The following is a 230,686-nucleotide window of genomic DNA, read 5'->3' as shown; positions in this document are numbered from 1 at the left end:
AGCATGATTTCCCTCCCTTTTCAATCGGCCGCCTCTCATTCAATAAAAATCACTGTCTTACAATGCACTTTCCATGAAAGAAAACGCTTCTTTCTTTTCTGACGCCCACTCCTTAAACAGCTCAAAATCTGTATAAACCTGCTTTTTATATGCCATTGCTTGGAGGATAGTGCTATTTACAAACATGTCATGATGAACGCCAATCCGCTCTAAAATTTCATCTTCGCTATGGTAAGTGAACACATCCGAGTAGTCGATATCTGCCCTTGCGTGGATTTTCGCCGCAATTTTTCCCATAATGTCGGCTGTTACGATATAATCATCCACTGATTTATAATGCTTCGGCTTTACCTTTTTCTTATAGGGAGAGCGCTCTCTCACATAATAGTCCTGCCCGTCCATCGTTACGTACGTCAAATGCGGGTCTTCTAAATGGTGCATTGCTTTCTGTGTGCCTACAACACGGGCTCCCTGATGCTCAAAGACAGCCCAAAACTTCTCAGAGTACGGCAGAAAATAGGCTGGAATGGCTGTACGCACTTCCTTCATTTCCAATACCAGATCTTCCTCTCCTGCTGCATCTTTCTGACCCTTGACTAAAATATAGTATCGCTTTAGGCCAATGGACGCTGTACCCGAACCAAACTTGAGTGCAATATCTTTAATTACATAGTCTGACAGCACTTGTTGAATGGCTGTATTAGTTTCTGCCGGTACCGGCTGCACTTCATCGCTCCAGACAAATACCCGCTTGCCATTCTTCACCTCTGTAATATCCTGGAGCAAGTGAGAGCGTTGGCGGCTTTCAAGCTTTTTGAGGATTTTCTTAATGGGTCCTTTTGTATTCTCCTTTGTGAAACGCAGTGTAAAAGCATCATCCTTTTTCTTTTGGAAACGGCCAAGCTGCTTCAGATAGCTGTTTAAAAAGGATTGGATTACTCGTTCCTGCTCCGTTTCTTCTATTAACTGCTCATCCATATACAGTCCAATACTGACACTCATACGAATGAGATCATATAAATAGGAACCGACATACCCCTCGTCAAAATCATTAACATCGTAGACGATTTCTCCTTTTTCATTTTGGAATGCACCGAAATTGTCCATATGCATATCCCCCATGATCCATGTCGGTCTATTGTCGAGCGTATGGAAAATGGATGGGGATTTTGTCATATCATAATAAAATAAATAAGCCGAGCCGCGGAAGAATCGAAACGGGCTTTCCAGCATCTTGCTGTATTTCTCCATCCGCTGTTCTAGTGTCAGCTGCATACACTGCTCATCAAATTCATCAAAGATTATGGCAATCTGTTGCCCGCGTAATTCTGTACGCGTCTCCCGTACCCGAGATAATAAAGCATCTTCCATCCCATTTCCCCCTGTTCTTCTGTTCATACTACTTCCTAACTTTTGATTGTTAAAGAATACTCAAAATCTGGATTTTCATTTACTCCTAGCATATCATAATCGCTCAAAAGCTGAATGTATTTTTTTGTAATTTAGTACACGCTAAATGAATTCTGCAAAATGAGACAAAACAAAAAAGAACGAGAAATCATTTTTCCCGTTCTTCCTATGTTTCTTGTTATTCATTATTAGTCTCGTTCAACATATTGTGAAGATTTCGCTGGCGTTCTTCTCTTTTTCTTTGCTGATCCAGCAATCGATCGACATACTGCTTTTCTTCTTCAGCTGTTAATAGCCTCGTTGCCTTGCCAATCGTGCCGTTTTGAGATGCCCAAATTTCATTATGAACTTCCACCGCATTTGAGAAGTCGCCCCTTTTCCAGGCAGTCAGTGTCTCATCGTAAAAGGAAGCGTTCTTGAAATCTTCTTTTTGCTCGTCCAGTTTTTGCAGCATCGCATCAATCAGCTCTTCTGTCACTACGACTTCATCCCATTTATCAGAAGCGTAAACTTTTTGATGCGTCATCGCATGAATCTCCTGCTTAAATACCCATTCCGGTGTATTTTCTTCTACTGTCTGCAAACTCGATTTCATTTGATCCTTTTTATAATATTCGAGTCCTACAAAAATACCAGCAGCAATAATTCCAACTGATAGGATGCCTATGATCACTTTTTTCATATTACTCCTCCGAACGTTTTCCTGTTTGCTAGCTTGTACCAAATATTAACATAATCGTTTGTATTTTTTCAATTCATATATTACAATCGCTCTACTTAATAATATAACTATATGAAATTCTATCTCTAAAGTACCCTTCAATTCTTCTATTATATTATATTGTCTCTATCCATCTAAATATTACTTTAAAGTTGGATAGAGACAGAAAGAATCGTTAAAAGACTCCATAAATAGAAAGTTTGGATTCCAAATAACATATGTTTTAATGTTCTATACTTCTGGCTCTATTTTGAATAGCTTCAGATATAGCACCATACTGATTAATGCACTGCACAGAATCACACTAAATATCAGTATCGAGGGTAACCAAGTAGATAGAAAAACAGTAATTGGCGCCAACATACGTCCTATTGTAAATTGCATATTCGCGAGTCCCATATACTGCGCTCTTGCCTGTTCAGGAGCGTACCTGCTTACAAAATGATAAAGCACCGGTGCACGGACAATTTCGCCGAATGTAAATACAACAGTCAGCAGACACAATAGCCAAAAATTCGTTGTGAACCCTACGGCGAACATGCCAAAGCCTGCAAGCAGACAAGATAAAATAAACACTCGTTGATCTGTCCATTTCTTTAGCCATTTCGTCACAGGCAGAATAAACAGGACGAATAACACACCATTTAACCCAAGCATCCAGCCGAGGACTTCAGCCCCGCCTAATTCTATCAGCCAATTCCCCACTTGCCAAATCGTTTGTAAAGGAACATGCTCCGTGACATATACCGCTAAATACAAATCGAGCTGCATGATGGCAACAACCGAAAATATTCCTGCCAAAATGTAGTACATAAATGCCCGGTCCCTCATAATCACTTTCATGTCAGCCAATTGTTTTATAAATAGCTGAAGTATGGACGTTCTCTGCCTGTTAGTTATTTGCGGCATCGTCTCCTCAATGGCTATAAAAATAACCGCCGTATAAAGAAACAAAACAACCGAGCAGCTCCACAGCAGCCATATACGATATTCAAAAAATAGGATGGCTCCAATAACAGGACCTAGTACGGCGCCGATATTTTTGAATGTGATAAAGGTTGCAAAAACCTCTTTCCGATGATTTTCTTCAACCAAGTCGGCGACCATAGCATCACTTGCAGGTTTATATAGTGCTCCTCCGATACTGATTCCTAGAAAAGCAATATAATCAAGTAAAGACGAAGAAGATAAGGCAAATAGTGCAAACATGCACGCCTGAATACTAGCACCAATCAGCATGACAGGACGTCTCCCTGCTGTATCCGCGATATTTCCTCCAATTATATTGCCGATCAAGCTAATCAATGGAGGAACCATCATCATCAGTCCCGCCCATGACAAACCGATTGCCTGGCTAAAATAGAGAGCCAAGAACGGGAAATACATCCAGTATAATAAATTAAAAAGTGTCTCCCCTATAAGCCTGATTTTCAAATTTCGATCCCAATGGTGTTTTGTCAAATTCCTTATTCCTATCCATTTAAATTCCCGGCCGAGTACCCTAATCGTATGAGATTTTTTGGAAGAAATATAGACTTATACTGAAAAATATTTTATACTAATAATATGAAAATCAAATAAACACTCTTTCTACTTTGAGTGGAGCAAAAAACGAACACTTGTTTCTTTTTTGATAATTATAATAAAAACGTGTTGTCCATAACGGAGCAACACGTTTTATTGTTTTAAAGGTGAGCCTGCCTTTTAACCTTCAATACTTTATTACGGCTTACAAGCAATAATAGAACAATAATGAAGGACGGAATGGCATAAACCTGGCCCACAAACAGCTTCCAGTTCATCACATCATATCCTTCCGGAGCCGGAGCGAACAAAGTAAGCATTAGCACTGTCGCATAAACGACAAAGGAATATAAAATGATTGCCGTTGCCCCCATCCCTTTTCCTCTTCTATATGCGAGCTCATCAATCCAGACAACTAGAAAATGTTTCAACATATCCATCCTTAACCGCATCCCCCTTATGCTGCTTTTCGAATAGACATAGAGAAATTCTTCCTCATAACGCTCCCGCCAAGCCTTTGGGTACAGCTTCAACCATTTCATAATAACCCCAGCCTCCTTTGTCCTATCGAAACAATACTATCTAATGTTTGCAGATGCTGTGTAAGATGCTCTCTGCCTTCCTGTGTCAGCTCATATGGCCGCCGCTTCTTTTCCCCCGCCAGTGCACGAATGTATCCGTTGTCTTCAAGTCTCTTCAAGGCCCCATATAATGTTCCCGGTCCCATCGTATAGTTGTAATGCTGTTCAATATCCTCCATGATCAGATATCCGTGCTTCATACCTTCTGCCAGACTTGTCAATATCAAAATGCTTGGATCGTAATGCTGTGCCATTCACCTGTCACCCCTTTATTACGTTTTGCGATATATCGTATGTTGTAATAATACTTCAGACAAGCGAAAATGTAAACCGCTGGAAAAATTAATCTATTATCATTCTTCTTTATAGCGGGTGCCCATAAGAGCAATAATTTTAAATACGGGGGAGAATCAAGATGAAATTCATTTCCCTTGCTATTTCCTACTAAATATTATTCTGCTAAAGTAGTAATATATAGCATTTAAGTAAATCTTTAAATATCAAGGAAGAAGGTATATTATGGAGTCTTTGAAAGACCAACCTATACATTCAAAGAAGGAATTCAGCCCAAAAGATGCGATAACTGTATTTGGTTCATTTACATTCATCTGTATGGCTGTCATCTTTATTTTTGTAGTTTATGATCTGTTTACAATCCAGCATTTCCTATCATTCAGCCAGCCCATCAGTATGGCAGTGTCTGTAGTGATTGCTTCTATGGGTCTTATTATGTTTGGAGTGATTTTAACGCTGTTCACACCTTCAAACTATATAGATGAAACCAACATGAGCTATCAAAACTATTCTGTGTTACATATTTTTTGGTTTATGTTTTTCGGGGCATTATTTGAGGAGCTTTTGTTTAGGGGAATTATTCAAAATTTAATTTTTCTTTTTGTAGATAGCTGGTGGACTGCAATAATCATTACTACGTTATTGTTTTTATGTTTCCATGTTCAGTATTTTAAGAAGCCGCTAATGTTATTAAATATAACTATTCCGAGCTTAATTTTTGGCTGGATATATTTCAAAACAAACAATATTTTAGCGCCTTTTGCTGTGCATTTCCTCATGAACTTCGCAATGACGCTGTTATTCAAATACCATTTAATAAAAGTGAAATCATAACTTTACTTCCCAGCAGTTTGACCTCATGTAATTTTTAATTGAGGTCTTTTTTAATCCCGTCCCGACAAGATTAGCAGACAGCGTTACCTAAGTAGTTAATTACCGGGCTTTCCGCCTAAATGAAAACCATCTACACGCTGTTACACGAAAAAGATGGATTGAAAACCCTGTTCCAATCCACCTTCACACGTACTTTGTCTGAAATTATTTATTGTTAATGAAGCATATTAGTTTCCCATGCTTTACATTTATCAAATTCCAGCGACATATAAGTGGTCGTGTTGCTGCTTGCTTATGCCTTCCTTTACTTCCACTAGCTTTTCCTCTAAGTCCTGCTCCAATTTTACTGTTTCAAGTGACTCTATTCTTCTAATTTGCCCTTTCATTTTTCTGCCTTCTTTATCAGCCGAATCGTTTATATACCGACATAGATGCGTACTGGGCGACTAAAAATTTCTGCTTCTATATATTTTTCTGTTGGCTTGTTCGTATGATAAGTGACTTGATTTAACAGGATATTGTTTCGTAAGAATGCTTCATAGTTTTTAAGCATCTCGCGAGACTCTTCGTCTGTACTAAAATTGATCGAGATATATTGTTCTACTGGTAAGCCCCATTTTTTTCTGGCATCCTGTATGGCTCGGATCAGCTCTCTCATTTGCCCTTCCTGAAGCAATTCATCTGTTAGATGGATATCGAGCAATACACGACATGCTCCTTCTTCTGCGAGAACATAACGGTCTTCTACAACCGATTCCTTGATTACATGCTCAGCAAGTAAAAGAAATTCTTCTTTCTCTATCGTTACTTTCAGCTTTCCTTCTAACTGCAGCGCTTTCTTCTGTGCTTCTGACATTTGGAAGACAAACTCCTTTATTTTATTAACATGTTTTCCAAACGCTGCCCCTGCCGCTTTAAAATTCATCTTAAAATGAACGCTTGTAAATGCTGAAAAGTCTTCCAGCCACTTTACTTCTTTTACATTCAATTCTTCACTGATAATGTCATTGTACGACTCATATACCGTCGCAGAGCCTTTGATATTCACAAACATCTTTGCAAGCGGCTGCTTTGTTTTAATTGCCTTTTCGTTACGGAGACTGCGGCCGAGTTCCACCACTGTCAGCACCTGCTGCATTTCTTTTTCAAGCTCGGTATTCATAACATCCTGCTGTGCCTTCGGATAATGCTCCAAATGGACGCTTTTATTGTGAAGCTGCCTATAGATATCCTCAGCGATAAATGGCGTAAACGGTGCTAACATTTTGCTGACAGTTGATAATACCTCATGCAGCGTGCTGAACGCCGCACATTTATCTGAAGACATGCCTTTTGCCCAAAACCGTGTACGGGAACGGCGGATATACCAGTTGCTCAATTCCTCTACAAAGTGAGCAATCTCTCTTACTGCCTGTGTGAATTGATACAGCTCCATATTGTCTGTCACCGTTTGAATCGTATGGTGAAGTCTTGATAACATCCATCGATCCATTTTTGTGCGTTCACCTGTATTTTGAGGATCATAAGTGAAACTATCAATTTCGGCATAGAGCTGATAAAACTTGAATGTATTATCCAGTGTATCCACCAGCTTTGATTTTGCTTCCTGCACATTGCGGATCGAAAAGCGTTTGGGATTCCACGGGGAACTGTCCACCAATAACGACCATCTCAGTGCATCCGCTCCGTATTGGTTCATTAATTCAACAGGATCAAGTGCGTTTCCTTTACTTTTTGACATCTTTTGTCCGTTTTCATCGAGCACATGCCCTAAGGACAGCACCTTTTTATACGGCGCTTTTCCTGTGAACAATGTAGAAACAGCCAGTAAACTATAGAAAAACCCCCGTGTCTGATCAATTCCTTCAATCACCACATCCGCTGGAAACTGCTCCTGAAATTTATCGGTATTTGTAAACGGATAATGATGCTGGGCAAATGGCATCGAGCCGCTGTCAAACCAGACATCGATGACCTCTGGCGTACGGTTCATCTCCCCGCCGCATTTTCTGCATGTGCAGACTACTTCGTCGATATATGGTTTATGCAGCTCCAAAGAATCGGTTAAAGGATTTTTAGACATTACGCTAAGGGCTTCCCTGCTTTCGGGAGCTTCTTCGTATCCGCAGTCCTCGCAAACCCATACATTCAGCGGGGTCCCCCAGTAGCGGTTCCTGCTGATATTCCAATCTACCGCATTTTCCAGAAAATTGCCGAACCGTCCGTGTTTGATATACTCCGGATACCAGGTTACCTGCTCATTGTTTTGCAGCATTTGTTTCTTTTGCGAAGTCATATCAATGAACCAGCTGTCCGTCGCATAATAAAGCAGCGGTGAATCACAGCGCCAGCAGTGTGGATAACTATGCTCATACTTTTCCTTTGAAAACAGCAGCTGTTTGTCTGCAAGCAGTTTGATGATGTCAACATCGCACCCTTTGACAAACCGTCCTGCCAACTCCGCTACCTCAGCTGTATAGCATCCTTTTGGATCTACAACATTCACAAAGGAAAAACCGTTGTTCTTTATTATTCTATAATCTTCATCCCCGTAAGCTGGCGCAATATGAACAACTCCTGTACCGCTCTGTCCTGTTACATAATCAGCCAGTACCACTTTATGGCCTTTTTCAACTGTTACAAAGTCAAATGGCGGAACATAAGACTCGCCCTCGAATTCCTTTCCGCTATGTTCACTTAAGATATCAACCGATTGTTTGAACACTTTTTCAACGAGAGTTTTCGCTACGACATAGATTTCATTTTCGTATTTCACCCGTACATAAGTTAATGCCGGATTCACCGCTAGTGCTACATTAGCAGGCAATGTCCAAGGCGTCGTCGTCCAGCCGAGGAAATACTCGCCGCGGCCTTTCCTTTTAAACTTTACAGTTGCTGATAAATCCTTCACATCCTTATAGCCCTGCGCAACTTCATGCGAGCTCAGTGACGTCTGGCAGCTTGGGCAGTACGGTGAAACACGGTGCCCTTTATACAAAAGGTTATTTTTGTGAATATGGCTCAAGATGTTCCAAACGGACTCGATGTAGTCATTGCTGAGTGTTACATATGGATCGTCCATATCCACCCAATAACCGAGCTGCTCGGTAAAAGAGCGCCATTTTCCCTCATACGTAAAAACACTCTCCTTGCACTTTTGGATAAATGCTTCCACACCGTATTTCTCGATCTCCTGTTTACCAGAGATACCAAGTTGTTTCTCGACGCCTAATTCTACCGGCAGTCCATGGGTATCCCAGCCTGCTTTTCGCTCCACCCGAAATCCCTGCATCGTTTGATAACGGGCGACTACATCCTTAATCGTCCTGCCCAATGCATGCCCGACATGGGGCAGTCCATTGGCAGTCGGAGGGCCTTCGTAAAAGACAAAAGCTTTGCTGTCCCTGCGGCTTTCAACCGTCGCTTTAAATACCCCTTCCTCTTCCCATTGTTTACGGATGTTCTTTTCTCTTTCTGTAATTGTTTCTTTCTTTGATTTAGCTTGCATGTTTGTTCCTCCTATACAAAAGTGTATAAAAGGCATACAAAAAACCCCGTCCCAAGCAAGGGACGAGGTTTACCCGCGATTACCACCCTAATTCTATTGGAAACGCTCCAATAGCACTCAGCAACGTACAATCATACGCGTTCCTTTTAACGGTAGACACCCGGATTGACCTACTTGTGCTTTCGGTCAATCTTCTCGGAGAGGATTTTCATGTAGCATCTGCACACCGACTTCCACCAAAATGCCGGCTCTCTGTAGAACAAAATGAAACACTACTCTTTCTCGTCAACGAATTTTGTATGCTTTTTATTGAGAATTATCTTAACAAACAGATAATTCCATGTCAATAATAAGAATGCCTATTTTTATCCAAAAACGAACGGATAATTAACGGGATATTTTTCTCCGATATTTAAAAGTCACCAGGCCGAAAACAACATAGAGACCTCTTACTAAAAACAACAGGGAGCTCCTCTATAGTATCCTTTGATACATTGCCCATTCATTTGCTTTCTTGACTAATTCATCAGCATACTGCTGCTTAGCTTGCTGGTATTGGTGATGATTCTCAGGGAACTGTTCAGCTAATAGCAGCTTATGTTCTCCGTACTCCCTCGCGTCTTTAGGGTGCTGTAATAAATATGCTTTAAAAGTAAGGTGGATGTCGATGTGTTCATTTCCTCTTTGAAAAATATGCAGGTGATGGGTTCTGTTTTCTGCTCCCTTTGTAAAATACCGTCTGCCTGTAATACCGTTCTCTCCTTTAGCTGTATAGCCAAGTGCGATCAGCTTTTCGGTATATGCATCAACTCTTTCCATATCTTGTACAACCATTAACATATCAATAATCGGCTTAGCAAAACCGATAGCAGAGATTGAAGTACTGCCGATATGGAACAAACTAATAATGTCATCTGTAAAAATATTATGTAAGACTTCCTCTTCCTTGCGGTAGGATTCAGCCCACTCCTCGGTCCATCCCTTTATATTTGTTTTTCTCAAATACGCCCTCTTTTCTCCTAAAATCCACTTCGGCTTTTAATCTTCTGCTCAATGACATCAGCTGCTTTTACAGGACCCCCTGCCTGGTGGAATGTATGAGCTAGTTTTTCAGCGTTTTTTTGATAGCTCACATCCCCCGATATTTTGGCTACAGCCTTCACTAGACTGCTCGGCCGGTCATCCTTTAGCTTAATGCCTGCCCCCAGTTCAACTGTCCGTTCCGTAACAAGCAGCTGCTCGCTATGCTGCGGGAACAGCACCATTGGCACACCGAAATACAAACTTTCGTTTACACTGTTCATGCCAGAATGTGTGATAAAAATATCTGCCTGCTGTAAAATGGCAATTTGATCTACGTGCTGTTGGATTGTAAAATTGGCCGGTATACTCCCAAGTGCATCGACATCTGTCTTACTGCCAACTGACATCACCACATCATAATCTGTATTTTTAAAAGCTTCGAGACAGTGCTTGTAAAAATGCTTATTTTGATTTAGCACTGTTCCGAGAGAAATATAAATCAGCTTGTTATGACGTTCCTTCAACTCTTCTTTTGCCGATTGTGTGATGGAAGGACCTACAAAAGCATAGCGGTCAGAAAAAGTGTCCGCAAGCGGCTGGAATTCTTTTGATGTGTAGACAATCGTATCGGTTTCATTATTATTTTCAATTATGGTAATAAAATTGGCCACATGATAGCCATGAGACTGAAGCAGCTTCACCTTTTGCTTGATGCGTGGCATCCCGATTATCATTTTCACGATTTCTTTTATACTGCGCTTCATCAGCTTTGCTGTATGTCGATTAAAAGCAAATGTTGTCGTCGAACAGATATAGCGGATATCTAACTTTTCGGCGAACAGTTTACCCCAAAAACAGATAGAGTCAGAAACGATACAATCCGGCTTAAAAGCTGTCAGTTCCTCACATACGATTTTGTCCATCGCGATGGTCGTATCTACAACCATTTCAATTAATGCTGCAAAGTCTTTTCCGGCCTTACGCTCCAATTCTTTCGCTGCTAAAGTGGGAAGGAACGAATCACATTCGATAAACCGAGCGCCCGTCTCCTCTATTTTTGCTTTAAATTCTAAAAAAGAATAATACCAAACCTCATGTCCTCTTTTCACAAGCTCTGCAATTACAGGAATTGTTGGATTCGTATGGCCGTGTGCAGGTATAGAGAAAAAGACGATTTTACTCATTCTAGCTCCTCCTCAACTGGCTCTGACCTTCGAATTAGTTCCGCAAATTCAAGAAAGCGATCGCTGTTAAGAAGCGCAATGCCTTTCGTAGCATCTTCACCGAGCACAATGAGTTTATCCCCTGGTTGAATTTGATACATTTCTCTTGCTTCTTTTGGAATGACTATCTGTCCTCGTTCTCCTACTTTTACAACACCAAAAAAGTGCTTTCCTTGTGGACCAAGCTGCTTTGCCTCGTCTTCACTCAGATTGCTGGATAATTGGTCGAGCGAAACACTGAAAATTTCTGCAAGCACCTTACATTTATGAATATCAGGAAGCGCCTCATCATTCTCCCATTTAGCGACTGTCTGGCGGGATACATCAATTCGTTCAGCCAAAGCCTCCTGACTCATTTTGTTCTTCTTTCGTAAAATTCGAATATTCATACCGATCATACCGTCATCTCCTTGTACTTTTACTATAAGTAAGAGAAGAAAGGAAGTCTATCAACTTTCCAGCGCATTTTTTGTTAAAAATAGTAGCAAAATGATTAGATATATGTTGTATTCACCTGCGTATTACATCTGACAGACCTTTTGTTAAGTACATCATTTCTTGTAATTCTTGCTGGTAGATTCCATTTTGTGATAACATAAAACCGTCCAGACGGTACAGTAAAGGAGAAGCAAATGAATACAAAACGTGAAAATAAGAAGCAGCTTTTACTGAATACGGCAAAACAGCTGCTATTCTCAGGTGAATTAGATATATTAACGCTCGATGCAGTCGCAAAAGCGGCAAATGTCAGTAAGGGGGGGCTGCTCTATCATTTCCCGACAAAAGAGGCATTGCTCACTGAATTGGCTTCTTCCATATTTATTGAAATGAGAGAACGGTTCCTTATGATTGCCGAGCAATCCCCTGCAAGTGATTATCATTATACAGCCGCATTGATTGAAGTTACTGAGGAGGACTTAATTGCCAATGCGGAGCTGAATGTCGCCCTGCAGGCGCAAACTGCTATTTCCCAGGTTCTTCAGGAGCAATTATCGTTCATTTACCAGCAGATGCTCGCTCATCTCCAGAAAGATACCTTGCCTGTCTCTAAAAAGCAGATTGTACGATTCGCTTTGGACGGCCTGTATTATAATCAATTATTTAAAATTGCACCAATTACTAAACAGGAACTGCGAGCTGTGCTGAAAGATTTAAAACAGTTCATCAAGGAGGGCTAGCAATGGGCTATTTATGGTTGGCAATCGCTATTATTGCCGAGGTGTTTGGCAGCTCAATGCTGAAACTCACAGAAGGATTTAAGCGACTCCTCCCGTCTCTTGGTGTCGTTGCGGGTTATGCAGTCGCATTTTATGGACTCTCTCTTGCCTTGAAAGAACTGCCGCTGGGGGTAGCCTACGCCATTTGGGCCGGGGTCGGTACCGCATTAACCGCACTTGTCGGTATTCTTTTTTATAAAGAAGCGCTTAATATCAAAAAATCTATCGGTATATTATTGATCATTGGCGGCGTTGTCCTGCTAAATAGCGGAATATAGGAGGGAAATATGAAAGGTTATATGTATTTAAGCATTTCGATACTCGCTGAAATTGCAGGAACGTTTTCCTTGAAGTTTTCAGAAGGATTTACTGTTTTACTTCCTTCGATCATTGTAGTTATCGGATATGGGCTGGCGTTTTATATGCTGAGTAAATCACTAACCTATATGCCGTTAAGCCTTGCCTATGCTATATGGTCAGGAGTCGGCACTGCCCTTACAGCTGTTTTGGGCATTGTATTTTTAGATGATCCACTAAGTCTAGCCGGTATTTTAGGGATTCTTTGTATTATTGGCGGTGTTGTTTTGATGAACAATACGTCTAATGAGCACGACAGTCATTCTTTAGAGAAATCGTAGATAGGTGTAAATCAATTACTTGGACTCACACATTTTGTTTCAAAAAAATAGAAAAGGAGGATCTCCTTTTCTATTCTCCATACCGTATAAAATAGAAGCCTTTTCGTTCAGCCCACTCTCCATAGTAAATCTTGGACAGGTCCTCAATGCCTTCCTTCCTTAATTGTGCTAACAGCCATTCTCTACTTTTCCCTGCTTTTTGCAGCTCTTTTTCTTCTATCTCTCCTTCATCAACAAATAAGAAAGTTGGCTCATTTTCAGGTGGTTCCAAGTCAATCATAACTGGAGTAACTGCTTCTTCTTTTGCTTTTGGCAGCACACTTAGAGATCCATTCGTCTCTAGCGTCGCATGTTCTATTTCGGACACCGAAAAGTATCCTTGTCCCCGAAGTAAAGTTCGCAGCTGTTCCATCTCTATTTTATTTTTCTCTAACGCTTTTATATTCACTTTCCCTTTCCTTATTAGATCCGAACATTCACCTTTAAGCAGTTTTCTGAACCATTCAGACTTCATCGCTAATTTCTCAATGGTATAAATCAGCACTGCCCATACAAAGATTGCATACACAATATGAAACGCCGACACTTTCTCATCATAGATCCCCTCTTCTAAGAAGCTTCCTAGAACAAGTAAATAAACGAAATCGAATGGCGTAACTTGCGAGAGCTCTTTCTTGCCAAGTACCCGGATGACAATGAGTAAGCTGATCAGACCGACAATTATTTTTATCGTAATACTTGTATACATATAAGTTACCTCCTAATCTATAGCTAACTTGCTATATTCATTCCCTCTTCATTTGTTTATGAACCTTCCAGTTAATGACTAGTAATTTAACTGTGTATTTTTATAGTCGCGTAAATAGAGGAAGAGCAGATTGTAGCAATCTATAATTATTTGAATAACAGCGGTGCCTGCTGCATCTTCGCATGATAAAAACATCTCCTACTACTTACCAGGAGATGTTTCAGATTGATATATCTTTTACATAGTTAATGGAATTCCAGAGCAAACATCCATCTACTTAAACTACCAAATTTACAGATTACAAGGAATTCTACTAGCGGATGATACTTTTTAGTTAAATATCACCACATCATTTTCGTTTTGCTAATTAATTTTATTACTTCTAAATAGTAATGGTGGTTAGTATGAGTGGAAAATGTTACCCGTTATATTTTAATAAAATGTATGCTAACATCCGTATTGTATAAGTTGGTTTAATTCTCACGGAGGATACAGGCGTTTAGCTTTGCATGAAAGCATGGAGAATGATTCTCGTAAAAAGCGAAGAATGAAACATTCTGGGGAGGCTGCTTATGGAGATTAAGAGACTAATGCAAATCCATTAGTGGAAGTTTGATTCAACCTATATATCTCATTTATAGTTGGAGGTTTTTAAATGAAGGCAGTGTCTTTAGAAGAAAAATTACAGGAATTATTTTCAGCTTTGCAAACGGTAGAAGGAGTTAAATCAGTCGAGTCAATTCTTAGTACTTTAAGAGATAGAATGATATTCCCCGAAATAACTTCCCTGATCCTTAATACAAGATTTGAACTTCTATATCTATTCGAGCAGCAAAAAGTGATACTTCTAACAATAAAAAAAGGAATTGCTTTAGATTCGGTTTGTATCGAAGAAATCAATCTGATTGATAAGTATAAGAGTACAATCGAAAGCACTATAAATGAGCTCGTCAAAGCGGAGTCGCTCAATATTTTTTAACCCTGGCACATTCAATTTATTACAATTTTTATAGACTCGCTTTGAAGAAACGACAAGTTAGAGAAAGGGATAGCTTACACTATCACATTCCTCCTGTGTGATGAAATGAGCTATTCCCTCTAATCTATTCTTTAATGGTACATGCCTGTATTTTCTTTACCTGTGATGTTTTCAATCATGACTTCAAACAATTCAATTTTGGGCAGAATCGGATATCCCTTCTTTTCAAACTCCCAATTTGGATCTCCATACTTTTCTAGTAAACGGTCAAAGAACCATTCCTTCTTTGAATCTTCGGTTATATGTGTAACTTGTCCAAATAATACAACGCTTGTATACACGAGCGCCGATTGGCATGCATACTTTTTACCGGGGTGTAAATCCCCCATTTCACTTACTTCAATGCTGACTTTGGGATTTGCTTTAATGTTTGACCAAAAATGGCTTTCGCGTATATTGCCGATATGAAGATATAGCTTTTCTCCCCCATCATGGATATAGACAAAGGGTATTACATATGGATAGCCGTCTTCCCCTACAGTAGCTACATGTGCAACCCGACCAGCTTGTAATAGCTGAAGTGCATCTTGTTTTGGAATCTCTACTCTTTTGTTTTCAATTAACCCTCGCATAAACTTGCACCCCTCCGAATCAATTTACTAAAAGAAAAATAATTCACTTAAACATGTATTTATAATACATCTTTATGTGTTTAATGGGAAGAGTATCCAGGAATTTTATTTGATAAATATATTAAAAAGGGGTTATTTCCCTTTTAATAACAAACTGTTCTTCAACCGCTTCATCGCAGAATGTACAGTCAAACGATGATAACTAATGAGATCTTTTCTAAACACCGCTCCATAAACGCCATATGGGGTAGGCGATAACTCAAGCAGCTGCGCTCTACTAGTGAAATCAATTATAGTAGCCTGGAGACCGAGTTTGGCGGCAGCTTCCAATAGATTTTGAGTCGCGATATCCAAATAAGGGCATTGCTGTGTCCGCAGGATTGTTAAATCTTGAAAGCGGAGACGCTCTTCCCAATTTTGCGGGAAATAAGGAGGCGCTGCATCATAAAAAGTATGTACTAGCAGTTCAAAACCGTATGGTGCATTGTCTATTTCAATAAAGTGATTTTTGATGAAGATATCCTTGCTGGGTGTCCAAGAAGTTTCGGCATTGGTAATGACGACAACCCCGGCTTTGTGTTGCCGTCTCGCATCTTCAAGACAATGCCGGATTAAGGCGGAAGCATATCCCTTCCCTACAACCCCAATCCATAAGCAGTGGATCACTATATAATTTTCTCCGTAAATAACACGGGAGGAATGTTCAATCGGTACATATTCTATAAACCCGGCCTGTTTACCATTTTCCAATAATTTGACGTATTTCATCCCTTTATCAAAACTACTTTCCAGCCAGTTCTTTTTTCCTTGATAGCCGGATGAATTTGGCTTGCTTCGAAGGCAGTAACAGCCTTCTGATGAGATATTTTCCTCTGACAATTCGATTATTTCCTGCAAATCCCTAACCCCTCCCTATTTTTTTTTTCCCCTGCTATTAACAAAAACCATGGCACCTACAGCGGTTACCGCTACTACCACCAAACCGACCAGTAAATAGTTAACGATACCTTTTCCATTGTACTCGTATGCTCCGTCATTCTCTGCCTTCACATAAACATACTTGTCGAGCTGAACAGCAATTGCTTTGTTTGGATCTACACCTTTAATAGAGTAATATTTCGTACCTTTCAGATAAGTATTTGAAAAATTGCCGCCGTACTGCTTCATATCAGAATACTTCGTTACCTGACCGATGACTTCTTCAACATCTGTCACGTGTTCATCGCTGACTATATAGATTGTTCCCTCCCATACAACAAACTGATATGCCCAATCTGTAGCAAGGCTTTTCTGTGGAAATTGTATGGCAGCGAATATGATCATTATGAAGACAAGCAGACCAAACTGTATGTTTCTCAACTTACTTCCCCTTTATATTTTGATAAAATAAGGACCACATTGTTCTTCGTGGGTCATAATAAAAGTCCATTTTAGTTTGTCATCCATAACATATATATCATTACGATTCATATTACGAGCTTCATATGGTACATCATGTACAGTTAATTCTTTTGCATTTTTCACCATATAAGCATCATCTATAAATTGATAAAAAATCGTACATTTATCTTTTTCCTGGTTCGTAAAGAGGGCTATTGCTTCTTCTTTCGCTGCACAGGAGACAGCTCCCCAGCTGCATATATGCCACAAAAATTGGTCTAAAAAGATTCTTTCCTTTTCTTTTGTCGATAAACTGACCGTAAATATTTTTTCCCAGATCTTTCGTAAAGCCTCTGCTGATACTGGGCTTTCTATAACCTGTAATTCTTTTCTGAATTCCATAAGCTTATCTCCTCTCTTTCATCGTTATGTGCTATTTTTAAATTTTATTTTTACTAAAGAAAACTATAATTCTCATTATACATGATATGGAAAAACTGGTTTTGTCTTTTGTAACTCGAATAGTTAGCTCCTGATCATAAATTTTTTACAAATGAAGCATTTCTCCGATGAATATAAGCCTATTTTTAGCGTTCGTTATTCGTGCTACAATTAATCAGCAGCATCCAGCTGACTCCTTTTTTTCGAAAGGGGGTGTACTGTTGTGCCTTTTCCATCACGCATGCAGAAGGCTAAAGCTGAAATGAAAAAGAAGCGTGAAGAAAGATTAGCCATCTTTCGTTACGCCACGGATTTATTCCGTTTTGTTGATACGCTGTATCGTCTTTTTCGGATGATGCTGTAAAAAACCTTGTGTTTCACCGCCTGGTCTTGCCAACCAGGCGGTGTTTTTGGCAAATAGCCTTGGCAAATTTTTAGCAAACTTTTGGAAGAGGAGAGTCAGGATGGATACTCATATTGACATTGATTTAGATGCAAATAAAGAGTTTGCCGATTTTTTAAGCAATCAAATTACTGCCTTTAATATGGAACATTCCGCTCATTATAAGGAAAATAGAAAAAAAGGAGCTGTTCAGCCGATTAATATAATTGTTTCTGATAGTAAGGAAGCTTGGGTTGGCGGCATCAATGCAGATGTTTATTGGGGATGGGTAGAAATCAATAATTTTTGGTGTAAAGACACGTACCGAAATAAAGGATTGGGCAGTTTACTTCTCGATAAATTGGAAGCTATTGCAAAGGAGAAAGGGGCAGAAAAAGCATTGTTAACTACTTTTGAATTTCAAGCACGCGCCTTTTACGAAAAACACGGCTTTCAGATAGTCGGCGAAATCAAGGATTATCCGCCTGGAGCAGCTATTATACAATGGTAAAGCATCTTTAAAGACATGCTCTTCTTGGCTGCCTCTGAAGAGAAAATGTAAATTTCTACAGGGGCCAAGGAAAGAAACTGTTACTTTTTCTTTATAGCAATGAAAAATAATACAATCAAAACGAACGTAACGTAAAAAAGCGGCGACTTATACCATACATACTTGAACTTTTCCCAAAAACTCGTACTAGGGTCTACGGAAAATAATGATACTTCTATATAAAAGAGTGAAATACATAATAAAAATAGTGGTATACACAAAATAACGACCAGCTTCTTCATTACCTTCTCCCCATCTCTAGTAAAAGCGTTCATGTGAACTTACTATATTATAATTCCATATCAAAAAAGAAAAAACGACCGGGAGCCACCCGGTCGCTGTGTACTGCTGTTAGATCCATCACGCATGAATCTTGCTACCTTCATTGTATGGTTGGTTTCCAATCATGTCAATGAATTGCTTTTATTTTATGCAGTTTCTATGAAAAAAACCATGGAAGGTTTATTTGTTTTTTTCCCAAGCCTAAAACTATTTGTTTCATTTATAATTGCTTCGTGAAGCAAATAATCCGATTCGCCTCTTGAAAGCCAAGTTTCATATGCATTTTCAGACTATCTTCATTTGCCAGCTCACAGTCGCTCGCAAATTCCCGGCAGCCTTTTGTCTTTGCCCACTCTTCACAAGCTCGAATTATCCTCTTGGCAATACCTTGCTTGCGAAATGATTCTTTCACATACAAACCTTCTAAATAACCTACTGGACTAGTACTGGTACCTTCCACATAATCACGGCGTAATTGGCATTGGGCAAAACCGATTGCTTCATCATTCTTATATACTAACATAACGACAGCATCAGGGTGGCTGATCAATTCTGTCATTTCCTGAATAAACATCTCCAACTCGTTTTCAGGCCAAAGCAGTAAAGCTAATTCAGCCGCATCTTTTGCCTGTTGTACCGTTGCTTTTTGTAGCATGTCATTCCCTCCGTTTTCCAAACTTGACAGCATCCATTCCTCCAACTGGCAGTTAGTCCTCCCAATAAAAAATTGCATCCCACACTAAATATTCTCTCGGCTCCCGAAAAACTGTCGGGATGTTTAGTTTGAATGGTAATGGCTTTTCTAGCTCTTCTTTAAATAATACCGTGTAGTGATACTTCATCACTAACCTTACTAACAGCTGATACAGCTCTTTAAACCTTGCTGGTATGACAAGCTCCTCAGGCATTTGCAGCATCGACTTGCTTCCATTAAGCCAGCGTCCATCCTCCACTGCATATGTATCATTAGTAATACCTGTCCCAATAATGACGACAGGTGCCAGCAGACTAATATTCAGCCAGAGCCCTTCACATTCAACCTCTTGCGTATATTTGTTTTCCGAAACTCGAACATCTTGCTCATTGCAGCAAAACCAAGCCGCATATGAGGCGTATCCGCTTCCGAAATTCTCAAGTTCAGGCTTGCAGGTAATTCTTGGATACTTCGCAAATTCTGCCTGTATGCGCTTTAAATAGGCTTTCACCTGCTCTTCGTCTCCTGTATTATATGGATAAATCTCTCCAATCATTTTTCCATCTATTAATTGTGTTAGTTGTTCACCTGTAAACATCTCTGCTCCCCCTTTTCTCAATTTCTTAATGCAGCAGGTCATTTTTAAGAAAATGAAAGCCCTCTGCAAATAAAAGACAGAAGGCTCTGATGAATAAATTATTATAATCAGAGTGAAGACAAAGTCGTTTTTGACTTTGTGTTCACGTTTTTTAGGTAATTTATAAAATAACGTTTTACTCAGCCTGTCTTGAAAACGCTTGCCAGACAAGGCGCGCCGATGAGCAAAGACGCGAATAGAACCTAAGTTCATGAGCGAATGGCTCTTTATTTGCGTCGAAAGCGAAGCGGCAGGAGCAGACGAGTGACGCAAGCAACGATGGATGAATGCGTTTGTCAACAGGCTGATTATAATAGCTTTTATGAAAACTTCTTCTCCACTAAAGCTTCATATGCGGTTTTTAGATGTTGCCAAGGCGAATTTCTTTGATCAGTTCTTCAAGCCACTGAACGGTATGTTCCCCTTTCGTCTTCATATATTTCCCAACTAGATCTACCAGCAGCTGGTTTTCTTGATCGATATGCGCCTGGCTGCGTATTTCTTCCACTCGCTTCCTTCGGGCAATTCGGCTTTCCAATTTCTGTTCGAGTATTTCCAATACCCTCTCTCGGTTAACATATTTCAGATTGGCGAGGCCAAGTACCATATCGGTAATATTTTTTGCGCCCTCCAACAGCCTATAGATTCTTTTTGGAAGTTCTTCACGCCCTTTGTCCGTGATAGCAAACACCTGTCTCTCAGGGCTGTTTTCTTCTTTCATGACACCTGCTGGTTCAATCAATCCTTGTTTGACAAGCGATTCGAAATGATAGGAAAGTTTGCTTTCCGTTAACCCTGCAAAAGTGTTCAACGGAACAGGATTTGAAAGCTGTTTTTCTAATTCATAAGGGTAACTATTGCCCTTCATTAGTTTGCTTAATATAAAAATTTGAATAGACATTCCCTTTACTCCTTCGCGAAGACATATCTATATTTTAGCAAAAGGATTTTAGTATTTCAGCAATATTCCCTTCTTATTAAGTGCTGGGGCGAGAGTAGAAGTTAATATTGCCTTTTATTCCATGTTATTATTTCTGCTCCTCGTATATCTACTTCTCCGTAACGAAGAAGATGGGGAATAAACTGAAACATTCCAAATGGCTTTCTCTAACGTGCAGTAAGTTCTATGCAGCGAAAGCCGAATTTTAGAAACATGGCGGTATCTTGCTTTGAGGCGCAACATTCATTCGTAAAATAACAAAGGCAGGTTTTGAGAAATTTTCATCAAAACCTGCCTGCTTTTTAATCAGTAAACTTCACTATTTACATTTCTAAATCTGTGAATGCGTAAGGTAATAAATCCTTTAATGTCAGTTCTAATATTTCTTTCTTCTCATTTGTTAAATAAACAGGCATTTCAGGCAGACAAAACTCTGCTAAAACTTGTCTGCATATGCTGCAAGGCGGAAGAAAGTCCGCAGTGTCACCTGCTACAGCAATCGCTTGGAAATCGCCTTTTTTGTACCCGTTTGCTACTGCAGTGAAAATTGCAGTTCTTTCAGCACAATTGGTTGCTCCTAATGAAACATTCTCCACATTTACACCATTAATTACAGTTCCATCTTTAAGCAGTAATGCTGCACCAACCGGAAATTTCGAATAAGGTATATACGCCTTTTCCTTCATATTGCGTGCACTTTCCATCAATTGCTCTTTATTCATCTTATCCATCCCTTTCAACGAAGAATGAACTTTTCAAGTTCCCTGTACGCCAACCGTTCAGTTGGCAGGATTTTCATAATATAATCTTTCAAAATATTTGTCAATAGCATAAGTATTTTTTCTATTTCCACTTTGAGCAGTCTATTTACGCCTCTTACACTTTCATAATGAATCATAACAAATGTTGACTGAATCTATTATTATGGATGTCTACAAAATGATTTTCCGTGCAGTCAGCTTACATTCGGTAAAATTACTCTTGCCTGTCCCCTCACTTGACTGAAAGATCACTGTAATTAACGAATGTTGAAAAGTAGAAAATCCTCTCGCCACTTTATAATTGATTGGCAAGAGGATTCTTACATAATTTATTGAAAACGGCCTTCCATAACGGTTTCTTCTAACGCTCTTCGGTCAGACGGCAGTTCACGTGCCTGGAAGTCTTCAGGCAATGCCTCTTTCTCTCCCTGATAACCAATCGCAATAATAATGCGAGGTTCAAAGCTTTCTGGAATACCGAGTACTTCTGTCGCCTGCTGCTTGTCAAAGCCGCCAATTGCATGGGTAATTAAGCCTTCACGTGCTGCCTGCAATGCCAGGAATCCCCAGGCTGTCCCACTATCAAATGGACTGACAGGAAATTCTGTATCCGAAATAAGCATGGCCAGGACTGGTGCTTTCTCACACCACTGGCGGTTCCGCTCATTTATAAATGAATAAAATCTTTCGCGGTCTTCAGGCTTCCGCGCAACAATAAACCGCCATGGCTGCCGGTTATTTGCAGACGGTGCCCAACGCGCTGCCTCAAAAAGACGCATCAGCACATCTTCCGGTACTTCTTTGTCCTGATAGGAGCGTGGAGACCAGCGCTGAAGAAAAATTGGATCGATATCATGTTCAGTACGTCGAGTCTGGAATTCCTTCATCCTAAAACCACCTTACTTTGTGTATTCTTTACCGAGTATCTCCATTCATGCTGCAAAATATCTAGTGCCCTTATTGTTGCAGAGCCTCCATTGCATTTCTTTCCCTATTTATAAAAATGATAAAACATACTGTATGCTACTAAAGGAAGAAGCCTCAGGAATATCCCCTTATCAGGATATTGCTGAGGACAGCTTCATTTACAATTCTCGTTTCTTTTGGCAAACGTAAATCATTTCATGATGTTCAGCAGTGAGCCGTGCTTCCTGCCAATCTCCATATAGTTCAAGAATATCAAAGCCATGCTTTTCAAGCAGCCTCTTCATTTCTTTCGGGAATACATATCTCAGTTTAATATGCGTTCGCTGCTCATCTGCTATACTACTCTCTCCATCCAAAAATCGCCGGATTGTCGTATAGGACTGAATTTGCTCCAACGGATTATACTCACTAATCGTATATAGCTCCACTGTAGTATCCGCATCCTGATAACTTCGCCAAAACTGCTCTTCCGGCGGCTGAAGCAGCTCCTCGGCACACGGAAATCTTGTGTTGAAAACGAAATGACCACCCAGCTCTAAATGCCGATTCACTGAGGAAAGCAGTCCATCCTGATCTTCATTCGTTAAAAAATGCTGAAATGAATTGCCTACACTAAAAATCAGCTGTGCCTTCATATCTAAATGCAAGTCTCTACAATCCTGTTCAATCCATTGTATCGATAAAGCACCTGCTTTTTCTTTTGCTCGCTGAAGCATGTTCGGATGGATATCGACCCCTACACAGTCAAGCCCATTACTTGCCAGAGGGATTGTCATTCTCCCCGTCCCACAAGCAATGTCAATAATCTTATCCGGCTTATCTTTAGCCATTTTGAGCAGCAAGGCCAGCTCAGGCTGATACCCTTCATTTTCCTTATCGTATAAAAGCGGTTGTTCATACTCTTCTGCATTTTCGAGGTTCTTCTTGCATACAAATACTCCACCACAATGGGACATTGGATAAAAAGCTGTTTGACAGAACTCTTCTATGAGTGGTGTAAACTGATCATTCATAAAATAGAACTCATCGTCATCCCAATAAGCGAGGCTTTCTTCGCGGCATCTTTTCAGGTCAGCTGCCGTTGAAAAAGCAATATCACCTATATAGAGCTTGCCGCCAGGTGTTAGCAAGTTCAGCAGCTGCCGGATGAGCGACACTTTTTCATCATCATTGAAATGGTGCAGTGTGTACGTACTAATAATTGCATCAAATCGTTGCTGCTCAATTTGCGGCGGCAGACCATCATGTAAATCCCATTCAAATAATGCTGCCTGCGGAAGCTTTTGCTGTGTCGCTTCCAGCATAGCCTTTGAAAAGTCGAGACCTGTTATATGATGCCCATGGGCAGCCAGCTGTACTGCCAGCACCCCGGTACCGATGCCAATATCGAGCACATTCTTTCGATCACCTTGCATCACTTCATTATAAATAGTCCCTAAAACGGCCTTATAACCGGCAAAGGGATACTGTCCGTTTTCTTCACTTACTTGTACTGTTTTGTGATACTCATTTGCCCATAAATTAAATCCTTGTTTCGATAACAATTGATTTGCTCCTTTTTTCTAGAAGCAAAACTGCCTTCATGCTAGTTTGCTTCACCTTTTTTAGAATGAATTGTAGTCATGAATTGTTTCATATGAATCACACCTTTCGATTGAATATCCATATTATAACATTATTTAAATAAAATGAATAACACTAAATTTCAGTTTATTTATTAAGTGATAGTACATTGCCTAGTGGTAGACACTCTATCCTGCTTCGAGGTGCAGCGGTAGAGCCACTCGCCGCCCTTTTTTTGCAACAGCAACTGTCAGTTTCCATCCAAGTTTAAATAGAAAGTTATATCTAAAATGTCGATAATCCAGTCCACTCCTGAAAGCGATAAACAGCCGTCTTCCATATGGATCGGTCCTCATATTTTTCAAATGGTACGGTAAAGCTGCCTTCTTCGTTTAACCAAAGACGGTTAAAGTAATCATTTACCTCTCCAGCAAGCTTATGGTCTGCAGGCATTTTTACATATAAACTACTTTCTAAATTGTAGTCTGCTAGATTTCGGCGCGTAAAATTGGCCGACCCACCGATTAGCATGACTTCCTTTTGTTTTTCGAGTATTAAAAGCTTACTATGATACTGTTCACCGTGCGTATGATACCATCGAACTACGATATTCTTTTTCCTCATGAGTTCTGCAGCTACTTGACGATTCGGGATACCGTTTTTTTCGATTCCAAACGCATCTTTATTAGGATCTAAAATCATTTGAATCGTTGCTCCGCGCTCTGCAGCATCCTTAATAGCATTCACAATATCACGATCAGAAATATAAAACACACCTATTTTTATTGTTGACTCTTCGTCTGCAGCTTGCAACATTTCAAGTATTTGGACTTTTATTTTTCCTTCGGTAAGAAGCTGGATCTAAAGCTCTCCTGCGTTTTTATCTTCTTTAAATGTTACATCTGCTAATGCCAGCCCTGATAGTTTGGCAACAGCATGTTCAGAAGCATATATTTCTTTTAAAATCTGACCTTTTACTATAAATCCGATATTCGAATGATAACTGCTTCCATCATGGGCAAGGTTTGCTGATGTCAGTAATGCATGTGATTCGTTCATCACGATTTTACGATGGTTTGCCTTAAAGTTCACTAAATCTAAATAGGACCCAACCGAGCCTTTTCCCCCGTCCGGATTAAAAGCATTTGGCAACAAGCCATTTTGCGAAGGCTTCCACCATTGTAAATAAGAACGCCAAATACTGGAGTAAATCGGGTTTGAATCACGCAGCGGCTTCATATTAGTTATGATGACATCTATGTTTTGTGCTTCTAATTGCTTGAAATATGGTTGATCATTCGAGCCATACAACGTATTTATCTCATCAGAAATCACGGCAATCGGCATATGTGGATTATTTGCACGTTTTTCGAGTAAAGCAGCTGTTATCCGTTCAGCAGACTTTGGATACGCCCCCTTTGCCCGGTCATAATCATCGTTATATAAAAACATATCAATCACGATAAATTCTTCAGCATCTTTAATAATCTTTAACGCCTCGTCCATTAGGTGCTGCTCCAAAATTTGCTTTCCCTGCTCGTGATGCGCCAAATCAAAAATGAATTGGATATCCCCTATCTTATAGGATTTACTCTCTACCGATACCCCGTTCGGAAGCGATTTATTATACTGAGCAATTCCTACAAGTACTGGAATGATTGTGATGGATAAAGCTAATATACGCAATCTCTTATTCCGCTTTTCCACATACATCCCTCTTTCCTCTATCAATCTTACTTACTCTTATCATCCTTTTCATCAAATTCCTATGAGCAGCAAAATGTACGATTTTCATCTATCACACAACCTTATTAATACAATCTAATACGCTGTATCTTGCATGAATTTAATGTCCAGCAGGCGGGGGCTGCCTACAAAAATAATGAGTACAATTCGGTAATTTCTTGAAGCATTCCCTTTCCATTGAAGCAGCAATTATATATGCTTAGGAAAAGGGAGGAGAATATATGCAGTTATCTATTTATACAAAATCACCAGATGCGCAGGCAGTCTCTTATTTACTGGCGAAAAACCCAAATAACATCTATGAACGCTATTCAAAAAATCATGCTGTGCGCTTTGTGTATCATAAAATGACCGATGATGAATTATATGCCACAATTTTTGTCACACCTGATTCCCTGTCTCTTGTGAATGATGAGCAGGCTTACGACATTACCCATTACATTAATGACCGCGAATTTGCGGTAAGTACGATTTTTTTATCGCTTATTCGTTCTGCACTTGGTACAGCACTTAACGGGAAACCAAAGGAAGAATATGAGAAGTATGTATCACAGCGCTTCCCCTTTACCTTTGAAATAGGACCTGTTGCTACATCCATGTCAGATGAAGAAATCCATGCGCTATGGCAGCCGCTTGGCTATGATGTTACAATTCAGGCTGCTTCTGAACATAAGCGTGCTCGCTTCTTAACACTTGCCAGTACGATCACGTTGCAGCAAGCACTGCAGCAGCTGTTTGTTCTTATTCCAGTAATGGATGATTATAAGCATTATTTTATTGACGAAAAGGAACAAGAACGGCTTCAGCGGTACGGCGAGGGCTGGCTGGATTCGCACCCCCTTCGTCATATGATCTATAAAAAGGCGCTTCGTTTCCGTCATTTATTAAATGAAGAAAAACCAGGAGAAAAGCGCGTCTCCCTTAATACGCAACGCTATGAAGCAATTACAAAGCAAGTTGAAAAGCTTGCTCACCGTTTTGTTGTTGATATGGGTGCAGGGGAAGGAAAATTAACGGAGCAATTAGCACAGCTACAAACGATCGATACACTATATGCGGTTGATCCAAGTAATACTGCACTTGCCAAGATGAAGAAACGATTAAGTGAAGCGGATTTGGCTGTAACACCAATCATCCAGTGGGGCTCTCTCTATTATGAGGATGCTGCATTAAGGAGAGCAGATGTCTTTATCTTATGCGAGGTCATTGAGCATATTAACGAAGAACGTTTGATGCCGATGATGAAGCTTATTACAGACATTTATGCACCGAAGAGCATCATTATTACGACACCGAATGCAGAGTATAACGCCGTATATGAGCTAGAAGAGATGCGGCACGATGACCATCGCTTCGAGTGGACGCGTGAACAGTTCCAAATCTGGTGCAAGGAAGCGGCACCCCAATATACCTCGCACTTTGAAGGTATTGGTAAGGAACACGCAACATACGGCACCCCAACACAAATGTGTATTTTGACGAGGAGGGATTAATTTGCAGCTTCAATTACCACAAGGAGCCATCGTTTTATGTATTGGACCTTCCAATAGTGGAAAATCCACGCTGCTGGAAAAGCTGATTGCCGAGCGTCAGCTGTTACATTCAGAAGTAGTAAGCTCCGATACATACCGCGAGCTTGTTTCAGATATTCAATATATTGATTTTTCTACAGTGTCAAGAGAAGAACAGGATGTACTTTATGAAGACTACCAGCAGCTGTCTACAGAAGCATTTCATGTATTACACGAAGTCGTCTCGTCCCGTGCAAAGCTCAATAAAGTGACGTTTGTCGATGCGACGCATTTACGTCAGGCAGAACGTGCGAAATACATAGACATTGCAAAAAAATACCATGTACCGGTTCTTGCCCTTGTATTTGATATACCAAAAGATGAACTGCTCAAACGGGATGAGCAGCGCCTACAGCCACGTGGTAAAAAGCGTCTCGAGCAGCAATTCCGCACATTCCAGTATGAGCTCAGAAATATCAAAAAAGAACCTTTTTCAAAGCTTTATACTTGGCGTGGTGAAGAGCTGACGATTACAAGACAAGCATCCCCTCATCTACTGGACATTGGCAGCGGCTTCGACATCATCGGAGATATTCATGGCTGCTTTGATGAAATGATGGTATTGATCGAAAAGCTCGGCTACGAAAAACAAGACGAGCTGTATATTCATCCCCATGGCCGTCGTTTATTGTCAGCTGGCGATATAATGAGCCGTGGCCCAAAATCTATTGATACGATGCTATTTTGGCTGCGTCAAATTGAAGCTGGGGAAAGTTTTATGACTGATAGTAACCACGGCTGGAAAATTGCACGCTGGCTCCAAGGTCAAAAGGTTACACTTCAGCATGGCGATGAATACGTTGCACAGGAATTTGAACAATATGAGAAAGCTCACGGAAAAGATGCGGCGGAAGCATTGAAAAAACGTTTTGCCGACATGTTGCTTGCTGCTCCCTCTCATTACATCTTAACGAAAAATAATATTCGAAAAGTCGTTGTTACGCACGCAGGTATTTATGATCGCTACATTGGCAAGGAATCTAAACGGATACGTGATTTTTGCCGTTACGGTGATATTCAGGGCATGGACGAACACGGCAAGCCTATTCGCGGGGATTGGTTTATGGACCATAAGACTAGTGAGCTGATCGTATGGGGACATGAACCAAAACAAAAACCATTTAAAGCAAACCGTACCATTAACATTGACCAAGGTGTCGTATTTGGCGGTCAGCTAACAGCATTCCGTTATCCGGAGGAAGACTTTCTTGCCGTTAATGCACAGCACAATTACGCCGGTGATATCGGGAATCCGCTGATTGAAGCAAAGAACAAGCGATTTGCTCCGCCACAAGCGGCACATTTCGTAAATGGCTTTACCGTGCATACTGCAATAGGAGAAGAAATTGCTGTTCCGAAAGAAAAGGCACTCGCTGCTATGGATACATTCTCCCACTACACATTGCCGCTTGAGCAAGTCTTGTATATCCCGCCGACAATGAGTCCAACCCCGCAAACGTCTGCATTAGCTGATTATTTAGAGCACCCTGTTGAAGCTTTTGCGTATTACAAAAAGCACGGTGTTACACAAATGATTGCGGAGAAAAAGCATATGGGTAGCCGTGCGGTGATTTTCGTGGCGAAGGATGAAAAAATTACAAAACAGCTGCTGAATATCGAATCACTCGGTGTGATTACGACACGAACAGGGCGTGCATTCTTTGAAGAAAATTTACAGCGAGATGTTTTACAAGCGATTCATCAGGAGCTCGTGACGAAAAATTACTTTGATCAATTCCAAACAGATTACGTGCTTATGGATGCTGAAATTCTGCCTTGGAATTTAAAAGCACATGGCTTAATTGATCAGCAATATGCCAATGTTGCAGAACAAGCACTAATGGACCGGCACTTGTTGTTAAACAAGCTGCAAACAACAGAGAACGTTGATGTTTCCAATTGGGTTGATGAATACGCACATAAGCTGAAAAATGCTGTACGTTTTGATGCTGTGTATCAAAATTACTGCTGGCCGACAAATGATATCCAAGGCATTCAAATTGCTCCGTTTCATATTTTGGCCCATAGTCACACAACACATTTTGACAAACCGCATACATGGCACATGGAGATGAATGCCTTGTTAGCTGAGGATAGCTCATTATTTATAGAAACAGAATACCGTCTCATCGAGTCAGAGCAGCAAGAAGAAGAAGTAATCGCTTGGTGGAAGGATATGACGGAGCTTGGACATGAGGGAATTGTCATCAAGCCTTTCCACTTTGTCGAAAGACGAAAAGGTAAGCTATTACAGCCGGCGATCAAGGTACGCGGGCGCGAGTATTTACGCATCATTTATGGGATGGATTACACCGATGAAGCACAGCTAAAGAATTTAAAAAAGCGCAATCCTTCTCGAAAAATGCGCAATGCCCTGCAGGAATTTATCCTTGGCATGGAAGGGATTGAACGTTTTGTACAGCAAGAAAGCAGTGCCCGTGTGCACGAATGCGCTCTCGCTGCCCTAGCACTTGAAAGTGAACCGATTGATCCGCGTTTATAAAAGTTTAAATGAAAAAGAAGCCCAGCTGCCGATTTGTAAATCGGCAGCCGGGCTCTTTATATTTACATGATTGTCCCCCCTGAACGTTCGGTTTAAAACGGCCGCTCATGTTCCTCTCTGCCCTATACTTGCCCTTTACTGCTTTTAACGTACTCCGTTTTAATCCGCGTACATTCACTAATACTCTGCATCACCGCGCTGCCAAAACTTCTTACATCCTCCAAGTAGTCATAGCCAGGTGGTGAACCGAAGCTATTGAATGCCCGGACAGCGACAACTTCATATTTCGGAATGACCAGCAAGGTAACTCCTGTATATCCTAACAGCTGATAAGCACCTGCTGGAATATGCGGACTTATCTCCATTCGCTCAGCTTGTAAGTCTTGTTCTTTTTGTACAAACCATAGATAGCCGTTTTGCGGGTAATGATTTGGAACTGTCATAGGCGTTTGTAATGCTGTGGCCAAACGAAAGATTTCTTCGTCTACAACTTGTTGCCCATTCCATTTCCCTCTATTTAAATGAAGCTGACCCCAAGCAGCCAACTCACGAATCGATACATACATATTCATTTGCGAGCCATCTGTATTATCACTTGTATACCACGCTGGATCATTTAGAGAGTGGATGACTTCCGCAAAATTATCCTGCCTCTCTCCATACCATCCGGTTTCAAGGGAATGTAATGGATGAAACACCTGCTCCTGTAAAAGGGCCGCAATGTCTTTCCCGGCAGCCACTTTCACAATTTGTGTAAGCAGTTCTACCCCGATTCCACGGTATGCCCACCCTGTACCCGCCTGAAACTCCTGGATGACTTTACCGTTCACTTTTTGCAGCCCATGCGTATGCGTCAGCAGATGGCGGATTGTGACATTTTCATATATTGCTTCTTTGGATTCAGGCAAGTAAGCTGTAATCGGGTCGTCGATAGCGGCGATCATTCCATGGTGTACCGCAAAAGCAATGGCAAAGCCTATGTATGATTTCCGAACAGATGCAATATGAAATTGCGTATCTTCTTGAATCAGCCGAGCATTCGCTTTTTTAGATTGGGTCCCCCAGTACTGCTCCAGCACTACATTCCCCTTCTGGATGACCATCACACCACCGCCTGTACAGTCAAGCTGGCTAGCGGAATCTTTCACATTTTGCAAAACATTAGTAAACTCTTTTTTATAACCAATCATTGCTACACCAGCCCCTTATGTATTCTTACTATAGTTTAACGAGATGACTGTCATTTTCTCTTTACAGCCATTGGAAGCCATTATGCTTCTCATCGCAAAGTTATCCTTCGTTGTGGAGCCTAGATAGGTTCGTGCAGCAAACTCCTTCTGCAATCTATACAAGCCAATCTGGTGCAGATTTTTCCCCAATCCTTTTCCTTTAAACTTTGGATACATACCAATCCAAAACATACGCCCTTCCCTTTCTGTATACGGCTCTATATGAGGGAAAACTACCCCCGCAGGCTCATCTTTTACGAAATAAACGGTAAACATATGATCCGCTTGTACCGGCAGCTCCTCTCTCATCTGCGCTAAAAATTCATTCGCATCCTGATAACTGCTTTGCATAGTTTCCGCTAAAAAGGCAATCGAACGCCTCCCGGTAACCGGCCATACTTCAAAGGAAAGATCGGGTATCGCTATTGCGTCTGCTAATGATCTTAAATAGATCACTCTCTCACCTTCTATTGTCATATGTTCTCTTACACTGCTCATTTTGTGTAAAAGTTTCAACGGACACTGGAGTCTCACTGTGTTGTGTGTCTGCTCATCTACCTTATTGATCAGTGTTATGATAAGTGCATCGATCTCTAAAGCATGCTGTAGTTCAGTCTCCATCGTTTCTAAAATAATAGAATGATTACTTTTTATGCTATGTACACCTGCTTTATGTAATTCTTTAAGTAATGCCTCCATCTATCATCACCTCTCTTTTTCATAAGTACTCCAAGCAAACAGTAGACATATCTATAGAATGATAGTATCCCTCACACTAAAGAAATTGAATGGTTAAATGCAGATTTCTATCTTTTTTAGAGGGATGCATCATCGATAATTCCTGCATACTTTTGTCGTAAGCAAACATATATTTTTGATTTCCATCCTTTTTTACGGAAAACCTTATTCGCTCTGAAGCTATAGAAGCGAAATTTTTATCAATCGCAGCCTTACGTACTTTTTCGTTCTGGTCTTCTATATGATTCTCTTTACTATAAACACTTGGGTTGTGCTCAGGAGTAGCGAAGATGAGAAGATGCAGAGGCTTATCCGAATAATTATGATAACCGTGTACATAGTTGTTCCAGCCAAATACGATTTCATTTACATTCGCTTTTAATTGCTTGTCAAAAGAAACATCATATGTTAGTTCGCCATCGAGAACGATTGCATGATCCTCGCCGTGTGGATGAAAGTGTGCGGGAATTCCTTCCTCCCCCTTATCCAATTGAAAGTAAAGGATACGATGGTTTAAATCTTCACTTTCCCATACTTTTATGTATTTTTCACTTGAATCCATCAGGGTTCTTATATTAAATGTTTCCATTTTATCCCCTCCTTTTGTCTCATCATAACGGAATTTTCGATAGCAGGCTTCAGTTAACAATAACGATATTTGTTTTACGCAGTTGTTTTGGTAATAACACCATCTAACCCTATTTCAATTTACTCTATATTGGTTTACATAATAATTTTATTGAATAAAATTCAATCTGTTTTTTATAATAGGTCTTTCATTTAAAAAGGATTATTGAATCCAGTGCGGTGGTGGCTGAATGTGCGGAGGCAATATCGTTTTGTCATCGCCTTTTGCTGAATTAATTTGCATTTGCGTTAAAAACATACTTGTAGAGAGGTTCGCACCGCTTACATTGGCATCACGCAAGTCTGCCCCGATAAAATCAACACCTCTTAAATCCGCTTTTTGCAAATCTGCAGCTATTAAATAAGCACCTCTAAAGTCAGTCATTCTTAAGTCTTTCCCTTTTAGATTCTTGCCCATCCAATCAACACCCCTGCAGTGCTTTCCATTCTTGCTCATATGGCCGCTTGAAATCAGCTTACTGCGGATGTATTCACTTGCTTCCAAAAGCAGTTCATTTACCGGCATACGGCAGCTTATCATATCCAACGACAATAAACTATCGGCATCTAGATCAGCCAAGTGCTGTAGCTTTTCCAGTTGCTCGGTTAAGCGATTTTTCAAGGCTGGTGAAATATGATAAGTTAGGGCTTCCGCAGTAAATGCAATCATTTCATATAGCTGTTCCATAACGGGAAATACAGTAAACATTTTATTGGCGATTTCGGGATGTTCCTGCCAGCTTTGACCATTAAATGTTTCCTGCGAAACTTTTTGACCGGCACCTAAGCAATCGAACACTGTACACCCCTTAAAACCTATATCCCGTAAATTTTGATGGGTTTTACAGCGAAAATCTTTCTGTAAGTTAGGACAAGGCGTCCCCGCAGTCTTATTTATTGCAAAATCGCTTGATGCCATAATATTAAGTGCTACGCAGCAAAGTCCAAAACATTTTGAGCAATCCGCCTGCAAAGTTTCTCTGATTTTTTTAGCTGTATGATTGTCCATTTGTATTCCCTCTTTACGTTTCTACTTAGTTAATATATACATTTCTAAAATCTATTGTACATCAATTTTCCACAATTTGGTTTGATTGTTTTGAAAACTTGCCGGTCCCTTTAGTAATCTTTATTAAACTTCCCATTACATCCATTCATTAGAAAATAAGCAGATTGTTTTTCAATGTCCAAGAACGCAAATCACGTATTTAATACCGTCTAAAAGGAACAGATAGATGCTATTTAGTTTTTCTAAGCACAAAAAAGGCAAGATCCAAATTGGATCTTGCCTTTGAATAGTTTACGAATTAAGCTTCTTGTGCTTTGTTACGTAATACCATTTGCAGGATACCACCGTGACGGTAGTAGTCTACTTCTACTTCTGAGTCGAAACGAGCAAGAGCTTTGAACTCTTTAACAGTTCCGTCTTCAGCTTTAGCAGTTACAGTTAGGATGTCACGTGGTTTTACATCGTCAGTAATGTTTACTGAGATTTCTTCACGGCCAGTTAAGCCTAAAGTATCTGCTGATTCACCTTGCATGAATTGAAGTGGTAATACACCCATCATTACAAGGTTAGAACGGTGGATACGCTCGTAAGATTGTGCGATTACAGTTTTCACGCCAAGTAGGAATGTACCTTTCGCAGCCCAGTCACGAGATGAACCCATACCATAGTCGTTACCAGCTAATACTACTAAGCCAGTACCTTGTTCTTGATATTTCATACATGCATCATAGATGTACATTACTTCGTTTGTTGGCCAGTAAGTAGTGAAGCCACCCTCTGTACCTGGTGCAACTTGGTTGCGGATACGGATGTTCGCGAATGTACCGCGCATCATTACTTCGTGGTTACCACGACGAGAACCGTAAGAGTTGAAGTCACGGATTGCTACGCCGTTTTCTTGTAAATATTTACCTGCTGGAGTATCTTTACCGATTGAACCAGCTGGTGAAATGTGGTCAGTTGTGATTGAGTCACCGAACTTCGCCATTACGCGTAAGCCATCTAAACCTTTGATTGCTTCAGGCTCTTTAGAAAGACCAGTGAAGAATGGTGGGTTTTGGATGTAAGTTGACTTGTCATCGAATGTGTATAGAGATTCAGTTGAAGTCTCGATTTCATTCCATTTTTCGTTAGCAGTAAATACTGTTTCGTATTCTTTTTGGAATAGTTCACGAGTTACTACTTTGTTTAATACTGCGTTTACTTCTTCAGTTGATGGCCAGATGTCAGCGAAGAATACTTCTTTACCTTCTGGAGTTACTGCGATTGCGTCTTTTTGTAAGTCGATATCTACAGTACCAGCTAAAGCGTAAGCAACAACCAATGGTGGTGAAGCTAAGAAGTTAGCTTTTACTAATGGGTGTACACGACCTTCGAAGTTACGGTTACCAGAAAGTACTGAAGTTACGAATAAGTCGTTAGATTTGATTGCATCTTCGATTTCAGGAAGTAATGGACCTGAGTTACCGATACATGTTGTACAGCCGTAACCAACTGTGTTGAATCCGATTGCATCGAAGTATTCTTGTAAACCAGAATCTTCTAGGTAACCAGTTACTACTTTAGAACCTGGTGCTAAAGAAGTTTTTACCCATTTAGCAGGCTTGATGCCTAACTCAACAGCTTTTTTAGCAACTAAACCAGCAGCTAAAAGAACGTATGGGTTAGAAGTGTTCGTACAAGAAGTGATCGCTGCGATCGCTACTGCACCAGCAGGAATTTCTACATCGCCTTCTGCAAATTTAGCAGTAGATGTTTTTGTGAATTCCTCTTCAGTTAAACCGAAACCTTGAGTACCTTGTGGAGCTACTACTGATTCACGGTAAACGTTTTTCATTTGAGTTAAAGGAATTAAATCTTGTGGACGTTTTGGACCTGAAAGGTTCGCTTCGATTTCAGCAAGGTCTAATTCGATTACATCAGTGTAAACTGGTTCTAATGATGGGTCGAACCACATGTTGTTAGCTTTTAAGTAGTTTTCTACTACCGCGATGTGCTCTTCGTCACGACCAGTTAAACGCATGTAGTTTAATGACTCGTCGTCGATTGCGAAGAAACCACAAGTAGCACCATATTCTGGAGCCATGTTAGAGATTGTTGCACGGTCAGCAAGTGGTAATTTAGATACACCAGGACCGAAGAACTCAACGAATTTACCTACTACGCCGCGTTGACGTAATACTTGAGTTACTTTAAGTGCTAAGTCAGTAGCTGTAGTTCCGTTTGGAAGTTCGCCTACTAATCTTACACCGATAACTTCTGGAATTGGGAAGTATGAAGGTTGGCCAAGCATACCTGCTTCAGCTTCGATACCACCTACACCCCATCCAAGAACACCGATACCGTTGATCATTGTTGTATGAGAGTCAGTACCTACTACTGAGTCTGGGAATGTTTCGAAAGTACCGTCAGTGTTTTCTTTAACGTGTACGATTGGAGCTAAATACTCTAAGTTAACTTGGTGAACGATACCAGTTGCTGGTGGTACAGCACGGAAGTTATCATAAGCAGTTTGAGCCCATTTTAAGAAGTTATAACGCTCAGCGTTACGTTCGAACTCAAGGTCCATGTTCGCTTGAAGCGCAGCTTCGTTACCGTATTTGTCAACTTGTACTGAGTGGTCAATTACAAGGTCAACAGGAATTGCCGGGTTGATTTTCGCTGGGTCTCCACCCATTTCCTTCATAGCTGAACGTAAAGAAGCTAAGTCTACTACTACTGGTACACCAGTGAAGTCTTGTAATACTACACGTGAAGGTTTGAATGGTACTTCAGCTTCAGTGTTAGCGTCTTTGCCCCATTTAGCTAATTCGTTAACGTGATCTTCTTTGATTACGTAACCATCGTATTGACGTAATACAGATTCTAATAATACTTTAATTGAGTAAGGAAGGCGTGATACATTTGCAATACCAGCTTCTTCGATTGCAGCAAGACGGTAGTAGTTGTACTGTTTACCGTTTACTTCGAAAGACGCGCGGCTATTGTGTAAGTTCTCTTGTGCCATTTTGTGTGTCCCCCTAGATTTCATATTGAAAAGGCTGTGTAAAGCTTCTTTTCTCCATCACTTATCATAGCGCACTTTCATACATAAGTAAATTACATTAATATTATCTTTTCCGATAAGTTTTCTTTATGACTCATTAAAAATGTGTCATTTTTACGCATGAACGAGCAAAAATCGCCGTAACAGAAATTATTCTTACATAACTTTTATCCTATTTCCTCAAAACGATCATATATTTTTGCAACCGTATGACTATACAGCGCAAAAAAATCGCTTGACTCCATCTTTATGCTATCACTGATTGTCACAATCAATGCATTCGTTTGCAATTCAAATGGAAGATCTTTAAGTAATGTAAGAATTAACTCATCGCACCAGGCTTGACTTTCTTCCTCTTCTACATACGGGTATCTCGTCACGATCATGATCGTATTTTCATGAAGCTGTGCAAAAATGTAGTGATCATCTACCTGCCGAATGATTTCTTCTTCCAGCTTGTCCTTTATGATCATCATAAAGTGAAGCCAATTGACTTGATTTACTTCTTCCCTGTTTTTCACTTGGATATGCGTACAATACAAAAATTCTCCGTCTTTCGTCTTGTTGAAAAATTCTTGTCCCTCCCGCAGAAAATACTGTAATGGATAAGCACTTTGCTCCGGTGCAGGATTTTCATAAGCAGCCCCTATTTGATAAGCCCATTGATAACGTAAAACAGAAATTTTCAATTGATCCCTTATTTCATCAATAAGAGGCTTGTACGCCTCGCCTGAAATATACTCGAGCTGCGTCTGGATATGCTCACTTAAATAGGTCGCATAAAGCAGCGCTTCAGGTTTTTCAAATAACGGTAACAGTTTCTGATAAATAACTAACCCCTGCTCTACTTCCCCCTGCTGGATCGCAAGTGTCGCTCCCAAAACCGATACGAGTACTTTTTCTCCTGCTGTCTGACAATATTCAAGCCGCCACTTATAAAATTCTACATAGCTTTCTGCCTCCGCCAAATATTGGCCGTCCAGCAAACTAATGACAAGCTGCAGCTGTGCGTTGCAAAGAGAGAAATAGTCTTCAAGCTTTATGTCCTCCACAAAAAAATAAGCCATTTTCGCATAATCGATGGCACGCTGATAATTCTTTTTCTTTAAATATAAATAACTTAGAATCTGATAATAGACTCCCAGCAGTTCATAATCACCCTGCATTTTTGCTATTGGAATGTCATGCTCAATCCGTGCCTTCGTTTCAGCTGTTTTGTAATTAAAGGTTACCGCCATCCCTAAAACTTTCGCAAGACGCAGCTTATACTCAGGTAACTGCTGTTCATCCATTAACTTCTCTGCATGGTGCAGTACTGTCATTGCCTGTATGAATTTCATATCATTAAAATAGCATATGAATTGATCTAAATAACACCCTAATAAGGCAGGCAAATTGTTTGTTTGGAAAAAATAGCGCTCCTGCTTTTTCAGTTCTAGTATACCCGCTGCGTCAGACGAATAGTTACTGAGACGGCTCATCCTTTTTGTACACCTCCCTGTAGCTTAAAAAGTTATAGATTTTTTTGGCATTAAAAATTGCGTCTTCAATAACCTGTTTGATCACTACCCGGTCTTTTTCTGCCGCTGTCATCAAGATTCTAAGTTCACGGGCCTGCATGCTGGCAAATTCTTTTGGATAACCCTCTCTGCTCTTTTTCTGCTCTAAAAATAACATATAAAAATCGGAATCCAAAAAATGATGCATTTCTGTACTTTCCCGTAATTTCGGTGAGCATACTTGGTGATACCAGTAAAACAATCCATTTGTTAAATAAATGCTTGCCACAAACAGCAGACCGGTGTTTCCTCTATAATTGTGTTTGAAATTTGAGACTGCATTCAAATTTTGTAATATAGCAAGCAAAAAATCAGTGGAAGGATAAATCATTCGCTGCTCAATATCAATGATTAAAGAGCTATCATCATTGGAAAGGTACTGCCAAATATTAAATGCGACTCGTCTTGTCAACAAGATATCGGATCCTTCTAATAGAAGAAGGTCCCGAATATGCTTGTACTCATCTGCAAGCCTTATGAATTCACTTAGCTGTTCCTCGTTATCCAAAATATATAAAGAGTGATGCTTTCTTATCAGGTCTTGCATAAAAAGACCCCCATTTATCACTTGTAGTTTTCTTAATTTTCTCACAAGTAATAAAAATACACAACGAATACACTGGAAATAAATACAATTACGAAAGTTTCATCCAGCGCTGAATGAAAATAGACGTGACGCTGCGCAGCTTTTCATAGCGGTTGGAAAACTTCAGTGTAAAGTAAAACGTCTGCATAAAATGAAGAATATTCGTCCGAGCTCTGAACCACTCCTGTGTATAGCCAAGTTCATAGCTGTACATCTCCAGCTTATCGAAAACCTGCTCTACCCATTCAACAAGGATCTCTTCTTCAAAGCCCTTTTGAATCAGCCCGTCTATTATTTTTACAAAGCGTTCTTCCTCATCATCTGTATAGACACGTCCCTTCCAGAAAGCTTCTTTCACTTCCTGAAGGATGTATGGTGCATGTTTCATATCAAAATAGCGGTGCTGGATCACTGCAGCCAGCAGGTCACTTACATGGGCAACCGAATGTGCCCATCCTTTTTCATCGTTTACAAAGCTGCGCAGATCCCGCTCGCGTGCAATGAACTGAAGGGCTTGTTTCGTCACATTCTCTAAGGATTTTTCATCTAAAAGCTCAAGCTGGCGATCTGCATGTAAAATAGCAGTCAGCCATAGCGCAGAGAAAGACCTTGTAAATACGAAATCGCTCTCTGCTTCACCGACCCCTTTTAATAAATAGCTCTGGCCAACTAGTGTATCTGCGAAGTTTTTCAGTATCTCATGCGGAATTTGATCGGCTGACAATAATTCAACAAACAGCCGGTAATTATATAAATCCCGAACCTCCCCATTTGGGTGTCCAATATGTTGAAGCATCTCGTCAAAAAAATGAGGATGCTGCTGTATGTAATTGCTGCGCTCTTCATAAGGCAAGGCGAGCACCTGCTGGTAATGTATCATCAAAAAAATTCCTCCTAAATCCATCGTTAGTGTCATTGTAGAAGACAACGCCCGATTTTTCTAGGAGAAAGGGTTATTCACTATTTAATTTAGATAAAAAGCATCTTCCGCTTCAAACAACTCGCTTACTTCGATTACCTTATCAGAAAAGCTATTTACAAGCTCCATGTCCACGGTATTAATCAAATTTGTCAGGACAATAGATGTGCATTCAAACTTCCTTTTCTTTTTCATCGCATTAAAGCCTTCTATAAATCTGCTCGATAGAAAGCTAGAACCATCCGTAACAAATAGGATATCCGCTTCGTTAAATTCACTCTTTCCTAAAATATCGAGAGAGGCACGCAGAGGTTTTTCATAGTTCGTACCACCGCCTAGAAACTGATTGCTAAAGCGAATAATTTCCTTTGAGGTGGAACGTCCCTTCGGAAAAATAAGAATGTCTCCAATATCACTGGCAAATGGAATAATAGCGAAATCACGCTTTTGTCTTCGTGCAATCATAAGGAGTGCTAGACAAAATGCCTTACTTTCTTCCTTAATAGACGTCATCGAGCTGCTTTCATCCATACAGATAATAATCGGTCCCCGGCCTTTTCGATTTTTCCCCTTCGTATCAAAGACAAAGGTTTGCTGCTCGGCATACCTTCTCAAAAAGTCCAGTTTGGAATCCGGCATGATCAGGTTTGCCACCTCGGTCGGCAACAGTCTTCCCACCTCTTGTCCAACCGTGACACCTTTCCGCTCCATTGTCACTTCTTGTTTTGTTTTCATCCTTTTCTTTGCAATTTTTTTAAAACGCCCCGTCATTTCTGCTATTTTCTTTAATGTATCATGATTTTGGATATGTTCGATCAACTGGAACTGTTCACTCATCGGTAACTGCTCTATCTTTTTTCCGTCCAGTGTGCCAATTTCAAGCACGGTTTGCTTCGTTTTACTTGCCTCTTGTTTTGTTTCAGCTAAAATCTCTTGCAGCTGCTGCCCTGAAACTTTCTCTATTACATCCTGTATTAGATTTTCCGCTTGCTCTTTATCCTGCTGCGCATACGATAATTGTTTTTGGATAAACTCTCTTTGAAGCTTCGCCCGCCGCTTCTCCTGCTCACTTGCATGTGAACGATTTTGCTGACTATTCAGCTTCAACTGGGCTTTTGCGCTTTCTTCACTCCGCTCGGCACGTTTTCTCTTCAACTGGGCTTCTCTGATTTCATTGTTGTGGTTTAATAATTCCTTTAACCGCTCTCCTACCGATACTGCTGTTAGAACTGACAGCAGGTCATCTGAGGCAGTCAACGTATGCCAGCGCGCATATTCATCTGTCTGCATTAACTTTGACAGCAAACTAAATTGAGTAACATAGTGATCCCTGCTTGCTTGATCAAGCATAGGCTCTAGAGAATAAAAGGCATACCATACATCACCGATCATATTCGTATAGCCTGGATAAATTCTTTCCCCGTCAAGACATACATCACGTAACACCTGCGCAAGGCCGGCAAGCTCATTGAAACGTTCAAATTGCCGTTCTGATGAAACAAGCACCGTCTGATTGTACGTGAGCGTGTTTAATTTTGTATTCATCCTCTCTCACCTGCCGTTACGAAACGCTTTACTAGCCGCCTCCGTTATATGAATAGCTTCAGTTTATAATGAATTTTCCGGCACGATATTAAAAGCCAATTACTTCACTCGTCATCTGTAACAGCCTCTGATGCATCTCATTTTTCAGTGACACAAGCTCTTGTCGGTTCGGTATTTGCTTGTTCATCTCCTGGACTTCCATAAACAGCGTCTTTCCTTGCATCAGCAACTCACTCAGCCTTGCCCGCGAGCCTGGTGTGCGATTGATAAGAGCATTCTGTGCATGCAATACAATCACCTCAAACTCAGGCACGACCCGGTTAATAAATGTTTCCACTGTATCATGCACCATCTCGTAAATTATTTCCTTCGTCTTCCCTTTTTGATCCGCTGTTTCCCACAGTGCATGTTCTAAAATGGTCATGTCCGAACGGTTAACCTCAAACCGTCCATCAAGATAGGCCTTGGCGCGGAGCAATGATAAAGATTGTTTAAAACGGCGGTCTGAAGGACGAATCCCTTCGTCTCGCAATTTGCTGCGGACTTTAGCCAATGCTTTATAAATAGCATCGGGGATTTTCACTGTTTTCACCCGCTCCTGGTGATACAGAAGCTCTGAAAATGTTAAGCGCGGAACGGAAATTTCCTGCTCGTCCTTCAGCATCGAGATGAATAATTCCTCATCTCGAATGTACTCAACCTCATATCGTAATAAAAATCGATCAAATAATGCTTCTAACCCTTCTCCTTCTTCAATATATTCATTAGAAGAACCTACAAGAGTCATAAGTGGTGTCGGGATTGGCACACCGTTATTGTAAAAAACACGTTCGTTAATCAAGGTAAGGAGTGAGTTCAATATCGCTGAATTTGCCTTGAAGATTTCATCGATAAAAGAAAAGTGGGCTTCTGGCAGCATACCTGCTGTATTTCTTTTATAGATACCCTGTTCCAGATCCTTTAGTGATAGGACGCCGAAAAGTTCCTCCGGTGTACTAAATGGTGTTAGTAAATGCTGGAAATAGTGACTGCCTTCGACAATTTCGCCCAGCATACTTGAAAGTGCACTCTTGCCGGTTCCAGCCGGACCGATAAATAAAATATGCTGTCGGGAAAGAAGAGCTGTCATGAGCGCTTCAACCTCGGTCTCCCGATCATAAAATTTACTGTTCAAGCACCGCTTTATTTTTTGCAACTGTACATATGACATGTTCTACTCTCCTTTCTCTCCTCATATTTATGTGAACACTTTCAAAAATATCAAGAATCCATTTCATTCCTTTTTATAACTTTTCACATAGATCTTGCTTTTTAAACCTTTATCCCTCATATCATCCATTTTCTTTATTAGATAGCAGGATAGCAGCGAAAATCCTGCGCCTTTATCATAAGTTCGCTTGCTGGCTAAACCATTTTCATAATTATTTTCTCTTTGTAGGTTAGGAATTTGGTTTTTTGTGAAAATAAAGGATAATATCGATTTCGACAAAGGAGGGCTTTTATGGCGGTCATTAAAGTTTCCACCTCAATCTTTTCGGCCATTAAAACGATTGAACGTGCAATGACCAAGGCAACGCGGGGCGATGAAATCCATTTGGCGTCCGGTCAATATAAAGAATCTATCCAGTTTCATGAAAATGTTTCGTTTACCGGAAAAAATATGAGGGATACAATTATCGAGGGACTTCTTATCATTCCTAAGCATACAACGGTGACATTTGAGCAATTAACAATTGTCCCTACTGCCCAGCTTTTTATTGAAGGAAGAGCGATTTTTAAAAACTGCCTTTTCCAAGGAGCTCAAACGAATGTCATCCTGTCCTTAAGCAATGGAGAAGTTGAACTTGAAGACTGTACGATCGAGCAGGCAAAGGATGTCGGCATGACGTTATTTAATGGAAGTGAAGCAACGATCAAAAATTGTTTGTTTAAAGGAAACGGAAAATCCCACCTCCTGCTGGAAAGCTCGCATTTAACTATTGAAGACAGCGAACTAACAGACGCTGTACACAGTATGTGGCTGAAGGATGAGGCAACAATCAAAAGTGTCGGCAATCACATTCATCATCACAGCGGTACTCAAATCGTCGTGCAGGAACAGTCCGCATGGATTGATTCATCAAGTACCATATCAAACGGAAAAGGAAACGGCATTTATGCAACAGGCGAATCGAATGTTACGCTGATCGGATCGTACCTGCACCAGCAGCTGCTGCCGCAGATTTGGATGCAGGAAAGCTATTTGACTGCTACGAACTGTACGATTGAAGCTGGCGAGGAATCCGGCATCATGCTCCGTGAACGTGCTTCTGCAGAAATTGCAAATTGTATGATTTCCAACCATAAGATCGCAAATGTTCAGGCAACAAAAGAATCTCGCTTAAATATAGAAGGCTCACAGCTACATAGTTGTGAAGGTGTCGGCGTCCAGATTAGAGAAAAATCCATCGCCAATTTCCTAGATACAACATTTGCCGAGCATGTACTGTCACAGCTTTTCATTACCGAACAATCGATTACCTCATTAAAGAATTGTGTATTTAAAGACGGAGAGCAAGTAGGCATATTGCTAGAAAAAGGCGGCAATTGCACAGTGGTCGGCAGTTCGTTTGTCAATCACCGAAATACAGCCATCACTGTCATCGAGGGCGAGCTCACAACGCTGGATTGCGAGATGGCGTATAATGACGGGAACGGCATATTAGCTGTAACGAATGCAAAGGTACAAGTGGATAATTGTCGTATGTATGCGAATGAAATGCCACATATTGCTGGTAAGACGAACGCTGTTATCACCATACAGCAAAGTGAGCTTTACGAAGGAAAAAGCCTCTATGTGATCGGTCAGTCGCAGCTCACTATGTCAGACAGCAAAATATACAACAGCGACGGCGTCCAGATTGAAATTAGTGACGAGACCGAAGCAAAATTGGCACGGTGTACAATTTCAAACGGAAAAACAAACGGCTTTAAAGTGTTGCGCAATTCCAATTTGGAACTTGACGACTGTCAAATTTCCAACCATACGCTGCCGCAGATCGTATTAAACGATAGCTCTCTCACAATGAAAAACAGTGAGCTGCTCGATGGAGAACGCAATGGGCTGATTGTCGAGAACAATAGTGAAGCATATATCCATGATTCGTTCATTACAAAACATGTATTTCCGCAGATTTGGATTGACCTCGCTTCATCTGTCGAACTGAAAGATACGCAAATTACCGAAGGGACCGAGTCCGATATTTATGTGCAGAATAAATCTTCGCTCCATGCATCGAACTGTATCATTCGTAATGACAGATTCCAGTACAATGTGCAGGCAGTAAATTATTCAAACATTACACTTGAAGATACACTCGTTGAAAACTCTTTCGGAAAAATCTTCTACAGCGAAAACAATAGTGTGATTACCCACTCATTAGATGAAGTAAGCGACTAGCCGTCAGACGGATTTGGGACTGCATGCAGTTTGTTGCATATGTCCCGAATCCGTTTTTGTAATTTTTCGACTAAAGCAAAGTTATAGTCGCTCACTGGAATTTATGAGAAAATGGAACGTATGAAAGGAAGATTATTATGATAACAATGCCTCAAATCACACCTAGTTATGATCCTTGGGAAGCTTATCTCGATGTAGAAAAGCATGGCGGACTAACTTTATCCAATATTGAATTTACAACAACAACGCTTTGTAATATGCGCTGTGCCCATTGTGCGGTCGGCTATACACTGCAGACAAAAGACCCGGATGCGCTGCCGATCGACTTGATTTTAAAGCGGTTGGATGAAATTCCGCATTTAAAAACGCTTTCTATTACCGGAGGGGAGCCAATGATGTCCATGAAGTCGGTACGCGGGTATGTACTGCCGATTTTGAAATACGCCCACGAACGTGGTGTGCGGACACAGATGAATTCAAACCTGACAATTGATGGCGGCCGTTATATGGAAATCGCCCCTTATCTGGATGTACTACATATCTCTCATAACTGGGGGACAGTCGAAGAGTTTGTTGAAACCGGCTTTGCGATGATGGAGCGTAAACCTACCTTTGATCAACGTGCAGCCCTCTTTCAGCGCATGATTGATAACTCCCGCATGCTTGCAGAAAACGGTGTGATGGTTTCGGCTGAAACGATGCTGAACAAAAAAACGCTTCCTTATTTGGAACACATCCATCAGCAAATCGTTCATGAAATGAAATGTGCAAGACATGAAGTTCATCCGATGTACCCCTCAGATTTTGCCAGCGCGCTCACTTCCCTTTCTTTACAGGAAACACGTGAAGCGATCCATCATTTGCTCGATATTCGAGATGAGGATACATGGATGCTGTTTGGTACATTGCCATTCTACCCTTGCAGCATGAATGAAGAAGATCAGCGCCTTCTTAAACGTCTTCGTGAAGCGAAAAATGTCACGATGCGAAATGACCCGGATGGCCGCTCTCGTTTGAATATCAATATTTTCTCGGGAGAAGTGATCGTGACGGACTTCGGTGATGCACCGCCTCTTGGCAATATTCAAACAGATGCTCTGCCGGATGTTTTCGATCGCTGGCTGGAAAGCGACCTGGCTAAGACATTGAATTGCCACTGCCCTGCTGTGAAATGTCTAGGGCCGAACGTATTGGTAAAAAACATGTACTACAAGGACGAAAAATTTATCAGCGGTTCTGTAAAATAATTTGAAACTTTTTGGCATGCTCTCCGTATCTATTAGTAATTAGATAAGGGGGGCATTTAATATGTCTATTTTTAATAAGGTACTTGCAAGCGTCGGTATCGGAGCTGCAACAGTTGATACAAAATTGGAAAATTCTCGCTACACGGCAGGTGATGTGGTTCGAGGGAACGTAGAAATCATGGGTGGTAATGTCGAGCAAAATATCGATCGCATCTATTTGACACTTTATACGACTTATATTCGTGAAGCGGATGATAAAAAATATACAGATCATGCTGCAATTACAAAGTTCCAAGTCAGCGAGCCATTCACAATCGGAGCCGGCGAAAAGAAATCCATTCCGTTTTCTTTCAACCTTCCCTATACAACACCGATTACTTCCGGCAACACACGAGTATGGGTACAAACTGGGCTTGATATAAAAATGGCGGTCGACCCATCTGATAAGGACTATATCGAGGTAAATGCATCATCCCTTGCAAACGAGGTATTAAATGCTGTGAAGTCACTCGGCTTCCGCCTAAAAAAGGTAGATTGCGAGACAGCGCCGAAACGTTTCCGTACACCTCACGTATTTATCCAAGAATTTGAGTTCTCGGCGACAAACCCAACATATAGAAGCCGCCTGGATGAACTCGAAGTAGCATTCCTTAACCAATCATCCGGCAGCGTCGAAGTCCTTGTCCAAATTGACCGTCGTGCCCGCGGGCTGGCAAGCTTCCTGTCTGAAGCGCTGGAGATGGATGAAAGCTTCGTACGCCTTACGTTTACAAACAATGATATACCAATGATTCAATCGACGATTAAACAGGCAATTGAGCAGCATATGTAATAGCAGAAACAATATAGCATCATTACCCTTTTCATTATCTGCTTAATGTTTCTGAAGTTGGCTGAGAAGCCTTTCAAATGCGATGTCCCAAAAGCATTACAACCAGCCGCAGGTCTCGTGCCCGCGACTGGTTGTTTTTATTTTACTTGAACTTAAATGCTAGATTATTTATTTTTCCTCTTATTAATGATGTTTCCCGGCGCTTCCTCCGGCGGCGGGGACATCGGATTGCAAAGCCTGCTTGTCGCTTTCCGACAACTCACCAACAATAAACTGCTTTGTAGGCATAATAAGGGAGTCGTGATACTTTGCATGGACCTGAACATAGTAAAGACCTTCATTTTCAAATTTCTTGCTTAGACTATACTGTCCCTGCCCGTCATTGTGTGCTTCTGTCATTCCATATTGGACGGTGCCGTCCCGTTTCCAAATTTCCATATGAATGAATTCTGGATCTTCCACCGAACTTCCGTCTTGCGTAAGCATTACTCTAATCGCTTCAGTTTTTCCTGCTTCTAACGGCGCTGGCACAATAATTTCAGCCTCCAACGGCGCTTCCTGCCTATAAAGCCGGCTAGCCTCGGGATCCGCTGTGCAGGCGGTCAAACAAACAGAAGTCAATAAGACGGCAAGTATGCAGTATATTTTGTTCATCGAGATCACCTTCCTTCTTCTATTTGTTTAGGCATTAAAAAATTGCTTCATCGCTGGAATTCGCTGAATCAGCAGCCAATCAAGCAGCCATATAACGAGCAGTGATAAACCAACAAGCGGGAAAAGCAGGCCGAGCAGGATGAGGACAAATAAAAAACCTTTCATCTTTTTTACACTCGGCGCTGATGGCGCACCTAATTTTTTGCTAGGTTTCCGTTTCAGCCAAATATAGTAACCGCTCACTGCTGTCAAAACGATTCCAGCGCAGACTAGTAAGCCGATCAGCTGATTAATGACACCAAATTGTGTCCCCTTATGTAACGTAATCCCCCAGGCAATTACCTTGCCCATGAAATGATAGTTGTCATAGCGGTAATCTGCCAATACCGCCCCTGAATATTGGTCGATATGCATCGTCACTTCATGTTGTGCCTTTGCTGGAAAAGCGGACAGCGTATAGACGCCTTCCTTTGTTTGGGGAATATAGATGGTATAGCCGGAATCAATACCTTCAAGAGAAGCTACATGCATCAAATTATCAATGGATAATGTTTTATAGTCCTGTACTGTAGATTTCGGCACCTCTAAATTTTCTGCAGCCCACGGTACATCGGCTATTTCTTTTGTTTTTGTAATGGATTGTGGTGCACTTCCCGTCCAAACAGAGGGCGGGTACCCCATACCCGCATTTGTCATGAGGTTTTGAAAGTTCGTCCCCCAAAATCCTGACCATGGCAGCCCGGTCATGATCAAAAACAACATTCCTCCAGTTACCCAAAATGCAGGTACCGCATGCAAATCTCTTCGGAATATGTGTTTTCCATTTTTTAAACGGAGATATATAATGCCTGCCAGTCCTTTATTTTTGCGTGGAAACCAAAGATACAGCCCTGAGACGATCAGTACAACGGCCCAGCAGGTTACCAATTCCACGATACGATCCCCCATTGTTCCCATCATCAATTCACCATGTATTTTCTCAACCTTATCCATAATCCGTTCATCGCTGTTTAATCGAGCAATCTCATTTCCTGTGTACGGGTCCATAAAAATCGTAAAGGATTCATCGTTTACACTGATTCCTACCTCACTGGAACGGGTTTCCGCCTCCCCTGGACGATAACTCGTCACCAGTGCCCCCGGATAGTTTTCTTTCACTGCCGCAATCTGCTCATCAGCGGAAATTTTCTCTCCTGCTGGGGATACTTCATAATATTCTTGATACAACTGCTGTTCTATCTGGGGTTGAAACAGATAGATCCCACCCGTGATGGCTAAAATGATTAAAAACGGGGCGACAATCAAACCCGCATAAAAATGCCATCTCCATATGGTTTTGTACAACATACCGCTAGACTTCCTTGTCTTCTTCTCACTTTCCAACCATAACAACTCCCTTCTCGAAACAAATAACATGTGCCAAATGATTATAAAAGAAAGTTGTGAAGTAACAATGAAATTTCCGCCGATTGTTTACCAAATCTCTCCACTTTTTTAGATAAATCAGCTGCTGGTAAAACTTCCATATCAAATGGTTTTACCAATAAAGTATCCGCTGTTCTATTCTCTGCCTGGATGCTTACTGCTGCATCCCCTGAAAATATACTCATCATCCCAACCCGAGTATGAAATACTTCACCGTATACTTATCTTTTTGAAGATTGAAGATATTTTCCCCTCTTTTCTACCTATCGCTGCTTTTTTTCCTGATGATTTGTAGCTTTAGGATAAAGTTTGATCAAAAATAACCCACAGACCCATATTTTAAGTTAAATTAAAAGACCCCGTTTTGAAAAAAATTTAATCATTTCCTAATATGGTATTCAACCATCGCGCCCGATTGTGCCATATTGTAAACATGACAACTGCAAAGTAGTTCATCAGTTATTGTGCTAAAACACCCGATTAGCACAATGAGAAGAGATGCCAACATCGCTTAGTTTTATAAGTAAACTAATTTATTTCTTTCCCTTTAGTATTCATTATTTTAATTTTATAAGAGTCAATATTCGATAACGATTTCAATTCTTTAGATTGTAAGATTTCATTTGCTGACTCTTCAATTTCCATTGCTAACTTATTTGCATTTTGATCCGAACCTTTTATTGATGTACGAATGGTAATAGATGTTTCTTGATATTTAATACCTATATTATTGATTACGCCGTAATCTCTTAAACCTTCCATTAAAGTTTTGACTATATGAAGTTCTTTATTGGAAATTTCATCTGAACCACCAATCAAATCCCATCTCTCAAAAACGACAATATATTCTTTTAATATCGAATTTTTAATTACATTTCTAGTGATATATTCCATGTCCTTTTTTACGGAATTTAAATATTCTTCATCACCTACTACTTGTATCATCAATTCTTTGTTTGAAGTTGTTTTCACGTCAACTCCCACATATTTCTCCTGAAGCTTTTCCATTACCATTTTCAATGTAGATTCTTCTTTAGTAAGTAATGGTTTTTGTTCTTCTTTATTCGCAACAGGAGTATTAAATGCTAAGGGCATATTTAACAAGCTAAATGATGCTATTCCCATTATAAGTATTCCAGCAGCCATCACTATCCTTTTTGACATATAACCCCTCCTAATAAGAAGGTATGTCCGCTTTTTTACATTATTCTTATTGAAGTAAACGCAGTTAGAGCGTTATACAACAGTAAGTCCCGTTTATGGAAAAAGAAAATATATTGCCTATCTACAGAGGAATTTGATCAAACTTTTTTACAAATTATCAATCCTCTTTATAAATGATCAGACTTTATTATAAATTATCGAACTTTATTTCAAAGCCACATGATTACTATAAAATACTGATGAAAACGAGGCATTCATAACACCCGGCAAAGCGCATAAAAAAAGAAGCGCCTTTACAAGGCATGCTTCTCCTTACATATGGTTTTATTATTTATGGTTTTCCCCTAATGATGAAATACTCTTCAATTGCTAGTATATTTCTAGTTACGGTTTAAAAATACTGTGGGCTATTTTTAATGGGGATTGCTTATTTACATAATAGTCTTCAGCTGCCCAATATCTTTCTTGATATTTTTTCAATCTCTCTGTTACATTTCCTATATATGTATCCCGTTGAAGCACACGTTCATATCTAATTTCCTTCGGACAATCTAAAAAAACAATATAATCATAATAATTTTTCCATTCCTCTCTTAACAGAAAAACCCCTTCAATTATTATGATTGGATAAGGCGACAAGTGAATCGTTCTATACGTACATGTATCACAATCTTTATCATAGAACGGTAAATATAACTGCAGCTCATTTTGGTGTATTTTTTTGTAAAGCTGTTCTTGCAAAAAAACCGTATCCCACTGTAATTGATAATACTCGTACCATTGTTCATGTCCTGTCTCATAGCGCTTTTCGCGCTCCACAATATGATCATCGATATGAATAACAAGAATAGTATCGAGCTCGCTTTTCAGTTGATTGACAAAGGTTGTTTTACCCGCCCCGCTTAAGCCATCAATTGCTACGATGAACGGCCTGGACAGCTGATGGTTCTGATAGTAATTGAGTATATTCTGTCTAATCTGTTCATATTGGTCCACTTTGCTATTCTCTCCTATCATTTAAAAGCGTTGATATATGATTACTATAAAGTTTTGCCATTCACATAATAAATAGCTGTATCCCTTTAAACTTTCTACCAGAAATATAGCCATTTATTTTATATAATCTAATTCAGTACAGGCTGATTGGGCAGGAAACCTTTAATCTGTAGTTTCTCTTGTTTTATGAAGCCGGCTGGGCAGGATTTCTTCTTGCTTAAGCGGAGTGATCTGATTGGTGTGTTTTTCTAGGTGAGTTTTAAAATAATATTATTGTAAAGGGAGATGTCTTTATTAAAGACGTAATTTTATAAAAGAGGCTGCTATAAGTAATTAAAGCCTAATTTTCTCGGTACAGCGGTCGGGAAAATAGGCTTTTTAATGCTATTCAGTCGCTGCATTCTAAAGTCGGTTAAAGTTTAACCTTAACTTCTGTACCATCCTTTGCTTTGACATCTACCAGCACGATGCCCTTGCAATTTTTCAGTTCCTTCACGATCGGCTTTAGCGTCTTCTTATCTATTAGCGGAAAAGGAACGTCGAGTTCTTTTCTTTCGAAGTGTTCTTTGGTCCATTTTTCTACGTTTTGCTGAATGAATTTTGAGGTTAAAATTGAGATAGCAATATTTAAAATAGCATACGGGATAGGAATCGTAAAACGTATGTTTTTCGCTTTCACTTTTACATGCATCATAGGCAGATCACTAATCAATGATGACCGACACGGTATCTCCGTTTGCCGATTTAATATCGACAATTTGGCCATCTAATTCGTTTTCGATTGCTTCTAGAATAAGGCTTATGTCTATATCCTTCACATACTTTTCCGATTGAGGAATGCTTGCTGCGATGCTGTGGCCGGCCATTAATACGACTTTGACAAGTTTTATAGGCAAATTAACCGTAACATTATCATCTTCGGCTGAAACCACACGGATTTTCAAGGTTTTATCTAAATATTTAGCCGGCTTCTCCAAAAACTTATTACCTGCTTCATCCTTTTCCTTTAATATTTGAATCAGTTCTGACCCCTTATTTGCATCAATCTTGCCTTCTTGAACCATTGTCAACACTCTTGTAATTTCCTCTTTCATCCTATATGCCTCCTATTCGTCTTTTAAGAGCTTAATGGCTTCTTCTGGAGTGATTTCGCCATTTTCCAACATGGTAACAATTTTTTTCTCGTCCATCTCGTTTTTCTTTTTCTCTTCGTACCCTAGGGATGAAATGATGTCTGCCAGCTTGCCGCGCACCGTTGGATATGAAATCCCCAGCTCCTTTTCAACATCTTTAATATTCCCTCTGCATGTTAAAAACACTTCCACAAAATGAAGCTGATCCTGTGATAAGGTGGCTAGCTTAGAGAATTCAAACTCATTTTCAATCGTAGTGTGACAATGAGAGCACTGTAACTTCGTAATTTTCAATTTTTTACTGCAGACAGGACAATCGGTGATTACTTTATGAGCCATAATACAATTCCTTTCATTTGATTAATTCGATTATACAATGAATTATTTTAAAATGTAAATAACCAAAGTTAATTATTTTTAAAAATAAAATCAAAAATATTTATTTAAAAGTTAATAAAATTAATTACTTCTTTTCATTATTCAATGTTTTTCACTATTCTCGATAACTGTTAAAATTCAGTGTATCTCTTCGGGTGAATATATCCAGTTATTTAATGAACGTGAATTTTTAACTTTTTACTGATTAAAAGTGCATTAATTTGGGGACTTAGCCCATATGTATGTACCAAATTGAATAACAAGCATATCCCCTTCCTAAATTTTGAACAGGGGTATGCTTGTTTTACGGAGTAAAATTAATAATTTTATTATCTCCGCCTATGTTTCCTTTACCACTACTTCTGCTTCCCGATCATTCTCCTCATCCCATACCACCTGAATTTCATAGGTGCCCGGCTTGAAGAAATACGGGATTCGGCGTCTGATGGAGGGCTGCATCGGCAGACTGTCCAGCTCACTGATCGGGTACCACTCCGGTTTTCCTTCTTTTGTTTCCTCCAGAAGTTCCCCGCTAAATTCATCCGTTATGTAATTGAAAATGATGTAACGATCATTTTTTGTCGGATTCACATATTCATAGACAATTTTCAGCTTGAGGTTTTTTACATCAAGCCCTGTCTCTTCTTTTACTTCACGGATGGCGGAGGCTGTGAAACTCTCCGGGAAATCTACTTTTCCTCCAGGTGGTATATAGCCTGAAAAGTCATCATGCGTTCTGTTTAGAAGCAGCACCTGATCATCATGCCGTATCATGCATACGTTCCAAAATTTATAATTGATATCTACTGCCATACCTTTACTCCTTTTCTTTTGCTGCTTCTTCATTATACCATGGACTTTTTACATTTTTTTCTATTCTATTTCACTAAACTTCGCCCGTTGCAGTAAAAAGTAATTCAGAAGAACCGCTAGTGCGGAGATGAAAAAGATATAAGGTACCGGCCATGCTTCTGCCCAAAAGCCCCCAATCATCAAACCGAGTGGGACCACCAACTTCATCAGCATAGAAGATGTCCCCGCCACTCTACCAAGCAGATGGTTAGGTGTCGTTTCCTGCCGTATCGCTAAATAGATAATATTGGTCATGACACTTATACATGTCCGAAATGCAAGCAGTATACCGAGCAGCCACCAGCTATAAGCAAAGAAAAATACGATAAGTATAACCGCTTCCATAAGGACAAGAGAACAATAGATTTGTCCTCGCCTGAACCTGCTGCGCAGCGGCTTCATGATTTTGGCGCCAAATATGCCGCCGATTGCTGCAATCGTATACATAAGCCCAAGCTGTTCCTTTGTGTTCCCAAGGATATCTAGGACATAAAACGTCATGACACCAATGATTAAACTCGAGGCAAAGTTACTGATCAGAATAGTAATTGTTGGCGTGAATAGCTGCTTGTTCCCTGCCAGCTCTCGAATGCCTTCTTTCATATCCGCCCAGATTGATTGCTGCTGAGGGTGTACGGGCGTATCGGTTTTTTTGATCATACAGGCGACCAGCCAGCTAAGTCCCATACAAATTACATACAGCCATAGAAAAGCATCGTAGTCGAACCAGACTAACAGCATCCCTGCAATAGAAGGCCCAATAATGGAACTAATCGTAAATACGAGTGAAAACTTTGCTTGAATATCTGTCATCAATGATTTTTCGAATAGCTGCGGAGTAATTGCGTTTGATGCATTCCCGATTGTATAGCCAATCATCGAAAGCAGAAAGCCGAGAACATATAAGTGCCAGACTGTCGTTTGCTCAGCTGTTATGGAGAAAAGTAAACATACGGAAAGAACAAATTGGATGAGTCCCCCGTAGATCAGCATAATATTGCGATTGAGCCGGTCGACGATTACCCCTACAATCATCCCCAACAGTACATTTGGCAAAAACTCCACCATTCGCATCGTACTCATTGCTACGGCTGATTTCGTCAAATCATACAGTACCAGCGGAATGATGAATGTATAGATGGTAGAGCTTACAGCTGAGAGTACCTTGATGCTGTATAATTGGCGGAACGTCTTGTTAGCATAAAGATTCATCTTGTATCACCTCTTTTTCCAGGGTACAGTAGAAAAAAGAGAACAAAAAGTGTTCACTTACAAATATTGTGTTCACCTTTTAAGAGAGGAGCTCTCCATGCATTATGAATTAGCGCTTTATTCACATTTTAATGAACAGCAGCCCACACATACATCCATTGAGGAGCTAGCTGCTATTTGGTCCTGTTCGGCCCGTTATGCAAAGACTATCATCCAGCGGCTGGCCAATGAACAGACCGTTACGTGGGAACCTTTCCGCGGTCGCGGGAAAAAGCCGATTCTTACATTAAACCGTACAAAGCTCGAAGCGATCCATCAGGTGTTTGACTCTCTCTGGCAGCAGGAACATTTCCACGAAGCTTATACATTACTAATGTCTCAACAGCTATTACAGCATCCTGTCGCTGAAAAATGGTTAATGGACCGGTACGGTGTCCAGCAGCTTCCAGCAAATAAACAGATATTCCGGCAGCCTTTTTATAAGGTAGTTATCAATTTCGATCCGTTGCATGGGCTGTCCCGTCATGACCTGCACTTTGCAGAACAGCTCCATGAAACGCTTTTTTCCTACAATTCAACAACCCAAAAGACAGAAGCCAATCTTTTATTCCATTATGAAACAGAGAATAATCGGACATGGCGGTTCATTGTAAGAAAGGATGTCTTTTTCCATAACAATAAGCAGCTTACAGCTCATGACATCAAATGGTCCCTTCAAAGAGCTGCCTCCTTCACCGATGCCTTTTTTAGCTATGAGGATATCGAAATTTCACATGACTATGAGTTAACTATTACGTTGACGAAGGATTACGCATTGTTTCCGCAATGTTTAGCAAGCTATCGGACGGCTATTCTTCCACGGTTTCAGGATGATGGAAAAATCGGCTGCGGTCCTTTTATGTTCGTAGAGGAAACAGCGGAGAAACTACTGTTGAACGTATTCCCCCGCTATTTCAAGCAGCGGCCCTGGATAGACGGGATCGAGATTCTCTACACGGACTCGGAAGCTGGGTTTGGACTTTCGTTCAGGTCTTTTCAGGAAGCAGTACCATCAACAGAACTTGTCTTCCATGAAGACGGAGCGGATTTTATTTCCCTCAACATGCGGTCAGGCCCTCTTTCTGACCCACTTTATCGTGAGACGATTTACTCCCTTATAGACGAGCACGAGTATCTCATGAAAGAGCAGAGAGAGGTCCCGGCCTATAGCTGGGAGTACGGAAAAATATCAACTTCAAGGAAAGCCGAACTACGCATCCCTGCACAACAGTTCCCTCCATTAAAAATTGGCTTTCAGCAAATACGGGAAGGAGCCAACCATGAACGAGAGGCAGCAATTTTACAAAAAGCGCTTGCAAACTATGGTATTGAAAGTACGCTTGAGCTTGTTGATTTCCGACTGCCTCCTACAGATGTTTCGTCCAGCTATGATTTATTTGTCGGCGGTTATGCTTTAGGTAAGGACGTTGTGCTGTCCTTAATCGCCCTTTATACAGGTTCACCGAAAACAATCCTGCATATGGCAGCTGATGAACTGCAGGAAGCGGTTACGGGCCTGATCGAGAAAGCGGTAGGCCTTGATACAGCAGAAGCAATTTTGGACAAGATCCGTACGATTGAAACACAATTACAACATGTGTACTGCCTGAAATTATTGAACCACCGCTCACATCGCCAGTTTCTCAGCGATGACCTGCATTACCGGAATATCCAATTCGATTCGCACGGACGAATCGACTATAAAAGAATATGGATGTAGAAAATTATTCTTTAACTAGATGGGACTCCAGCATATCGAAGAGTCCCCATATACTCTTATTGTTCAGATATCTGAGCCAGCTTTGCGACCTCCTCTTCAATCAGCTGTACATCAAGCCGTTCATAGAGTGGCTTTACAGGAGCCAGCTTGGCAGGGAGCTGCTCCTGAACAGTCCATGAGCACCCTTCGACTTGGAGCATTTGCTTCAAGTTTTCTACTGCAAACGGAAGAAATGGCTGCAGCAGCTGTGTGAGATTACCAATAATGAATGTGCATGTCGCCAGTGTCTGTTTGCAGCCTTCTATATCCTCATTAAGTTGAATCCATGGCTGACGTTCATCGAAATAGCGGTTAGCCTCCCTTACATAGGCAAATATGGACTCCAGTGACTGTTTGAAATGCCCCTTTTCTATCAGGTCACCTGCTTCTTTATACAATGCATGGGTGGATTTCAAAACGTTCACATCCACTTCTGCTTGCGGCACTATGCTGTTAAAGGATTTTTCGATGAATTTTAGTGTACGGTTCACAAAATTGCCGAACGCTCCAAGAAGCTCGCTGTTATGGCTGTAAATAAATTCCCGCCAGGAAAAATCAGTATCCCGGTTTTCCGGTGCATTCATAGTCAGGAAGTAACGCACCGTGTCCGGATGATAGCGCTCCAGCAGCTCGGGCACCCAGACTGCCCAGTTCCTGCTCGTCGAGATTTTTTTCTTTTCCAGCGTCATATATTCATTCGAAATAATATGCGTCGGCAGTGCAGGTATGCTGCTTCCCATCAAAATTGCCGGCCAGATAATAGTATGAAACGGAATATTATCTTTTCCGTGTATGTAGTAAGCAGGGGTTTCTTTACCCCACCACTGTTTGATATCCTCGCCGTGCAGCCTTGCCCATTCCACGCTCGCTGTATAATAGCCTGCGACCGCTTCGATCCAGACATAGATTTTCTTCCCTTCAAAGCCCGGTACCGGCACATCTATACCGTTTGGCAGGTCCCTTGTGACTGCCCGGTCCGGGATACCTTCTGCCAAATAGCGCTTCGTAAGCAACAGGGCATTTTCCCGCCATCTTTTTTCCGATTCTGCCTGCGCTGTGAATTGCTCCAGTCTTTCCTGAAAAGCGCTGAAGGATAAATATAAGTGCTCTGTCCTGCGTATTTCCGGTTCACTGCCGCAGATTTTACAGCGCTTTCCTATTAAGTCGAGCGGATCAAGAATTTTGGAACATTGATCACACTGGTCTCCCCTTGCCGTTGCCCCGCAATTCGGGCAAATCCCTTCTACAAAACGGTCCGGTAAAAACTGCTTATCGACTGGACAATACGCCTGCTCGATCATTTTTGTGTATAGATATCCTTGTTCGAGCAGCTTTTGAAATAGTATTTGTACTGTCTGATGATGATGCGGGTCGTCTGTTCTTGTATATAGATCATAAGTAAATCCTAGCTTTTGAAACGTTTCAGCGAATTCCTGATGATATTTATCGGCAATCGCTTTCACCGTCGTATGCTCCTGGTTTGCCCGAATGGAAATAGGCGTCCCGTTGCAGTCACTACCTGACACATACAGAACACGCTCTCCTTTCTGACGATAATACCTTGCCAAAATGTCTCCCGGTAACAATGCCGCAATATGGCCGATATGCAATGAACCATTCGCATATGGCCAGGCACCTCCGATAAAAATACTCATCGTTTCCCCTCCTAAAAATAAAAAACGCCCTAACCGTATCATTACGATTAGGACGAATAGCTTCGTGTTACCACCTAAATTCGCAAATAGCTCACACCATTTGCCTCCATCAGTACGTGTTCATACTGCTGCCGTTATAACGAGTGCCGTTCTCGTCGTAGCCTACACCAGCTGGTTCGGTACGAAGCTCCAAGGTCATTTTCAGTAAGGCTCATCTGCTTCATTTCCACCATCAGAAGCTCTCTATCAAACTACCTCTTACATACTTTCCTTATCAACGCTTTTCCTATGTATTGGAAAATATCATAGCACGTGCTTCGGCAATTTTCAATATTACCTCGGGAATTTTTAGATTATTTCAATCCCACTAAATTCTAAAATAAGCAGACTTTAAGACATGGATATATTTAAATATTATAATAAGTCTGAAAAGATTGAAACCTCCGTTACGGTCTAATCGTACTACTGTATTAGGAAGGAGCTTTTGAGAATGAAGTTTTTTACTGCTATTTTCTTACTGGTCATTTGTTTAGGCATCGGACTATTCATTTGGCAAATAAATAAATCAAACCCGGCCTTTATTTATGAACATATCAAAAAATACGGAGATACTGATCATGCTGCACTGATCATCCAGCGTAATGGTGAAACAGTAGTGGAAGTAAACGCTGCTAAACCATTGCCTCTTGCAAGCACTGTTAAATTCATCATTGCCATTTCCTATGCACAGGCAGCTGCGGATGGACGGCTTGACGCAGAGGAACCCGTTGCTGTTGAAAAGCTGCAGCATTTTTATATTCCAAAAACAGATGGCGGTGCACATCAAGCCTGGTTGGATAGCCTAAACGGTGCAAGCGCTGTTCCGCTGAAAGAAGTGGCAAATGGCATGATGTTATATAGCTCCAATGCCAACACAGACTATTTAATTCATAGAATCGGATTAGAGCAAATAAACAGCACCATCGATGACCTTGGCTTCCAACAGCATGAGGAGCTTTATCCCCTAGTCAGCACACTTTATATCCCTGTCCAAATCATCAATGAACGAGGGCTTGAAAAAAACCAGTTAGCTGCTGCCCTTGAAAAGATGGATAAGAGCGAATATCAAAGCCGTGCCATACAGATTCATAAAAAATGGCTATCGACTCCCCCTAGTCAGGAAGACATCAAACACATCCAGCAATACTTAACAACAGATGTCCAAAAGGTTTGGTCAGACCGTTTGCCGCGAGCAACAGCCGCCGATTATGCTTCATTGATGGCTAAGCTCAATAGAAAAGATTATTTCCCGCCAGAAGTCCATACATATTTGGATCCTATTACAGAACAACTGATGCAGAACCCCCAAAATCAATCTTGGCTGCAGCACGCCGGACAAAAAGGCGGTTCAACAATGTTTGTACTCACAAATGCGATGTATGCAACCAACAAGGAGGCAGATCGGACAGAAATCGTTCTTTTGACGAATGAATTGTCCGTTCTCGAACAGATTAAACTATCCCGTAACCTCAATGAATTTCAACTTCAGGTATTAACTGACCCTCAATTTTTGGAGGAAATACAGGAAGCTTTCAAATGAAAAGAGCTTTCATTCTAAATGAGGGCTTCAGAGTAAAGACAAAGTCTTTTTTCGACTTTGTCTTTTTCTCCTTTTAATTGATTTTCTAAAAGTGAAACCATTTCTTAAAAGGCAGTGAAGCATTATTCCGTTAAATGGTCCTTTTACAGAATAATTTTATCCATTTTAATTTACAGTGACTTTGTTATCATGTAATAAATTAATCAAAAATAGTCTCTTTGTGAGGGTCTTCGATAAAATCAAAAAGTGCTTTTATTTGTGCTTCAGTATTTCTATTAGTAGATAGTTCGGGTAAATTATCTTTAGAAAAAAACTTTATACTATTTGTTTCAACGCCAGCTGTCGGCGTACCTCCGATAATCTCACATTGTATAAACACTTTATAATAATGATAAGCTTCAAGCGGATGATCATATTTGTTTTTATCGAGTAAAGCAAGTAATTTTACAGGTATTACATCATATCCAGATTCCTCTTTTATCTCTTTTACAACATTTTCTGAAGGGGATAAACCGATATCACAAAAGCCACCAGGTAAAGACCATTTATTATCAATAGTTTCTTTGACCAATAAAATTTGATTATTTCTAAATACAGCTCCACGTACATCTACTTTTGGAGTTTGATATCCAGTTTCATTGGTAAATAAATTTTTAATTTTATCAATCTCAAGCTCTGTATATGCTGACATAATTTCTGCGCTAATATTCCGTAACTCCTCATAACGCTCAATATCATATATATCTTTTGAAAAAGTTAACCCTGCTTGTGATAATGCCTGAATTCTCTTAGCCCAATCCAACCATTCACTCATTTGTGACACCCACTTTTATAAAATTCATGAACTCACTTATACTGCTCATGCTATAATCAGGCGTATAGCTAAATTCTAATGTTTGATAGTCGGGCAACCACTGAACACCCACCGTCTGAACGCCAGCGACTAGACCAGCATAAATATCGGCATCGCTATCCCCTACAAATAATGCTTCATTTTTATCAACACCTAATAAAGTTAATGCTTTAAATAATCCTTCTGAATCTGGCTTTGGCTTTATTACGTCATCACCTGTGATGATCACTTCAAATAATCCCTCCATTTGTAAATGCCTTAAAGAAATATCCAAGCTCCTTCTGGCTTTCCCCGTAAAGATGCCTAATTTAATTCCTGACTCTTTTAAATACTGTAATAAATTATTGATTTCAGCATTTACTTTAACTAGACTCGTATGGTTCTCTGAGTATTTAGAATAGAATAGTTCGATTGCTTCTTCCTTGTCTTTATGAATTAAATGCTCTCTAATTATTCCAGTTTCAGAAGGACCAAACATTGCTTTTATGTCTTCAGAGGAAAGTACTTTGTTATCATAATGTTTAAAAACACGTTGAAAAGCATAAAAACATATTGGTAATGTGTATTTGCTAATGTTCCATCAAAATCGAAAATTATTGCCTTCATAATATGCCCCCTATTAAAAAATGGCCTCGTCTTGTTTCAACACAAATTTCCACCCTTAAAAGAGCTAGTTTAAGTTCAAATAATTCGGAGTGTATGTATTCTTGTGTGAAGTATAAAAGCGCTCTATATAATCCATATTTTAACAATAATTCTAAAAGTTATTCCACTAAATGGTCCGATTGGCGAATAAAAAACCCTGCATAACAACACAGGATTTTTAATCAAAGTTTTTTATAAACGCCATGGCTTTCTTACAAAACTACTGGAACATTACAGAACATCCATTCATCTAACAGTAAAAGACACTCTTCCTTGACGTATGACCACCATCAAACCAATCCCAAGCAGTCCAAGCGCAAAGCTGCCGGATAACACAACTGTCCGTAATTCCCATTGTTCAGCTGCTATGCCAAAGAGCAAGACAAAGAAAAGTGAACCGAGCGATTCAAACAAACTAAAGACACTAGTAAACCTTCCGAGAAGCTCTGTTGGGATACTTTGCTGGATGTAGGTGATAAAGCCGATATTTACATAACAATGAGCAAATGTCAGCAGGAAAAATCCAAAAGCGGCAATGGAAAAATGATAGGATATTGCATATATCAAATAGCCTAACGCAATAAAAATCACTCCGTACTTCATGGATAGAAGCGGACTGAATGGCCATCTCGCATTGAGGAGAGAACCAGCTATGAAACCAAGCCCTGCCACACTTACTAAAAGTCCATATGCTGCCTCTGTTAGACCTAATTCCATTTGCGCAAAGGCAGCTTCAAGAGAATCCAATGCAGTCATAAAGACAATCAATGTACTAATGAGGATATAGATTACACTCACCAATCGCTCTTTTTTCGAAAAAAGAGCTACTTTTCTCCAGTCTTGCCGAATCATTTGGAAGGAGATGGTTCCATTTTCCAAACGCTCAGCTTGCCTATTCGGCAGACGCCAAATCAAAATGGCTGAAATAAATAAGGTAATTCCGTTCACGACAATCGCCAGCTGTGGTGTACCAATTAGGAAAAGCAAACCGGCTATACTTGGACCAAGTATAAAGCCTGACGATTGGACGAAGTTTTTCCACGCATTGAATCGTTGCTGCTGTGATGTCTCAATTAACTTCGTCATATATACGAACGAAGCAGTAGTAAATACAGCGTTCATCATTTGGAGAACAAACGAAATTCCATATATTAACGGTATATTTGTAATGATAGATAAGGCAAGTACGAAAATGCCCCTCGTTATATCGAGAAAAATTAGTAATCTTTTTGTGTCAACCCTATCAATAATTGTTCCCGCCCAGCTGTTTGTCACAATAACTGCAAGTGGTGTAAGCATATATAAAATACTGACTGCAAAAGGTGAATCAGTAAGGCGCAGGACAATCATGTTCAGCGCAATAAAATATACCCATTCACCGATATTTGCTATCCACATACTTAAAAGCAGCAATATTTTTTCACGTGTCATCATTCAAGCTCCCCTCCATAACAAATGTGCTGAAGCGCCCATCCCCTCATTAAGTGTGTTTACACACTTTAAAGGAAAACGTGATGACCTCGAGGCCCCGGCGCTTTAGCCTAGACGTTATTCGCAATGTAGAATTTTATAAATTCCTGAGCAATAAAAAATCCCCCCCTAAGATTTTCATCTTAGGGACGGAATCGAATGTTCGACACGTGTTGCCACCCTATTTCACTAGGATATTACTATCCTTAGCCTCGTTCAGTACGGCCATGACCGGCTTATACTGCGTCTCTGTAACGGGAGAGCCCGTCGCATGATCATTCTTCCGAAATCCCATACGCTACTCCAAGACTTGCTTCACAATGATCTCTCCTGCCCGCTTTCACCTAACCGGGCTCTCTGTAAGGAAATCGCACTGCTACTCTTCTCTTCCTTGTATTTATTCGATTCTATAATAACAAGAGATGTTTTACAATATCTTATTTTTCTGGAAGAGTGTTTCCTGCAAACTAACGCTATTATTATATAAACCAGCTATTTCATAGATAAGTCATCAATTGCTTGGACAGCTAATTCCAATGATTTGATTCTTCTTTCTAACAGTGTATGCTGGGGACTGCCTGCCTTTGCTTTAGCATAAATCATCTTAATTGATGGGAATAAGCCTCTAAGAATATGGCGGGCTTCTGCCAAATCTTCCTGCGTATAATGATGGGGTCTCTCGTTCCAAACGTATTCCAGCACAGCTAAGCCTACGTAAAGAGCCTTGAGTCGTTTTTCCAGCAAGGTTGTATTAGCACCTTTCTGCGTCATTTGAGCCAACGCATTTTCGGACTTACGGATTGTTGACTGAAAGGATTTTATTGATTCTTGTTTATGCGCGTTTGTTACATGATCCATGATAGTACTGCCCCCTTTTCTTCTTTGAATTCTGCTGCTTGAATACCGGTAAAGCCATTTACATGCTATGTTCACTTGCAGTTTATTTTCACACCGCAGCTGATGCAATATCGGAAGAATCATGCATCAAAAGCTTCCTTCCTCCATAAAAAACGGCACAAACCCAACTTGTGGTTTGTGCCGTTTTCTTATACATGTAATGGTACGGGTGGTTCTGGTATATCTGATACGACATCTGCCTCTGTCAGACGGAGTGGACATACTGTAAAACCAGCGTCGAATTCTTCCTGAAGCTTCAGGTCTTCTGCCTGTCCTGGTGCTATACTTACTTCTTCATGTGATAAATCAACGCTCAAGATTTTATCGATTGTATGTTCAATCATCACTTGCTGCTTTCCTGAAAGTTCAAAAAGACCGTTCAGTAAATAAGGCTTGACCGCTTCCTCAATGAAACGCTGTGCATCTTCAAGACAGCTGAATTCAAGGATTTTTTCGACCGAAGATCTTACTTCTTTCTTTTCACGTTTACGCTGACCATTTAGATCCTCCACTTGGCGTATAATGCCGGATAATCTTTTTTGTGCGAGCTCGACTAAATGATTTTGCGTACTATACAAGTTTTCAAGCACGAGCGTTTCATGGCGTTTTATCGTATTATAAAGCGCCTCACACTTTGTTTGCAGCTGATCTAGGTTGCGTTTTTCCCGCATGACCGAAATATTTTCATTATATTGAGCAGGATTCCCCTTCTCGATTCCCTTGCCGAACGCTTTACGGTGCTGCGTATCAAGGACGCCGTATGCCTGCATGTACTCGACATGGAGCTTCCGGTATTCACGGACTGACTGCTGGTAGTGCAGGGCATAATATTCAAATTCTTCAATCTTCTCGTCGCGCAAGTATAGTTCACTCGTCAGCGTTTGCAATAGCTGATACAGCGTCTCGACAGACTTGAAGACATTGCATACTTGCTGGCATTCTTGTTTATAAGCACTTAATAATGCGATATCCCGCTGCTGGCGAGTATACTCAAACTCCTCTTCTCCAGCGTATTGCTTTAAGCTTTCCATAGCAGATTGATAAGGCTCTCTTGTTTTAATATATTCGATTTCCTTATGGAAATAATTCAGCCAATCAATCAATCGGTCGATTATATGCTCTATTTTTTTTCCCTTATTCTCTGATAAGGCCGCAATCAACTCCATCAGTTCCAAATAACCTGACTCCTCAAGCATCTGTGAATCTTGTGTCAGACCTGCAAGCAGAGCCATTTTGGCAGAGACAGGATACATATAGCCTACTTGATCACCGTAACGTATCTTTTCAGATACAGCAAAATCAGCCGCATCGCCAGTATCGATTCCATTGATAATGAAATGGGGCTTTATATCACGTTGGTTATATTTTTCCAGCAGAGAGAGCTCTGCGTAGGTAGCCTCTTCTCCATTGCGGATCACCCAGAAAATTTCATCCGCTCTTTCAACAAGCAGTTCTGAAAAATATGCAGACTGTCCAGTTGGCATTTGCAGGGCCATGGAGTCAACAAATGTCACGTTTTTCAAAAAATCATGATTGATAAATACTTCTACATAATCGATATACTCCCGGATGATTTGGGCAACTTCAACATCCGAGGTAGTTAACAATTCAATTTTATCGATATCAAACGTAGCTACCATGCCATCGAGGAACACAGCCCTGATGCATTCTTCCTCTCCATATCGAATAAACGTATTTGCGCTTGTTGAAAGCTCATTATGTACAGTTAATACTTCTCGTCCTAACAAGCCATTAATTACCGTAGACTTACCTACTCTTTCCTTCCCGATTACGAGGATTGTAGCAGGTGAGAGTGCATCGTCAAGTATGCGTTTTAAACGGTGCGACGTGTCTTTAATATACGTATTTTGGCTTATTAGACCGTGTAAAGATTTGAATCGTTCAATTAATTGCTGTAAAGGAATAGATGAAGTGATTGATTCGGCTTCTACCTCTTTTGTATGTCCTATCATGCAATCAACCCCTTTCCGCATTCTGTCTCCATTATAAAGGAAGCCATTACCCCCATAAATATGGAAATGTCTTAAACGTTAAATTTGATGCTTGCTGCTTATAAGCCGGTTCTATTTTTAGGTATAAAAACACAGGACTAAAGAATGCCGCTCTTTAAATTTCCAACTTGGAACTATATGATTTTTTCCCACAGAAGAAAAAACAATGATATGATAGGGTAAGATTTTTTAAGAGAGGTTTTTTATGAAAGAATATAAACAACAATGGTTCGGTAATATCCGAGCTGATATTTTAGCCGGCTTAGTAGTTGCACTTGCACTTATTCCAGAAGCTATCGCATTTTCTATTTTGGCGGGAGTGGATCCTATGGTCGGTCTTTATGCTTCCTTTATTATAGCGGTGACGATAAGTTTTGTCGGAGGAAGACCCGCCATGATTTCAGCCGCTACAGGGGCGATGGCTCTTGTCATTGTCTCGCTAGTGAAAGACCACGGCCTGGAATATTTATTGGCGGCAACCATTTTGACCGGGATTATTCAAATCCTGTTTGGCGCAGCCAAAATCGACCGTTTGATGAAGTTTATCCCGAATGCCGTAATGCTCGGCTTTGTTAACTCTCTGGCGATATTAGTATTTATCGCACAGACGCCCCACTTCATCGGGGGCACTATGATGACATGGGTATTCCTGCTTTTAACGATTGGACTCATCTACCTTATTCCATTCCTGATTAAAGGAATTCCGGCTCCGCTGATTGCCGTTGTGATTTTATCCGCTGTCGTCGTTTTTTTAGGGATTGATTTGAAAACCGTCGGAGATATGGGGTCTATTTCGCAAACGTTGCCAACATTCCTTATTCCAAACATTCCTTTTACGTGGGAGACACTCTCCATTATCCTTCCTTATTCATTAGCGCTAGCCGTTGTTGGATTAATGGAATCCTTACTGACTGCTGCTATTTTGGATGATATGACAGATTCAGAAAGTAATAAAAATCAGGAGGCGCGCGGTCAGGGTATCGCCAATATCATCAACGGCTTTTTCGGTGGCATGGCCGGCTGTGCGATGATTGGGCAATCTGTTATCAATGTAAAATCAGGTGCTCGAGGGCGATTATCTACGTTTGTTGCAGGCGCATTTTTAATGTTTTTAATTCTCGTGTTGGGAGATTATGTCATCCAGATTCCGATGCCCGTTTTAGCCGGGGTGATGGTTGTCGTGTGTATTACGCAGTTCGATTGGAGCTCGTTTAAATACACATTTACTGCACCAAAGCAGGATGTATTCGTTATGCTGCTGACGATCGCTGTCGTGCTTTACACGCACAATCTTGCAATCGGTGTCGTGTCAGGTGTGCTCGTAAGCGCCATGTTCTTTGTATCGAAACTATCCACAGTAAAGATAAGCGAGGAAAACGGTCACTTTTATGTCAAAGGACAGCTGTTCTTTGCTTCAACAGAAAGCCTGTTACATTATTTTAAAAAAGCTGATACGTATGGAAGTATTATCATCGATTTATCAGAAAGTCATATCTGGGATGAATCAGCTGTGATGGCGCTCATAAAAGTTAAGGAAATGCTTGCAGCCAAGCACATAGACGTTCAATTTTGCGGCATGAACGTTCCAAGTACAAAGCTGCTCGAAAAAATCACGGGACAGCAGACAATTTAAAATGATGATCGGTAGTCCCCGGTCTATCTAATATTGCGCACAATTACAGCAACATGCTGCTGTTTTTAAACCGCTCCCCAACAGTTGGAACTGTTGGGGGGCTTTTTTTCTATACATTTATAGAAGGAAAACACCGAAAAACGGAATTTTCAGCAGCTATATGGAATATGTATGTTGTATTGCAGACCCTACAGACAAGCAATACGGCAAGTAAGCCGCAACTTACAAATACATAACAATAAAGGGGATCTAAATGAAATTTTGTACAAACTGTGGTGCCGATTTGAAACAGACAGCACGCTTCTGCATGAAATGCGGAAAAGAAATTGTGGATGTGCAAGAAGAATCTATCCGAACTTCCCTCCTTTCAGGAATCAGCTTTAGAAAAATGAACATAACTTGGACAAAGCGGCAAACTATTTTTTATAGTCTCATCAGCGGATTGGCCTTGATTCTTCTCATTTGTCATCTTGTTTTATCAAGTATGGCAAGTCCGGAAAAAAAAGTCCGGGCACTGGAGGAATTGCTGCTTGAAAAAGATGCGGAAGCTTTATATGACATGCTGATGATAGAGAAAGATGTACAAGGTACGCCCGAACAATTACTTCGTTTTCTAACCGCTGAGGACATCCATTCCTCCATATCCAGCTTGATAGAAACTGCTGAACGAGCAGCAAAAACAAAATCCAACCAGCTTTGGGGCAGCAAACTTTTCGAATCCGGGGATTTACTTTCCATTAAGCATCGCAAACTGTTGTTTTACAATACAGTTGACATTACGCCTCTTACTGTGGAAATGAAAGTTTTAATACCCGCCGAGTCAACGATTACTGTGGCAGAAAAAGACTTTTCATCAGAGACAGAACAGGCAGTGAATATAGGTACGTTCATTCCAGGAGAATATGACATTTCCTACGATGCGCATGTTACGATTGTCCCTCTGCGCGGGAAAGGATCCTTGCTTGTACCCTCTTTGGGCGGTGAAAAACAATCGGTTACGCTGGAGGAGATTGTTGAAGGTGAAACAGTAACGCTGCAATCTGCCTTTGATGGACTACTCTATATTAATGGCAAATCAACCAATCATTATGTTTCAGAAATGAGCTCCTTATTTCCCGTTTCATTTAATGAGAATTTAAAACTGAAAGTCGTGGCTAAGGATGTGAACGGCAGTGAAATGCACTCCAACGAGCTTCCCCTAACGAGCAATGAGCTTGTGTTTGAATTTCCAACCTTAACAGAGAAAAAGAGCAAAAAATGGAGCATTGATACGTTAAAAGAACAGGCAGATGCGTTATTTACTCAATTACAAGATGATTATCAAAACATCCTGAAGTCGATTGATTTTATTATGCCGTAAGGAGTAGTTGTATCTATTGCTCTATCATTGCCTTATGTATTAACAGGAAGAAAAAATAGAAAGAGGTTGAAAGAATGCAGAACTGCCATGCGTGCGGTTATGAACAGCAACTAGGAAATTTTTGTGGAAGCTGCGGGACCCCTTTAATCAGCGATACAGCACAAATTATCAGTCCGATTTCAGAATCTGCTGCCCCTTCCCACATAGAAGCTCCTTCAAGATACAAGCCAAAAAGACGCTCTGCCAGCCAAGATGTCCAGCCTAACAAACTACAAGTGGAGGTTCGGGCTTATCTAGCTTATTTTAAAGCGGCAATAATAAATCCGACAAATGCACTCGAAGCACCCCTCCCTGCTAAAACTTTTGCCACTACCCTTATTCTACTAATTATTTCGGCAGTACTTGCCACCTACGGCTTAACCGGTGATGTATTAGGCGTTTTCGTTGATAGAGGTTCCTTCCTCTTGTCTATGGCACTTCTTTATAGCTTGCTTATGATCATCAGCTTGATTGCTACCTATTTAGTGACCTATTTTTTTGCCGAATCACAAGGGGTACTCGGTACGTTGAAAGTATTATCCGGCTTCTATCCAGTCGTCATCATTCTGAATGCAGCATGCTTCCTTCTCCACCTGCTCGGGACAACAAAATTGGCTCTCTTCCTATTTGTCATAGCGGTTCTGCTAGTTTGTATTCTAATCGGTGCATTTGTGACAGTCGATGCCGTTCGCCAAAGCTCGAAATCCATCAATGGCTTCTATGCCTACATCATCTATTTTCTCGTTTCATTTGTCATGCTTGCCTATGTCTCTTCTACAATTGCCCGTTCTATCCTCGATGATTTCATGAAGAGCGTCTCCTTTTTAGGATAAGTGGAAAAGTATTTTAATCTGCAGATTTTGCGGGAGGCTTATCTTCCCGCCTTTTTTCAGTTTGCGCATATGGTTTCTTCCTGTAGTTACTAAAAAAATAGTGCTTCCCCGCTCCCAGGTATTTATAATTACATCGTACCAGAAGATTTAGCTAATCAGTTTGAATCAAGTAGTTAAGGAGGATGTAGGAAAATGAAATATGAAGCAACATTAAAAGAACTCATTGCAAACGATGCCACTCTTATGGCGATGTTAACGGCTGTAGAGTCTCTTCATTTAAACGATTCGTGGATTTGTGCAGGCATCATCAGAAGTAAGGTATGGGATAGCATCCAGCAATGTACAACACGAGTACAGGATATTGATGTCATTTATTATGATCCCGCTGATACTTCAATTGAAAAGGAAAAGATGCTGGAAGATCGCCTAAAAAGTTTACTGCCAGGCTTCCCTTGGTCTGTAAAAAATCAGGCCCGGATGCATAAGAAAAACAACCTTCCCCCTTTTCGTTCATCTTGCGAAGGTGTCGCCCATTTTCCAGAAACACCGACTGCCGTTGCGGTTAGAATCCAGGATGGTGAGCTCTTCATCATGGCTCCATACGGTCTGAATGATTTGTTCGCGATGATTGTTCGTCCTACACCCAACTATCAGGCACAGGAATCATTGTCTTATGTATATAAAAAGAGAATGCTTGAAAAACAATGGGAGAAAAGCTGGCCGACGATTACTATTGAGCGGTAAGCAGCCACCTATTCAATAAACGCAGAAAAGAAGCGGGGACAAAACAAAAGCATTTTTCTCAAGTGGAAAGATGCTTTTTTTTCGATACGGTGAAAATTGACTTCCGATACGGGTACGCTTTCCGCGGGCACGTCCTGAGTCTGTACTCTCGAGCGACGAGCTATTCCCGCAGGAAGCTTTACTTTGCATTGAAAGCTTAGCGGCAGATGTACGCCCCCTGCCCTTTCATCTATTTCGAAAGTATCGAATTGTCATTACAGTTTCACGCTGATTTTGTTGTGATTTCTACTTATGTCCCAGCGTCTTCACCTTCAAACATTTCGTATTTTCCAATAATTTAATAAAAGCGTTTTCAATGAGTAAAAATAATCTCTGTTCATTTTCTTGTCAAAAACTGCATGAATCATTCCATTTTTCAAGTAAAATCCATTGATGTCAGACGTCTGTCGATATATAATAATAATATCAAAACACCTCATTGGAGATGACATACTTGAACACACCTATTCAAAGCTACGTAGAAAAAATCCAGGCAGCATTGTTGAATGACATGGTGACAGAAAACAAATTGGATTTATACGATATTGCAAGCGATATGATAGCAAAAAATGATAAAGCCGACTTCGCACTTATTTGCCAAGCATACGAAGTTGTTAAACATCACCTGGTTGGATAAACTGACAACTATCATGTGTTACACTTCGTGAATGGTCACTAATACACGCACACATTCGTGCGTTTACCATAGATTCCCCTATTTCGCTTCCTTACAATAGTAAGGAAGTTTTTTGTTGCTGAAGTTGCTCGGCCATGACCGTCAGTAAATTCCCCCGTAATAAAACAAACGGTATTTTGCTCTCCTTCCCACCCAAGATACACTACGAGGAAACTAAACTGTTTTTCTTTGAAATCTCCTCGATTAAATCTTTCCTGTATATATAAATCGGCGTATAGATAGATGATAGAAAGTCTATTCTAACGTCAAGGAAGGAGCTAGGACTGTACATGTTTGAGAAACAAAAGCAGAATATTAAAAATGAATCTGAAGATTATAAAGGCTTAGAAATAGACGGTATCTTTCCTCCATTAAAAAAAGAGTTTTTTACTGAGTTACAGGAAATCACCAATTCCCCTGCGGATTTAATTATAAAAGATGTTACAGAAACTATTACGGTTGCTTATATAGAAAACTTGGTTGACGGCCAAGTATTAAATGACCAAATTATTTCAGTATTAGATAAAAGTAAACCAAGCAAGCCAGAGGCGCTCCCTCAGATTTTAGCCATTCCTAAATTTAAGTTAGCGACACAAAAAAAAGAAATTATTTATGATTTATTAAATGGTTATGTTTTGATCCATATAGAGGGGCATAACCAAGTTGGTCTGGCAAATATTATCGCTGCTCCGACACGCTCATTAGCAGCACCGGAAAACGAATCACAGGTAATCGGCTCGCAAGTCGGCTTCAATGAAAGTTTGGCAACGAATGTTTCACTAGTTCGCAGATTGATTAGAAACCCTAATCTTTGCAATGAGGAATATTCTGTCGGCAGGCAAACAAATACCCCTTTTTCTGTACTATATGTAAAAGCAATTGCTGCTGACGAAAATATTGATATCGTTCGTGAAAGGATCGCAAACCTTAAAATCGAAGACCTGATTGACAGTGCCATGCTGGCTGAGTTGATTGAGGATAATTCTTATTCCGTTTTCCCCCAAATGCTGTTGACGGAACGTCCAGACCGATTTTGCGATGGGCTGTTAAACGGAAAGATAGGAATTATTGTAGAAGGAAGCTCCATGGCTATATTATGCCCCTATTCATTTGTAGAATTTTTCCATAGCCGTGAGGAGCAGAACCTTCGGTGGCAACTGGCTACATTTATCCGGCTGCTTAGATTCTCTGCTGTTTTTTTATCTATTTTTTTAACACCGATGTACGTTGCATCATTAACGTTTCATTATGAGATTATCCCGCAGCCGCTTCTTATACCGTTAAGTGAGTCAAGAGCCATTGTACCGTTTCCTCCTATAATAGAAGCACTTGTTCTAGAGTTAATTATCGAGCTGCTAAGGGAGGCCGGAGCGAGGCTGCCTACAAAAGTTGGCCAAACAATCGGTATCGTTGGCGGTATTGTAATTGGAACAGCGGCAGTACAGGCAGGTATCACAAGCAATATTCTTATCATTATTGTTGCATTATGTGCCCTAGCCTCATTTACTACACCAAATTATATGATGGGTAATGTTATTCGACTACTTCGGTTCCCGATTATCTTTTTAGCTGGTTTTTGGGGATATTACGGTATTATGTTAGCCTTTTGTTTATTAGCAATACATCTTTTAAGACAGACAAGTCTTGGCGCACCTTATATGTCGCCTTTATATCCTCCAAGAATCCTGGATTGGGGAACAGCTATTATCCGTTTACCAATCGGTTTATTGAAAACACGTGCGACGAGCAATGGGACATTTAACCGAAAAGTGCATAATGAAAAAGCCAAGCCTCAAAGAGATGATGTGATGAAAGAATGAAAAGTATGAACCCTATGAATCCTAAACATCAGATAAATGCATTTTTAATTGTAGCCATAATCAGCGCCAACCAAGTAGGAGTTGGCGTTATGGGGTTTCAGCAGCAATTATATCAACATGCAAAACAAGACGCCTGGATCTCAGTAATCATCAGCTTTCTTCTCGCACATTTAGTTATCTTCATTATGATAAAAACACTGGAGATATATCAAACAAATGATATCTATGAGATCAATCAGGATATATTCGGTAAATTCATCGGTAATTTTCTAAACGTGCTCTACATCACTTATTGCGGCTCCATCTTTTTTGTCATTTTAAAAACTTATATAGAAGTAATCAATACATGGGTTTTCTATAATTTGAGTCCTTGGTTCTTATCTGCTACTTTACTGCTTCTCCTCATTTATACCTTTACAGGAACGTTAAAAGTCATTGTCGGGGTTAGCTTTTTTAGCTTTGTCATAACATATGTCTGGCTATTCTCACTCATCCCCCCGCTAGAATATGCAGAAGTAAATTATTTATTACCTGTTCTTGAAAGTAGTATTGTAGACATATTGAAGGGTACTTACTCCATGACGTTTACGATTGTTGGGTTTGAAATTCTTAATATTGTTTACCCTTATATAAAGGATAAAAAGAAAGTAAATCGCTATGCTCATCTAGGGTTATTAGGTACATTAATAATGTATTTTCCCATTTTGCTTGTTTCATTAATGTACTTTAGCGGAGAGCAGTTATCCAAAACAGTTTGGCCAACACTCACAATGCTTAGTATTGTACGTTTACCCTTCATCGAGCGAATTGATATTTTCATGATTTGCTTCGGTGTCGTCATCATTCTACCAAACCTTTGCTTATATGCATGGGCTGTATACCGCGGGGTGAACAGTATCATTAAAATAAGTTTATCAGCATTCATTTGGGCTTTTAGCGGTCTGATGTTCATTCTTAGTTGTCTTGTTCAAACGATGACTCAGCTAAATGATATTAGTGCAATATTTACTCATGTAGGCTTCTTTACTGTTTTTGTATTTCCCTTCTTTTTATATTTCCTGGCACTAATAAAAAGGAAATTTAGAAAAACACAGGTGACTCAATGATGAAAAAATTTAAAGTAATAGTTCTTGTAGTTGTCTTTATAGTTCTATTAGGGGGATGTGCAGAACAGAAAGTTCTTGAAGATTTAAGTTTAACAACACTCATTGGATACGATGCAGGCGATGAAGAAAATCTAACTACAACAGCCATTATACGTCAAATCAATCCCGAGTTTGAAAGCAATGTGGAAACGATCTCTGCTTCAGCCAGAACAAGCAAGGGCACGAGGGAAGAAGTTAGTTTGAAGGCATCCAAGAAAGTAGCAGTAGGACAATTAAGGGTTGTCGTATTTGGTGAAGAATTAGCCAAGGCGGGTCTTGGGCAATCCCTCTATACCCTGCTGATGAATCCCGAAATCAGTAACGGTATTTACTTAGGTGTAGTGGAAGGAGAAGCCAAGTCTTTCCTTGAATATCAATATGAAAACATAACAGATGTAAGCCAGCACATGTTCAACCTATTAGGACATAATATTGAACGAGAAAAATCGATTTCCTCCACGCTGCATGAAGTTGGGCGTGATTATTATTCACCTACACGTCAAATAGTGCTGCCAATAATTAAGAGGGAAGAAAACTTAATTAAAATTACAGGAATTGCTTTTTTCCAAAACGAACGCATGGTTGGAAGACTTCCCGCAAAAGATATGTTTTATGTAAAAATAATTAGAGATGGCTTTGAAAGAGGAACATTTGAGCTTGTCTTCGATGGAGAGAAATTTGAATCTGTTTCTACAGGAGACACCCCTGATGAGCTAGCCTTTGCGATGGATGCCATTAAAACAAAAAAGACGATTAAATTAATTGATCAAAATACACCTGAATACGATTTAAATATTAAAATAAGTGTACGATTAACCGAAGTCGATGCTTCTATCAACACAGGGGATAAGAAAACGCTAGAACTGCTCGAAAAAGAAATAAACGAAAAAGTGGAGAGTGAAATCGCTAGAATAATTCAGTACACACAAGACCTAAATTCGGACGTATTTGGTTTCGGTGAACATTTTGAAAGTCACGTAAGAGGTTCTAACCTAACGCATGAAGAACTAGATGAGATGTATCCAAACATGAAAGTGAATATTCATGTCAAAAGTGAAATAGTAAGAGATGGTGTTTTTGGGGCAGAATAGGTTTTCTCTCTATAAAGGAACTTTAAGAATGCTTCATCTAACTACCGTTACAGATGAAGCATTCTTGTATTTTTAATACCATTTCGATTCAAAACGAACTACATGTCAGCTTTCAATTTATTTGTACTCCATGAGGAGGCTTCCCTCTTAAAACGAGAAAGCTCGGGATCTTTTTTATTTGGCGCTTTTATCCGTACAGGCAAGCTTTTCAGCCACTTCAGCTGGTATGACAGGATAATTGATAAGATCGCTACACGCCATCCACACAAGCTCGTACGTCCCCTCACCTGTCGTAAACTCCTCTGCTGTCCCGCTCCCCAGCTCACCGCCGCTTATGGAGGCATGGAAGTAAAACTGTCGTACACCGTTAAACTTCACTTCTGCAAAACAGCTGCCAAGGTCAACTTGTACACCCAGCTCCTCATAAGCCTCCCGTCTAGCTGTCATTTCAGGTGTCTCACCCTTTTCCGCTTTGCCGCCCGGAAATACGTAATAAACCTGATTTTTTTTTACACGCTTGATCAGCAAAACATGTTCATTTTCTACTATGATGACTCTTCCAGAATGCTTCATTCACTACCCTGCTCTTCCAAAAGTTTTTCATCTACTTTAATTTCCGGATTTCTCTCTATCAGTAACTTGACAAATGCTTGCCTGTCCCTTGGAGAAATAAGAGCAATTCCCATTCCCTTATTATAGAGAACTTCGATCCGATTAAACGATAAAGCGGGCGCTGAAGATGGATTATAGGTTTTTGTTAACTTATATATAGACGCAATCGGTATGACCGCTTTCGTAAAACCCGTTTTAACAATGAGCTCTTCCCCCGTCACCTCATAGCCTGTCTTACACCAGGCCCATCCAAAAAATGCTCCAATAATTGCTGTAATGAGTAAAGCGGCTAAATTGCCATCCATAAAAAACGGAATAGAGCATGCAGCCACCGCTCCCCATACAACAATCCCTACTAGAACATCCTTTTTTGAAGTAAAGTACATGATAACCCCCTGTTTTTCCAATTTATACTCTATACACTATACCGTAAATGCCTGATATTTGACATGCTATTATAAAAATCGCTACTGTTGTTGTACGAGGAGGCGAATCAAATGAAAATTGCAATCATTGGTGCCGGTATTGGCGGATTGTCTGCAGCCCTTGCTTTACATGATCATGACCTCTACATATTTGAAAAACGTTCAACGTTTGAACCACTGGGAACAGGCATTGGAATTGGTTCAAATGCAATGCTTGCCCTTGCCAGCATTGGACTTGCCGATTGGGTGAAGGAGTATGGACATTCGCTGTCACTTCAAAAACTTCTAGATGCAAACGGCCGGCTGTTAAACACAATCGATTTTGGCGAGTTCAAACGCCGATATGGTCAGGAAAATATCACCATTCATCGCGGTGATTTGCATCAACTATTATATGATGCCTGCTCCAAGGTCACTCTGGCATTTCAAAAGAAATGTATTTCCGTTCAGCAGGAGAATAATCAAGTCTCGGTATATTTTGAAGATGGCACAATGGACCGTTTCGATCTGCTGATTGCTGCTGATGGCATCTACTCAAAAATACGGCAAACTCTTTATCCTCATAGTATGCCCCAATATGCCGGTTATACATGCTGGCGCGGTATTACCAAGCAGCCCGCATACTTGGAGCAGCATACGTCTGTCGAGTTGTGGGGTACTGGAAAACGGGTTGGCTATGCACCGCTCGCAAACGGTTCGTTCTATTGGTTTGCCTGTGTCAATGCACGTAAAAATGATCTGTTTTACAAAGGCTTGTCACAAAGAGAAGTCGCTTATTTATTCTCCGACTTTCCCGATGAAGTACAGGACTTTATCCGTTCAACACCAGATGAAGCTTTTCTTCATCATGATTTATATGATATTGCCCCGCCTGACAGCTATGTAGACGGCCGTATTGTTCTGTTAGGAGATGCTGCCCATGCGACAACACCAAATATGGGGCAAGGAGCCGGCCAAGCCATTGAAGATGCGGTTACACTTGGCTCCCTTATTAATAGCTATCCGATTGACGATGCGCTTGAACGTTATGATAACATGCGGGTCTCCCACACAAAAAAGGTAGTGCGCATGTCAAGACAAATCGGCAAACTTTCACAGCTCCAGTCTCCCCTGCTGGCACATGGACGTAACGCGCTGACTCCCTTCATTCCTTCTAGTCTGCTGTTCTGGAGACTGAAGTTTCTTTTTGAAAAATGAGGAAACAGGAGTACTGCCTCATAAGAAAAGTATGGTGAGAACCAATCCAATCGATAGTAGAAATCAAGTAAGAAATCTTTGCGGTTTCCTGCTTGATTTTTAGTTTGATACGGAAAGCTTCTTCTCATCTATAATCAGTAATTGTTGTTAGATGAAACTTACAATTTAAGTAAGTTCTATGTTTTAATATAGATAGAGCAAAAACTGGTGTATGAAGAGAAACTTTTTTGAGGGGGCTAAAATAACGATGATACTAATGATCAACGGCGCTTTTGGAGTGGGCAAAACTACGATCTCAACTGAACTCGTAAAAGTTGTGGAGAATAGTATGTTATATGACCCTGAAGAGGTAGGCTATATGTTAAGAAATATGTTACCTGAAAAAACAAAACGGCTGGAGGCAGAGACAGGGGATTTCCAAGATTTTCACTTATGGAAAACATTAACGGTACATATGGCAGAGTCACTAATATCCACATATCATGTTAACTTGATTGTTCCGATGACGATTAGAAAGCCTGAGTACCTTCATTATATCCTTAATGGGTTTAGCAGTATTGATCCCCACACGTACCACTTCTGTTTAACAGCAAGTAAGGACACGATTTATCAAAGGCTGCGGGAACGTGGAGAAGCAGAAGGGAATTGGTGTTTTCAACAAACTGATAAATGTTTACAAGCATATGATGAACATGATTTTGGTGAATATATAGACACGGAAAATGTGCCCTTAGCTGCTATAGTGAAAACAATAAAGGAAAAGTTAAATCTTCCTTTCACTATTATTTAATTATCCAATCAACTGCCCTTTACCAAGTATAGAAAAGCTTAGCACCCTGTTTGCGCTAAGCTATTTATGTTTGATTTCATCATAGCAAGACCGGGCTTTTTAATAGCCCAGTTTGTTTCATATATTCAACGTTTCTTACATTGACGCCCCTAATATCCATAAAACTCCGCGAAATAGAGAAAACCTGTTTTTTTGACGGCATAATGACTCAGTATCCCCTCTGTCGCTTTTTCGATTGGCGGATCGGTCAATGTATAGATTTTCGTGTCCTGCTCCATTTCCCCATCATACACATCATACACATCTACCAAAATTTCGCTTGACAAAGCCTTAATTGGATAGCCCATTAGGAAGACGTGCGTTCGCAGTGCTGCATGAGGTGTTATATGAAGCAAAACAAAAATGAGCAGTACCCCTATAATCCATAAATATTTCTTCATTCTGCTTCCCCCTTGGAAGTTACTCCCTCCATATAATAAACGAAACGACACTTGCTTTAGCTGCGAATAGAAGGACTTTTATGCTTTGTTAGGCTTCACAAAAGCACCGGTTATATAATTCTTAATAAAAATCACAGTGCACAGCCCATTCCTTTGTTATCTCGTTATAGAAAAAATAAAAACTGCCGCTATCGACTATATTGAAATATGCTTTTTCATCAGAGCTTATTTGAAAGACAAAGTGATAGTCTTCGCCGAATGAGACGCCGCTCTGTATATAAGACGCATATCCGCCGACTTTATGCATAGGATATACATCCTCCACGATATCATCATGGTAGTCGAGCACGTTCCCCGACTCAAGGCGTACGATTTCATCTTCAATTTCCGGATCAAAATCAGCTGAATCCCACGCGGGTGCATCATTATCAACAAGGGACGGAATTAACGGAAATGGTTTCATCCGTGTAGATTGGTCATTTACTTTATGTAATCCATCTAACGTTGTATAACAATTTATCTTAAAAAACGGTGCTAGATTTTCCCTCGTCAGCTCGTTAAAAACTGCGTAATCCATATAAACTGTCAGCAGCTGATAGTCCTCCAGTTCTTTCGGACAATACGGTGGTTTTTCAAGAAACAAGGTACAGAGCGGTTCAAAATTGGGTGGAATTTCTGTCTTCCCCTGCCCCCACAGGACCTTGCCAATCCAGCTTTCCCCTAGCTCCTCAGTCGGTCTGATCCCGCCTGTCTTAAAAATTGTTGCATGTTTAAAGATCGCTTCTTTCATTTCACTGCTATTCAAAAGGACCCTCCCCCTACTAAATTTTTATTTAAATATACCATATATCCCTATTATTTCTACTTTAGTTCAATGAAAAAACCCTCGGTAAACCGAGGGTGTAAGATTATTATTCAAATACTAAACGTTTCTCTTCATAAGCTTTAATGTGATCTTCATACTGGAACGTAAGGGAAATTTCATCCCAGCCGTTCAGCAGCATTTTTTTATAGTAAGGGTCGATGTTGAACGTATATGTTTTGCCATAGCCAGTCGTTACGGTCTGTTCTTCTAGGTTCACTTCGATTTCCTGCGCCTGTTCGATTCCTTTTGCCAGCAGCTCGTCACATTCTGCTTCTGTTAAACGAATCGGTAAGATTCCGTTTTTGAAGCAGTTATTGTGGAAAATGTCCGCAAATGAAGGTGCGATCACTACCCGGAAACCATAGTCCAGAATAGCCCACGGAGCATGCTCACGGGAAGAACCGCAGCCGAAGTTGTCCTGTGCTACTAAAATTTCAGCACCGTTATAAGCCGGCTTGTTTAAAACAAAATCCTCATTCGGATTGCCATTTTCGTCAAAACGCCAGTGATAGAAGACGAACTGGCCAAAACCTGTACGCTCGATCCGCTTTAAAAATTCTTTTGAAATAATTTGGTCAGTATCTACATTTTTACGGTCAAGCGGTGCATAGATGCTCTTGACAATATTAATTGGTTCCATAAAGTTCTCTCCCTTACGCTTGTTGCTTTGCAAATTCACGAACGTCTACAAAACGGCCGTGGATGGCTGCAGCGGCTGCCATTGCCGGTGATACTAAGTGTGTACGTGCGCCAGCTCCTTGACGGCCTTCAAAGTTTCGGTTGGACGTTGATGCACAGCGTTCGCCAGATGGAATCACATCTTCATTCATCCCAAGACATGCGGAACATCCTGACTCGCGCCATTCAAAACCTGCCTCCAGGAATATTTGATGCAGGCCTTCCTTTTCCGCTTCCTTTTTCGTTGACCATGAACCTGGTACAACGATTCCTTTTACACCCGGTGCCAATTTTCGGCCGCGTACAATTTCTGCTGCTGTACGAAGATCCGAAATACGTGAATTCGTGCAAGAACCAATAAACACATGCTGGATTTCGATATCCGTAATCTTTTGACCTTCTTTAAGGTCCATGTATTTTAGCGCCTTTTCTAATGCCCCACGGTCTGCTTCATTGTCATAATTCGTTTTCGTTGGTACTGTTTTCGATACGCCAACGCCCATTGCAGGATTTGTTCCCCATGTAACGATTGGTTCGATTTCCTCTGCATCGATTTCCAATACAACGTCATACGCACAATCAGCGTCTGATGCAAGGCTTAACCAGTACTGTGCAGCCTCTTCAAATTGCTTTTGCGGTGCAAAGCGTCGTCCACGAAGGAATTCCACTGTTTTTTCGTCAGGAGAGATCAGCCCTGCTTTTGCGCCTGCTTCCACGGACATGTTACAGACTGTCATCCGTTCCTCCATCGATAGCGCACGAATTGCTTCTCCCGTATATTCGACGATATGTCCTGTACCGACCCCGATACCCCATTTGGCAATGATCGCTAAAATAATATCCTTCGCTGCTACGCCAACGCCCAGTTTTCCGTTGACACGGATTTCCATTGTCGGCGGTTTTGTTTGCCAAAGCGTTTGTGTGCTCAGTACGTGTTCTACTTCGGACGTACCAATTCCAAAAGCCAGCGCTCCAAATGCACCGTGTGTTGATGTATGTGAGTCACCGCATACGATTGTTTTACCAGGCTGTGTCAATCCAAGCTCCGGACCGATCACATGAACGATTCCTTGGTCTGGATGACCTATATCAGCCAGCTGGACATCAAATTCCTTCGCGTTATCTGCGAGTGTTGTAATCTGCTTTTTCGCAATCGGATCGTTGATTGTCGGAAGGTTTTTTGTCGGTACATTATGATCCATCGTTGCAAAGCAAAGGTCCGTACGGCGTACTTTACGGCCGGCCAGGCGAAGCCCCTCAAACGCCTGTGGACTCGTTACTTCATGAATTAAATGAAGATCGATATACAGTAAATCCGGCTTGCCCTCTTCATGATATACGACATGCTGCTCCCAAATTTTTTCGATTATATTTTTCCCCATTTTCTTCACCAATCCTTAATTATATGAAATCATAATGCTGTCAGAAACGAAGCTTGCATCGATTTCGTTTATGACTTTATCTGTCCATTCATCTGTTGTCAGTACACGATCGTGTGCACGCGCCAAGTCCGCAGTGTAGCAGCCATCTTCGAATACAGCATTGACCGCACGCTCGATTTCAGCTGCTTCTTCTTTCAAGCCAAATGAGTATTGAAGCATCATCGCAACAGACAAAATCGTCGCTGCTGGATTTGCCACACCTTGCCCAGCGATTTCCGGAGCTGAACCATGTACGGGCTCGTATAGACCGAACTGATCACCGCGAATAGACGCTGAAGGCAATACACCAAGTGAGCCTGTAATAACGGACGCTTCGTCGCTCAAGATATCGCCGAACATATTCTCTGTTACAACGACGTCATAGTGACCTGGATTTGTAATCAATTTCATTGCCACTGAATCAACCAAATTATGTTCCACTTCTACATCCGGGTATTGGCATTTTTTCTCCTCTACGACTTCACGCCATAAACGTGATGTATCAAGCACATTTGCTTTATCAACCGAACACAGCTTACCGCGGCGCAGGCGAGCCAGCTCAAAGGCATTATCGACAATGCGCTCGATCTCTGCACGGGAATATACACATGTATCAACAGCTGCCTCGTTCGTCTTCTTGCGCGGCTCTCCGAAGTAGATACCCCCTGTCAATTCACGGACAATCATCAAATCAACATTTTCTGCGACTTCACGTTTTAATGGAGAAGATGCGAGCAGGCTAGGTAACGCTTTGACAGGACGGAGGTTCGCGAATAAATCAAAATGCTTACGGATCTTTAATAAGCCTTTTTCAGGACGTAACTCTGGTGGATTATTATCCCATTTCGGCCCACCTACTGCACCTAATAGCACAGCATCACTTTCCTCACACATAGCAATAGTTTCATCCGGTAATGGATTATTAAATTGGTCGATCGCCGCGCCGCCAATCGCTGCATAGCCAAGATGGAATGTATGATTGTATCGTTTGCCAATCACTTGCAATACTTTTACCGCTGAAGCAACTACTTCAGGTCCAATGCCGTCTCCAGGCAAAACTGTAATTTTCTTTTCCATTTAAAACACCTTTCCTTCTCGCAAATTCGCGTTATTAAAAGAGCACCGAGCCAGTTCATGGCTCTTTCTTTGTCCATAAAGCCGTTTAGAGAAACGCCATCAAACAATACGCTTGATGGCGCCCGCACTTAATTGATGATCGGCTGACGAACACGAATACTTTGTTGGATTAATTGACGATTGACTGCATTCAAGTAGGCTTTTGCAGAAGCTTCCAAGACGTCCTGTGCCGCGTCCCGGCCTGTCACCTGATAGCCGTTATAGCTTAAATTGATGACCGCTTCCCCTAAAGCATCACGGCCTTTGCCGACAGATGTCACACGGTAGTCAAGAATATTCACTGTACCGTTTACAAGCTGCTCAAGCGTATTGAAGATCGCCTCTACTGAACCCGAGCCTGTAGAAGCCAGCATCTTTAGGTCCCCTTCCGGCGTAATCACCGATACAGTGGCAGTCGGAATATTTTCTGTTCCGTACTGCACTTGGACGCTCTTTAATTCGAATAATGCTACATCCTCGAATGATACTTGCTGCTCTGTCAGCAGTGTTACTAAGTCTTCCTCTGTTACTTCTTTCTTGCGGTCAGCAAGCTTTTTGAATTCCTGGAATGCTTTGTTCAGCTTTTCCTCTGTTAATTCGAAGCCCATTTTTATTGCACGGTCGCGGAAAGCTGCACGGCCCGAGTGTTTTCCTAATACGAGCGGCACTTCGCCTTCCCCTACTAACGCCGGTGAAATAATTTCATACGTTTCCGGATTTTTCAGTACGCCATCCTGGTGAATGCCCGATTCATGGGCAAATGCGTTTTTACCGACGACTGCTTTGTTCGGCTGGATGACAACACCTGTCAGACGGCTGACCAGCTGGGAAGATCGTTTGATTTCTTTTAAATTCAAACCCGTTTCCACTTGGTAAATGTCTTTGCGGATGTGTAACGCGACCCCAATTTCCTCTAGCGCTGCGTTACCTGCACGTTCACCGATTCCGTTAATCGTACATTCCACCTGATCTGCGCCATTTTGAATCGCGGCAATTGAGTTGGCTACCGCCATTCCCAAATCGTCATGACAGTGAGCAGAGAATTTCACACGATCTGCGCCGATGCAATTTTCTTTTAGGAAGCGGAACAATGCACCATATTCTTCAGGTGAAGCATATCCTACTGTATCTGGTACGTTGATTGTTGTAGCACCTGCTTTAATCGCCTCGCTAATGATGCGGACAAGGAACTCACGGTCTGAACGGAACCCATCTTCACAAGAGAATTCTACTAACGAGAATTTCTGCTTCGCGTATTTAACAGCTTCGACAGCCTGTTCTACTACTTGATCAGGTGACTTTTTCAGCTTATATTCCATATGGATCGGACTAGTAGCGATGAATGTGTGAACGTGCGGCTGCTCAGCAACCCGCACTGCATCCCATACTGCATCGATGTCGCTTTTTACTGCACGTGCAAGACCGGTAACAATCGAATTCTTCACAGTTTTGGCAATCTGATGCACTGCCTCGAAATCGCCGGGGCTTGAAGCAGGAAACCCTGCTTCAATAATTGTGACACCTAGACGCTCCAGCTGTTTTGCGATTTCGATTTTTTCTGCTGTATTTAAATTAATACCGGCCGACTGCTCTCCATCACGTAGTGTCGTATCAAAAATATCGATTTTCCGCACTATTTCACCACTACTTTCTCTTTGCCTTCGTTGATGAACGGCATCATTGAACGAAGTTTTTTACCAACTTCTTCGATTTGGTGGTTGGCACCATCTTCTTTATATTTCGTGTAGCGCGGGCGGTTCGTTTCATTTTCGTTGATCCAGTCGTTTGCGAATGTACCGTCTTGGATATCAGTAAGTACATCTTTCATGCGTGCCTTAACTGAATCGTCGATGATGCGTGGTCCTGATACATAGTCGCCCCATTCTGCTGTGTCTGAAACCGAGTAGCGCATTGTTTCCATACCGCCTTCAAACATTAGGTCAACAATTAATTTCAGTTCGTGTAATGTTTCGAAGTAAGCAAGCTCTGGCTGGTAGCCCGCTTCCACTAATGTTTCAAAACCAGCTTTTACTAAAGCTGTTGCACCGCCGCAAAGTACTGCCTGCTCACCAAATAGGTCTGTTACTGTCTCTTCTGCAAATGTCGTTTCAAGTAAGCCGCCGCGTGCTGAACCGATTCCTTTTCCATAAGCCAGTGCCAAGTCGCGTGCTTGACCTGTTGCATCTTGATGGATCGCAAATAGTCCGGGAACGCCTGCACCTTGCTGGAATTGGCGGCGTACTAAATGACCAGGTCCCTTTGGTGCTACTAGGAATACGTCAACGTTTTCCGGTGGTGTGATTTGACCAAAGTGTACGTTGAAGCCATGCGCGAACATTAACGCTTTTCCTTCAGTAAGATGCGGAAGGATTTCTGCCTCATATACTGCTTTTTGACGCTCATCCGGAAGCAGGATTTGGATAACATCTGCACTAGCAGCTGCATCTGCAACCGACATAACTGTTACTCCATCTTCACGAGCCTGATCGAATGATTTCCCTGGGCGAACACCTACTACTACGTCAAAACCTGATTCTTTTAAGTTTAAAGCGTGTGCGTGGCCTTGTGAGCCGTACCCGATGATTGCGATTTTTTTCCCTCTTAATACTTGATCGTTGATTTGGTTTTCATAAAACATTGTTGCCATTTTAATAGCCTCCTAAGGTTTCTTTATATTTTATATTTGAAACGGAAAGATCTAGTCCTTCCAGTTCTCTCTCTTTGAAGCCGGTCATCAGCGGCGAATAGCACGACGGACGACGCAGCATTTGTCTTGTAACATCGCAAGCTATTTGATCATTTTAAGATTGATAGCAATGGCTGCTCAGACTTTTGCGTTTCACGCACAGAGGCTGTAGCTCCTGTACGTGTTAACTCTTTAATACCGTATGGACGAATCAGCTCGATGAATGCATCGATTTTTTCTGGATGTCCTACCACTTGATAAGTCACTACATTTTTAGCTGTATCGATAATCTGCGGTCTGAATGGTTCCACGATCGCGTTCATTTCGAGCCGGGTATTCGGCGGCGAAATGACTTTCACTAATGCAAGCTCACGAAGTACGATGGATTTGTCTGTAATATCGTTTACCTTCAGTACGTCAATCTGTTTCGATAATTGCTTAATGAGCTGTTCAATTTTGCTCTCATCTTCCACGTGTACGACAAACGTCATTTTCGAGAAGTTCGGCTGCTCTGTATGTCCTACAGTAATCGATTCAATGTTGAATTGACGTTTCATCAGCAAGCCTGTTACGCGGTTCAACACACCGCTTTGATTAATCACGATAACTGTAATTACTCGTTTCACAGCTTTTTCACCCCGATCATTTCATGTAATCCCTTGCCTGGTGCTACCATCGGATAAACGCTTGTTAACTGTTTAATACGAAGGTCGATCAGCACCGGCTCGTCAGAAAGGATAGCTTCTGTCAGTGTATCTTCTAATTCTTCCGGTTTTTCGATTAAATAGCCTTTGATGCCGTAAGCGTCAGCCAGTTTAACGAAGTCAGGCTGGATTGGCATTAACGAAGAAGAATAACGTTCTTCATAGAATGTTTCCTGCCACTGGCGAACCATGCCAAGACAGCTGTTGTTCAGGATGACGATTTTTACCGGAAGGTTAAATTCCTTCAATAAAGAAAGCTCCTGAGCTGTCATTTGGAATCCGGCATCTCCGCAAATCGAAATGACTTTTTTATCCGGCTTCGCAAACTGCGCTCCGATTGCTGCTGGGAAACCGAAGCCCATCGTCCCAAGACCGCCGGATGTCACCCAACTATGGGAGTTATTCAGACCGTAGTACTGTGCCGCGAACATTTGGTGCTGCCCAACGTCTGTTGTAACAATGGCATCTCCATTTGTAATACGATGGATGGCTTTCAGTGCCTGCTGCGGCATGATTTCGTGCGGATCTTCGTCGTACCATAATGGGAACTCCCTATCTTGAGCATTGAGATAATCGATCCAAGCTGATGTATCCGGCCCTTCAAAGTCTTTTTTCAGCAATGCATTCAACGCTTCCTTCGCATCTGCAACAATCGGAATATCCGTCGGAACATTCTTGCCGATCTCGGCTGGGTCGATATCAATATGGACAATCGTTGCATTTGGTGCAAACGTAGCCAGGTTGCCTGTCAGACGATCGTCGAAGCGTGCCCCGATATTAATCAGAAGGTCACATTTTGTAATGGCATCATTTGCTGTCACTGTCCCGTGCATACCAGCCATTCCGTAGAAGAGTTCATGGCTGCCATGGATGCTGCCAAGGCCAAGCAATGTATTGATGATTGGCAGTTTATATTTTTCTACAAATTCAGTTAATTCTTCTTGCGCTTCGGCGAATAATACCCCTGCACCTGCCAGTACTAATGGTTTTTTCGCTAAAGTGAGCGCTTGAATTGCCTTTTGGATTTGCAAAAAGTTCGGCTTGCAGTTCGGTTGATAGCCCGGAAGGTAAATTTCTTCTGGCGTCTCCGGCATATCCCCTTCCGTAAATAATGTTTGCGAAACATTTTTCGGGAAGTCGATAACAACAGGTCCTTTCCGTCCTGTATTGGCGATATGGAAAGCTTCCTGTACAATGCGCGGAATGTCCCGCACATCCTGTACTTGATAGTTGTGCTTTGTAATTGGTGTTGTAATTCCCATAATGTCAGCTTCTTGGAAGGCATCTGTACCGATGACCGACGTTGCTACCTGCCCTGTGAAAATTACAAGCGGCAGAGAATCAATCATTGCATCTGCAATACCTGTTACTAAATTCGTAGCACCTGGTCCACTTGTCGCAATGATAACCCCAGGCTTATTCGTTACTCTCGCATACCCTTCAGCAGCATGGATTGCTCCTTGCTCGTGCCGTGTCAGGATATGCCGGATTGGATTCCGGTACATTGCATCATATATTTGGAGAACCGCTCCACCCGGATAACCGAAAATAATGTCAACACCTTGATCATGCAGTGCCTGCACCAAGATATCAGCACCATCTTTAGGTTTTTTTACTTCTTCTTGTTGTGACATTTCTTGTTGTTGCAACTCTTTTGCTGAAACGTTCGACATTTCGTTTACTCCTCCTTACTAAACTGATTATGGAAATTCCATCCGCCCATCTATCAAGGGTAGTGGAAACTTGAAACACTTTACTCATGTCAACTCAGGTAAATTTATAAAAAGAAAAAGCCTTTTTCTCCGCACGCAAAAGAACACCTCTTACGTAGGGATGAAAAAGACTTTTCATGGTACCACCCTTATTCACAGCACAATTGGCTGCCTCATGAACAGTGTTGATGATCTATCTCCGCCATATTTTCGGAATCTTCCGATAATTATGCGTGCAACTAAGATAGACTTACTATTCATTAATAACGAGCACTGATTATATGCCCGGGGCTATCTAATGGCATAAAGCGTTTAATAGCCCACTCCGAGGGGATGTCGGGTTCAGTTACATCACCGGCTTCCAGCAGTACCGGCTCTCTGGTAGATGTAAGTCTCTGCTCCCTTTAACCTCATCAACGTTTTCAAATTATTATATTTTCATCACGCCGCCCTGAGAGGCATTTGTTACTAGCTTAGAGTAACGAGCCAACCAGCCGCGTTTAATTTTCGGTTCAAATGGTGTTAATTTTGTACGTCTTTCCGATAAAATCTCCTCAGAAACTTCTAGATTGATTGTACGGTTTGGCAGATCAATCGTGATAGAATCCCCGTTTTCAACAAGAGCGATCGGGCCGCCCTCTGCCGCTTCCGGTGAAATATGGCCGATGGAAATCCCGCGGGATGCACCTGAAAAGCGTCCATCCGTAATCAGCGCTACTTTTGTACCGAGCCCGCGCCCTTGAATCGCTGATGTTGGTGCCAGCATCTCCGGCATGCCTGGACCGCCTTTTGGCCCTTCATAACGAATGACCACAACATGCCCTTCGCGAACTTTGCCTTCATCAATAGCTGTCTGTGCTTCTTCCTGAGAATCAAACACAATTGCCTCACCGGTAAATACTTTGATCGATGGGTCAACCGCTCCTACTTTAATAACTGATCCTTCTGGTGCGATGTTACCGAATAACACGGATAAACCACCAACTGGTGAGTATGGATTATCTTTCGTTCGAATCACTTGATCATTCTTAATATGATAATCTTTCACTAATTCACCCATTGAAACGCCGGCAATTGTCTGCCGCTCCGGATGGATGGCTCCCGGAATCTTTGTTAACTCATTGATAATGGATGATACGCCCCCGGCCTTTTCTATGTCATCCATCGAAATATCCGATGCCGGCATAATTTTGGCTAAATACGGCACTCTTTCCGCTACTTTATTAATGTCTTCAATGTTATATTCGATTTCCGCTTCATTTGCAATCGCTAATGTATGGAGAACAGTATTCGTCGATCCACCCATTGCCATATCAAGTGCAAATGCATCGTCAATCGCTTCTTTTGTAATAATATCGCGAGGTTTGATGTCCTCTTTAATCATACGGACTAAATGTTTGGCCGCTTTTTTAATCAAACGATGGCGCTCATCACTTGTCGCAACGATTGTACCGTTACCCGGAAGCGCTACGCCCAACATTTCCATTAGACAGTTCATGGAGTTTGCAGTAAACATCCCGGAACACGAGCCGCATGTAGGACATGCATTATGCTCGATGTCATGCAGCTCTTCTGCCGTCATTTTGCCTGATTTTAAAGCACCGACACCTTCAAAAACACTTGTTAAGGAAAGCTGCTTGCCTGTCGATGAAGTCCCTGCCTCCATCGGTCCGCCTGATACAAAGACAGACGGTACATTTGTACGGGCAGCCGCCATCAGCATTCCTGGTGTGATTTTGTCACAGTTCGGAATGTAGAACACGCCGTCAAACCAGTGCGCATTGATGACTGTCTCTGCCGCATCTGCAATGATTTCACGTGATGGCAGTGAATAGCGCATGCCGATATGTCCCATCGCAATTCCATCATCAACTCCAATTGTGTTGAACTCGAATGGAATTCCTCCAGCTTCGATGATGGCTTCCTTTACGACATCTGCGAATTGCCGCAGGTGTACATGTCCCGGAATAATATCAATATATGAGTTACATACACCGATGAAAGGCTTATCTAGATCTTTCGCCTTCACTTTTCCCGTAGCATATAAAAGACTACGGTGAGGAGCTCGGTCTACCCCTAGCTTAATCATATCACTTCTCATTTAGAACGCCCCTCACGTCTATCTCTTTCAGATGGATGATTTTTTATCCATCATTACTTACATATTGACGTTCGCTTGTAAGAACGAACGTGTTAAATTGTTGCTATCATAGTACGAAATGAAGATACTCGTCAACACTAATTTTTAAATTTTTAAACAATTCAAAACATTCCTTTTTTAGAGAAAACGCTTTCTTCATTGATATTGTTTCGTTTTAGCTCGTTTGGTTAAATTTTTGAAATTTGGACATTTTTTTTGAAAAGCCCCTTCTTTTCTATTTTCCGTTCAGAGTCTAGTTCTTAACTATGAAAAATATGTTTAAAATAGTGCGTCATAAAAATATTTCCCGGGTCAAATAATTGCCGTATTTCATTAAATTTTTCAGCGTCAGGATAGAACATGGTGATGTCTGTTTCATCATAGCAGTTGATTTTCCCCCAATGGGCTCTGCCATCATACTTTTTCATTAACTCAAACACCCACCGGAAATATGCTGTATCGTCCATCCCCTTATACATATGGAAGGCTAAAAAGGCGCTTTCCCGTCCCATGGTAGGACTTAAAAAACCACGCTCTCCCATTGTCGTCCTGCACTCAATCGGAAAATGAACAGGAAAGGTCCTCTTTTTCATCACCTCGTGAATTTCTTCCATACATGCTTCGAAATGTTCGAGCGGAATCGCATATTCAGTTTCCGTAAACTTTACGCGGCGTGAAGTGGGATATACTTTGTAGCAAATATCTGTTTTCTTTCCTTCGGTAATCATACGGGAAGAGAGCATGCTCACCGCCCCGCTCCAATCCGGCTTCCACCTGCAAAGTTTTGATACTCCTTCAAATAAACGATTTTCGATTAACTCCAGTTTTCGCTGTTCTTTTTTCCGTTCCTTGTCTGAGGCATAAGTGACAGGCGCCATGTTCATCCTTTTTACTTGGATCCTGTCTGAACCTGGGAAGTAATACCATTCAACATGTCGATTGCTGCGGATCTCTTGTCTAAAGTTTAGGAGTGACGTCGTGAAGTCTTCCCTTGCAGCCGTATATGCCAGGCTATACAGCGGCAAGACACGAATTGTCACAGCCACCAGTACCCCAAGTAACCCTAATGAGAGATGGAGCGCATCGGAAAGGTCGTCATTCCCTCGCTCATGGGTAATCATTTCTCCCTTTCCGTCAATAAAAGTCCACTTTACAGCCATGGACGAAAAGGACCCAAGCGTCACGCCTGTTCCATGTGTTCCTGTCGAAATGACACCTGCAAGACTTTGGACATCAATATCGCCCATATTAATTACGGCAAGTCCATACGCCTCCAGCAGCGGCCCAATTTCATACAGATACGTGCCTGCATAAAAAGTTGCTTCCATTTTTTCTAAATCGACCGACTGCAATCCTCGCAGGTGATGAAGAGAAAGAGCCGAATGTTCTGGTAATGCTACTGGGCTGAAGGAATGGGCGGCTCCTGTCGTTCGAATGGTCATCCCTTTCTTCTGATGTCCTTTTATGATATCGCTTATTTGTTCGGCCGATGTTGGTGCATAATAGGCTGGATAGCTGACAAAACTTTCTGACCAGTTCGTCCATGACTTTCCTTTCGCAAAGTTTTTCATAGAAAACATTGTCCATCACCTCGATATGTTGAATACGTGCCTATATGAACGCCTCTTCGTACCGCATGAAGGACCGGAAAGCGCTCGCATAATTCCCCAGCTTTGGCATGCCTGAAATATACCGTCTCGCCTATATGCAGCGCTTTTTTACTGTCGACAATCGGTGTTTGTACCTCTCCTGCTCCTTCTAATGATAAATAGCGAAAACGCCCTTCCTCATAAAAAGCAGGAAGCCTGTCTATTCCCGGAGCACCTGAAGCAACATAACCACCTCCGTGGCAAACAAATGTCTCCTCGTCAAATTGCCTGACAACCGCCAGCGCAAAACCACTTGCTTTTTGCAATGATAGAGAATGATAGCGGTCAAATAATGCAGGTGCGAGAAAAGCAGAACCTATCGTCATTTCCGTAACTTCTAATAGGTTGGTAGATTCAATGCTGCCTGAACCGCCTGCATTGATTAAAATAGGCGCTTCCAAGTGTCGGATAATAGATACGATATCGTCATGCGTCTGTTCAATCTGCTCAATGGATCTCTTTTTTAATTGACTGATCACTCTACTTTTTAAGCGGGAAAGTATGGTTTCATCCGGCAAGTCAGGTACACCGGCGACTTGCGCTTCATAGGTCATAACCCCACGGACTTCAACCTTTCTGTCTGAGATGGCATATAAAAGATTGGCCACTCGTTCAAAGCTATCCAGCGGAGATCGTTTCGTACCAAAATACAGCACTCCGTAATTATCGGAGACATTCACATCGATACAGATCGGTACCGTAACATCCATACCTGAAGCCATACTCTCTAAAAATTCTATTTGTTCCATATGATCGACCATAAAGGTAACATCCTTGCCGGCTTTAATTTGAAAGAGCAGCCTTTTTACAGCGTGTTCCTCCATGACCGGATAGCCAATGAGCAAATGATTGAAGCCCTGCTCAAGCAGAAAAACCGTTTCCGCTGCCGAATAGGTCATAAAGCCGGCTGTTTTCGGCAGACGCTCGGCTATGTAGCGAAGAAGCTGAATGGAACGGATCGATTTAGTAGCAATCCGGATGGGCTTTTTCGCTTTTGCAGCGACAAACTCAATATTTGCATCAAGCGCATCCATATCAACCCAGGCAAAAGGCCTTTCTAACCCGGCAAATGCTTCATGAAATGTTTGCATATTCATTCCCTCCTAAAAAACTGATTTAAAGTACCTGTCTATGAAGTATAATCATGCGCGCACCAGCACATTCCCTCTTTCGGGCAGGCAGCTCGTTAGCCTCGTGCAATCCTCCAATTCTATGAATTGGTCGCATAAAAAAACCCTAGCATTGCTGCTAGGTGATAAGTAAAAATTCGAATGCAAAATTTAATAAGATGATGGTATGCAATATAACAAATAAAAGTCCCTGCTTATCAACCTTTTTCATGTATTCTGTATCCATGATGCCCACCCTCTCATTGTCGTTTGAGATTATTATAATGCAAGACTCATCATTTTACAAAATTTTTTGAATATTTTTATTTTTATTTTTCAGCCTATACAACTGGCATAATATGTACATACTATTAAGGAGGCGAATATTATGAAAAAAGCTTTGATCGTTATTGATTATACGTATGATTTTGTTGCGGATGATGGGAAATTGACATGCGGCAAACCGGGTCAGCAAATCGCTCAAAAAATTTCTTCGCTCATCGAAGAATATATAGCCGCTGAGGAGCTTGTCGTTTTCACCAATGACATTCATTTCGAAGGCGATCCGTTCCATCCTGAAACGAAGTTGTTTCCGCCGCATAATATTGCTGGAACAGCGGGTCGAGAATTGTACGGCTCTGTAAAGAATAGTTACGAAAAACATGCAGACCGCTGTCTATCGTTAGATAAAACTCGTTATTCCGCTTTTGCGGGAACAAATCTCCACCAACTGCTCCAAGAACGAGGAATTAAAAATATTGCGCTTGTCGGTGTATGTACAGATATTTGCGTGCTGCATACTGCAGTGGATGCCTACAACCTCGGCTATACCCTTTCAATCTATAAAGACGGAGTAGCGAGCTTCAATCAGGCAGGCCATGATTGGGCACTTGGACATTTTACCGGAACGCTTGGCGCTGAAGTAATTTAAACCTTTTGGCATATTGTATTTCAATGAAAATGTTTAACTTTATGTACTATCGGTAATAACTAAGTAGACGCTATCATATTACACAAACTAATTAAAAGGAGTTGAAGGCAATTATGATTAGCTTTATTTGGTATTTGATTATTGGTGGTATTCTAGGATGGTTGGCAGGTGTAATTTTAGGTAAGGATGTACCAGGTGGTGTCATCGGTAACATTATCGCCGGTATCATCGGTTCATGGATCGGCAGCATGATTTTGGGAGACTGGGGCTGGAGAGTGTCTGACTTCTATGTATTCCCAGCACTAATCGGTGCGATTGTACTGATTTTCATCGTAAGCTTTATCATGCGTTCAATGCGAAAAGCAACTTAATGTTTGAATAGAATTGGTGATAGCTAAAAGGACCGCTTCCAGCGGTCCTTTTCCATTGTTGTCAAACATCATTAGAAGCAAGTACCATCTCCATTTTTTCTTGGTACGTACTATAAAGATTATAGTAATGCAGAACATCTTTCACATATTTATCACTATGATTATACTGGAAGATTGCCTTTTCTATATTCCCTTTTGATGCACCTGCAATGGATAGAAAATTCGCCGCTGAATAAATGGCATCTTCGATATCAAACGGATCGGCCACCCCATCACCATTTGCATCTACACCGTAGCCGCCGTATTTGGCGATAACAGCTGGGTCGGTTTTATCTTTTTCGGAAATATTTCCTTCACCGAGACCTGAGCATGTCGGGTGTTCCCAGCCGACAAATGTACAAGGCATGAACTGCAGATGTCCTTCTGCTCCCGCTGGTGAAACAAGTTTTTTCATCGTCGAAAAGCGTGTTTCAATACGATGATGCGCGGCAAGCAATGTCCAGGGCACATTATATTGCTCCCCTGCTTCCATATAGATGGGGATATATTCTACAGGAATTTGTATGTCAAAATTCGATTGAATGATATCCATTTCTGATTGATGGGTAAGCTCCTGGAAAAGAGGGAGCTCCTGAAGTTCCTGCCAGGCAACATACACCAGTACATAAATACCGATTGTCGCCGGAATCATGATCAGAATCAGAAACACCTTTACAATGGGCGGCAGCGTAACCTTTGTTTTCTTCTTTTTTTTCTTGTTTTGAACCATCTTACCACCGAGCTTTCAAAAAATTGTTGATTTGACCGAACTCTCCTCAAAAGAGCCGGACATTGTTGAATTCCATTTGGAAAACTATTAAAATGAATAACTTCTACTCTATCAGTATATATCATGTGAAGGAGCTGTCGACAAAATGTGGAAAGAATTTAAAGAATTTATTATGCGCGGCAATGTAATGGACCTTGCTATTGCGGTCGTGATAGGAGCCGCTTTCAATTCGATTGTTACTTCTCTTGTCGAGAATATTATCACGCCCGTTATCGGTGTGCTGACTGGCGGAATCGACTTTACAAATGATTTTGTCTGGACATATGGCTCTGCGTCCGTGAAATTTGGTGCATTCATCCAATCCATCATTGACTTCCTCATTATTTCGTTTTCCATTTTCATGGCATTGAAGGTTGTTAATACCTATATCCTTCGCAAGAAAAAAGAAGTCATAGAAGAACCTGCGGCGCCGGCACTCGATCCAAAGGAAGAACTTCTCAAGGAAATCCGTGATCTGCTAAAGGAAGGAAAAAACTAACCTTCGATTAGCAGAGAAACTGCAAGTCTATCTGAAAAGATAGGCTCTGAATGAAGACAAAGTCACTTTTTGACTTTGTCTATATGTTTCTTCAGCGAGTTTTATAAAGTAACGTTTTACCCAGCCTGTCTTGAAAATGCTTGCCAGACAAGGCGCGTCGACGAGCGAAGACGCGAATAGAACCTAAGTTCATGAGGGTACGAGCGAGACAAGCAACGATGGATGAAAGCGTTTGTCAACAGGCTGAGTCTATCTGAAAAGATAGGCTTTTTTCGTTTCTTAGGTTGTCCCCTTTACTTTAACATGGTAAATTGGTTTAATAATCGACGCATTCTAAATGTTGCGTATATTTTATTTTCATAGAAAGAGTGATGTTATGACTGATCGTAAAATGGAGACAAAGCTAGTACAACTTGGGAATTTAAGCGACGCAAAGACGGGCGCTGTTAACCCGCCTGTTTACTTTTCCACTGCTTATAAACATGCAGGCATTGGCGAATCAACAGGCTTCGACTATACACGCACTAAAAATCCGACTAGAACGATTCTGGAAGAAGGGATTGCTTCTTTAGAGGGCGGAGATATGGGATTTGCGTGCAGTTCGGGAATGGCCGCTGTACAGCTTGTATTATCACTATTTGCCCCTGGTGACGAATTGATTGTCCCGGAAGATTTATACGGCGGTACATACCGTCTATTCAAAGTGTACAGCGATACTTACAATATTAAGCCTGTATACTCGCCTTTCACTTCTGTTGATGAAGTAGAATCATTAATCAATGAGCATACAAAAGCGCTGTTTATCGAAACACCGACGAATCCACTTATGCAGGAAATCGACCTTGTTGCCTACAATCAGCTGGCAAAGAAACATAATTTGCTATTGATTGTTGATAACACATTCTACACACCGTATTTCCAACGTCCAATTGAGCTTGGCGCTGATATCGTCTTACATAGCGCTACAAAATATATCGGCGGTCATAATGACGTACTGGCCGGCCTTGTGGTTGCAAAAGGTTCAGAACTTTGTGAAAAGCTTTCGTATATTCATAATGGTGCTGGTGCCGTTCTTTCACCGATGGATGCATGGCTTATCATCCGCGGCCTTAAGACGCTTCATCTACGCCTTAAACAGCATGATGCGAATGCCAAGCAGATCGCAGCTTACCTGGAGCAAGAGGAGCTTGTGACAGATGTACTCTACACAGGTAAGGGCGGTATGCTGTCTTTCCGTGTAAAAGATGCTAAGCTTGTTGACCCGTTCCTTCGTAACCTAAAGCTTATTACGTTTGCAGAAAGCTTAGGCGGTGTGGAAAGCTTTATTACGTACCCTGCTACTCAGACACATGCTGATATCCCTTATGAAGAGCGGACAGCACGCGGTGTATGTGACCGCCTGCTTCGTTTCTCTGTAGGAGTTGAAGAAGCAGATGACTTGATTGCAGATTTAAAGCAAGTATTTGACCTGCTTCGGTCGGAGGTACAGTAAATGAGCCGCATTGAAACCTCGCTCGTCCACGGTGCTGTTCGTGAGGGCTATACTGACAAAAAAGGCGCCGTCAATGTACCGATGTACCTCTCCTCTACGTTTCATCAGGAATCGATGGATGAATTCGGAGAATACGACTATGCCCGCTCCGGCAACCCGACGCGTGCGGCGCTCGAAAAGGCAATCGCCGAGCTGGAGGGCGGTCACCGTGGATTTGCCTTTGCTACGGGAATGGCTGCTGTTTCTGCCTGCTTTATGACTTTGTCAAAGGGAGACCACATTGTCATTACAGAGGATGTCTACGGGGGAACGTACCGTTTTGTTACAAAGGTGCTTCCGCGCTTTGGCATTACCCATACATTCGCTGATTTTACTGATTTGGAAGCGGTACGCGCTGCGGTGACGCCGGACACAAAACTGCTTTATATGGAGACGCCGTCGAACCCGACACTTGGTATTACAGATATCGCGGGTGTAGTCGCCATCGCAAAGGAAGTTGGTGCCCTGACGTTCCTTGATAACACATTTATGACGCCGATCCATCAACGTCCGCTCGATCTTGGCGTAGACATTGTCATTCATAGTGCAACAAAGTTTTTATCAGGACATTCGGATATCGTGGCGGGACTTGTTGTAACAAAGGATGCGGATTTGAGTGATCAAGTCTATTTCATCCAAAATTCCTTTGGTTCGGTTCTTGGTGTACAGGATTCCTTTACATTGATCCAGAATATGAAAACAACGGCTGTCCGCTTTAACGAATCGGCACGAGTAGCTGGTGTACTCGCAGCGTTTTTAGACAGCCATCCGCTTGTCGAGAAGGTATACTACCCTGGACTTGCCAGCCATCCAGGAGCAGACATTCATCAGCAGCAATCAACATCCGGCGGTGCTGTCTTCTCCTTCACCCTTCCCTCTTATGAGGTAGCCAAAGTATTTGTAGAAGCGATGGAGATTCCGGTATTTGCTGTCAGTCTCGGCGGCGTAGAATCGATCTTGTCGTACCCAGCCAAGATGAGCCATGCAGCGATGGAGCCGGAAGAACGCGAAAAACGCGGGATTACGGACGGTCTGCTACGTTTCTCAGTTGGCCTTGAAAATGAGCAGGATCTTTTAGAAGACTTTACCCAGGCTTTGGAGAAAGCGTCCAAGGTATAGGATATGGCGGCCCCTTTTATTGAGGGGCTGCTTTTTTCTTTCGTTTATTTGTATTGCGCGAATTTAAGTTTCTATACGAAATAAGCCCTCTATTACTGTTGCTGAAGCAATATCTACAGACTTGGCATCTGTCTGGCGTTTGTTGACTAGCTGATAAAGAGATTCTCATAATAACGTCCTCTAAAAAAGGCTAAATCACAAGGGTCCTTCTCACATACATGAGAGTAGACGCTTTGAATCAGCCTAAATTTGTTATTTTTCGCCACTCATTAAAATGTATGTGCTAAGTCCTTTGCACGAGCAATTCCATTTTCTTTGATTTCTTGTGCTTTATCGGGCATAGCATTATGTCCTTCGATAAATAAGCCCTCAAAAGAAGGAATACCAAAGAAATTCATGATGATACTTAAAAAGCGATGACCCATTTCTAGTTCAGCAGCAGGTCCTTCTGAATAAATACCTCCGCGAGCTTGAATATGAAGTGCTTTTTTATCTGTTAATAAGCCGACTGGACCCTGCTCCGTATATTTGAACGTCTTCCCCGCAACCGCAATAGAGTCAATATAAGCTTTCATTAACGGAGGGAATGAAAAGTTCCATAGAGGGGTTACAAAAACATATTTATCTCCCGAAATAAATTGTTCACTCAATTCATTGAGACGTTCCACTTTTCCTTTTTCTTCTGTAGAAAGCTCCTCAAACCCTTGCCCAGATCGAAGCTTTCCCCATCCACTGAAAACATCTGTGTCGAGATGAGGGATATTCTCTTTATATAAGTCAATATGAATGATTTCATCATTCGGATTTACCTCTTTATATGTCTCAATGAATGCCTTTCCAGCAGCCATACTGAAAGATTGTGTATCATCATGAGGATGCGCCGTAATATATAACACTTTTGCCATCTTATTTCACCTTCTGTTTCATTATTTTCATGTTGCTTTACTATGTTTTTTCAAGCAATGTTACATTTAGCTTTCTAAGTAATAAGGGGAATGTACTGATCAGTTATAAAAACGCTGTAAACATCATTCTTTTTCATTCACAGAATAGTAATAAGGATTACCACCAATATTCCGGCGCATTTCATCTGTTAGTTGAAATGGTTCATTTGATTGAGGCTCGTTGTTTGAGACATTTTCATGCTGAACACTTCCGTCAAAATAATTAGGTTTTTGCTCCAAAGATTTCACCTCCCATCGTGTTAATATTTATCTCACCTCCCATATTTCATACATCTATTAATGATTTTTATTTTTTGATTGCTTTTCCCTAATAAAAAAAGCTTAATTTCTACGTAGAAATTAAGCTTTATAATGGAGGGAATTATTGTGCGGTATAACCGCCATCAACGGCAATAGTCGCGCCTGTTGCAAAATCATTTTCCGCTAAGAAAACAAATGCATGTGCGATTTCTTCAGATTTGCCAAGCCTTCCAATTGGATGCCTTGCAACAAGCCCATCATAGAAATCTCCAAGTGCTTCTTTGTTCACAAGAGCTGTTTCAATATAACCCGGAGCTATAGCATTCACTCGAATATTACGAGTAGCATATTGAAGGGCAGCGGCTTTTGTCATTTGAACTACTGCACCTTTAGTCGCTGCATAAGCAAACGCACCAGCTTCCCCCACCAACCCTAAGATAGAGGCTGTATTTAATACTACGCCGCCGCCGGTTTTTAAAAACTCACGAATGGCATATTTCATACCGTAAAATACACCATCTTGGTTTACTTTAATGATTTTGTGATAATCTTCATAGGTTAATTCGTGTAATTCTCCTAACCCACCGATGCCTGCGTTATTCACAATAATATCTAATTTCCCATAGTGTTCCACGGTTTTTGCTACAAGGTTTTTTACGGATTCTTCATTACCCGCATCTACCTGAACAAACAGAACATCTAGTCCAGCAGCTTTCAACTCTTCTTCAACAGCTTTACCGCCTTTTTCGTTAAAATCTGCGATCACCGTTTTTATACCTTTTTCAGCGAAAGCCTTTACCGTTGCTAAACCAATTCCACTTGCTCCACCCGTTACGATTGCTGTCTTGCCGTCTAATTTACCCAAATTTCAAACCCTCCTGATACATATTCCGCTAAAATAAACCATTTTTATAAAATAACGATTATGTTAATATTCTGTTCAAAAAACAATTATTATATAACCATCTAATTAGAATGGATGGGATTGTTGAATAAAGTGAAAGTGTCAGGTTCACAATGGTTATCCTGTAAATGACAAATAAATATAGCACAAAATAATTTTCCGTGCGTTTCTCAACCATATCTTTTATGTTAGAAACGTTAGTTATTAAGAGACGCCGAGCTAATAAACGGCAGGAAAATCGAGTGTAAACAGTGAAAGGATCCCGGCTGCCGAGAGCCAAACTAGGATTCAAGCACTTGAACGAAAAATAAACTATAATACGATGATTCGATAAAGAAAGAGGTATTTACAGCCATTCAAAATAGCATTCCCAAATAAAAGTTTGGAAAGCAACAAAAAAGCCGCCACATATGTGACGACTATCCATTAATCATTGTGAACCTTCTTCAATTAATGTTTCCATATCGATGGCAATCGTGTCATAAGGGACACCGTCTTCTTGCTCTGAATAGCCGGAATAGTTTTTCACAGCTACCCCGTTTTCATCTACAAGGAAAAAGGTATTTGCATGGAGGACTTGATTTTGCTCTGGATCAGTCGGCTTTTTCACGAGTGTTTTAAACGAGTTTAGCGCGAATTGTTCGATGAATTTTTGGTCATAGCCTGTGACAAGGTTCCATTTTGCCTCATCCGGTACATCATAGCGGCTCAAATATTCCGCTAATACTTCCGGCTGATCTGTCTCCGGATCGACCGAGAACGCCACGATATTATAGTCCTCTACCTCGCGTTCCTTCAATGAAGCCTGGATTTCTGTCATATTATATGTCATTGGTGAACAGATCGTCGTACAATTTGTAAAAATGAACATCGCCAGCCACGGCTTCCCTTTCAAGTCTTCTAATGACATCTCTTCCCCTCGATGATTCGTTACAGTGAAATCTTGTACTTCGTAGTTTGTCGTCGCCTTGAATTTATAATTACTGCACGCACTTACAAGAGCAGCGACAAGCAGCAGCATAGCTGCTAGAGCATATTTCTTTTTCATCTATCTCTCTCCACTTCTTCCATCATTATGTTCATCTTAACGAATTGTATAAGAGAATACAATATTGCAGTCGTGAAGGCTTTCGGACAAATGTGTGAAACTTTACTTCACAATTATGATCTTCCATCCAAAAGTGCGGTATGAATCGCATCGAGTTTATTTTCTATACGATAGAGCAAATAAAACGATACAGCGACCGGAAAACCGATTTCCTGGATGAAGGTTATCCACTGCTCCAACATTCTCACCTGCCTTTAAAAAGCCGGCGGGACATCCCGCCAGCTTCTGTTTTAGTTCATTTCGAATTCTGTTACCTCCCGCTCGACGATTCGGGCAGATTTTTTTGCGACAATACCTGCCCCTTCACGTGAAAAGACATTGGCTGCCACGACTACCTGCATAGCAGCGTTTACCTCAGCAGCCGTCACCCCTGCCTTCGGACTCGGCACCGAAAGCGTTAAAGACTTGCCGTCTGCCAGCTCAAATACTAGCTCCAGTACTTCGTTCATTTTGTCACCTCCCTTCTGCCCAGCCCCTCATTAAAGAATCAGCTGCTTTTCCGTTTTTTCCACATCAGCCACCGTATAGCTTGTCAATCCGCTGATTGCTTGCGCTACCTGCTGCAGCTGGTCTGCCGTCGCTTGCTCCATCACATTGCGATAGCTCACTTTCTTATACACCGGGTTGCCTTCTGCATCGACTCCCGCCTGGAAGTTCACAGCTAATGCAGCCTGTTGAAATTGAAATGCTGGCATCCTTCATCCCCCCTTTCTATCACTACTATCGAAATTCGTCACAGAAAAAGGGACATTGCTAATGAAAAAAATGTTCAAAACTCTTATAATAATTCCTAGAGATAGTAAAGAGGTGAATATATTGGCTTTAAGTGGATGGTTTTTATGGTTTATCTTATTTTGGGTAGTGGTCCTCATATCCTTGATGGGAATCGGCGGCTTTTTCATGTTCAGGAAGTTTTTAAAGGCTTTACCGAAAGCGGACGGGAAATCTGATCTGGACTGGCAGGAGTTTTATTTAGACAAGACAATCCACCTGTGGAGTGATGATTCAAAGGCACTGCTTGCGGAACTGACAGCGCCTGTACCTGAACTTTTTCGTCAGGTAGCGAAAGAAAAAATCGCGGGGAAAATCGGCGAATTGGCGTTAGAGGAGCGGGCTTCCTCGATTACACAGGATTTGATTATCCGCGGCTACATTCAGGCAACACCAAAACGGGATCATAAATTTTTACGAAAAAAATTGGATCAAATGCAAATTGATATGTCCCCTTATGAGCATTTGTTTGAATAGGATAGCGGTCTTTGGTACAGCAAAAAAGGCACATCACGCTCTGGAATCACGGTGATGATGCCTTCTTTTCATTTGAATCGTCAAAGGTTTTCTCTATCACAGACTTTTACATTCGTTTTGTTAGCAGCAGTTCATCCCGAAGCGGAATGCCGTGCTCGCCAATAAATGGGATGGACGGCTTGATTTCCCGGGCTTTCGCTACTGCATTCGGGAATAGTTCAATCAGCTGATAGCCTCTCTTTTGATAGAATTTCAGCGCATTTAAGTTGTCATTTGTTGTAATGAGTGTAACAGCCCCCCTTTGTTCAGCCAGGGCAAGCCGTTCTACCTCCTCCACCAGCATACTCCCAATTCCCTGTCCCTCCAGCAGACTATCGAGTGAGATAATTTCGATCTCGTTCTCTTTTCTGTCAAAGGTAATCAACCCCACAATATTCTGCCCCTCATCCAGTGCAGCAAAACCTTCAAGTGCCGAGCAGTCATACACACCGCTCGAAATAACCATCTCCGGGCTCCCCCATTGTTTCGTAAAAAAGTGAGTGACTTTTGTAGTTAAGGTTTCATTTACTCTTACGATTTTCATCTATGTATACTCCTTTATGCTTAAAATTGCTAACTAGTGAAACCTCTTCTATATACGATTCGTAATAATACCATTATTATACATAAAATGAAGAAAGGTGGTACTATATTGATAGCATTATTTAAAGAAATTGTGGAAATCATGCACAACGATTACGCAGGCTGTTTTGATAAAAGAGGCTGCGATCAGCCGGAGCGATTTATTGAACAACTACAAAAGCTTCAGGAAAATGACGAGCTGACAAATGAAGCATTCGCAGCGACCGTGAAGGATTATTTACTCGATTTTAACGACAAACACATCCTCTTTTCGCACCCGGATGTAAAGCAGAATAGTCTTTCCTATTGCGGTTTTCAAGTGAGAAGGTATGAGGACAAGCTTTATGTGACAACGGTAGATCATGACGATCGTCTGCATGTTGGAGAGGTTTTTACAGGCATCGGCGGACTCACTATTCCCGAGCTGAAAAAGAAACACGCCAGACTACTAAACGAAAGTCACCCTGAACGCGAAAACTGGTCGGCTATCTTTTCAAGTTATGCGTATGCTGAATTAGAAGGAGATACTTCAGAGGAGCCTTTCATGCTGAAGTTTTATCAACGGCCTTTCTATGAGCCTACATATAGTATCACCACAATAGATGAATCCACTATTTGCCTGACGATGACCGACTTCCTAAATCCAGATGCGATTGTTTCACTGATGAATCAGCATCAGGACTTACTGGAGCAAGCAGACAACTGGATTATCGATGTACGGGTCAATAACGGCGGCAGCGATATGAGCTTTTTCCCCCTTATTCCTTACATTGCTCCTGTCGAAGGAGTAGATTTTTCTAGCGGGGATTCGATGCTGTTTTATTGCACAGAAGCAAATACTAAAAGAAGACTCGCTGAATTTGATGAAATGCTGCAGCAAATAAAAGACACAGACACACGTGCAGCTTTGGTAATCTTTCGAAGGGAGACAGAAAGAAATAACGGAAAGGGTTTCGTGGAATTTGACCTCACGGATATACTATCGGATGCTTTTATAAAAGGAACAGCTTCCCCTCAACGAGTAATTGTGTTATCCGATACATTTTGCGGCAGCTCGGGTGACTCCTTTGTGGAAATGTGCAAGAAGTCTCCAAAAGTGACGGTCCTTGGACGTGCAACGATGGGGTTAAATGATTACGCCAACTTGGCAACGCAAAGATGGGAAAATGGATTTGTTATGATGTATCCTACTTCTAGGCTCTCAAGAATCGACCAAGGAAACGGTATGACCGGTGTAGGGATTCAACCCCAGATGTATATACCTTGGACGCCGGAGCATTTACAGAAAGATGTTGATTTAGAGCAGGCGATGAAGCTACTTAAGACACCAATTATATAAGCAGAAATATAGCACTTTATAGGTCAAAAGTTCGGTTTCGCGCAATAACGTGGGAAATTCGCGCAATCTTTTAAGAAAATAGGCGACCGCCTCTAACTCGAGAGGCCGCCTTCGTTATCCCATACAGATAGGAGGTCTTACATTGAAACTCAATATGATTATACGTATACTCGGGTTCTTTGCACTTTTTCTTATCATTTCTAATGGAGGCACTGAAGCAAGCGGGTTATACGCTCTATTATTTCTGCCTCTCTTTTTTATCGGGAAGCCGTGGTATAACTACAAAAAGAATTCATGAGTTGTCACTTTCCTGTTTCTCTTTCACCCGATCTGAGTGAAACGGGGAAGTCTCCACCTCGTCTACTACACTAAATGGATTCCCATCCGGGTCATAAAAGTCAAAGCCCTTCATGCCCCCAAAATCCTCAATGTCAGTCGTTACGACCCCATTTGCTTTCAGCTGCTTATGGACAGCTTCAATGTCCTGTACGACGAAGTTATAATAGACGTTTTTCTGCTTGCCCTTCACGGTAAATTCTGTCGGCTGCGGCGTGTCCACTTTTACTAGCGCAAGCTGCGTTGAACCGCTCGGAAGATAAAAGCCTGTCCCCTCCTCCCAGCTATCAATTTTTTTAACACCCAGGTTGTTTTCATACCAAACTGTTGATTTCTGAATGTCTGTTACCGGGATAAATATACTGCCAATTTTAAACATACGCTCTCTCCTTCACATGGTATTCTTATGTATAACGGATCAATCAGCAAGAAAGTTACATTTTTTGAAAAAAATTTTGAAAGGTTGTGTCCAGGTGACTTGGAACATCACAGAACCCGAAATGACCAAACTCTATCAATATTGTATGAGTCTCTCTCATTCGCCGTGGACGGCAGAGGATCTTGTCCAGGAAACATTGATCAGAGTTATGAAAGTAAAAAAAGTACAACCCGACAGGACGCTTACTTTTTCCTTTCTCTGTACAATTGCTAAAAACCTTTTCATCGATGACAAAAGAAAGCAGCGGGATACCCTCCTTTTTGAAGATGATTTGCTAGGTGAAACAGATCATCTTTTGGAGTACGACAGCTTAATTGAGCTTCTGCTGTCTGCATTGCCGCTAAAGCAGGCGATGCTTGTTACGTTGAAAGATGTGTTTCAATTTACCTCAAAAGAGATGGCCTCTATGCTGAGGACAAGCGATGAGTCGATTAAAACAGCGCTTCATCGAGCGAGAACTAAACTAAAGGCTGTAGAGCTGGAAAGTGTGCATTCCAATATCCCTGACCATCAGCTTATCGCCGCCCTCTCTAAGGCGATGAAGGAAGGAAACCCACAGCAGATTTTTCTATTGTACCGCCAATTGGAAACGCGGCATTTTCAGGTAAAAAGAGCAGCAGGCGCATCTTTTTTCCACGTTATCGATCCAGATGGAAATATTTTGGAACTCTATCACCGTTAAGGTAATACAAAGCTACTTACCGTTAAGGGGAATGATAACAATGAAAACAAATCCACAAGTGATTGAAAAGCAGGATAGCCTTTTCTCTTTTCAATCGCAGCGCCAATTACTTAATAGGGACAAGTAAAAAATGTATGTATACAGCACAGGAACTAACAATTGGTCCCGTTACAAAAAATGGCCTCAGAAGGCTGTGGGAGCTGATTTACATGGAAGAGCAGCCTGAATGTGGGGCGCCCCCCTACTAGCCGCACGAAGCAATGAGTTACGAGGATTTCCTACCTCAGGGAGAAAAATGGATTGGTCTGGATTGTTTCTGGGTCATTGAGGTGGAGAATATCGTCCACGGCATTGTCTCGTATTATTGGGGGCATGAGCCTTCTAAATGGCTGGGAAGAGAATTCATAAAGAAAAAAATAGTCTGCTCAATGGAAGGACCTGACATATGGTAGATAACTATCTGTCAGGCCCTTTCTTGTTACCTATTCCTTAGGAAAAAAGCTATTTTGGGCAGCTCACATTGCTATTCTTTCTTCAAAACAGGAATCCAAATTTCGCTTTTCACGGATGGTGAAGTTACATCCTTTGTTTGAATCGATAAAATTTCCGGTCCTTCCATTACCTGATAATTGGAAGATGGAAACCACTCTGCATAAATCCTTCCCCACGTTTCCTGCAGTGTACGAGGAAAAGGTCCCGTTGATTCAAATACTGCCCATGTCGAGGCAGGAACTTCTAGTTTCGAAAAGCCTTCGGGGCATGCTTGTGTTGTTGCTACTCCGATATACTGATCAAGCTCTCCTTTTTCTTCCATGCGTCCTTCAGAAAAGTTTATGGATGCCTGAATCATTCCTTTCGGTTCTACAGTAGATAACGTCTTTAATTGCTCGATCTTTTCCATCGTCAGTGATTTCCACATCTCTGCAATTTCTGGGTTTTCTCCTTCGAAGATAATGGGCACTCTTTTCATAATCCCGACTATGTGAAATGCTTCTTTTTGTTCGATTCGATAATTCATTTCGTTTCCCCCTCTAATTGATAATTGAAAGGTCATGAGTGGATACGCTTTTAATTGCTGTCCATTGTTTCTTGCTTCTGTCGGCGTGATACCATGCAAACTTTGAAACGCTCTCGTAAAGGAATCCGGTGAGCTGTATCCGTATTTAACAGCCGCATCAATGATTTTGATATGACTATTTAAAAGCTCGAACGCTGCTAAGCTCATTCGTCTGCGGCGGATGTATTCTGATAATGGAATCCCTGCAAGAAAAGAGAACATTCTTTTAAAGTGATATTCAGAGCAATGGGCGATTCTTGCTGCCTCTTTGAAGTCTATCTCATTCGTGAGATTTTCCTCGATATACCTCATTGCCTCATTCATGCTTTTAAGTGAATCCATACATTGACCTCCCTTTCATCACTAGAATAACAGGAGTCGAACTTGTGCATCCGACATTCCGTGCACCGTTTTGTCGGCTTCATTCTTGTTTTTCATTGCTACACCGAATACCGGAATATCCCCCGATCTGTGTGAATAACGACGGGTGTTACCTTCCCGGGCTTATTAGAAAAGATCCACCTTCTCCCGACCGGACCGACAATGATGTAATTGCCGTCCTCAGCCTCTCCCATGAAATTTAGAAATTGGCTGTCATACATCTTTTCGTTGTTCCTCGGGGTAATCCCCATGTCCAGCAGTTTATCCAAGACCACTCTCATCTCATCAGCCGAAACTCCGATTTCACTGATACCGACAAGATGCTTCGGCGTGAATTCCTGCTCCTTCGCATGCTGCGTTGTTGCATGCCGTGCGATGTATTCGATAATATTGCCTGATGGGTCTTCAAAGTAAAACGCATCGGCTTTGGATTCCCTAAAATTTGCCTCATCAGCACCGTCCTCGGTCGATAAATCTACACGCTCCTGCACCCATTGCTTAGCCGATTGAAACAAATTCGGCGGAATATTGAAGGCAAAGTGGTAGTAATTGTCCGATTCTTCATCCTGATGAAGCACGAGTAAACTCTCCCCTATCCGAAATGCTGCCTTTCCGTCTGCTCTATCTAACAGCTCCCAGTGAAGCTGGTCCTCATAAAAAGAAATGGTTTCTTTGTAATTTTTAATAAATAACTCTACTTGTGTTATCTTCATAGTTCCACACCCCTTTTATTCATCATAGCAACCCTATAAAAAACGAGAAATACATCGCAAGGATGAATTTCCCAGTTTCCCTTCATTCATAGGTATGTGCTAACGAAAGCTGGATGGTTCATTTCTATTAACACAATTTAGCATAAGAATTTACAAAATTTGAAACTTTTCCACTTTTTGTACGTAGAAGATAGAAACATGCTTGCTGTTTTCTCTGTAAGACATCACTTTTTAAAGGAAGGAAATGTACGATGCTGAATCAAAAATCACCACGCGTTCTTTTTCTCGTTTTTTCTCTTGCCGTAATCATTCTGTCACCGATCTTTATTGCCTTTTTACCGATTGGCGTTGTGGAAACGAGATATCACAATAGGGAGAATATCCTGCTGTTGATTCCGCGCAATAATTTTTACTTGATGACCGGTGCAATGGCACTGATCGTTTCAACACTCGTTGTTCTTGCCTGGAAACGCAAGATCCTCACGTATACTCTTGCGGTCCTCTTCATCGCCGGAAGTGGCCTGATGACGTATTATTCTACGCTTAGCTATACAGCGATTCAAAAAAGCGGTCTTATTTTAAAGGAATACCATACTGTCAAGGACTATGCGTGGAGTGATATAGCTGAAGTGGTGTACGAGTATGAAACTTACACTCCTGGCGTTTATACATTCACAACGAAAGAGGGAGAAATTTTTGAGATTGAGGAAAACGGGCAATTTGGTCCTGGCGAGCGACTGGAGATCTACAATGTAGTCATGAGCCAAGGTATCTCATTTATTGAACGCGAGAAAAGTTCATAGTAAATAAAAAAATCCTTACGGGTAGGTCCCGCAAGGATTCTTCTAGTTCATCATTGTTTTCTTTAATTTCTTGAATTGGATCAGCATCGCCAATCTCCAAGGAATGATCATCGACCACGCAAGGATAAAGAACATACCTCCCAGCTCGCCTACATCCAGACTGTTTGAAAAAATCAATTTTAAAATAATACGTAAAATTAACAGCCCAATTAAAATAAAAACAAACGCTTTTGAACGTTTTAAGTAAATCTCGTCATCCCGCACTTCGAATTTCGAAGTCGCAATTAATACTGTGGAAAACAGAATGCCAATTGCGGTTGCTTCCAAAATTTGAAGGGGTGCTACACGAAATTCCTCAAATAGAAACATGAGCGCACCCGTTGACATGGCAATTGGCGGGATAATTATTTTCTTCTCATTAACCGGTTTTTTTTGTGAGCGTAAACGTACGAACATCACAAAAACTGCCATAAATACCGCTCCAACGCTGGAGATGAGAAGTAATATTTGAGAAGGTATTGCACCAAACACACGAATCCCTCCTCTTGTTGCTTGACCTTCTTATGCTTTCATCGAATGTCTTAGATTATCGATGACCGCTTTTAGCTTCTCAGGTGTAAACGGCTTCGTGATAAAGTCTTTTGCACCATGTTCAATAGCTTCTATTACTAGGCGCTGATGTCCAAGTGCTGTGATCATGATGATGATAGCATGAGGAAATTCAGAGATAATCTGCTTAACAGCATCTATTCCCGACATTCCAGGCATTGTTATATCCATCGTCACAAGATCCGGCTGCAATTCGCGATACTTTTCAATCGCCTGCCTGCCGTTTGAAGCTTCTCCAATCACTTCAAATCCCCATTCCTTCAGCATGTTGCCAATTGCTACACGCATGAACATTGCATCGTCTACAATAAGTACTGTCGGCATAAGTAACTCCTTCTATTTAGTAAACCAATTGCAAGATGTATCTGCTATAGTTTAACAAATTAGAACCCAGTAAATCCATCAAAAATTGGAGAAAGTAAGCGAATAATATAATCGAGACCGTCAAAGAACAACAGCACACCTACTGCAATCATAACCCAGCCGCCAATCTGTACGATTTTTTGGCTGTTTCGGCGAATCCATCCCATACGAGAGATAAAGAAGCTCAGTACGAAAAATGGTATCGCAAAGCCAAAGTAATAAGCAAGCATATACCACATGCCGGCATCGGGATTTGTTCCTGCAAGGGCGATAATGGACATTAAAATCGGACCTGTACACGGCGTCCAGCCTGCAGCAAACGCAAGTCCTATTAACGCGGAGCCAATATATCCACCCGGACGGTTTTTAAACTGGAATTTCCGGTCCTTCATCAGGAAATCGACTTGCAGAAGACCTACGATCATTAATCCAAATACCACGATAAGAATTGCCCCGGCCTGGCGCAGCAAATCCTGGTACTGAATAAAGAAATCCTTGGCCAGCGAAGCGCTGAATCCGATTGCGATAAAGATGATAGAGAAACCAATTAGGAAAAATAGCGTATGTAAAATTGCCCGCTTCTGCAGCATCCCCTTTTCCGCTTTCAGCTCATCCAGTGTCATCCCGGTAATATAGGATAAAAAAGCGGGATACAATGGCAAAGTACAAGGCGAAATAAAACTTAAAAACCCTGCACCAAATGCTAAAAATATATTAATATCAGTTGCCATTCAATTTTCGTTCCTTTCTCTGTATTGCTTACATAGTACCAAATTTTTGATGAAAAAGCGCTTGTACGGACTGTGAAAGTTTCATGGCGGACTTGTGCAGAAAGTATGAAGCGGCATTTAGGAGAATTTTTTGACATAGCCAGGGAAGAAAACTACCTGACTATGTCAATAACGAGGAATAAAAAATAAATAGCAACCGTAAAGCCAATGACCACCATAAATGCCATGGCCTGAAACCTCATGAACCAGTGCAGAAGGCTTTCCCCTTCTTTCCGCTTGATCCACCTCTTGGCCGCTGCGAAGCTGATAAACCAGCAATGTAGTGTAATGAAAATGGAGGGAAACACACATAAAAAAATACCGCATGCGACATTCACGGCAAATGTCGATTGATAATTGCCGTAATTGACAATATAAAACGGCAGTACAAACCAAAATACAGACGTCATGATCAGCACCAAGGAAAAGATGATATGCAGCCATAAGTACTTGCGGTGCACGTTTCCATAGAATTGAAAGGCTTCCTTCATATCCAACCATCCTTTTATATGTTTTCCATGTTATTTCCTTGAACAGCCCGTTTAAAAACATATTTCGCTGTGATTTTCTTTTTTTAAACAATATGTGCACATACACAGCAATAATCATAGAAGGCATTTTTTCGTGTAAGGAAATGATGGATTAGCAGCTTTACTGCACTGGTGACATGTACATGCTGCAGAGGAGGAAAGAAGGTTTTTTCCATAATTTGCAGAATAATAAGTGATAGGCAATACTTATAGAAAGACAAAAGGAGCTGACAGAATGGATCGTTTCCATAATATCACTTGCCCGCAATGCGGAGGAAATGAAATTGGCCGAGGTAAGCAGGCTCACTATGCGAGTGTGACGCCATACAAAAAAATGGGGTTTGGCAGCAATTTAATACATTTGATCTGTGTCCACTGCGGATGGGTTGTCGGAAGCTATGTAGAAGAGCCGAAGACATTTACAAAAACGGTAATAAAATAACCTCATTACGTAATGACAAACAGTCCGTTTTTATCAAGATTAGTACATAACGAAGAAAGGTGGAGAAGGATGAAGAAATTCAGCCTGCTGTCCATGCTGTTCCTGTTAGCAGGACTCACTCTTGTTATAGCGTATTGGCTGATGCAGGACTCCTTGGAGGCATTCTTTCTAACCGGGCTTCTTAGTTTGTTCCTCGGAGTCATCTTCAGCTTTTTGGCGATTGCCAGGAAGGAGAATGGAAAGAGAAAGTTTGCCTCACTTATTTCTGTTTTTGTGATTGGTTTAGCCATCACCTGGTTCGAGCCTTTTGAAATTGCCCGGATGATGACGTGGCTGAAAAATAGTAACTTGCGTAAGAAGTCTTTGCTTCTTTTGAATTAGAGATATAAAAAATGCCCTAGGAATCATCTTTCATTCCTAGGGCATTTTGATTCACTGCTTTCTTCAACTGAACAACTGACGAAACCCAGCTTTTAAAACGACCGTAAATATTCGGTTTCGTCCTTGGCTACTCGTAAGTTCCAGATGGGTTCAAAGCGTCGAATAATCGCATTTTTCAGCTGGTTCATTTCTTTTTTATCCTCGATCGGACAAATAGAAAAATGGATGCTTTCCTTACCAAACAATTCTGTGAGCCGGGCGTTAACGTGACAATGCGTAGCCGTGCCGTCCCGGTAGCAGCCTTTCGCTGAAATATTGCCAATATGCTGATTAAATCGCTCTTTAAAAGATCTTGCACAAACTCCCGAAAACGTGAGCTCGTCATTTACGATAATGTTATACACACCATTTTGTAAAAGCAGCTCCTCTTTTCCCTTTACGACAAAACGCGAGTAAAGCTTGTCACCATAGTTGTTTAAAAACTTTCTGTAAAATGAATCCCCTGCATCTTTCAGCGCAAGAAGTGCCTCACCGGCAGAAAGTTCCAGCAGGCTTCCATAGTGCTTTTCCGTTTGCTGCTTAAGATGCTCATACTTTTTTTGTCCTACTAACTCACCTAGCGTCATCTTATCGAACTTTGCGAATGTGTTTTCAATCCCCATTTCCAACACATCAATTTCGATTTTATGAAAATCAAAGCGTTTATCCCCAATTGATACGTACATCCCTTTTCCCCCTTCAAGTGTACATAGGATGTATTCGCCATTTCCAGACAAATTCCTGCAAAAATCGCGAAAATATTCTCGTTATTGCTTTATTTCCTTCGTTTGAAGTGCGTGGCGTTTTCTAGCTTCATGGATGGAAGAATAAGAAAAGATCGCAATCGCTGTCCAAATACAGCCAAACGCTACCAGCTCCACCTGCGTGAATGGTTCTTTATACAAAAAGACACCGAGAAAAAATCCGATTGTTGGTGAAACGTATTGAATAAAGCCTAATAAATACATCGGAATCCGCTGTGCGCCTTTAGCAAACAGAATAAGAGGAATTGCCGTGAATATACCGCTGATCATCATCAAAATATCCGTCTGCCAGTTAACATGTAAAAATTGCATGGAATCGTTGCTGAAGAGGTAAAGGTAATACAGCAGTGCGATTGGCACAATAAACAGTGTTTCAATTGCCAAACCTCGTGTAGCCTCCAAGACAATCCGTTTTTTCAGTACACCGTACACAGCAAACGAGAAGGCTAAAAGAAGGGATGCCCAAGGGACCTGCCCGTAGTTCAGCGTCATCACCAGTACACCAAGCAGCGCCACTACCAGCGCGATAATTGTTGAACGGGACAGCTTCTCTTTAAAGAACAGCATACCAAACACGACCGAAATAATCGGGTTGATATAATACCCCATTGAAGCCTCCAGTACCCGCTCATGCGTAACAGCCCAAATATAAATATACCAGTTAATCGAAATGAAAAAGGAGGCTGCCATCAGCGAGTAGAACTGGCGCTTATTGTGCCATAAATAAGAAAGGTCCTCCATCAGCTGTTTCCGCTTGCCGATCAGGACAATAAAAATTGTCGTAAAGACGAATGACCAGATAACACGGCCAAGTAATATTTCCAGACTGCTGACATGGTCCAGCAGCTTCCAAAACAAAGGGAATACGCCCCAAATTGTGTAGGCTGCAAAAGCAAAAAGCATCCCCTTTTTATGTTCCGTCATAGTAACACCTCTTTTATGTAAAATCATTTACGCCTCAGCGTAAGTACGCCCGGATTTGAATCAGGCACTAATCAATAGAGCCAAGGGACGTTTGCTGAAAGAAATTAAACCAATTATAGTAGTCGCCTTCTGAAAAGTAAATGCATTTCTTTCGAGTATAGAAGGATTAGAGTTATGTGAGAAAATCTCCAGGCTTGCATAGCATTTTGTGACAAATTGATGGCAGCTCTTTTACTTTCTATTATTCATTTGGGACAGCCCTTGAGAAATAAACAGTGCTTTTTGTTTTTCGCCGTGAAAAAACCGGGTGAAGCAAATTCACCCGGCTAACAGTTATTCTACGATGCCATTTTGCAATAAATACATTTTATGATACAGCCCTTTTTGTGACAGAAGCTCCTGGTGATTGCCCCGCTCTACAATCTCCCCTTGGTGGAGCACCAAAATCTGATCGGCATCCTGAATCGTCGATAGACGGTGCGCAATGGCAATTGTCGTACGCCCTTTTCGCATCTTATCAAGCGACTGCTGGATCGCCGTCTCCGTCTCCGTATCGATGGAAGCTGTTGCTTCATCGAGCACGAGAATTTTCGGGTTCGCCGCAATTGTCCGGGCGAAGGCGATAAGCTGCCGCTGCCCGCTCGAATATGTGGACCCACGCTCTGTTACATGCTCGTTAAGTCCTTCCGGCAAGGCTTCAATGAAATCAGCCTGCACAAATTTTGCTGCTGCTGCTACCTCTTCATCCGTCATATCGCCATACAGGCGGATATTGCTCTTGACCGTTCCGTAAAACAGGAACGGGTCCTGCAATACAAGGCCCAGCCTGCGCCGGATTTCCTCCTGGCTGTATGATTTGATAGACACACCATCAATCAAAATATCTCCACGCTCATATTCATAAAAACGCATGAGCAGATTAATAATCGAACTCTTTCCTGAGCCTGTATGACCAACGAGTGCCGTTGTCTCGCCTGGCCGGACTGTAAACGAAATATTCTTTAAAACGTCTGTACCTCCATCATAGCTGAACGTTACATCACGGAATTCGATCAGTCCGTCCGTAATCTGTTTGCCTGTGTCTTCCTGCTTCGGTTCTTCCTCTGTTTCGTCCAGCACTTCAAATACACGCTTTGCCGCAACAACGGCCTGCTGGAAGATTGCCAGCTGCTCCATCATTTGATTGATTGGCTCAAAGAAGCGCGTAATATACGTCACAAAGGCATACACGACCCCTATTTCAATAGCTCGATCAAATGATGCAATCCCAAAGTACGAAAGCAGGATGATGATGGCGCCAAAATACACTAGGTCAATAATCGGGCGAAGCAGTAAGCTATTTAGCTTCGTGTTACGCATCATCGAGTGATAATGTGCTTCATTGATTTCATCAAATTCGCGGTTCAACCGTTTCTCCTGGCGGAATGCCTGTACAATGCTCATGCCCGATAATGATTCTGACAGCTTCGCATTGAGATCGCTCAGCTTTTCACGCATTGTCACATAAACGACCGCACTCCATTTACGGTACAAATAAATAATCAGCACAATAATCGGAACGGCAATAATGACGTACGCCGCAAGCAGCGGGTTCAGCAGGAACATCGCAATGTAGACGCCGACGATTAAAAATACTGCCTGCACAAAGCTGATCAGGACATTTACAAATAGATCCTTGATTGCCTCTGTATCATTCGTCGCACGGGAAACAGTAGCTCCTGCCGGCACTTGGTCAAAATAACGCATGCCTAAACGGTGGACCTTACTGAATACGTCAATACGCAGATGCTGGACAACCTTCAGTGCAATTACCTGGAATTTATAATGCTGCAAGTAGCGCAGCACAACATTGGCAATTTCAATGATGATATACGTCACCGCAAGCATGACAATCGGCCCCGTTTCAAAGCTTCTCGGTGTAATATGATTGTCGATGAATAGCTTGATTAAATAAGGTGTAATGACCTCGCCTATAACTGATAAAAGTAAAATAACAAGCGCTGCAGCTACTGCCTTTTTATGTGGCTTTAAATAAGAAAACAGGCGTTTGAGTACTTCAACCTGCTCTTTTCTACTGATTGTGGGCTGCTTCATCCTGACCACCCCTTTCCACTAGCTGCTCAAGCTGCTGCAGCTGGTACATCTCATAGTAGCGACCACGCAGAGCCATTAATTCTTCATGCGTCCCTTTTTCTGCTACCGTACCATTCTCCATGTATAAAATAACATTTGCATGTTGAATAGCACTCAGTCGATGAGACGTAATGATTGTCGTTGCATTTCCCCGCTCCTGCTTTAACGAATGCAAAATGGCTTCTTCTGTTTTTGCATCAACCGCAGATAAGGAATCATCAAGGATAAGCAGATTCGGCTTCATCATGAGTGCCCGTGCGATGGAAATACGCTGCTTCTGGCCTCCCGACAAGGCAACACCCCGCTCGCCCACGATTGTCTCATAGCCTTGGGTGAAGCGAAGAATATCCTCATGAATATGGGCAGTTCTTGCCGCCTGTTCCACCACATTCGGCTCTGCATGCTCATCCGAAAAGGCAATATTGTCGTACACACTTGCGGAAAACAGGAAATGATCCTGCGGGACATAGCCGATCGCCTTTCTGAGCTGTTCTTTCTCGTAATCTTCAATCGGTATACCGCCGTATGAAATATTCCCTTCATACTGATCAAACTGCCGCAGCAGCAGCTTTAAGATGGCACTTTTCCCTGAGCCGGTCTTCCCTACAATGCCAAGTGTTTCTCCCTCCTGTAAATGGAAGGCAACATTTTTCAATGTCGGCTGATCATCCCGCGGGAAGGTAAACGACTGGATATCAAAGGAAATGGCACCCTTGGGCACATCCTTGATAGCTCCCTTTTTGTCCTCCATATCGATCGGCGTCTGCAGCAGCGACTCGATGCGGTCATAGGATGCACCGCCCCGCTCCACAATATTGAAAAGCATCCCTATTGCCAGCATCGGCCAGACAAGTAACCCGAGATACGTCGTGAATGCAATCAAGTCCCCTACGGACATGGCCCCTTCGACGATAAACTTGGCGCCAAATGCCAGACTTAAAAAGTAGCTGATTGCAATAACTAGACTGATCGTCGGGTCAAACAGTGCATCAATTTTTGCTACTCGTATATTTTTATCCACGACTTCCTGGGAAAGCTTGCGGAAATCCTCGATATCATTCTTCTGATAGCCGAATGATTTGATGACCTTTACTCCTGTAATCGACTCCTGAGTTTTGTCATTTAGATCAGAGAATGCCGCCTGTGCCTCCCGGAAGCGCATATGTAATAGCTTGCCGTAATAGCTTGTCGATAGCGCCATCAGCGGCATCGGAATAAGAGCAATCAGCGTCAGGCGCCAATCAATCGTAAAGGCCATCGCTAAAATGACGAACCCCCCGGTAGTAACGGAGTCAAAGAGTGTCAGGACCCCTGAACCTGCTGTCATCTGGACAGCCGATACATCATTCGTAGCATGCGCCATTAAATCGCCAACACGGCGTTCCTGATAAAACGCAGGCCCCATTTTCGTAAAATGACGAAATAATTTTTCACGCAGCACCTTCGCCAAATAATTCGACGAGCCAAAAATCATTTTCCGCCAGTAGAAGCGCAGGACATACATCACAAGTGCAGTCCCTGCTATTAGACCGAGCCATTTGCCAAGCGATGCAGCTGTTAATGATCCAGCCCCTATTTCGTCAATCGTGATCCCGATGATCTTTGGCGGGATCAGCTGCAATACTGCTACAAGGATGAGCATGAACAGCCCGACACTATATTCTTTTCGTCGTTCTTTAAAAAACCAGCCAAGCTTCCAAAAAACTTTCAAATTCTCCCACCTCCAGATTTGTCTATTTTAGCAAATTTCCCTACATGAATGAATAGGAATATATAAATTATTTCGAAGATTGAAATAAAAACAAAAAGAGAAAAACCTCCCCAGCGTAACCGGGGAGGTTTCAGAGTGAAGACAAAGTTATTTTTGACTTTGTCTTCACGTTTTTTCAGCTAGCTTTATAAAGTAACATTTTACCCAGCCTGTCTTGAAAACGCTTGCCAGACAAGGCGCACCGACGAGCGAAGACGCGAATAGAACCTAAGTTCATGCGCGGACGAGCGAGGCAAGCAACGATGGATGAAAGCGTTTGTCAACAGGCTGAACCCTCCCCAGCGTAACCGGGGAGGTTTGTCGTTATGTTGTTACTTTTAATACCGTTTTAATTTTCTGGATGACGCCGCCTGTTGAATATGTCAGGACGCTTCGTTTATAGAACGTTAAGCTAATGTAATAAAGCGCTGCGACTGTTACCGCCAGTACAGCAAGCGAAATAAGCGGCGGAACGAGTGAAATGTCTGTGCCTCCAAGCCTCATCGGCATAACCATCCCAGAAGTAAATGGAATGTAAGAGAAAATCTTGATGAGGATTGTATCTGGGTTGTTCATCGCCATAATCATGACATAGAACGCCACAATAATGACAATCATGGCTGGCATCATTACTTGTGAGGATTCTTCCACTTTTGAAACAAGTGAACCGAATAATGCGCCCACAATTAAATATAGTAAAATCGTTAACACAAGGAATAGCAATAAGAAAATGAAGTAAGAAGCCGATAACTCACCAATATAGTCGGTAATCATCCCCCACATTTCTCCGCCATCTTTCAGGCTCGTAAATAACAATGCAGCTCCGATGATGACAAGAAGCTGTGTAATGGCTACAAGGAAAATACCAAATACTTTCGATTTAAAATGCGTTTCCGGCTTGACGCTGACCAGCAGCATTTCCAATGCACGAGAGCCTTTTTCGCTTGCCACGTCCGTTGTGATAATCGATAAGAATGAAATAACGATGATATAGATGATAATACCCGCAGCATAGGAGCCGAGCATTCCTGCCATCTTTTCATCAGCCGTTTTAGTGCTGTCTTCATTATTAAACGTTGTCATACCGATTATCGGTGCCGTATCCATCAGCAGCAGTGCCTGCTCATTCGTCAGGTTCATCTGGCTGATGGCATATAACTGGCCGGCTGTTTCAAGCTGGGCCGTCAAATCCTGCTGGACACTTAAAGTCAATGGCTCAAAGGAATAAAATTGGGCCGCGAGCTTGCCTTCTGTATCCGTCAGCTCAATGGCTGCCAGATAGTCCCCATCCTCTAAAGCACCTTCGATTTTGTCCATACTGTCGATTTCTTTAAATGTCATATCAGTAGAATCAGTGAAGTACTCTTCTACATCTGCATCTGTCTGATTATAAACGGCTACTACATCCGCTGGATTATCTCCATCATTAAAAAGCGCCTTAATATCCGACCAGAACACAACCCCTGCAATGAGCAGCAAATAGAAGCCCGTAGACAGCAGGAATGTTTTTGATTTCAATTTCTGCATATATAACTGTTTCAGTAAAATACCAAACTTAGACATTGACGCCACCTACCTGATCCTTAAAGATTTCATCAAGAGATAAATAATCAAGGCTGAACTTCTCGATATATGTTCCATTTGAAACAACGTCGAAGATATTTTTTGCATGGCTTTCGTCTTCTAGAGTCAGCAAATATTCACCTTTGATATGTTTGATTTCCTTTACGCCTGGTAGATTTGCATCTTCAAGCGGCATATCCGTACGAATTGTCAGCTTTGTTTTGCCGTACTGCTTCTTTAGATCAAGCAGTGAACCGGAAAACAGCGAAACCCCGCGCTTTAGCAAGCATAAGTGGTCGCACAGCTCTTCTACGTTTTCCATCTGATGGCTGGAAAACAAGATTGTCATCCCTTCATCACGTAAATGCAGGATGGCATTTTTCAATAAATCCTTATTTACGGGATCAAGACCGCTGAACGGTTCATCCAAAATCAAAAACTTCGGCTTATGAAGGAAGCTTGCGATCAGCTGTACCTTTTGCTGATTTCCTTTTGAAAGGGTTTCTGCCTTATCCTTCCGCTTCTCCTCCAGTTCAAAACGCTCGATCCAGAAGTCGATTTCTTTTTTCAATTCGTGGCGCTTCATGCCGCGCAGCTCGCCAAAGAAATAAAGCTGCTCCTCTACTTTCATCTGCGGGAAGATACCGCGCTCTTCCGGCAAGTATCCGAGAATGTCACGGTTGACTTTGTTAATTTCCTTTCCTTCCCATGTGATCGTACCCTCCGTTGTTTCCTGCAGGTCTAGGATCATACGGAAAGTCGTTGTTTTTCCTGCACCGTTTTGCCCAATCAGGCCAAAAATCTCACCTTTTTCAATTTCAAAGTTCAAATCCTGAACTGCGGTGAAATCCCTGTATTTCTTTGTTACATGCTCAAGTTTTAAGCTCATGACGGGTCTTCCTTTCCTTCAATCTACAAACTATATACGGTTTAACTGTAACACAAGTTTCATTTATTTCATTAATTTGTAAAAAAAAGAAGAGAAGCCAAACATAGGCTACTCTCTTTCTTCCTGAAGCAGCACACACAAGCCGCAGAAATCGGTAAGGGATAACGTATCGTTTTCGAACTTCTCCTGCCAGAGAACGGAAAAGAGCTCTTGCGAGACTCCTCTTTCTAGTAGGGTCTTTACATATGATTTGTTTTGAAAGAGCTTTTCTACACGTCCATAAAGCGCAGGGCTGGAAAACGGATTGGCGGCAGGCCGAACATGCTGGGCAAGTGCTGCGGAAATGGCTCCGCAGATTGTTTCAAAATGCTGTTTGTATCGTGAGACATCTACCGTTGAATTGACAAAGCACACTTCGACCAAAACAGCGTCCTCCTCCGTTCCGTTTAAGAAGGCTAAATCATTTCGCTTTTTCGCCCCCCTATCCGGAAAACCGGCTGCATTGGCAATTGCCTTACTAAGCCGGGCTGCAAGCGGTTGTACTGCTGCATTTTTATAGAGCACTTCTGTTCCAATGGCGCGGGTATGCGTTCCGGATACCGCATTGAAATGGACACTCACATCCAGCATCCGGATCGTCTTGTTATGGGCATTGATTAAATAGCGAAGGTTTTCCGCCTGGCTTTTAGACGTGTTATCCTGAACGTGATGGACGCGCAGCCCCATTTCCCTCAGTTTCCCTAGGATCCGGTCCACCACTCTTCTGGCCTCTGTTACCTCATCTATCAGCCCGACTGCTCCTGTACCCGGCTTCCAATGACCTGGACTAATTGTAATCATTTCATCTCCCCCTTCTCTTTTACTATCGAATAGAAAAGCGAAAATGGGACAAAACCCTCCAATATAGAAACCACTTTGTTACTCTGTCATCTTCAGCATTCTCAGCTGCTCATCAGCAAATTGGTGGATTGCTGTATACTCTGCCTCAAACGCTTCATACGGAATAGGACGGCTGATGAAATAACCTTGAATTTTATCACAGCCGTTTTTTAGTAAATAGTCCAGCTGCTCAGCCGTTTCAATTCCTTCCGCCACTACTTTCAAGTTCAAGTGCTTTGCCATCGATAGAATCATCCTCACGAGTGCTTCATCGTCCGGATTTTCTAAAATGCTGCGAATGAAGCTGCGGTCGATTTTCAAACAATCAATCGGAAAGTCCTTCAAATAGGCTAATGAGGAATAGCCTGTCCCAAAGTCGTCCACCGCGATCGTCACCCCCAGGTTTTTCAGCTCCTGCAGAACGGGAATGATTAGGTTCGTATTTACTGTCATGCTTTCCGTAATTTCAAGCTGCAAGTGTGAAGGCTCAAGCCCGGTTCGGTCAAGTGTTTGTTTGACGAAGAGCGGAAAATCCTTTTCGTAGAGCTGTCCAATCGACAGATTCACTGCCACTGTCATCGGTTTTTTATGCTTTTTCTGCCACATAACCGTTTCGGCACAGGCTGTTTCCAGCACCCATTTCCCAATAGGGATAATCAGCCCGCTTTCTTCTGCAACGGGAATGAAGTCCAGCGGTGCAATCAACCCCTTCTCCGGATGGCGCCAGCGAACGAGTGCTTCGGCAGAATGAATCGTTCCGGAGTGTAAATCAAGCTGCGGCTGGTATTCTACAAACAGCTCACACTGCTCAACCGCTCGTTTCAGATCGTGCTCAAGCATAAGCCTTGCTGCACGGGCCTCCTGCATACTTGCTGTATAAAAAGTAATGCGATCATCCCTTTTCGCTGCCTCATATGCCGCAAACTGCGCGAACTGCACTAAATCCTCAGCGCTCTTTGTATCTGCCGGATAATGAGAGACACCAATATTGAGGGCACTGCTTACAGTGAAATGTTCGATCACGAGCGTTTCGTCCATCGTCTGCTGCAGTTTCTGGATTAGCTGCTGAACAGTTTGTTCGGTTTCATATTGCGCAATAAACACAGCAAACCGATCTTCGGGTAATTTATATAATAAATAACCAGGAGGCAGCTGCTCCTGTACACGCTGTGCAATCGTCTCCAGCATCCTGTCTGCATAAACCGTCCCCAGTGTATTTTTCACCCCTTCATAGCGGTCCACGCCAAACACGATTAACGCCTTCCGGGAATCTGTCTGCAGCAATTGCTCGTTAAGAGTCGCCCTCAAAAACCGCTCATTTGGAAGTGTTGTTCCTTCATCATAATAAGCCAGCTGTTTAATCTTTCTTTCCTTCTGCTCCAACGATTTGTTTGAGTTCATTAAGGCGATAAAGGGCTGTTCCACAGTGAAAAAGTAAAATGATTTATACACGAGCCAATAAGCACTGAATTGAAAAATATGACCTGTAAAATTATAGATGTCATAAACATCCGCATAGGAAACGAACATGACATCACTGCAAAGCAAATTCAGCGACGCAGCGATCATGAAAATGAAAAAACGCGGCCATATTCTGATTTGCTTAATAAATAAAACGATTAAAAGAACAGTAAGAATAAAGGCGAGGGTCTGCAAATTGCTCTTCAGTACAGTTACTCCACCCTCTTCTACCAGTGCCGGGAGTAGTCTGCTAGGCCAGTAGACGATGATGGCAATAAAAACCGAAAATAGGAAGCTGCCCGCATACGCCATTACTCTTTTCGCCGTGGAAATCTGCTTTTCTTTTATTACCAATATGGCTAAAAGACCTACCGGAAACAACAGCCGGCTCGTCATATAAAACCATCCCGCCGCATATGAGTCACTTTCATTGATGAAAAACGGCATGCCTTTATAGGAGATTGCATGTGTAACACCAAGGATTCCCATTGCCAAAAAGAGAGCCCCGGTATAGATTATTTTATTGTTCTGTTTAAACTTCGAGCTTAGCCAAATTTGATTGGCGATTGCTAATGAACAGAAGGCCACAAATATTTCGATAACTAGGTGAATCGTGACATAATTCTCCTCCCCAAATATTCCATGAAGAGGCTCCCGAAATACAACCGCCGTACCTGCTATCGCATAGATGAGCAGAATATAGAGAAACAGAGACTTTTGCTCGAATAAAATTTGCTTATATGTTTTCATCCACATCCCGCCTCGACTGTTTATAGAGATTTTTATGTAGTTGTCTAATTTTATCCTACCATAGATCCATGTGGAAAATAGTCAGTATTCACAAACCTTCCCTACTTTTCTCCCTTCCCGGTATGATTGGTCTAAAACCAACTGGATACGAGGCTATTTAGAAAATTGCCTTATTCTGTTCATATAGCTGGCAAGGATAAATACCGGTTAGACAAGAATGCCTGTATCTCTTTCAATTACAAAAGGACGCTACACTGTGTATGTACACTTTGTAACGTCGTTTTACGGATAAACTATCTTTTAGCGTTCGTATTCCATTTATCATCTAGTCTCCAACAGCTTCCTGGTTATTCAAGAAGTCGCCGATTATCCACTTTAAAGCGATTGTAAGCAGGATTGTATAGCCAATTAAATTTTGATAGGACATTAAGATAACTGATTTCTGGATAAGGAGCGAACCAATAACGAGCACGCCGATCGTAAGCCAGTAAACGATATTGCCAGCGCTTCGGGCATTTTCCCGGGTACGTTGGTCGTGCTGCAAGTTGATTTTACTCCAATCCCCCTTCCGATGGATCTCTACTCCAAAGATAATGACCTGGATCGTGGCAATGACAGCAATAATTAACGTCAATCGTGACTGTGAAAAAAAGAAATAACTACTAAACAAAAATAGTGGAAGTAACATTCGTAAAGCAAAATTCATTCTGTAAGACATGTTCATATTATACTTCTCCTTCTATCCAAAATAACTTTTCCAAAGGGCAGTCTAAAACAGTGGCCAGCTTAATGGCTGTTCCAATAGACGGCTCATACCGCTGTTTCTCGATCGCGATAATTGTCTGCCGCGTAACAGAGATACTTTCAGCTAACTGGTCCTGCGTCATGCCCTTTTCCTTCCTAAAATCCCTTACTGCATTTCGTACACCATGTTTCATATCGTTCAACCTTCCTCAAAATGTAACGTCGACATTACATATTTTGATTGTATACTACCCAAAATGTAAGGTCAACATTACATTTAAAATTTTCCAAAATAATAAAAAAGTGAAATCGAATGATTCCACTTTTACATTTCATCTTAAGACTAGTTATATCCCAGTCCCTTCTATGAGAGCCTCCATAAATTTCCTGCTTCCGTTTTTATTCAGACAGCACACTGGGGCATTTTCTAAAAATCTCGGAAATTCCTATTTATGTATAAAATGTTTACTTTATAAATAATCGTGGAACACGTATTTTCTATTTAAAAATGGCACGCAGATATTTTTCATTCGATAAGCTCTCAAGATGTTGTAATTCGAGTGTCTCAACGTTTATATGTATCGTTTTCAGTTTTTGATCATACTCTCCTGCCCAAAAACGAATCAGTTCTGCACCCTGCTCTTTTTTTATGGATTGTCTAAAATAATTAAGTAAATCGTTTAAAAACGCTGAATTCCAATTGCCTTCCATTCCATAAACATATGGTTTTTCGCTAAATTCCTGTATATCGGACAGATAATTATCCCACTCAAAAATATTTAGCCGCCCGAAAGCTGATGTATCAGGTGCATGGATAATTCGTGCATCATCATGCAGCGAATGCCAATGCTGTTCGGGTGTTTCTTCAGTAATCGGATATAGTTTTTTTAACTCTCTCACTGTTATTTCTATAATGCCAGTACAATCTATCGTTGGTAAAGCTTCATTTGCTACAAGCACAGAATATAAAGTCATTATCTATGTCTATCCCCTTTTTATTAAACTATTACTCGTTCTATTTGTAACAGTCTAATATATTCAATAAACAATCTAAAATCCCTTCATAATTCTTTGCCAACGCAGGTGCTGCCCGGTGGGTAAACAGTAATTTTACTATGCAGAGCAGTAGTTATTTCCCTGCTTTTAAGGACTTTTGATAAATCTGTTGCTACAGATCTTTCATTCTATTGAAGTTGAATGTAATAAAATTTTAACCGCTCTGCAAAAGACTCCCTTTTGAAATGAAATCATCTTAAAACGAAGCCTTTTAAATTTCGGTATTTTTATAAGTTTGTTCACGTAAAAAGCGTGAAGTAAATCGTTCTTTTACTGCGAAGGATGATGGTAGATGGAATTGTAAGTTTCATTTAAAATTGTTTTATGAATGTAAATACAAAATAAGGGGTTTTTAAAAATTGGTCATATTAAATCAGGATTCTCAATACATTAGGGCTATTTCTCTTAAAAGCGATCATATTTTATCCTATAAGCATTTCCCTTTTAATCTTCCAGTAATCCAGCATTTCGATAGATTGACGTTTCACCCGAATGTTACTTACATTATTGGCGAAAACGGAATGGGAAAATCAACTTTATTGGAGGGTATAGCAATTGCTCTAGGGTTTAATCCAGAAGGCGGGACACTAAACTTTAATTTTGCTAATTATGATTCCCATTCAAATTTATATGAACATCTCCGTTTAGAAAAAGGAGTATACAGAGCGAAGGATCATTTTTTCTTTAGAGCTGAAACTTTTTATAATGTAGCAACCAATATCGAAGAGTTAGATAACGAACCATCGTTTGGCCGCAGGGTGATCGATTCTTTTGGAGGTAAATCTTTGCATGAACAATCGCATGGAGAATCCTTTTTCTCGGCATTTAACGAACGTTTCCAAGGGAATGGTTTGTATATCTTGGATGAACCGGAAGCAGCCCTGTCACCTTTAAGACAATTATCTATGTTAAGCAGGATGAATGAGCTTGTTAATCAAGGGTCTCAATTTATCATTTCTACCCACTCGCCCATTATTATGGCTTATCCGAACGCTAAAATTATCCAGCTTACAGAAGACGGAATGAGCGAGACAAAATTAGAAAACACCCAGCATTATTCTATTATGAAGCAATTTTTCGAAGATAAAGAACGGATACTACATCACCTTTTTCAATAAAACATGACCTTCTTCCTAATAAGGTTTTTCCCCTTTCGAAAAAAAGCCGCTTTCATTATGGAAGCAGAAGAGAATAGTAAAACGAGGAGATGGTTTTTTTGGTTAATCTACTAGAAAATATATTTCAACTATCGATGATAATATTAGTTCTGTGCTCCCTTTACTATTATAGATTTTTCAAGAAAATTAAGAGAGAAAGAAAACTAAACTCAGTTGAATGTTTCATTTATATCATCACTAAAATTTCTATTTTTCTTTGTGCGGGTAGTTACCTGCTTTTGTTCTTGAATCGAAACTTCGGATCGTGATGATAAGAATGAGTTTTTCTGCAGCAGCTATCTTAACAACCATTCCCGAACATTGCTTTGGGGATGGTATTTTAAGGAAATCATATTCTATTGTTGAAATACACTGTAAACTCAACATTTCACGGCTTTTTTATAGACATGAGCAGCCATACCTTTAAATAAAAACATACTTCTTAAACATTTTTCTTGTAAATAATTATACATATGCAATAGCTAATTAGAGTAAGGACAGCATTCATTAAAAAGAAGTACCAAACACCTCCAAAGAGAAGTAACTTTGTCATAAAGTAACTTAATACTAACGAGATTATGCTGCCTAAAAGGTATTTTAGGCGACTGGATATGTTCATTTTCTCAAATAGGAATTTATAGAAAATGAACCCACCTATTGAGCTAAGAGAGGAAGCTAAAATTATTAAATAAAAAATGGTTATATACATACATTCAGGTAAACTCCTTTATTTGAGTCATTAGCAACTATACAGGCTAACCCCCATCATAATTTTGGTTTTCCTTTCACTAAATATAGCAAATATCCCCATAGATTTTTTTGGGGGAACGTTTTTTTGAGTAACATATACATGAAGCATAACTTACCAATTGAAAGTAATTAAGCTTCTCCAATTCCCATGGCTAACAATAATAGAAAAGCAACAACTAATACCGCTAAATTTGCGACTAACCCGACCAATCCGATTAATAATTTGATTATGCGTCCCTTGGACATCCTTAAAGATATTACAGCAAGTATAATACCTATAATTGATAGAACACTGAAAATATTAATTATTAAGTAAATATCAGCATTCGGACCTCTTTCTGTATAGAAAAAAATAGTACTTACTATCACAGGCAATATAGATAAAAACCCTAAAGTTATCCCTACTTTGCTTTTATTCAAAATTCATCCCCCTCACATAAAGCCATTTCTCAATTAATTCTATAGGTTGGTTCATGTAGCCTTCTTTATTACCATGATAATTCCCGAAGCGTAATTTGGCTGTATTTATTGGATAAGCAGCTAAAAGTAAACACTTCATTCAAAATGAATGGGTTTTACCTAACGTTTATTGAATTTATTATTCAATTAAAGATGTTATAGCAATACTCCAGACAATTAAAAGAAAAGATGCTGTCAACCAAAACGTGTTAGTAGCAGTAGGTTGTTCTCTCTTCACTTTTTTCATTATTTCTACAAGGTTAATACAAAATATAATAGCTAAAATCGGCATCATATATATACCTATAAGCGTAAATATTAGCGTGAGCAAGATATACACCTCCTCTGAAAAATATACCGTTTTTAAACAGATAACATTTTCACCATCTCTATAAATGAAACAATGATTAACCCCATTATAAGTTTTTCCATTTTTATACTCACTTTCTACTAACTACTATTTCGCTATATATATTCGCAATACCTTTAAAAGCTTCTCCCCGTGTCTCAGAGCTTTATTTTCTAATAAAAGCAGCGACAAACAATGATCTAACAGTGTTTGTCGCTGTATGAAATGTTACCAAGCTTTCGTTTAGGGATGTTATTTTATTTTAATATACAAGCTACTCTTTATTAACTACTATATCAATTAACTGTGTCGTTTTTTCGGCATACTTTATCTCACAAGAAAATATTCCTTCCTCGAGATTTGGGAATTCCTCCAAATCGGCTCCTACTGTCAGATCTTCTATGGTTACTTGAAGTTGATTAGAGGTTCCAAATCGTCCGCCCATATCCTCTAAAAAAATTATTTCACATTCTCCGCTTTTGGATTTTGCATTATCGTTGCTTATTTCTTTGGCATCAGAGAAGAATATAGAAAATCCATAAAGTGAAAATAAAAATAAAACACTAAATGAGACTACACCTAACAGAAAATCTTTATGCTGTCTTTTATTTTTCAAAAAATGAAAGAGTAATGCTAAAAAAACTACTGCTGCTAATAGAAATGCACAGGTATAAAATATTAAATCGTCCACTCTATTTCTTCCTTTTATTTTAAAGTTCTTAAAAGTTTATCATAAAACTTTTCCAAAGCCCATTTTGGTAATAATCAGGAAAGTTTGTTATTCGAAGTATGGTCTGATTATGCAGGCCGTTTTTTATAAACAAGATAAAAACACGCTACCTTCAAACAATCAGCAGCATACGTTCGTTTCAGGCTGGTTTCTTCGACTTTAGATATGAAATGAAGTCTCGTATAAAAATAAAATATGCCAGTATTAATAAAACAAACAGTACATAAGAATAATTGCGGTAATGATTCCTGATAAATTCCAGCTGTGTAAACACGAAAACATTTACAAACACTAAAATAATGAACTTCGTTAGTAGAGTTATAAGTGCTTTCTGATTTTTAAATATAAATGAAGCTATAACAACCACTAATAATACAATTGCGAATATCTGTAAAAAATTCATTGTAAAGTTTGCAAATTCCATATATGTGCCTCCTTATCCTCATCTATAATAAAATAATACCATTTATTTTATAAAATTTTATAATTTACCAAGCAAATAGTCTACTCGCCCCCTTTTGCTTTGCTTTATTGCAGTTATGGTTAAGTCACTATCCTTTATTTCAAAAAAGACCCTAAAGGAAATACCTTTAAGGTCTTGTCGCTATATGAAGAAGTTAACCAGTTACCATTTGTTAATTGAATGCGGTTAATTTGAAAAACGCCTGAGTTCTTACCTTTCGCCGTCCTGTTACCATATACAGTGTGAATAACCTTCCACTCGAATCCTTGTATTTTTGGCAGTATACCGTTGCTTCGATTCGTTGATATGAACTGTTCCTTTTTTTATAAATCGTTCAATTTTATTTCAATGCCAAAAATTAATGTAGGTGCGGAATAAAATTCAAATAAAAAATGCTGTTCCATCTTTATTTAACAACAGAATGTTGCTCCACAATCGCGCCCGATTGTAAAAGATCGTCTTTTTATTAAGAACTTTACGACTATCTTGCAGAAAGTTTCATTAAACGATTAAAAAGAAATGCCCACATTCATACTCAGTCAACTTCAAAATATTACCGTATTTTTTATGCCAATCTCCATTCTCCAAATCAGTGTTTAATTTATTAAGACATACATAAACAACCTCTTTGCGCCCTTTAGCAAGTGGCGATGTTCCCTCTTGAAAATCTTTGTTCAAATATAATTCAGGCTTTCTCCAACCAGCAAAGAAAAATTGATCTACTAAATCATAAGGCAGTGGATATGCTTTTATTTTTACGGGACGTGTAATCTGGTCCTCTACCAATCGTGATAAAACCTCTACTGGTGGATGGATTTTGTATGCGTCTTTCAATAAAGGCTTAAAATAATCCAGCAGCCAACAATCTGCAGCACACAATCTTGGGTCTAAAGTAAAAATCACTATCCTACCGTTTTCTTTTAAAACTCTTTTCATTTCACTAAAACATAAAGTTAAGTTTTGAAAATGGTGTGAGGCAAGCGTGCAAATAATCCCATCTATCGATTTATCCTCTAACGGAATACTCTCTGCAACACCCTCTTTCCAGATAACATTCCTATGTTGTTTACCTTGAGCTCTCATTACTTCCGAAGGTTCCAAAGCAATCACTTGGTATCCCATATTCGCTAATTCGTAACTATAGTTTCCTGTGCCTGCACCAATGTCTAAAATTGTCGCTGGCGTATCTATGTTCAGTTCAAACATTAACCTTTGTACAATACGTGGATCTGCATGCCTAGTAGTGTTATAGGTCTGCCCAATTTGATTGTAAATAGCCATTTTTCCACACCCCATTATAAAAATACTATCTCAAATCATATTATAGAATTTATTTCCAAATCGTTAAAAAACAATCCAAAACATTATGGTCTCTCAATAAAAACTCTTACTTTAAGGGGGCATTACCGAATCACGCCCGATTGTTGAATATTGTTTCATCTAACTCCCCAGTAATTGAAGTATAGGATTGAAAAAATACAGGTTTACAAAATCTTGAAAAGTCTTATTGTCGCTATCGTTTTATACCTTTGCATAAAAAGCTGTATAAACAACCTCCAGAGAAAAAGCCTAGAAATGCTTGTTTACAGCATTTCTTAACTCTTCGTACCTATCCAAACTTGTATTTGGGTACGTTATTTAGGTTTAGTTTGTATACTTTATAAATCTTTATTGCACTAAAAAGTAACCAGTTAGCTGAAGAAGCAGCTTCTTTTTATTTCAAATTATCTTTCTCTATTGAATTCTTTATCACTATCAGCTGTATACTAAATAAACTAATGATTGGAGGTGAAAAAAATGAATCTTATTTTATGGATGACTGTTTTGTCTGGCGCCTTTATCGCAATATTCGCCGATAATAGAAAATGCAAAAAGAAAATGTCTTAAACTCTTTCATATCTATCTAATTTCTTATTGAATTCCTCAATCAATATTAAGTTGGGAACATATTATTTAGAAGCAACCAAAAGCAAGCACCCCACTCAAACGAATGGGGTGTCTTGTTACCTACCTTTCATTTGTGAACGTTATTTCGATGTAATTTGCATATTTAATATATAATAGAAAGTTACCGCTCAACACTTAAAAATTTATTATCTCTTATGCTGTAACTACCGTATTTCCTTGAAAGTACAACCGTTTTTATGGCATATTTATCATCAGCAAATACTAATAAAAAACGGTCGTCTAGGCTATCAATCTCCCCGTTATCACCTTTAAATTTAATTCCCATTGAATCTTCAATAACTTCATTTGATGTATATGGTCCAAATACAGCGGCTTGAGTCCAATTGAAATCAGTAAGCTCCGTTAAATCAATTTGTGTTGCACTAGTTTCAAAAAGGCTATCAATTTCCTTAGCTAAAAGGGTGTCTTGGCTAGCCCGATTTCCTAATAAATTTATAGCTAAAGCTATAACAGTAATAATTAGAATTACATAAATGATTTTTTTCATAACTACTCCTCTCTAACTTTATGTATTACATATTTTGGTAGACGTTAACTAGAGGGAGATAGTTCCCAAAGCGCCCTTTGATTATCTTTACTGAGAAGGTGTTATTCAATTAAATGGCCTGATTGTGGAATAAGAAAAAACCCTGCATCAAAACACAGGGTTAAAAATCAAACTTTATTATGAATCAGCGAATTTTATTTCAAATAATCAGTCGTTTTTATAAAACGGCAGCAGCTGCCTTACTTACCGGCTACCGGTGTCTTCCATAAGTAAATGGTGCGGGAAATGTTTAGTAGGCAATGCCTACACGCATTTTTACATATTCACTGCTTTTTATTTGGCTATATGCAAATGCAGCAGTATCCGGTACTGAGATTTTACTGCCGCCCTCCGGCAGATAATTACTCTCCGTTCGGTAGCTGCCTACCCTTTCCCCGTCCGGCAAGTATGTAGGACAGACAATGGTCCAGTCGAGTTTGGATTGTCTCAATAGATCGTAGACTTTATGATGTTCTTTGGCGGCACGGACTGACCTTTGCCTAGACTCATTCGTCTGGTAACGTAATAAGTTGGCGTTCCCCCTGCTTTGCAAAATCCCGGCAGTCCCGATCGTAATAATTCTTGTTACCCCTTCTTGTTCCATTGCTTCGATAAGTAGCGGGATGCTTTCAGACAGTGTGGTTGTCCCATCTGTATTGAGTGCACTCAGTACCACGTCAATCCCGTGCATGGCGCCTGCTATATCATCCTTATGTAACACATTTCCTTGAATGACCGCTAAATTTTCATGATGTACTTGGAACTTCTCTGGATTGCGGGCTAATACCGTCACATGATGTCCGTCTTCAAGGGCATGAGTAACGATTTGACCTCCCACTCGTCCCGTTCCCCCTAAAATTAATAGTTTCATGAAAACGAACCTCCTTTTAGAATCAACATAGTACGCTAAATTAGAAAGCTGTTCTATCTTTTGTAAAATGACCATACAGGTATTTACGTTAAAAAGCTCAACCAAGCATAACCCCGTTCTGATTTAAACGGGGTTATATACAGTTATTTCACCTTTGATGTAAGATGTTTTATTCCCCTAAATCATAGAACAATCAATTCTAAGGTCAATTTTACACGAGTTCCTGATGATTACACATTATTAAGGTAAAGCAAATTTATTTCTTCCATCCTGCACCGTTAGAGCATAGAAATAACCCATCTAATTTCGGGAGAGTAACGATCACCAGCTTATCATCTACTAATGTTAGCTTTATTGGACGCTCATATTGAAAGACCGACTCCCTATAATTCAGCACACTATTCCTGTTTTCTATTTTTAATCTCCTTTTGAATCTTTCGCAGTGCCTTTTTCGAACCTCTCTCCAGATCATGCTGCAGTTTTCTTTCTTGAAAGCTGGTAAATAAGGTATTGATATCGTACCCTTCAGGATATAATTGAGCTGCTTTAATGTCCAATTGGATCCTTTTGATATTTACTTCCAGCACTTCACCTTTATAGAACAGTTTAATGTTATTGAATTTATCTCTTGGTTCAAAGACGATCGCATAATCATCCTGGCTGATGAACTTTACCCGGTCACCAATTTCATAATCATATATCTCAGCGGGCTGATTCACCTCATGAACTGGTTTTTTTATCTTATTTTCTTTTATTAGTTCCAGGTTATAATTTTTATTTTCTATATATAATTGAGCCCGTTTCAGAACATTTTCACGGATATTCATCTTGCTGGAAATCCAAAGTGCGTTACTCTCTCCGGATTTGCCTATCAATAACTTATACATCGGCTTCAATTCGGCGCTATTAAATAACATGGCCGCATTCATAAAGTCGGCGTGCATTTCAGAATACCGTTTAATTTCCCCATAATGAGTCGTGGCAATTGTTATACATCCCATATGGTAAAACTCTTCCAAAATAGCGATTGCTAAAGCAGCGCCTTCATTTGGCTCCGTTCCACTGCCGATTTCATCGAATAAAAGCAGCGTATTGTTCGTAGCGGTATTCATAATCTGCGAAATATTCTTCATATGGGAAGAAAAAGTACTTAGGGCATTCTCTATACTTTGATTGTCGCCAATATCCACAAACACATGCTCAAAGATAGCTAGTTCCGTTCCTTGTTTTCCCACAATATGAAACCCTGACATGACCGCTAACGTTAAAATTCCAATGGTCTTTAATACGACTGTTTTCCCGCCGGCATTAGGACCCGTAATAACCAAGCTTCTATAATCCTGACCGATCTCAAAATCCAACGGGACAATGCTGCCTTCTAATAATGGATGTTTACTATTGATAAGTTTTATATAGCCGTGATTATTGATTTTCGGCTCGATCGCGTCGGTACTTTTGCTGTACTTTGCTTTCGCAAAAATCATGTCGTACTGACTGATGCATTCAATATTAATGCTTATTTCATGAAGCGATTCGTGAATCGCGCCTGTCAACGTTGCTAATATTTGATATTCCTCGACCGATTCTTCTGATTTCAAACTCATCAATTCCACATTCAGCTTCGAGACAGCCTCTGGTTCAATGAATACGGTAGATCCTTTCGATGATGTTTCAATAATCGTACCGGCTACATGATTTTTAAAGGATGCTTTAATCGGAATCGTGAAACGATCATCTTTCTTACTGATATAAGATTCTTGGATATATTCTTTATTGGCCCCGCTTTTCAAAAACTTCTTCAAACGTTCTTCGATTTTCTCTTCTGTTTTAGCTATCTGATTCCTAATTCGCTTTAACTCTTTACTCGCCTCAGAATCCACTCGATTTCCCCTGATTGCAAATAAGATATCCTCTTCAATCGTTCGAAAATCCGTTATAGAAAGAGAATAGGTGTAAAGTACAGGCGCAAAAAATTCTTTATCCGTCATGAACTTTTTGATTTTCCGGCAGCCTCTTAAAAAATCTGAAATAGCCAGTAATTCTGCCGGTGTTAGGATCATGCCCTTTTTTATTTTTTCGATATGGGTTGTTATATTGGAAATGCCGGTTAAGGGCAAGTGCTTTTCAGCGTCCAATAACTTTCGTGCCTCAGTCGTTTCATTTAAACGATTCCGAACGACTTTTATATTTGAGCTTGGCTGTAAGCTTTCTATTAGCTCTTTACCTAAACTGCTCACGCAATGGCTTTTCACTTTATTTTTCAATTCTTGGTAGTTTAATTTCTCAAAGGTCATATTATTCATTTTCTCTTCCTCATTCCAAATAAAATAAGCCCGCTAAAGCCTTCCCTGTCTTCCAATTTAGACAACTAAACTGGACAGAAAGCTTCCGCGGGCATAACCTTGCCGTAAAACAAGGTTACATTTCGAACAGGCATGAATAAATAAGACCTAAGTAAATTAAGCATAACAGGAGAGAATCCACCCTGAAAACTTACTTGTCTTACATTCTACACTAAACGAATATATGGAAATGGAAGCAGTCTGATAGCAGGTATTCAAAAATGTTAACGTAACATGTTTGAAAAAAGGCATTCTTAATAAACTGGCATTGACCAGAAAATAAGCACCTTATTCAACTAATATCCATTAGTTGAGACCTACTACCGACATACTTCACCACACCTTTTTTTGTAAGATAGGATTAGTTTAGCATGGCACAATCATTTCGTCAAACGGCTTCAGGAATTAAATGGTACTTCTTAAATACTTGGGTTATCGTATAAAAAAGCCCAATCTCTCAGTGGTATACATGAGAAATTGAGCTTAAAATGATTCAGCATTTCGCAATTCCTTTAAAACGACTACTCCGTATACTTATCCCGAATTAGAACAAAAACATCCTCCATAGCAATACACGATGTTCAGTCAATGTTTGTTTTAATGAGCGCATTTTTAGGAAACTGTATGATTCCTATGCGGTCTTTTCTTTACCTGCAATTGATAAATAAACGACGAATAGTAGCATAAGCAGCATCCCGAAATATTGCCAGCCGTACATGGATGAGCCAAGCCAAATGACCGAAATGACGGTTGCAGCAAGCGGTTCTACACTTGATAGGACACTTGTCTCGACTGCCGATATAAATTTCAGGCTGCTCAAAAACAGGACGAATGCGGCAGAGCCAAGAATCACAAGCGCAGCCATCATCCAAATCACGGTACGATCCGTCAGCAGCACCCATTCATCCGATGCCCAGATGCGGCCGATCACGCCAAGCTCAATACCGCTGAGCAGCAGCCCCCATGCTACTACAACGAGAACGCCCCACTCCTTCATCAGCCTAGCTGGGTAAAGCGTGTAAAACGCATACGTAAAGCCAAGTGCCACGCCCCATACAAGTGCCGTACTGCTTACCATCAGCGTTTGGAAGGAGCCGTTTGTCAGCAGCAGGAAAAGGCCTGCAAGCGTCCCTGCTATGCCAATGACCTGTGCCTTTGGCGGCAGCTTTTTCTGCATGACCGAAATATAGATCACGATGAAAATCGGCGCCAAAAACTGCAGTAACGTGGCGACAATCGCATTACTTTCTTCTATCGATTTTACGAATGTAAACTGTACGCCAAGCATACCTACTATACTAAAGAGTAGTAATTGATTGCGCCATGCTGGTAGTTTCCATATACGGAGTACATCTTTTCCTTGTAGCTGTAAAAATAGCAAAAGCAGTGTCCCTGCTATAATTAAACGAACAGACAACATAAAGGAAACGGTAATTGGTGTTGTATGGAGCAACCACTCCATCATTGGACCAGTTGCCCCCCAACACAGGGCACCGGCCACAATCATCAATATTCCTTTTAAACGATCCATGTCTACTTTGCACCTCTAGCCTCTTGTGTCATTACTTTTTGAATGCTCGAAATATATCATCACAGTATTTTATTAAAAATGCCGCTTCATTTGATATAATACGTTTACGAGCGTAAATTTTTTGTTAATAATAATAGTTGAGGTGAATACCATGTACAGAACTACAGAAGAACGCCTGCAGGCATTGGAGCAGCAGATCGCCCGCCAGGCATTCCAGATTCAGCTGCTGCAGAACCTGGCGGCAAATCACGAAAAATATGCGCTATACCAGTACGTTATTTCCTCTAATATGAGCGAGAATACTTTCTACTCCCTCCAACAGTTGACGAAACAATACGAACAGCGGCTTGAAAAAGGCGAAACCTTTTCTTTAATTGATTTTATAGCGGATTACAAATCTACTCTGACAAGGGACGGCCTATTTTTAACGAGCTCCGAGTTGTCAGACTTAGTCCCGAAATGGCTTGGAGGCGCCAATGGAGGAATCGGCTTTTCAGATTCCCTTCATCAGTATTTCTATGGGTGAAATCCTTTTGATAGCCGATCGCGCCCCACTTTTCATGAGGCGGGGCGCATGAGCGCACCATCTTGCAATCTTTTCGCCCCGGCCTATCCAACGTTTTTCGCGGCCGGCGATGTCACATCTGCGTGTAATATCGTATTCTCCACTTCTATCTATATATCTTCTCATTTAACCACCGCACTACTGCTATGTAAACCGCAGATGTAGAAGACACCGACTCTCATTCTTTTTTCAGCTAACCGCTTACATAGACAAGTAATTACCACGTCGGGAATGACAATAAACATACTATAAAAAGGAGCGCCCGCGGACACTCCTTTTGCTTTGTTCTCACTTCACTTCATGTAAATTAGAAAAATCCTCTATCGTCCATTCAAAAATGCTGCGATTTCATCAATTGTCTGCCGTATTTCTTCCTCAAATACATCGTTTTTCGTGAAAAAGCTATGCACAAGACCAGAAGCGATAGACTGCTTTACCTGGACCCCGGACTGCTCCAGTTTTTTTGCATACGTCAGTCCTTCATCTCGCAGTACGTCGTTTTCAGCTACAAGGACAAATGCTCGCGGCAGTCCCGCAAGCTCCGCATAAATTGGCGCAACTAACGGATCTTTAGCATCTTCATGCGTCCGAATATAGTAATTCCCAAACCATTTCATTACATCCGAGTCAAGCCCAAATCCTTGCCCGTACAGTTTGTATGACCCGCTCTCATAGGATAGGTCCGTCACTGGATAGAGTAGAATTTGTGCATCAATTGTAAGGCCCTCTTCCCTCGCAAGCTGTGTGACTGCGGTCGCCAAGTTCCCTCCTGCACTATCACCTGCTACTGAAATGCTGCCAGTAGATCGCAATCCTTCCATTCCTTCGGATACAGCTCTGAAAGCATCATACGCATCAAATAGCGGAACCGGAAATTTGTATTCAGGGGCGAGCCGGTATTCAACAGAAACGACAATCGCTCCCGTCTTCTCAGCTAAAAGAGAGCAGCTGACGTGACATGTATTTAAGTCATTCAGTACCCAGCCACCCCCATGATAATACAAAATTACAGGGAACGGGCCCTTGCCGGCCGGCGTATAAATACGCACCGGAATACGATATCCGTCTCTTGCGCGCACTGCTTTATTCTCAATGGATGCCACTTTACCCGGCTGAATAGAAGGCGGCGGATAATTGGTACGCATCGCCCGGGCTTCTTGTGCTGTCATTGTTGCGGGCGATGGAATTTGGTTAAAATTCACTAAGTACTGTTTTGTCTTTTCTTTTATATATGTCACCCAACATCACCTCTTTCTTCCGTTAATACCTTTAATTCCTATAAACTTAATATACTTTAAAACTATATGGCTTGCAAACAAAAAAATCCCAGCGGCGTTTTCGCCCACTGGGATCTAGCTTACATGCGTTTTAATTTTTCATATTCAAGCTGCAGCTTCTCAATTCTTCTGCGTCCTTCATCACGGTTGCGGATTGTTTCGGCCTGGATTTGTTTCGTTTCCTCGATGCCCTTCATGATTGTCTGCCATGTCGTCTCCATCGTTTCAATCGAAATGCTTGGTGCACCGGATTGACGTGCAATGTTCACAGAGTTTTGACGGATGTTTTCCGCATTGCGAACAAGCATTTCATTTGTACGCTTATCCAATTCAGCCATCGAATCCGATACAAGCTTTTGACGCTGTAATGTGACAGCATGAATAAGACCTTGCTTGAAAATCGGGATTGTCGTAATGAAGGCAGAGTTGATTTTTCCGATCAAATGGTTATTGCCCTGCTGCATCAAACGGATTTGAGGTGCTGCCTGGAATGAAACCTGCTGCGCCATTTCCAAATCATACTTACGCTGCTCTAGCAATTCCATGCTTCGTCTCATCGTGTCAAGCTCCATTAATGCCTCTTGGTCCCCTTGGTTACCTTTTGCCTCCAAAACCGGAAGCTGATTATGCAGCTGCTCTAAACGTACATCGATGGCGGCAACATGCTCGCTTAAGCTATGGAAGTAGCTTAAGTTTTCATCATACATTTGCTCCAGCTCAATCGTATTTCGCTTCATTTCCACTTCATACTTTTGGATTTCGCGGTGAACCGCATCTACTTCCTTGCTCATATTGTCGTACTTGGCAAGGATGCGTTCCAGCTGCTCCTTGCTGCGTTTAAACAAGCGCTTCAGGAAGCCGCCTTTCTTTTCCTCTTCAAGAAACTCTTTTGGATCAAAGCGGTCCATAATCTTATTTAAATTATTTAATAGTGCACTTGATTTTTCGAGGTTGCTCGTCTTGATTGTCGAAAGCATGCGGTCTGAGAATGTCGAAATCCCCTTCGCTGTTTCCTTCCCGAACTCCAGGACGGCAATTTGGTTTTTCACGTCAATTTTATCAGCAAGCTGTACCACACGCGGTTCTGTTCTCAGCTGCAGCTGACGCTTACGGATTTGGGACATCTCCTCATTGGATACAAGCTGCTGCGGCTGTGCTTGGGCTACCTCATGAACCGGCTCATCTGCCGAAGTTAGTTTTGCATCTAAATCATCGAATAATGGATTTTTCATTTCTGACATCGTTCTTCTTCCTCCGTTCTACTTTAAGGGCTCACCTTTACTTTACCATACGTATTTGTCTGACAAAAGTTTCAAAATATCGCATTTCCATTTATTTCAGAAGATTATAAAATTTAAGTTCCCCTTTTGAAAACCAAGTGATAGAATAGGTAAAATGCAATTTAAAAGGAGCTTAAACATATGAAAATGTCAATAAAATGGAAAATAATCGGCATTGTAGCAATCATTGTTGTATTCGGACTTGGGTCTTTAGCTTCAATAAGCTCTTATGTCATTTCCCAAAAAACAGAAGCCAGTGTTGTAGAAGAAAGCAAATTATTTGTCGAACAGCTCTCACGCAATGTAGAGACGTTCCTTGGGACTTACGAAAAAGCTTTACTTACATATTCAGCTTCAGATGAAATTCAGACATATGTGACCGATCATACAACGCTATTTGATGAGGCAGACGATTTGCTGCGTACAGATTTGGCTTCATTTATGAATCATTATGAGGAAGCGTCCGGGATTTATTTCGCGCAAGCGGATAATATCTTGTTCGAGCCGCATTTTGACGGGATTGAGGATGTAGATGCGACAACACGCATCTGGTATAAAAACAGCCTGGACAACCCTGATTCCGTAGTATGGACAGAGCCTTATGTTGATACGGCGACTGGTGAATATGCTATTACAGGCTCAAAAGCCGTGATAGCCGACGGAGAAATTATCGGGGTACTTGGTGTCGATTTGTTACTGCAAAGTTTGACAGACATGATTTCTGCTGCAGACTTAAGCTATGAAGGCTACCCGATCATTCTAGATGGAGCCGGTACAGCCGTTGTCCATCCTACTCTTGCTGGAGAAAGTATGTCGGAACTTCCTTTTGTTCAACAGATGTCTAACTCTGAAAAGCCAACGGAGCTGTCAACGGAAATTGACGGAGAAGACAGTATTTTCATCTATAAAAACATACCAGGTGTCGGCTGGTCCATCGGTGTCATCTATAAGGTAGACAATTTACATGTCGTTGCAAACGAAATTCAGAAAATCATTCTGCTTATTACAGCCGTGATTTTGATCGTCACATTCGTTGTGCTGCTCTACTTTATTTCCCGTATGATTAAGCCGCTTTATACACTTGGTACATTAATGGGACAAGTTGCAGATGGTGACTTAACCGTCCATATCGATGTAAAAAACCGGGATGAGATCGGGCGTCTTGCCCACCATTTCAATGAGATGATTCAGCACATGAAAAATATTATTCAAGTAGTGAAAGAATCCTCAGTAAATGTGGAAGAACGTTCACATCATTTAAGTGCGATGGCTGAGGAGACAAGTGCCTCTGCAATCGAGGTGGCCAAAGCGGTAAATGAAATTGCATCTGATGCGAGTGCCTCCTCCGAACATGCGGATGCCGTGACAGGACAGCTGGAGTCGCTTGGCGAAAAGATCAGTACGGTGAATGAACGTTCTACCGATGTAGAGAATGTGACAACAGAAGCAAATCGCTTGAATACAGGCGGCCGTGAAAAAATGGGCGACCTTTTATCAAGCTTCGAAAGCTCGGAGTCAGAACTTGAGCAAATGGCAGCGGTTATTTCCCATTTGGAACAAAAAATCAACGCGATTGATTCGATCATGGATACAATCAGTTCCATCTCTGCCCAAACGAATTTACTGGCGCTGAATGCTTCCATTGAGGCAGCCCGCGCTGGAGATCACGGGAAAGGGTTTGCTGTCGTAGCGGATGAAGTCCGAAAGCTTGCCGAGCAATCCGCTGTTGCAACTGAACAGGTCAAAACAACGATTATCAAACTGCAGCAGGAATCCGGCAATGTAACAGAACGGATGAATGAGATGCAGCAGACATTTAATCAATCAGGTGCTGTCGTAAAAACGACAAGTGAATTATTCATTGACCTGGCAAACTGTATTGATCAAATTAACGCGTCCTTTGAAGCGGTGCATGAGGAAATATCGGGAGTGAACCGCTATAAGGATGATGTACTGCAAACAGTCCAAAAAATGGCGGATGCTGCACAGGCTTCAGCAGCTGCATGTGAGGAAGTCAGCGCTGCTTCGGATGAACAGCTGACGGCCATCCATTCGGTGGCGGAGTCTTCCGAACAACTGAACAACTTAAGCAACGAGCTGGCAGTTGCAGTAAGCCGTTTTAAATTGTAATTTTTATTGCCCAAGCTTTCGAGTGCTTATAGGAAAAACGAAAACCACAAAAAACGACTAGAGTTCAACGGCTCTAGTCGTTTTACTTATTGCAGCTGTTCAGTTAGTTCGCGGTACCACCGGAAATCCCCTGATTTCACCGCAACGGCTTTTAGCTCCTGAATATCTTCCTCCTGGAGATTAACCTCTTCATGTTCTTCTAAATGATCTGCGGGAATCCAGTAAGTTTGTCTGGAGATTGTCGGTGCCTGGATCAAAAATTTTTGCTCGGCATCATCTGCCTTCAGTACAAAAGCGGGTATTTGCCGATACAGAACCCATTGGCCTACTTTAAACAAAAGATCCATCTCCTTATAAATATTATATAGTCCTATTATCGCAATTATATCCTCTATCTTTTCATTCTATGCTTACTAGAGGAGAAATTATGACAGTTTTTAACTAGAAATATTTCTATCATCGTTTATTTAATAAGTTTTTTCCTATTGTCATTCATCTATTTTCATGAGACCCGTCTCCACAAAGCGGATTTCTCCAGAATAAGCGTCGATACTCTCGATTTCTCCCTGTGTTGGTGACGATGGATATTCCATCAAATAAACGGACGTATATAGGTTATCCGCCATATCAATTCGTTCCATTGATAGACGCACATCTACCAGCTGCTTTGCTGCGGTATTCGCCGCCTCCAACGTAATAATGGGCGGTTGAATAGTCATCAGTTTTTCAAATGGAATCTTTGGCACGGTAACGCCTTCCATTTGACCTGTCGTTTGGTGCACAGTAATCTCTGCCGCATGTTCTGGTAAGTACACACCTTCATGACAGTAGACAAAACGGTAGGTGACCGAGTTTTCAAAAGTATCTTGGAGATAAATAGAGAGCTCGGCTGGTAGTTCTTCCACATGCTCCAGCTGGTAGTTTCGATACCAAGATCCTACTATCCCCTGCAGTGTACGGCATGCTCTCTGAAATGATGACTCTTCCAATAGAGACTGTACTAGATTCTCCTGTTCTGGATATTCCCAGTAGTATGCATCTTCCTCTTCCTCTAACGGAACGGAAGCAGGCCTGCCGCCTTGCAAAAATGCCTCAAGTGAATCGATAGGCTCCACTTCCGGAAGCGCTTCATAGCGAGCCTTGCCTCCTAAACGTTTTACGCGGCCGTCCGCTTCCACTCCATATACATCGAAGGTTGGGACATAAGCATATTCCCACTCCTCCGGCTTAATTGATAACTGTACTAGCTGCTCCTCGGTAAGAATCCGCCGAGCTTCGGCCTTTGGAATCATTTCCTCCGGATAAATGATCGTAAATGGCTGACGCATAAACGTCGCACTGCTAAGGGTACCATCTCTTCTAATTGCCAGCTGCAGCCCGGTATTAGGGATCGTCAAGCCGTACCGCAGCTCCACCTCTTCAAAAATCGCTAAATAATTTACATCGAAGTCAATTACACTATCGAGCTGCAGTGCCCGGTCATCCAGAGCTTCCTTCATTTCCCGCGCAATATGAGGTATAGCAGCTGCCTCTACTTCTTCTGTTACCTCATTCGGCCTAAGAACGGCATTGATCATGGCGCTGTTACTAAACGGAATCCCCTCTTCAGCAAGCATATCCGCATCATAAAAATCGATATGTGATATAAAACCTTGTTCCATATGTATTTCTCCAACTAATTCGCCATTCACATCATAAATGAATTGGATGTCGTCCTGCTGTGTGATATAAGCAAGCTCCTCTTTGACAAATCGCTTTAATATTTCAAGCATTCTACCATCCCCTTTCCTTTCTCTAGCATACCATGAGTACTGCTAACTTTCCTTTTATCCCTCTACTGTGATCTGGAAGCAGTAACCCGGTTATGTGCTTTCTTCAAAATAATATGTCATGGTCTACGACTTCATTCTCTGCTGCAAGGTAACCGAATGGAAACGTATCATCTCCGTTTAACCTCAACATTCACCAGAGCTTCGCTATCTATCTAAACACTATTGATGACGAGCTTGAATTAGCGACAGGCTGAGATGGATCAATCATCAACTGCTGGAGCTCATCAATTCAACTCTTTTTACCAAACATACAAAAAAGCAAAACCGCTGTTATGGCTTTGCTTTTTGTGTCTATTGATTTTGATTGTCATACACGTTCTTTTCGGTATCGCATTAAGCTTTTGAACGGGGATCCAGGAAATCCCGTAAGGCGTTGCTCAGCATATACAGTCCTAACACCATAAGGGTAATGGCTGCTCCTGGTGCATACGTATACCAAGGTGCATTTACTAAGTATGACTGGGAATCCTTCAGCATCCTGCCCCAGCTCGGGTTAGGCGGCTGAACGCCAAGTCCTAGATAGCTGAGCGCTGCCTCTGCCAGCATCGCTGTCGCAAACGTCACGGTTGCCGCAACAATAATTTGCGATGAAATATTAGGCAGGATATGGCGGAACATAATGGTATACGTTTTGACACCGATCAATTTCGCGGCCAGTATATATTCGGAGTCCCGGTGCTGTACAAAACCGCTTCGGACAATACGGGCAATATTCGGTATCGCAATAATGCCCAGCGCAATGGCTGTATTGATAATGCCCGGGCCAAAAATTGCTACGAGCATTAAGGCTAAAATGATTCCCGGGAATGCCATAAGTGCATCGAGAATCCGCATAAAAATTTCATCGACCCATCCTCCAAAATAACCGGCTGTACCGCCGATCAGCACCCCAAAGAGCACTCCGATGACCACGGTTAACAATCCGACCGAAAAGGCAGTTTGCGTCCCTTTCATGATCCTGCTGAAAATATCGCGGCCAAACTCATCCGTCCCGAACCAATGTGCCCCGTTCGGTCCGAGCAGCTTGTCCGGAACATTCATTGCCGTCACGTCATGCGGGGTGTAGAATACGCTGATGCACATCAAGATAAAAAAACCTCCGATAATGAGTGCGCCAATGATGAAATTGATATTTTTCGTAAATCGTTTTATTTTCATTGTTCACGCCTCCTATCGCAATCGAATACGTGGGTCAAGGACTGTATATAAAATGTCCACAATAAAGTTAATCGCTACTACAGCCACTGTAATATACATCACTATGCCTTGAACTAACGGGAAATCCCGGTTGTTGATCGCTGTAATCAATAACTGGCCAACACCTGGGAGGGAAAATACCTGCTCAACGATAATGGTCCCTGCCACAATTTCTGCCGTAATCAACCCGAATACCGTTAAAATCGGAATCATCGCATTTTTAAGGACATGCTTATGCATGACGATTCTTTCAACGATTCCTTTACTGCGTATCGTACGGACGTAATCCATCCTGACCTGCTCTAGAATCGCCGTGCGTACATAGCGGAAATTAACCGCAATTTGCGGAATAGCAATCGTCAGTGCGGGGAGAATCAATGTACTGAGCGCCCCGGCAATACTCGTTGTCCATGGGATGTAGCCGCTGATTTTAAAGAACTCGATATTCAAGCCAATGTATAGAATCAGGATCATCCCGAGCCAAAACGAAGGAATCGCCATCCCGATCTGTGTAGCGGTAGACAGCGTTAAATCACTTAGCTGATTTTGGCGCCTTGCAGCAAACATTCCTAACGGCAAGGAAATGAGACAAACAAAAAGGAGTGTAATAGCCGCCAATGAAATGGTGACAGGCAGTCTGGCCAGCAATAAGTCTTTTACCGGCATCGAAAATCGAATGGAATCGCCGAGCTCCCCTGTTAATAACCCCTTCATCCAATCCAAATACTGTTCATGAAGCGGACGGTCCAAGCCTAGCTCAGACCGTAAATTTTCAATTTGTGTAGGATCTGCCTCGGTACCAAGCATCGTTCGGACAGGGTCACCGGGCAAAACCTGAAAAACACCAAATGTAATAATCGAGACGAGGACGACTGTGATGATTAACAGGATGAAGCGGCGCAATATATAAACCATCATGCTTCAGTCCTTTCTAATTTGACATTTTCACCTCAGACATATCATGGAACCAGAACGGATAGCTCTTGAGCCCGGACACTGCCTTATCTGAACCCCAAATAATCTGGTAATCGGCAATATACACGGCCGCTGCCTGTTCGGCTAAAATGGCCTGGGCTTTATGATAATATTCGACCTGTTTTGCAGGATCGATTTCAAGCAGGACATCCGCCATGACTTGATCAAATTCCGGGTTGTTGAACAGGAAGAAGTTTTCTGCATCATTTGTTGATACGTAGTCGTTTAGTACTTCATACGCTGATGGACGGCCCGTTAGATCAATCGCCGTCATTTCATAATCACGACCGAAGTATACCCGGTCAAGCCATATGCCCCACTCTACTACTTCGATTTCTACATCGATTCCGATTGCCTTCAGATTCTCTACAACGATTTGCGCGATATTACTGTAAATACCGTTATGCGAAGAAACGGTAATCTTTGTGGAGAAACCATCTTCATAGCCCGCTTCAACAAGCAGTTGTTTCGCTTTATCTACATCAAACGAATACAGATCTACTAATGATGGATCATGGAAGTCTCCCATCGCCGGACTCATATTGGAGCCCAGCTTCACCGCATAGCCGGAGAACACGGAATCGATAATATCGTCTTTATTGATCGCCATCGCAATCGCCTGGCGTACTTTTACATTGTCAAACGGCGCTTTTGTTTCGTTAAACGTGACGACCAGCGAGGAGTTATTGTTTTGGTGAGACGTATTATAGTTATCTGTTACTTCGTTGACCCTTTGCCACGGAACAGCTGTTACATCTACTTCGTTCGCTAACAGGCTCATAATGGCCGCCTGATCATCGGACTGGAACGCAAATGTCACTTTATCTAAATAAGGCAGGCCTTCACGCCAGTAATTCTCATTTTTCTTAACAATCAAATTCATGCCTGGTGAGTATTTTTCAAATGCAAAAGGACCGGTACCGATTGGATTTTCATTATGTTTTTCGTCGTTGCCAGCCGGTATGACCGCTGAAGTTAGTGCTGTTAAGGAATAAAGGAAGTTTGAATTCGGCTCTGCCAATACAAATTTGAACGTTGATTCATCTACCGCTTCCGCAGAAACGACATTATCAAAGTTGTTTTTCATTTTTTCACCGCCATTCGTACCCATCAGGCGGTCAAACGTATATTTCACATCATCAATCGTTACATCAGAGCCATCGTGGAATTTTACTCCCTGGCGGATTTTGAACGTATATTCAAGCCCGTCCTCCGATACTTCATGGCTTTCTGCAATCGCATATTTCAAGGAACCGTCCGTTTCAGGAGCCATCAGCCCTTCGAACATATTCAAAATCATTTGGAATGAAATAGACGCTGTCGCCTTATGCGGATCCAGAAAATCCGGATCATCATTGACACGTACCGTGATTTCCTGGGCCCCTGCTGTACCGCCGCCGTCATTTCCATCCGTGCCGCCGTCTTCTTCGGTGCACGCTGCCAAAACAAATGCACATAATATGGTCATCATTAGTAGCCAAACTTTTTTCATGCCCTGCTCCCCCTATTTGCCTTGAAGGCTTTGATAGCTTTCCACTTGCCCGATGGATTCGGCCATTTTCACACCATTAATGATGGCTTGCTCCATTGCTTCTGTAGCCAATTGCCCTAAATAATCAACGGAATATTGCCGGTCACCGGTTCCTAACACAAAGATCGTGTCCCCATCCAGCATCGTATGCACCGGGTAAATCGTTCTCGCCAGTGCATTATGGGTCAGCTGGGCAATTTTCTTTGCTTCTGCCTTTGTCAGCTTCGCATTCATGGCTACGACACCAATTGTTGTGTTCGTCCCTGGGAGCGCCATCGATCCATGCTGCTGCTTTAAATAGTCGCAGCTGTTGATCCACTCGCCTGTATGAGCATCACGCCCCCCGGCAATCGTTTCATACGTTTTCGGGTCCTTTACATCGCCGACTGCATTGACAACCACAACCGCACCAACGACCAAATCAGCTGTCCCTTTTACCGAACTGCTGCCAAGTCCGCCTTTCATACAATATTGCGGGCCGGCAACCTTTCCGACCGTTGCGCCGTAGCCGGCACCAATATTGCCGTTTTCAAAAGGGCCTGCCGCCGCATTTTTTGCTGCCTCATAGCCCATTGCCGCAGTCGCATAGGCGGTCGGGTCGCCTAGAAACAAATCAAAAATGACGGCGCCCGGTACAATGGGGATCGTGGCAACAGCGGCATCTACACCTACTTTTTGCTCTGCCAAATAGCGCATGATACCCGCAGCTGCATCCAAGCCGAATGCACTTCCGCCTGCCAGCGATATGGCATGCACCTGCTGGATTTCGTTAACCGGATCAAGGGCGTCCGTTTCGCGCGTGCCGGGAGCGGAGCCCCGTACATCCACCCCGCAAACGGCGCCCTTTTTTGCCAGTACTGCCGTACAGCCGGTTACACCAGTTTTATCCTCGACATGGCCGACTTCGATACCGGGAACATCCGTAATATTATGAAACATCAAATCCCCTCCTCCTCATATAAGAAGCAGGCCACTCGCTGCTGATTATTCTGGCTCGACAATACAGGGCGCTTCTGTGAACAAATGGGCATTGCTTTAGGGCAGCGGGTATGAAACACACAGCCGACCGGCGGATCCATCGGGCTTGGCAGATCCCCCTTTAATGGCTCTGTATCCCGCTTTTTGTCAAAATCCACGACAGGAATTGCCGCGAGCAATGCCTGTGTATAGGGATGCAGCGGATTTTCGTATAGGGCATTTTTTTCACCTATTTCCACGATTCTTCCTAAATACATAACAGCGACGCGATCACTAATATGCTTGACAACGCCTAGATCATGGGAGATGAACATATACGTCAGTCCTAGATCATCCTGCAGGTCCATCATTAAATTCAGCACCTGCGACTGTACGGATACATCCAGTGCCGAAACGGGTTCATCCGCGATGATAAAAGCGGGATTAATCGCCAGTGCCCGGGCAATACCAATACGCTGCCGCTGCCCTCCGGAAAATTCATGCGGGAACTTCCTCATCGCATCCTCGCGCAGGCCTACTTTCTCCAGCAGCTCCTTTACACGCTGCCGCCGCTCTTCTTTTGTAAGGGAGAGCTGAAGCTTCATCGGCTCTTCAATGATGTCGCCGATGCGCATGCGCGGATTAAGCGAAGAAAACGGGTCCTGGAAAACCATCTGCATTTGATTGCGGAATTTCTGCAGCGCCCTGCCTGTTAGCTGCTGGATAGGCTGGCCTTCATATAAAATTTCGCCGGAAGTAGGTTCGATCAGCTTTAAAATCGTCCTGCCAAGCGTAGATTTGCCCGATCCGGATTCGCCTACGATTCCCAGCGTTTCACCTTTAAAAATTTCGATGGAAATATCATCGACTGCTTTGACAACCTTCTTTTCCTCACGAAGGGATTTGCGCTTGACCGGAAAATAGGCCTTTAGATCACGCACTTCAAGCAAAATGTTCTGCTTCGACATTCACGCTCACTCCCTTCTCTGTGTACAGATGACAGCGGACTTGCTGCCGATGCGCAAACTCCCTCATGTCAGGCTGTTTTTCACTGCAAATCGGCATGGCGTGCTCGCAGCGTGCGGCGAAACGGCAGCCATTCGGGAGCTGACTGGCTGAAGGGACCGTGCCGGGAATGGAAGGCAGCCGGCGGACATTTTCATCTAATGAAGGGATCGTTTTCAGCAGCGCAATCGTATAAGGATGCTTTGGCTCAGTAAACAATGTCTTCACCGGGGCTTCCTCCACAATCTGCCCGGCGTACATGACCATTACACGGTCCGCCGTTTCTGCTACTACCCCCATATCATGCGTAATAAATAAAATCGCCGAGCCATGCTCCTCCTTCATTTTCAGCATCAGCCGCAAAATCTGGGCCTGCACCGTCACATCAAGGGCCGTCGTCGGTTCGTCGGCTATTAATAGCTTTGGGTTATTCGCCATCGCCATCGCAATCATGACCCGCTGGCGCATTCCACCTGATAATTGATGCGGATACTCATGCATGACCTTTTCGGCATTGGCAATACCTACCTCCTTCAGCATGCCAAGCGCAATTTCAAAGGCTTCCTTTTTTGAAACCTTTTGATGTCTGCGGATTCCCTCAATCAATTGACTGCTTACTTTAAATACCGGATCAAGGGAAGTCATCGGCTCCTGAAATATCATGCTGATTTCATTTCCCCGAATGGAACTCATCTCTTTTAGCTTCATCTGCAGTAGATCGTGGCCGTTCAGCTGGATTGTACCTGAGGCAATTCTTCCTGGCGGGATTGGAAGCAGCCGCATCACAGCCAGGGATGTAATGCTTTTCCCGCTGCCTGATTCGCCGACAAGGGCCAGCGTCTCTCCTTTATAAACAGAAAAGCTGATATCCTCTACAACCTTTGCTTCCTGCCCATTTGGCAGATCAAAAGAAATGGATAGGTCCTTGACTTCCAAGACCAACTCCTTGTCCTCATTCACATCAATCACCTCCGGGAGCGGTATAGCGAATCGCAATATTTTTCATTTGTGTATAGTTTCGAAGGGCGACCAGTCCTTTTTCGCGTCCAATACCGCTTTTTTTATAGCCGCCAAACGGCATTTGAATCCCGCCAGCAGCACCGTAGTTATTAATAAACACCTGCCCTGCTTTCACACGGCTTGCGACATAATGTGCTGTATTCACATTGCTCGTCCAAATCCCTGCTACAAGTCCATAGGCTGTCGCGTTAGCCAGAGCAATCGCCTCCTGCACTGTGTCAAACGTAAATACAGTCAGTACCGGCCCGAAAATTTCCTCCATCGCGAGCGGATGAGCTACATCCAATCCATCCACAATGGTCGGCGCTACATAATAGCCTTCCGGGTACCCTTCTATTTGCAGGCTTTTCCCGCCTGTTAAGACATGGCCATCCTTTGCAGCCATTTCTAAAAGACTCGTAATCTTTTTATACTGCGTTTCATTTAAAAGCGGACCCATATCAAGATCCTGCTCGCCTGCCCCGATCGTAATCTTTTCAAAAAGCGTCACAAGTTTAGCAAGAAACGGCTCTTTATACGAGCGCTCAATTAACAGCCTTGCACCTGCTGAGCAAGTCTGGCCGGCATTTTGTACAATGGCCCGCAGCACGCCTTCTAGTGCCTGCTCTTCATCAGCATCCTGAAAAACGATGTTCGGTGACTTCCCGCCAAGCTCTAATGTCACAGGAACTACATTTTGTGCTGCCGCCTGCATGACGGAGATGCCTGTCGGAACGGAGCCTGTGAATGTAATGTGATGGATATCGGGGTGGCTGCTTAAATAAGCACCTGCATCCCGTCCGTATCCTGTAATATGCTGGATGATTCCCTTTGGCAGCCGGTCTTTCAGCCATTTCACCATTTCATGGGTAGTAAGCGGTGTATCCTCGGCGCTTTTGATGATGACCGCATTGCCTGTTGCAATGGCTGCTGCAACACTTCTAGAAGTAATCTGGATGGGGTAGTTCCAGGGCACAATATGAACCGTTACGCCGACTGGTTCAAGAACGACCGCATTCAGCATGCCATCCTCGATCGGGATTGTTTCACCCATGACCTTATCAGCAGCACCCCCGTAAAATTCGAAATAGCGTGCTGCCGCCTCAATATCTGCACAGGCCTGTGTCATGGGCTTACCGACATCCAGGCTTTCCAGCTGTGCCCACTGCTCTGCATGCGTCCGGATAAACTGCGCAAGCTCCACTAGCAGCTGACCGCGTTCAAAAGGCTTGAATTTGCGCCATTCCTCGCTATCGAATGCCCGATTGGCACTTTCTATCGCCTGGTCGATTTGTTCAATTGTCGCATTCGAAAGGGTCACGTGCGGTTTGCCGGTTGACGGATTGTATACGTGAATATCCTTTTCTCCAAAAATCCATTCTCCATCTATACACATTGGGATATGTTCCATTTCCTCACTCCTTATAAGCCGCGTCCGCCGTCTACATGCAAGGTAGCACCTGTGATGGCACTCGCCTCATCCGAGAGCAGGAAGCGGACAGAATTTGCTATGTCCTCCGGTGTAATGAGTCTGCCGAGTGGCACGGACTGGACAAAAATTTGCTGCTTTGCCTCTTCTATGTCGGCACCTGCTGCAGCGAATTGTCCGAGCATTTGTGTATCCGCCGGGCCCGGGTGAATCGTATTGACGCGGATTTGAAATGGCGCCAGCTCAATGGCCAGTGCACGGGAAAAGCTTTCTGCCGCTCCCTTTGAGGCAATATATGCCTGCAAGCCTGGTCTTGGCCTGACCGCTGAAATCGAGGCGATATTCAGTATCGAGCCTTTTTGCGCCTGTTTCATCTTCGGAACAACAGCCTTTGCCATAATGAAAAGGCTTTTGACATTGACATCCATTACTTTGTTCCAAAAATCCATCGAGACTTCTTCCACCGGTGTTGCCGATTGGGCAAGCCCGATTGCATTTACAACACCCCTCACCTCGTCCAGCTGGTCAACAAATGTTTGCACCTGTTCTTCATCCAGCACATTTCCTTGTTCATAAAAGAAATGAGGATGAGAAAACGAACTTTGCTCTGCTAAATCGATTCCTGCAACATGAAATCCACGATCAACCAATGTTTTCACAATTGCCTGCCCCATCCCACCGGCAGCACCTGTCACAATCACTGTTTCCATATTAGACAACCCGCCTTTCAAAACTTGTCTTTACCGCTTCACGAATCGCTGTACCCATCTCTTTTGTAGTCGCGGAACCGCCTATATCCGCTGTTTTCACCTCTCCGGCCTCCAGGACCCGCTCAATTGATGAGACAATTACCTTTTCTAAATCTGTACGGCCTAGATGACCGAGCAGCAAGGCAAGCGACCAAATCTGGGCAATCGGATTGGCAATGCCTCGTCCGGCAATATCGGGTGCGGAGCCGTGTACCGGTTCAAACATCGAAGGGTAGTTTCGCTCCGGGTTTATATTGCCTGATGGAGACAGCCCCAGCCCTCCGATAATGGCTGAACCGAGGTCTGATAAAATATCACCAAATAAATTTGAAGCAACCACTACTTCAAATTCCTGCGGTTTCTCCACAAAGTACGCGACGAGTGCATCAATATAGTAGGATTTCAAATGCAAATCCGGGTATTGCTTCATCTGCTCCGTCACACATTCATCCCAAAATTTCATCGTATGAATGACAGCATTTGACTTTGTTGCACTTGTCACCGTCGATTTTCCGTATTTCTGAGCATAGTCACATGCAGCGCTGACAATATTGCCGATGCCTTTTTTGGTCATGACCGTATTTTGTATCGCTAGGTCCTGCGGTTTGTCCCTATATAATCTTCCGCCGCTATTCGAATATTCTCCTTCTGTATTCTCGCGGAAAATAACGAAATCGATATGATCGGCATGCGCTAATGGAGAGGCAATCCCAGGCAGTGATTTCACCGGCCGAAAATTAACATACTGATCAAATTGCTTCCGGATCGGCATGATCAGCTCCCATACGGTCACATCATCCGGCACCCTTGCATCCCCAATCGCCCCAAACAGAATGGCATCGTAACCGGCGAGCATCGTTAACCCGTCCTCAGGCATCATCCTTCCAGTTCTGAGGTAATAATCAGAGCTCCAGTCGAAAATGGTTGTGTCAACGGACAGATCCTCTTCAAGCTCCTGCAGGGTTTCCAGTACAAGGAGCGCTTCCTGCATCACTTCTTTTCCGATCCCGTCTCCAGGAATGACCGCTATCTTCATGCTTCTTCACCTGCCAAAAAGAGCAGTGCCGCTTTCCGGTAAATCGCTGTCGTTTCAGCCAGCTCTTCAATATCTACGTATTCGTCAATCTGATGAGGAATCTCCCGGTCGCCTGCACCGATTGTGACAATCGGTACACCATGCACATGAAGGAAGGTCCCGTCCGTCGCTCCCGGCACACCGTTATAGCGCGGCTCTGTCTCGAGCACGTCTTTTACAGCTTGATAGATTGCTTGGACAACCGGCTCATCCTTATCCGTAGCGGTTGCGGGACGGTTATCTAACACCGTCAGCTCCACATTGAAATCCGGGTCCTCTGCCTTCATCCGGTCAATGATTGCTTCGATTTTGGCAAGCAATTCATCATGATCCTGCGCCGGCACCGTTCTGATATCCAGCGTCGTCATGCAATGGTCCGGAATGACATTGATTTGGGCATCGCCTTTTACCGGGGCACGTAAAATGGTCGGTGTAATCGTCGGCCATTTTAAAAACGGGTCCTCTCCCAGGCGAAGCTGCTCCTCTTTTTCAAGCTTTTCCATTTCCGTAATGAAGCGTGCCATACGCCAGTTCGGATTGATGCCGCTCCAGGAAATGGCCCCGTGCGCCATCTTTCCGTAAATATCCACTCGCAGACGAATAGCGCCGCGCTGTGCGATACACACTTGATTTTCCTCTGGCTCACAAATGATTGCACCGTCTACACCATCGGCCCACCCCTGCTTAATAAAATGCTTGATACCAAGCATCAAGCCTTCTTCATCACATGGAATACAGAGAATGATCTTGCCTGTAAACGCTTCTTCGTCGAGCAGGATGGATTGGCACGCTGTAATCATGCATGCCAAGTTTCCTTTTGTATCATTTGTCCCTCTCCCGTACATGCGCCCATCAACGATTTCAGCACCGAATGGATCATATTTCCAGGCTTCCCGGTTTCCCTCTGTCACTACGTCTGTATGTCCTTCGAATAATAGCGTCTTACCTGGTTTTCCAGAATCGATAATCCCGATCACATTCGGCCGGCCAGGCACTACCTCCTCCACATGCGTTTCAATCCCAATAGCTCGTAAATACTGCGCAACAAATTCAGCTGCTTCTTGTTCTGTGCTAACGCCATCATCTCGAAACACACTATCAATACGAACCAGTTTCTGCGTGAGATGAATAACAGTCTCACGATCTCGTAAATAAGTCTCGGTCTTTTTCAAGGCTAACATTATCGCATCACTCTTTCTGAATTTTCTTATAATATATGTTTTTACTATTAGAAAACATTACATTTATTCCTAACCTTTTACATTATGTAAGTTATTCAGCTAAAACTTTTTTACTTTTTGTAAACTCCATTTCTTACATCAGCACAAGGTTTTTCCAGCGGTTCTTTACTACTATTCAACGCAGCCGCTTCCTATTCGTCTCTAAAAAAAGAAGGTTTGCCATTATTTTGTGCTAGGAAATGGAAGTTTTATTTCACTAAAGTTTAATAGTTTTCAGTATTTTATTTTGGCTTTTAGTAGATTCCGCGGAATTAAGGCCTGCTTATTTTTTGCTCTTATCCTTCGTACACATAATAAAAAAGCGACCTTCCGGAGAAGATCGCTTTAGACTGAAGAAAAACTTAAAGAAATTTAAAATTATGAAATCGTCAATTTCCGTTACAGGCGCTACGCTTTCCACGGGCACGGCCTCAGCCTTCTCCCTCGCTGCGCTCAGTCCGGGTGCTTTGGGCCAACCTGATGTTGGTCACAAAGGCGTTGTCACACGATGTGACGGTTTTAGCCTTTGCTCCTTTCGTCGCAAATAAATTTGCTGTTCCCGTAGGAGTCTTCTCGCCTTCCACTCCAACCGACTTGTATCAGCTACTGAAAATATGTTGTACTTCTACATTTACAACTATTCTGAGGTGATGATAACCATGATGACGATAAACTAAATCAATGAACGTGAAAAACTTGAAACGCTGACGATTGAAAGTATCTTTACTGAATGTGAAAGAAAAGAATGATGTACGTTGGACAACCTTCTGGGAACTTCCAAAAATATCCCTGTAGGAAATGCTTACTTGTGCAGCTATGAATTTAATACATCGTGCCACTTGTATATGGCACGATGTTTTATACGAGATGAAAGCATCACGTAGAGGCGTTGCACAAATAAAGCCCAGTTGAAAGTTATATCAACTACGTCCAAAAATGATAAAATGCCTCGAGAGTCCTTCTCTGGAGGCATTTTGTCTATACTCTGAAGCGACCTTCCGTAGAAGATCGCTTTGTACTCATGAAAATGGATATTCAAGTTCTTGCGGGGGCTGTCCTTTTTTGTTCATCAGACGGATGCGTGTCGGCTCGATTTGGATTGTAATCATGTCGCTTGAATCCTTTGTGAAAAGGCCGCGGAAGAAGTTTGTTACTTTCAGCTTCAGCTCGTCATCTTTGAAGTCTGTCACCTTGCCCTCAATTTCAAGGTAAGGCGCATCCACATCCTCTAATGTATAACCGTAAAGAATATGCGTATACGGATTCTTTTCAAGGTCCAGTACCTTCGAAGAATCCTCTTCTGTCACCGCAAATAGCGTAAAGCCTTCATTTGTGAATGTCATGTAACGTGCGTTTGGCTTATTGTCCTTCACTGTTACCATTGAACCGATGTTTTGTTTATTTAAGATTTCTAGGATTTGTTCTCGTAATGTTTCCATTTGTCCCACCCTTTCTTATTGGAAATCGACGTCTTCCTGATTGTCACCGGCTTTATTCATAAAGCGCATGCGTACAGGCTCAATTTTCAATAGTGTCATCGACATACCGTCCACGTGATATGGATATTTCGCAACAATTTTTTCTTTGATTGCATCCGCGTTGAATTCCGCAGCCGTTCCCTCAATCTCTAAAAACGTGTCGCCCATATCTCCGTTTTCATAGCCGTATAAAATGTGGGTGTGGGGATTTGCCTGTAGCTCTTTTAGTAAGTCGGAGTCTCTTGGAGTCGCAGTATACAAGGTAAAGTCCTCATGTTCGAATGTCATATAGCGCGAGGTTGGTCTGTCCCCTGCCACTGTTGCCATTACACCTACATAGTTTTTTGACAAAATTTCTAAAGCCTGTTCTTTCTTTGTGGTACTCACGATACCCACTCCTTTATCTATTTGTCATACATGTATAAAGTACCCATCTGGCGCGGATTTAAACAGTACACGTCTTCTCTGGCATCCTGACAATGGCTGTCTTATAATGAAAACACTAACATAAAAGAGGTTTTGTATATGAGAAAAACAATAGGCGTATTAGCCCACGTGGATGCCGGCAAGACAACCTTTTCCGAGCAGCTTTTGTATCACACGAACAGCATTCAATCGCTCGGCCGTGTGGACCACCAGGACGCCTTTTTGGACAATCATGAGCTGGAAAAAGCGCGGGGGATTACTATTTTCGCGGAGCAGGGATTGTTCGATTATGAAGGTGATACATACACATTGATCGATACACCGGGACACGTCGACTTCTCCCCCGAGATGGAGCGTGCCATCCGAGCGATGGATTATGCCGTGCTGATTATTAGCGCGGTCGAAGGAATTCAGGGACACACGGAAACCGTTTGGCGGCTTCTCCGAGAGTATGGCGTTCCGACCTTCCTGTTCTTGAATAAAGTTGACCGGGAAGGTGCTGATCTGGATACATTGCTCGCTTCCCTGCAGCGAGAGTTCTCGCCTGATATCTTGCCGCTGGAGCGTCTGACGGATGCCGCTGAGTTTGTAGCAGAGCGCGACGAGGGACTTTTCGAGCAGTTTATGGACGAATCGCTGACAGAGCAGGACATCGAACAGGCACTCATCAATTTGGTGAAGCAGGAAGAGGCCTTTATTGCGATGTCTGGTGCTGCGCTCAAGGGGCTTGGCATCGGTGAATTTTTTGCTGTGCTGCACAAGTTGACAAAGACAGATTATGATGCTGCCCCTCTTTTTCAGGCAGAGGTAGTGAAAATCCGTCATGACGGCGATCAGCGCCTCACGTTTCTGAAGGCGCTGTCCGGTACGCTTAGTGTACGGGATGAGCTGTCCTTTGGAGAGCATTCTGAGAAGATTACGGAAATCCGTTTGTATAATGGCAGCCGCTTTAAAACTGCAGCAAGTGTGGAGGCCGGAGAACTGTTTGCGGTCAAAGGACTTACTACACCTGAGGCAGGAGACCTAATCAGGAGCTCCTATGAAAAGGCAAAAATGTATAAGCTAATTCCTACCTTACAGGCAAAAGTAGTATATAATGGGAATGTTCATATTAGGGAAGTACTGCAGCTGTTCCGGTTACTTGAAGCTGAGGAACCATCCTTACGCGTCCTTTGGCAGGAAGCATCACAATCGATTCACGTACATATTATGGGTGTCATTCAGCTGGAAATCCTGCGGGACATCTTACTAGCGAGGTTTGCCCTAGAGGTGCAGTTTGAGGATCCCGAAATTCTGTATAAAGAGACAATCTCTTCTACTGTGACCGGTTACGGACATTTTGAACCGCTCAAGCATTATGCAGAGGTGCATGTAAAAATGGAGCCCGGCCGGCGAGGGTCAGGGATTACCTTTACAAATGCCTGCCATGCGGACGATTTAACGGTTGGGCATCAGCGCCTTATCGAGCATCACTTGTTTGAGCGGGATCATCATGGCCTGCTGACCGGCTCTCCTGTGACGGATATCCATTTTACGTTACTGACAGGAGCTGCCCACATTAAGCATACGGATGGCGGTGATTTCCGCGAGGCGACTTTCCGGGCACTGCGGCAAGGGCTTGAACAGGCAGAGAACATTCTGCTCGAGCCGTACTATCATTTTAAACTGAAGGCGGCTAGTGACCATATCGGCCGTATGATGACGGATGTTCAGCAGGCTTCGGGCACTTTTGATCCGCCTGAAGTAACCGAGAACTACGCTTTACTAACCGGGAGAGTGCCAGTTGCTACCTTTATGAACTACAGTACCCAATTCGCTGCGTATACGAACGGAAAAGGCGCAATTACATTGACGTTTGACGGCTATGATGTATGCCACAATACGGAGGAAGTAATGGAACGGATCAGCTACAACAAGGATGCAGATCCGGAGTACTCCTCTTCCAGTATTTTTTGTGCAAAAGGCAAGGGCTTTTCTGTTCCATGGTATGAAGCGCAGTCTATGATGCACAAACTATAGGAGGTTTTATGCGACATCAGAAAGTTTTGGTAATCGGCTGTGCCGGTGCCGGCAAGTCCACCTTCTCACGGCAGCTGCATCAGCTGACCGGGCTGCCGCTCATTCACCTGGACCAGCTCTTTTGGCAGCCTGGCTGGATCCCTGCAGAACGCCCGGTTTTCCGGGAAAAGATGTTGGCTGAACTGCAGAAGGAAGCCTGGATTATGGATGGCAATTTTGACTCCACCCTTTCTCTTCGGGCACAGTATGCGGATTTGATTATCTGGCTCGATTTCCCGCGGCATATTTGCTTTCCGCGCGTATTGAAACGTGCTGTTACAAATTTCGGGAAAACCCGACCAGATATGACACCCGGCTGTCCTGAAAAGCTGGATCTGGAATTTGCCAAGTGGGTTTGGCACTATGAGCAAGATGCCCGCCCTGACATTGCAGAGGCTGTCCGTCAGGCTCCGTGCGACTCTATCATATTCGCGCATCCGCGTGACCTCACGTCTTGGCTCGAACGTATTTCATCAAACTAGCCGTTTGATACGTTGAGGGTAGGGAATATTTTAAATGCAGGCAAAAATGAAAAATGGAGGTTCTTATGATGAATTATCAACATGTAACAGTAGCAGGAAGCGGTGTTCTAGGAAGCCAAATTGCCTTCCAAACGGCTTTTAAAGGATTTAATGTCACAATTTTTGATATCAATGACACAGCGATTGCCAATGCAAAAGAGCGAATCGCTAAATTAGAAGAGACATACGGCAACTACTTCCTTGATGAACAGGAAGCGGTAAAATCAGCACAAGGACGCATCAGCTATGCAACAGACATGGCGGAAGCTGTGAAGGATGCTGACCTTGTCATTGAAGCGGTGCCGGAATTAAAGGAAATCAAAGAAAACTTCTATACACAGCTTGGCAAAGTTGCGCCTGAAAAAACAGTATTTGCAACAAACTCATCTACAATGCTGCCAAGTGATTTTGCAGAATTTACAGGCCGTCCTGAAAAATTCTTAGCGCTTCACTTCGCCAACACAATCTGGAAAAACAACACGGGTGAAGTGATGGAGCATCCAGGTACAGACCCACAAGTTGTACAGGATGTACTAGCCTTTGCAGCGGCAATCGGCATGGTGCCATTACACATCAAAAAGGAACAGCCTGGCTATATTTTAAACTCTCTGCTAGTTCCGTTCCTTGATGCAGCACAATACCTATGGGGCAACGACGTATCGGAACCAGAAACAATCGATAAAACGTGGATGATCGCAACAGGTGCCCCAATGGGACCATTCGCTATCATTGATGTTGTCGGCCTGCAAACAGTTTATAACATCGTCAGCACAAAAGCGGCGAAGTATCCTGATCAAGAGAACAATCCGTACAAAGCAATCGCTGATAAAGTGAAAAGCGAGTTCCTGGATCAAGGAAAAATGGGGATTCAAACAGGTGAAGGATTCTATAAATATCCAAACCCTGCCTACCAATCTCCAGACTTCTTAAAACCTTAAATAAAAAAAACGACCGGACATTCCTGATAGGATGTCCGGTTTTTTGTATGATTCATTGGGCGGGTTTTCCTTCACAAAAAAACCAAAAAGAACTTTCTTTTTTGGTTTAACACCCTCATTTCCTGGGTAATAATTTTGTAATTTTCTAATTATTTCAACATTTGAGTAGATTATTTCCCTTCACCGTTTTCGATTATTTCTCAGCTTGGATGCTTTCCCCTTACTATATACACCTTATGTAGCCTTCAGAAATTACTCAGCCAGCTCGGGGTCCCAGCCCTTACACACATCGACCAGCTTAACAGCCCTCGCGAATTCCTGCAGCTCTTCTACTGTCAGCTCGATCGAAGAGTTACTGCTTCCGCATGCAGGATGAACGGTTGAAAAGCGCTGCAGCGAAGCATCCAAGTAGACCGGCACATCCGTTGCTAACGCAAATGGGCAGACACCGCCGACCGCATGACCCGTCACCTGCAGTACTGTATCCGGGTCCAGCATCTTTGCCTTTACGCCGAATGTTTGCTTGAACTTTGCATTATCCACCTTTGTGTCCCCGGCAGCGACAACAAGAACCGGCGACTCCTGCCCTTGAAAGCACAATGTTTTGGCGATGCGTGCCGGGTGTACACCTACAGCATCCGCCGCCTCCTGTACCGATGCTGTACTCTGTTCATGGACGACAATATCCTGCTCCCGTCCTCTTTCCTTAAAATATGCTTGTACTGCTTGTAAACTCATGATCAGACTCCTTTCACTAGTTGCTGTGCTTTATTATACTAGAGAAAGTGATTATTGACTGAATTTTTGCACGATACATTCATTTACTGGAATAATTGGCGTCTTTATTTATAGAGGAAATGTTTTTTGTGTCCCAACCGCAGCTATGCTATGTCCCTGCTATGCAACTTTTTCATATAAGTCTTTGAATAGTTAGGATGCTTATTAATGCAAATAACAATAGGAAGAAACAGCCCCATCCTTTTCTACCCTGCTTTATTTCATCGATTCCCATAATGAGCATCAGTAACCCTAGAGACAGCTCCAGGTACGCCTGGTATTCTGTATTATTTGTCACCAATACGTATCCGGCCAGGACCAATGTTATGACTGAAAATACAATACGTAATATCGTGAACAAAATAAATCACTCCTCATTATGAAACTCCACTAATTGTCGGAATCTGCTGTTCTTTGTCTAGTTAGAGCGGCAGATTCCAGCTCATCTGGCAATATTAGTAGAGACCTCCATCCTTTTATTCTTCAATGTTTTCACTTAGTTCCTTATAAATCACCAACGAATACGCCTGCATCCGATCAAGCAGGAGTTCTCCTAGCTGCGTATATCTTTTATCGGCTTCCTCAATCAACCGGTCATACTCTTCCATGACATCTTCTCCGTTTGCCAATGCTCTGTTGAGTATCCATAATTTTTCGGCATATTGCTTTTCAATTTCTGCATACTCCTCTGCCCCTATTTTTTCAAGCATACTGGTTAGGCGCTCAATATATGTACGGATGCCCAGCACCTCTATGATGTCTGAAGACCATTCCAGTAGACTTCCATGCCCGCCGCTTTCAAGCTCATGTAAAAAATCCAATGCGATAAAGTAATCATGCTCATCTTTAAAACCATCCGGACGATTGATCGTTAAGCCAGCAGACAATACAGCTTCCCATGCATTCCCTTCATCCAGTAAATCATTTTCCCTCTTCATCTCGCTATTCCCCTTTACTACACTTTTAAGGATGATTTTGCTATTCCTCCTTCAATATCTGTTAAAATAAGGATATCACATTCTGCCTGACTACCGGTGCTGCGTTTCAGGAAACCGTAAAGGAGGAGATGGGCATGAAGAAACTTCTTTTAGCAGGGGTGGTCATTTTACTGCTCGCTCCGTTTTGTACGGTTCACCTAAAGAAACAAATGTATGAGCGGCGAATCGAGCATTTTTTGATAGAAGAAATGGCATACAAGCCGGAGGAAATTCAGTCAATCGAAGCGAGTTGGCATTTTGCCGGGCTGCCAGCGTATGCGGTTACAGTCATTTTTTCAGATGAACCGCAAGTCAACTATATCTATTTCGCCCATGACAAAAATCAGTTAGGGCAATTTGAGTTTTATACGGAAGACGGCCATACCATCCAATCACCGGAACGATTAAAACATTATGCACCATATGAATAAAAGTAGCCTGCCAGGCAGCTGTCTGGTCTCTTTAGGAGTAAGCTGCCCTTTTGATGAAACAGGTACTGGCTGGCAAAGGGAAAGCTATTTGGATACAAAAATACAACGTCAGGAAGTGAAAACATGATTCGTGAGCTAAATAATAAACATAAGGAAACGGCTGAAAAAATTCTTGCTGTGCAAATACCCGCCTATAAAGTAGAGGCAGACATAATGAATTTTGACGGGATTCCGCAATTACAAGATACAGTAGACTCGATTATTCAATCGAACGAAACATTTGCAGGCTATCTAATAGAGGATGTGCTGGCCGGCTTTATTTCCTACACACATGACGAAGGCCATTTTCAAATCTGCCGTTTAGTTGTTGACCCGATCCATTTCAGAAAAGGGATAGCCAAAAGATTGCTCGGTTATTTGATCGAGAACGTCTGCAGGGGTTATGAAACAGCTGTGACGACAGGTGCTGAAAATATACCTGCTAAAAATCTTTACAAAACGTACGGATTTCATGAAGTGAAGGATATTGAAGTAGCCCCAAACGTTTTTATCACGCTGTTACGCAACCGCCCTTCCCATTAGAAGCTGTTTCAGTTCCTTACAAGCTACGCTCTCTCATGTACGAGCAGTGGCTGGTATATCAAGTGAGTGCTGCGTACTATGTTTCGTCTCATTATTAGTCATTGCTAGTTACGATCGTGTCTATAATATCCGTGAGATTCTCATGCACCAGACTATATTGTTGGTCTCGATAATCATAATAACCTTCGAGACCCCTGTGAATGATGACGTACATTGTAGGATGGAATTCACGGTTCGTACTTTCAATCAGCTGCTGCATGAAGTCTACTGCCTGATTTTCTGAATAGCCGAATTGCCGAATCAAAACCCCTGCCATAGTTCCTTGCACAGTCATCGGGTCAGCGCCCTCTTCCATCGCTGCGCCATTGATCATGCCGAATGAAAAGGCAGAGATAATCTGTCTTTCTAGTTCCGTTAGTTCCTCCGTGTAGATGTCCAGCATATTAAAAATCGCCGCTACCATTTCAGAGGCTTCACCAGCAAATGTACTTTTCACATTTTTTTCTTCCAAATCGAATCACTCCATTCAAAATAATGATTTCAGACTACCATGCAGAAACGAGATTCTATATTCCATCCTCTTCGTTAAGCTATTCATAGAAAGTTCAGACTTTTATCTTTAAATATTTTACCATATTAGGTATTAATTTACCTATTATTTCTATTTTTCTCTATCCATTATGCTACCTTGTTGGCTAAGGAAAGAAACCCTCTGACCGAGGTATTTTCTTTAGCTGTTTTTAAATGCCGATTCCCTCCAAATCTGTAGTTTAAGGAATTAGGCAAAATAAAAAGCCCATCCCTAAGGACAAGCCTTTTACGTTTCTATATCTTGCCTTGATATTACTTGAAAGAAAATTTCAAACGAAGCTTCGTTAATCCCTTCGTCCTCACTGTAATGCAGTGGACCTTTTAAATCCGAAAGGGGGATGCCAATATATTCTACGGCTTCCCCCATCACATTCTTACTCTTGTAGCAAATTCATATTGAACTTCTCTCCCACTTCAGAATTAATCCGATCAGTAACCAGGGAATAGAACACAACTATACTAAACGATTAAATGACCCACCGGCCATTTTCCATCCCATCCGCAAGTAAAATTACCAGAAGCATAGGCTTTTAATTGTTTAAGGAAGAATGTCGGTCTTTGAATACCGTTCTTTTCATCTTCCTCTAAACTTTTAATATCTCCCTCTATTCTCAGCCATAAATATTTGATGATATTCTATACTTCTTCTACATTTTTCTTCTATTTTTATTAATTACTTAAAAACAAAAGGTTGATAATGAAATGCTTCATCCCATCATCAACCTATCTAATTCACATACATTGCACCGCTTAGCTGAAGTACTGTATAAATCTTTCTTTATACGGGATATATTCATCCTCCAGCAGCTCTACTTGCAACAACTTTGCTTTGTCCTCCAGCTTGGCAATAAATAGAGCATAAAAGTCCCCTTCAGTTGGGTAAGAAAAAAGTCCACATCCTTTGGTAGACAATACTTTATTGACTTCCTTAATCTTTTCGGGCAAAAATTCATATTCAAACGTATCCAAGTCTTCAAGCTCATCCAGAGAGGCTAATTCGAGCTGGTGGCTAAATTCGTAATCTAGAATATAGTTAGTGATTTCATAGTTTTCTTCACCTTTAAAATCTACATAGAGAAATTTCTTTGTAGACAGACCATACTTTAATATCGAAGTATATATACTTTCCGTTTGTGAGCCATTTAGAATTACTTCTATTTCATCACTTTTTTTGAAAATAATCGGTACGATCTCTTCTTCTGTCATTCTATTTCCCCTCCTAGATTCTCGGTTCCTTGAAACAACGCCCCATGATCGTTTGGGATATATTCCGGATAGTTTTTCCGATAAAAATTATCAATCAGGCGCAGAAGAGGATCCCATTCTGGATATGGTTCCGGATCCTGTATCACCATCTGTGCTTCCGGCGTATTCATTAAAAAATCGTCAAACTGTTGGGGTACAGGTAAACCGCGCTTTTGTCTCACATAGATAAGAAATAGAATTTCATACGGATAGAAGCCATATCTATAGTCCCCAAATTCAATTGACTCACCTAATTCGGATGCCAAGATGGAGTGAAATGATGACATTCTTTCAATTAGCTCCTTAATTTCCTCAAGTGGTGCAGTTGTCCATCGTTCTAATACTTCTGTATAAACATCCAAGTCTTCAGGGATTAAACTATATTCCAGCTCTGCTTCTTTAAATTGCTCTCTAACCGTCCTATGCAGATTTTGATTTGTTCCCATGATGGTTTTATTTCTATATTGCAAATAGATTTCCAACAAGAACCATGTATGCTTGTTCCAATTATCCGCATCCATCCAACGGCTGCCAAAATGATCCACGATGAACTCGAATAGAATGTTCTCCTCTTTTACCCACCCGTACATTGTGAAATGAATTAAGGTTGCAATAACTTCCCTAAAAGAATACTCAACCATCATTTTTGGATATCGGTTTTTATAGAGGTTTTGGATTACACATTGATAAAATGTTATCACTTGCATAGATTTTAAATGTTCTATGCTTTTTCCTTCTTTCATTAACACCTGATTTTTCCATAGCGACAATTGGTATGATAGTATTTTGTTTAAATTAATCAATAATATATGATCTTTTTCTATAGAATTGCACTCTGCAATATTTTTGATTTTACTTGCACTAACAGTATACTTTTCCTTTACATCTTTATAATAAATATCATCAACATAGTTATTTTTATATCTTCTAAACGCCATTTCTAATTTCTTTTGATTTACCATTTTTCTCTCCAATTGATTATTCAGTTTGTCCTTTCCACAAATCAAATTTTATAATTTACCTTTACATACATAATTTAACATAAGCTAGAACATGATTTCGACTTAAAAAGGATAATTCCTTGTATATTTTCCTGGAAGGCAACCTACTAACCTTATGTTTACTAATTAAGCACAATAGATTCCAATGAAAAAACAACCAAAGATTCAGTTCAATAAATCTCTGGTTGCTATTCAAAAAATCTCCTTAGATAGCTAAAGAGTTAAAATAACTTTTTAACACCAATCATCACTTATATCAATTGTTCTATCTTCTCTTTTACATTTTCATCAAACATTGCTTCGTCAATAACAGCGCCGTTCCACACGACATTTTCCAGCTTTGCACCGGTAAAATCAGCACCTTTAAAATTGCCATTTTTAAGGATGGCACCTGTTAAATCGCAGTCTGTAAAATTGGTTTTAACAGCCATTACTTCAGTAAGGTTTGCCCCTGCAAAAGAGGCTCCTTTGAAATCGCCTTCTGTCAATGTAGCATAGGATAAATCTGCTTCTTTATAATCGGCTTGTTTGCCGTCTACTTCCCTTAAGTTTGCTTGCAAAAATGTACTCTGATGAAAAGAAGAACCCGTCATTTCTCCATTTGAAAAGTCAACTTCATTCAAGCACGATTCCATACACATACTGACACTCATGTTGGCATAGCGCATAATGGCCTGATGGAAATTGACACCATTCAGCATACAGTCTACACAATGAAGCCCTTCCAAATTAGCATTACGAAAGTCTGCCGATTCGAAATTGCAATCTAAAAAGGAGGCATCTAGTAATGATGCCGCACGAAATATCGTATTTTTAGCTTCCATACCGTCTGCCATCATTGCAGACAAATCTGAAAAAGATAAATCTGCGTCACTTATATTTAAATAGTCAATTACCTCGTCATTAATATGGGCTTGATCGATAATCTCCATTATTCTTTTTCTATCTACTATCTTATCTTGCATGTTAACCAACTGCCCCCTTACCTATCTTAACTGTTTAGATACTTTACCCATGCCTGATTCGGGGAAAATGAAACCCCCATCCGGTCCTCATCAAAATGTGGAATGGCGATTACTTGAGCAGCTTCTAAATACTCCATCACATGTAACCAGGATGCAAGTAAGCTTTCATCATCCGCCTCAAATGGCTTAGGCGCTACATCCAGACAAACCCCTCCCCAAGCCGGTTCTCTTACAACACCCGGGCTATTCAACAAAAAGTCTTTTCCAAACATGTCCAATATATGCCCACCAATATATGTTCTAGCTCCTACCCCTAAAGGACCGTTTGGTATAAACCTTACCGGGACTGGATACGAACAAACATCCATCCAAATTTTCATGCGTTCCTTTTCATTATTCCATGGATAAGTAGAGGGCCAAGAAATATGTGTAACACCAAAGATTGGCTTCAGAACTTCCGCTAGTTGATCCGATAACTCGAAAAAGGCCGGCCACATCTTCTTAGTCATTGATTTATGAAAATCAAAATTAAAAAACGCTCGATGACTCCAATGAATATTAAAAAATCCTGAATATTTGACGGCCTTATCTCGAGAAAGGTGAAGTTCAGATACACTTTTCTCTACAATTACTTTTTCAATAATTTCATCACGGTTATACTCTACCTTGACAAGCTCGCTGTTGCCCCAGTGGGTAGGAGCAAATTTATCATTAGATTCGAATACATCTAGAATTTTCCCTAGTGCTTCCTCTGTGTTGAAGGAAACCGAGGGATACATAATAATTGAAAATAAATCTGGTTTCATGAAATAACTCCCTGTATTATTAGTGAATGTTTGGGTAATCTTCTGGGTTTAGTTACACTGCGCTTTCTTTACATGATTGAAAATGTTATTAATAAACCACTTTTACTTTCAACTGCCTCTTTGTATAACTCTATTAGTTCATCAAAGGCTACAAGCAATAACCTCCCAGTTTATGTAAGAACAAATATAACTTAAATAAAAATAACCTATTTTGGTTTTTTTTTCAATAATACTAATTCTCCCTTCTTTTTTCAGCCTATGCTTAGTTAATTCTACAAAAAAACAACGAGTGATTCGGTTAAGTGAATCACTCGTTGTTATTCGAAAACTCTCTTTGTAAAACAAATAATACCCACTAATTAAATACTTTATAATAATTAAATGATACAATTATCTTTCCTCAAACTTTTCATCTAGAAATACGTAGAAATTTTTTATATTCATTCATTTCATCTTCATCATCTTGCGACCATTCAATAACAGGGCATTCATTATCGACTAACCTTGAAGTATCAAGACAATGTACACCGATTCCGTAGTTTTGTATGACAACGAGATCCATTGGCAAGCCGTATTTTCTCCATTCCTCCGTTTCAATTACACAAGTTGGCACTTCGCAAAGTCCGCCTCCCAAAATCTCTATTCCAAAAACCCTTCCACTCCCTTATTCTTTAAAAAACCATTTATAGCTTTCCGGTAATCTTACATTCAGCCTTTTCTCAATAACCCAAATTTTACTATCCTCTAAAGCTGCTACAAAATAATTTTTAGATGTGTTATTTATTAATTTACCAACTGTCTCTTTATTTAATGCTATTCGTCCTTTCCAAAATCAGCGTTGAAACGCCAACATGTGGAGAAAACATACCTATACGCACGAGGAAAACTTTAATCGTTTTTATTAACATATAATTCAGCTAGTAATGCTTCGCCAATATTGTCGATTTGTTTATCTGAATCACCTGCAACAAACCCACGCAGAGAATTATTTCTACTATCGATATAAAAGCTAATGCCCTCTTTAAAACCTATATGATGGGTAAGATCGCTGAACCATGCTCTTTGAAAATTGTATGTTTTCGAAAATTTATTAATTATGCCAAAAACATTCGACTCATTATGTTTCTTTATTGCTTCTTTAAGCATGTTAGGTGTTCCAGCAAAAGTTATGCACTTATTATAATTTAATCTTTCATATTTACTAAACGCACATTGAAATAACAATTTTTCAAAGCTATCTGCAAAATAACTTACAAACTGGCTGTCCTCATTAGTCATAACAATCTGCGGATTATCAGTTTAGGTAAAATCAAAACATAGTTGACCATCAAATAATTCTTTTTGAAAAAAATGTATATATTTATCACTTAAAGTATCTGGTATCTCCTCATGTATCCCTTTATAAGGATTAATTATTTCAGAAATTGAAGCATATCCTGGAAGTTGGGTTTTAAGTAAACCCTTATCATCCTGCCCCATATAATTTAAATAAATCTCATATTCTTTAGGATAATGATAGTTATAATTATTAATTTGCGTTAGATTTTTCAGTGTATCTATGTCCTCTTTTTTTGCTGGTTCTATTTCATTTATCCATCTTTCATCAAATCTTGATATATATTTTGATAATCGTTCAAAAAGATTTGTACATTCTCCCGTGGATGGAATGTGGTTACTTTTAATTGGCATGTGCAAATTGCATGTACTCTTTTAATTTTTCATGTCACTAGATGTTAAACAGAGATTCATTTGGTTTGAATTTTATGTATAAGGATTCCTCTTTTAGTTGAGGACCAAACAGGATCCATTATCATTTATAGAATAACTGAACTCTATTACTCTATCTCTTCTGGCTTTTTAAATAAGCAAAGAGTGTCTAGTGCCTCGTATATGTCCTCCCCAAACTTAAATAATGAGGAACCATTTTTTCCAAAGACCTTTCCCGATTGCGAAATAAACATTATTAAATTTCCACGATATGCTTCTCCAATTACGACGAACGGCTCTTTCACTCGCGTCTCCAATTCTTCAAAGTCTTCTTTTTCATAGTAATCCCCTATAGCTTTTTCCGGGCTAAAATGAAAGGTTTCCAAACTTCCATCCGGATGCCTGAATTTATATTCACCTCCACCAAATTGACTTAATGCATCAACCACCGGATTAAACACTTGATATCCCATCGCCTCTAAAAACTTTATTGTTTCAGTTAATTCAACCTTTTTATTTGGATTCCATCCTGCTTGTAGCAATACGCCTCTCGTTTTATCTGACAAACTCCACATAAGTATCCCACCTATTTATTCAAAAGTTCTATTAACGATAATCATTACTGAAATTTATAAATGTCTTTTGGCAATTTCTATAGGGCGTTTTATATTTCCCATTAAATGATTTATTTCTGACTAGGGAGTGATCTTCTACTATCTAACTTAAACCTCAAAACCTATTACAATCCACTCGTCAACTACATCCCAAAAATTGATATTGTATCTAGGTTCTTTATTCGTCCACCATAAAGTTGCATTATCATTGACGCAGTTATTAGTATCTATTGCAACATAACCACCCATACCACTTTTGAAGAAACCAAAAGTAGTCTCCAGATTGATTTGTAACGGTTCTTCTAACTCCTCAATAATTCCCCATTCATCGTCATCAAAATATGTGACATTTTCTAGGGGAACCAACCCCATAGAGCGACTTGCATAATAGTAAAAACCATTGTGAACATTCTCATAAAAAGTACGTATTGATGACGGAATTTCACTCCAGGAGTCTTTTAACACCTCATTGTTAAATAAATCGTTTGGATTTCTTCCTTCATAGAATATTGTTTTTCCACTGTCTGTTTTAATAGTGTATAAAGTCGAGTATCTGCCATCTACCATCATCAATTCCACTTCTTCTAGGTGCTTAGACAAATAAGAAATAGTGTTCCTTAATTCTTCTGCCACATATTTTTTCCATATAGATAAAATAAAATCAATTCTTTTCTCAACGTTTTTTTCGCTAAATAATTCAACCCATAAACTAGGTAGTATTTCATTATTAATGTTAAAAATCTCACTGCTAGGAATAAGCTTTACATTATCACTAAAATATTGTCTTAAGAATTTAAGTTTCTGCTCCATATTATTCTCTAAACTCCTTTAATAATCTATACCTGCCCCTTCATAATTTTACCAAATTTGACCATACTTGCAATATTTCCATTAGACACAATAGTATCGTCAGAAAGTGTATCTGCAATATACTTACCTGAAAGAGTCGAATCTGGCTTCCCATTCTCTATGATGGCAGTACCATTATGAGCTCTCTATTCAAAACACATTCTTTTTCATTTTGTCTCACCCTAATATCATCTAAATTTTCCTTTTTAATCACTTACTTTTATGTCATTCTTCATTACCACTATTAGCTTTACTTGCTTTGTCATCTCGTGTACAGTTATAACTCGTTGTTATTTTAATATCACTGTAACTAACCTATTAAGCTTTCTTGCAATCATCGGCTTTTAATTCAATGCTTTTTCACTGATACTTCGTCCTAAATCATAAAAAACCTTGAAAGGCTATAAAGCCAATCAAAGTCCCTAAAATTTTTTCAAATGTCTATTAAAGTATTCGCACCTATATTATTTACTAATAATTCGGCTAGTGATGGTGCAATTTTCATTGCCTCCTCAATGTCCAAATCTCCGAATCTCAAATAATGTATCCCCAAACCATCTTTTCCATGTAGATAGATTAATGCACCACCTCCTTCAACATCACCAATTGCGAGCGAATTCGGGAGATATTTCTGCACTTTATAAGCTTCATTCATTTCTATGCTCCCCAAATTCGGATATACATTTGACTGCCAATATTAAATTCGATGTCTGAAGCTAGCTGAATTATTTCTATATAATCTGTAGGGACATCTATTGTCGAAAAATCCTGAAGTGCTTTAATTTCCTCTTCTTTCGAAGGAGATTTTCTGGCATCAATTGTATACACACTACTGATTCTATCTAGTATGTTCATTGATAATCCATCCTTTCATACTTAACAACTAGTTTATCTGACATCTTCTAATTGTTGGTCAAGAACTTAACTAGTGATATTACGTGAAAAACCAGCTTTAGTTAATCTTCTTACGATTGTATTTATTATGTATTATTTCGACAGATAAAAAGAGAAACCACAACACAGACGGTTATCTTGTATTGCGGCATTGTTCTTTAGGCTGTTAGACATTATACAAACTTAATGACAGCCCCAACTAATATTCTAATAATCAATTTAAAAAATTTCATAATCCTGTTTCGTAATCTTCTATCAAATGGGACCAGTATCCTTCTACTTCCTTCATTGCTATTGGATCAACTTGCTCATACATTCTCCGCAACTCAATAGCGTAGTCATATGAAGTATAAATCCCTTCTTTTTTCATTTTCACTGATAATTCATGTCTAATCAAATGAAATAAGAAGAACGTTTTTAAGTTTTGATTGAGTATATACATTAGAGGAGAATGTAGAGAGGAACTCGTATAAAGCTCCTCGCTACCCTCTTTTAAATATAGTCCATATTTATAAGACGCATGATGACCAACTTTGATAAATTGCACTTCTTCAATACCTGTTTTGCAGAATTCATTAAATCTATAGAACTCAAAATCACCAAGTTCAGCAGGAATTCCTATTCCACCCATAAAATCTGCATTATCATTGCTCACCCCAAAGTTCACCAACTTATTAAAATCATAGCTTCGTATTTCTGAGTCATAATATTCTCGTATCTCTCTGATATCAAAATCCATACTTTCCCTCCTTGATCTCTTTCATACTATTGTAGGGTTTTTCGATTGGTTTCCATATACTTACCGCTATATTATTTACAAATTGCTCTGAAATAAATTATTGATCTTTGTTAATTCCCATATAATACGTCGTGATTTATAACCTTCAGCCAAAATAAAGCCCTAGATAAGCATGAGTACTCATCTAGGGAAATATCAAAATTGCTTTGCTGTCAACTTTCATTTACAATAGCTAAAACCTCTAAAACATTCACTTGTAGCTGTTTCTTTTCATTACTTACATACTGTTGATAACCATTTAATCCTCTGCGAATAATTGAAAACATTACTGGATGATAGCTTTCATCCGTCGAATTTATCAACTCCTGTGTAAAATCCTCCGCCTGCTCTTCACTATAATGGAATACCTTAGTTAACAAGGTAGAAGCAATAGAATGTCCCTGTAAAGGATTGAGCTCTTTTCTAAAAACAATGGCATTGATCATCCCAAAGCAAAATGCAGCTAATACTTGTCTTTCAAGCTCCGTAGTGTCCTCAAATTTCTTATCAATGAGCGAAAATATCATGTTGGATATTAAAACCGCCTCATCTTTTGCTTCTTCGATTTTTGTTTTATCTGAATCACTTAATTCAAAAAAATCCCGGCATAGCAATTCTCCAGTCGTTCTTTTTTTCATATCACTTTTATCTCAATAAACAATTAGTTTACCATTAGGCCAACTACCTCGCCATCCACATGGAAAGTTACCAGCTTCGTATACTTTAAGTAATTCTAAGAAAAAGAATGGCTCTTTCTCCATCCTGTAAGTATGTTCCATTATAGCACCTATAATATCCCATTTTGCATTATCTAAAATTGTATAAGATAACCCTTGCTGGTTAATATATTCGGTTATTTTAGGGACTGCAGATTTTCCTATTATTTCTTTGCCTTCTCTAACTACTTTATTCCACTCTTTGTATTTCGCAGGTGAATGTACAGCTAAAAATTCGGTAAGTTGATTGCTTGCTTCCAATGTAATCTCTTCCCAATAAATACCTTGAGAATGTTTCGTAGCTTTTTCCCAATTAACTTCCTCAACAATAGTAAGCTGAGTGTTAATATCACTGGAATTCCCGCAATTTGAAAACCAATTAATGCGACAAATCCTATCAATAATCTCTTTTTCAATAATCACTAGTTTTCATCCTAACTATGTTATATTTTCAAACAAAAACTTCTTCAAACTATTCATAGGGCCAGGGATTCTAGGGACAGGCGTATCATATGTTAATCCATACTGCCGGCGTTGTTTGATTGCTTCTTTTGTTGCATAAAAAGCAGCCTCTTTTGATAATCCAGTATCTTGAAACGACTTATATAATACTTTTGTATCTTCTCCACATGTCGGTGTTTATCCGTGCTTTTCTCCACCCTTCCTATATTGCGACCAAAATCCCTCCATTGTTTTATGAGCATTAAAATGAGAAATACCAACACCCATAAGTGCGTTACCTCCTGTTTTTACCGACCTACCTTCTTTTATCGGAATAATAGTTATGTATGCAGCACCTTATTTTAGGCAATGTATCTACTACAGTTGCTGTTTATCATTTTTAACTTTACCATATTTTTCAATTAAATATTATCGGAATTTGTTTTTGGTGGTACCGCTTTACCCCATCTGTACTCTGCAGTTTCGGTTTTGTCATTTTTTTCAAGCAATACCGGTGTTGTATTAGGAATTTTCTTATTCCCTTGCTTTGCCCGGCTTGGAGCAGTTGTGACTTTGGGTTTTGTAATCGTATTATTTTAGTAATAAAGTAAAAAGCACTTGCTGCCTGTAGTTGGCTATCAAGTGCTTACATTCCATGTATTTTTAAAGTTCAAATATTTAAGAGTCATTTTTTAGAAACTCGAATATCTTTTTATCGATCAGCAAGCCCAACCGTTTGTGTATTTTTTGATTTATGGCATTCCATAACGGTATAACTATATTAGTTTATATTTTCTACAATACCCAAAAATTAAGCTAATCCAACCCTTTCGAGGTACTGATACCAATCCTCTAAATGAGAATCAGGAATTAATTCTTTATACTTTTTTCCAAAAACATAATTAAGCATGAAACAGTCAAACTCGCCTAAAGTTTGTCCTATTTTCGCTGGATGACCTTGGTAAAAACAGTAAACAAAACCTGACTCCTTTTCTATGACTAAAGGTTCGTATAAGATTTGTCCAACTTCAATCCATTTTTCTGATCCTCCTGAAAAATCGGAAATCCGAGTCTGATGTAAAGGTAACTCACCATATGACCATAAATCAATTGCTCCAAATCTTGCTCCATCACAAATTCGTAAGAAGTCAAAATATTCTTTAAGGGGACCCTCATTCGAGCAAATACTTTTGTTTCCATCATTTAATTCACCATAAATGATACTATCTGGTTCAAATATAAAATCTTCTTTTACTTTCTCAATTGTTATTTTTAATAACTCATTCACCAATATCCCTCTAATCTATCTTAATTTTAATCTTAGTACCAGTTGGTAACTTTCTAATTTGTGGTCTAATCTGTTGAGTACCAATATTCCAGTTAGTAAAGGAATCAAGGAATTTTAAATTTTCAACTGAATCTGGTCCACCCAATTGTAATTCCCAAACATGGTCAGGTTGCATACGCTTAGTTACTCTATGAATTAATTGCTTTCCAAACTCAGGGTTTACTTTTCCATACTGATTCCAAATTCTTTTTATCATGTCTTGCCTATAAGCTCTTGTAACTGCTGGGTTTCTAGGCACTGGGTTCTCTGCTTTATATAATAAGCCTTTATCACCTAGCTCTTTTAATTTATTTGCTTTTCGTTCAAATTCACGTTTTGGCATTCGCTTGTCATATTTAATAGTAACTTCGACACTCTTACCCACACCCTTACCCTGCTGTTTCACTTCAGCTGGTTTTTTATCATTCTGCGGAGTTGAAGTTGTCTGTTTTTTATTACCAGCCGGCGCCTGTGTTGTATTAGGCTTTGGCTTGTTCTCTTGTTTCTTCTGGCTCGGAGTGGTCGTGGCTTTTGGTTTTGTAGATGCGGCTGGTTTTTTGGTAGACTTGCCGCTATTTTTAATGATGCCTGCCGCTGCTTTACCGCCATGCTTGATGCCTTTGACGATTGGGCCGCCCCCTATAATTTCGACCGAGATGCCTTTTTCCCAGCCCCTAGTTCGGTTCTCTTCAGACGAAAGCTTCGTAGATGGCTTTAGCATTGCTGATTACTAGTTTAAGATCGGCAGCAGTAAAGATAGCTTGCAATTTTACATATTTAAACATGCAAAAAGCACTTGTCGCCTGCCAGTAACAATCAAGTGCTTTATGTTCAAGTATTCCCGATATTTATTAATACTTTATTGTTTTGCAAATGTTTTGAGTTTTACAGATATACCTATTTTATTTTCAATTGGCAAGTATAAAATTAAAATCCTAGATTGCCCTGCTTTAGTAGACTTTCATTTTCCGAGGGATATTTAGTATTCTTCACCACTATAGTTTTTTTGCCAATAAAAATTTAGATTGCAGATTTTCTACTAACATTAAATGGATCGACATTTTTCTCTTCTAACAAATCCTCAAATTTTTCAGTTCCATGCTTTCTAAAATACTCATACTCTGATTGCGAAATAAAAAATGCCAATAAAACTCTGCCATCCTTATTATCCTTACTCTCCGTAAGAACTTCGGAATATTCATCTGGGAAAGCAAAAGGGTCAGTAAAGTAAACTGCACTCTTATCGTATTTTTCAACAAACTTCACATCAATGCTCTCAATACCACTTATCGCTATGCCTCTCCCCATCTTCATTTGATTACCAATACAATAAAATAACACATTCGCAAGTATATATGCTGTACTATTAAATGCTCCGTCAACTACCATAGAAACTTCTATGTTTTCGCCAATTATTCCCTCGTACTTACTAACACCAAGAGTATTATAAACTAAACATTCTTCAAATATATTTTCATATTTTAAAATTTGTATTTTGGGCATTTCTTTATTATTCATAAACACTTCTCGGTCAATTGGATCTCCTAAAAATTTATTATAGTGATTATAATAAATTACCCCATAGTTAATCATCTTTTTTCGCTCCCTTAAAAGTACCTGCTATCCCTTCGTACTTATGACTGGTATTACATTCATGGGATTGAAGCCCTAATCGTTTATTGAACTCATTATTACTTATACATAATTAATTACCATTACTTACGTCAAGGAACGGAACCAAATCTGTATCCCAATCACCATTTTTAATCTCGTAATCATAATCAAATAGCCTTCAATTCATCACAAGTCATCTTAAATTACCTTCCTTTTTTCTTGACGGTAATTCCTAGGCTGTTTTTGCTTCACCATGCCATATATAATGATTACGAGCTGTCTCATTATATAAACTCTAAGACAATTAAAGTTACTCATTTATTTTTAAGATAAGATTATCCATCCATAAATCGTAACTGAAGTTAGACATATTATAGAGAGCTGATAAAATCTCATTAGATTTTGTTTCTAAAATTTTATCTTCAGTAACATTTTCTTGTGCAAATTTGCAAAGGAAAATAGAGTAATTTGTTATATTGATATTCTTCGCAATTTTCTCTGAAACATCAGAAAATAATTTCACAATACTAGGAGGACTTTCAAAATTACTCCAATCTTGCAATTCCCCTATAAAATTATTATTTTTTAGTTCAATCAAATAAGAGCTCATATATTTTTCTAAATATCTTTTTTTAACTTCCCTTATGTCATCACTTTTTAAAATTAGAAACTCATAATTTTTCAAATCTGATAATAACAATACTATCTCTTGCATGGATAAATTTGTATCAAAGGAAAAAAATTGTGTACAATCGAAATTTTCATCCATTTTTTTGTTTCCCCTATTCTTGATATTCGCCGTTTTTAAATAGCCTTATAATTATTTTATATCTTTTGCATGTGGTGTTGTTACACCATCATTTGACGTTTTGGAACCCATTCCGCCATAAATATTTCCATTCGGTGCGGCATTTCTAGTGGGTTGATGTACATGTGGTGCTAAGTTAGCATGACTATCAGATCCAAAGCGTTTAAACTGACTTGGGGCATCACTATAAAATTTCGGTGATTTTGTATATAGTAAAGTTTCTTTTTCAATAGGCACATTATTTTTCACAAAACCATCAAAAGTTCTTTCACCCGGACTTGGTTTATAACCTCTAGAAGCTAGTCCTTTATCCGTACCCTGCTGTTTCGCCGCTGCAGGCTTATTACCATTCTGCGCAGTTGAATTCGTCTGTTTCTTATTACCAGCCGGCGCCGTCGTTGTATTCGGCTTTGGCTTATTTTCTTGTTTCTTCTGGATTTGAACTGATGCAAGCTTGTTTTTTGTAACGGCTACTTATTTTTATAACTTTCTTAATTTAGGGTAGAATATTGTATTTTTTATATTAAAGATTTCCGATATAGTTCTAAATTAGCGTTTGGATAGATGAAATACTTAACACTATATAATAGATTATTTCTCTATATCACGCCTTTTCACTTGGTTAAATGGATTTGCTTTCTTTAGACATATGCGTTAGCAATAGATTTCGATTCACATTAAATTATGTGCATGGAATAAAGGTTTTTCTGTTTACAGTTGCATCGAAAACACAACTAAACTTACTGATTCATCAGCAGCTTGATTTTCTAAATGATTTCATATATTTGTTAATCAATATAATTAATTGTATTATATTACAAATATGTGGAGCACAAATGAATAATAAATAGTTCATTTATGCTCCAGTTTTAGCTAACCCATCTTAGTTTAAATATTATTATTTTTTATCTCCTCAAACCACTCATCCGCTATATCATCTGCTGTTTTAATATCGTCATGTGTATAAACTAAGTCATACTTGTACTCCGCTTTAAAACTACCAGTTTTAACATCGTATATTAACTTCATCTCAGTTGGCATATCCCTCTCATATTCTTCGCACAATTTCGCCGCTTTTTCTATATCTTCATTTATTATGCGTAATACCATCAGCATTCGTTGAGGGGAAACATCATATTTTTCATTCCCGTCAGCCAAAGCGTCATTCACTTTATGACATTCTACATACTTATTATTAATTAAGTAAAAATAACTACTCGAAGTAACTCCTTCTTCACGTGAAGCGTAAACGTATACTTTTTCAGCTCTATCTTCCACATATTCCATACATATTGATATCATATCTGCTTGTAATTCACTAAATCTCTCTTCAAATTTTTTCAAACTGCTATTTCACTCCTTTGATTAGTTTTGAAGCTCTTTGGAACCCGGCTTACCATCAATAAAGTAATTCACTATAAATTTGTCTGGTCGCATATCCTTCCCAGAATAAATTATTTCAACATCAACCGTTACTTTTTTAGGTGGTGTTTCTTTTAATGCTGCAGCCCATTTGTCTTCAATTTTTTTATATTGCTTTAGATTAACATCAGATAATTGAGAAACCAAATTATCAATTTTAGGTGATCCTCCAAATCGGTCACCTACTAAATGCCCTGCATGATCTTTACTTTTTATTTTACCTGGAGTATTTCTACTATGTGACAATCTTTCTTCTCTTTTAGTTAATTGTAAACTATCTGTTTCGAATTTAGAAATTCCACCTAAATTATCTGTTTCATAAAAATAATCATATTCGCCTGTTTTATATCTCAAATTGGGCTTTAATCTATTTTTTCTACCATTTGTAAATTGTTGTCCTGGATTTACAAATGCTTTAACTTCATTTAGCCTAGAATTATCTTTATCCTGCGGTTTCACTTCTGCCGGCTTATTACCATTCTGCGGAGTTGAAGTCGTCTGTTTCTTATTACCAGCCGGCGCCGGCGTTGTATTAGGCTTTGGCTTATTTTCTTGTTTCTTCTGGCTTGGAGTGGTCGTGTCTTTTGGTTTTGAAGCCGCTGTTGTTTTTTTAGTAGACTTGCTGCCATTTTTAACGATGCCCACTACAGCTTTACCGCCATGCTTGATGCCTTTGACGATTGGGCCGCCCAATATACTTGCGGCTGAGGCGCCTCGTTCCCAGGCCTCTAATTTCCTGCCTGTAAACGGATCTTTTCCGACGACGGCTTCGTAGATCGCTTGTAAGTTTACATATTTAAATAGGCAAAAAGCACTTGTCGTCTGTCAGTAACAATCAAGTGCTTTAAGGTTATTTATTTTCCTTTTTTTAACCCTCACAAGTTTTGTAAGTTATTTTTGATGTTGACAATGTGACATCATTTTTATCACATGGTAAGAGTAATGTTTAAACCCTTTAGCTTGTTTAATCTCATGTGTTTCGTGCTTATACCACCCATAAGTGGTCCTTGTAAATAAATTGTCATCTCGCCTATTCTCGCTCTTATTGCTTTATTGTTAAAATAGCACTCCTTGATGGTCTAGCCTTCATGAGTTTTTAATTCAAATTCTTAAAAGTTTAATTGTCTCCAGTCGGTCTCACATGTTTTTTCGTAAGTTATAAAACCTTCAGTCGAAAATTTGTTTTCAAGTATCCTACTAGCCTCGTATTTACTACAATCCTTTTCCATATAAATTTCATCTTGTAAAAATAATATAAATATAGAACTCGATGCATCGTTATTCGCTAGATAGAAACCCAATAGTTCGTTGTATTGAGTGCTAAAAAACAAACCTATATACTCTATTTTGAGTTTTATATTTTCCTTGCATTCAATTAATCCTTCATAACTAGAAAATAAATTAAAGTCATCTAAATCGTAGACTCTATTCACTGAGATTAACGGATTCATACCTCTTATATACAAGCCTATAACATCACCATTATCTTTCTCGAAGAAAAGGACATGGTCTAATCTCTCATTATCATCCTCATCATGTAAATAAATAATATTTGAGATTTCTTTTTTATCGAAAAAATAACCAAACTTTTTGGTAAAAGATATTATATAGTTATTCATAGTCATCCTCACTCTCTAATCAAATCTAAATCGGATTTCAACTTACTTGATAAGCGATCTCCTTTTTTATTTAAAAAAGTCAATATTTCGTTTGTATTTCTATTAACTAAAACAACTGCATCACCCTTAACAAAAGCGTCTACAGAGTCGACCGTATTCCACTGAAAAGGCTTCGAATTAGCGAGATTTTTTGAGTCATTTACGATTGATGAAACGAACTCTTTCATCCCTTCTTTATCCCCTTTTTTAACTGGAACGCCTAAATCCCTTAAGGTTTAATTTCCTCTCCTTTCAACGTAGACAATTAACGCTTCCTTCAATTTTCCTATCTGATTTTATTGCTTTGTTGCAATTGCTCTTATAATGTTTACCTCCCGACTTCGTGAACTTTCGTCCGTTTTTCCGCGAAAAAATATTTATGCGTGCCAAAATGCCAAGCAGATAATCGTTAAGTCCATATACAGTGGTTCGTTATTACGCCTTAGCTTCACAATTAAACATCAATATTTAACCTCCCTCCGTCGCAAGAAGCGTAGGTACGTTTATTTGCGGTGTCATCAGATACCACGTAAACACTACTAAATGGTCCAACGTTTTGAACATATTCGAGTGTTACGTCGTTGGAGATGCTACTTCGACCGAATTTGACGTTAAATCTCTGTACTTCGGTACACACCATGAAATATTCGACCACTACAATCCAGTACCAACGCAAACCTTGACTTTTTTGAAAGTGGTAATGTCACCACCCATGACCCCATCTTCCATAGTTTTTAATTTCGTCCGTTTTTCCGTGAAAATATATTTGCCCCCCTTTTATTGCGTATTAAAACGTCTTATTTACGAGAAATGGAAAATAGTTTAATCTATATACAATAACACTTTATTTCACTAATGCGATGCGTATTCGTACATCAACGCGTATGCCACTCCCTCGCAAGAAACGCCCCAACGCTTACTAGCAATGGCCGTTTGATTTCGTTTGAGCGTTCCTGCGAAATTTCAATAGTTATTAGTGCGTCTAGATAATACCTCGCTAAATTTCGCATATCGTCTGCGTAAAAAGAAAAAAGACCACGCAACAATTACGTGATCCTATCAACGATTTAACATATTATGAATGATTCGCTCGTCTTTAAGTGTGTTTTTTAGGAGACGCTACTAAACGCTTGATTACGTTTTAGCGTTAAGACGGAAATAAAAAGAAACCACAACACGGCAGTTAGCTTGTATTGTGGCGTATTCATCATTAAAAAATATCACCTAACTATATTTCAATATGCTGTAATAATCTATTGTTCGTGTATCAATTTGAATTTTTTACATTCACATAGATTATTAATTGCTTCATAGATATCGCTTCCAAATTCCCAAATATAGTAATCATCATGTGCTCCATAAACTTTTCCCGATTCCGACATAAACAGTATTGCATTATTTCTAAATACGGAACCAATCACTATCAAATACTCTCCAATTAAGGTATCATACCTTTTGAAATGTATTTTCTGAACACCATCTCCTATTTGCTCTTCTGGAATAATAATGAAATTTTCAAAATCATTCCCATCAGAAAACTTATATTCCAATCCACCGAATTGCTCTAATGCCTCTTTTACAACAGAACCCACTCGAAAGCCCTTACTCTCTAAAAATAAGACTGTCGAACTTATATCTATTTTTCTATTTTGGTACCATCCTGCCTCATTCAAAATTTTATAAGTTTTTTCCGAAAAGTTATCCATATTTTCCTCGCTCTACTTTCATTTAAAATTATCAATAAAAAAGTTTTCAAAAGTTTCCTTACAATTTTTACATACTTTTTTATACTTATTTGGCAAAACTTCAATGGTACTTAGCAAGATATCTTCTACTTTAGCACCATCTTTCACTGCTTGATTTACTGCCTGAACTTCAGCACAATTATCTACAGTCCATTTTTCAAAGCTATCCTTGACTTCCCCACCTGCTTGCTTACTGGCCTCTAATGCCCTGTTTTTAGTTTTTTCAACCAACATTACTACCTCGTCATCCAATTCAGAAACAGTCGGATTAAACCTTTCATTACCCGTTCTAAAGTCAAAACCTTTGCCATTATACCCAATATATGCCCTGCCTGTTTTAAGATTAACTGCTGCAGTCATAACATGTGGAATATAAATATCTCCAGTATTTGGATCAATATATTTTCCTTCTAATAATTCATTCCTCTCTTGAGCAATCTTGGTTCTAGCAATGCCCTTAGCTTCATCTATGCTAACCGGTTTAGGTACACCTTTACCCGTACCCTTAATTGTATTTTTATCCGTACCCTGCTGTTTCGCCGCTGCCGGTTTATTACCATTCTGCGGAGTTGAAGTTGTCTGCTTCTTATTACCAGCCGGCGCCGGCGTTGTATTAGGCTTTGGCTTATTCTCTTGTTTCTTCTGGCTCGGAGTGGTCGTGTCTTTTGGTTTTGTAGCCGCTGCTGGTTTTTTGGTCGATTTGCCGCTATTTTTAATGATGCCTGCCGCTGCTTTTCCGCCATGCTTGATGCCTTTGACGATTGGGCCGCCCAATATACTTGCGGCCGAGGCGCCTCGTTCCCAGGCCTCTAATTTCCTGCCTGTAAACGGATCTTTTCCGACGGTGGCTTCGTAGATCGCTTTGGCGTTGCTGACGACCGGTATAAAGTCGGCGACGGTGGAGATGGCCTGCTTGAGATCCATATTCTTAGCAAAAACGACCGCTTTCTTTGCTGCTTTTTTGACGACTTTGACTGCCGCTTTAGCAGCCTTTTTGACCTTTTTAGTTTTAGGAAATAGAATAAAACTTTCTCTTAATCTGGTAATATTCTTCCAAAAAAGTAAACTTAGCGTTAGTTCTCTAGCTAAGATGATACTACTCGCTTACAATTCACCGTCGATTTATAGATATTAATAAACTTTTGCCCTATTAATGTATTAATCTAGCAAATAAAGAACACCTCCTAATAATTAATGTGATTGTGATTATCACAAAACACAGCTATTATTAGGAGATGTCATCAGTTTAACGCTTTCCAATAAAAAAATGAATATTCTTAGGTTCCCTTTAAATAATTTAAAATGTTATTAATAAACCACTTTTATGTTCAACTGCCTCTTTGTATAACGCTATTAGTTCATCATAGGCAGCGATTAATTCTGATAAAGTACATTCATACAGTGCCTCGGCAGGAATAGTACCATCTTCTATTAATGCGCCCCTTAAATCAATTAAATCCTGTAAAATTAACGGTGTATCATTCATCTGCACAAAGCCCATTCCCATACCACCTGGGTCCAATCTAAATGTATCAGTTTCCAGTGGTCGACCAAGAATATAATATTCAGCATCAAATCCTGTTGATAATGTCTTTAATACCTCTATTAATATATCCCATGAATATGAAAGGCCAAGATCATCTTCTGGATTATAAAAGCATGTCATAGAAAAATCAGCCAGTTCTTGGATGTTACCAAGTTCAAGTTCATTCTCCCAATTGTTTTCTAACAATTCCCCACTATAAATTGAACGCACCTTTCCAATGTTCTCCATAATGTAACTACGTAAAAGGTTTAAATCATGATTTTTACTAGCAGCAAGTATAATTGGGCGAAGCTCTTTATTGAATTGTTCCGTATTAAAAAGAAACGCCTTATGTTCCATGGTCATACGCCTACTCCATTTCACTTTCTTTTTGCTGAAGTATTTCAATTGTATACTTCAATTCCTTCTTTACATCTCCCCGGGTTGGCACTTCCATGATTGGTTCTAAAAAAGAATATGCCAATTTAGGTGGTAGAAATCTAGCAAAGGTAACAATCAGTTCTTTGGCATACGAATCGATCTTCATTTTTAATATCTTTTCACAAGAGCTGATTAGCTTGCTATATAAATCATTATCTAATTGACTTAAACAATCACTTGTTTCGTAGCCCCTTAGCAACGCCTAAAGGCAAGCAATCACATCTTCCTCATAATCATTCTTTTTCATACTTTGTATCCATGATTCTTTTTTATAAATGTACGCTTCTAATGCAACCAGTAAAAATTCAATGTCTTTTTTACTTAACGGCATATTGCTACTTGAGTAGTTATATATTAATAGTGATTTGATTTGAGGGCTAATTTTCTCATTCAAAAATGCATCCATTGCGCCTTCTTCCCCATCTTCTAAGCGAATTAATACCGCCTGCAGTATCGCCTTTTCACTAATTTTTCGATTTAAATCTTCTACCGGTATACTTCACTCTTTTTCTCGTAATATCTCTATATAATCATGATTTAATAAACTTAACAAACCAAATATTGCTGTAATTCGATTCCTCTGTTTTTCATGATAAAGCGCTTCCTTAAGCCTAGACGCATATTTCGGATTTAGAGACTTACTCATTGCCCCAATTATTTCAAGTGGCAATTGCATCCCATCCCCTTTCAGGAATCCTTCTAACTGTTTTTCTGTTACATTTACTTTTACATTATTCTCGTTATAAACCCTGTACACTATATTCCCTCCTCCTATGGGATCCTAAAATCATTCGGATCGAAGATTTCTTTCCCAGCCGATGCACCTGTTTTAAAATAGGAATTTTCAGCATACACAGTAGTGATAGTTCTTACCACATTTCTTTTATATTTAAAAAGCAGATTGTTTAGCTATCGTCTTTTAAATCACTATATTATAGTAGAAAAAGGCTCATTCCTCTTATTTTTCATGTCGGAATAAGCCTATAAAAATTAATACTTTTTGTAGTCTAAAATGTTTAATAATTATATCAAATAAGTTATTTTACACTTTTATAATATTTATTCAATTCTACCCATTTAATATTAGCAGTACTAAAATCTATCGTGCTTTAAAAGAAATGTTGTATGAAAATTACTAATTGCATGTAGTCTTATTTCCTAACTATCACATTACAATATCCTGGAATCCTACTTTAACTACCTCTCCTTTAATAAGTCGAACTCCGACTCCATTTTCCGGATCCCAGGCACAATCAAACATTATTCCCGTATCTAGAAACTCGAATAGTTCAGGATTTGGAATAATAACTCCAACTAACATGATTTTTTCAAGAAGCTGATCTGGTGTCTCAAGTAAAGGATAACTTTCATTATACTCAACATCATAACCTAATTCATGCCTTCTTTTCTTGTAATAGTCAAATATCGATTTTAAAATAATCTGCTGTATTCCACTCCAGTTTTCTATCAAGTATTTATATGCTGCATATTGATTATCATCAAACTTTCCATCCTCTTCACCACTTATCATTATTGCTATTTCAGCATCTTTTCCACAAAAATTCATATTTTTGTATCCAACCCAATCATAATTAAATTCAAGTTCCCCAAAAACCTTGTCATTTATTGACACATTAATTCCCCCTTTATTTATCTATTTACTTATTTATTCGCAAAACTGCTAGGTTTAAAAGCTCCTGCATTTATTTCCCCTTCTCCTCCCAGATGCCCAAATGTACTATTTATTTCTGATGGAACAAGTTGGATGGTTTTCACATCATTTAATTCATGCCACGTTAAATCATTAGCAAGTCGATATTTTTCTATCTGTGTCTTGGTTATTTTTCCTGAATTCATACCGAACTGATTAGCTAATTCAGGAGATTTATTAAGCTGATCAGCTAACTTTTGATCGGCTTGAACAAAATTAAGTCTTCTTGCAGGTGACCCATGTTTGCCTGTTCCACCAAACATATAATCAATTTCTAGTTGTGCTTTTGTCACAGGTGAGAAATCAGGAACAGCATTTTTATAATTTATCCCATCAATATCTGCACCATCTAATATACGTTTTAAACTTGGATCTGGTGGTGGTTTAAGGATACATTTAGATTCACCCCTCGTTCCTTGGAACTCTACTTTTGGATTGCTCACTGCAGGTGTTTGCTTTAGTCTAGCTTCATATGAACTAGCAAATTCAGTTTGCTTAAAGGCAGTTGGGACTTCATTCTTTTTACTACCCGTCCCCTGCTTTTTCACCTCTGCCGGCTTATTAACATCCGGCAACTGCAGTGTATCGGACTTTTTCTTTTCCTCTTGCTTCTTCTGCTTTGGAGTGTCTTTTGGTTTTGAAGCCGCTGCTGGTTTTTTGGTCGACTTGCCGCTATTTTTAATGATGCCTGCCGCTGCTTTTCCGCCATGCTTGATGCCTTTGACGATTGGGCCGCCCAATATACTTGCGGCTGAGGCGCCTCGTTCCCAGGCCTCTAATTTCCTGCCCGTAAACGGATCTTTTCCGACGGTGGCTTCGTAGATCGCTTTGGCGTTGCTGACGACCGGTATGAAGTCGGCGACGGTGGAGATGGCCTGCTTGAGATCCATATTCTTAGCAAAAACGACCGCTTTCTTTGCTGCTTTTTTGACGACTTTGACTGCCGCTTTAGCAGCCTTTTTGACCTTTTTCACCGCTTTTTTGGTTGTAAGCACTGCCTTTTTCATGGCCTTTTTTACTTTTTTGACCATTTTAGATTTCGAAAGATTATTTTTAATCTTGCGGGCTTTCGTAAAGACCTTGCCGATTTTTTTCTTCGCCTTCTTCTTCAGCTTTTTGGCGGCCTTCTTCACCTTTGCCTTCAGTTTTTTCTTTTTGGCCTTTATTTTCTTTTTAGCCGACTTGACTGCCTTTTTTGCCTTCTTCGTTACTTTCTTTGCAGCCTTTTTCACTTTCCCTACTGCTGGAATGCTTCCAAGAAAACTCCCGACTGCACTAAAAAAGCCCTTTTTCTTTTTTGCCATCAGGCTCCACCTCCTGAGAGGGGAATCATGCCCATGACATCAAGTGCAGCGTCAAGATCGTCTTCATCCTCTTCCTCATCTCCGCCAGATAAAGGAACAGGTGCCTTGACGGATTATTTTCTAAATACGATATGGAAGGTATATCCATTTAATTAATAGCGTATCTTTTCCATTTGTTCAAGTGTTCCATCAATTTTCCAACCTATTCTTCAAGGAATTCTGTTCTCCTTTTAATGTAGAAATCAGTCCCATGTCTTAATTATTTACTTATCTTTATTAAATAATTTAAAGATGAATCACCTCTTTAATTCCAAAACATTATCAACTCCCACCTAAATAATTATTAGAACGAAATAACTGCCACTGCTATCCTAGTAACATAACAAAAGGAGATGATTCGATGACTCAATGGAATGCAGAGCTGTATGACAATAAGCACGGGTTTGTTTCAAATTTCGGCGGCAGTTTGATAGAGGTGCTGGCACCGAAGCCGGGCGAGCGGATTTTGGATGTGGGCTGTGGCACAGGGGATTTGGCAAACGATATAAGTAGATTCGAGGCGAGCGTTGTCGGGATTGATGCGGCTGACTCAATGATTGAGAAAGCGAGGGAGAAATATCCTCACTGTACGTTTCTTTTGGCTGATGGAGAAAGCTTCGGTCCCTTTATCTCTCCGTTCAATGCGATCTTTTCAAATGCGGCTATTCACTGGATGAAGGATCAGCGCCGGGTCGTGCAGAACTGCTATGAGGCACTGCGTCCCGGTGGCCGGTTTGTTGCCGAGCTCGGGGGCGCAAGGAATATCCAGTCCATCGTCAAGGCGATTCAGGAAGCGTCAAAAAAGCTGAATATCCCGTACAAACACCAACAGTTTCCCTGGGTATTCCCTACCCCTGAGGAAATGACCCATCACCTTGAGTCAGTCGGCTTTCATGTTGCTGCGATGGACTATTACGAAAGACCAACACCACTTGTTGGTGAAGACGGGCTGTGCAACTGGCTGGATATGTTCAGCACGAGCCTGCTTGCTCATTTATCAGAAAAGGAAAAGGCAGATTTGTACACGGAATGCGAAAATATGCTGCGTCCAGTTCTTTATCAAAATGGTACTTGGGTGGCCGATTACTGGCGGCTGCGCTTTGTGGCGGTAAAGTAAAAATAAGCATGCCAAAAATCGGCATGCTCATTTATTTTCTTCATAAATTGATCTGCATACTTCGATGAAACGAGTAAAAGTTTCTTGATGGTATTTCATATGTATATAAGTCGCTGACTGTATATTGTGTAGAAATGGAAGTTCGATGGCTGTAAGTGTCCCTGTTTGTATTTCTGTGTGGACCACGCTCTTTGGCAAGAAGGCAATCCCTAACCCCTGCTTCACGAAAGTTTTGATTACCTCTGTTTGATTTAGTCTTTCAATTCGGCAGTCAATAGGCAGCTCCCGCTCAACCTGTTCCCAATACGGCGAGTATGCATGCGTGTAAATGATCGCTTTCTTCAGTAACGCTTTCGGTTCTTCCTTCGCCAAATTTGTACATACAACAAGCACAATCGGCTCTATAGCAATGCTCCTTGTAACTAACTCCCTCGTCGATTCGATTTTTGACAAACCAATATCCACCTGTTGCCGGAACACGGCTTCGCCTATTTCATTGGAAGGAAGAAGTTCTATTTGCACAGACACATCCGGATAGATCTCACCAAACCGTTTTATGATGTATGGCAGCATCGAATTGGCAATCTGCGGAGCGACTCCAAGAATCAATTTTTCTGTTACGCCCAATTGAAATGCTTTGAGCTCATCAAGCATCTGCTGCTCTGCGTCCAGCACCTTTTTCGCACGCGGTAAAAGAAAGTGACCGTTTGCATGCAGTTTTACACGTTGCTGCGAACGAATGAATAAAGGAAGATTCAATTGCGCCTCTAACTTCTGAATAGATTTTGAGACGGCAGGCTGCGTCATCATCAATTGCTCTGCCGTCTCCCTAAAATTTTCTGTTTCAGCTGCTGTTATAAATATCTTTAGCAGTGTCGTATCCATTTGCATCTCTCCTTTGTAAAATTGTTCAGTTCCATACTTTTATGTCCACCTATTCCCTGCCTGCCGCTAATTACGGCAGTTGGCAGATTTCGTTGCATACGGTCTCTATCCTGTTCATTTTCCCGCTTTCCCCAGTGCAGCGTTTTGGTATACTGAACATAAAAAGGAGGAGAAATCATGATTCCTAGAGATAAATTTGATGAACTGGCCATGCTCCGCCTCCAGATGTCCACAAGGGAGGAAATTATCCCGATACTTCCGGAGCTGCTTGTCTGGATCCAGGATATGAATTGGCCGATTGCTGCAAAAATGGCCGAGCTGCTGCGTGCCTATCCAAAAGAAACAGTGCCACATATAAAAGACATACTAAAAGGCACCGATTCCATATGGAAATACTGGTGCCTGCAAGAATTAGTGATACCGATGACTAAAGATCATCAGCTATTGTTGAAAGAAGAGCTGCTGGAGCTCAGCCACCACCCAAGCAAGGATGACCGGCTTGAAGAGGTGGACCAATTAGCAGCAGGGATTCTTGCCATACTATAAAACCGGACTTAATTAGAAAATCAGAATTTCAGTCTGGGTTTCTTGTCCTTCTTGAGCTGATCTCATATAAATAATTGTGTCCCCGCTCTCTTCCAACTCACCAAATGAAAACTCGACCATTTTGGATGAGTCAACGAAGGCATAGCCATCCCATTTCCCTGTCACCTTTTGATTATCAGAAGCTGTGATTTCTCCATCATAGGACAGTTCGCCTGCGTCGCTTTGAATCGAAGTGCCTTCTGTATTAATTGTCAGCTTTTTCATTAATTTAGAGGACGGAATCTCAATCGTCAGCCCTTCATCAGCTTTCGTTACTATTACGTCGCTTTCACCGACCTTACCAAGTGTCATATGATCATTTGCGCTCAGTAAAAGATCGTATTGTTCCTGTGTAATGCCTAGCTTTTCATCGTATGGAAGAGGCTCCCCTTCCTTCAGGCCGGCAAGTGTTTCCATATACCAGTCTGCATTTTCCTGTAAGGATGCCTGCATGACTTTCGAAATGGCATTTAATTTTAAATTCATATCTGCCGGAAGTCCGGCTGCCATCACATCTGCCTCAAATGTCCCCTCTTTGAAGATGTGAGTAGGGTTGTCCTCATCAACAGCTGTTTCATTTTCCGCGCTGACCTCTTCTATCGGTTCTTCCTTTTCTGTTTCTTTGTCTTTGCCAGCTTCCTCACCGCTGCAAGCTGTTAGCAGCATTCCTGCGAACAAGGCCGCCATCCATTTGTTTTTCATGTTGCTCTCTCCTTATGATTCGGTTTATTGCTCAAAAGTCCCGCCTTCTACTGTGCTGGTTTCTGCGATCTCCATTCGGTCAACTAGTGTGTCCACAGCAAGATATCAATTCTCACCCCATCACTCACGAGGTAAAACGGCAGGAATACGAATTAACCGCTTGTTAATTCATTCGGTTTTTAGCCATTCACTCTATGGCACTTTCAAAGCAATAACGAAAATATAGCATAATTTCCCTTTTATTTTATGACCTAGATTACCCGCGACTTTTGTCGTGCAACCGTTCCGAGCCTTGTCACACGTTGAACTTGCCCCTTTAGCAGGACCCTCCTAAAATTTTTCTCCTATATTAAAAACAGCCATTCCGATTAGAAAATGACTGTTCCAAATAATTATTAAAGCAGGAAGCCCAGCACAACCACCAGTCCCATACAAAGAAGGACCGGCGCTACGAAAATCGCTTTTATCCTCTTCATGGAAGTATTCCACTGCTCATCCTGCAGCTTCAGAACGTTGAAGATCGCATGGCCCTTTACTTCATACATGACCGATTCAAGCCAGCCAGTCAGCATGAAATAGGAAAAACCGAGCAGCAGCAGATCTGCCCAAAACGGCAGGGCAAGATAAAGCGGAATCGTTATAAGCACCAGCCGCACATAGCTCCACCGGTAACGCTTATTCCGGACAAGCGTTTTAACAAGGAGCTCCGCCACCGCATCATCCGAACCCTTAAACAGACGGCCTTTAAACAGACGCGGGGCTTTTACCGTGTGATGCTCCTTGATCATGCTTTTTAATTCATTATTAAAGAAGAAAAGACGGCCCAGCCAGCGGGTATGCGCCTTTAGATCATGTTCCAGCTGCTTTTCAAAATAAGCGCCTGAGCGTACATGGCGCATTTCGATAAATAATAGTACAAGCACTAGTCCAGCTGGCAGCAGAACCAACCCCATTTCCGGTACATATACAATTACCGCACTTAGACAAGCAGCGAAGAGCAAACCGGCAGGCCCTTTTATCCATTTATGTAAATGGCTCCATTCGATACAAGGGTTGAAACAGAAGTACAACAGCATTGCGATCCCTATCTGCAGGACATCCCCTATCATGAGCTCATAATGTATAAACAGTACGGGCGTCAGCAAAAGCAACATACCAGTAATAAAAAGCGACTGCCAAACGATCGAGTAATAAATCGAAAACCGTTTCAGCCTGGTAAAGATATGGGGATGCTGAATGATGAACAGCCGGTCTGCCGGTTCAATAAAGGTCCGCATATAGCCCACACTGCCAAGTAAAATGAGGACAAAAATAACGAATTCAATCGGTATGTAAACGAAAAAGCCGAACTCCCCCCGCAGCACGGTCTCCCTGTAAAGAAAATAAATAAATGCTCCTGCCGGAATCATGGCGTACAGAAGAATCGTCCAATCCATAACGTCCTTTAATAGCTTCGTATGAAAACGCCATTCTCTGATCAAACGTTCCTTAAACAACTGCACGGGCTGCACCTTCAATCAGTTCGTCAAATAGCTCTAAGAGAGATTGTCCCTCATACTGACGCATCTCTTCTAGCGTGCCCTGCTTCAGTACATGGCCCTCATGCATGCAGACATAGCCATCACAAATCTTTTCAGCTGTGTCCAGTGCATGTGTGGACATCAGGATGGCCGCCCCTCTTGCCTTCTCCTCTGCGACTAGCTGAATGAGCCGTCTCATCGCCTGCGGATCAAGACCCATAAAAGGCTCATCTAAAATATAAAACTCATATGTAGGAGTGAATGCCAATATCAGCATCACCTTCTGCTGCATCCCTTTCGAAAAATGGATTGGGTAAAGATGCAGCTTATCATCCAGGCGGAACGTTTTGCAAAGCTCCTTTGCCCGGCTCTTCAGTTCATTCTCTTCCTGCCCCACTGTGCGGATCAATAAATCGATGTGCTCCCATAACGTAAGATACTCATATAAAATCGGCCGTTCCGGTACATACCCGTATGTGCCGAGCTGCACTTCCCCTTCAAAAAACGGAATCGTTCCCATCATCGACTGGATCGTCGTACTCTTCCCGGCACCATTCGCACCAATCAGACCGATCAGTTTCCCTTGCGGCACCATAAATTGCACGTCATGTAAAATAGACGATGACTCGCTATATCCTGCCTTTTTTATGTAAATCGAAACCATACTTATCATCCTTTCTTCCATATATTTACGTTTGAGTTTTGGAATGGTTTCATTTTTCTTTAATACGGGGTTTTTAAGGGAGAGCTGTAGAAAATGAGAGGAACTATTGGAGGATTGCAGAAGAAGAATCTGTTAGTTTTTTACATTTATAAGGGCCTTTTTTGCGTTATGTCGTATCAACAAATAAAACAAGCTTTAGAGAAGCGCTAAACATAAGGTTATGGTCAAGTATCGGAAAATATATGTTCAATCATTGTACAACGGGGCGATAACGACAGGCTGAATCAACATATGAAAAATTGAAAACGGCACAGTTAACGCCCATGCATACAGCCACCATCTCTTCGGACTTTTTTGATGAGCCAATAAAGAACCGACAGCCCCAATTCCAACCAAAATCCAATCATATTATCCCTCAGCCAGGAGGAAAAAAGCTGCGTACTTATGCCGTAGCTTTTGCTCAACGAGAACAACAGCTGTTAAGCCCCATTTTTCCGTCATTCCTTCTACACCTCCATTCCTTCGTTACCCTATCCTATTATTGAAGTCCGGAAATCATTTCTCTCAAGTTTATCAATCTTCTTTTCTGACGTTCTATATACGCTGACATCATCATAAATTGAAAAAAATTCACTCAACCTTCTATTTGAGGTTACAAGGAGCGCCTAAACATGTTGTTTGCCATTCATTATTTAGAAAAAAACTCATCTGTCCTTAGTCAATGTTTACAACGTATCCCCCAAGTCAATGAAGATCTTAAAATTAAAGGCCGTAAAGGAAAAGTGGTAGATGTCATTCAAATTGAAGAGAATAAATTCCACGTCCATGTAGTGTTAGAAAAAATAAATAAGAAGGAAGCATTACTGGTAGACGATAAAAAGAAGAAACGTTAATGCGGGGAGTAAAGCGCGGATTGTCTATTTTTTGGAAATAATAAATAAGAAAAACTATAAAGGTTGTCTATGCCTCTCTCCCACCTAAAACGCTATGGCGATATGTAAGAACATTGTTATTTTTGTATCTTTTAAAGTCTTGCAGCTCAGGTGGGAGAGCACCATCTCGCTACAGCTTGTACATGTATATTTGATGTTTGTGAATTCCAAAACCAAATACCAGACTGACCTTGTAATTGTTCCAGATAGGGACGAGTAGAATTATTGGTAACATTATCGGTGCATGGATTGGTGGTATGTTTCATGGAAGCTCGGGTCCTAAAATTTCTGATTTCTATATCTTCTCTACTCTCGTTAGAGCAATTATACTAGCTTTCATTGCGAGCTTCATTATGAAATCATTGTGTATCGTAAGCTAACTAGATATTGTAGTTTATTTGTATCCGATTAAGTGAATCAGATCTAACCAACAATAAATGGTGATGGTGTTTATAATAAAAAGGCGGCCTTCCACAATCTATTCTGTGGCGGACCGCTTTTACTATATTCTTATGTACTTAACAACCCTTGTCTCCGTGGATGCAAGAGGAACAGAACGGCATATTCAACATGAGCGACCGATTGTTGTATAGCCCCTGTAATTGAAGTATAGGAACGTTAAAAAAATGCTGGTATACTGCTTAATAACTTGTCTCTATATACAGGTTTTTATTTTGATAACACACTCTGGAAGGTCTTATCTTAGCTGTGTTTATACAGCTTTGCATAAAAAGCTGTATAAACACTAGTCCTCGTAAAAAGGCACGAACATTAATCTAACAACATTTATGCCTTTTTGGTCTGTTTCCAAACTTGCATGTGGGGACGTTATTTTGCTTGATGGTGTATGGATATACGATAGTATCATTTCGAGGCATATGTCATTTTTTCAATTATTTTATAATCCCTCGTTTTCTCATAATGAATGGCGTTATCCTCACAAAATTCAACTAAATCATCATACACATTTTCTGGTTTAAACAGAGCTACACGAATAGATAGACCTTTATACAACTTAATGACAGCTAGTTTGGAACTCCAATCTCTTCTTTTGAAAATAATTTCTTTTATGTGCAAAGATGTTACCTCTTTTTTATATATAGTTATCCTGAATAGTTGAATAGTATAAATGATATTGTGATTAATGACTAAAGTATATTTTACAAATGCCAATAGCAAGAAAACTATAAATGCAGTTAAAATTATCCATCTATGAATAGGTAGCTCCCAACTCAATATACATAAGATTAAGTAAAAAAAGGCTATTAATAAATTACTTTTTCGCCGTGGAATTGAATTGTATTTCATCTTGTTCCCCCAATGTTAAGTATTATTCAAATAATCTCTATAAGTTTTAAATTTTCTCATAATATCAATACTCCTTAAAAAATTTCCCCTTCAACACTCTGGCCCGATTGTTGAACACAAGTTAAATAGTTTTCAGGCTTTTGCATGAGCTGCTTCTGCTCCCCAGGATTATATTTCTTCTTTCAGGGTTACTTCTGCTGCAAGCTTTTTCACAGCCGGTATATCAGCTGGTGCGAAGTTCAGCTGTAAAAGCTCCCCCTTTGGCACCCATCTCGCTTCCGCATGCTCGATCACAATCGGGTCCGGTCCATCTACTAATGTCGCCTTGTACGTTTCTAACCGGACAATGATATGGTCGTATTCATGTGTTGTATCCGCTACCTTTTCCCCAACATGGATACGGCAGAGAAATTCTTCCAGTATTTCACGTTTTAATGCGGTTTCCGGCGTTTCATCCGCCTCTATTTTTCCGCCCGGGAATTCCCAGTAATTCGGCAGCACCATCTCCGGGCTTCTTAAAGCACAAAACACTTCATTTTGTTCATTTTCAATAATGGCTCCCACCACATGCAGTGTTTTTTTCATATTGATCACCTTTACTCTCTCATCATTGCAAGCATTACGAAACTTTAGCCTGCGCATCCTTCTCCTGTATCATCCACGTAATCAATTCATCCCGGTCGATTAAACGGACTTGATTGGATTTAGCTAGGTTCACCGCCTGCTGGGTATAATAATTATTTGTAATGACCCAGCATGCCGAAGCTTGATAGTGCCCTTTTGCAGAAACGATTTCCTGTACTGCCCGAACGCCTACTTTCTTTTTATAGCGCTTTGCCTGCACAACTATTCTTTCATTATTTTTTGTTAAAATGAGATCTGCCCCGTAGTCTCCGGCTGCCGGCGTCATTTGTACCGCAAATCCCTGCATTTTTAGTAAGCTTTTTAAGTAATTTTCAAAAGTAATACCGCTCATCTCATCCACTTCAAAAATGCCTGACCTCCTAAGTTTCTTCTCTTTTTGCTTTTCAGCATAGATTTTAATGGCTTGAACAATAATTAAAATGAAAACGACGATGAAAATGTAATGTAGATTCGGCTTAATCACCTGCCAAAATGATTCTACGATAACTAGTAATAAATCCATGCCTGCCTCCTGTAATTATTTATTTGCACTAAAATGGAAAATTTTATATATTATAGAATAAATTAAAGTTGCAGACAAGTTTCAAAAGGATTTTATACTACCTGCAAACCCTATTCAGTAAGGTGTTCGTACGTCTATTTAACCCTTAGGAGAAAATTATGAAGAAATGGAAAACACTAAAAACCGAATATATACATAAGTCGCCGTTTGGAAATATTCGAAAAGATATATGTGAACATCCTAATGGAATAGTAATTGATGATTATTATGTAAATGAATATGCAGATTGGGTGAATGCTGTTGTGCTGACAAAGGATAATCAAATGGTACTTGTAGAACAGTATAGATATGCAGGCGCGGACTTTTTCCTGGAAGTACCTGCCGGAAAGATAGAAGGAAATGAAACTCCTGAGGAAGGTTTAATAAGGGAGATCAGAGAAGAGACAGGCTTTATTTCTTCGAAGCAGCCCATTCTTTTGGGCGAATTCATGGTCAACCCAGCTACACAAACTAACAAAGTCAAAACCTACCTGCTGTTAGATGCCTATAAAGAATTTAAGCAAGCCCTTGATTCGACCGAAGAAATCTCCGTAAAATTGGTGGATTTTGATGACTTCGGCACACTTATGAAAACCAATAACATCAATACCCAGCTATTCACTGCTAATGCCTATTATATGGCACGGCATTATTTGACGGAACGATCGAGAACAGGGTCGTAATTATGTAAAAGCCGGGCCACACTATACGTTAATGCATTTCTTTGGAAAGCAAATGCCTTTAATGCTTACGGTGAGTTTTTTTCAGCTATAGTAATACCATCAAAGAGTGGACCATTTTCAATGTAAATTCCTTCTTCTGCTATGTCTAGCATAACTTCCGTAAGGAAAATAAATGAGTGCCCTCTTCCGGCTATATTATATACGCCATTTTCTAATTCACCGTAAGCAAGACTGTCAGGTAGGAGTAGATCTTCTACCCAGTAAAATCCTTCTTCATTACAAGGGATAAAAATCATTGAGGGCAGCCAAAATGGGTAACTTACCAGCAAAATGCAGTGTCCGTTCACCTCAGGGACTGCTGAATCCAGCAAAAGTTAATTGGTCAACCTGCTGGTATACCTGGATCTTTAGATTTATTTAAAAATTTACATTCACTTCTTCCCAACGCATCTCGTAGCACAAGAATTATATGCCTAATTCGATCATTTTCTTTGTAACTTTCTCGATTCTCGCATCCATATCGGTCTCCTCATATTTTGAGAGTTTCTGCTCGCTGACGATTTTTCCGTCACGCATAAACAGAATACGCTCTGTCCGTGCGGCAACCTTTGCGTCGTGAGTGACAAGCAGAATTGTCGTGCCTTCCTCGTTAATTTCAGAAAATATATTCAAAATTTCCTGTGCAGATTTTGAATTGAGGGCTCCGGTAGGCTCATCTCCAAAAATGATGTTCGGATTGTTCATAAGTGCTCTGCATATCCCCGCCCGCTGCAGTTGACCTCCTGAAACCTGTGTAATATTATGTTTTTCAAGTTCTTCAATGCCGACTTGTTTCATCAGCGCTCTTGCCTTCTCTGAAATTTTGGCGGCATTTTTTCTGTTGTCACGCATCACAGGAAGAATAATATTATCGATAATATTTAAATTTTTCAGCATCGTAGGCTGCTGAAAAACAAATCCCATTTTTGTTCTACGTATGTCTGACAGCTCATTTTCTCCCATTACAGATAACTCCCTGTCTTCAAAAAAGACCTTTCCGCTATTAACCTGATCCATTCCACTTAGTGCAAACATCAGCGTTGATTTTCCTGACCCAGACGGCCCCATGATCGCAACGAATTCGCCTTCGTTTATTTCAATAGAAACTTCATCGAGAACATTCCGCTGTTCCTTTCTTTCTCCGAACGATTTTGTTATGCGGTCACCGATAATCATCTTCTTCATCTGCCTACCCCTTTATATGAGCTGAAATTTTAATTTGGCCTGCTCCCGATGTGCCGCCTATTGTTGCGATGAGTACCGCACATACCATCAGCAGCGGACAAAGGAAATACGCCGACAGTGGATTAACCGTAAACTGAAACGAATCCGCTCCAAACGAGGAGATAACTGCCCCCGCAAGCACTTCTCCGAGAGTGTTTGCCAGAAGCGTGCCTAGAACAATTCCGATAATCAGAACGAATACTGATCGTGAAATATACTGCAGCTTGATATCTGATTTTGTAAAACCTAGTGCTTTCATTAGTGCAATGGCGGCTCTGTCCTTTACAGTAAGCATTTTCATAAATAACAGTGTAATCAGCACTGTAATAATGAGTGAAACGACAATTGCCGCGTAGGACGCCGTTTCGACAGAACGTATAGTTGAGCCGAATGTCTGTGTAACAAATTCAGTAACATCTGAAACTTTTGCATAGCTAAACTTACTTGCGTATTCGGAAACTTTATCATCGATAATAGATGTATCCGACAGTTCAGCATTGATTATACTCCACATGATCTCTGCCGAATTATCGGTGAAGACAGCCTTTGCAGTTTTACCGCCATTGGTAATGTCAGAATAGATCCCGCTTACCGAAAAGTCTTTCTCCTCTCCTTCAACCACTAATGTAATGGCATCGCCTACCTTTTTATTCATTTCATCGGCGTTTATCGATGAGAGGGCGATTTCGTTTTCGTTAACCGGGGCTTTTCCCTGAGAATATGCAATAGGAAACGCATAATGATCACCTAGTTCGACTTTTAGATTCTCTTCCGTTCCGTCTTCCATTTTGGCCCTGAATATTTTGGTTGTCAGAACAGCATAATTTGAAATGGTACGGTCATGACCTATTTCCCTTAAAATTTCGTTAGTTTTTTCAGCGAGATTTTGGGTCTGCTGTATGTCAATACGCAGATCGTAATCACCGATACCCATATATTGTGTGAAACTTTTTGAGGATATCGTATGATGCAAATTTTGCGGAACAATCATGATAAATGAGGAAACCACCAACACTGCAAGCATTGTGGCGTAAAGCTTCTTCCGTTGGAGAACGTCTTTAATCCCAAGAAAAACATTGGTGTTAAATAACCGATTCTTACTTAAGGTAAAACGCTTTGCGCTTGAGCTCTTTTCCTGTGAAGTACCAAAACGAATCGCCTCCACGACGGATATTTTTCTAAAATGTTTCAGTACGCTATTTACATAAAGAAGAATAGAAATTGATACCATCAGTGTACCGATGATTCCGAAAAGAAGTGCAAAAGAAGCGTTTTCGGCTTCCCCCATATAAAGGCGTATATTTTCAAGCAGTATGCCTTTAAACATATATGAAAGCCCCAAACCGAGTACACTGCCCACCGCAGCAATCGCTACATATTTTACGAAATAAATCCTTTTTATATCGGAAATGCGTAGTCCTATTGCTTTCATCACACCAATTTCGCGGTAGTCATCTTCCATTTTCGAAAGGAGCGTAAAGCGAATACAGATCAATGCGATTGCTACGACAAATGCGCTCACAAAGAGTATCACTGCAATCATCATTCCATCTGAAAGTGCATTCATCATTTTGAAAAGCGTATAGGTAACTGTTGGACCGTTCGCCTCTAGCTCTGCGGCAGCATAAGCAGTTTCAAATTCGCCAAGTGCAGACAAGTCTTTTAATCTGAACTCAATCAGATATTCTATACTACCTAGATTTTTTATTTTGTCGTAATCATTTTCACTGACAAGGAATCTCTTTGAAGCGGCGAGCGTAGAATTCATCTGCGAATCGCGAAGAAATCCCGTAACGACGAATTCATGACCGTTTATGGCTGCCTTGTCACCGATCTTTGTGATATTTTCCCTCATATAGCTTATGGGAACATAAAGCTCACCTTCGGATACATTTATAATATTTCCGTCAAGATCAAGAAGGTAATCGAATTTTTCACTCTGTACGCTAAAACCGTTATCCTGAACACTATCCGCTAATGAATTTTCACCAAGTATAATCCGTGTACCGTCGACATTGAGAAATTCAATGACCTGAAATTCCTCCACATTGCTATGCTGCTCTGCAAAAGATGTAAGCCGGGCCCTATCAATTTCCCCCGAATGCATCTGCAGAAAATGGGGAGTTTTAGCTTTTGTCATAAGAGTATCCAGTGCACCTGAAAGATTAATGGTTAGTATCGCCGCCAGCGATACAAGCATAGCTGCGGCAGCGACAAATAGAATAGTTATCAACGTAATCATTTTATTCTTTAAAATGTCATTGCCTATTATTCTGAAATACATACGTCACCTCTGTTTTCAAATTCGCTAACCAATTTTACATTATGAAAAATTGCGGAAGGCATACATTCCAGCATCCTCTTGATGTCCTCTTTTGTCTGTGCAAAAACATACCCCATTCATTACTGCGGCTATAGAAGAATTTTTTCCAAGCTAGTCATTGCCAGTAAACATTTGGATAACGGACATAAGACTTCCCCTTTCAACATCCAGCAGTCTTTCTACGTTGAAAATAAACGCCTGTATGCGGGTGGCACGTTCCTCGTCTGTCATTTGAACCATATCGTCATCAAAAACAGTATTCGCATATGTCACCACCATTTCCATGCATTCATACGGGTATGGTGTGCTGAACACTCCTTGTTCAATGCCCTCACAGATGATTTCCGATAATATAGGCGTAAGGCCGTTGATGATGATTTTTTGTATTTTCTGATGCATAAGCGCATTTTGAGGTCGATGAATGTGCTCCATAATTTCCTCGCTGCTTCCGCTGTTTAGTTTCATTGACATGACCACACGGATAATACGATCGACTAAGGGTATGGTTTTGTCTGCGGCAACTTCCTTCGCTGCACCTAAAAGCCGGTCGCTATAACGCCCAATCAACGCATCCATAATCTCCTCCTTTGATTTGAAATGATGATATAACGTTCCTCGCGCAATCCCTACCTTTTCGAGGATATCGTTTGTACTTGTACCGTCAAAGCCCTTCTTACCGAAAAGCTCATCTGCTGCGTCAAGGATTTCGTTTTTGCGTTCTTCTGCTTCTTTTCTCATTTTCTCCCCCTATACAGACCGATTGCCTGTCGGTAAAATTGTAACACTCTTCATAAATTTGTCAACTTTATTTTTATTAGTTAATTTTTAACATTATATGATTAACTACAGATTGGTTTAAAACCATACAGCGGCAAAATTTCAGCCTCATAAATCAAGCTGTAACGAAGCGCCTGTAAAGAATAGATGACAATGTCAGTTCAATCAACATGATCAATTAGCCGTTGCACAATTCGCCAATTAAGCGCACTTTACTTCTCTTGAGCCTAGAGGGTATGTATACCGTTCAACAACCTAAGCCTTCACGGAACGTTGGGCTATTCAACATCTACGGAATTCAAGCAACAGCCCCTATCATTGTTGTCCAGTGTAGGGTTGACATTCCAAGTATCCCTAATATGGAGGGACAGATTTTTATAATACCATCCTCATTTCAAGTATGTGCACTTTGCTAAACTGTATATATACTGCATTCAGTTATTTGCTTTTGTTATATGTTACTCGATTTTCAAAAAGCATAATAGACTCTATTCTGGTGCCGGCACCCTGTGGCTGTACTCTTTGTCTCCTACTGTGATAATATTTAAAATTTCATCACGAACCAGTATATGGTATGCAGGCGTAAAAAACTATAGCCGGACCTCCGTTCTTTTAATTAAATCTAATAAAAAAATATCTCCCAGGGTTATCTTTTATTTTGAAATTGGAATATTTTCTGCTCACTTTCCTGCAGCCTGACATTATCTATAAAACCTGCAATATCTTCCACAGCCTTATGGAAGTTCTCTTTAAACTCATGTTCCCACACTCTTTTTACATGCCAGCCTTTATTAATATAATATTCATTAACCTCCTGATCACGCTGCTGGTTGCGCAGGAGTTTTTTATCCCAGAATTCCTGGTTGCTTTTCGGCCTGTTGCCATGCACGGGACAGACATGCCAGAAGCATGAATCTATGAAAATAACAACTTTATATTTTTTTATGGAGATATCAGGTTTTCCAAAGAGATTTTTTGTATTTTTTCTAAATCTATAGCCTTTGTTCCATAACTCCTTCGTTACGGCATTTTCCAGCTTCGACTGGGAACGTATGGCTCTCATATTCTTGAGGCGGTCTTCAGGTGATAAATTATCTGCCATATGTTTCACTCCTCACAGCTTTTTTCTTATAGTTCCCCATTAGAAAAAAAATAAGCGGCAGCTATGACTTTAACAAGCAGTTTATCGTTTTCTCATGAAAAAAACAGATCCTTATTAAACAATAAGAATCTGCTTTCAATAGGAACTTAATATGAAATATTACTTCATATGAAGATTCGATTCAGCACAAATAAACTGGAATGTACAATACTTACAATTTTCACCGGGACGTGTAAATGGAACACCGTTAACATTTTCTTCTCCAGTTTTTCTTATTTCCCCTTTAGACCGGGATCCAAATAAATTTAAACCTGTTCGAGTAAAATACTCTTCGCTTTCATCTAGAATTGTATTCTCTTGCCGGAATACTCCAGGATTGTTTTGAGCATATTCTATAGCAGCAGTTTGATATACAGTTTTTTTAGTTTCTGACCAGTGGGGAAACCAGCTTCTATACTCCTCCAATCTATCCTGCAGTTTCAGCCTGGCCTGATCGTGTGAAATCAGCTGCTGGTATAAGAAAGGCTCATGAAATCCTTCATAAAATACCGGGCGCCGGTCAAGTAAGAAAGAATACACGAAACGCTTGGGACACCGGTTAAACACCCTGCCAGGGAGTTTTTCATATAAACGCTTATTAAACTTTACATTTTTCTCAAAATAATCTGTTTTATCTTCATTTTTCAGTAAATCATTTAATTGTTTATCAGAGCCTTTAATTAACGTTAAAAAATTCAAATAGAAGGAGCGTTTTAAATGTTTCCTCTCATCAAGGCGCCTAACAATTGAAAAGTTTACTTTTACTGCATTAGTCATAATAAGATAAAACTGATAGCACGCAATTTCAACCTCAAGCTCTTTCCGCAGCTGTAATTGATGCAGATAAATATTATCATTACAAAGATGTTCGAAAGAATCCTTTGAAAGCGGCCAGATGTTAAACGACTGTGAAGCCGGGAATGCTTCATTATCCATAAACCCGAAATGTACTACACGATTGTCTTCAAATTGGAGACCATCACTATTTAATAATGAATTAATTACATCGGTTGTATTGTAATTGGTATAACCATGTAAATCTGTTTCATATTCATTTTCTACTTCTGCATTTTGAGCTAAAAAATACTGCAGGCCCTGCATTAAGTCTTTACGGTCCAGATTATTTAATGTATCACTTTTCAGGTCTTTCAATACTGAAAGAATATTTTCAGCTATCTCTCTGTCAAGCTCTTCTGAAAGAGAGGGAGTAATGTAATTGGTTATATGCCCCTCCAGGATTTCTACGTATTGAGAAATATTAATTTCTGTCCCTTGGAAGAGCAGTTCAAATAAGTCCTTAATCTTCAGGATACCATCTTTCACGAAAAGCAGTTCTTCATGTGTACTATAAAAATATCCAATTACTTCATGATAAAATGAATACATACGATGTTCATCATTTCTATACGAATATTTATTTTCTGATACATGCTCGGCTTGTTTTTTTTGCACAATCAGTTTATCAATACATGTAGTCCATTCGCTGAAAGTTGTAAAGGAGTTAGTGATTTCACGAAGCAAATCCAGTGTACGCATGGCTTTCTGGACATTTACACCATCTACAAATAGATAGCCTGAAGCAAAAATCTCCCTCAACAGTGTATAGTTAACATTTTCCGAATCGATATACTGTGCAGATGCGGTATCAAATTTTCTCCTATTGATACGATGTATATTTACTAAAAAGGACCCCAGGGGATGTTCGGATAACTTTTTATGCTCAGCTTGCTCAATAGGAGCCAGATATTCTTTGACCTCCCCAGCCCGTGGTGAGACATAACGTTCGTCATTAGCTTCGGTATACCTCCTGAATTGCTGAAGGTTATGAAATTCAAAATAGTTTACCTTTTTTATATCCTGCTCATCTGTTGCCATATCCCCTGCTGTAAAAGATCCATTAATTGCACATAAAAACTCTCCCGCATGATAATTAACCGGATAAGGATGCTGCATTGCCCGAATATAACCATGCTGCTGAATCTGTAAAAATTGTTCAACTGTTTGAAAGCCATGGGCGTAGCCGGGCTGATAATTAATAACATGGAGGATATCAAATTTCCGGCTTAAAATATCAAATAGACGCTTCTGAACCGGTAAAAGGAAGTAGAAGCCATGTAAGACAAGAATACTCTTTTTTCCCTGCCTTATACGTTTATAAACAATGTCATATGCCGGCTCATTAGGTGGAATATTAGCTTTTATACGCTTTTGTTCATCCTTTATGAAATCTTCAAATAAATTCCTTAAAGTAGTACGAAATTCACGCTTTGGTGAAAGGCTGAGATTTTGAAACCAGTTGTGGATGTCAGAATATGCGCTGTCATTTTCCACCGCTTTCCATAATTCTAAAAAGATATGTTCCTGCTGAGACATAATTGGCAGCTTGTCACGTACCATTGCACTTGTATAACCGGTCTCACACAACAGCCGGATTGTTTTTAATAACAGTTCCTGATTTTTATCAACTGCACCAAACAGTTTACTATTAATTTCTGACTTTTCCGCAGATAAAACACGCAGCTCCTTCGAAAGCAGTGTAAATTGTTTTAAACTTGTTTTACTTTTTGTCCAATTCCCTCCCACATATTTCATTAACTCTGCAAAGGATATAACCGGACCAGTAATCCAGCGGTTTAAACTGCTGTTACTTTTCATCATCCCTGTTTTTAGTGAATTAGTCGCTGTAATATGAATAGCATCTCTATAAGCAGTGAACGTGCTGTTTGGATTAAAAAGCTCCTCGGCATTTGTATAAATTAAATTCTTATAACCAGGCATTTTTATTCTCCTTGAGTAGCAATAATTCCGCCCATGTATTTTGGGGGGCTGTTTTCTTTTTATTGTTTGACAATCCGTAAAAAATTAAGGATTGTTGTGCACGTGTCATCGCAACATATAAAATACGTGTTTCTTCACAGCGCTGTTCTTTAACTTCCTCCGTGCGTAATATCTGGTAATTTGAGGATATATTATTAAACCCGCTTCTTTCATCATAATATTTCCAGCCGAACTGCAGTTCATCTTTCTCATTAATTTGGACAATGAGCTCCTGTTTAACAGTATCTTCTGAACGAAGAAATGGATTATTCGGATAAGGAATAATTACTGTATGAAACTGAAGACCCTTCGCTTTGTGAACTGTCATTACACGAACAAAATTGTCGTTAAAAGATGAGTCTTCAATCTCTGCTTCATCACTTGTACGGTTCGTATTAATTTGAAGCTTCAGCCAATCATATACTTGGATCAGAGTAGCTTTATTATTAAACTGCATATAAATTTCAGTAATTATTTTTTCTAAGTTTAATCCATACTTTAATATATTACTTTCTTCCATACCTTTTTTACTCAAGTTCGCCGTGTAGTTACTTTTATTAATAAACTCCTGCAGAACCGGTAAAAATGGTTTTTCCTTCATTTGTTCTACTGCATTAGACCAAGCTTCCGGTATATTAAAAGAGAAATTCCCGGCACTAATAAATTTCATTCGGGAATTTTCCGATGCTTTTTCCAGTGTAAAGCTAAGTGGCTTTTTCTTATAACAAAAAGCTGTTTCACTTAAAGAAAATAATGCCTGATCGCAGGCAGGACCTTCACTTTTCAAATAGAGCCAGGAATTGAGCAGAATCCCTAAATCACGCGCAGCTTTTGAAACATATAAAGTCCCTTCCGTACGCACTTCATATTCAGGAGCATCTTCAGCAATTTTCAACATTTCCCCAACTTTTTCGGCTTCATGATTACTACGTACTAGTACCGCTAAAACATTAGGTTTGCCTTTATCTTCTTTCTTTGGCAGGAGTGCAAAATCTTTTAGCAGGTGATTAATTGTAAACTTTTCCTCATTTGATTTATAAATATGTTTTTTATCCATATAATTTTTTTGATATGAATACATAGGGTTCTCCTTAGAAGGGAGAAGTCCCCTTTTTCTCCAATGTTCAAAGCGGCTTTCCATCTCTTCTATTAATTCTTTGGAGGATCTAAAGTTTTCTGTTAAGTGGTATGTTTTCAACTCTTTTCCTGGAAATCCCTTCAGATAGTCATTCAGCACAGAGAAAGCGGTGGAATCAGCTCCCCGGAAACGATACACACTCTGCTTAGTGTCACCGACTACAGTTAAATAGAGTTCAGCCTGAGCAGCTATTGTCGCAATAAACTGAATTTGTGCGATATCCGTGTCCTGAAACTCATCAACCAGCAGATATTTATAACTTTTATTTAATTCTTGTAATGGGACCTGTTGAGCAATAAGAAGCTTTAAGAACCTTGTTAAATCGGCAACAGTTAAAAAATCTTCCTCAAACTTTAATGCTGTTAACTCCTGATCGGCCTGTTTTAAAATATTTGTTACAGCCCGTTTTAATATATCATCATCGTTATTGTGCTGCAGATACTTTTCCAGTTCCTGCTCCACAACCCCTTTTTGATTAAATTTATCCCACACATTTTCCAGAAAACGAATAATGTTATAATAATCCAATTTACCAAAAGGATTATAACTATAATGCGCTATCGTCCGATCCAAGTACTTTTCTAGAATCTCCCTTCGCTTTACGACCATTTCAGTAATATTTATATTCGCGGATAAGCCAAGATAGTGTGAAAATTGTTTTATAATTTCTTTAGCAAATGCCGGTATTGTTAAAATCTTCATAAAGCTTACCTGCTGCAGATATTTATAATGAACTTCATTACCTGTTGTACGGTACAGCTCTTCCAGACGCTCCTCCAAAGCTTCTTTCATATTACTTGCTGCTTCGTTTGTAAATGTAATCATTACAATTTCCTGCAAGCTTTCAATTTGTCCGGTAAAGAGTAAATATAAAATCCGGGAAACAAGTGTTGTAGTCTTACCGCTTCCTGCTCCTGCATTTACTGCAATATTAAGTTTCGAATCAGCATGTTCAATTCTGTATTGATTGAGGTTAAAATTATCTATATTTCTACTGTATTTCTCTAAATACTGTAAACCTTCCTTCTGACCTATACATTGACCATTTAATGTATAATTTATTCCGTCAACGGCAGTAAAAGTATCTCCTCTTTGCTCCCCGTATGAAGCAAAGACTTTTTTCCCTTGTTTACGCAAAGCCTCCATATATTCCTCTATATCTGTATTACAGTTGCCTATATAAACATAAGAGTACTTTACATGGAGGTTATTTATTGCTGCTGCCTGGGGAGCAGTATCCGGCAGTAATGTGAAAGTATCGCCGTATTTTTCCTTCATTAATTCTTCCATAGTATTTTCTTTCTTTGAACTTTCCCCCAAATATTGTGCCAGTCGAACAGCATCATTTTCGCCGTATAAATGGATTTCTGATCCGTCACTGCCCGTAATAGTTTTTTTATTTTCAGGATAATCACGCAGATTATATAGGCACAGCTCATAGCCAAGCTGTAGTTTTTCAATTGATCTTTCCTTTGATAATTTGTAGTTTTCGTCACCGCTGAATAATTGGATACCCATAACCTTACCATTTTTACGAAGTAATAAATCTGTCTTTGCTTCTAAATCATAGATATAATCCATTCTCACATCATCAAAGAGACCGGATTCTTTTAAAATAAAATAAAAATGCAAATCTGTAACTAAAGCCTTGTACGCATTGTTTGCATGATATTGAAGCGCTGTCCTATTTACAGGGCGCGTTAGATGTTTCTTCAAGTAATAACTTTCGTATTCTTCTACGCTGGGGAGACACTTAAGCTCTCCCATTAAACTATATAATTCTTTGTTGAATAACGGGAGATTGCGGGCATATACACCCGCTTTATTATAAGGATATTCTACCTGCCTGTATGAACCCGAAAGAGCTTTTTCAATTTCTACTGCTGACTTAAGATATAAAAGGATGCTTTGCAGATCAAAATTCATTTTAATTCCACCTTAAAAATGACTCAAGTTATCTAATTATTTTTTATTCAAACAAATATTTACCTTATTCAAATAATGAATAACCAGCAAATAACATTTTATCATTTTTCATTCCTTTATAGAGTAAGTTTGGGTATTTATTTATAACAAATATAACTTTAATGTAAAAATGCAGTTTTATTATTAATCCCGGGGCGCGTTGTTTGTAACCAGGAGCTTTATGATTCATTTTGACACCTACATCTCCGCTGCTCATATGCCGTTAATTTATGTGTTTTTAAGTATATTATTTGGTTTTGGCCTGCTTTAAAACTGCCTGTGTGGAAATCAAACATAAAAACCAGCCCTTCTAAAAAAGAAAGGGCTGGTCAATAGTGAGGCATATTAAATTATTTCTGTATATCCTTTTGGATTTTTAAAGATGAAGAAAATTTATTAAGAAGCTGTAAAAGCCTTTTCCGTCTTCTCATTATCCTTTGTATTGCCATCCCGGCTTACCAGGATGGTTGAGTTTATTTCATCCATCTGCAAGAAGATTTTTTCCAACACCTGTACTACTATACTGTTCCCTGCCAGGCGGATTAACTTAGAGGGGGACAGTATTTTTCTATCCAATGCAATATCAATATTATTTTCCATCAACAAATCATACTGCTCTTCATTAAAACCCATGAGCAGGAAGCACTCTCTTGGGGTTAAATTACGATATTTATTGTTAATATCAGTTAACACTTCATTCCTATACTCAATTATCCCTGAATTTGGGTGCCTGTCCTGCTTGGTAGTTATAGTCCGGGCATGTATTTGATTATTTGCTTCCCGGTCAGTTGCAAGAATTATATTATTCTCATATATCTTCTGGCGGGATGGTGTGTAGATAGGCGTGCTTTCGATTGCTTCTGTTTTATACAGCTCTTTGCTGTAATCCAGCCGCAGATAACTTCCGACAGGCGGGATATCCTGATCGTCCAGTTTAATATTTTCCAGATTATTTATGAAAAAGTATTCTTCCACGCCGGCTTTCATATCCTCATTCTCCACAAATACACTCACCATATATGTGCGGACTCTCGATTGCGGTATTCCAAAATTCCTTGCATCCAGTGTATATACCTGGTTTACGTACCCTATCTCCTCAAGGAAGTCCTGCCATTCAATGAAATTATGGATATGCTTGCTTGAAAGAATATTGCTGACATTTTCCATCAGCAGGAATTTCGGCAGGAATTTATTTTCTCTTTTATATTCCTTAAGGATTCTTTCAATTTCCCACAGGAGATTGGATCTGTTATTTGCATCCCTGTCAATACCGCCTGTATTATGATGCCAGTGGCCGCTGACTGATAAATCCTGGCATGGAAATGAGTAGGTCAGAATATCTGCATCCGGAAGGTCCCGGGCCCGAACCTTTGTTATATCCACAAAATTGTTATTTCTCTGGATGGCACATAAAATAGCCTTCAGCTGTGCTACTCCCATAGCACAGAGGGCACGATTTGTTAAAGGCTCTTTCCCGTCACCGGATAAATTATATTTCGATAATTCTTCTATTAACGAATCCCTCGTATGATGCCTGTAATCAGTCAAATCCTGGGGACCGTTATGTATGATATCATATGCATACATTGCCCCGATTTCCCATTCAACTATTGCTTCAATAGAATGATCTATGCCGATATTTTTTAGAGCCTGTGCTTGGCTTCCAATGCCACTAAATGTTTCTATAACCCTCAACATTGAATCACCAACCTTCTTAATCGTTTATTAACGCTCTAAACTTTAATGCTTAGTTAAATCAAAATACATTAAGTAGTCCTTCTCATTCAACCGTTCAAAGCTTAATTTAGTTACTCCATATTTTATCATATCCTGACGGCTTATAGCCCGAAATTCATTCAGCCCTATCCGCTTTTGGATATATTCATATAAATTGCCGTCAACCAGTTTTAACTGTCCATTAAACCTACCGGATACATTTGCATGGTATATCGATCCATCGTCTGTATAGATATTAATTATTTCTCCTACAGGAAATATTGTATCAAAGAAAATCTTCGGTGTCTGCTCCAAAGCCGGCTCTTTTCCATCAAACAATGCATTTATCCCTGTGAAATCCCATCTTGTATTATATTTTTCTTCCAACACAACTTCAATATCAAACTTATTGTAGTATTTTGGACTGGCTTTTTTTCTCAAGCCCATAATACGATTCAGCCGGTGTTTTTTCTCTTCTACAGAACCAAGTGCCGGATCAGTAATTATGAGCGGCATTTCATTTTTTTTGTTTTCATATTCCTTCAGCTTTTCTCCGGAATTATCAGGTAGCTCCAACGGTTCCCCATCAATAATTCTTACCTTTTTCTCTATATTTATATCCATACAACTTACGGATACTTCCTTTTGGATATTAAAGAGCGGTTCCATATCCTCTTGAACACAAACCATAATCTCTCTGTTATTGAAAAAGCCGTTCTCAGTAAAATTTGCAGAACCAATAAATACGGATTTATTATTAGGGGAAGAAAACTCCAAAATCTTCATATGAGTAGGCGCACCATCAATCTGGTAATATACCTTAATATTCTTATTTTCATTTATAAGAGATCGATAACCATTGTGGTTATTTCTGGTAATACCCTCTCCGGACATGCCTATAAACAGCTCGATCTGAAGGCCTGGAAATTCTTCTGCCACTTTACGTAAAAAGGCGGCCGACCCATATCCGCTCATAACACGTAATTTTGCGGAACGGGCAGCCTCTCTTTTAATTATCTGTTCATATAAATTATTGACCAGCAACTTTCATATCTCCCAGTACTGTTTCAAATAAGTCGGCAGTATAGGCCTTTATTCCACCATCCACCAGCTCCGGAGAAGTAGTTAGAAGCCGGGCTGTGTTAAGCTTAAGAATCTGCCGGAATAAATTACGGGAGCTGTCTTCATGTTTTGCGTACTCGTCCATTATGGCTCTGTAAAGGTCCTGGTAATATCCTATGCCCGGTCTCTCCACAAGCTGCAGGATAGTGTCAGTTGTATTATCTTTTAAAATATTATATGTGCTGCTTTCATTGCCCTTCCATGACAGGTTAATATACCACCAAATTGTTTTCAGCCATATTCTGCGGGGGATTTTATAAAAGTGATCCTCGTTCAGCTGCCATCTTGAATGAACAACATCCGGTATTACACAAATAGAAAGATACCGCCATACATCATCATTAGCTGCTATTCTGTTTGAGAAATCTATTTCTAAATTTAAAATCTGGTATAGTTTAAGGCCGAATAATAAATCAAAATGATAATCCAATTTATTTGCCCCGTCCAGATTATACTCTTCAAAAATTAAATTTCTTGCCTGTATTAACTGATCCCGCAGGGGCTTAAATTCTTCTTTTGGGTTAATAGGCTCTATACTTTGGGGTTTTACTTCCAATTTGTTGAAGTCCCTCGTCGCAGCACCTATATCATAATTAATATTTTCCCATCTAATCATCCTGGGAACCTCCTTGTATCATCTGTCTATCCCAGTGCTCCCGCAGTGTGTTTGTAATTGTAAATAAGGAGGATGTGTCAACTTCAAATGTGCTCACCCAATATTGTACGGCCGACAGTATGCTGCCCGGCATTATTTCTTCAGATTCTTCAATGGAATTCTTTTCAACGATTACAACCTGCTGAATAATCATAGCCATGGCCTGGACAAGTATATCACCCATCATCGCCCTGCTTATAGGCATTTTCCCTGATTTAATCTGTTCAAATAGAGGGTGGGCTGTATTTAAGCTTAATGTTACATTAGAGCTGTTGAAAGCATCTATATTAGCTTCCACCCAATTGATATCCAGTTTCCACAATGGTCCATTTTTATCGTCAAATTCAGTAATCGGGAAAGTGGAACCTTCTCCATCCACTACAATGATAAGACTGCTGATATTCCCTTTACTCAGGATCATCCCCGCTTTTGATGCATGCAGAGGATGCTGTGTACTGCTCTCTTTCAAATACATGAAAAAGTCCAGTTCAATGATTCCACGGATTGTGCTTACAGGAAATTCATAATAAAAATCGATTACCTGGGATTTTTCAATATTAACTATCTCCCCTGCTTGTATTGTTCTTTGAAAGTTCGATGACTTGGAATGGATATGTACAGCTATTCCAATTTTATTTCCTTCCATTGTAACACCGTCACATCCGAATAAAATATGGGGGTTCTCAATAATAAAGCGCTGCTTTATTTCAAGGTTATGCTCATTCGGAGACCACATAGTATCAAATTCATTAATCTGCACCAACCCTTCAAAAGAGTCCCCTAAAGGAATAATTCTTTCTTCGCCATTATCCTTATAGAATAAAACCGGTTCCTCTATTCTTAAGCCGGCCTGTTCCGCCATTTCTTCATCAATTTTATTATATAGAGCGATTTCATTTACTATTGTATTCAACTATTACTCACCTCCTGTTTTCTCAAATTGTTCTGAGCGAATAGTAATAACGGGGATATATTGATTTGAAATAACCTCCAGACGGATTTTCCCTGCCACTTCAACGCCTTTAGTACTGTGGGAAATTATTTCGAACTTATCAGTCTGACTTGTATCAGTAACAAGTTCTGCAGTATCTAAGCTGCTTATTGTATTCTGACTGTCAGCCTTTTCATCATCGGTAGAATATAAGTTTACATTTTGAATTAAAAATGGAAAATCCAATTTTTCCCCCATTACTTTTTCCCAGCCTGCTTTATCAAGCTTCTGATCCTGGGTTAAGACCTGGACAGAAACCGTGCTTTTTGCCTCACCTTTAATAAAGGCTCTGAACATAACATCTACATGATGGGCATCAATAGGTTTAGACCCCTCTATAACAATATCGGACATCCTGTTTTTGCTAGCAGCAGTTCCTCCACCATTTCCAGGCTTGGTTTTCTGTCTTGACATTCTGCCAAAATTCCTCGGAGGCATAAGCAACGCGCCATATTTTCTTGATAGTGCGGAAGTGGCTGATGTATGGCCGTTATTCTGTTCCCCTTGGAAGCTTTCAAGTATAGCTTTTGAAGAATATTTCTTCATGCGGCGGATAATTCCAACCCCATCTTCATCTACCCAGTTAGCATGGTCTGCGTTCTCAGTAGCACGGAGGTAATTCTCCAGGTTCTTATATCCCATTTCCTCATATTTTTCGATCAACACAGCATTTGAAACCGGGACAAAGAATCCTAGAATTAGGTGCCCCTCTTTCTGGATAAGCCCGGCTGGTGCCCACTCACCGTCCACGCTGTATTCTACGATCATACCAGGCTTACGGCTGTAGGCAATAACTTTGGAAATATTACTTTCAATCTTTGTTTTGTCCCTTACCCCTAAATAAGCCAGACCTGCAGGCTTATTTTCCGGTGGAGTCATTTTAAGATCTTCCCTGCTTACCTCGGTAAAGGCCAGACAGCCTACTGGTTCTTTCGTATTTCTTAATGCATTTTTCGGCAGGTAAATTGGTGATACTTTTATCTCACTTACCTGGTCCTTTACTGGATTGCCTGTTAACGCTGCGTTATATAAGTCTTGAAATATTTTAAATACAGGCTCCATATTTATTTCAGGATGAATCGCCATATTATTAACTGAGCAGTCCAACTTTGAATTCCCCAGTACCTGACTATACTGTTCATTCATTAAACGTGGTGAATACCACCTTTGGACAGCCATTCTGATAGCTTTTTCATAAGATTGTTCCCAAGGGTAGATCTCTGTTTCAAGTTTTCCTTCCTCTTCTACAGCCGGCTTTAAAAATGGAATAATGATTGTAGTCCCTGTTTCATCATCCTGATATCTGGATAGATTAAATATATTTAAAATTTCCTGAATCTGCTGTGGATCAGTCAACGGATAGATTCTGCTGCCGGCCGGATCATATTCACCCCACCAGGCAATTCCGCGGACACTCTTTGGAAGTAATCTACTTTCCTGTTTCGGGCTCTCTATAAGTGAAGCAATAAGCCTTTCCTCATAGCCCGTGCCTGTACTGTTTTTAATACGTGTATAATAAACAACGATGCCGGCACCCATACGGAAGTAGCTGGTCTTACCCAGACCCCAGCTGCCTCCTGCACCTTCTTTATCCTGATTTTTACCGATGCCGAATATTAATTTCTGGAAATTACTTTTATCCAGGACACTCTGATCTTCAGAAGTAAAGTCCCCTGTCAGACCAGATGTATTTTTATCGCTTATAGCAAGAGCTGTTTGTGTTCCTGGATAACGGTTTACTAGTTCATGGGAAATTTCTTCAAAATGCGGTGCAAGCTCATCCGTAGTAAAATCGCTTAAAGCAAAATTCACTTTAGTAACATCAGCCTGTTCCAGAGTAGCATCCAGGCTGTTCTGCAGGGATTCCCTGACCATTAAATCAATTATCGGCAGACTTTTATTCTGCAAAGATCGTAGAATGGCATCGCCGTCCTGTGACATACTCTGCGGATCATTCGGGGCTATTTTCAGCTTCATTCAGTTTCCAACTCCTCTTCTTCAAAGTTTTCATTATCAATTTCTATTTTTGCAGAAATATATGTAGCAAGACTCCCGCCTTTCGTCATACCGGGAATCATAATGTTAATACCTATAACGTCCTGCGGGAAATTCAGCGGTGCCCTTTTTGAAGAAGCATCGGCTCCATCCTTGACTCTTTTTCCCTTCATGTATTCCTCTTCGGACATCTGTCCTTTATCAATCCTGTATATAATGATCTGGGGAACATCTCCATAGCCGTATTTCTCGCGTACAGCCTGCATCTCTATAGGTTTTGCTGTTTTCTTTTCCTCCTTAGTCAATTCTTCATCAATATCCGCCAGTAAATCGCCGGGATTTCTTAAGGCACCTATACTTGCAATTTTCTCAGTGCTTCGTGATTTGATCTTTGTACGGGTTGCGGCTTTAGGGCTGTACCCATGAATATTCCAGTATTCATCGAGTCCTTCGGTATCTTCAACTTTTCCGACAGCTGAATACACCACACTCCACTCTGCCAAAGCTTTGGAGTTTTTCTCCGCCCACTCAACTAAAGCCGGCAGACTGGACATTTTTATATCATGTGAACAAACATGGTACTGTTTAAGGAAAGACTTTATACTTTCTATGTCTATACCTCTCCATATCATATAATTATCCTTTATCTCCGGAGAGTCCAGATTATTCAGGAAGGTTTTAGTATTCTCGAGATTTTCCTTTAATTTCCCTTCATCGTTCTCAAAGTAAATAGTCTGCGTATTAAAGCCGGCAAAGTCATAATCTGTAGGTTCCGCGGACTGCATTTTATTACTTGACGTTATTCTTATGAGCTTATAATTCGATGAGTTTTTTATTCTTGGAGCATAATGCGCAGGTGTTAATCCGTTTGCTGCATATACTTCTATTTCATCCCGCAGCTCCTCATTCATCTGCGCTAAGAACTGGAATCTTTCCAGAGCCGTTCTATCGAGCCAGACTCTCGGGAAAATCTCGTAGCCTTTTCTGTAGCCGAACCATCTTCCCATCTGCATTAACGTATCAGCCTGATTGGTTGTCCGTAAAAAGTACGTTGTTGTCAACCCTTCCAAAGTTAACCCCCTGGACAGGGTATTCCCTCCCACAACTATAAATGCAGGAGCTGTAGCCGGCATTTGCTTTTTAGTCGGATACACAATCCGGACGATCTGATCATCCGCTTTTGCTTTGCTGTTATCAATTGCCAGATGAATTCCTTTATGATAAACCGGTTCCCCTTCATTTCCGATAGGGATATGGCTTACATATTCATTTTCTGGAAGTCTTACAAGGCGCTCAATATACTTTTCTATCACTGAGAAATCAGGATAATCAGGTACCTGACCAGGAGCTGAATAGCCCTTCATTCCTTCCAGGAAATAGGACCTTTTGAAATCCAGTGACTCATCTTCATAGAGTTCCTTAAGCTGAGGTATCACCTGATGATAATTATTTTTAAAATAGTGCAGGTAATCTTCAATCTTTTTGGCGATAATCCCATGATCAGAAATTTTAAAGCTTGTATGTACGAGCATGGATATCGGTTTACGGTAATCAAGTGATCTCATAGCCGCAGTCGATAAAATAAACCAGTGCAGTGATTTTATAAAACTTTCAGGGAGCTTGTGGTCGGCAGTCCCGCTTTGAAGCTCCTTGATCATATCAGCCTCCGTATCCGGAATGTCCCTGATGATATCAATATAGGGGCTTGCTTCCGGCTCCTCTGTCCCAAATATCTGTTTCGGTCCAATATAATCATCGGAGGTATCCAGCAGTACAATAAAATCTTTCGGGTATAAGGAATCACTGCTTGTCTCATTTAAAATATTCGCATAGGGAGTAGCTGTATAAGATATATAATTCATCCCTGCGACTTTGTCTGTATTTACAAGCTCTCTGATCTGTCTGTTTATTGCGGTTCTATCTTCTTCTTCTATCTTATTTGTATTCACACTTGCCTGATCTGCCTCATCATCAATTATCAGCACCTTTAATTGAGCTGCCTTATTTTTATCGGAGAAAAGCCAATTTTTCAATGCAGTCAGCCTTGTTTTGTTTTTCAGGCAGACTGTAAAGTAACGGTCTTTATCATTTGACCCAAGGTTAAACCTGCTGATATTATGCTCCGGTGATTTTGAACTACGGGACGGCTTATCGACCTGATGCCAGTGCAGATTACTGTACCCTGATGAATTCATATCATTATACAGACGGGTAGCGGTCTGCTGGCGGAGATTTTCTATTACGCCTGATAGAATAATGAAGTAGTTAAATCCGTTGTCTGCTGCCATAGCCATTAAACCGGCCATGTTGGCAGTTTTACCAGACTGAACATTACCAACTACCAGCCCTTTGACAGGTCCATCCTGTTTTGTATCCATAGACAGGTGCTGCAGTATCTCAAAAGAGGCTTTTTTTATACTTTCAATTGACTTGTCAGACCAGCCCTGATCAATTAACTTCTGCCGGTAAAGCTGCCATGAAGAATGTTCATCCTGAGGGATAGCGGCATCACTTTTAACAGCCGTACCCAGTTTAGTTACCTTAACACTTTTCTCTTTGGCTTCACTCATGTCAACCAATTTGCCCCATATCTCAAGGTTTAAATCAGCGCCTGAAAGACCGCATGAGGGAGCGATGAAATTCAAAAGGACAACTTCAGGCGCAAAACCTGTAATAAAGCTGAGACTTCTGACTTTTTCCCAGTCCTGCGTTCCATTATATTGACTTTCTATATACTCTTTAATTCTTGAATACTTTATATTGTTCAAATCCATAATGTATCCCCCATAAAATTTTCTAATTATGTTTTTACAAAAACGGATGTCCAAATACCTATGAACCCTGGCTTTTTAGGCATTTCCAACCTATTTTTTATCGTTTTACTATCTTTCCTGCATAAAGAAAAATTTAATAATCAATACATTTATCTTACTAGCTGTACCCTTTGAAAACAATATTAATATATCAAATACACTCAACACATTTACCTATATTAGTAATCCGTTGATTTTTTATGTCCGTTGTTTAACATCTTATTCTGCCCCTAAAATCTATTGTACAAAAAATGAAGCCCTCTTTCCTTATTATTAATTTTATCCGGGTTTCCTTTACACTCAGAAAAGATATATTCCCTCTTCATTCCCGAATGATGGCGGGTAAATATTCCTTTCCTCTATACAAGATGTTCCAAAATTCCCGCATCAAAAGACATGCTTTAGAGGGCATGCTGCTGATGCCCTCCAATGCAAACTTTTACAATCAACCTTGACAAGAATGAAACCAGAAAAAGAGAGATCTTATCCAATTTAGAAATTACCTTCCAGCAGCGTAAACTTATTTAAAAGCATCAAAAACGCCCTCCACTTTCAGCGTGAAGAGCGTCCGTGCTTACTGCGATTATAATACGTAAAAATATCTTTTTAAGCAATACCTATTATTTACCAAAGTCCAAGAACTTTCCACCATAGTCCGCCGATACCAAGCCAAATAACGAGGTGAACGATGGAGATGACAAATCCGATTCCCCACCATTTTTCTTGTGTCACATAGCCTGCACCGAAGAAAACAGGCGCTGGTCCGCTGCCGTAATTTGTTAAACATCCGAATAAGTTACTGAAGAATGCAAGGACCAAGGCTGAAACCATCGGCGGAGCACCTGCCACTACAAGGACGGATAGAAAGGCACCGTACATGGCACTTACGTGAGCTGTATTACTTGCAAAGAAGTAATGAGAATAGAAGTACACAACCGCAAGGATGACTAACGCCAAAATCCAGGACGTTCCGCCAATGAATCCCTGTACTTTACCACTAAACCAGGGGATTAACCCTGTACTATTCAAGAACATGGCCATCATGACAAGGACCGAAAACCAAACTAATGTGTCCCAGGCACCTTGTTCTTTCTTAATATCATCCCATGTTAACACTTGTGTAAGAAGCAATAAGGACAACCCGATAAAGGCTGTAACAGTCGCATCGAGATGAAAGTTCGAACCGAATATCCATAAAACAAGCAACAGGATGAAAATCCCGATCATATACCATTCATCTCTTTTTAAAGGTCCCATTGCATCAAGCTTTTTCCTCGCTTCTTCCGTTGCAGATGGTGTTTCTTTAATCTCCGGTGGATAGATTTTATAGATGAGATACGGCACGACAATTAAACTAATCAGCCCGGGAACGATCGCCGCTGTTGCCCAGCCTATCCAGGAAATTGTTGTACCCGAGATATCTTCTGCCAGCTTGGCTGCTAAAGGGTTCGCAGCCATTGCCGTTAGGAACATAGCCGAAGTAATCATATTGCCTTGGAAAGAGGCTGTCATTAAAAAGGCGCCTATTTTTCTTTCCGTACCATCTCCAGCTTTCGAACCATACGTCTCCGACAATGACCGGATAATCGGCAGTAAAATCCCGCCGGCACGTGCTGTATTCGACGGCATCGCAGGAGATAGGATCAAATCACTGGCAATCAGGGAATAAGATAACCCCAGCGTCTTTTTCCCGAACAAATGAACAAAAATATATGCTACACGTGTACCAAGACCTGTTTTAATGAATCCTCTTGAAATGAAGAAAGCAATGACGATCAGCCAGATAGTCGAGTTTTGAAACCCGCTTAGCGCTTCCTCGAGTTCTAATGTATTGGTCACGATAATAATGGTTAAGGACAATATTGCGATACTTCCCATAGGAAGAGGTTTAAGAATAAGCCCAATAATCGTTGCGACAAAGACGGCAAACAAATGCCATGCCTGTGCTTGTAAACCTTCTGGAGGAGGAATAAACCAAATTATTGCCCCAATCAGCACAATGATCAATAAAGGAATGAATTTGACTTCCTGTTTATGCTTCACCTTACAAGTCTCCTCTCAAATTATTGCATCAATATCGTGTATAGTTTCCGTTTTTACTATACTACAATAGTGTAAAACTGATGCAATTGAATGTCGAGAATACTGCTCTATACACTTCCAACTAATTGAAAGAGAAAATAACTCATCTTCCAATTCTATATTAAGAATAATAAAAAGCGGAAATGCAGGTGTAATATAGAGAAGGGATGCATGAAATAATCAGTACTAACTTATAGTTTGAACAAAAGAGAAGCTGCTCATTCTCTTCTAAATATTTGAGCTGTTAGATGCCTTTCTAACTTTTTTCAGTTTAAAAATTATCGCTTTATAATTTAAAACGCCCCCTTCTATTCGAGAAGGAGGCGCACCGCCAAGGGCTATCCGGTTTTAACTCTCTCCTTATACAGGGAGGGACAAATTGGAACGCTTATTATAGATTTTAATCCATTCTCTCCGTACATAGCGAACCTCCCAGCGAGTTTATGTACTGGAAGCTTCGTGCGAGTATAGCAAGGCGTGCAGCCCCTCTGAAACTCCTGTTGTTCATTTCTTACTCTTGGATAAACGAATAAATATCGTCCTCTGTAAGATTCATTAAATTCATCTTAATCGTTTCGTAATGTGCAGATGAAATCTTTAATACCTCTTTAAGGGAAATGCTGATTAAATAGAAATCACCATCTTCAATAGCCAAGAAATCACCATCAGAGAAATCTCTTACATGTAACATTCTACGGTCTTCTACTGTAACTTCAAATACTTCACCCTCATTGAAGCCTTGCATTCCAAAAGATAACAATTCCCTTTTCACGTTTTCATCCAAAGGCTTTTCTTTCACTTTCATACAGCGAATATTGATTTTATTGAGGTCTAAATCAGATAGGGTGAATTCATCATCGGAGGAAACACCTGCGATTACGCCGCAGCTAAAAAAAATCTCAAGCTGGACATCTTTGTTTATTTTTTCATTCAATATTTTAATATCGGTGATAGAGTAATCTTTCTCACTCTTTTTTTCGTATTTTTTTATAACTTCCCTTTGATATGAAAAACCAAAATGAACACCTGCATATCCAGTTACAGGAAAAACATCTTGCAAAATCCCTTCCTTTATTTGTTTCAAATAAATCGAATAGTCGCTTGGTAGTTTTTCTAAAACTGCTATTAGCATTTTATTAAACCTGTCAACATCAATTTCACTACGTTTTTTACGAAAAAAACCAAACAATTTCATCACTCCAAAGTCGTTGCTTTTAATACTCATTTTAACTTAATAACATGTCTGATGAACAACTAGTTTTTACCCTATATCTTTAAGAGGCACTGAAAATGAAATAGTAATTCCTAAATAATGATCTCCTGCACTTTCATTTCCTATGATTCTCTCGCTTCTTTTGTAATAACAGACATTCTATGTATCCTCCTATTATTCATACTTGGAGTGATTGGCTAGTTTAACTTATCGGATAAACCCTTAAAAACAACACTAAAAACGCTTATTTATAAAGCACCAAAGCCTTAATTATTTCATAAAAGTAATCTTTCCACGTTTTCTTTTCCATCTTCGGCCGCTCCTCCGTAAATTTTTTATTCCTTTATTTTATTTAGAGGAGTACCGGTATTATTCACCTCTTCTTTTGTAAAATTGTTATTAACAAGATAGATACCGATGAAAATAAATAGTCCTCCAGCCATCAGCGAATAGGAAATCGGTTCGTTCAGCAATACACTCCCCGTCAACACGCCAAAAAATGGAGCTAGAAATAAATAAGAACTTGTTTTACCTGGTTCCCCTTTTTGTAAAAGGAAATACCAAACCGCAAATTGAACAATAGATGACATGATACTTAACCATAAGAGAATAAGGACCGAATGCTTATTTATATGAAAGAAAGGTTCTTCCAGCAATATACTTAAAAATAGTAGAATGCCTCCGCCAACCAGCATTTGATAGGCAGAAAGCACCCATGTATCAAAATGTTCTCCCCACTTATTAACCAATAATGTGGAAACAGCCCAAAATACAGCTGAAACTGCGCCAAATACGATTCCTATTTTAAAGTCATTTATGCCGCCTAACGTGATCCCTACACCTATAAAGCCTAATACAACGCCAATCCATTGAAACCATCTATAACGATTTCCCATAAAAACAGTGCCTAAAATAATGACTAATAACGGATTCATAAAAGTTAAAATAGAAGATTCACTCGCTGTTATTGTTCTTAGACTTAAAAATATACATCCCATAACCCCTGCCGTTTGGAACGTTCCTATCATCGCTATTCTTCCCCAATTTTTCATACTGCCAGGGTGTGGTCTTTTTAGCATTCTCACAATAATAGTCATGATCAATCCAGCTAGAAGAAAACGTAATCCAGCCAATAACAACGGTGAAGAATAGCCTAACCCTATCTTACCTACCGCAAAAGACGATCCCATTAAAAAAGTAGTTAAAATAATACATGCAAAAAAGTAGTGTTTTTTCATATAACCCCAACCTCCCAATCACATTTTTCTTTTCCCTTTAAATTGAAAAATCCCCCTTCCCTTGTGGAGAGATTCTTTAGTATGATTATAAAAGCTAGATAATTCGATATTCATCGAAATATGGATTACAGAGGTGTTCAAAATGATCATACATCCGAATATTTCGGCACTCACTGCTCTTCTTACCGAAAAATCAAGAGCAGCCATACTGGCAGCTTTAATGGATGGGAAATTCCATACAGCCAGTGAACTGGCGTATATGGCCTCCATTAAACCCCAGACAGCCAGCTTTCACCTTGCTAAGCTAGAAGAAAATAACCTGATCATTTGTGAAAAATATGGACGGTTTCGATATTTCCGATTGGCAAATAACGAGGTAGCAAATACCCTTGAGGTCATTATGTCCTTATCTCCTCTACCTGAAGTTCGATCTTTAAACCAATCTAGTCAACTAAAAAAATTAGAAAATATAAGAACTTGTTATGATCATTTAGCTGGACGTGTAAGTGTGAACTTAACAAATAGCATGCAAGAGGCAGGGTATATAGAGAGAACTAATAAAGAATTTGTTGTAACAGCTGCGGGAGAGCGCTTTTTTAAAGACTTTGGGATAGATTTGGTCGGCTTATCTAAAAAGCGCCGTTCCTTTTCTCATGCATGTCTTGACTGGAGCGAACGCACGCATCATTTGGGTGGTGCGTTAGGAAATGGTTTATTTGAAAAGTATATGGAATTGGGCTGGATAGAAACGAAAGCAAATTCCCGGGAAATCGTTATTACTCCCCTAGGAAAATCGGGCTTTAAAGACTTTTTGGGGCTAGAGATTTAGATTTACACTTTCTTGTTTCACGGGTATTGATTCACCTTTTATTGTCAGTAATCATATGCACAGTTGATTTCCACTACAGCCGGCTCGCTTTCCACGGGCATGGCCTCAGTCTCCTCGTCACTTTCGCTCCCATCAACTGGCGTGTCATTTTTTTATAGGACTTTATCTAAAAAACACGCTTTCTAGCAACTAATATTTGGATAATCCATACACATATTTTTGCTGTCCTTTCTTTCTAACATTCTAGTTAATCCTTATTACGCCAACCTGCCCCGTTAGCGTAATAAGGATTAAAGCACTTTTTATCTCTCCACGTGAAGTCCGATACTGTATTCGGCAAGCAGGATATTGCGTGTTCAGCTGATGCAGCTTTGAAATATAGTTCGATCATATATAAAAAAGATTGATCAAATTCCTGTGTAAATAGGCAAAATAGTTTCTTATTCCATAAATGGGCCATATTATTGAATACCATACTTCTGTGAAAGGCTATCGAACGACGCTTTGGGAAGATTGTTATTTTCCAATCTTTTAAACCCTATATTTGTTATAATAATACAATATATATAAAAAGTTCTATTTAATTAGTTGTACTAAAATTTAGGGGGGATTAGATGAACAAGCTAGGATTTCTTACTTTTCTAATGGTTATTGCCAGTATAATTGCATTTTTAATTATAAGAGGACCTAATGCGAATTTGATGCTGGCTATTATCATTCTAGGGATATTTTCGCTATTCGGCATTGTATTTGCGATACTATCAAAGAAGTGGTTGTCAGGAATATTAGGTGTTTTATTAAATGGCGGAGTCTTAGTTTTTGTATTTTTCCTAGTACTTGCTAGGGGAATTGCTGGTTAGATTCTCCATGGATGTATTCAACAAAAAGAATATTAATCCAACAAGGATTTATAAAGCATACAAAACAAATCTAATAAACGTTCCCGAATGAAAGTTAGGGAATCAGCCCCCACCCGCGCTTTGGAAGGCTTTTTTCTCTTTGACTATTCTCAAGGAGAACTGATTCAAAATCAATTGGAGCATTAGGTTCTAGGATTTCCAGGTTGTATTAAGATTTGTTTGCTAATTCCACTTTTCAAAAGTTGGATTATTTACATTAAACATCCTTAACTATGTTTGGGAGGTGATATTTTTTGGTGGAGTTAAGAACAATTAATCAGGACAATTATGAAGAATGTTTAAACTTGCATACAGATGATACCAATGCGGACTTTGTAGACTCTGTAGCATGGTCTTTAGCCGAAGCGTGGGTGTTTTATGATGATTCACGCCCCTTTGCAATTTATGCCGATAATGTGATGGTGGGCTATGTTTTAATGTATATTGGCGAAAATAACCCCCAAATCATAAATTTTATGATAGATAGCCGTTTTCAAAAAAAAGGCTATGGATCAGCAGCGGCTAGGCTTTGTGTTGAATATTTGCGGAAGGAATACAATGCAACTAGGATTTCCTTACCAGTTAATCTAGAAAATATAACCGCACAAAAATTTTGGAGCAACATAGGCTTTGATATAACAGACGATATGGAGGATGATTATCTTTATATGCGGTTGTACATACCAGAAAAATATGTCTGAGTATTTGAAAATGGAACCTATTTCTATACACGGGCGCGATTGTTTCATAATCGTTCTTGTTTCACTAACGGGGAGCTTTAGTGCAGCACGGATTTATAATCTATACAAAACAATCATAATAAACGTTCCCGAATGGAAGTTTCATGACTGAAAGATAATAGCTTTTCAAGCGACGCTTTGGGAAGGTTATATTCCATTTTTCGGAACTTCTACCAATTAATTTCGTTACTCTTAGAGATAGAAAATTGTTTCGGGAGTGAAAATAATGAAAAAGTATTTAGGTTTAATTTCAGTAATTATACTGTTTATTACATTGTTTTTTCTACCAAACGATTGGAAGATAGAAACTTTAGGAATTCTTTTAGGGTTATTCCTGGCAATAAAAGCCCCGAAAGGAATATGGAAGTCTGTCGCTTATGTTATTTTCACAATTTTTATCCTATTATTGTTATATTTGTTTATTATGGTTATTTTAATAGCAAGTCTAATATAATGGGTAGAGTGTATTGGATAAAACAAATTTATCTTTAGGGAGATGACTACTTTATGAAAAAGAGAATTTCTATAGGATTAACAACGATAGCTATCATTACTTTTGGTGTTTTTATTTATTATGGATCTTTGACCGAGGCTAATAAGGAAACCGACAGTATTGTAACAGATAAAGATGGAGAAGTAGTAGAACCACTTAGTGGTAACAACGACAATCTAGGTCATTAATACACATTAATATCGGTAGACATTTTTCTTGACGTTCTATTTGTACCAATACTCACTTAAGCAACCGGGCGCTTAAGTGCAACAAGGACTTATAAGTTTTACAAAGCAATCATAATAAACGTTCCCAAACGCAAGTTCGGAAACACCCCAAAAAACTGCGAATGTTGTAATATCAATGTTCGTGGTCTTTTCTATATACATTATTTATACATTTCTTAAAATTCAGGTGCAGCAACGGTTTGAACGAATTTGGCACAATGCTATATCATCAGTGTTACTGAATAAAATGATGCATATTCTTATCGCTGTAAATTTGCTTTTTTAAAGGAATCTCAGTTGGTTCAAAATATGAAATAAAAACCACTCAGAAATAATCTGAGCGGTTCTATTCGCCATTTATATAGAGAGTTTAATGGCTAGATAAAATGCTAATGGAATGTCATTTAGATTGTTTTTAACATGTTTCTCCCCATCAACCGAACCCGTTACATTCAATTAGGAGAATCTTCTTTATTCCGTTAATAAGTGGTTACCTTGGCTGCTCTTTGAACCGTGTAAATCCAGCGCTGCCACCAGGAGAAGTTATCCTGATATTCTTCCGCATCAAGAGTGTAGAGGGCATCTTCATTCTTCCAAAGCCGTTCAAAATATCGTTCCATCTCCAAGGCGAGCGCGCTATCATTTGGAGCGAGGATGCGTACGTTATTTTCCAGGTTGTAATTCTCCAATGTTCGTTCCGTATAGTTGGCAGAACCGCTTGAAATGATTGTTTGTTCCGCTGTTTGAATCCAGATGGCTTTTGTATGGTATTGGCCGACAACGGTGTTGTACCAGCGAATGTTGATTTGTTCATTTGTATCCTCAAGCAGCTCGTTCACAACCGGTCGATTCGGCAGGCCGGACTTTTCCTGACCGAATGAGTTTTCATTTGGATCTAGAATCATATTCACCTGCACGCCCCGGTTTGCTGCATCTGTTAAGGTGTTGACAATGTCGCGCTGGGCAATAAAGAACATGCCAATCCAAATTTTATCCCCTGCTTTTGTCGCCGCTAGATCCTCAAGCAAGGCATCCAAAATTTTCTTCTCGGTCAAATATTGTACAGCATATTGGCCATCACCTTGCTGCGGCATATCAGCCCTCGGCAATTTCGGACCATCCGACATGAGTGACACCGCTTCTTCTGCCTCCAGAATATCGTTTATGACGGGCCCCGTTACTTTCAAACCAAGATTTCCGTGGAAGCCACTTGCATCATGCGGGTTTGATGATGTGATAATCGCTTCCTTTTCCGAAACGGCCGCTTTGCGGTGGTTGGCTTTCACATTGAGCAGTTCCAAATAGGAGGATACGGTCATTTTTGGCGCTTTGCTTGACATGGCATTGTCAATCCATCCCTTGTCGTCGTGGTCGAACCATTGAAAAATTAATCTGTATAAGCCTGAATAAACCGGCGTGGAATCCCGCAGCTGCTTTAAATCCGTGTAAACAATTTCTACCCCGGCTTCACGCATCTTCTTGAACCATGGGGTTTCATAGGAGCCATAGCCCTTATTGAGCGGATCGGTGATGAAAACAACCGGCATATCGGGATTGTTTTTCTTTTTCTCGGCAAGCTTGTCAGAGAGGATATTCGCGATTGGCGGGAAATCTTCTTTTTCATCGAAATACCCATCCATCAAAAAGAAATCCACCACCACAAACTGTTCGGCTTCATCAATCAACGTATAAACTTCATCAAATATATGATTCTCATGTTTCCGATTGGTCCCTTCCTGGTCTTGCGCATAAGTTAAATCCGTTAGCATTTCAATATTGTCTGTTCTATGCAGGTCTCCTTCATAGGAAATATCTTCCGGCAACGGTTTATATGTATGCCATAACATTTCTCCTATATATAGCAAAATCAAAAGAAGAATAAGAGCGCTTATAACTTTTTTTCTGTGACTCCAGCTGTTCCATCTCTTCTCAACTTTTTTCATTGAAATTCCCCCAATATCTTGTACTTTTAGTTCCCGTGAACAAGCAAAGTTAAACAGCGGCAGCTTGCTTGGCAGATAGAAAATTGTATGCAGATCCCATTATTTCTCGAAGCAAGTACCAGGGAGGAAACTAAAAAAACCATACATCACTTTACAAATATTACTAATAGTTATGATATAGGTGTTTCTGTATCAAAAGTAAAAGAGTACTGGAAGATTAAGAATATATAGGGTATTGATTTAATTGATTAACTAAATCGAAGTTGAAAATGATGCCGAGTAGTATTGCAAATAAATAGAATAAACTTCCTGATGAATAGTCAGCTTCCAAAACAATGGGTGATTGGGAAATTTATATTCCAAATCTATATATGATAATCGTTTATTTAGCTGATTAGTTAGTATACACGTCATTATTCAACAATCTGACGCGATTGTGGAAGCTCAACAGTAGGAAATGATCAAACTTTATTCTAAAGCTACAGCTGATTCAAAAGCCGCCCCATTCACCCCTCAACCTCCCCAAAATAATACGGCAGCGCCGGGAGTGCATATTTCAGCTCCTGAATCGTCTGCACCTGCCCGTTCACCACATACATCCGGCTTTTCAGCCGGTTATACACACTAAAGGCACGCTCCGGACGAAATTGGTAGATTCCTTCAAACAGCTGCGCACCCTGCTCTACATGCTCGGCGAAAACGAGTGCGTACGTCCCCTCCCTGCACGGAAACGCATAGAGCTTTATCTTTTTCAGCCCGAGTACATCACGTTTGATCCATTGGCGGATTGTTTTTTGCTCGTTTTCCGTGAGCACAACTGCATCCAGACGATCGCTTGCATCTGTCAGCTGCAGGCGGCCTTCCTGTATGCACCAGTAGATGACTGTTGCTAAAAATGCATCCTCGCAGCTAAGGGCAGCCGCGAAGATTTCATGCACGGTCTTGAATGCGCCCGGTTGTTTTGTCATAGAACACCTGCACCTTCCCGGTCGACCCGTTACGATGCTTCGCTACGATGATTTCAAGGGGGTCAAACTTGTTTGTTTTTTCTTTGTTGTAGTAGCTGTCGCGGTACAGCAGCAGCACCACATCCGCATCCTGCTCGATATTACCCGAATCACGGATATCGCTGAGCATCGGCCTTTTCTCCAGCCGGCTCTCACTGTTACGGTTCAGCTGGGAAAGGCAGATGACTGGACATTGAAAGTCCTTTGCCAGTGCCTTCAACCCGCGGCTGATTTGACCGATTGCCTGAACGTGCGGCAGGCTTTCATCCGTCTGCATGATTTGCAGGTAGTCGATGAAGACGATGAGCGGTTTATCTGGATGGCTTTTCTTCGTCCGCCTTACTTGCACCCGCATTTTTTCTACGGACAAAACAGAGCGCTCGTCAATTTCGATACTTCTCGTATAAAGGCTGTTTAATACCTTGCTCCAGCGCAGTTTGTCCTCTTCCGTCATGCGCCCGTATGGATCGTGCAGATGATGGCGGTTAAAATCGCCGATCTGTGCAACCATGCGCTTCAGCAGTGCATCACGGCTCATCTCAAGAGAAAAAATCAAAGCGGTATGTTCCAATCCGGCGGCTAATGCAAAGCAGGTCATCACATCCGTCTTCCCCATCGACGGCCTTGCCGCTAAAATGGTCAGCTCCCCGGGCTTGAAACCTTCCAAAAGCCGGTTGAGCGGCGTAATGCCGGTCGTGATGGAAGGTTCGATAACAGTATGCAAGAACGGCCAGTCGTGCATCGACATAAGAGCCGGCTTAATGCTTGTATCCACAGGCATGACCGTATCCTGAATTCGATCGAGGTGCTCCTGAATCGCTTCGACCTTCCAGTTTTCCTGCTGGGCCTGGAGCAGCAGCTGCAGTTTCCGCCGCTCTTTATACTGCTCCAGCAGCACCTCGCAGTATGCTTCGAACTTCTCCTCGTTTGCATATTGCTGCAGGCTTTGTAAATAGCCGGCACCCCCGAAATGCTCTGCACCAAAGCGTGCAATCAGCGTGACGATATCGATCATCGCATTTTCACTTTTCAGCTGCTGCATGCATTGCAGTAAATTCCGGTGATGTACGGCCGTAAACATGGCTGGGTGCAATACCGTATCATCCAAAAAATGTGCATCCTGAAGAACTACGGCCAATATGCTTTGCTCGAGCATGTCATGCATAGCCATCACCAAAAAGTTCGTGCGGGTACAGTGTGAGCTGCTGCTGGGAAGCCTTGCGGACCTGCATAAGCATTTTTATGACATCTGCCCCGTTTTCCAGTGCTTCATACACGTCAAGGAACACCTGCCCCTCATCCACTCCCCATTGCGCGCCAACCGCTTTTGCATACAACAGTACATCGCTGCTTTCTTTAATTATTTTTTCTTTATTTCTTTCTTTACTTCTTAGGGCGCCGCCGGCCGTTGATATATCAGCGTTTCCGGCCATTTCCCTCCTTCTGCCTGAGGTACTTTCTCCCTCTGCCTGATGCGTAATCGTACCCCAATTAGAAGCATCATCGCCATCAGTTGGAAGCGTGCTTCTATTAGATTCACTGTCTACAACCAACATTTCCTGCAGCACTTCATAACGGATGCGGTAATATGTACCTTTGCCATCAAACGTCCTTCTCTCAGCCAACTGCATGGTACATACGGATTTGATTGTACGCTCTATTGTACTTTTCGATAAAAATGGCAGCTGCTTCAGCCAATTGTCCATTTTGCATTGATACCATTTATAGCGCTCCACTACCTTTCTTGAAAACTGAAGGTTGTAATGGAGCTGCTGCAGAAAGATTGCTTCATGCAGACCGACCTTCACAGCCAGTTGCTTATAAACGGGCACGGAGTCACAGTTCGCAAGCTTTCTCATTTGCTCCCCTCCCAAAAGTACGGAAATACCCGCTCTATATAATTTCTCCTTACATACGGCGCACGGAATGTCTGCATCAAGTAATAGGCACCGCTTTCCGTCCAAACGAAACAAACAGGCGGATACTGCTGTCCCCCATACATTCCCTTCCACTCATTCAGCGCCATGCCGGACAGCACAAAGTAATGCACCCCTTCTGTCAGCATATGGCGATGCCTTGCGAAATTGCGCAGCAGATGCTGCCTGCTCACCCCCAGCCTATCTGCCAAATCGAATGTCAGCAGTACCTGTAGTCCTTGCCAATTCATTGTTCATTCCCCCTTTATACATATGAATCGCAGGGACTCATCAAAAAAGGGACATTTCTTCAAAATTTTTTACAAACTTTTTTGACACAAATTCTGTGTTAAAGGTTATTGTTCCTATTCGAAGTTTGCGAACATTCATTGTGAAATAGAAATATCAACTCATGGCTGGTGATGATCGTAATTGATGAAACTTACAGTAAACCAATATCGTCTAATTTTTCTATAAAAAGGTTGCTTATTTATTCATCCAACAGGACAGGTTTGTTCAATAAGTGATCACAAAAAGAAGAGCATTTACACCAAAACAAGATGAGACTTATGAATGTCTGATAATAAAGAAGGCAAAAAATGGAGAAGAAGCACATTCGTATCATGACACGGCATAAATAAAAATAGATGGGGGTATAGTGATGTGGATATTATTTGGGGTGATTGCACTAGCAGCAACTCTTATAAACCTTTATGTGTATGCAGCAGGAAAGGATTATAAGCTTGCTATGGCGTTGGGGTTATCATTTACAGCATTAACACTTTGCGCTGAATACAGTCTTGTATCGGAGTGGGTAAAAAAAGAAGATTGGTCACTTTTAGGGGAAGTACCTAATTACGGAAGGGCACTATGGTTTTTCACATTTGTCTCTATCTTACTAAATATCGCACCTCTATTTCTAGAACGAAAAGGTAAGAAACAATGACTTATTGTCACATCAATTATTGTGTAAGTCTTTCTATATCACTACCGGGGACGTTAGGTAAATAAGGCAATAAATTAAACAGAACTACCAACTTTATGGAAGTCTTTTTTTCTATAAATATCAATAGTGAACATTCACATAGCCAACACAAAAAAACGCCGAAAACACTGTATGTACAGCGCTTTACGGCGTTTCGTTTCCCTTGATATATTGATCTTAAACAGTGCTGCATAAGCCGCAGCCCTTTTCTTTAAGAAGCATTAAACTTGGATACAACACTTTGTAAATCTTCGGCTAAATGTGCTAAAGACACAGCTGCTGCATTTACTTCTTCCATAGAAGCAAGCTGCTCTTCGGATGCGGAAGCAACCGAAACAGCATTTCCAGCAGTTACTTGTGACATGTCGGCCATTTGCAGTGACTGTGCCGACACAGCTTCCATTTTCGAGTGGATGCCGCCGGAGACAGCCGTAATCTGTTTCACTTGTCCCTGAACCTGCCCGATGATCGTCAATATTTCATCAAACGTAGCTTTTGTATTATGGGAAATCGTGATTCCTGTATTCACCCGTTCCTTCACGTCATGAATGGATGTCACCGTATTGACGGTATCCTTTTCAATCTCCGCTGCTATACGTGAAATGTCTGATACAGAATGCTTTGTCTGCTCGGAAAGCTTTTTCACCTCGTCCGCTACGACAGCAAATCCTTTACCTGCTTCCCCTGCCCGCGCAGCCTCAATAGCCGCATTTAAGGCTAATAAGTTTGTCTGTTCCGAAATGTCCTGCACAAGTTTCAGGATATTTACGATTTCCTTCGTGCGGC

At 40.6% G+C, this 230,686-nt stretch carries 232 protein-coding genes, 3 pseudogenes and 3 other annotated features (2 of these 238 running past the window's edge); of the genes and pseudogenes, 53 read left to right on the top strand and 182 right to left on the bottom strand.

What is annotated here, in order from left to right; all coding sequences use genetic code 11:
* From AA0Y26_RS10630 to AA0Y26_RS10605, 6 genes are all read right to left on the bottom strand, one after another.
* On the bottom strand, nt 1–5 hold the 5' end (the start) of the coding sequence (locus AA0Y26_RS10630; RefSeq protein ID WP_413367674.1) for a phosphotransferase family protein. Its footprint begins 838 nt before the window's first position; 5 of the gene's 843 nt are visible here — the first part of the coding sequence; it begins with the start codon at nt 3–5; its stop codon lies beyond the left edge, outside the window.
* A 52-nt stretch (nt 6–57) separates the two neighbouring features.
* Nucleotides 58–1,371, bottom strand: a complete 1,314-nt coding sequence (locus AA0Y26_RS10625) for a DUF2252 domain-containing protein (protein ID WP_413367672.1) — start codon at nt 1,369–1,371, stop codon at nt 58–60.
* A gap of 217 nt (nt 1,372–1,588) precedes the next feature.
* Entirely contained in the window at nt 1,589–2,092 is a 504-nt protein-coding gene (locus AA0Y26_RS10620; protein ID WP_413367670.1) for a DUF6241 domain-containing protein, read from the bottom strand.
* Nucleotides 2,093–2,362: 270 nt separating this feature from the next.
* On the bottom strand, nt 2,363–3,565 hold the full coding sequence (locus AA0Y26_RS10615) for an MDR family MFS transporter (RefSeq protein ID WP_413368159.1): 1,203 nt from the start codon (nt 3,563–3,565) through the stop codon (nt 2,363–2,365).
* 251 nt (nt 3,566–3,816) lie between these two features.
* Entirely contained in the window at nt 3,817–4,197 is a 381-nt protein-coding gene (locus AA0Y26_RS10610) for a DUF4017 family protein (protein WP_413367668.1), read from the bottom strand.
* Complete coding sequence (locus AA0Y26_RS10605; RefSeq protein WP_413367666.1) at nt 4,194–4,490, bottom strand: PadR family transcriptional regulator; 297 nt, start codon at nt 4,488–4,490, stop codon at nt 4,194–4,196. Before AA0Y26_RS10605 ends, AA0Y26_RS10610 begins: the two co-directional genes overlap by 4 nt.
* A 265-nt stretch (nt 4,491–4,755) precedes the next feature.
* Between AA0Y26_RS10605 and AA0Y26_RS10600 the strand changes: the two genes are divergently transcribed.
* A complete protein-coding gene (locus tag AA0Y26_RS10600; RefSeq protein ID WP_413367664.1) occupies nt 4,756–5,364 on the top strand; it encodes a CPBP family intramembrane glutamic endopeptidase in 609 nt (202 codons plus the stop codon).
* 251 nt (nt 5,365–5,615) lie between these two features.
* Here the strand turns inward: AA0Y26_RS10600 and AA0Y26_RS10595 are convergent, their stop codons facing one another.
* The 5 genes from AA0Y26_RS10595 to AA0Y26_RS10575 form a co-directional block, all read right to left on the bottom strand.
* Entirely contained in the window at nt 5,616–5,750 is a 135-nt protein-coding gene (locus AA0Y26_RS10595) for a hypothetical protein (RefSeq protein WP_413367662.1), read from the bottom strand.
* Between the two features lie 29 nt (nt 5,751–5,779).
* Nucleotides 5,780–8,872, bottom strand: coding sequence for an isoleucine--tRNA ligase (ileS, locus tag AA0Y26_RS10590; protein WP_413367660.1), 3,093 nt, complete (start codon nt 8,870–8,872; stop codon nt 5,780–5,782).
* Between the two features lie 55 nt (nt 8,873–8,927).
* Nucleotides 8,928–9,170 (bottom strand) — a binding site (T-box leader).
* Nucleotides 9,171–9,346: 176 nt separating this feature from the next.
* Nucleotides 9,347–9,874, bottom strand: a complete 528-nt coding sequence (locus tag AA0Y26_RS10585; RefSeq protein WP_413367658.1) for a GrpB family protein — start codon at nt 9,872–9,874, stop codon at nt 9,347–9,349.
* Nucleotides 9,875–9,891: 17 nt separating this feature from the next.
* Complete coding sequence (locus tag AA0Y26_RS10580; RefSeq protein ID WP_413367656.1) at nt 9,892–11,079, bottom strand: macrolide family glycosyltransferase; 1,188 nt, start codon at nt 11,077–11,079, stop codon at nt 9,892–9,894.
* Nucleotides 11,076–11,516, bottom strand: a complete 441-nt coding sequence (locus AA0Y26_RS10575; RefSeq protein WP_413367654.1) for a helix-turn-helix domain-containing protein — start codon at nt 11,514–11,516, stop codon at nt 11,076–11,078. The genes AA0Y26_RS10580 and AA0Y26_RS10575 overlap by 4 nt, the downstream gene beginning before the upstream one ends.
* A gap of 234 nt (nt 11,517–11,750) precedes the next feature.
* Here AA0Y26_RS10575 and AA0Y26_RS10570 point away from each other — a divergent pair, with 234 nt between their 5' ends.
* From AA0Y26_RS10570 to AA0Y26_RS10560, 3 genes are read left to right on the top strand one after another with little or no spacing between them, the layout of a single operon-like run.
* Nucleotides 11,751–12,296, top strand: coding sequence for a TetR/AcrR family transcriptional regulator (locus AA0Y26_RS10570; RefSeq protein WP_413367652.1), 546 nt, complete (start codon nt 11,751–11,753; stop codon nt 12,294–12,296).
* Between the two features lie 2 nt (nt 12,297–12,298).
* On the top strand, nt 12,299–12,613 hold the full coding sequence (locus tag AA0Y26_RS10565; RefSeq protein ID WP_413367651.1) for a DMT family transporter: 315 nt from the start codon (nt 12,299–12,301) through the stop codon (nt 12,611–12,613).
* 9 nt (nt 12,614–12,622) lie between these two features.
* Nucleotides 12,623–12,973, top strand: coding sequence for a DMT family transporter (locus AA0Y26_RS10560; RefSeq protein WP_413367649.1), 351 nt, complete (start codon nt 12,623–12,625; stop codon nt 12,971–12,973).
* Nucleotides 12,974–13,043: 70 nt separating this feature from the next.
* On the opposite strand, the gene AA0Y26_RS10555 is transcribed toward AA0Y26_RS10560, so the two are convergent.
* Nucleotides 13,044–13,721 carry a YetF domain-containing protein gene (locus AA0Y26_RS10555; RefSeq protein WP_413367647.1) on the bottom strand — a complete coding sequence of 226 codons (678 nt, stop codon included), beginning with the start codon at nt 13,719–13,721 and terminating at the stop codon, nt 13,044–13,046.
* A 655-nt stretch (nt 13,722–14,376) separates the two neighbouring features.
* On the opposite strand from AA0Y26_RS10555, the gene AA0Y26_RS10550 reads away from it, so the two are divergent.
* Entirely contained in the window at nt 14,377–14,700 is a 324-nt protein-coding gene (locus tag AA0Y26_RS10550; RefSeq protein WP_413367645.1) for a hypothetical protein, read from the top strand.
* Nucleotides 14,701–14,831: 131 nt separating this feature from the next.
* On the opposite strand, the gene AA0Y26_RS10545 is transcribed toward AA0Y26_RS10550, so the two are convergent.
* The 4 genes from AA0Y26_RS10545 to AA0Y26_RS10530 form a co-directional block, all read right to left on the bottom strand.
* A complete protein-coding gene (locus tag AA0Y26_RS10545; protein WP_413367643.1) occupies nt 14,832–15,332 on the bottom strand; it encodes a pyridoxamine 5'-phosphate oxidase family protein in 501 nt (166 codons plus the stop codon).
* A gap of 132 nt (nt 15,333–15,464) precedes the next feature.
* Entirely contained in the window at nt 15,465–16,229 is a 765-nt protein-coding gene (locus AA0Y26_RS10540; RefSeq protein WP_413367641.1) for a GNAT family N-acetyltransferase, read from the bottom strand.
* 15 nt (nt 16,230–16,244) lie between these two features.
* Nucleotides 16,245–16,691, bottom strand: coding sequence for a hypothetical protein (locus tag AA0Y26_RS10535; RefSeq protein WP_413367639.1), 447 nt, complete (start codon nt 16,689–16,691; stop codon nt 16,245–16,247).
* A gap of 12 nt (nt 16,692–16,703) precedes the next feature.
* The gene (locus AA0Y26_RS10530) at nt 16,704–17,114 is read right to left on the bottom strand and encodes a DUF4275 family protein (RefSeq protein WP_413367637.1); all 411 of its coding nucleotides are present in this window, start codon (nt 17,112–17,114) and stop codon (nt 16,704–16,706) included.
* A 262-nt stretch (nt 17,115–17,376) separates the two neighbouring features.
* Here AA0Y26_RS10530 and AA0Y26_RS10525 point away from each other — a divergent pair, with 262 nt between their 5' ends.
* Together AA0Y26_RS10525 and AA0Y26_RS10520 are read left to right on the top strand one after the other, a co-directional pair.
* The gene (locus AA0Y26_RS10525) at nt 17,377–17,517 is read left to right on the top strand and encodes a hypothetical protein (RefSeq protein WP_413367636.1); all 141 of its coding nucleotides are present in this window, start codon (nt 17,377–17,379) and stop codon (nt 17,515–17,517) included.
* 100 nt (nt 17,518–17,617) lie between these two features.
* The gene (locus AA0Y26_RS10520; protein ID WP_413367634.1) at nt 17,618–18,046 is read left to right on the top strand and encodes a GNAT family N-acetyltransferase; all 429 of its coding nucleotides are present in this window, start codon (nt 17,618–17,620) and stop codon (nt 18,044–18,046) included.
* Nucleotides 18,047–18,587: 541 nt separating this feature from the next.
* Here the strand turns inward: AA0Y26_RS10520 and aac(6') are convergent.
* The 8 genes from aac(6') to AA0Y26_RS10480 all read right to left on the bottom strand — a co-directional run bounded on the left by aac(6') (nt 18,588) and on the right by AA0Y26_RS10480 (nt 25,596).
* On the bottom strand, nt 18,588–19,022 hold the full coding sequence (aac(6'), locus tag AA0Y26_RS10515) for an aminoglycoside 6'-N-acetyltransferase (protein WP_413367631.1): 435 nt from the start codon (nt 19,020–19,022) through the stop codon (nt 18,588–18,590).
* A 52-nt stretch (nt 19,023–19,074) separates the two neighbouring features.
* Nucleotides 19,075–19,659, bottom strand: a complete 585-nt coding sequence (locus AA0Y26_RS10510) for a hypothetical protein (RefSeq protein WP_413367629.1) — start codon at nt 19,657–19,659, stop codon at nt 19,075–19,077.
* Nucleotides 19,660–20,059: 400 nt separating this feature from the next.
* Nucleotides 20,060–20,599 carry a PadR family transcriptional regulator gene (locus tag AA0Y26_RS10505; protein WP_413367628.1) on the bottom strand — a complete coding sequence of 180 codons (540 nt, stop codon included), beginning with the start codon at nt 20,597–20,599 and terminating at the stop codon, nt 20,060–20,062.
* A 362-nt stretch (nt 20,600–20,961) separates the two neighbouring features.
* Nucleotides 20,962–21,360, bottom strand: coding sequence for a cytidine deaminase (locus AA0Y26_RS10500; RefSeq protein ID WP_413368157.1), 399 nt, complete (start codon nt 21,358–21,360; stop codon nt 20,962–20,964).
* A gap of 368 nt (nt 21,361–21,728) precedes the next feature.
* Nucleotides 21,729–22,286, bottom strand: coding sequence for a nitroreductase family protein (locus AA0Y26_RS10495; protein WP_413367626.1), 558 nt, complete (start codon nt 22,284–22,286; stop codon nt 21,729–21,731).
* 198 nt (nt 22,287–22,484) lie between these two features.
* Complete coding sequence (locus AA0Y26_RS10490; RefSeq protein WP_413367624.1) at nt 22,485–23,870, bottom strand: methyltransferase domain-containing protein; 1,386 nt, start codon at nt 23,868–23,870, stop codon at nt 22,485–22,487.
* Nucleotides 23,871–24,174: 304 nt separating this feature from the next.
* Nucleotides 24,175–24,705: a phospholipase D-like domain-containing protein gene (locus AA0Y26_RS10485; protein WP_413367622.1), complete on the bottom strand. Its 531-nt coding sequence runs from the start codon at nt 24,703–24,705 to the stop codon at nt 24,175–24,177.
* A 45-nt stretch (nt 24,706–24,750) separates the two neighbouring features.
* Nucleotides 24,751–25,596: a hypothetical protein gene (locus AA0Y26_RS10480; protein ID WP_413367620.1), complete on the bottom strand. Its 846-nt coding sequence runs from the start codon at nt 25,594–25,596 to the stop codon at nt 24,751–24,753.
* A 260-nt stretch (nt 25,597–25,856) separates the two neighbouring features.
* Between AA0Y26_RS10480 and AA0Y26_RS10475 the strand changes: the two genes are divergently transcribed.
* A complete protein-coding gene (locus AA0Y26_RS10475) occupies nt 25,857–27,128 on the top strand; it encodes a methyltransferase domain-containing protein (RefSeq protein WP_413367618.1) in 1,272 nt (423 codons plus the stop codon).
* A gap of 1 nt (nt 27,129) precedes the next feature.
* A complete protein-coding gene (locus tag AA0Y26_RS10470) occupies nt 27,130–29,709 on the top strand; it encodes a polynucleotide kinase-phosphatase (protein ID WP_413367616.1) in 2,580 nt (859 codons plus the stop codon).
* A 122-nt stretch (nt 29,710–29,831) separates the two neighbouring features.
* On the opposite strand, the gene AA0Y26_RS10465 is transcribed toward AA0Y26_RS10470, so the two are convergent.
* The 10 genes from AA0Y26_RS10465 to AA0Y26_RS10420 all read right to left on the bottom strand — a co-directional run bounded on the left by AA0Y26_RS10465 (nt 29,832) and on the right by AA0Y26_RS10420 (nt 42,177).
* Nucleotides 29,832–30,899 carry a serine hydrolase domain-containing protein gene (locus tag AA0Y26_RS10465; RefSeq protein WP_413367614.1) on the bottom strand — a complete coding sequence of 356 codons (1,068 nt, stop codon included), beginning with the start codon at nt 30,897–30,899 and terminating at the stop codon, nt 29,832–29,834.
* Between the two features lie 15 nt (nt 30,900–30,914).
* Nucleotides 30,915–31,637, bottom strand: a complete 723-nt coding sequence (locus AA0Y26_RS10460; RefSeq protein ID WP_413367612.1) for an N-acetyltransferase — start codon at nt 31,635–31,637, stop codon at nt 30,915–30,917.
* Nucleotides 31,638–31,713: 76 nt separating this feature from the next.
* Nucleotides 31,714–32,265, bottom strand: coding sequence for a cupin domain-containing protein (locus AA0Y26_RS10455; RefSeq protein WP_413367610.1), 552 nt, complete (start codon nt 32,263–32,265; stop codon nt 31,714–31,716).
* 201 nt (nt 32,266–32,466) lie between these two features.
* Nucleotides 32,467–33,312 carry a pentapeptide repeat-containing protein gene (locus AA0Y26_RS10450; protein ID WP_413367608.1) on the bottom strand — a complete coding sequence of 282 codons (846 nt, stop codon included), beginning with the start codon at nt 33,310–33,312 and terminating at the stop codon, nt 32,467–32,469.
* Between the two features lie 298 nt (nt 33,313–33,610).
* Nucleotides 33,611–36,319 (bottom strand): aconitate hydratase AcnA, encoded by a 2,709-nt coding sequence (acnA, locus tag AA0Y26_RS10445; RefSeq protein ID WP_413367606.1) that lies wholly within the window; start codon nt 36,317–36,319, stop codon nt 33,611–33,613.
* A gap of 206 nt (nt 36,320–36,525) precedes the next feature.
* Entirely contained in the window at nt 36,526–37,839 is a 1,314-nt protein-coding gene (locus AA0Y26_RS10440; protein ID WP_413367604.1) for a hypothetical protein, read from the bottom strand.
* The gene (locus tag AA0Y26_RS10435) at nt 37,823–38,464 is read right to left on the bottom strand and encodes a hypothetical protein (RefSeq protein ID WP_413367603.1); all 642 of its coding nucleotides are present in this window, start codon (nt 38,462–38,464) and stop codon (nt 37,823–37,825) included. The genes AA0Y26_RS10440 and AA0Y26_RS10435 overlap by 17 nt, the downstream gene beginning before the upstream one ends.
* A gap of 88 nt (nt 38,465–38,552) precedes the next feature.
* Complete coding sequence (locus AA0Y26_RS10430; protein WP_413368155.1) at nt 38,553–39,383, bottom strand: DUF2785 domain-containing protein; 831 nt, start codon at nt 39,381–39,383, stop codon at nt 38,553–38,555.
* An 84-nt stretch (nt 39,384–39,467) separates the two neighbouring features.
* Nucleotides 39,468–40,967, bottom strand: a complete 1,500-nt coding sequence (locus AA0Y26_RS10425) for a VWA domain-containing protein (protein ID WP_413367601.1) — start codon at nt 40,965–40,967, stop codon at nt 39,468–39,470.
* Nucleotides 40,968–41,055: 88 nt separating this feature from the next.
* The gene (locus AA0Y26_RS10420; protein WP_413367600.1) at nt 41,056–42,177 is read right to left on the bottom strand and encodes an AAA family ATPase; all 1,122 of its coding nucleotides are present in this window, start codon (nt 42,175–42,177) and stop codon (nt 41,056–41,058) included.
* Between the two features lie 291 nt (nt 42,178–42,468).
* On the opposite strand from AA0Y26_RS10420, the gene AA0Y26_RS10415 reads away from it, so the two are divergent.
* From AA0Y26_RS10415 to AA0Y26_RS10405, 3 genes are all read left to right on the top strand, one after another.
* Nucleotides 42,469–44,406: a right-handed parallel beta-helix repeat-containing protein gene (locus AA0Y26_RS10415; RefSeq protein WP_413367598.1), complete on the top strand. Its 1,938-nt coding sequence runs from the start codon at nt 42,469–42,471 to the stop codon at nt 44,404–44,406.
* Between the two features lie 137 nt (nt 44,407–44,543).
* Nucleotides 44,544–45,653: a radical SAM/CxCxxxxC motif protein YfkAB gene (gene yfkAB / locus AA0Y26_RS10410; protein ID WP_413367596.1), complete on the top strand. Its 1,110-nt coding sequence runs from the start codon at nt 44,544–44,546 to the stop codon at nt 45,651–45,653.
* Between the two features lie 61 nt (nt 45,654–45,714).
* Nucleotides 45,715–46,485: a sporulation protein gene (locus AA0Y26_RS10405; protein ID WP_413367595.1), complete on the top strand. Its 771-nt coding sequence runs from the start codon at nt 45,715–45,717 to the stop codon at nt 46,483–46,485.
* A gap of 183 nt (nt 46,486–46,668) precedes the next feature.
* On the opposite strand, the gene AA0Y26_RS10400 is transcribed toward AA0Y26_RS10405, so the two are convergent.
* From AA0Y26_RS10400 to AA0Y26_RS10355, 10 genes are all read right to left on the bottom strand, one after another.
* Complete coding sequence (locus AA0Y26_RS10400) at nt 46,669–47,139, bottom strand: FixH family protein (RefSeq protein ID WP_413367593.1); 471 nt, start codon at nt 47,137–47,139, stop codon at nt 46,669–46,671.
* 27 nt (nt 47,140–47,166) lie between these two features.
* On the bottom strand, nt 47,167–48,555 hold the full coding sequence (locus AA0Y26_RS10395) for a PepSY-associated TM helix domain-containing protein (protein ID WP_413367591.1): 1,389 nt from the start codon (nt 48,553–48,555) through the stop codon (nt 47,167–47,169).
* Nucleotides 48,556–48,566: 11 nt separating this feature from the next.
* Nucleotides 48,567–48,752 carry a hypothetical protein gene (locus AA0Y26_RS10390; protein ID WP_413367589.1) on the bottom strand — a complete coding sequence of 62 codons (186 nt, stop codon included), beginning with the start codon at nt 48,750–48,752 and terminating at the stop codon, nt 48,567–48,569.
* Nucleotides 48,753–49,092: 340 nt separating this feature from the next.
* Nucleotides 49,093–49,728: a hypothetical protein gene (locus tag AA0Y26_RS10385; protein WP_413367587.1), complete on the bottom strand. Its 636-nt coding sequence runs from the start codon at nt 49,726–49,728 to the stop codon at nt 49,093–49,095.
* A gap of 384 nt (nt 49,729–50,112) precedes the next feature.
* Nucleotides 50,113–50,724, bottom strand: coding sequence for a kinase (locus tag AA0Y26_RS10380; protein ID WP_413367585.1), 612 nt, complete (start codon nt 50,722–50,724; stop codon nt 50,113–50,115).
* A gap of 412 nt (nt 50,725–51,136) precedes the next feature.
* Nucleotides 51,137–51,418: a hypothetical protein gene (locus tag AA0Y26_RS10375; protein ID WP_413368153.1), complete on the bottom strand. Its 282-nt coding sequence runs from the start codon at nt 51,416–51,418 to the stop codon at nt 51,137–51,139.
* A 10-nt stretch (nt 51,419–51,428) separates the two neighbouring features.
* A complete protein-coding gene (locus tag AA0Y26_RS10370; RefSeq protein ID WP_413367583.1) occupies nt 51,429–51,818 on the bottom strand; it encodes an SHOCT-like domain-containing protein in 390 nt (129 codons plus the stop codon).
* Nucleotides 51,819–51,830: 12 nt separating this feature from the next.
* Nucleotides 51,831–52,196, bottom strand: a complete 366-nt coding sequence (locus AA0Y26_RS10365) for a DUF2089 domain-containing protein (RefSeq protein WP_413367581.1) — start codon at nt 52,194–52,196, stop codon at nt 51,831–51,833.
* Nucleotides 52,197–52,574: 378 nt separating this feature from the next.
* Nucleotides 52,575–53,081 carry an 8-oxo-dGTP diphosphatase gene (locus AA0Y26_RS10360; protein WP_413367579.1) on the bottom strand — a complete coding sequence of 169 codons (507 nt, stop codon included), beginning with the start codon at nt 53,079–53,081 and terminating at the stop codon, nt 52,575–52,577.
* A gap of 27 nt (nt 53,082–53,108) precedes the next feature.
* A complete protein-coding gene (locus AA0Y26_RS10355; protein ID WP_413367577.1) occupies nt 53,109–54,299 on the bottom strand; it encodes an MFS transporter in 1,191 nt (396 codons plus the stop codon).
* Between the two features lie 97 nt (nt 54,300–54,396).
* Between AA0Y26_RS10355 and AA0Y26_RS10350 the strand changes: the two genes are divergently transcribed.
* On the top strand, nt 54,397–56,058 hold the full coding sequence (locus AA0Y26_RS10350; protein ID WP_413367575.1) for an ABC transporter substrate-binding protein: 1,662 nt from the start codon (nt 54,397–54,399) through the stop codon (nt 56,056–56,058).
* Between the two features lie 56 nt (nt 56,059–56,114).
* On the opposite strand, the gene metG is transcribed toward AA0Y26_RS10350, so the two are convergent.
* Complete coding sequence (gene metG / locus AA0Y26_RS10345) at nt 56,115–57,752, bottom strand: methionine--tRNA ligase (RefSeq protein WP_413367573.1); 1,638 nt, start codon at nt 57,750–57,752, stop codon at nt 56,115–56,117.
* Nucleotides 57,753–57,797: 45 nt separating this feature from the next.
* Nucleotides 57,798–58,039: a binding site (T-box leader), on the bottom strand.
* A 203-nt stretch (nt 58,040–58,242) separates the two neighbouring features.
* On the opposite strand from metG, the gene AA0Y26_RS10340 reads away from it, so the two are divergent.
* Entirely contained in the window at nt 58,243–59,331 is a 1,089-nt protein-coding gene (locus AA0Y26_RS10340) for a serine hydrolase (RefSeq protein ID WP_413367571.1), read from the top strand.
* A 199-nt stretch (nt 59,332–59,530) separates the two neighbouring features.
* Here the strand turns inward: AA0Y26_RS10340 and AA0Y26_RS10335 are convergent, their stop codons facing one another.
* The 5 genes from AA0Y26_RS10335 to AA0Y26_RS10315 all read right to left on the bottom strand — a co-directional run bounded on the left by AA0Y26_RS10335 (nt 59,531) and on the right by AA0Y26_RS10315 (nt 65,169).
* Complete coding sequence (locus tag AA0Y26_RS10335; RefSeq protein WP_413367569.1) at nt 59,531–60,145, bottom strand: NUDIX hydrolase; 615 nt, start codon at nt 60,143–60,145, stop codon at nt 59,531–59,533.
* Nucleotides 60,138–60,737: an HAD family hydrolase gene (locus tag AA0Y26_RS10330; protein WP_413368151.1), complete on the bottom strand. Its 600-nt coding sequence runs from the start codon at nt 60,735–60,737 to the stop codon at nt 60,138–60,140. Before AA0Y26_RS10330 ends, AA0Y26_RS10335 begins: the two co-directional genes overlap by 8 nt.
* Nucleotides 60,738–61,075: 338 nt before the next feature.
* Entirely contained in the window at nt 61,076–62,263 is a 1,188-nt protein-coding gene (locus AA0Y26_RS10325) for an MFS transporter (RefSeq protein WP_413367567.1), read from the bottom strand.
* Between the two features lie 178 nt (nt 62,264–62,441).
* Nucleotides 62,442–62,700, bottom strand: a binding site (T-box leader).
* Between the two features lie 91 nt (nt 62,701–62,791).
* A complete protein-coding gene (locus tag AA0Y26_RS10320; RefSeq protein WP_413367565.1) occupies nt 62,792–63,157 on the bottom strand; it encodes a hypothetical protein in 366 nt (121 codons plus the stop codon).
* Nucleotides 63,158–63,345: 188 nt separating this feature from the next.
* On the bottom strand, nt 63,346–65,169 hold the full coding sequence (locus tag AA0Y26_RS10315) for a dynamin family protein (protein ID WP_413367563.1): 1,824 nt from the start codon (nt 65,167–65,169) through the stop codon (nt 63,346–63,348).
* 244 nt (nt 65,170–65,413) lie between these two features.
* Here AA0Y26_RS10315 and AA0Y26_RS10310 point away from each other — a divergent pair, with 244 nt between their 5' ends.
* The 8 genes from AA0Y26_RS10310 to AA0Y26_RS10275 all read left to right on the top strand — a co-directional run bounded on the left by AA0Y26_RS10310 (nt 65,414) and on the right by AA0Y26_RS10275 (nt 74,588).
* Entirely contained in the window at nt 65,414–66,841 is a 1,428-nt protein-coding gene (locus AA0Y26_RS10310; protein ID WP_413367561.1) for a SulP family inorganic anion transporter, read from the top strand.
* A 253-nt stretch (nt 66,842–67,094) separates the two neighbouring features.
* A complete protein-coding gene (locus AA0Y26_RS10305) occupies nt 67,095–68,201 on the top strand; it encodes a TcaA 3rd/4th domain-containing protein (protein WP_413367559.1) in 1,107 nt (368 codons plus the stop codon).
* A 74-nt stretch (nt 68,202–68,275) separates the two neighbouring features.
* Entirely contained in the window at nt 68,276–69,073 is a 798-nt protein-coding gene (locus AA0Y26_RS10300; protein ID WP_413367557.1) for a hypothetical protein, read from the top strand.
* A gap of 192 nt (nt 69,074–69,265) precedes the next feature.
* Entirely contained in the window at nt 69,266–69,817 is a 552-nt protein-coding gene (locus tag AA0Y26_RS10295) for a nucleotidyltransferase family protein (protein ID WP_413367555.1), read from the top strand.
* Nucleotides 69,818–70,310: 493 nt separating this feature from the next.
* On the top strand, nt 70,311–70,493 hold the full coding sequence (locus AA0Y26_RS10290) for a hypothetical protein (RefSeq protein WP_413367553.1): 183 nt from the start codon (nt 70,311–70,313) through the stop codon (nt 70,491–70,493).
* Nucleotides 70,494–70,822: 329 nt separating this feature from the next.
* A complete protein-coding gene (locus AA0Y26_RS10285; protein WP_413367552.1) occupies nt 70,823–72,352 on the top strand; it encodes a spore germination protein in 1,530 nt (509 codons plus the stop codon).
* 14 nt (nt 72,353–72,366) lie between these two features.
* Nucleotides 72,367–73,458 carry a GerAB/ArcD/ProY family transporter gene (locus AA0Y26_RS10280; RefSeq protein WP_413367550.1) on the top strand — a complete coding sequence of 364 codons (1,092 nt, stop codon included), beginning with the start codon at nt 72,367–72,369 and terminating at the stop codon, nt 73,456–73,458.
* A complete protein-coding gene (locus tag AA0Y26_RS10275; protein WP_413367548.1) occupies nt 73,455–74,588 on the top strand; it encodes a Ger(x)C family spore germination protein in 1,134 nt (377 codons plus the stop codon). The genes AA0Y26_RS10280 and AA0Y26_RS10275 overlap by 4 nt, the downstream gene beginning before the upstream one ends.
* 174 nt (nt 74,589–74,762) lie before the next feature.
* Here AA0Y26_RS10275 and AA0Y26_RS10270 read toward each other — a convergent pair whose 3' ends face one another.
* Complete coding sequence (locus AA0Y26_RS10270; protein ID WP_413367546.1) at nt 74,763–75,161, bottom strand: NUDIX hydrolase; 399 nt, start codon at nt 75,159–75,161, stop codon at nt 74,763–74,765.
* Nucleotides 75,158–75,586: a PH domain-containing protein gene (locus tag AA0Y26_RS10265; RefSeq protein ID WP_413367544.1), complete on the bottom strand. Its 429-nt coding sequence runs from the start codon at nt 75,584–75,586 to the stop codon at nt 75,158–75,160. Before AA0Y26_RS10265 ends, AA0Y26_RS10270 begins: the two co-directional genes overlap by 4 nt.
* Before the next feature lie 111 nt (nt 75,587–75,697).
* Here AA0Y26_RS10265 and AA0Y26_RS10260 point away from each other — a divergent pair, with 111 nt between their 5' ends.
* Together AA0Y26_RS10260 and AA0Y26_RS10255 are read left to right on the top strand one after the other, a co-directional pair.
* Nucleotides 75,698–76,822 carry an FAD-dependent monooxygenase gene (locus AA0Y26_RS10260; RefSeq protein ID WP_413367542.1) on the top strand — a complete coding sequence of 375 codons (1,125 nt, stop codon included), beginning with the start codon at nt 75,698–75,700 and terminating at the stop codon, nt 76,820–76,822.
* 247 nt (nt 76,823–77,069) lie between these two features.
* On the top strand, nt 77,070–77,612 hold the full coding sequence (locus tag AA0Y26_RS10255; RefSeq protein ID WP_413367540.1) for an AAA family ATPase: 543 nt from the start codon (nt 77,070–77,072) through the stop codon (nt 77,610–77,612).
* A 149-nt stretch (nt 77,613–77,761) separates the two neighbouring features.
* Here the strand turns inward: AA0Y26_RS10255 and AA0Y26_RS10250 are convergent, their stop codons facing one another.
* The 12 genes from AA0Y26_RS10250 to AA0Y26_RS10195 form a co-directional block, all read right to left on the bottom strand.
* On the bottom strand, nt 77,762–78,052 hold the full coding sequence (locus tag AA0Y26_RS10250) for a hypothetical protein (protein ID WP_413367539.1): 291 nt from the start codon (nt 78,050–78,052) through the stop codon (nt 77,762–77,764).
* Between the two features lie 121 nt (nt 78,053–78,173).
* A complete protein-coding gene (locus AA0Y26_RS10245; RefSeq protein ID WP_413367537.1) occupies nt 78,174–78,857 on the bottom strand; it encodes a DUF1963 domain-containing protein in 684 nt (227 codons plus the stop codon).
* Nucleotides 78,858–78,963: 106 nt separating this feature from the next.
* The gene (leuD, locus tag AA0Y26_RS10240) at nt 78,964–79,557 is read right to left on the bottom strand and encodes a 3-isopropylmalate dehydratase small subunit (RefSeq protein WP_413367535.1); all 594 of its coding nucleotides are present in this window, start codon (nt 79,555–79,557) and stop codon (nt 78,964–78,966) included.
* A 13-nt stretch (nt 79,558–79,570) separates the two neighbouring features.
* A complete protein-coding gene (gene leuC, locus AA0Y26_RS10235) occupies nt 79,571–80,977 on the bottom strand; it encodes a 3-isopropylmalate dehydratase large subunit (protein WP_413367533.1) in 1,407 nt (468 codons plus the stop codon).
* A 15-nt stretch (nt 80,978–80,992) separates the two neighbouring features.
* Nucleotides 80,993–82,093, bottom strand: a complete 1,101-nt coding sequence (gene leuB / locus AA0Y26_RS10230; RefSeq protein ID WP_413367531.1) for a 3-isopropylmalate dehydrogenase — start codon at nt 82,091–82,093, stop codon at nt 80,993–80,995.
* A 128-nt stretch (nt 82,094–82,221) separates the two neighbouring features.
* Nucleotides 82,222–83,766 (bottom strand): 2-isopropylmalate synthase, encoded by a 1,545-nt coding sequence (locus tag AA0Y26_RS10225; protein WP_413367529.1) that lies wholly within the window; start codon nt 83,764–83,766, stop codon nt 82,222–82,224.
* A complete protein-coding gene (gene ilvC, locus AA0Y26_RS10220) occupies nt 83,766–84,779 on the bottom strand; it encodes a ketol-acid reductoisomerase (RefSeq protein WP_413367527.1) in 1,014 nt (337 codons plus the stop codon). The genes AA0Y26_RS10225 and ilvC overlap by 1 nt, the downstream gene beginning before the upstream one ends.
* A gap of 149 nt (nt 84,780–84,928) precedes the next feature.
* Complete coding sequence (ilvN, locus tag AA0Y26_RS10215; protein ID WP_413367525.1) at nt 84,929–85,444, bottom strand: acetolactate synthase small subunit; 516 nt, start codon at nt 85,442–85,444, stop codon at nt 84,929–84,931.
* Nucleotides 85,441–87,195, bottom strand: a complete 1,755-nt coding sequence (gene ilvB / locus AA0Y26_RS10210; protein ID WP_413367523.1) for a biosynthetic-type acetolactate synthase large subunit — start codon at nt 87,193–87,195, stop codon at nt 85,441–85,443. Before ilvB ends, ilvN begins: the two co-directional genes overlap by 4 nt.
* Nucleotides 87,196–87,664: 469 nt before the next feature.
* Entirely contained in the window at nt 87,665–89,335 is a 1,671-nt protein-coding gene (ilvD, locus tag AA0Y26_RS10205; RefSeq protein WP_413367522.1) for a dihydroxy-acid dehydratase, read from the bottom strand.
* 299 nt (nt 89,336–89,634) lie between these two features.
* Nucleotides 89,635–90,954 (bottom strand): D-arabinono-1,4-lactone oxidase, encoded by a 1,320-nt coding sequence (locus AA0Y26_RS10200; RefSeq protein ID WP_413367520.1) that lies wholly within the window; start codon nt 90,952–90,954, stop codon nt 89,635–89,637.
* Complete coding sequence (locus tag AA0Y26_RS10195; RefSeq protein WP_413367518.1) at nt 90,942–92,114, bottom strand: alanine racemase; 1,173 nt, start codon at nt 92,112–92,114, stop codon at nt 90,942–90,944. Before AA0Y26_RS10195 ends, AA0Y26_RS10200 begins: the two co-directional genes overlap by 13 nt.
* 406 nt (nt 92,115–92,520) lie before the next feature.
* Here AA0Y26_RS10195 and AA0Y26_RS10190 point away from each other — a divergent pair, with 406 nt between their 5' ends.
* Complete coding sequence (locus tag AA0Y26_RS10190) at nt 92,521–93,063, top strand: cysteine hydrolase family protein (protein WP_413367516.1); 543 nt, start codon at nt 92,521–92,523, stop codon at nt 93,061–93,063.
* A gap of 113 nt (nt 93,064–93,176) precedes the next feature.
* Nucleotides 93,177–93,434 carry a GlsB/YeaQ/YmgE family stress response membrane protein gene (locus tag AA0Y26_RS10185; protein WP_413367514.1) on the top strand — a complete coding sequence of 86 codons (258 nt, stop codon included), beginning with the start codon at nt 93,177–93,179 and terminating at the stop codon, nt 93,432–93,434.
* Between the two features lie 61 nt (nt 93,435–93,495).
* Here the strand turns inward: AA0Y26_RS10185 and AA0Y26_RS10180 are convergent, their stop codons facing one another.
* Nucleotides 93,496–94,203, bottom strand: coding sequence for a lytic transglycosylase domain-containing protein (locus tag AA0Y26_RS10180; RefSeq protein WP_413367512.1), 708 nt, complete (start codon nt 94,201–94,203; stop codon nt 93,496–93,498).
* 145 nt (nt 94,204–94,348) lie between these two features.
* Here AA0Y26_RS10180 and mscL point away from each other — a divergent pair, with 145 nt between their 5' ends.
* The 3 genes from mscL to AA0Y26_RS10165 all read left to right on the top strand — a co-directional run bounded on the left by mscL (nt 94,349) and on the right by AA0Y26_RS10165 (nt 97,391).
* Nucleotides 94,349–94,741: a large conductance mechanosensitive channel protein MscL gene (gene mscL, locus AA0Y26_RS10175; protein WP_413367510.1), complete on the top strand. Its 393-nt coding sequence runs from the start codon at nt 94,349–94,351 to the stop codon at nt 94,739–94,741.
* A gap of 376 nt (nt 94,742–95,117) precedes the next feature.
* Complete coding sequence (locus tag AA0Y26_RS10170; RefSeq protein ID WP_413367508.1) at nt 95,118–96,233, top strand: methionine biosynthesis PLP-dependent protein; 1,116 nt, start codon at nt 95,118–95,120, stop codon at nt 96,231–96,233.
* A complete protein-coding gene (locus AA0Y26_RS10165) occupies nt 96,234–97,391 on the top strand; it encodes an aminotransferase class V-fold PLP-dependent enzyme (protein ID WP_413367506.1) in 1,158 nt (385 codons plus the stop codon).
* A gap of 269 nt (nt 97,392–97,660) precedes the next feature.
* Here AA0Y26_RS10165 and AA0Y26_RS10160 read toward each other — a convergent pair whose 3' ends face one another.
* The 7 genes from AA0Y26_RS10160 to AA0Y26_RS10130 all read right to left on the bottom strand — a co-directional run bounded on the left by AA0Y26_RS10160 (nt 97,661) and on the right by AA0Y26_RS10130 (nt 101,303).
* The gene (locus AA0Y26_RS10160) at nt 97,661–98,296 is read right to left on the bottom strand and encodes an FMN-dependent NADH-azoreductase (RefSeq protein ID WP_413367504.1); all 636 of its coding nucleotides are present in this window, start codon (nt 98,294–98,296) and stop codon (nt 97,661–97,663) included.
* 123 nt (nt 98,297–98,419) lie between these two features.
* Nucleotides 98,420–98,575 carry a hypothetical protein gene (locus tag AA0Y26_RS10155; RefSeq protein WP_413368386.1) on the bottom strand — a complete coding sequence of 52 codons (156 nt, stop codon included), beginning with the start codon at nt 98,573–98,575 and terminating at the stop codon, nt 98,420–98,422.
* 142 nt (nt 98,576–98,717) lie between these two features.
* Nucleotides 98,718–99,461: an SDR family NAD(P)-dependent oxidoreductase gene (locus AA0Y26_RS10150; RefSeq protein ID WP_413367503.1), complete on the bottom strand. Its 744-nt coding sequence runs from the start codon at nt 99,459–99,461 to the stop codon at nt 98,718–98,720.
* 469 nt (nt 99,462–99,930) lie between these two features.
* Nucleotides 99,931–100,548 carry an SCO family protein gene (locus AA0Y26_RS10145; protein ID WP_413367501.1) on the bottom strand — a complete coding sequence of 206 codons (618 nt, stop codon included), beginning with the start codon at nt 100,546–100,548 and terminating at the stop codon, nt 99,931–99,933.
* A 113-nt stretch (nt 100,549–100,661) separates the two neighbouring features.
* Entirely contained in the window at nt 100,662–100,787 is a 126-nt protein-coding gene (locus tag AA0Y26_RS10140) for a YvrJ family protein (RefSeq protein WP_413368149.1), read from the bottom strand.
* Between the two features lie 51 nt (nt 100,788–100,838).
* Complete coding sequence (locus AA0Y26_RS10135; RefSeq protein ID WP_413367499.1) at nt 100,839–101,057, bottom strand: DUF2922 domain-containing protein; 219 nt, start codon at nt 101,055–101,057, stop codon at nt 100,839–100,841.
* 30 nt (nt 101,058–101,087) lie between these two features.
* Nucleotides 101,088–101,303: a DUF1659 domain-containing protein gene (locus AA0Y26_RS10130; protein ID WP_413367497.1), complete on the bottom strand. Its 216-nt coding sequence runs from the start codon at nt 101,301–101,303 to the stop codon at nt 101,088–101,090.
* A gap of 70 nt (nt 101,304–101,373) precedes the next feature.
* Between AA0Y26_RS10130 and AA0Y26_RS10125 the strand changes: the two genes are divergently transcribed.
* Nucleotides 101,374–101,856 carry a DUF2621 domain-containing protein gene (locus tag AA0Y26_RS10125; RefSeq protein ID WP_413368147.1) on the top strand — a complete coding sequence of 161 codons (483 nt, stop codon included), beginning with the start codon at nt 101,374–101,376 and terminating at the stop codon, nt 101,854–101,856.
* 106 nt (nt 101,857–101,962) lie between these two features.
* On the opposite strand, the gene AA0Y26_RS10120 is transcribed toward AA0Y26_RS10125, so the two are convergent.
* The gene (locus tag AA0Y26_RS10120; protein WP_413367495.1) at nt 101,963–102,439 is read right to left on the bottom strand and encodes a GNAT family N-acetyltransferase; all 477 of its coding nucleotides are present in this window, start codon (nt 102,437–102,439) and stop codon (nt 101,963–101,965) included.
* Between the two features lie 108 nt (nt 102,440–102,547).
* Between AA0Y26_RS10120 and AA0Y26_RS10115 the strand changes: the two genes are divergently transcribed.
* Complete coding sequence (locus tag AA0Y26_RS10115; protein ID WP_413367493.1) at nt 102,548–103,816, top strand: S41 family peptidase; 1,269 nt, start codon at nt 102,548–102,550, stop codon at nt 103,814–103,816.
* A 292-nt stretch (nt 103,817–104,108) separates the two neighbouring features.
* On the opposite strand, the gene AA0Y26_RS10110 is transcribed toward AA0Y26_RS10115, so the two are convergent.
* The gene (locus AA0Y26_RS10110) at nt 104,109–104,531 is read right to left on the bottom strand and encodes a VOC family protein (RefSeq protein WP_413367492.1); all 423 of its coding nucleotides are present in this window, start codon (nt 104,529–104,531) and stop codon (nt 104,109–104,111) included.
* A 121-nt stretch (nt 104,532–104,652) separates the two neighbouring features.
* Between AA0Y26_RS10110 and AA0Y26_RS10105 the strand changes: the two genes are divergently transcribed.
* Both AA0Y26_RS10105 and AA0Y26_RS10100 read left to right on the top strand, forming a co-directional pair.
* Entirely contained in the window at nt 104,653–105,273 is a 621-nt protein-coding gene (locus AA0Y26_RS10105; protein ID WP_413368145.1) for an RNA polymerase sigma factor, read from the top strand.
* Between the two features lie 260 nt (nt 105,274–105,533).
* Nucleotides 105,534–105,725 (top strand): hypothetical protein, encoded by a 192-nt coding sequence (locus tag AA0Y26_RS10100; protein ID WP_413367490.1) that lies wholly within the window; start codon nt 105,534–105,536, stop codon nt 105,723–105,725.
* Between the two features lie 71 nt (nt 105,726–105,796).
* Here AA0Y26_RS10100 and AA0Y26_RS10095 read toward each other — a convergent pair whose 3' ends face one another.
* Nucleotides 105,797–106,672, bottom strand: a complete 876-nt coding sequence (locus tag AA0Y26_RS10095) for an AraC family transcriptional regulator (protein ID WP_413367488.1) — start codon at nt 106,670–106,672, stop codon at nt 105,797–105,799.
* Nucleotides 106,673–106,770: 98 nt separating this feature from the next.
* The gene (locus AA0Y26_RS10090) at nt 106,771–107,424 is read right to left on the bottom strand and encodes a VOC family protein (protein ID WP_413367486.1); all 654 of its coding nucleotides are present in this window, start codon (nt 107,422–107,424) and stop codon (nt 106,771–106,773) included.
* Nucleotides 107,425–107,675: 251 nt separating this feature from the next.
* Between AA0Y26_RS10090 and AA0Y26_RS10085 the strand changes: the two genes are divergently transcribed.
* Nucleotides 107,676–108,227 (top strand): hypothetical protein, encoded by a 552-nt coding sequence (locus AA0Y26_RS10085; protein WP_413367484.1) that lies wholly within the window; start codon nt 107,676–107,678, stop codon nt 108,225–108,227.
* 42 nt (nt 108,228–108,269) lie between these two features.
* Here AA0Y26_RS10085 and AA0Y26_RS10080 read toward each other — a convergent pair whose 3' ends face one another.
* From AA0Y26_RS10080 to AA0Y26_RS10065, 4 genes are all read right to left on the bottom strand, one after another.
* On the bottom strand, nt 108,270–108,758 hold the full coding sequence (locus tag AA0Y26_RS10080; RefSeq protein WP_413367483.1) for a CcdC family protein: 489 nt from the start codon (nt 108,756–108,758) through the stop codon (nt 108,270–108,272).
* A 30-nt stretch (nt 108,759–108,788) separates the two neighbouring features.
* Nucleotides 108,789–109,160, bottom strand: a complete 372-nt coding sequence (locus AA0Y26_RS10075) for a response regulator (RefSeq protein WP_413367481.1) — start codon at nt 109,158–109,160, stop codon at nt 108,789–108,791.
* 59 nt (nt 109,161–109,219) lie between these two features.
* Nucleotides 109,220–109,930: a cytochrome c biogenesis CcdA family protein gene (locus AA0Y26_RS10070; RefSeq protein WP_413367479.1), complete on the bottom strand. Its 711-nt coding sequence runs from the start codon at nt 109,928–109,930 to the stop codon at nt 109,220–109,222.
* A gap of 152 nt (nt 109,931–110,082) precedes the next feature.
* The gene (locus AA0Y26_RS10065; protein ID WP_413367477.1) at nt 110,083–110,460 is read right to left on the bottom strand and encodes a hypothetical protein; all 378 of its coding nucleotides are present in this window, start codon (nt 110,458–110,460) and stop codon (nt 110,083–110,085) included.
* A 274-nt stretch (nt 110,461–110,734) separates the two neighbouring features.
* Between AA0Y26_RS10065 and AA0Y26_RS10060 the strand changes: the two genes are divergently transcribed.
* Both AA0Y26_RS10060 and AA0Y26_RS10055 read left to right on the top strand, forming a co-directional pair.
* Nucleotides 110,735–110,941: a transcription initiation factor TFIIIB gene (locus AA0Y26_RS10060; protein ID WP_413367475.1), complete on the top strand. Its 207-nt coding sequence runs from the start codon at nt 110,735–110,737 to the stop codon at nt 110,939–110,941.
* Between the two features lie 69 nt (nt 110,942–111,010).
* Nucleotides 111,011–111,322, top strand: coding sequence for a hypothetical protein (locus tag AA0Y26_RS10055; protein ID WP_413367473.1), 312 nt, complete (start codon nt 111,011–111,013; stop codon nt 111,320–111,322).
* 92 nt (nt 111,323–111,414) lie between these two features.
* On the opposite strand, the gene AA0Y26_RS10050 is transcribed toward AA0Y26_RS10055, so the two are convergent.
* The 11 genes from AA0Y26_RS10050 to AA0Y26_RS10000 form a co-directional block, all read right to left on the bottom strand.
* Nucleotides 111,415–112,047, bottom strand: a complete 633-nt coding sequence (locus AA0Y26_RS10050) for a hypothetical protein (protein ID WP_413367471.1) — start codon at nt 112,045–112,047, stop codon at nt 111,415–111,417.
* 81 nt (nt 112,048–112,128) lie between these two features.
* The gene (gene rarD, locus AA0Y26_RS10045) at nt 112,129–113,049 is read right to left on the bottom strand and encodes an EamA family transporter RarD (protein WP_413367469.1); all 921 of its coding nucleotides are present in this window, start codon (nt 113,047–113,049) and stop codon (nt 112,129–112,131) included.
* A gap of 333 nt (nt 113,050–113,382) precedes the next feature.
* Nucleotides 113,383–115,143 carry an ABC transporter ATP-binding protein gene (locus AA0Y26_RS10040; RefSeq protein ID WP_413367467.1) on the bottom strand — a complete coding sequence of 587 codons (1,761 nt, stop codon included), beginning with the start codon at nt 115,141–115,143 and terminating at the stop codon, nt 113,383–113,385.
* Nucleotides 115,121–116,893 (bottom strand): ABC transporter transmembrane domain-containing protein, encoded by a 1,773-nt coding sequence (locus AA0Y26_RS10035; RefSeq protein ID WP_413367465.1) that lies wholly within the window; start codon nt 116,891–116,893, stop codon nt 115,121–115,123. The genes AA0Y26_RS10040 and AA0Y26_RS10035 overlap by 23 nt, the downstream gene beginning before the upstream one ends.
* 363 nt (nt 116,894–117,256) lie before the next feature.
* Nucleotides 117,257–118,495: an ABC transporter permease gene (locus AA0Y26_RS10030; RefSeq protein WP_413367463.1), complete on the bottom strand. Its 1,239-nt coding sequence runs from the start codon at nt 118,493–118,495 to the stop codon at nt 117,257–117,259.
* A complete protein-coding gene (locus tag AA0Y26_RS10025) occupies nt 118,488–119,384 on the bottom strand; it encodes an ABC transporter ATP-binding protein (RefSeq protein WP_413367461.1) in 897 nt (298 codons plus the stop codon). The genes AA0Y26_RS10030 and AA0Y26_RS10025 overlap by 8 nt, the downstream gene beginning before the upstream one ends.
* A 108-nt stretch (nt 119,385–119,492) precedes the next feature.
* Complete coding sequence (locus tag AA0Y26_RS10020; RefSeq protein WP_413367460.1) at nt 119,493–120,224, bottom strand: N-acetylmuramoyl-L-alanine amidase; 732 nt, start codon at nt 120,222–120,224, stop codon at nt 119,493–119,495.
* A gap of 78 nt (nt 120,225–120,302) precedes the next feature.
* Nucleotides 120,303–122,474: an EAL domain-containing protein gene (locus AA0Y26_RS10015; protein ID WP_413367458.1), complete on the bottom strand. Its 2,172-nt coding sequence runs from the start codon at nt 122,472–122,474 to the stop codon at nt 120,303–120,305.
* 325 nt (nt 122,475–122,799) lie between these two features.
* Nucleotides 122,800–123,180 (bottom strand): hypothetical protein, encoded by a 381-nt coding sequence (locus tag AA0Y26_RS10010; protein ID WP_413367456.1) that lies wholly within the window; start codon nt 123,178–123,180, stop codon nt 122,800–122,802.
* A gap of 19 nt (nt 123,181–123,199) precedes the next feature.
* A complete protein-coding gene (locus AA0Y26_RS10005; protein ID WP_413367454.1) occupies nt 123,200–123,412 on the bottom strand; it encodes a helix-turn-helix transcriptional regulator in 213 nt (70 codons plus the stop codon).
* Nucleotides 123,413–123,716: 304 nt separating this feature from the next.
* Entirely contained in the window at nt 123,717–124,193 is a 477-nt protein-coding gene (locus AA0Y26_RS10000) for a hypothetical protein (RefSeq protein ID WP_413367452.1), read from the bottom strand.
* 440 nt (nt 124,194–124,633) lie between these two features.
* Here AA0Y26_RS10000 and AA0Y26_RS09995 point away from each other — a divergent pair, with 440 nt between their 5' ends.
* The gene (locus tag AA0Y26_RS09995) at nt 124,634–125,392 is read left to right on the top strand and encodes an AAA family ATPase (RefSeq protein WP_413367450.1); all 759 of its coding nucleotides are present in this window, start codon (nt 124,634–124,636) and stop codon (nt 125,390–125,392) included.
* A 918-nt stretch (nt 125,393–126,310) separates the two neighbouring features.
* On the opposite strand, the gene AA0Y26_RS09990 is transcribed toward AA0Y26_RS09995, so the two are convergent.
* From AA0Y26_RS09990 to AA0Y26_RS09955, 8 genes are all read right to left on the bottom strand, one after another.
* Nucleotides 126,311–126,601 (bottom strand): hypothetical protein, encoded by a 291-nt coding sequence (locus AA0Y26_RS09990; RefSeq protein WP_413367448.1) that lies wholly within the window; start codon nt 126,599–126,601, stop codon nt 126,311–126,313.
* Nucleotides 126,602–127,263: 662 nt separating this feature from the next.
* On the bottom strand, nt 127,264–127,680 hold the full coding sequence (locus AA0Y26_RS09985) for a hypothetical protein (protein ID WP_413367446.1): 417 nt from the start codon (nt 127,678–127,680) through the stop codon (nt 127,264–127,266).
* A 178-nt stretch (nt 127,681–127,858) separates the two neighbouring features.
* Nucleotides 127,859–128,143, bottom strand: coding sequence for a hypothetical protein (locus AA0Y26_RS09980; protein ID WP_413367444.1), 285 nt, complete (start codon nt 128,141–128,143; stop codon nt 127,859–127,861).
* A 540-nt stretch (nt 128,144–128,683) separates the two neighbouring features.
* Nucleotides 128,684–129,463 carry a class I SAM-dependent methyltransferase gene (locus AA0Y26_RS09975; protein ID WP_413367442.1) on the bottom strand — a complete coding sequence of 260 codons (780 nt, stop codon included), beginning with the start codon at nt 129,461–129,463 and terminating at the stop codon, nt 128,684–128,686.
* 787 nt (nt 129,464–130,250) lie between these two features.
* Nucleotides 130,251–130,637, bottom strand: a complete 387-nt coding sequence (locus AA0Y26_RS09970; RefSeq protein WP_413367441.1) for a hypothetical protein — start codon at nt 130,635–130,637, stop codon at nt 130,251–130,253.
* A gap of 289 nt (nt 130,638–130,926) precedes the next feature.
* Complete coding sequence (locus AA0Y26_RS09965) at nt 130,927–131,547, bottom strand: NAD(P)-dependent oxidoreductase (protein WP_413367439.1); 621 nt, start codon at nt 131,545–131,547, stop codon at nt 130,927–130,929.
* A 398-nt stretch (nt 131,548–131,945) separates the two neighbouring features.
* Entirely contained in the window at nt 131,946–133,850 is a 1,905-nt protein-coding gene (locus AA0Y26_RS09960) for an endonuclease MutS2 (protein ID WP_413367437.1), read from the bottom strand.
* Between the two features lie 670 nt (nt 133,851–134,520).
* On the bottom strand, nt 134,521–135,420 hold the full coding sequence (locus AA0Y26_RS09955; RefSeq protein WP_413367435.1) for a DMT family transporter: 900 nt from the start codon (nt 135,418–135,420) through the stop codon (nt 134,521–134,523).
* 151 nt (nt 135,421–135,571) lie between these two features.
* Between AA0Y26_RS09955 and AA0Y26_RS09950 the strand changes: the two genes are divergently transcribed.
* The gene (locus tag AA0Y26_RS09950; RefSeq protein ID WP_413367433.1) at nt 135,572–135,946 is read left to right on the top strand and encodes a hypothetical protein; all 375 of its coding nucleotides are present in this window, start codon (nt 135,572–135,574) and stop codon (nt 135,944–135,946) included.
* Between the two features lie 359 nt (nt 135,947–136,305).
* Here AA0Y26_RS09950 and AA0Y26_RS09945 read toward each other — a convergent pair whose 3' ends face one another.
* Nucleotides 136,306–137,223 carry an alpha/beta hydrolase gene (locus tag AA0Y26_RS09945; RefSeq protein ID WP_413367431.1) on the bottom strand — a complete coding sequence of 306 codons (918 nt, stop codon included), beginning with the start codon at nt 137,221–137,223 and terminating at the stop codon, nt 136,306–136,308.
* A gap of 119 nt (nt 137,224–137,342) precedes the next feature.
* Entirely contained in the window at nt 137,343–138,503 is a 1,161-nt protein-coding gene (locus AA0Y26_RS09940; RefSeq protein ID WP_413367429.1) for a toxic anion resistance protein, read from the bottom strand.
* Between the two features lie 180 nt (nt 138,504–138,683).
* On the opposite strand from AA0Y26_RS09940, the gene AA0Y26_RS09935 reads away from it, so the two are divergent.
* Nucleotides 138,684–140,672, top strand: a complete 1,989-nt coding sequence (locus tag AA0Y26_RS09935) for a methyl-accepting chemotaxis protein (protein WP_413367427.1) — start codon at nt 138,684–138,686, stop codon at nt 140,670–140,672.
* Between the two features lie 86 nt (nt 140,673–140,758).
* Here the strand turns inward: AA0Y26_RS09935 and AA0Y26_RS09930 are convergent, their stop codons facing one another.
* The 14 genes from AA0Y26_RS09930 to AA0Y26_RS09865 all read right to left on the bottom strand — a co-directional run bounded on the left by AA0Y26_RS09930 (nt 140,759) and on the right by AA0Y26_RS09865 (nt 155,506).
* Nucleotides 140,759–141,010 (bottom strand): hypothetical protein, encoded by a 252-nt coding sequence (locus tag AA0Y26_RS09930; RefSeq protein ID WP_413367425.1) that lies wholly within the window; start codon nt 141,008–141,010, stop codon nt 140,759–140,761.
* 150 nt (nt 141,011–141,160) lie between these two features.
* Nucleotides 141,161–142,444: a hypothetical protein gene (locus AA0Y26_RS09925; RefSeq protein ID WP_413367423.1), complete on the bottom strand. Its 1,284-nt coding sequence runs from the start codon at nt 142,442–142,444 to the stop codon at nt 141,161–141,163.
* Between the two features lie 393 nt (nt 142,445–142,837).
* Nucleotides 142,838–143,662: an ABC transporter permease gene (locus AA0Y26_RS09920; protein ID WP_413367421.1), complete on the bottom strand. Its 825-nt coding sequence runs from the start codon at nt 143,660–143,662 to the stop codon at nt 142,838–142,840.
* A 12-nt stretch (nt 143,663–143,674) separates the two neighbouring features.
* Nucleotides 143,675–144,616: an ABC transporter permease gene (locus tag AA0Y26_RS09915; RefSeq protein WP_413368143.1), complete on the bottom strand. Its 942-nt coding sequence runs from the start codon at nt 144,614–144,616 to the stop codon at nt 143,675–143,677.
* A 16-nt stretch (nt 144,617–144,632) separates the two neighbouring features.
* Nucleotides 144,633–146,168, bottom strand: a complete 1,536-nt coding sequence (locus AA0Y26_RS09910; RefSeq protein WP_413367419.1) for an ABC transporter substrate-binding protein — start codon at nt 146,166–146,168, stop codon at nt 144,633–144,635.
* 12 nt (nt 146,169–146,180) lie between these two features.
* Complete coding sequence (locus AA0Y26_RS09905) at nt 146,181–147,146, bottom strand: P1 family peptidase (protein ID WP_413367417.1); 966 nt, start codon at nt 147,144–147,146, stop codon at nt 146,181–146,183.
* Nucleotides 147,146–148,132 (bottom strand): ABC transporter ATP-binding protein, encoded by a 987-nt coding sequence (locus tag AA0Y26_RS09900; protein ID WP_413367415.1) that lies wholly within the window; start codon nt 148,130–148,132, stop codon nt 147,146–147,148. Before AA0Y26_RS09900 ends, AA0Y26_RS09905 begins: the two co-directional genes overlap by 1 nt.
* Nucleotides 148,107–149,135, bottom strand: a complete 1,029-nt coding sequence (locus AA0Y26_RS09895; protein ID WP_413368141.1) for an ABC transporter ATP-binding protein — start codon at nt 149,133–149,135, stop codon at nt 148,107–148,109. The genes AA0Y26_RS09900 and AA0Y26_RS09895 overlap by 26 nt, the downstream gene beginning before the upstream one ends.
* On the bottom strand, nt 149,131–150,579 hold the full coding sequence (locus AA0Y26_RS09890; RefSeq protein WP_413367413.1) for an aldehyde dehydrogenase family protein: 1,449 nt from the start codon (nt 150,577–150,579) through the stop codon (nt 149,131–149,133). Before AA0Y26_RS09890 ends, AA0Y26_RS09895 begins: the two co-directional genes overlap by 5 nt.
* A gap of 11 nt (nt 150,580–150,590) precedes the next feature.
* Nucleotides 150,591–151,307 (bottom strand): SDR family NAD(P)-dependent oxidoreductase, encoded by a 717-nt coding sequence (locus AA0Y26_RS09885; RefSeq protein WP_413367411.1) that lies wholly within the window; start codon nt 151,305–151,307, stop codon nt 150,591–150,593.
* A gap of 1 nt (nt 151,308) precedes the next feature.
* On the bottom strand, nt 151,309–152,382 hold the full coding sequence (locus tag AA0Y26_RS09880) for a tartrate dehydrogenase (RefSeq protein ID WP_413367409.1): 1,074 nt from the start codon (nt 152,380–152,382) through the stop codon (nt 151,309–151,311).
* Nucleotides 152,379–153,602, bottom strand: coding sequence for a M20 family metallopeptidase (locus AA0Y26_RS09875; RefSeq protein WP_413367407.1), 1,224 nt, complete (start codon nt 153,600–153,602; stop codon nt 152,379–152,381). The genes AA0Y26_RS09880 and AA0Y26_RS09875 overlap by 4 nt, the downstream gene beginning before the upstream one ends.
* 1,058 nt (nt 153,603–154,660) lie before the next feature.
* Entirely contained in the window at nt 154,661–155,080 is a 420-nt protein-coding gene (locus AA0Y26_RS09870) for a pyridoxamine 5'-phosphate oxidase family protein (protein WP_413367405.1), read from the bottom strand.
* Nucleotides 155,081–155,095: 15 nt separating this feature from the next.
* On the bottom strand, nt 155,096–155,506 hold the full coding sequence (locus AA0Y26_RS09865; protein WP_413367404.1) for a pyridoxamine 5'-phosphate oxidase family protein: 411 nt from the start codon (nt 155,504–155,506) through the stop codon (nt 155,096–155,098).
* Between the two features lie 138 nt (nt 155,507–155,644).
* On the opposite strand from AA0Y26_RS09865, the gene AA0Y26_RS09860 reads away from it, so the two are divergent.
* From AA0Y26_RS09860 to AA0Y26_RS09850, 3 genes are all read left to right on the top strand, one after another.
* On the top strand, nt 155,645–157,564 hold the full coding sequence (locus AA0Y26_RS09860) for a GTP-binding protein (protein ID WP_413367402.1): 1,920 nt from the start codon (nt 155,645–155,647) through the stop codon (nt 157,562–157,564).
* An 8-nt stretch (nt 157,565–157,572) separates the two neighbouring features.
* Entirely contained in the window at nt 157,573–158,085 is a 513-nt protein-coding gene (locus AA0Y26_RS09855; RefSeq protein ID WP_413367400.1) for an adenylate kinase, read from the top strand.
* A 68-nt stretch (nt 158,086–158,153) separates the two neighbouring features.
* On the top strand, nt 158,154–159,062 hold the full coding sequence (locus AA0Y26_RS09850; protein ID WP_413368139.1) for a 3-hydroxyacyl-CoA dehydrogenase: 909 nt from the start codon (nt 158,154–158,156) through the stop codon (nt 159,060–159,062).
* A 252-nt stretch (nt 159,063–159,314) separates the two neighbouring features.
* On the opposite strand, the gene AA0Y26_RS09845 is transcribed toward AA0Y26_RS09850, so the two are convergent.
* The 3 genes from AA0Y26_RS09845 to AA0Y26_RS09835 all read right to left on the bottom strand — a co-directional run bounded on the left by AA0Y26_RS09845 (nt 159,315) and on the right by AA0Y26_RS09835 (nt 160,777).
* Nucleotides 159,315–159,800, bottom strand: coding sequence for a YbaK/EbsC family protein (locus AA0Y26_RS09845; protein WP_413367399.1), 486 nt, complete (start codon nt 159,798–159,800; stop codon nt 159,315–159,317).
* Nucleotides 159,801–159,972: 172 nt separating this feature from the next.
* Entirely contained in the window at nt 159,973–160,200 is a 228-nt protein-coding gene (locus AA0Y26_RS09840) for a DUF3953 domain-containing protein (RefSeq protein ID WP_413367397.1), read from the bottom strand.
* Between the two features lie 115 nt (nt 160,201–160,315).
* Complete coding sequence (locus tag AA0Y26_RS09835; protein ID WP_413367395.1) at nt 160,316–160,777, bottom strand: hypothetical protein; 462 nt, start codon at nt 160,775–160,777, stop codon at nt 160,316–160,318.
* 134 nt (nt 160,778–160,911) lie between these two features.
* Here AA0Y26_RS09835 and AA0Y26_RS09830 point away from each other — a divergent pair, with 134 nt between their 5' ends.
* Together AA0Y26_RS09830 and AA0Y26_RS09825 are read left to right on the top strand one after the other, a co-directional pair.
* Nucleotides 160,912–161,247, top strand: a complete 336-nt coding sequence (locus AA0Y26_RS09830) for a DUF3139 domain-containing protein (RefSeq protein WP_413367393.1) — start codon at nt 160,912–160,914, stop codon at nt 161,245–161,247.
* Between the two features lie 123 nt (nt 161,248–161,370).
* Nucleotides 161,371–161,829 carry a GNAT family N-acetyltransferase gene (locus AA0Y26_RS09825; RefSeq protein WP_413367391.1) on the top strand — a complete coding sequence of 153 codons (459 nt, stop codon included), beginning with the start codon at nt 161,371–161,373 and terminating at the stop codon, nt 161,827–161,829.
* Nucleotides 161,830–161,923: 94 nt separating this feature from the next.
* On the opposite strand, the gene imm48 (AA0Y26_RS09820) is transcribed toward AA0Y26_RS09825, so the two are convergent.
* The 33 genes and pseudogenes from imm48 (AA0Y26_RS09820) to AA0Y26_RS09660 form a co-directional block, all read right to left on the bottom strand.
* Nucleotides 161,924–162,340 (bottom strand): Imm48 family immunity protein, encoded by a 417-nt coding sequence (gene imm48 / locus AA0Y26_RS09820; RefSeq protein WP_413367389.1) that lies wholly within the window; start codon nt 162,338–162,340, stop codon nt 161,924–161,926.
* A 306-nt stretch (nt 162,341–162,646) separates the two neighbouring features.
* Nucleotides 162,647–162,787 (bottom strand): hypothetical protein, encoded by a 141-nt coding sequence (locus AA0Y26_RS09815; protein ID WP_413367387.1) that lies wholly within the window; start codon nt 162,785–162,787, stop codon nt 162,647–162,649.
* A gap of 383 nt (nt 162,788–163,170) precedes the next feature.
* On the bottom strand, nt 163,171–163,626 hold the full coding sequence (locus AA0Y26_RS09810; protein ID WP_413367385.1) for a hypothetical protein: 456 nt from the start codon (nt 163,624–163,626) through the stop codon (nt 163,171–163,173).
* Nucleotides 163,623–164,627 carry a hypothetical protein gene (locus AA0Y26_RS09805; RefSeq protein ID WP_413367383.1) on the bottom strand — a complete coding sequence of 335 codons (1,005 nt, stop codon included), beginning with the start codon at nt 164,625–164,627 and terminating at the stop codon, nt 163,623–163,625. Before AA0Y26_RS09805 ends, AA0Y26_RS09810 begins: the two co-directional genes overlap by 4 nt.
* A gap of 290 nt (nt 164,628–164,917) precedes the next feature.
* Nucleotides 164,918–165,631 (bottom strand): pentapeptide repeat-containing protein, encoded by a 714-nt coding sequence (locus AA0Y26_RS09800; RefSeq protein WP_413367381.1) that lies wholly within the window; start codon nt 165,629–165,631, stop codon nt 164,918–164,920.
* Between the two features lie 26 nt (nt 165,632–165,657).
* On the bottom strand, nt 165,658–166,437 hold the full coding sequence (locus AA0Y26_RS09795) for a hypothetical protein (RefSeq protein WP_413367380.1): 780 nt from the start codon (nt 166,435–166,437) through the stop codon (nt 165,658–165,660).
* Between the two features lie 409 nt (nt 166,438–166,846).
* Nucleotides 166,847–167,080 (bottom strand): SMI1/KNR4 family protein, encoded by a 234-nt coding sequence (locus AA0Y26_RS09790; RefSeq protein ID WP_413368137.1) that lies wholly within the window; start codon nt 167,078–167,080, stop codon nt 166,847–166,849.
* Nucleotides 167,081–167,325: 245 nt separating this feature from the next.
* Nucleotides 167,326–167,715 (bottom strand): hypothetical protein, encoded by a 390-nt coding sequence (locus tag AA0Y26_RS09785; RefSeq protein ID WP_413367378.1) that lies wholly within the window; start codon nt 167,713–167,715, stop codon nt 167,326–167,328.
* Between the two features lie 21 nt (nt 167,716–167,736).
* Nucleotides 167,737–168,126, bottom strand: a complete 390-nt coding sequence (locus AA0Y26_RS09780; RefSeq protein ID WP_413367377.1) for a hypothetical protein — start codon at nt 168,124–168,126, stop codon at nt 167,737–167,739.
* Nucleotides 168,127–168,272: 146 nt separating this feature from the next.
* Entirely contained in the window at nt 168,273–168,710 is a 438-nt protein-coding gene (locus AA0Y26_RS09775; RefSeq protein WP_413367375.1) for an SUKH-3 domain-containing protein, read from the bottom strand.
* 156 nt (nt 168,711–168,866) lie between these two features.
* Entirely contained in the window at nt 168,867–169,568 is a 702-nt protein-coding gene (locus AA0Y26_RS09770) for an SMI1/KNR4 family protein (protein ID WP_413367373.1), read from the bottom strand.
* Between the two features lie 472 nt (nt 169,569–170,040).
* Nucleotides 170,041–170,462 (bottom strand): annotated as a pseudogene (locus AA0Y26_RS09765) (SMI1/KNR4 family protein).
* Between the two features lie 268 nt (nt 170,463–170,730).
* Complete coding sequence (locus AA0Y26_RS09760; protein WP_413367371.1) at nt 170,731–171,240, bottom strand: hypothetical protein; 510 nt, start codon at nt 171,238–171,240, stop codon at nt 170,731–170,733.
* Nucleotides 171,241–171,452: 212 nt separating this feature from the next.
* The gene (gene imm48 / locus AA0Y26_RS09755; RefSeq protein ID WP_413367369.1) at nt 171,453–171,917 is read right to left on the bottom strand and encodes an Imm48 family immunity protein; all 465 of its coding nucleotides are present in this window, start codon (nt 171,915–171,917) and stop codon (nt 171,453–171,455) included.
* 12 nt (nt 171,918–171,929) lie between these two features.
* Nucleotides 171,930–172,418, bottom strand: a complete 489-nt coding sequence (locus AA0Y26_RS09750) for a hypothetical protein (RefSeq protein WP_413367367.1) — start codon at nt 172,416–172,418, stop codon at nt 171,930–171,932.
* An 829-nt stretch (nt 172,419–173,247) separates the two neighbouring features.
* Nucleotides 173,248–173,724, bottom strand: a complete 477-nt coding sequence (locus AA0Y26_RS09745) for a hypothetical protein (protein ID WP_413367365.1) — start codon at nt 173,722–173,724, stop codon at nt 173,248–173,250.
* A gap of 10 nt (nt 173,725–173,734) precedes the next feature.
* On the bottom strand, nt 173,735–174,484 hold the full coding sequence (locus AA0Y26_RS09740) for a hypothetical protein (protein WP_413367363.1): 750 nt from the start codon (nt 174,482–174,484) through the stop codon (nt 173,735–173,737).
* A gap of 299 nt (nt 174,485–174,783) precedes the next feature.
* Nucleotides 174,784–175,356, bottom strand: coding sequence for a suppressor of fused domain protein (locus AA0Y26_RS09735; protein ID WP_413367361.1), 573 nt, complete (start codon nt 175,354–175,356; stop codon nt 174,784–174,786).
* A gap of 331 nt (nt 175,357–175,687) precedes the next feature.
* Nucleotides 175,688–176,146 carry a hypothetical protein gene (locus AA0Y26_RS09730; RefSeq protein WP_413367359.1) on the bottom strand — a complete coding sequence of 153 codons (459 nt, stop codon included), beginning with the start codon at nt 176,144–176,146 and terminating at the stop codon, nt 175,688–175,690.
* A 51-nt stretch (nt 176,147–176,197) separates the two neighbouring features.
* Nucleotides 176,198–176,434 (bottom strand): hypothetical protein, encoded by a 237-nt coding sequence (locus AA0Y26_RS09725; protein ID WP_413367357.1) that lies wholly within the window; start codon nt 176,432–176,434, stop codon nt 176,198–176,200.
* Between the two features lie 639 nt (nt 176,435–177,073).
* Nucleotides 177,074–177,529, bottom strand: coding sequence for a DUF600 domain-containing protein (locus AA0Y26_RS09720; protein ID WP_413367355.1), 456 nt, complete (start codon nt 177,527–177,529; stop codon nt 177,074–177,076).
* A 21-nt stretch (nt 177,530–177,550) separates the two neighbouring features.
* A complete protein-coding gene (locus tag AA0Y26_RS09715; protein ID WP_413368136.1) occupies nt 177,551–178,384 on the bottom strand; it encodes a DNA/RNA non-specific endonuclease in 834 nt (277 codons plus the stop codon).
* A 332-nt stretch (nt 178,385–178,716) separates the two neighbouring features.
* The gene (locus AA0Y26_RS09710) at nt 178,717–179,226 is read right to left on the bottom strand and encodes a hypothetical protein (protein ID WP_155591522.1); all 510 of its coding nucleotides are present in this window, start codon (nt 179,224–179,226) and stop codon (nt 178,717–178,719) included.
* A gap of 8 nt (nt 179,227–179,234) precedes the next feature.
* A complete protein-coding gene (locus tag AA0Y26_RS09705) occupies nt 179,235–179,453 on the bottom strand; it encodes a hypothetical protein (protein ID WP_036127004.1) in 219 nt (72 codons plus the stop codon).
* Between the two features lie 1,065 nt (nt 179,454–180,518).
* Nucleotides 180,519–180,971: an SUKH-3 domain-containing protein gene (locus AA0Y26_RS09700; RefSeq protein ID WP_025219951.1), complete on the bottom strand. Its 453-nt coding sequence runs from the start codon at nt 180,969–180,971 to the stop codon at nt 180,519–180,521.
* A gap of 18 nt (nt 180,972–180,989) precedes the next feature.
* A complete protein-coding gene (locus AA0Y26_RS09695) occupies nt 180,990–181,934 on the bottom strand; it encodes a pre-toxin TG domain-containing protein (RefSeq protein WP_413367352.1) in 945 nt (314 codons plus the stop codon).
* A gap of 373 nt (nt 181,935–182,307) precedes the next feature.
* Nucleotides 182,308–182,901: a hypothetical protein gene (locus tag AA0Y26_RS09690; RefSeq protein ID WP_413367350.1), complete on the bottom strand. Its 594-nt coding sequence runs from the start codon at nt 182,899–182,901 to the stop codon at nt 182,308–182,310.
* Between the two features lie 4 nt (nt 182,902–182,905).
* Complete coding sequence (locus tag AA0Y26_RS09685) at nt 182,906–183,175, bottom strand: hypothetical protein (RefSeq protein ID WP_413367349.1); 270 nt, start codon at nt 183,173–183,175, stop codon at nt 182,906–182,908.
* Nucleotides 183,176–183,178: 3 nt separating this feature from the next.
* The gene (locus tag AA0Y26_RS09680) at nt 183,179–183,382 is read right to left on the bottom strand and encodes a hypothetical protein (protein ID WP_413367347.1); all 204 of its coding nucleotides are present in this window, start codon (nt 183,380–183,382) and stop codon (nt 183,179–183,181) included.
* Between the two features lie 93 nt (nt 183,383–183,475).
* Nucleotides 183,476–183,733, bottom strand: a complete 258-nt coding sequence (locus AA0Y26_RS09675; protein WP_413367345.1) for a hypothetical protein — start codon at nt 183,731–183,733, stop codon at nt 183,476–183,478.
* 408 nt (nt 183,734–184,141) lie between these two features.
* Entirely contained in the window at nt 184,142–184,609 is a 468-nt protein-coding gene (locus tag AA0Y26_RS09670) for a DUF6985 domain-containing protein (protein ID WP_413367343.1), read from the bottom strand.
* A gap of 29 nt (nt 184,610–184,638) precedes the next feature.
* Nucleotides 184,639–185,235 carry an HNH endonuclease gene (locus AA0Y26_RS09665; RefSeq protein ID WP_413368134.1) on the bottom strand — a complete coding sequence of 199 codons (597 nt, stop codon included), beginning with the start codon at nt 185,233–185,235 and terminating at the stop codon, nt 184,639–184,641.
* A gap of 165 nt (nt 185,236–185,400) precedes the next feature.
* A pseudogene (locus AA0Y26_RS09660) lies at nt 185,401–185,577 on the bottom strand (pre-toxin TG domain-containing protein); the annotation flags it as partial.
* An 814-nt stretch (nt 185,578–186,391) separates the two neighbouring features.
* On the opposite strand from AA0Y26_RS09660, the gene AA0Y26_RS09655 reads away from it, so the two are divergent.
* Nucleotides 186,392–187,147 (top strand): class I SAM-dependent methyltransferase, encoded by a 756-nt coding sequence (locus AA0Y26_RS09655; RefSeq protein WP_413367341.1) that lies wholly within the window; start codon nt 186,392–186,394, stop codon nt 187,145–187,147.
* Nucleotides 187,148–187,174: 27 nt separating this feature from the next.
* On the opposite strand, the gene AA0Y26_RS09650 is transcribed toward AA0Y26_RS09655, so the two are convergent.
* On the bottom strand, nt 187,175–188,032 hold the full coding sequence (locus tag AA0Y26_RS09650; RefSeq protein ID WP_413367339.1) for a LysR family transcriptional regulator: 858 nt from the start codon (nt 188,030–188,032) through the stop codon (nt 187,175–187,177).
* A gap of 177 nt (nt 188,033–188,209) precedes the next feature.
* Between AA0Y26_RS09650 and AA0Y26_RS09645 the strand changes: the two genes are divergently transcribed.
* Nucleotides 188,210–188,578: a DUF5071 domain-containing protein gene (locus AA0Y26_RS09645; RefSeq protein ID WP_413367337.1), complete on the top strand. Its 369-nt coding sequence runs from the start codon at nt 188,210–188,212 to the stop codon at nt 188,576–188,578.
* 12 nt (nt 188,579–188,590) lie between these two features.
* Here the strand turns inward: AA0Y26_RS09645 and AA0Y26_RS09640 are convergent, their stop codons facing one another.
* The 4 genes and pseudogenes from AA0Y26_RS09640 to AA0Y26_RS09625 all read right to left on the bottom strand — a co-directional run.
* Nucleotides 188,591–189,319, bottom strand: a complete 729-nt coding sequence (locus AA0Y26_RS09640; RefSeq protein ID WP_413367335.1) for a hypothetical protein — start codon at nt 189,317–189,319, stop codon at nt 188,591–188,593.
* Nucleotides 189,320–189,714: 395 nt separating this feature from the next.
* Nucleotides 189,715–190,821 (bottom strand): ABC transporter permease, encoded by a 1,107-nt coding sequence (locus tag AA0Y26_RS09635; protein WP_413367333.1) that lies wholly within the window; start codon nt 190,819–190,821, stop codon nt 189,715–189,717.
* Nucleotides 190,808–191,503, bottom strand: coding sequence for an ABC transporter ATP-binding protein (locus AA0Y26_RS09630; RefSeq protein WP_413367331.1), 696 nt, complete (start codon nt 191,501–191,503; stop codon nt 190,808–190,810). Before AA0Y26_RS09630 ends, AA0Y26_RS09635 begins: the two co-directional genes overlap by 14 nt.
* Before the next feature lie 249 nt (nt 191,504–191,752).
* Nucleotides 191,753–191,973 (bottom strand): annotated as a pseudogene (locus AA0Y26_RS09625) (M48 family peptidase); the annotation flags it as partial.
* A 201-nt stretch (nt 191,974–192,174) separates the two neighbouring features.
* On the opposite strand from AA0Y26_RS09625, the gene AA0Y26_RS09620 reads away from it, so the two are divergent.
* Complete coding sequence (locus tag AA0Y26_RS09620) at nt 192,175–192,396, top strand: hypothetical protein (RefSeq protein ID WP_413367329.1); 222 nt, start codon at nt 192,175–192,177, stop codon at nt 192,394–192,396.
* A 903-nt stretch (nt 192,397–193,299) separates the two neighbouring features.
* Here the strand turns inward: AA0Y26_RS09620 and AA0Y26_RS09615 are convergent.
* The 3 genes from AA0Y26_RS09615 to AA0Y26_RS09605 all read right to left on the bottom strand — a co-directional run bounded on the left by AA0Y26_RS09615 (nt 193,300) and on the right by AA0Y26_RS09605 (nt 194,890).
* Nucleotides 193,300–193,743: a hypothetical protein gene (locus tag AA0Y26_RS09615; RefSeq protein ID WP_413367327.1), complete on the bottom strand. Its 444-nt coding sequence runs from the start codon at nt 193,741–193,743 to the stop codon at nt 193,300–193,302.
* A gap of 168 nt (nt 193,744–193,911) precedes the next feature.
* Nucleotides 193,912–194,328 carry a (deoxy)nucleoside triphosphate pyrophosphohydrolase gene (locus tag AA0Y26_RS09610; RefSeq protein ID WP_413367325.1) on the bottom strand — a complete coding sequence of 139 codons (417 nt, stop codon included), beginning with the start codon at nt 194,326–194,328 and terminating at the stop codon, nt 193,912–193,914.
* A gap of 34 nt (nt 194,329–194,362) precedes the next feature.
* Nucleotides 194,363–194,890: a restriction endonuclease gene (locus AA0Y26_RS09605; protein ID WP_413367323.1), complete on the bottom strand. Its 528-nt coding sequence runs from the start codon at nt 194,888–194,890 to the stop codon at nt 194,363–194,365.
* A 158-nt stretch (nt 194,891–195,048) separates the two neighbouring features.
* Here AA0Y26_RS09605 and AA0Y26_RS09600 point away from each other — a divergent pair, with 158 nt between their 5' ends.
* A complete protein-coding gene (locus tag AA0Y26_RS09600; protein WP_413367321.1) occupies nt 195,049–195,612 on the top strand; it encodes an NUDIX hydrolase in 564 nt (187 codons plus the stop codon).
* A gap of 65 nt (nt 195,613–195,677) precedes the next feature.
* Here the strand turns inward: AA0Y26_RS09600 and AA0Y26_RS09595 are convergent, their stop codons facing one another.
* The 17 genes from AA0Y26_RS09595 to AA0Y26_RS09515 form a co-directional block, all read right to left on the bottom strand.
* On the bottom strand, nt 195,678–195,983 hold the full coding sequence (locus tag AA0Y26_RS09595) for a hypothetical protein (RefSeq protein ID WP_413367319.1): 306 nt from the start codon (nt 195,981–195,983) through the stop codon (nt 195,678–195,680).
* 94 nt (nt 195,984–196,077) lie between these two features.
* Nucleotides 196,078–196,836: an ABC transporter ATP-binding protein gene (locus AA0Y26_RS09590; protein ID WP_413367317.1), complete on the bottom strand. Its 759-nt coding sequence runs from the start codon at nt 196,834–196,836 to the stop codon at nt 196,078–196,080.
* 4 nt (nt 196,837–196,840) lie between these two features.
* Nucleotides 196,841–199,159 carry an ABC transporter permease gene (locus AA0Y26_RS09585; protein ID WP_413367315.1) on the bottom strand — a complete coding sequence of 773 codons (2,319 nt, stop codon included), beginning with the start codon at nt 199,157–199,159 and terminating at the stop codon, nt 196,841–196,843.
* Nucleotides 199,160–199,309: 150 nt separating this feature from the next.
* Nucleotides 199,310–199,936 (bottom strand): TetR/AcrR family transcriptional regulator, encoded by a 627-nt coding sequence (locus AA0Y26_RS09580; RefSeq protein ID WP_413367313.1) that lies wholly within the window; start codon nt 199,934–199,936, stop codon nt 199,310–199,312.
* 685 nt (nt 199,937–200,621) lie between these two features.
* Nucleotides 200,622–201,077 carry a very short patch repair endonuclease gene (locus AA0Y26_RS09575; protein WP_413367311.1) on the bottom strand — a complete coding sequence of 152 codons (456 nt, stop codon included), beginning with the start codon at nt 201,075–201,077 and terminating at the stop codon, nt 200,622–200,624.
* A gap of 159 nt (nt 201,078–201,236) precedes the next feature.
* Nucleotides 201,237–203,894, bottom strand: coding sequence for a hypothetical protein (locus tag AA0Y26_RS09570; RefSeq protein WP_413367309.1), 2,658 nt, complete (start codon nt 203,892–203,894; stop codon nt 201,237–201,239).
* Entirely contained in the window at nt 203,881–206,997 is a 3,117-nt protein-coding gene (locus tag AA0Y26_RS09565) for a UvrD-helicase domain-containing protein (protein WP_413367307.1), read from the bottom strand. The genes AA0Y26_RS09570 and AA0Y26_RS09565 overlap by 14 nt, the downstream gene beginning before the upstream one ends.
* Nucleotides 206,998–207,061: 64 nt before the next feature.
* Nucleotides 207,062–207,226 (bottom strand): hypothetical protein, encoded by a 165-nt coding sequence (locus AA0Y26_RS09560; RefSeq protein ID WP_413367305.1) that lies wholly within the window; start codon nt 207,224–207,226, stop codon nt 207,062–207,064.
* A gap of 206 nt (nt 207,227–207,432) precedes the next feature.
* Nucleotides 207,433–208,734, bottom strand: a complete 1,302-nt coding sequence (gene dcm, locus AA0Y26_RS09555) for a DNA (cytosine-5-)-methyltransferase (RefSeq protein ID WP_413367303.1) — start codon at nt 208,732–208,734, stop codon at nt 207,433–207,435.
* A 42-nt stretch (nt 208,735–208,776) separates the two neighbouring features.
* A complete protein-coding gene (locus AA0Y26_RS09550) occupies nt 208,777–209,796 on the bottom strand; it encodes a phospholipase D family protein (protein WP_413367301.1) in 1,020 nt (339 codons plus the stop codon).
* Complete coding sequence (locus AA0Y26_RS09545; protein ID WP_413367299.1) at nt 209,783–210,490, bottom strand: hypothetical protein; 708 nt, start codon at nt 210,488–210,490, stop codon at nt 209,783–209,785. Before AA0Y26_RS09545 ends, AA0Y26_RS09550 begins: the two co-directional genes overlap by 14 nt.
* Complete coding sequence (locus AA0Y26_RS09540) at nt 210,483–211,442, bottom strand: hypothetical protein (protein ID WP_413367297.1); 960 nt, start codon at nt 211,440–211,442, stop codon at nt 210,483–210,485. The genes AA0Y26_RS09545 and AA0Y26_RS09540 overlap by 8 nt, the downstream gene beginning before the upstream one ends.
* A 3-nt stretch (nt 211,443–211,445) precedes the next feature.
* Nucleotides 211,446–213,497, bottom strand: a complete 2,052-nt coding sequence (locus AA0Y26_RS09535) for a hypothetical protein (protein WP_413367295.1) — start codon at nt 213,495–213,497, stop codon at nt 211,446–211,448.
* Nucleotides 213,494–216,289: a Z1 domain-containing protein gene (locus tag AA0Y26_RS09530; protein ID WP_413367293.1), complete on the bottom strand. Its 2,796-nt coding sequence runs from the start codon at nt 216,287–216,289 to the stop codon at nt 213,494–213,496. The genes AA0Y26_RS09535 and AA0Y26_RS09530 overlap by 4 nt, the downstream gene beginning before the upstream one ends.
* Nucleotides 216,290–216,952: 663 nt before the next feature.
* Nucleotides 216,953–218,371, bottom strand: coding sequence for an anion permease (locus AA0Y26_RS09525; RefSeq protein WP_413367291.1), 1,419 nt, complete (start codon nt 218,369–218,371; stop codon nt 216,953–216,955).
* A gap of 550 nt (nt 218,372–218,921) precedes the next feature.
* Nucleotides 218,922–219,635 carry a hypothetical protein gene (locus tag AA0Y26_RS09520; RefSeq protein WP_413367289.1) on the bottom strand — a complete coding sequence of 238 codons (714 nt, stop codon included), beginning with the start codon at nt 219,633–219,635 and terminating at the stop codon, nt 218,922–218,924.
* A 323-nt stretch (nt 219,636–219,958) separates the two neighbouring features.
* Nucleotides 219,959–220,861 (bottom strand): DMT family transporter, encoded by a 903-nt coding sequence (locus tag AA0Y26_RS09515; RefSeq protein ID WP_413367287.1) that lies wholly within the window; start codon nt 220,859–220,861, stop codon nt 219,959–219,961.
* A gap of 142 nt (nt 220,862–221,003) precedes the next feature.
* Between AA0Y26_RS09515 and AA0Y26_RS09510 the strand changes: the two genes are divergently transcribed.
* From AA0Y26_RS09510 to AA0Y26_RS09495, 4 genes are all read left to right on the top strand, one after another.
* On the top strand, nt 221,004–221,690 hold the full coding sequence (locus tag AA0Y26_RS09510) for an ArsR/SmtB family transcription factor (protein ID WP_413367285.1): 687 nt from the start codon (nt 221,004–221,006) through the stop codon (nt 221,688–221,690).
* A gap of 614 nt (nt 221,691–222,304) precedes the next feature.
* Nucleotides 222,305–222,550 carry a hypothetical protein gene (locus tag AA0Y26_RS09505; protein WP_413367283.1) on the top strand — a complete coding sequence of 82 codons (246 nt, stop codon included), beginning with the start codon at nt 222,305–222,307 and terminating at the stop codon, nt 222,548–222,550.
* A 296-nt stretch (nt 222,551–222,846) separates the two neighbouring features.
* Nucleotides 222,847–223,290: a GNAT family N-acetyltransferase gene (locus AA0Y26_RS09500; RefSeq protein ID WP_413368132.1), complete on the top strand. Its 444-nt coding sequence runs from the start codon at nt 222,847–222,849 to the stop codon at nt 223,288–223,290.
* 546 nt (nt 223,291–223,836) lie between these two features.
* Complete coding sequence (locus AA0Y26_RS09495; RefSeq protein ID WP_413367281.1) at nt 223,837–224,010, top strand: hypothetical protein; 174 nt, start codon at nt 223,837–223,839, stop codon at nt 224,008–224,010.
* A 518-nt stretch (nt 224,011–224,528) separates the two neighbouring features.
* Here AA0Y26_RS09495 and AA0Y26_RS09490 read toward each other — a convergent pair.
* From AA0Y26_RS09490 to AA0Y26_RS09470, 5 genes are all read right to left on the bottom strand, one after another.
* A complete protein-coding gene (locus tag AA0Y26_RS09490; RefSeq protein WP_413367279.1) occupies nt 224,529–225,992 on the bottom strand; it encodes a phospholipase D family protein in 1,464 nt (487 codons plus the stop codon).
* Nucleotides 225,993–226,498: 506 nt separating this feature from the next.
* Nucleotides 226,499–226,960 carry a hypothetical protein gene (locus AA0Y26_RS09485; protein ID WP_413367277.1) on the bottom strand — a complete coding sequence of 154 codons (462 nt, stop codon included), beginning with the start codon at nt 226,958–226,960 and terminating at the stop codon, nt 226,499–226,501.
* Nucleotides 226,923–228,155 carry a replicative DNA helicase gene (locus tag AA0Y26_RS09480; protein ID WP_413368131.1) on the bottom strand — a complete coding sequence of 411 codons (1,233 nt, stop codon included), beginning with the start codon at nt 228,153–228,155 and terminating at the stop codon, nt 226,923–226,925. Before AA0Y26_RS09480 ends, AA0Y26_RS09485 begins: the two co-directional genes overlap by 38 nt.
* A gap of 1 nt (nt 228,156) precedes the next feature.
* Nucleotides 228,157–228,858 (bottom strand): hypothetical protein, encoded by a 702-nt coding sequence (locus tag AA0Y26_RS09475; RefSeq protein WP_413367275.1) that lies wholly within the window; start codon nt 228,856–228,858, stop codon nt 228,157–228,159.
* Complete coding sequence (locus AA0Y26_RS09470) at nt 228,855–229,166, bottom strand: ORF6N domain-containing protein (protein ID WP_413367273.1); 312 nt, start codon at nt 229,164–229,166, stop codon at nt 228,855–228,857. The genes AA0Y26_RS09475 and AA0Y26_RS09470 overlap by 4 nt, the downstream gene beginning before the upstream one ends.
* A 410-nt stretch (nt 229,167–229,576) precedes the next feature.
* Between AA0Y26_RS09470 and AA0Y26_RS09465 the strand changes: the two genes are divergently transcribed.
* Entirely contained in the window at nt 229,577–229,861 is a 285-nt protein-coding gene (locus AA0Y26_RS09465) for a hypothetical protein (RefSeq protein WP_413367271.1), read from the top strand.
* A 250-nt stretch (nt 229,862–230,111) separates the two neighbouring features.
* On the opposite strand, the gene AA0Y26_RS09460 is transcribed toward AA0Y26_RS09465, so the two are convergent.
* On the bottom strand, nt 230,112–230,686 hold the end of the coding sequence (locus tag AA0Y26_RS09460; RefSeq protein ID WP_413367269.1) for a methyl-accepting chemotaxis protein. The gene runs 1,078 nt beyond the window's last position; 575 of the gene's 1,653 nt are visible here — the last part of the coding sequence; its start codon lies beyond the right edge, outside the window — the gene reads right to left on this strand; the stop codon is at nt 230,112–230,114.

It is taken from the genome of Lysinibacillus canaveralius, assembly GCF_047301505.1.
Lineage (GTDB): Bacteria > Bacillota > Bacilli > Bacillales_A > Planococcaceae > Lysinibacillus_B.
Note: the sequence above shows the minus strand (reverse complement) of the source record. Positions and strands in the feature narration are given on the sequence as shown.

Bases quoted from the DNA above. Each gene is read 5' to 3' on its own strand.
- AA0Y26_RS09735 (WP_413367361.1), bottom strand. From the start codon at position 175,356: ATGATTAACTATGGGGTAATTTATTATAATCACTATAATAAATTTTTA.
- AA0Y26_RS09805 (WP_413367383.1), bottom strand. From the start codon at position 164,627: ATGGTAAATCAAAAGAAATTAGAAATGGCGTTTAGAAGATATAAAAAT.
- AA0Y26_RS09970 (WP_413367441.1), bottom strand. From the start codon at position 130,637: ATGAAAAAAATCATTTATGTAATTCTAATTATTACTGTTATAGCTTTA.
- mscL (WP_413367510.1), top strand. From the start codon at position 94,349: ATGTGGAAAGAATTTAAAGAATTTATTATGCGCGGCAATGTAATGGAC.
- AA0Y26_RS10415 (WP_413367598.1), top strand. From the start codon at position 42,469: ATGGCGGTCATTAAAGTTTCCACCTCAATCTTTTCGGCCATTAAAACG.
- ilvB (WP_413367523.1), bottom strand. From the start codon at position 87,195: ATGTCGAACGTTTCAGCAAAAGAGTTGCAACAACAAGAAATGTCACAA.
- AA0Y26_RS09780 (WP_413367377.1), bottom strand. From the start codon at position 168,126: ATGCCAATTAAAAGTAACCACATTCCATCCACGGGAGAATGTACAAAT.
- leuB (WP_413367531.1), bottom strand. From the start codon at position 82,093: ATGGAAAAGAAAATTACAGTTTTGCCTGGAGACGGCATTGGACCTGAA.
- AA0Y26_RS09760 (WP_413367371.1), bottom strand. From the start codon at position 171,240: ATGGATTTTGATATCAGAGAGATACGAGAATATTATGACTCAGAAATA.
- AA0Y26_RS09885 (WP_413367411.1), bottom strand. From the start codon at position 151,307: ATGGAAACAGTGATTGTGACAGGTGCTGCCGGTGGGATGGGGCAGGCA.
- AA0Y26_RS10170 (WP_413367508.1), top strand. From the start codon at position 95,118: ATGACTGATCGTAAAATGGAGACAAAGCTAGTACAACTTGGGAATTTA.
- AA0Y26_RS09955 (WP_413367435.1), bottom strand. From the start codon at position 135,420: ATGGATCGTTTAAAAGGAATATTGATGATTGTGGCCGGTGCCCTGTGT.
- AA0Y26_RS10600 (WP_413367664.1), top strand. From the start codon at position 4,756: ATGGAGTCTTTGAAAGACCAACCTATACATTCAAAGAAGGAATTCAGC.
- AA0Y26_RS09465 (WP_413367271.1), top strand. From the start codon at position 229,577: ATGTGGATATTATTTGGGGTGATTGCACTAGCAGCAACTCTTATAAAC.
- AA0Y26_RS10505 (WP_413367628.1), bottom strand. From the start codon at position 20,599: ATGTCTATTCAAATTTTTATATTAAGCAAACTAATGAAGGGCAATAGT.
- AA0Y26_RS09590 (WP_413367317.1), bottom strand. From the start codon at position 196,836: ATGAAGAAGATGATTATCGGTGACCGCATAACAAAATCGTTCGGAGAA.
- AA0Y26_RS10420 (WP_413367600.1), bottom strand. From the start codon at position 42,177: ATGTCATATGTACAGTTGCAAAAAATAAAGCGGTGCTTGAACAGTAAA.
- AA0Y26_RS10485 (WP_413367622.1), bottom strand. From the start codon at position 24,705: ATGTTGCAAGCTGCAGACGAAGAGTCAACAATAAAAATAGGTGTGTTT.
- AA0Y26_RS10435 (WP_413367603.1), bottom strand. From the start codon at position 38,464: ATGCAAGACCTGATAAGAAAGCATCACTCTTTATATATTTTGGATAAC.
- AA0Y26_RS10385 (WP_413367587.1), bottom strand. From the start codon at position 49,728: ATGTCAAAAAGGATAGTGATGGCTGCTGGAATACTTATAATGGGAATA.
- AA0Y26_RS09935 (WP_413367427.1), top strand. From the start codon at position 138,684: ATGAAAATGTCAATAAAATGGAAAATAATCGGCATTGTAGCAATCATT.
- AA0Y26_RS09620 (WP_413367329.1), top strand. From the start codon at position 192,175: ATGTTGTTTGCCATTCATTATTTAGAAAAAAACTCATCTGTCCTTAGT.
- AA0Y26_RS10320 (WP_413367565.1), bottom strand. From the start codon at position 63,157: ATGGATCATGTAACAAACGCGCATAAACAAGAATCAATAAAATCCTTT.
- AA0Y26_RS09605 (WP_413367323.1), bottom strand. From the start codon at position 194,890: ATGGATTTATTACTAGTTATCGTAGAATCATTTTGGCAGGTGATTAAG.
- AA0Y26_RS09850 (WP_413368139.1), top strand. From the start codon at position 158,154: ATGAATTATCAACATGTAACAGTAGCAGGAAGCGGTGTTCTAGGAAGC.
- AA0Y26_RS10395 (WP_413367591.1), bottom strand. From the start codon at position 48,555: ATGTTATTTGTTTCGAGAAGGGAGTTGTTATGGTTGGAAAGTGAGAAG.
- AA0Y26_RS09520 (WP_413367289.1), bottom strand. From the start codon at position 219,635: ATGAGTATTAAAAGCAACGACTTTGGAGTGATGAAATTGTTTGGTTTT.
- AA0Y26_RS10105 (WP_413368145.1), top strand. From the start codon at position 104,653: ATGACCAAACTCTATCAATATTGTATGAGTCTCTCTCATTCGCCGTGG.
- AA0Y26_RS10005 (WP_413367454.1), bottom strand. From the start codon at position 123,412: ATGAAACATGGTGTACGAAATGCAGTAAGGGATTTTAGGAAGGAAAAG.
- AA0Y26_RS09535 (WP_413367295.1), bottom strand. From the start codon at position 213,497: ATGAAGCTGAAAATAGCCCCGAATGATCCGCAGAGTATGTCACAGGAC.
- AA0Y26_RS09920 (WP_413367421.1), bottom strand. From the start codon at position 143,662: ATGAAAATAAAACGATTTACGAAAAATATCAATTTCATCATTGGCGCA.
- AA0Y26_RS10475 (WP_413367618.1), top strand. From the start codon at position 25,857: ATGCAGTTATCTATTTATACAAAATCACCAGATGCGCAGGCAGTCTCT.
- AA0Y26_RS10520 (WP_413367634.1), top strand. From the start codon at position 17,618: ATGGATACTCATATTGACATTGATTTAGATGCAAATAAAGAGTTTGCC.
- AA0Y26_RS09825 (WP_413367391.1), top strand. From the start codon at position 161,371: ATGATTCGTGAGCTAAATAATAAACATAAGGAAACGGCTGAAAAAATT.
- AA0Y26_RS09575 (WP_413367311.1), bottom strand. From the start codon at position 201,077: ATGGCAGATAATTTATCACCTGAAGACCGCCTCAAGAATATGAGAGCC.
- AA0Y26_RS09570 (WP_413367309.1), bottom strand. From the start codon at position 203,894: ATGCCTGGTTATAAGAATTTAATTTATACAAATGCCGAGGAGCTTTTT.
- AA0Y26_RS10325 (WP_413367567.1), bottom strand. From the start codon at position 62,263: ATGATGACACGTGAAAAAATATTGCTGCTTTTAAGTATGTGGATAGCA.
- AA0Y26_RS09490 (WP_413367279.1), bottom strand. From the start codon at position 225,992: ATGAAAAAAGTTGAGAAGAGATGGAACAGCTGGAGTCACAGAAAAAAA.
- AA0Y26_RS09475 (WP_413367275.1), bottom strand. From the start codon at position 228,858: ATGAGAAAGCTTGCGAACTGTGACTCCGTGCCCGTTTATAAGCAACTG.
- AA0Y26_RS10075 (WP_413367481.1), bottom strand. From the start codon at position 109,160: ATGCCGACAGTACTTATTGTAGACGATGCAATGTTCATGCGTGTAGCA.
- AA0Y26_RS10185 (WP_413367514.1), top strand. From the start codon at position 93,177: ATGATTAGCTTTATTTGGTATTTGATTATTGGTGGTATTCTAGGATGG.
- ilvC (WP_413367527.1), bottom strand. From the start codon at position 84,779: ATGGCAACAATGTTTTATGAAAACCAAATCAACGATCAAGTATTAAGA.
- AA0Y26_RS10165 (WP_413367506.1), top strand. From the start codon at position 96,234: ATGAGCCGCATTGAAACCTCGCTCGTCCACGGTGCTGTTCGTGAGGGC.
- AA0Y26_RS10125 (WP_413368147.1), top strand. From the start codon at position 101,374: ATGTTCAAAACTCTTATAATAATTCCTAGAGATAGTAAAGAGGTGAAT.
- AA0Y26_RS09835 (WP_413367395.1), bottom strand. From the start codon at position 160,777: ATGAAGAGGGAAAATGATTTACTGGATGAAGGGAATGCATGGGAAGCT.
- AA0Y26_RS09905 (WP_413367417.1), bottom strand. From the start codon at position 147,146: ATGTTTCATAATATTACGGATGTTCCCGGTATCGAAGTCGGCCATGTC.
- AA0Y26_RS10335 (WP_413367569.1), bottom strand. From the start codon at position 60,145: ATGAGTGAATGGTTGGATTGGGCTAAGAGAATTCAGGCATTATCACAA.
- AA0Y26_RS09700 (WP_025219951.1), bottom strand. From the start codon at position 180,971: ATGGATAACTTTTCGGAAAAAACTTATAAAATTTTGAATGAGGCAGGA.
- AA0Y26_RS10190 (WP_413367516.1), top strand. From the start codon at position 92,521: ATGAAAAAAGCTTTGATCGTTATTGATTATACGTATGATTTTGTTGCG.
- AA0Y26_RS09565 (WP_413367307.1), bottom strand. From the start codon at position 206,997: ATGAATTTTGATCTGCAAAGCATCCTTTTATATCTTAAGTCAGCAGTA.
- AA0Y26_RS09480 (WP_413368131.1), bottom strand. From the start codon at position 228,155: ATGCTCGAGCAAAGCATATTGGCCGTAGTTCTTCAGGATGCACATTTT.
- AA0Y26_RS09680 (WP_413367347.1), bottom strand. From the start codon at position 183,382: ATGGATGCATTTTTGAATGAGAAAATTAGCCCTCAAATCAAATCACTA.
- AA0Y26_RS10550 (WP_413367645.1), top strand. From the start codon at position 14,377: ATGAAGGCAGTGTCTTTAGAAGAAAAATTACAGGAATTATTTTCAGCT.
- AA0Y26_RS10305 (WP_413367559.1), top strand. From the start codon at position 67,095: ATGAAATTTTGTACAAACTGTGGTGCCGATTTGAAACAGACAGCACGC.
- AA0Y26_RS09910 (WP_413367419.1), bottom strand. From the start codon at position 146,168: ATGAAAAAAGTTTGGCTACTAATGATGACCATATTATGTGCATTTGTT.
- AA0Y26_RS10530 (WP_413367637.1), bottom strand. From the start codon at position 17,114: ATGGAATTCAGAAAAGAATTACAGGTTATAGAAAGCCCAGTATCAGCA.
- AA0Y26_RS10425 (WP_413367601.1), bottom strand. From the start codon at position 40,967: ATGAATACAAAATTAAACACGCTCACGTACAATCAGACGGTGCTTGTT.
- acnA (WP_413367606.1), bottom strand. From the start codon at position 36,319: ATGGCACAAGAGAACTTACACAATAGCCGCGCGTCTTTCGAAGTAAAC.
- AA0Y26_RS09705 (WP_036127004.1), bottom strand. From the start codon at position 179,453: ATGAAAGAGTTCGTTTCATCAATCGTAAATGACTCAAAAAATCTCGCT.
- AA0Y26_RS10285 (WP_413367552.1), top strand. From the start codon at position 70,823: ATGTTTGAGAAACAAAAGCAGAATATTAAAAATGAATCTGAAGATTAT.
- AA0Y26_RS10250 (WP_413367539.1), bottom strand. From the start codon at position 78,052: ATGAAGAAATATTTATGGATTATAGGGGTACTGCTCATTTTTGTTTTG.
- AA0Y26_RS10195 (WP_413367518.1), bottom strand. From the start codon at position 92,114: ATGCAAACATTTCATGAAGCATTTGCCGGGTTAGAAAGGCCTTTTGCC.
- AA0Y26_RS10100 (WP_413367490.1), top strand. From the start codon at position 105,534: ATGAGTTACGAGGATTTCCTACCTCAGGGAGAAAAATGGATTGGTCTG.
- AA0Y26_RS09875 (WP_413367407.1), bottom strand. From the start codon at position 153,602: ATGTTAGCCTTGAAAAAGACCGAGACTTATTTACGAGATCGTGAGACT.
- ileS (WP_413367660.1), bottom strand. From the start codon at position 8,872: ATGCAAGCTAAATCAAAGAAAGAAACAATTACAGAAAGAGAAAAGAAC.
- AA0Y26_RS09810 (WP_413367385.1), bottom strand. From the start codon at position 163,626: ATGACAGAAGAAGAGATCGTACCGATTATTTTCAAAAAAAGTGATGAA.
- AA0Y26_RS10575 (WP_413367654.1), bottom strand. From the start codon at position 11,516: ATGATCGGTATGAATATTCGAATTTTACGAAAGAAGAACAAAATGAGT.
- AA0Y26_RS10300 (WP_413367557.1), top strand. From the start codon at position 68,276: ATGCAGAACTGCCATGCGTGCGGTTATGAACAGCAACTAGGAAATTTT.
- AA0Y26_RS10625 (WP_413367672.1), bottom strand. From the start codon at position 1,371: ATGGAAGATGCTTTATTATCTCGGGTACGGGAGACGCGTACAGAATTA.
- rarD (WP_413367469.1), bottom strand. From the start codon at position 113,049: ATGACGGAACATAAAAAGGGGATGCTTTTTGCTTTTGCAGCCTACACA.
- AA0Y26_RS10565 (WP_413367651.1), top strand. From the start codon at position 12,299: ATGGGCTATTTATGGTTGGCAATCGCTATTATTGCCGAGGTGTTTGGC.
- AA0Y26_RS10135 (WP_413367499.1), bottom strand. From the start codon at position 101,057: ATGAACGAAGTACTGGAGCTAGTATTTGAGCTGGCAGACGGCAAGTCT.
- AA0Y26_RS10455 (WP_413367610.1), bottom strand. From the start codon at position 32,265: ATGGAAACATTTAATATAAGAACCCTGATGGATTCAAGTGAAAAATAC.
- AA0Y26_RS09785 (WP_413367378.1), bottom strand. From the start codon at position 167,715: ATGACTAATGAGGACAGCCAGTTTGTAAGTTATTTTGCAGATAGCTTT.
- AA0Y26_RS09510 (WP_413367285.1), top strand. From the start codon at position 221,004: ATGATCATACATCCGAATATTTCGGCACTCACTGCTCTTCTTACCGAA.
- AA0Y26_RS10350 (WP_413367575.1), top strand. From the start codon at position 54,397: ATGCATTATGAATTAGCGCTTTATTCACATTTTAATGAACAGCAGCCC.
- AA0Y26_RS10315 (WP_413367563.1), bottom strand. From the start codon at position 65,169: ATGATAGGACATACAAAAGAGGTAGAAGCCGAATCAATCACTTCATCT.
- AA0Y26_RS10560 (WP_413367649.1), top strand. From the start codon at position 12,623: ATGAAAGGTTATATGTATTTAAGCATTTCGATACTCGCTGAAATTGCA.
- AA0Y26_RS10110 (WP_413367492.1), bottom strand. From the start codon at position 104,531: ATGTTTAAAATTGGCAGTATATTTATCCCGGTAACAGACATTCAGAAA.
- AA0Y26_RS10130 (WP_413367497.1), bottom strand. From the start codon at position 101,303: ATGCCAGCATTTCAATTTCAACAGGCTGCATTAGCTGTGAACTTCCAG.
- AA0Y26_RS09530 (WP_413367293.1), bottom strand. From the start codon at position 216,289: ATGGATTTGAACAATATAAAGTATTCAAGAATTAAAGAGTATATAGAA.
- metG (WP_413367573.1), bottom strand. From the start codon at position 57,752: ATGAGTATTTTTATCGGAGGTGCCTGGCCATATGCGAATGGTTCATTG.
- AA0Y26_RS10020 (WP_413367460.1), bottom strand. From the start codon at position 120,224: ATGATTACAATTAGTCCAGGTCATTGGAAGCCGGGTACAGGAGCAGTC.
- imm48 (WP_413367369.1), bottom strand. From the start codon at position 171,917: ATGAAAAAAAGAACGACTGGAGAATTGCTATGCCGGGATTTTTTTGAA.
- AA0Y26_RS09485 (WP_413367277.1), bottom strand. From the start codon at position 226,960: ATGACAAAACAACCGGGCGCATTCAAGACCGTGCATGAAATCTTCGCG.
- AA0Y26_RS10340 (WP_413367571.1), top strand. From the start codon at position 58,243: ATGAAGTTTTTTACTGCTATTTTCTTACTGGTCATTTGTTTAGGCATC.
- AA0Y26_RS09495 (WP_413367281.1), top strand. From the start codon at position 223,837: ATGAAAAAGAGAATTTCTATAGGATTAACAACGATAGCTATCATTACT.
- AA0Y26_RS10310 (WP_413367561.1), top strand. From the start codon at position 65,414: ATGAAAGAATATAAACAACAATGGTTCGGTAATATCCGAGCTGATATT.
- AA0Y26_RS09870 (WP_413367405.1), bottom strand. From the start codon at position 155,080: ATGGAAACATTACGAGAACAAATCCTAGAAATCTTAAATAAACAAAAC.
- AA0Y26_RS10060 (WP_413367475.1), top strand. From the start codon at position 110,735: ATGGATCGTTTCCATAATATCACTTGCCCGCAATGCGGAGGAAATGAA.
- AA0Y26_RS09600 (WP_413367321.1), top strand. From the start codon at position 195,049: ATGAAGAAATGGAAAACACTAAAAACCGAATATATACATAAGTCGCCG.
- AA0Y26_RS10160 (WP_413367504.1), bottom strand. From the start codon at position 98,296: ATGGCAAAAGTGTTATATATTACGGCGCATCCTCATGATGATACACAA.
- AA0Y26_RS09640 (WP_413367335.1), bottom strand. From the start codon at position 189,319: ATGAAAAACAAATGGATGGCGGCCTTGTTCGCAGGAATGCTGCTAACA.
- AA0Y26_RS09925 (WP_413367423.1), bottom strand. From the start codon at position 142,444: ATGCTTGAAATATTAAAGCGATTTGTCAAAGAGGAGCTTGCTTATATC.
- AA0Y26_RS10055 (WP_413367473.1), top strand. From the start codon at position 111,011: ATGAAGAAATTCAGCCTGCTGTCCATGCTGTTCCTGTTAGCAGGACTC.
- AA0Y26_RS10030 (WP_413367463.1), bottom strand. From the start codon at position 118,495: ATGTCTAAGTTTGGTATTTTACTGAAACAGTTATATATGCAGAAATTG.
- AA0Y26_RS09505 (WP_413367283.1), top strand. From the start codon at position 222,305: ATGAACAAGCTAGGATTTCTTACTTTTCTAATGGTTATTGCCAGTATA.
- AA0Y26_RS09880 (WP_413367409.1), bottom strand. From the start codon at position 152,382: ATGAAGATAGCGGTCATTCCTGGAGACGGGATCGGAAAAGAAGTGATG.
- AA0Y26_RS09650 (WP_413367339.1), bottom strand. From the start codon at position 188,032: ATGGATACGACACTGCTAAAGATATTTATAACAGCAGCTGAAACAGAA.
- AA0Y26_RS09795 (WP_413367380.1), bottom strand. From the start codon at position 166,437: ATGAAACCAGATTTATTTTCAATTATTATGTATCCCTCGGTTTCCTTC.
- AA0Y26_RS09655 (WP_413367341.1), top strand. From the start codon at position 186,392: ATGACTCAATGGAATGCAGAGCTGTATGACAATAAGCACGGGTTTGTT.
- AA0Y26_RS10610 (WP_413367668.1), bottom strand. From the start codon at position 4,197: ATGAAATGGTTGAAGCTGTACCCAAAGGCTTGGCGGGAGCGTTATGAG.
- AA0Y26_RS10605 (WP_413367666.1), bottom strand. From the start codon at position 4,490: ATGGCACAGCATTACGATCCAAGCATTTTGATATTGACAAGTCTGGCA.
- AA0Y26_RS10555 (WP_413367647.1), bottom strand. From the start codon at position 13,721: ATGTATACAAGTATTACGATAAAAATAATTGTCGGTCTGATCAGCTTA.
- AA0Y26_RS10000 (WP_413367452.1), bottom strand. From the start codon at position 124,193: ATGACTTTATATTCTGTGCTTGTAGCAAATGAAGCTTTACCAACGATA.
- AA0Y26_RS10360 (WP_413367579.1), bottom strand. From the start codon at position 53,081: ATGAAGAAGCAGCAAAAGAAAAGGAGTAAAGGTATGGCAGTAGATATC.
- AA0Y26_RS09975 (WP_413367442.1), bottom strand. From the start codon at position 129,463: ATGGCTATTTACAATCAAATTGGGCAGACCTATAACACTACTAGGCAT.
- AA0Y26_RS09740 (WP_413367363.1), bottom strand. From the start codon at position 174,484: ATGCTAAAGCCATCTACGAAGCTTTCGTCTGAAGAGAACCGAACTAGG.
- AA0Y26_RS10430 (WP_413368155.1), bottom strand. From the start codon at position 39,383: ATGATACATTACCAGCAGGTGCTCGCCTTGCCTTATGAAGAGCGCAGC.
- AA0Y26_RS10095 (WP_413367488.1), bottom strand. From the start codon at position 106,672: ATGGATTCACTTAAAAGCATGAATGAGGCAATGAGGTATATCGAGGAA.
- AA0Y26_RS09900 (WP_413367415.1), bottom strand. From the start codon at position 148,132: ATGTCGAAGCAGAACATTTTGCTTGAAGTGCGTGATCTAAAGGCCTAT.
- AA0Y26_RS10050 (WP_413367471.1), bottom strand. From the start codon at position 112,047: ATGTACGTATCAATTGGGGATAAACGCTTTGATTTTCATAAAATCGAA.
- AA0Y26_RS10255 (WP_413367540.1), top strand. From the start codon at position 77,070: ATGATACTAATGATCAACGGCGCTTTTGGAGTGGGCAAAACTACGATC.
- AA0Y26_RS10010 (WP_413367456.1), bottom strand. From the start codon at position 123,180: ATGAATTTTGCTTTACGAATGTTACTTCCACTATTTTTGTTTAGTAGT.
- AA0Y26_RS10500 (WP_413368157.1), bottom strand. From the start codon at position 21,360: ATGAATAAAGAGCAATTGATGGAAAGTGCACGCAATATGAAGGAAAAG.
- AA0Y26_RS10375 (WP_413368153.1), bottom strand. From the start codon at position 51,418: ATGATGCATGTAAAAGTGAAAGCGAAAAACATACGTTTTACGATTCCT.
- AA0Y26_RS09965 (WP_413367439.1), bottom strand. From the start codon at position 131,547: ATGAAACTATTAATTTTAGGGGGAACGGGACGAGTGGGAGGTCAAATC.
- AA0Y26_RS10495 (WP_413367626.1), bottom strand. From the start codon at position 22,286: ATGAAGGAATTCCAGACTCGACGTACTGAACATGATATCGATCCAATT.
- AA0Y26_RS09940 (WP_413367429.1), bottom strand. From the start codon at position 138,503: ATGTCAGAAATGAAAAATCCATTATTCGATGATTTAGATGCAAAACTA.
- AA0Y26_RS10465 (WP_413367614.1), bottom strand. From the start codon at position 30,899: ATGATTGGTTATAAAAAAGAGTTTACTAATGTTTTGCAAAATGTGAAA.
- AA0Y26_RS10580 (WP_413367656.1), bottom strand. From the start codon at position 11,079: ATGAGTAAAATCGTCTTTTTCTCTATACCTGCACACGGCCATACGAAT.
- AA0Y26_RS09980 (WP_413367444.1), bottom strand. From the start codon at position 128,143: ATGGAATTTGCAAACTTTACAATGAATTTTTTACAGATATTCGCAATT.
- AA0Y26_RS09860 (WP_413367402.1), top strand. From the start codon at position 155,645: ATGAGAAAAACAATAGGCGTATTAGCCCACGTGGATGCCGGCAAGACA.
- AA0Y26_RS09855 (WP_413367400.1), top strand. From the start codon at position 157,573: ATGCGACATCAGAAAGTTTTGGTAATCGGCTGTGCCGGTGCCGGCAAG.
- AA0Y26_RS10365 (WP_413367581.1), bottom strand. From the start codon at position 52,196: ATGGCTCATAAAGTAATCACCGATTGTCCTGTCTGCAGTAAAAAATTG.
- AA0Y26_RS09585 (WP_413367315.1), bottom strand. From the start codon at position 199,159: ATGTATTTCAGAATAATAGGCAATGACATTTTAAAGAATAAAATGATT.
- AA0Y26_RS09915 (WP_413368143.1), bottom strand. From the start codon at position 144,616: ATGGTTTATATATTGCGCCGCTTCATCCTGTTAATCATCACAGTCGTC.
- AA0Y26_RS10145 (WP_413367501.1), bottom strand. From the start codon at position 100,548: ATGAAAAAGAAATATGCTCTAGCAGCTATGCTGCTGCTTGTCGCTGCT.
- AA0Y26_RS09845 (WP_413367399.1), bottom strand. From the start codon at position 159,800: ATGAGTTTACAAGCAGTACAAGCATATTTTAAGGAAAGAGGACGGGAG.
- AA0Y26_RS10200 (WP_413367520.1), bottom strand. From the start codon at position 90,954: ATGTTTTCTATGAAAAACTTTGCGAAAGGAAAGTCATGGACGAACTGG.
- AA0Y26_RS10280 (WP_413367550.1), top strand. From the start codon at position 72,367: ATGAATCCTAAACATCAGATAAATGCATTTTTAATTGTAGCCATAATC.
- AA0Y26_RS09770 (WP_413367373.1), bottom strand. From the start codon at position 169,568: ATGGAGCAGAAACTTAAATTCTTAAGACAATATTTTAGTGATAATGTA.
- AA0Y26_RS10275 (WP_413367548.1), top strand. From the start codon at position 73,455: ATGATGAAAAAATTTAAAGTAATAGTTCTTGTAGTTGTCTTTATAGTT.
- AA0Y26_RS09960 (WP_413367437.1), bottom strand. From the start codon at position 133,850: ATGAATAATATGACCTTTGAGAAATTAAACTACCAAGAATTGAAAAAT.
- AA0Y26_RS09630 (WP_413367331.1), bottom strand. From the start codon at position 191,503: ATGGTTTCGATTTACATAAAAAAGGCAGGATATAGCGAGTCATCGTCT.
- yfkAB (WP_413367596.1), top strand. From the start codon at position 44,544: ATGATAACAATGCCTCAAATCACACCTAGTTATGATCCTTGGGAAGCT.
- AA0Y26_RS10450 (WP_413367608.1), bottom strand. From the start codon at position 33,312: ATGGACAATCATACAGCTAAAAAAATCAGAGAAACTTTGCAGGCGGAT.
- AA0Y26_RS10015 (WP_413367458.1), bottom strand. From the start codon at position 122,474: ATGAAAACATATAAGCAAATTTTATTCGAGCAAAAGTCTCTGTTTCTC.
- AA0Y26_RS10545 (WP_413367643.1), bottom strand. From the start codon at position 15,332: ATGCGAGGGTTAATTGAAAACAAAAGAGTAGAGATTCCAAAACAAGAT.
- AA0Y26_RS10595 (WP_413367662.1), bottom strand. From the start codon at position 5,750: ATGAAAGGGCAAATTAGAAGAATAGAGTCACTTGAAACAGTAAAATTG.
- dcm (WP_413367303.1), bottom strand. From the start codon at position 208,734: ATGTTGAGGGTTATAGAAACATTTAGTGGCATTGGAAGCCAAGCACAG.
- AA0Y26_RS09815 (WP_413367387.1), bottom strand. From the start codon at position 162,787: ATGGGGGAAGCCGTAGAATATATTGGCATCCCCCTTTCGGATTTAAAA.
- leuD (WP_413367535.1), bottom strand. From the start codon at position 79,557: ATGGAACCAATTAATATTGTCAAGAGCATCTATGCACCGCTTGACCGT.
- AA0Y26_RS10355 (WP_413367577.1), bottom strand. From the start codon at position 54,299: ATGAATCTTTATGCTAACAAGACGTTCCGCCAATTATACAGCATCAAG.
- AA0Y26_RS10510 (WP_413367629.1), bottom strand. From the start codon at position 19,659: ATGTTTACAGGTGAACAACTAACACAATTAATAGATGGAAAAATGATT.
- AA0Y26_RS10120 (WP_413367495.1), bottom strand. From the start codon at position 102,439: ATGAAAATCGTAAGAGTAAATGAAACCTTAACTACAAAAGTCACTCAC.
- AA0Y26_RS10040 (WP_413367467.1), bottom strand. From the start codon at position 115,143: ATGAAGCAGCCCACAATCAGTAGAAAAGAGCAGGTTGAAGTACTCAAA.
- AA0Y26_RS09695 (WP_413367352.1), bottom strand. From the start codon at position 181,934: ATGGATCTCAAGCAGGCCATCTCCACCGTCGCCGACTTTATACCGGTC.
- AA0Y26_RS10260 (WP_413367542.1), top strand. From the start codon at position 75,698: ATGAAAATTGCAATCATTGGTGCCGGTATTGGCGGATTGTCTGCAGCC.
- AA0Y26_RS09615 (WP_413367327.1), bottom strand. From the start codon at position 193,743: ATGAAATACAATTCAATTCCACGGCGAAAAAGTAATTTATTAATAGCC.
- AA0Y26_RS10620 (WP_413367670.1), bottom strand. From the start codon at position 2,092: ATGAAAAAAGTGATCATAGGCATCCTATCAGTTGGAATTATTGCTGCT.
- AA0Y26_RS09545 (WP_413367299.1), bottom strand. From the start codon at position 210,490: ATGATTAGATGGGAAAATATTAATTATGATATAGGTGCTGCGACGAGG.
- AA0Y26_RS10405 (WP_413367595.1), top strand. From the start codon at position 45,715: ATGTCTATTTTTAATAAGGTACTTGCAAGCGTCGGTATCGGAGCTGCA.
- ilvD (WP_413367522.1), bottom strand. From the start codon at position 89,335: ATGAGAAGTGATATGATTAAGCTAGGGGTAGACCGAGCTCCTCACCGT.
- AA0Y26_RS09710 (WP_155591522.1), bottom strand. From the start codon at position 179,226: ATGAATAACTATATAATATCTTTTACCAAAAAGTTTGGTTATTTTTTC.
- AA0Y26_RS10390 (WP_413367589.1), bottom strand. From the start codon at position 48,752: ATGATGAGTATATTTTCAGGGGATGCAGCAGTAAGCATCCAGGCAGAG.
- AA0Y26_RS10265 (WP_413367544.1), bottom strand. From the start codon at position 75,586: ATGTACTTTACTTCAAAAAAGGATGTTCTAGTAGGGATTGTTGTATGG.
- AA0Y26_RS10370 (WP_413367583.1), bottom strand. From the start codon at position 51,818: ATGAAAGAGGAAATTACAAGAGTGTTGACAATGGTTCAAGAAGGCAAG.
- AA0Y26_RS10295 (WP_413367555.1), top strand. From the start codon at position 69,266: ATGAAATATGAAGCAACATTAAAAGAACTCATTGCAAACGATGCCACT.
- AA0Y26_RS10440 (WP_413367604.1), bottom strand. From the start codon at position 37,839: ATGAGCCGTCTCAGTAACTATTCGTCTGACGCAGCGGGTATACTAGAA.
- AA0Y26_RS10090 (WP_413367486.1), bottom strand. From the start codon at position 107,424: ATGAAGATAACACAAGTAGAGTTATTTATTAAAAATTACAAAGAAACC.
- AA0Y26_RS10070 (WP_413367479.1), bottom strand. From the start codon at position 109,930: ATGGCAACTGATATTAATATATTTTTAGCATTTGGTGCAGGGTTTTTA.
- AA0Y26_RS10270 (WP_413367546.1), bottom strand. From the start codon at position 75,161: ATGAAGCATTCTGGAAGAGTCATCATAGTAGAAAATGAACATGTTTTG.
- AA0Y26_RS10400 (WP_413367593.1), bottom strand. From the start codon at position 47,139: ATGAACAAAATATACTGCATACTTGCCGTCTTATTGACTTCTGTTTGT.
- AA0Y26_RS10570 (WP_413367652.1), top strand. From the start codon at position 11,751: ATGAATACAAAACGTGAAAATAAGAAGCAGCTTTTACTGAATACGGCA.
- AA0Y26_RS09830 (WP_413367393.1), top strand. From the start codon at position 160,912: ATGAAGAAACTTCTTTTAGCAGGGGTGGTCATTTTACTGCTCGCTCCG.
- AA0Y26_RS09470 (WP_413367273.1), bottom strand. From the start codon at position 229,166: ATGAATTGGCAAGGACTACAGGTACTGCTGACATTCGATTTGGCAGAT.
- AA0Y26_RS09690 (WP_413367350.1), bottom strand. From the start codon at position 182,901: ATGACCATGGAACATAAGGCGTTTCTTTTTAATACGGAACAATTCAAT.
- AA0Y26_RS09580 (WP_413367313.1), bottom strand. From the start codon at position 199,936: ATGAGAAAAGAAGCAGAAGAACGCAAAAACGAAATCCTTGACGCAGCA.
- AA0Y26_RS09645 (WP_413367337.1), top strand. From the start codon at position 188,210: ATGATTCCTAGAGATAAATTTGATGAACTGGCCATGCTCCGCCTCCAG.
- AA0Y26_RS10180 (WP_413367512.1), bottom strand. From the start codon at position 94,203: ATGGTTCAAAACAAGAAAAAAAAGAAGAAAACAAAGGTTACGCTGCCG.
- AA0Y26_RS09610 (WP_413367325.1), bottom strand. From the start codon at position 194,328: ATGAAAAAAACACTGCATGTGGTGGGAGCCATTATTGAAAATGAACAA.
- AA0Y26_RS10085 (WP_413367484.1), top strand. From the start codon at position 107,676: ATGCTGAATCAAAAATCACCACGCGTTCTTTTTCTCGTTTTTTCTCTT.
- leuC (WP_413367533.1), bottom strand. From the start codon at position 80,977: ATGGGGAAAAATATAATCGAAAAAATTTGGGAGCAGCATGTCGTATAT.
- AA0Y26_RS10025 (WP_413367461.1), bottom strand. From the start codon at position 119,384: ATGAGCTTAAAACTTGAGCATGTAACAAAGAAATACAGGGATTTCACC.
- AA0Y26_RS09515 (WP_413367287.1), bottom strand. From the start codon at position 220,861: ATGAAAAAACACTACTTTTTTGCATGTATTATTTTAACTACTTTTTTA.
- AA0Y26_RS09560 (WP_413367305.1), bottom strand. From the start codon at position 207,226: ATGAATCATAAAGCTCCTGGTTACAAACAACGCGCCCCGGGATTAATA.
- AA0Y26_RS10065 (WP_413367477.1), bottom strand. From the start codon at position 110,460: ATGAAGGAAGCCTTTCAATTCTATGGAAACGTGCACCGCAAGTACTTA.
- AA0Y26_RS10460 (WP_413367612.1), bottom strand. From the start codon at position 31,637: ATGGAGGCATTACTTAAAGAATTACATAAAGCAGGTGTACATAGCATA.
- AA0Y26_RS09800 (WP_413367381.1), bottom strand. From the start codon at position 165,631: ATGCAAGATAAGATAGTAGATAGAAAAAGAATAATGGAGATTATCGAT.
- AA0Y26_RS09890 (WP_413367413.1), bottom strand. From the start codon at position 150,579: ATGGAACATATCCCAATGTGTATAGATGGAGAATGGATTTTTGGAGAA.
- AA0Y26_RS09730 (WP_413367359.1), bottom strand. From the start codon at position 176,146: ATGGATGAAAATTTCGATTGTACACAATTTTTTTCCTTTGATACAAAT.
- AA0Y26_RS09950 (WP_413367433.1), top strand. From the start codon at position 135,572: ATGTACAGAACTACAGAAGAACGCCTGCAGGCATTGGAGCAGCAGATC.